Source organism: Roseateles sp. GW821-FHT09G09, from assembly GCF_059415965.1.
On sequence record NZ_JBWKOG010000001.1, the window covers coordinates 676,602 to 906,088 of the forward strand.

At 69.1% G+C, this 229,487-nt stretch carries 189 protein-coding genes, 1 other RNA gene and 2 pseudogenes (2 of these 192 cut by a window edge); 107 read left to right on the forward strand and 85 right to left on the reverse strand.

Annotated elements, in window-relative coordinates:
* Positions 1-779: the 3' portion of an MFS family transporter gene (locus AC07O8_RS02990; RefSeq protein WP_495046617.1), read on the forward strand. It extends 565 nt beyond the left edge of the window; only the last 779 of its 1,344 coding nucleotides appear in the window; its start codon lies off the left edge, out of view; the stop codon is at positions 777-779.
* A gap of 6 nt (positions 780-785) precedes the next feature.
* Here AC07O8_RS02990 and AC07O8_RS02995 read toward each other — a convergent pair whose 3' ends face one another.
* The 4 genes from AC07O8_RS02995 to AC07O8_RS03010 all read right to left on the reverse strand — a co-directional run bounded on the left by AC07O8_RS02995 (position 786) and on the right by AC07O8_RS03010 (position 5,598).
* The gene (locus tag AC07O8_RS02995) at positions 786-2,429 is read right to left on the reverse strand and encodes a SulP family inorganic anion transporter (protein ID WP_495046618.1); all 1,644 of its coding nucleotides are present in this window, start codon (positions 2,427-2,429) and stop codon (positions 786-788) included.
* Between the two features lie 119 nt (positions 2,430-2,548).
* Positions 2,549-3,343 carry a hypothetical protein gene (locus tag AC07O8_RS03000; RefSeq protein WP_495046619.1) on the reverse strand — a complete coding sequence of 265 codons (795 nt, stop codon included), beginning with the start codon at positions 3,341-3,343 and terminating at the stop codon, positions 2,549-2,551.
* Positions 3,344-3,490: 147 nt separating this feature from the next.
* Positions 3,491-4,633 (reverse strand): HD-GYP domain-containing protein, encoded by a 1,143-nt coding sequence (locus AC07O8_RS03005; RefSeq protein WP_495046620.1) that lies wholly within the window; start codon positions 4,631-4,633, stop codon positions 3,491-3,493.
* Positions 4,634-4,848: 215 nt separating this feature from the next.
* Positions 4,849-5,598 carry an SDR family oxidoreductase gene (locus tag AC07O8_RS03010; protein ID WP_495046621.1) on the reverse strand — a complete coding sequence of 250 codons (750 nt, stop codon included), beginning with the start codon at positions 5,596-5,598 and terminating at the stop codon, positions 4,849-4,851.
* A 96-nt stretch (positions 5,599-5,694) separates the two neighbouring features.
* On the opposite strand from AC07O8_RS03010, the gene AC07O8_RS03015 reads away from it, so the two are divergent.
* Positions 5,695-6,606 carry a LysR family transcriptional regulator gene (locus AC07O8_RS03015; RefSeq protein WP_495046622.1) on the forward strand — a complete coding sequence of 304 codons (912 nt, stop codon included), beginning with the start codon at positions 5,695-5,697 and terminating at the stop codon, positions 6,604-6,606.
* 25 nt (positions 6,607-6,631) lie between these two features.
* Here the strand turns inward: AC07O8_RS03015 and AC07O8_RS03020 are convergent, their stop codons facing one another.
* Positions 6,632-7,516, reverse strand: a complete 885-nt coding sequence (locus tag AC07O8_RS03020; RefSeq protein ID WP_495046623.1) for an alpha/beta fold hydrolase — start codon at positions 7,514-7,516, stop codon at positions 6,632-6,634.
* 157 nt (positions 7,517-7,673) lie between these two features.
* Between AC07O8_RS03020 and AC07O8_RS03025 the strand changes: the two genes are divergently transcribed.
* The gene (locus tag AC07O8_RS03025; RefSeq protein WP_495046624.1) at positions 7,674-8,597 is read left to right on the forward strand and encodes a LysR family transcriptional regulator; all 924 of its coding nucleotides are present in this window, start codon (positions 7,674-7,676) and stop codon (positions 8,595-8,597) included.
* A gap of 15 nt (positions 8,598-8,612) precedes the next feature.
* Here the strand turns inward: AC07O8_RS03025 and AC07O8_RS03030 are convergent, their stop codons facing one another.
* A complete protein-coding gene (locus tag AC07O8_RS03030; RefSeq protein WP_495046625.1) occupies positions 8,613-9,092 on the reverse strand; it encodes a Cd(II)/Pb(II)-responsive transcriptional regulator in 480 nt (159 codons plus the stop codon).
* A gap of 56 nt (positions 9,093-9,148) precedes the next feature.
* Here AC07O8_RS03030 and AC07O8_RS03035 point away from each other — a divergent pair, with 56 nt between their 5' ends.
* From AC07O8_RS03035 to AC07O8_RS03055, 5 genes are all read left to right on the forward strand, one after another.
* Entirely contained in the window at positions 9,149-11,566 is a 2,418-nt protein-coding gene (locus tag AC07O8_RS03035; protein WP_495046626.1) for a heavy metal translocating P-type ATPase, read from the forward strand.
* Between the two features lie 274 nt (positions 11,567-11,840).
* Entirely contained in the window at positions 11,841-13,382 is a 1,542-nt protein-coding gene (locus AC07O8_RS03040) for a peptide MFS transporter (RefSeq protein ID WP_495046627.1), read from the forward strand.
* A gap of 393 nt (positions 13,383-13,775) precedes the next feature.
* A complete protein-coding gene (locus AC07O8_RS03045; protein ID WP_495046628.1) occupies positions 13,776-14,972 on the forward strand; it encodes an efflux RND transporter periplasmic adaptor subunit in 1,197 nt (398 codons plus the stop codon).
* A gap of 18 nt (positions 14,973-14,990) precedes the next feature.
* Positions 14,991-18,287, forward strand: coding sequence for an efflux RND transporter permease subunit (locus AC07O8_RS03050; protein WP_495046629.1), 3,297 nt, complete (start codon positions 14,991-14,993; stop codon positions 18,285-18,287).
* A gap of 20 nt (positions 18,288-18,307) precedes the next feature.
* Positions 18,308-19,723, forward strand: a complete 1,416-nt coding sequence (locus tag AC07O8_RS03055) for an efflux transporter outer membrane subunit (RefSeq protein ID WP_495046630.1) — start codon at positions 18,308-18,310, stop codon at positions 19,721-19,723.
* Between the two features lie 108 nt (positions 19,724-19,831).
* Here AC07O8_RS03055 and AC07O8_RS03060 read toward each other — a convergent pair whose 3' ends face one another.
* From AC07O8_RS03060 to AC07O8_RS03080, 5 genes are all read right to left on the reverse strand, one after another.
* Positions 19,832-20,656 (reverse strand): LytR/AlgR family response regulator transcription factor, encoded by an 825-nt coding sequence (locus AC07O8_RS03060; RefSeq protein ID WP_495046631.1) that lies wholly within the window; start codon positions 20,654-20,656, stop codon positions 19,832-19,834.
* Between the two features lie 89 nt (positions 20,657-20,745).
* Positions 20,746-21,978, reverse strand: coding sequence for a sensor histidine kinase (locus AC07O8_RS03065; RefSeq protein ID WP_495046632.1), 1,233 nt, complete (start codon positions 21,976-21,978; stop codon positions 20,746-20,748).
* A 181-nt stretch (positions 21,979-22,159) separates the two neighbouring features.
* Positions 22,160-22,915, reverse strand: a complete 756-nt coding sequence (locus tag AC07O8_RS03070) for a class II glutamine amidotransferase (protein WP_495046633.1) — start codon at positions 22,913-22,915, stop codon at positions 22,160-22,162.
* Between the two features lie 45 nt (positions 22,916-22,960).
* The gene (locus AC07O8_RS03075; RefSeq protein ID WP_495046634.1) at positions 22,961-24,217 is read right to left on the reverse strand and encodes an NAD(P)/FAD-dependent oxidoreductase; all 1,257 of its coding nucleotides are present in this window, start codon (positions 24,215-24,217) and stop codon (positions 22,961-22,963) included.
* A gap of 162 nt (positions 24,218-24,379) precedes the next feature.
* The gene (locus tag AC07O8_RS03080) at positions 24,380-26,992 is read right to left on the reverse strand and encodes a TonB-dependent receptor (protein WP_495046635.1); all 2,613 of its coding nucleotides are present in this window, start codon (positions 26,990-26,992) and stop codon (positions 24,380-24,382) included.
* Between the two features lie 663 nt (positions 26,993-27,655).
* On the opposite strand from AC07O8_RS03080, the gene AC07O8_RS03085 reads away from it, so the two are divergent.
* Positions 27,656-30,565, forward strand: coding sequence for a TonB-dependent receptor plug domain-containing protein (locus AC07O8_RS03085; RefSeq protein WP_495046636.1), 2,910 nt, complete (start codon positions 27,656-27,658; stop codon positions 30,563-30,565).
* Between the two features lie 214 nt (positions 30,566-30,779).
* Here the strand turns inward: AC07O8_RS03085 and AC07O8_RS03090 are convergent, their stop codons facing one another.
* The gene (locus AC07O8_RS03090; RefSeq protein ID WP_495046637.1) at positions 30,780-33,572 is read right to left on the reverse strand and encodes a TonB-dependent receptor; all 2,793 of its coding nucleotides are present in this window, start codon (positions 33,570-33,572) and stop codon (positions 30,780-30,782) included.
* Positions 33,573-33,889: 317 nt separating this feature from the next.
* Positions 33,890-36,115 carry a malate synthase G gene (locus tag AC07O8_RS03095; protein ID WP_495046638.1) on the reverse strand — a complete coding sequence of 742 codons (2,226 nt, stop codon included), beginning with the start codon at positions 36,113-36,115 and terminating at the stop codon, positions 33,890-33,892.
* 165 nt (positions 36,116-36,280) lie between these two features.
* Between AC07O8_RS03095 and AC07O8_RS03100 the strand changes: the two genes are divergently transcribed.
* The gene (locus AC07O8_RS03100) at positions 36,281-37,207 is read left to right on the forward strand and encodes a LysR family transcriptional regulator (protein ID WP_495046639.1); all 927 of its coding nucleotides are present in this window, start codon (positions 36,281-36,283) and stop codon (positions 37,205-37,207) included.
* Positions 37,204-37,659: a DUF2214 family protein gene (locus tag AC07O8_RS03105; protein ID WP_495046640.1), complete on the forward strand. Its 456-nt coding sequence runs from the start codon at positions 37,204-37,206 to the stop codon at positions 37,657-37,659. The genes AC07O8_RS03100 and AC07O8_RS03105 overlap by 4 nt, the downstream gene beginning before the upstream one ends.
* 55 nt (positions 37,660-37,714) lie before the next feature.
* Here AC07O8_RS03105 and AC07O8_RS03110 read toward each other — a convergent pair whose 3' ends face one another.
* Positions 37,715-38,044: a PsiF family protein gene (locus AC07O8_RS03110; RefSeq protein WP_495046641.1), complete on the reverse strand. Its 330-nt coding sequence runs from the start codon at positions 38,042-38,044 to the stop codon at positions 37,715-37,717.
* A gap of 167 nt (positions 38,045-38,211) precedes the next feature.
* On the reverse strand, positions 38,212-39,594 hold the full coding sequence (locus AC07O8_RS03115; protein ID WP_495046642.1) for a protein kinase domain-containing protein: 1,383 nt from the start codon (positions 39,592-39,594) through the stop codon (positions 38,212-38,214).
* An 86-nt stretch (positions 39,595-39,680) separates the two neighbouring features.
* Here AC07O8_RS03115 and argS point away from each other — a divergent pair, with 86 nt between their 5' ends.
* The 10 genes from argS to AC07O8_RS03165 all read left to right on the forward strand — a co-directional run bounded on the left by argS (position 39,681) and on the right by AC07O8_RS03165 (position 51,928).
* Positions 39,681-41,435, forward strand: a complete 1,755-nt coding sequence (argS, locus tag AC07O8_RS03120; protein WP_495046643.1) for an arginine--tRNA ligase — start codon at positions 39,681-39,683, stop codon at positions 41,433-41,435.
* Positions 41,432-42,106 (forward strand): SPOR domain-containing protein, encoded by a 675-nt coding sequence (locus AC07O8_RS03125; protein ID WP_495046644.1) that lies wholly within the window; start codon positions 41,432-41,434, stop codon positions 42,104-42,106. Before argS ends, AC07O8_RS03125 begins: the two co-directional genes overlap by 4 nt.
* Before the next feature lie 117 nt (positions 42,107-42,223).
* Positions 42,224-42,904 (forward strand): thiol:disulfide interchange protein DsbA/DsbL, encoded by a 681-nt coding sequence (locus AC07O8_RS03130; RefSeq protein WP_495046645.1) that lies wholly within the window; start codon positions 42,224-42,226, stop codon positions 42,902-42,904.
* 207 nt (positions 42,905-43,111) lie between these two features.
* Positions 43,112-44,017, forward strand: coding sequence for an SPFH domain-containing protein (locus AC07O8_RS03135; RefSeq protein WP_495046646.1), 906 nt, complete (start codon positions 43,112-43,114; stop codon positions 44,015-44,017).
* Between the two features lie 67 nt (positions 44,018-44,084).
* Positions 44,085-44,366, forward strand: a complete 282-nt coding sequence (locus AC07O8_RS03140; protein ID WP_495046647.1) for a type II toxin-antitoxin system antitoxin — start codon at positions 44,085-44,087, stop codon at positions 44,364-44,366.
* 66 nt (positions 44,367-44,432) lie between these two features.
* Positions 44,433-45,065, forward strand: coding sequence for a TetR/AcrR family transcriptional regulator (locus tag AC07O8_RS03145; RefSeq protein WP_495046648.1), 633 nt, complete (start codon positions 44,433-44,435; stop codon positions 45,063-45,065).
* A 408-nt stretch (positions 45,066-45,473) separates the two neighbouring features.
* Complete coding sequence (locus AC07O8_RS03150; protein WP_495046649.1) at positions 45,474-46,760, forward strand: solute carrier family 23 protein; 1,287 nt, start codon at positions 45,474-45,476, stop codon at positions 46,758-46,760.
* Between the two features lie 42 nt (positions 46,761-46,802).
* Entirely contained in the window at positions 46,803-48,854 is a 2,052-nt protein-coding gene (locus AC07O8_RS03155; RefSeq protein WP_495046650.1) for a GGDEF domain-containing protein, read from the forward strand.
* Positions 48,851-50,890 (forward strand): GGDEF domain-containing protein, encoded by a 2,040-nt coding sequence (locus tag AC07O8_RS03160; protein ID WP_495046651.1) that lies wholly within the window; start codon positions 48,851-48,853, stop codon positions 50,888-50,890. The genes AC07O8_RS03155 and AC07O8_RS03160 overlap by 4 nt, the downstream gene beginning before the upstream one ends.
* A gap of 45 nt (positions 50,891-50,935) precedes the next feature.
* On the forward strand, positions 50,936-51,928 hold the full coding sequence (locus tag AC07O8_RS03165) for a Bug family tripartite tricarboxylate transporter substrate binding protein (RefSeq protein WP_495046652.1): 993 nt from the start codon (positions 50,936-50,938) through the stop codon (positions 51,926-51,928).
* Positions 51,929-52,095: 167 nt separating this feature from the next.
* Here AC07O8_RS03165 and AC07O8_RS03170 read toward each other — a convergent pair whose 3' ends face one another.
* On the reverse strand, positions 52,096-52,881 hold the full coding sequence (locus AC07O8_RS03170) for an exodeoxyribonuclease III (protein WP_495046653.1): 786 nt from the start codon (positions 52,879-52,881) through the stop codon (positions 52,096-52,098).
* 372 nt (positions 52,882-53,253) lie between these two features.
* Here AC07O8_RS03170 and AC07O8_RS03175 point away from each other — a divergent pair, with 372 nt between their 5' ends.
* From AC07O8_RS03175 to AC07O8_RS03185, 3 genes are all read left to right on the forward strand, one after another.
* Positions 53,254-55,512 carry a TonB-dependent receptor gene (locus AC07O8_RS03175; protein WP_495046654.1) on the forward strand — a complete coding sequence of 753 codons (2,259 nt, stop codon included), beginning with the start codon at positions 53,254-53,256 and terminating at the stop codon, positions 55,510-55,512.
* Between the two features lie 209 nt (positions 55,513-55,721).
* The gene (gene pyrE, locus AC07O8_RS03180; protein ID WP_495046655.1) at positions 55,722-56,411 is read left to right on the forward strand and encodes an orotate phosphoribosyltransferase; all 690 of its coding nucleotides are present in this window, start codon (positions 55,722-55,724) and stop codon (positions 56,409-56,411) included.
* Positions 56,411-57,178, forward strand: coding sequence for a hypothetical protein (locus tag AC07O8_RS03185; RefSeq protein ID WP_495046656.1), 768 nt, complete (start codon positions 56,411-56,413; stop codon positions 57,176-57,178). Before pyrE ends, AC07O8_RS03185 begins: the two co-directional genes overlap by 1 nt.
* A 57-nt stretch (positions 57,179-57,235) precedes the next feature.
* Here the strand turns inward: AC07O8_RS03185 and gatB are convergent, their stop codons facing one another.
* From gatB to gatC, 3 genes are read right to left on the reverse strand one after another with little or no spacing between them, the layout of a single operon-like run.
* On the reverse strand, positions 57,236-58,690 hold the full coding sequence (gene gatB / locus AC07O8_RS03190; protein WP_495046657.1) for an Asp-tRNA(Asn)/Glu-tRNA(Gln) amidotransferase subunit GatB: 1,455 nt from the start codon (positions 58,688-58,690) through the stop codon (positions 57,236-57,238).
* Positions 58,691-58,695: 5 nt separating this feature from the next.
* The gene (gene gatA / locus AC07O8_RS03195; protein ID WP_495046658.1) at positions 58,696-60,186 is read right to left on the reverse strand and encodes an Asp-tRNA(Asn)/Glu-tRNA(Gln) amidotransferase subunit GatA; all 1,491 of its coding nucleotides are present in this window, start codon (positions 60,184-60,186) and stop codon (positions 58,696-58,698) included.
* Positions 60,183-60,482: an Asp-tRNA(Asn)/Glu-tRNA(Gln) amidotransferase subunit GatC gene (gatC, locus tag AC07O8_RS03200; protein WP_297524437.1), complete on the reverse strand. Its 300-nt coding sequence runs from the start codon at positions 60,480-60,482 to the stop codon at positions 60,183-60,185. The genes gatA and gatC overlap by 4 nt, the downstream gene beginning before the upstream one ends.
* 359 nt (positions 60,483-60,841) lie before the next feature.
* Here gatC and AC07O8_RS03205 point away from each other — a divergent pair, with 359 nt between their 5' ends.
* The 5 genes from AC07O8_RS03205 to rodA are packed head-to-tail and all read left to right on the forward strand — an operon-like array spanning position 60,842 to position 66,739.
* Complete coding sequence (locus tag AC07O8_RS03205) at positions 60,842-61,885, forward strand: rod shape-determining protein (protein WP_067280645.1); 1,044 nt, start codon at positions 60,842-60,844, stop codon at positions 61,883-61,885.
* Positions 61,886-61,940: 55 nt separating this feature from the next.
* Complete coding sequence (gene mreC, locus AC07O8_RS03210; protein WP_297524436.1) at positions 61,941-62,918, forward strand: rod shape-determining protein MreC; 978 nt, start codon at positions 61,941-61,943, stop codon at positions 62,916-62,918.
* Entirely contained in the window at positions 62,915-63,436 is a 522-nt protein-coding gene (mreD, locus tag AC07O8_RS03215) for a rod shape-determining protein MreD (RefSeq protein ID WP_495046659.1), read from the forward strand. The genes mreC and mreD overlap by 4 nt, the downstream gene beginning before the upstream one ends.
* A gap of 22 nt (positions 63,437-63,458) precedes the next feature.
* The gene (gene mrdA, locus AC07O8_RS03220; RefSeq protein WP_495046660.1) at positions 63,459-65,588 is read left to right on the forward strand and encodes a penicillin-binding protein 2; all 2,130 of its coding nucleotides are present in this window, start codon (positions 63,459-63,461) and stop codon (positions 65,586-65,588) included.
* Positions 65,585-66,739, forward strand: a complete 1,155-nt coding sequence (gene rodA, locus AC07O8_RS03225) for a rod shape-determining protein RodA (RefSeq protein ID WP_495046661.1) — start codon at positions 65,585-65,587, stop codon at positions 66,737-66,739. Before mrdA ends, rodA begins: the two co-directional genes overlap by 4 nt.
* Positions 66,740-66,789: 50 nt before the next feature.
* Here the strand turns inward: rodA and AC07O8_RS03230 are convergent, their stop codons facing one another.
* Positions 66,790-68,295: a sensor histidine kinase gene (locus AC07O8_RS03230; protein WP_495046662.1), complete on the reverse strand. Its 1,506-nt coding sequence runs from the start codon at positions 68,293-68,295 to the stop codon at positions 66,790-66,792.
* A gap of 8 nt (positions 68,296-68,303) precedes the next feature.
* On the reverse strand, positions 68,304-68,975 hold the full coding sequence (locus tag AC07O8_RS03235; RefSeq protein WP_495046663.1) for a response regulator: 672 nt from the start codon (positions 68,973-68,975) through the stop codon (positions 68,304-68,306).
* Between the two features lie 316 nt (positions 68,976-69,291).
* Here AC07O8_RS03235 and recA point away from each other — a divergent pair, with 316 nt between their 5' ends.
* The 12 genes from recA (at position 69,292) to AC07O8_RS03295 (ending at position 81,396) form a co-directional block, all read left to right on the forward strand.
* Positions 69,292-70,338: a recombinase RecA gene (gene recA, locus AC07O8_RS03240; RefSeq protein WP_495046664.1), complete on the forward strand. Its 1,047-nt coding sequence runs from the start codon at positions 69,292-69,294 to the stop codon at positions 70,336-70,338.
* A gap of 78 nt (positions 70,339-70,416) precedes the next feature.
* Complete coding sequence (locus AC07O8_RS03245; RefSeq protein ID WP_495046665.1) at positions 70,417-70,917, forward strand: regulatory protein RecX; 501 nt, start codon at positions 70,417-70,419, stop codon at positions 70,915-70,917.
* Positions 70,918-71,355: 438 nt separating this feature from the next.
* Positions 71,356-72,516, forward strand: a complete 1,161-nt coding sequence (gene sucC / locus AC07O8_RS03250; RefSeq protein ID WP_431049162.1) for an ADP-forming succinate--CoA ligase subunit beta — start codon at positions 71,356-71,358, stop codon at positions 72,514-72,516.
* A 27-nt stretch (positions 72,517-72,543) separates the two neighbouring features.
* Entirely contained in the window at positions 72,544-73,437 is an 894-nt protein-coding gene (sucD, locus tag AC07O8_RS03255) for a succinate--CoA ligase subunit alpha (protein ID WP_297524421.1), read from the forward strand.
* 194 nt (positions 73,438-73,631) lie between these two features.
* Complete coding sequence (locus AC07O8_RS03260; RefSeq protein ID WP_495046666.1) at positions 73,632-74,363, forward strand: TerC family protein; 732 nt, start codon at positions 73,632-73,634, stop codon at positions 74,361-74,363.
* An 18-nt stretch (positions 74,364-74,381) separates the two neighbouring features.
* Positions 74,382-75,449 carry a serine/threonine-protein kinase gene (locus AC07O8_RS03265; RefSeq protein WP_495046667.1) on the forward strand — a complete coding sequence of 356 codons (1,068 nt, stop codon included), beginning with the start codon at positions 74,382-74,384 and terminating at the stop codon, positions 75,447-75,449.
* Complete coding sequence (locus AC07O8_RS03270; protein WP_297524417.1) at positions 75,446-76,240, forward strand: Stp1/IreP family PP2C-type Ser/Thr phosphatase; 795 nt, start codon at positions 75,446-75,448, stop codon at positions 76,238-76,240. Before AC07O8_RS03265 ends, AC07O8_RS03270 begins: the two co-directional genes overlap by 4 nt.
* 40 nt (positions 76,241-76,280) lie before the next feature.
* Positions 76,281-76,937 carry an FHA domain-containing protein gene (locus tag AC07O8_RS03275; RefSeq protein WP_297524416.1) on the forward strand — a complete coding sequence of 219 codons (657 nt, stop codon included), beginning with the start codon at positions 76,281-76,283 and terminating at the stop codon, positions 76,935-76,937.
* Positions 76,938-77,176: 239 nt separating this feature from the next.
* Positions 77,177-77,959 carry an MBL fold metallo-hydrolase gene (locus AC07O8_RS03280; RefSeq protein ID WP_495046668.1) on the forward strand — a complete coding sequence of 261 codons (783 nt, stop codon included), beginning with the start codon at positions 77,177-77,179 and terminating at the stop codon, positions 77,957-77,959.
* A 283-nt stretch (positions 77,960-78,242) separates the two neighbouring features.
* A complete protein-coding gene (locus AC07O8_RS03285; protein ID WP_495046669.1) occupies positions 78,243-78,662 on the forward strand; it encodes a pilin in 420 nt (139 codons plus the stop codon).
* Between the two features lie 75 nt (positions 78,663-78,737).
* Entirely contained in the window at positions 78,738-79,499 is a 762-nt protein-coding gene (locus AC07O8_RS03290) for a TfpX/TfpZ family type IV pilin accessory protein (RefSeq protein ID WP_495046670.1), read from the forward strand.
* Between the two features lie 82 nt (positions 79,500-79,581).
* Positions 79,582-81,396 (forward strand): PglL family O-oligosaccharyltransferase, encoded by a 1,815-nt coding sequence (locus AC07O8_RS03295; RefSeq protein ID WP_495046671.1) that lies wholly within the window; start codon positions 79,582-79,584, stop codon positions 81,394-81,396.
* Positions 81,397-81,437: 41 nt separating this feature from the next.
* Here AC07O8_RS03295 and moaC read toward each other — a convergent pair whose 3' ends face one another.
* A complete protein-coding gene (gene moaC, locus AC07O8_RS03300; protein ID WP_495046672.1) occupies positions 81,438-81,920 on the reverse strand; it encodes a cyclic pyranopterin monophosphate synthase MoaC in 483 nt (160 codons plus the stop codon).
* On the opposite strand from moaC, the gene AC07O8_RS03305 reads away from it, so the two are divergent.
* Positions 81,874-83,553 carry a M48 family metalloprotease gene (locus AC07O8_RS03305; RefSeq protein ID WP_495046673.1) on the forward strand — a complete coding sequence of 560 codons (1,680 nt, stop codon included), beginning with the start codon at positions 81,874-81,876 and terminating at the stop codon, positions 83,551-83,553. The two genes, moaC and AC07O8_RS03305, sit on opposite strands and share 47 nt — an antisense overlap.
* Before the next feature lie 60 nt (positions 83,554-83,613).
* Here AC07O8_RS03305 and AC07O8_RS03310 read toward each other — a convergent pair whose 3' ends face one another.
* Positions 83,614-83,970: a phage holin family protein gene (locus tag AC07O8_RS03310; RefSeq protein ID WP_088408643.1), complete on the reverse strand. Its 357-nt coding sequence runs from the start codon at positions 83,968-83,970 to the stop codon at positions 83,614-83,616.
* Between the two features lie 306 nt (positions 83,971-84,276).
* On the opposite strand from AC07O8_RS03310, the gene AC07O8_RS03315 reads away from it, so the two are divergent.
* The 9 genes from AC07O8_RS03315 to AC07O8_RS03355 all read left to right on the forward strand — a co-directional run bounded on the left by AC07O8_RS03315 (position 84,277) and on the right by AC07O8_RS03355 (position 94,318).
* Positions 84,277-85,266 (forward strand): TerC family protein, encoded by a 990-nt coding sequence (locus AC07O8_RS03315; RefSeq protein ID WP_495046674.1) that lies wholly within the window; start codon positions 84,277-84,279, stop codon positions 85,264-85,266.
* 364 nt (positions 85,267-85,630) lie between these two features.
* Positions 85,631-88,021, forward strand: a complete 2,391-nt coding sequence (locus AC07O8_RS03320; RefSeq protein WP_495046675.1) for a catecholate siderophore receptor Fiu — start codon at positions 85,631-85,633, stop codon at positions 88,019-88,021.
* A gap of 102 nt (positions 88,022-88,123) precedes the next feature.
* Positions 88,124-88,804: a Fe2+-dependent dioxygenase gene (locus AC07O8_RS03325; RefSeq protein WP_495046676.1), complete on the forward strand. Its 681-nt coding sequence runs from the start codon at positions 88,124-88,126 to the stop codon at positions 88,802-88,804.
* On the forward strand, positions 88,801-89,475 hold the full coding sequence (locus AC07O8_RS03330) for a PepSY-associated TM helix domain-containing protein (RefSeq protein WP_495046677.1): 675 nt from the start codon (positions 88,801-88,803) through the stop codon (positions 89,473-89,475). The genes AC07O8_RS03325 and AC07O8_RS03330 overlap by 4 nt, the downstream gene beginning before the upstream one ends.
* Before the next feature lie 155 nt (positions 89,476-89,630).
* Positions 89,631-90,176, forward strand: coding sequence for a DUF2271 domain-containing protein (locus AC07O8_RS03335; RefSeq protein ID WP_495046678.1), 546 nt, complete (start codon positions 89,631-89,633; stop codon positions 90,174-90,176).
* A gap of 44 nt (positions 90,177-90,220) precedes the next feature.
* Positions 90,221-91,081, forward strand: a complete 861-nt coding sequence (locus AC07O8_RS03340; RefSeq protein WP_495046679.1) for a DUF4198 domain-containing protein — start codon at positions 90,221-90,223, stop codon at positions 91,079-91,081.
* The gene (locus tag AC07O8_RS03345) at positions 91,078-92,163 is read left to right on the forward strand and encodes an FAD:protein FMN transferase (RefSeq protein ID WP_495046680.1); all 1,086 of its coding nucleotides are present in this window, start codon (positions 91,078-91,080) and stop codon (positions 92,161-92,163) included. Before AC07O8_RS03340 ends, AC07O8_RS03345 begins: the two co-directional genes overlap by 4 nt.
* On the forward strand, positions 92,163-93,644 hold the full coding sequence (locus AC07O8_RS03350) for a sulfite reductase subunit alpha (protein ID WP_495046681.1): 1,482 nt from the start codon (positions 92,163-92,165) through the stop codon (positions 93,642-93,644). Before AC07O8_RS03345 ends, AC07O8_RS03350 begins: the two co-directional genes overlap by 1 nt.
* 248 nt (positions 93,645-93,892) lie before the next feature.
* Entirely contained in the window at positions 93,893-94,318 is a 426-nt protein-coding gene (locus AC07O8_RS03355; protein WP_297532171.1) for an SWIB/MDM2 domain-containing protein, read from the forward strand.
* A 106-nt stretch (positions 94,319-94,424) separates the two neighbouring features.
* Here AC07O8_RS03355 and AC07O8_RS03360 read toward each other — a convergent pair whose 3' ends face one another.
* Positions 94,425-94,805 carry a response regulator gene (locus AC07O8_RS03360; RefSeq protein ID WP_495046682.1) on the reverse strand — a complete coding sequence of 127 codons (381 nt, stop codon included), beginning with the start codon at positions 94,803-94,805 and terminating at the stop codon, positions 94,425-94,427.
* A 308-nt stretch (positions 94,806-95,113) separates the two neighbouring features.
* Between AC07O8_RS03360 and AC07O8_RS03365 the strand changes: the two genes are divergently transcribed.
* Positions 95,114-95,905, forward strand: a complete 792-nt coding sequence (locus AC07O8_RS03365) for an MHFG family PEP-CTERM protein (RefSeq protein ID WP_495046683.1) — start codon at positions 95,114-95,116, stop codon at positions 95,903-95,905.
* A gap of 151 nt (positions 95,906-96,056) precedes the next feature.
* On the opposite strand, the gene uvrA is transcribed toward AC07O8_RS03365, so the two are convergent.
* Positions 96,057-98,933 (reverse strand): excinuclease ABC subunit UvrA, encoded by a 2,877-nt coding sequence (gene uvrA, locus AC07O8_RS03370; RefSeq protein ID WP_495046970.1) that lies wholly within the window; start codon positions 98,931-98,933, stop codon positions 96,057-96,059.
* Positions 98,934-99,283: 350 nt separating this feature from the next.
* Here uvrA and AC07O8_RS03375 point away from each other — a divergent pair, with 350 nt between their 5' ends.
* The 4 genes from AC07O8_RS03375 to AC07O8_RS03390 all read left to right on the forward strand — a co-directional run bounded on the left by AC07O8_RS03375 (position 99,284) and on the right by AC07O8_RS03390 (position 104,480).
* Positions 99,284-101,359 carry an alpha/beta hydrolase family protein gene (locus AC07O8_RS03375; RefSeq protein WP_495046684.1) on the forward strand — a complete coding sequence of 692 codons (2,076 nt, stop codon included), beginning with the start codon at positions 99,284-99,286 and terminating at the stop codon, positions 101,357-101,359.
* Positions 101,360-101,543: 184 nt separating this feature from the next.
* Positions 101,544-103,556, forward strand: coding sequence for a putative bifunctional diguanylate cyclase/phosphodiesterase (locus tag AC07O8_RS03380; RefSeq protein WP_495046685.1), 2,013 nt, complete (start codon positions 101,544-101,546; stop codon positions 103,554-103,556).
* 153 nt (positions 103,557-103,709) lie between these two features.
* Positions 103,710-103,892, forward strand: coding sequence for a hypothetical protein (locus AC07O8_RS03385; protein ID WP_297531061.1), 183 nt, complete (start codon positions 103,710-103,712; stop codon positions 103,890-103,892).
* 285 nt (positions 103,893-104,177) lie between these two features.
* A complete protein-coding gene (locus AC07O8_RS03390) occupies positions 104,178-104,480 on the forward strand; it encodes a hypothetical protein (protein ID WP_495046686.1) in 303 nt (100 codons plus the stop codon).
* A 154-nt stretch (positions 104,481-104,634) separates the two neighbouring features.
* On the opposite strand, the gene recQ is transcribed toward AC07O8_RS03390, so the two are convergent.
* On the reverse strand, positions 104,635-106,503 hold the full coding sequence (gene recQ / locus AC07O8_RS03395) for a DNA helicase RecQ (protein WP_495046687.1): 1,869 nt from the start codon (positions 106,501-106,503) through the stop codon (positions 104,635-104,637).
* A 114-nt stretch (positions 106,504-106,617) separates the two neighbouring features.
* On the opposite strand from recQ, the gene AC07O8_RS03400 reads away from it, so the two are divergent.
* From AC07O8_RS03400 to dinD, 3 genes are all read left to right on the forward strand, one after another.
* Positions 106,618-107,586: a GGDEF domain-containing protein gene (locus AC07O8_RS03400; RefSeq protein ID WP_495046688.1), complete on the forward strand. Its 969-nt coding sequence runs from the start codon at positions 106,618-106,620 to the stop codon at positions 107,584-107,586.
* 197 nt (positions 107,587-107,783) lie between these two features.
* Positions 107,784-108,341 carry a single-stranded DNA-binding protein gene (gene ssb, locus AC07O8_RS03405; protein WP_495046689.1) on the forward strand — a complete coding sequence of 186 codons (558 nt, stop codon included), beginning with the start codon at positions 107,784-107,786 and terminating at the stop codon, positions 108,339-108,341.
* A 114-nt stretch (positions 108,342-108,455) separates the two neighbouring features.
* Entirely contained in the window at positions 108,456-109,304 is an 849-nt protein-coding gene (gene dinD / locus AC07O8_RS03410) for a DNA damage-inducible protein D (protein WP_495046690.1), read from the forward strand.
* Positions 109,305-109,382: 78 nt separating this feature from the next.
* Here dinD and AC07O8_RS03415 read toward each other — a convergent pair whose 3' ends face one another.
* The 9 genes from AC07O8_RS03415 to AC07O8_RS03455 form a co-directional block, all read right to left on the reverse strand.
* Positions 109,383-110,336 (reverse strand): hypothetical protein, encoded by a 954-nt coding sequence (locus AC07O8_RS03415; RefSeq protein WP_495046691.1) that lies wholly within the window; start codon positions 110,334-110,336, stop codon positions 109,383-109,385.
* Between the two features lie 302 nt (positions 110,337-110,638).
* Entirely contained in the window at positions 110,639-111,118 is a 480-nt protein-coding gene (locus tag AC07O8_RS03420; protein WP_495046692.1) for a RidA family protein, read from the reverse strand.
* Between the two features lie 39 nt (positions 111,119-111,157).
* Positions 111,158-111,844, reverse strand: coding sequence for a YoaK family protein (locus tag AC07O8_RS03425; RefSeq protein ID WP_495046693.1), 687 nt, complete (start codon positions 111,842-111,844; stop codon positions 111,158-111,160).
* Positions 111,841-112,275: a DoxX family protein gene (locus tag AC07O8_RS03430; RefSeq protein ID WP_495046694.1), complete on the reverse strand. Its 435-nt coding sequence runs from the start codon at positions 112,273-112,275 to the stop codon at positions 111,841-111,843. The genes AC07O8_RS03425 and AC07O8_RS03430 overlap by 4 nt, the downstream gene beginning before the upstream one ends.
* Positions 112,276-112,306: 31 nt before the next feature.
* Positions 112,307-114,205: an amidohydrolase gene (locus AC07O8_RS03435; RefSeq protein WP_495046695.1), complete on the reverse strand. Its 1,899-nt coding sequence runs from the start codon at positions 114,203-114,205 to the stop codon at positions 112,307-112,309.
* Positions 114,198-114,509, reverse strand: a complete 312-nt coding sequence (locus AC07O8_RS03440) for a XapX domain-containing protein (RefSeq protein WP_495046696.1) — start codon at positions 114,507-114,509, stop codon at positions 114,198-114,200. The genes AC07O8_RS03435 and AC07O8_RS03440 overlap by 8 nt, the downstream gene beginning before the upstream one ends.
* A gap of 56 nt (positions 114,510-114,565) precedes the next feature.
* Positions 114,566-115,219, reverse strand: coding sequence for a hydrolase (locus AC07O8_RS03445; RefSeq protein WP_495046697.1), 654 nt, complete (start codon positions 115,217-115,219; stop codon positions 114,566-114,568).
* An 85-nt stretch (positions 115,220-115,304) separates the two neighbouring features.
* The gene (locus tag AC07O8_RS03450) at positions 115,305-116,288 is read right to left on the reverse strand and encodes an alpha/beta fold hydrolase (protein WP_495046698.1); all 984 of its coding nucleotides are present in this window, start codon (positions 116,286-116,288) and stop codon (positions 115,305-115,307) included.
* 175 nt (positions 116,289-116,463) lie between these two features.
* Positions 116,464-117,096, reverse strand: a complete 633-nt coding sequence (locus AC07O8_RS03455) for a response regulator (protein ID WP_495046699.1) — start codon at positions 117,094-117,096, stop codon at positions 116,464-116,466.
* 186 nt (positions 117,097-117,282) lie between these two features.
* Between AC07O8_RS03455 and AC07O8_RS03460 the strand changes: the two genes are divergently transcribed.
* From AC07O8_RS03460 to AC07O8_RS03475, 4 genes are all read left to right on the forward strand, one after another.
* Positions 117,283-118,140: a helix-turn-helix transcriptional regulator gene (locus AC07O8_RS03460; protein ID WP_495046700.1), complete on the forward strand. Its 858-nt coding sequence runs from the start codon at positions 117,283-117,285 to the stop codon at positions 118,138-118,140.
* Between the two features lie 7 nt (positions 118,141-118,147).
* A complete protein-coding gene (locus tag AC07O8_RS03465) occupies positions 118,148-121,417 on the forward strand; it encodes a sensor histidine kinase (protein ID WP_495046701.1) in 3,270 nt (1,089 codons plus the stop codon).
* A gap of 77 nt (positions 121,418-121,494) precedes the next feature.
* Positions 121,495-121,956 carry a hypothetical protein gene (locus AC07O8_RS03470; protein WP_495046702.1) on the forward strand — a complete coding sequence of 154 codons (462 nt, stop codon included), beginning with the start codon at positions 121,495-121,497 and terminating at the stop codon, positions 121,954-121,956.
* A gap of 56 nt (positions 121,957-122,012) precedes the next feature.
* Positions 122,013-122,087, forward strand: a non-coding RNA gene (locus tag AC07O8_RS03475) — sX9 sRNA.
* Between the two features lie 10 nt (positions 122,088-122,097).
* Here AC07O8_RS03475 and AC07O8_RS03480 read toward each other — a convergent pair.
* The 3 genes from AC07O8_RS03480 to mnmA form a co-directional block, all read right to left on the reverse strand.
* The gene (locus AC07O8_RS03480) at positions 122,098-122,745 is read right to left on the reverse strand and encodes a response regulator transcription factor (protein ID WP_331615724.1); all 648 of its coding nucleotides are present in this window, start codon (positions 122,743-122,745) and stop codon (positions 122,098-122,100) included.
* A gap of 28 nt (positions 122,746-122,773) precedes the next feature.
* Positions 122,774-124,120: a sensor histidine kinase gene (locus AC07O8_RS03485; RefSeq protein ID WP_495046703.1), complete on the reverse strand. Its 1,347-nt coding sequence runs from the start codon at positions 124,118-124,120 to the stop codon at positions 122,774-122,776.
* 214 nt (positions 124,121-124,334) lie between these two features.
* Positions 124,335-125,441 (reverse strand): tRNA 2-thiouridine(34) synthase MnmA, encoded by a 1,107-nt coding sequence (gene mnmA, locus AC07O8_RS03490; RefSeq protein ID WP_495046704.1) that lies wholly within the window; start codon positions 125,439-125,441, stop codon positions 124,335-124,337.
* Between the two features lie 139 nt (positions 125,442-125,580).
* On the opposite strand from mnmA, the gene AC07O8_RS03495 reads away from it, so the two are divergent.
* Positions 125,581-126,459, forward strand: a complete 879-nt coding sequence (locus AC07O8_RS03495) for a response regulator (protein ID WP_495046705.1) — start codon at positions 125,581-125,583, stop codon at positions 126,457-126,459.
* 101 nt (positions 126,460-126,560) lie between these two features.
* On the opposite strand, the gene AC07O8_RS03500 is transcribed toward AC07O8_RS03495, so the two are convergent.
* Both AC07O8_RS03500 and AC07O8_RS03505 read right to left on the reverse strand, forming a co-directional pair.
* On the reverse strand, positions 126,561-127,055 hold the full coding sequence (locus AC07O8_RS03500) for an NUDIX hydrolase (protein WP_495046706.1): 495 nt from the start codon (positions 127,053-127,055) through the stop codon (positions 126,561-126,563).
* Positions 127,056-127,190: 135 nt separating this feature from the next.
* Positions 127,191-127,730, reverse strand: coding sequence for a hypothetical protein (locus AC07O8_RS03505; protein ID WP_495046707.1), 540 nt, complete (start codon positions 127,728-127,730; stop codon positions 127,191-127,193).
* Between the two features lie 232 nt (positions 127,731-127,962).
* On the opposite strand from AC07O8_RS03505, the gene AC07O8_RS03510 reads away from it, so the two are divergent.
* From AC07O8_RS03510 to AC07O8_RS03550, 9 genes are all read left to right on the forward strand, one after another.
* Positions 127,963-129,081, forward strand: a complete 1,119-nt coding sequence (locus AC07O8_RS03510; protein ID WP_495046708.1) for a Re/Si-specific NAD(P)(+) transhydrogenase subunit alpha — start codon at positions 127,963-127,965, stop codon at positions 129,079-129,081.
* 19 nt (positions 129,082-129,100) lie between these two features.
* The gene (locus AC07O8_RS03515) at positions 129,101-129,397 is read left to right on the forward strand and encodes an NAD(P) transhydrogenase subunit alpha part 2 (protein ID WP_377159204.1); all 297 of its coding nucleotides are present in this window, start codon (positions 129,101-129,103) and stop codon (positions 129,395-129,397) included.
* A gap of 106 nt (positions 129,398-129,503) precedes the next feature.
* On the forward strand, positions 129,504-130,925 hold the full coding sequence (locus tag AC07O8_RS03520; protein WP_495046709.1) for an NAD(P)(+) transhydrogenase (Re/Si-specific) subunit beta: 1,422 nt from the start codon (positions 129,504-129,506) through the stop codon (positions 130,923-130,925).
* Positions 130,926-131,092: 167 nt separating this feature from the next.
* Entirely contained in the window at positions 131,093-133,852 is a 2,760-nt protein-coding gene (locus AC07O8_RS03525) for a hypothetical protein (protein WP_495046710.1), read from the forward strand.
* A 138-nt stretch (positions 133,853-133,990) separates the two neighbouring features.
* Positions 133,991-136,093, forward strand: a complete 2,103-nt coding sequence (locus AC07O8_RS03530; protein WP_495046711.1) for a sensor histidine kinase — start codon at positions 133,991-133,993, stop codon at positions 136,091-136,093.
* A gap of 115 nt (positions 136,094-136,208) precedes the next feature.
* On the forward strand, positions 136,209-137,882 hold the full coding sequence (locus AC07O8_RS03535; RefSeq protein ID WP_495046712.1) for a long-chain-fatty-acid--CoA ligase: 1,674 nt from the start codon (positions 136,209-136,211) through the stop codon (positions 137,880-137,882).
* 87 nt (positions 137,883-137,969) lie between these two features.
* Complete coding sequence (locus AC07O8_RS03540; RefSeq protein WP_495046713.1) at positions 137,970-138,518, forward strand: hypothetical protein; 549 nt, start codon at positions 137,970-137,972, stop codon at positions 138,516-138,518.
* Positions 138,519-138,571: 53 nt separating this feature from the next.
* Entirely contained in the window at positions 138,572-139,129 is a 558-nt protein-coding gene (locus AC07O8_RS03545) for an NADPH-dependent FMN reductase (RefSeq protein ID WP_495046714.1), read from the forward strand.
* A 3-nt stretch (positions 139,130-139,132) separates the two neighbouring features.
* Positions 139,133-139,876, forward strand: coding sequence for a 16S rRNA (uracil(1498)-N(3))-methyltransferase (locus AC07O8_RS03550; protein WP_495046715.1), 744 nt, complete (start codon positions 139,133-139,135; stop codon positions 139,874-139,876).
* 21 nt (positions 139,877-139,897) lie between these two features.
* Here the strand turns inward: AC07O8_RS03550 and AC07O8_RS03555 are convergent, their stop codons facing one another.
* From AC07O8_RS03555 to AC07O8_RS03595, 9 genes are all read right to left on the reverse strand, one after another.
* Positions 139,898-140,203, reverse strand: a complete 306-nt coding sequence (locus AC07O8_RS03555) for a type II toxin-antitoxin system RelE/ParE family toxin (protein ID WP_495046716.1) — start codon at positions 140,201-140,203, stop codon at positions 139,898-139,900.
* Positions 140,200-140,463 (reverse strand): type II toxin-antitoxin system ParD family antitoxin, encoded by a 264-nt coding sequence (locus AC07O8_RS03560; protein WP_082938904.1) that lies wholly within the window; start codon positions 140,461-140,463, stop codon positions 140,200-140,202. Before AC07O8_RS03560 ends, AC07O8_RS03555 begins: the two co-directional genes overlap by 4 nt.
* 68 nt (positions 140,464-140,531) lie before the next feature.
* On the reverse strand, positions 140,532-141,818 hold the full coding sequence (locus AC07O8_RS03565; protein ID WP_495046717.1) for a THUMP domain-containing class I SAM-dependent RNA methyltransferase: 1,287 nt from the start codon (positions 141,816-141,818) through the stop codon (positions 140,532-140,534).
* Positions 141,819-141,961: 143 nt separating this feature from the next.
* On the reverse strand, positions 141,962-143,485 hold the full coding sequence (locus tag AC07O8_RS03570) for an RNA polymerase factor sigma-54 (RefSeq protein ID WP_495046718.1): 1,524 nt from the start codon (positions 143,483-143,485) through the stop codon (positions 141,962-141,964).
* 15 nt (positions 143,486-143,500) lie between these two features.
* Positions 143,501-144,268 carry an LPS export ABC transporter ATP-binding protein gene (lptB, locus tag AC07O8_RS03575; protein ID WP_495046719.1) on the reverse strand — a complete coding sequence of 256 codons (768 nt, stop codon included), beginning with the start codon at positions 144,266-144,268 and terminating at the stop codon, positions 143,501-143,503.
* Positions 144,265-144,888: a lipopolysaccharide transport periplasmic protein LptA gene (lptA, locus tag AC07O8_RS03580; RefSeq protein ID WP_297532901.1), complete on the reverse strand. Its 624-nt coding sequence runs from the start codon at positions 144,886-144,888 to the stop codon at positions 144,265-144,267. The genes lptB and lptA overlap by 4 nt, the downstream gene beginning before the upstream one ends.
* A 253-nt stretch (positions 144,889-145,141) precedes the next feature.
* Entirely contained in the window at positions 145,142-146,836 is a 1,695-nt protein-coding gene (locus AC07O8_RS03585; protein WP_495046720.1) for an ABC transporter ATP-binding protein, read from the reverse strand.
* A gap of 4 nt (positions 146,837-146,840) precedes the next feature.
* Positions 146,841-147,893, reverse strand: coding sequence for an ABC transporter permease (locus tag AC07O8_RS03590; protein WP_495046721.1), 1,053 nt, complete (start codon positions 147,891-147,893; stop codon positions 146,841-146,843).
* Positions 147,890-148,828: an ABC transporter permease gene (locus AC07O8_RS03595; RefSeq protein ID WP_331614610.1), complete on the reverse strand. Its 939-nt coding sequence runs from the start codon at positions 148,826-148,828 to the stop codon at positions 147,890-147,892. The genes AC07O8_RS03590 and AC07O8_RS03595 overlap by 4 nt, the downstream gene beginning before the upstream one ends.
* A 400-nt stretch (positions 148,829-149,228) precedes the next feature.
* Between AC07O8_RS03595 and AC07O8_RS03600 the strand changes: the two genes are divergently transcribed.
* The 4 genes from AC07O8_RS03600 to AC07O8_RS03615 all read left to right on the forward strand — a co-directional run bounded on the left by AC07O8_RS03600 (position 149,229) and on the right by AC07O8_RS03615 (position 155,631).
* Positions 149,229-150,992 (forward strand): ABC transporter substrate-binding protein, encoded by a 1,764-nt coding sequence (locus AC07O8_RS03600; protein WP_495046722.1) that lies wholly within the window; start codon positions 149,229-149,231, stop codon positions 150,990-150,992.
* A 12-nt stretch (positions 150,993-151,004) separates the two neighbouring features.
* Positions 151,005-152,882 carry an ABC transporter substrate-binding protein gene (locus tag AC07O8_RS03605; RefSeq protein WP_495046723.1) on the forward strand — a complete coding sequence of 626 codons (1,878 nt, stop codon included), beginning with the start codon at positions 151,005-151,007 and terminating at the stop codon, positions 152,880-152,882.
* Positions 152,883-153,040: 158 nt separating this feature from the next.
* Positions 153,041-153,250, forward strand: a complete 210-nt coding sequence (locus tag AC07O8_RS03610) for a hypothetical protein (protein WP_495046724.1) — start codon at positions 153,041-153,043, stop codon at positions 153,248-153,250.
* Positions 153,251-153,501: 251 nt separating this feature from the next.
* Positions 153,502-155,631 (forward strand): acetoacetate--CoA ligase, encoded by a 2,130-nt coding sequence (locus tag AC07O8_RS03615; RefSeq protein ID WP_495046725.1) that lies wholly within the window; start codon positions 153,502-153,504, stop codon positions 155,629-155,631.
* A gap of 33 nt (positions 155,632-155,664) precedes the next feature.
* On the opposite strand, the gene AC07O8_RS03620 is transcribed toward AC07O8_RS03615, so the two are convergent.
* Both AC07O8_RS03620 and AC07O8_RS03625 read right to left on the reverse strand, forming a co-directional pair.
* Positions 155,665-156,096, reverse strand: coding sequence for a hypothetical protein (locus tag AC07O8_RS03620; protein ID WP_495046726.1), 432 nt, complete (start codon positions 156,094-156,096; stop codon positions 155,665-155,667).
* Positions 156,097-156,128: 32 nt separating this feature from the next.
* Positions 156,129-156,593 carry a hypothetical protein gene (locus tag AC07O8_RS03625; protein WP_495046727.1) on the reverse strand — a complete coding sequence of 155 codons (465 nt, stop codon included), beginning with the start codon at positions 156,591-156,593 and terminating at the stop codon, positions 156,129-156,131.
* A 231-nt stretch (positions 156,594-156,824) separates the two neighbouring features.
* Here AC07O8_RS03625 and AC07O8_RS03630 point away from each other — a divergent pair, with 231 nt between their 5' ends.
* From AC07O8_RS03630 to AC07O8_RS03645, 4 genes are all read left to right on the forward strand, one after another.
* Positions 156,825-157,187, forward strand: a complete 363-nt coding sequence (locus AC07O8_RS03630) for a hypothetical protein (protein ID WP_495046728.1) — start codon at positions 156,825-156,827, stop codon at positions 157,185-157,187.
* A 236-nt stretch (positions 157,188-157,423) separates the two neighbouring features.
* On the forward strand, positions 157,424-158,089 hold the full coding sequence (locus tag AC07O8_RS03635) for a PEP-CTERM sorting domain-containing protein (protein ID WP_495046729.1): 666 nt from the start codon (positions 157,424-157,426) through the stop codon (positions 158,087-158,089).
* Positions 158,090-158,099: 10 nt separating this feature from the next.
* Positions 158,100-160,292, forward strand: coding sequence for a phosphocholine-specific phospholipase C (locus tag AC07O8_RS03640; protein ID WP_495046730.1), 2,193 nt, complete (start codon positions 158,100-158,102; stop codon positions 160,290-160,292).
* Positions 160,293-160,492: 200 nt separating this feature from the next.
* The gene (locus AC07O8_RS03645) at positions 160,493-161,338 is read left to right on the forward strand and encodes a DUF1444 domain-containing protein (protein WP_495046731.1); all 846 of its coding nucleotides are present in this window, start codon (positions 160,493-160,495) and stop codon (positions 161,336-161,338) included.
* A gap of 6 nt (positions 161,339-161,344) precedes the next feature.
* Here AC07O8_RS03645 and AC07O8_RS03650 read toward each other — a convergent pair whose 3' ends face one another.
* The 3 genes from AC07O8_RS03650 to AC07O8_RS03660 form a co-directional block, all read right to left on the reverse strand.
* A complete protein-coding gene (locus AC07O8_RS03650; protein WP_495046732.1) occupies positions 161,345-163,141 on the reverse strand; it encodes a hypothetical protein in 1,797 nt (598 codons plus the stop codon).
* 13 nt (positions 163,142-163,154) lie between these two features.
* Entirely contained in the window at positions 163,155-164,858 is a 1,704-nt protein-coding gene (locus AC07O8_RS03655; RefSeq protein ID WP_495046733.1) for an Hsp70 family protein, read from the reverse strand.
* A 163-nt stretch (positions 164,859-165,021) separates the two neighbouring features.
* Entirely contained in the window at positions 165,022-165,810 is a 789-nt protein-coding gene (locus AC07O8_RS03660) for an SDR family oxidoreductase (protein ID WP_495046734.1), read from the reverse strand.
* Between the two features lie 161 nt (positions 165,811-165,971).
* Here AC07O8_RS03660 and AC07O8_RS03665 point away from each other — a divergent pair, with 161 nt between their 5' ends.
* The 4 genes from AC07O8_RS03665 to AC07O8_RS03680 all read left to right on the forward strand — a co-directional run bounded on the left by AC07O8_RS03665 (position 165,972) and on the right by AC07O8_RS03680 (position 169,782).
* The gene (locus AC07O8_RS03665; protein WP_495046735.1) at positions 165,972-166,877 is read left to right on the forward strand and encodes a LysR family transcriptional regulator; all 906 of its coding nucleotides are present in this window, start codon (positions 165,972-165,974) and stop codon (positions 166,875-166,877) included.
* A 69-nt stretch (positions 166,878-166,946) separates the two neighbouring features.
* Entirely contained in the window at positions 166,947-167,348 is a 402-nt protein-coding gene (locus tag AC07O8_RS03670; protein WP_495046736.1) for a GntR family transcriptional regulator, read from the forward strand.
* Positions 167,345-168,304: an ABC transporter ATP-binding protein gene (locus AC07O8_RS03675; protein ID WP_495046737.1), complete on the forward strand. Its 960-nt coding sequence runs from the start codon at positions 167,345-167,347 to the stop codon at positions 168,302-168,304. Before AC07O8_RS03670 ends, AC07O8_RS03675 begins: the two co-directional genes overlap by 4 nt.
* A complete protein-coding gene (locus tag AC07O8_RS03680) occupies positions 168,301-169,782 on the forward strand; it encodes a hypothetical protein (RefSeq protein WP_495046738.1) in 1,482 nt (493 codons plus the stop codon). Before AC07O8_RS03675 ends, AC07O8_RS03680 begins: the two co-directional genes overlap by 4 nt.
* A gap of 106 nt (positions 169,783-169,888) precedes the next feature.
* Here the strand turns inward: AC07O8_RS03680 and AC07O8_RS03685 are convergent, their stop codons facing one another.
* Positions 169,889-170,416: a flavin reductase family protein gene (locus tag AC07O8_RS03685; protein ID WP_495046739.1), complete on the reverse strand. Its 528-nt coding sequence runs from the start codon at positions 170,414-170,416 to the stop codon at positions 169,889-169,891.
* 35 nt (positions 170,417-170,451) lie between these two features.
* Here AC07O8_RS03685 and AC07O8_RS03690 point away from each other — a divergent pair, with 35 nt between their 5' ends.
* Together AC07O8_RS03690 and AC07O8_RS03695 are read left to right on the forward strand one after the other, a co-directional pair.
* Positions 170,452-171,414, forward strand: coding sequence for a M48 family metallopeptidase (locus AC07O8_RS03690; protein WP_495046740.1), 963 nt, complete (start codon positions 170,452-170,454; stop codon positions 171,412-171,414).
* A gap of 207 nt (positions 171,415-171,621) precedes the next feature.
* The gene (locus AC07O8_RS03695; RefSeq protein ID WP_495046741.1) at positions 171,622-173,223 is read left to right on the forward strand and encodes a hybrid sensor histidine kinase/response regulator; all 1,602 of its coding nucleotides are present in this window, start codon (positions 171,622-171,624) and stop codon (positions 173,221-173,223) included.
* Positions 173,224-173,299: 76 nt separating this feature from the next.
* Here the strand turns inward: AC07O8_RS03695 and AC07O8_RS03700 are convergent, their stop codons facing one another.
* From AC07O8_RS03700 to AC07O8_RS03730, 7 genes are all read right to left on the reverse strand, one after another.
* Positions 173,300-173,947, reverse strand: a complete 648-nt coding sequence (locus AC07O8_RS03700; protein WP_495046742.1) for an MBL fold metallo-hydrolase — start codon at positions 173,945-173,947, stop codon at positions 173,300-173,302.
* Positions 173,948-174,119: 172 nt separating this feature from the next.
* Positions 174,120-174,716 carry a hypothetical protein gene (locus AC07O8_RS03705; protein ID WP_495046743.1) on the reverse strand — a complete coding sequence of 199 codons (597 nt, stop codon included), beginning with the start codon at positions 174,714-174,716 and terminating at the stop codon, positions 174,120-174,122.
* Between the two features lie 186 nt (positions 174,717-174,902).
* On the reverse strand, positions 174,903-175,517 hold the full coding sequence (gene trhA / locus AC07O8_RS03710) for a PAQR family membrane homeostasis protein TrhA (RefSeq protein WP_495046744.1): 615 nt from the start codon (positions 175,515-175,517) through the stop codon (positions 174,903-174,905).
* A gap of 73 nt (positions 175,518-175,590) precedes the next feature.
* Positions 175,591-175,938, reverse strand: coding sequence for a nuclear transport factor 2 family protein (locus AC07O8_RS03715; protein ID WP_495046745.1), 348 nt, complete (start codon positions 175,936-175,938; stop codon positions 175,591-175,593).
* Between the two features lie 47 nt (positions 175,939-175,985).
* Positions 175,986-177,416 carry a S8 family peptidase gene (locus AC07O8_RS03720; protein ID WP_495046746.1) on the reverse strand — a complete coding sequence of 477 codons (1,431 nt, stop codon included), beginning with the start codon at positions 177,414-177,416 and terminating at the stop codon, positions 175,986-175,988.
* Positions 177,417-177,419: 3 nt separating this feature from the next.
* Positions 177,420-178,190, reverse strand: a complete 771-nt coding sequence (locus AC07O8_RS03725) for a zf-HC2 domain-containing protein (RefSeq protein WP_495046747.1) — start codon at positions 178,188-178,190, stop codon at positions 177,420-177,422.
* Positions 178,187-178,810, reverse strand: coding sequence for an RNA polymerase sigma factor (locus AC07O8_RS03730; protein ID WP_495046748.1), 624 nt, complete (start codon positions 178,808-178,810; stop codon positions 178,187-178,189). The genes AC07O8_RS03725 and AC07O8_RS03730 overlap by 4 nt, the downstream gene beginning before the upstream one ends.
* Before the next feature lie 52 nt (positions 178,811-178,862).
* Between AC07O8_RS03730 and AC07O8_RS03735 the strand changes: the two genes are divergently transcribed.
* Positions 178,863-179,588 carry a hypothetical protein gene (locus AC07O8_RS03735; RefSeq protein WP_495046749.1) on the forward strand — a complete coding sequence of 242 codons (726 nt, stop codon included), beginning with the start codon at positions 178,863-178,865 and terminating at the stop codon, positions 179,586-179,588.
* Positions 179,589-179,819: 231 nt separating this feature from the next.
* Here AC07O8_RS03735 and AC07O8_RS03740 read toward each other — a convergent pair.
* From AC07O8_RS03740 to ribA, 10 genes and pseudogenes are all read right to left on the reverse strand, one after another.
* Positions 179,820-179,951 (reverse strand): annotated as a pseudogene (locus tag AC07O8_RS03740) (thioredoxin-disulfide reductase); the annotation flags it as partial.
* Positions 179,949-180,089, reverse strand: a pseudogene (locus tag AC07O8_RS03745) (FAD-binding protein); the annotation flags it as partial. The pseudogenes AC07O8_RS03740 and AC07O8_RS03745, both read right to left, overlap by 3 nt.
* Before the next feature lie 19 nt (positions 180,090-180,108).
* Positions 180,109-182,091 (reverse strand): protein-disulfide reductase DsbD, encoded by a 1,983-nt coding sequence (gene dsbD, locus AC07O8_RS03750; protein WP_495046750.1) that lies wholly within the window; start codon positions 182,089-182,091, stop codon positions 180,109-180,111.
* Complete coding sequence (locus AC07O8_RS03755; protein ID WP_495046751.1) at positions 182,088-183,014, reverse strand: FAD:protein FMN transferase; 927 nt, start codon at positions 183,012-183,014, stop codon at positions 182,088-182,090. The genes dsbD and AC07O8_RS03755 overlap by 4 nt, the downstream gene beginning before the upstream one ends.
* Positions 183,015-183,085: 71 nt before the next feature.
* Positions 183,086-184,270, reverse strand: a complete 1,185-nt coding sequence (locus AC07O8_RS03760) for a DUF3570 domain-containing protein (protein ID WP_495046752.1) — start codon at positions 184,268-184,270, stop codon at positions 183,086-183,088.
* Positions 184,271-184,277: 7 nt separating this feature from the next.
* A complete protein-coding gene (locus AC07O8_RS03765; protein WP_495046753.1) occupies positions 184,278-184,520 on the reverse strand; it encodes a DUF4266 domain-containing protein in 243 nt (80 codons plus the stop codon).
* A gap of 11 nt (positions 184,521-184,531) precedes the next feature.
* Positions 184,532-187,333 (reverse strand): choice-of-anchor D domain-containing protein, encoded by a 2,802-nt coding sequence (locus AC07O8_RS03770; protein WP_495046754.1) that lies wholly within the window; start codon positions 187,331-187,333, stop codon positions 184,532-184,534.
* A gap of 13 nt (positions 187,334-187,346) precedes the next feature.
* Positions 187,347-187,841 (reverse strand): CPBP family glutamic-type intramembrane protease, encoded by a 495-nt coding sequence (locus AC07O8_RS03775; RefSeq protein ID WP_495046755.1) that lies wholly within the window; start codon positions 187,839-187,841, stop codon positions 187,347-187,349.
* A gap of 131 nt (positions 187,842-187,972) precedes the next feature.
* A complete protein-coding gene (locus tag AC07O8_RS03780; RefSeq protein ID WP_495046756.1) occupies positions 187,973-188,494 on the reverse strand; it encodes a hemerythrin domain-containing protein in 522 nt (173 codons plus the stop codon).
* Positions 188,495-188,553: 59 nt separating this feature from the next.
* The gene (gene ribA / locus AC07O8_RS03785) at positions 188,554-189,177 is read right to left on the reverse strand and encodes a GTP cyclohydrolase II (RefSeq protein ID WP_088408543.1); all 624 of its coding nucleotides are present in this window, start codon (positions 189,175-189,177) and stop codon (positions 188,554-188,556) included.
* A gap of 253 nt (positions 189,178-189,430) precedes the next feature.
* Here ribA and AC07O8_RS03790 point away from each other — a divergent pair, with 253 nt between their 5' ends.
* The gene (locus AC07O8_RS03790; protein WP_495046757.1) at positions 189,431-191,176 is read left to right on the forward strand and encodes a M14 family metallopeptidase; all 1,746 of its coding nucleotides are present in this window, start codon (positions 189,431-189,433) and stop codon (positions 191,174-191,176) included.
* A 290-nt stretch (positions 191,177-191,466) separates the two neighbouring features.
* On the opposite strand, the gene ypfH is transcribed toward AC07O8_RS03790, so the two are convergent.
* The 4 genes from ypfH to AC07O8_RS03810 all read right to left on the reverse strand — a co-directional run bounded on the left by ypfH (position 191,467) and on the right by AC07O8_RS03810 (position 195,619).
* Positions 191,467-192,168 (reverse strand): esterase, encoded by a 702-nt coding sequence (gene ypfH, locus AC07O8_RS03795; protein ID WP_495046758.1) that lies wholly within the window; start codon positions 192,166-192,168, stop codon positions 191,467-191,469.
* 16 nt (positions 192,169-192,184) lie between these two features.
* The gene (locus AC07O8_RS03800; RefSeq protein ID WP_495046759.1) at positions 192,185-192,523 is read right to left on the reverse strand and encodes a thioredoxin family protein; all 339 of its coding nucleotides are present in this window, start codon (positions 192,521-192,523) and stop codon (positions 192,185-192,187) included.
* 32 nt (positions 192,524-192,555) lie between these two features.
* Entirely contained in the window at positions 192,556-194,841 is a 2,286-nt protein-coding gene (locus AC07O8_RS03805; RefSeq protein ID WP_495046760.1) for an ATP-binding protein, read from the reverse strand.
* 67 nt (positions 194,842-194,908) lie between these two features.
* Positions 194,909-195,619: a response regulator gene (locus tag AC07O8_RS03810; RefSeq protein WP_495046761.1), complete on the reverse strand. Its 711-nt coding sequence runs from the start codon at positions 195,617-195,619 to the stop codon at positions 194,909-194,911.
* Between the two features lie 165 nt (positions 195,620-195,784).
* Between AC07O8_RS03810 and AC07O8_RS03815 the strand changes: the two genes are divergently transcribed.
* From AC07O8_RS03815 to AC07O8_RS03825, 3 genes are all read left to right on the forward strand, one after another.
* Positions 195,785-197,032: an SPFH domain-containing protein gene (locus tag AC07O8_RS03815; protein ID WP_495046762.1), complete on the forward strand. Its 1,248-nt coding sequence runs from the start codon at positions 195,785-195,787 to the stop codon at positions 197,030-197,032.
* Between the two features lie 62 nt (positions 197,033-197,094).
* Positions 197,095-198,825, forward strand: coding sequence for an SH3 domain-containing protein (locus AC07O8_RS03820; RefSeq protein ID WP_495046763.1), 1,731 nt, complete (start codon positions 197,095-197,097; stop codon positions 198,823-198,825).
* 179 nt (positions 198,826-199,004) lie between these two features.
* Entirely contained in the window at positions 199,005-199,604 is a 600-nt protein-coding gene (locus tag AC07O8_RS03825) for a hypothetical protein (protein ID WP_495046764.1), read from the forward strand.
* 206 nt (positions 199,605-199,810) lie between these two features.
* Here AC07O8_RS03825 and AC07O8_RS03830 read toward each other — a convergent pair whose 3' ends face one another.
* Both AC07O8_RS03830 and pyrF read right to left on the reverse strand, forming a co-directional pair.
* On the reverse strand, positions 199,811-203,095 hold the full coding sequence (locus tag AC07O8_RS03830; RefSeq protein WP_495046765.1) for a PAS domain-containing hybrid sensor histidine kinase/response regulator: 3,285 nt from the start codon (positions 203,093-203,095) through the stop codon (positions 199,811-199,813).
* 197 nt (positions 203,096-203,292) lie between these two features.
* Positions 203,293-204,123, reverse strand: coding sequence for an orotidine-5'-phosphate decarboxylase (gene pyrF, locus AC07O8_RS03835; RefSeq protein ID WP_495046766.1), 831 nt, complete (start codon positions 204,121-204,123; stop codon positions 203,293-203,295).
* Between the two features lie 41 nt (positions 204,124-204,164).
* Between pyrF and AC07O8_RS03840 the strand changes: the two genes are divergently transcribed.
* From AC07O8_RS03840 to AC07O8_RS03865, 6 genes are all read left to right on the forward strand, one after another.
* Entirely contained in the window at positions 204,165-204,932 is a 768-nt protein-coding gene (locus AC07O8_RS03840) for a GNAT family N-acetyltransferase (RefSeq protein WP_495046767.1), read from the forward strand.
* Positions 204,933-205,007: 75 nt separating this feature from the next.
* Positions 205,008-205,715, forward strand: coding sequence for a winged helix-turn-helix domain-containing protein (locus AC07O8_RS03845; RefSeq protein ID WP_495046768.1), 708 nt, complete (start codon positions 205,008-205,010; stop codon positions 205,713-205,715).
* Complete coding sequence (locus AC07O8_RS03850) at positions 205,715-207,031, forward strand: ATP-binding protein (protein WP_495046769.1); 1,317 nt, start codon at positions 205,715-205,717, stop codon at positions 207,029-207,031. Before AC07O8_RS03845 ends, AC07O8_RS03850 begins: the two co-directional genes overlap by 1 nt.
* A 419-nt stretch (positions 207,032-207,450) precedes the next feature.
* Positions 207,451-208,023, forward strand: coding sequence for an outer membrane beta-barrel protein (locus AC07O8_RS03855; RefSeq protein ID WP_495046770.1), 573 nt, complete (start codon positions 207,451-207,453; stop codon positions 208,021-208,023).
* A gap of 302 nt (positions 208,024-208,325) precedes the next feature.
* Positions 208,326-208,643: a hypothetical protein gene (locus AC07O8_RS03860; RefSeq protein ID WP_495046771.1), complete on the forward strand. Its 318-nt coding sequence runs from the start codon at positions 208,326-208,328 to the stop codon at positions 208,641-208,643.
* Complete coding sequence (locus tag AC07O8_RS03865) at positions 208,625-209,074, forward strand: hypothetical protein (RefSeq protein WP_495046772.1); 450 nt, start codon at positions 208,625-208,627, stop codon at positions 209,072-209,074. The genes AC07O8_RS03860 and AC07O8_RS03865 overlap by 19 nt, the downstream gene beginning before the upstream one ends.
* A 136-nt stretch (positions 209,075-209,210) precedes the next feature.
* Here the strand turns inward: AC07O8_RS03865 and purB are convergent, their stop codons facing one another.
* Entirely contained in the window at positions 209,211-210,578 is a 1,368-nt protein-coding gene (gene purB, locus AC07O8_RS03870; RefSeq protein ID WP_495046773.1) for an adenylosuccinate lyase, read from the reverse strand.
* 167 nt (positions 210,579-210,745) lie between these two features.
* Here purB and AC07O8_RS03875 point away from each other — a divergent pair, with 167 nt between their 5' ends.
* Complete coding sequence (locus AC07O8_RS03875; RefSeq protein WP_495046774.1) at positions 210,746-213,628, forward strand: polysaccharide deacetylase family protein; 2,883 nt, start codon at positions 210,746-210,748, stop codon at positions 213,626-213,628.
* 225 nt (positions 213,629-213,853) lie between these two features.
* Complete coding sequence (locus AC07O8_RS03880) at positions 213,854-214,309, forward strand: GNAT family N-acetyltransferase (protein ID WP_495046775.1); 456 nt, start codon at positions 213,854-213,856, stop codon at positions 214,307-214,309.
* A gap of 3 nt (positions 214,310-214,312) precedes the next feature.
* Here the strand turns inward: AC07O8_RS03880 and AC07O8_RS03885 are convergent, their stop codons facing one another.
* From AC07O8_RS03885 to AC07O8_RS03900, 4 genes are all read right to left on the reverse strand, one after another.
* On the reverse strand, positions 214,313-216,526 hold the full coding sequence (locus tag AC07O8_RS03885) for a hypothetical protein (protein WP_495046776.1): 2,214 nt from the start codon (positions 216,524-216,526) through the stop codon (positions 214,313-214,315).
* A gap of 157 nt (positions 216,527-216,683) precedes the next feature.
* Positions 216,684-217,436 carry a glutathione S-transferase family protein gene (locus AC07O8_RS03890; RefSeq protein ID WP_495046777.1) on the reverse strand — a complete coding sequence of 251 codons (753 nt, stop codon included), beginning with the start codon at positions 217,434-217,436 and terminating at the stop codon, positions 216,684-216,686.
* Positions 217,437-217,489: 53 nt separating this feature from the next.
* A complete protein-coding gene (locus tag AC07O8_RS03895) occupies positions 217,490-218,656 on the reverse strand; it encodes a M48 family metallopeptidase (protein WP_495046778.1) in 1,167 nt (388 codons plus the stop codon).
* Positions 218,656-219,849: a YjgN family protein gene (locus tag AC07O8_RS03900; RefSeq protein WP_495046779.1), complete on the reverse strand. Its 1,194-nt coding sequence runs from the start codon at positions 219,847-219,849 to the stop codon at positions 218,656-218,658. Before AC07O8_RS03900 ends, AC07O8_RS03895 begins: the two co-directional genes overlap by 1 nt.
* 261 nt (positions 219,850-220,110) lie before the next feature.
* Here AC07O8_RS03900 and AC07O8_RS03905 point away from each other — a divergent pair, with 261 nt between their 5' ends.
* The 4 genes from AC07O8_RS03905 (at position 220,111) to metW (ending at position 224,697) form a co-directional block, all read left to right on the forward strand.
* On the forward strand, positions 220,111-220,743 hold the full coding sequence (locus AC07O8_RS03905) for a glutathione S-transferase family protein (RefSeq protein ID WP_495046780.1): 633 nt from the start codon (positions 220,111-220,113) through the stop codon (positions 220,741-220,743).
* A 168-nt stretch (positions 220,744-220,911) separates the two neighbouring features.
* Positions 220,912-222,783, forward strand: coding sequence for a signal peptide peptidase SppA (gene sppA, locus AC07O8_RS03910; protein WP_495046781.1), 1,872 nt, complete (start codon positions 220,912-220,914; stop codon positions 222,781-222,783).
* 142 nt (positions 222,784-222,925) lie between these two features.
* Complete coding sequence (gene metX, locus AC07O8_RS03915) at positions 222,926-224,116, forward strand: homoserine O-succinyltransferase MetX (RefSeq protein WP_495046782.1); 1,191 nt, start codon at positions 222,926-222,928, stop codon at positions 224,114-224,116.
* Positions 224,113-224,697 carry a methionine biosynthesis protein MetW gene (metW, locus tag AC07O8_RS03920; RefSeq protein ID WP_495046783.1) on the forward strand — a complete coding sequence of 195 codons (585 nt, stop codon included), beginning with the start codon at positions 224,113-224,115 and terminating at the stop codon, positions 224,695-224,697. Before metX ends, metW begins: the two co-directional genes overlap by 4 nt.
* Before the next feature lie 24 nt (positions 224,698-224,721).
* Here metW and AC07O8_RS03925 read toward each other — a convergent pair whose 3' ends face one another.
* Positions 224,722-225,735 carry a M14 family metallopeptidase gene (locus AC07O8_RS03925; RefSeq protein ID WP_495046784.1) on the reverse strand — a complete coding sequence of 338 codons (1,014 nt, stop codon included), beginning with the start codon at positions 225,733-225,735 and terminating at the stop codon, positions 224,722-224,724.
* A 39-nt stretch (positions 225,736-225,774) separates the two neighbouring features.
* Between AC07O8_RS03925 and AC07O8_RS03930 the strand changes: the two genes are divergently transcribed.
* The 3 genes from AC07O8_RS03930 to AC07O8_RS03940 all read left to right on the forward strand — a co-directional run bounded on the left by AC07O8_RS03930 (position 225,775) and on the right by AC07O8_RS03940 (position 229,259).
* Positions 225,775-226,623, forward strand: coding sequence for an alpha/beta hydrolase (locus tag AC07O8_RS03930; RefSeq protein WP_495046785.1), 849 nt, complete (start codon positions 225,775-225,777; stop codon positions 226,621-226,623).
* Between the two features lie 31 nt (positions 226,624-226,654).
* Positions 226,655-228,130 carry a M20 family metallopeptidase gene (locus AC07O8_RS03935; RefSeq protein WP_495046786.1) on the forward strand — a complete coding sequence of 492 codons (1,476 nt, stop codon included), beginning with the start codon at positions 226,655-226,657 and terminating at the stop codon, positions 228,128-228,130.
* 112 nt (positions 228,131-228,242) lie between these two features.
* Positions 228,243-229,259 carry a LysR family transcriptional regulator gene (locus tag AC07O8_RS03940; RefSeq protein WP_495046787.1) on the forward strand — a complete coding sequence of 339 codons (1,017 nt, stop codon included), beginning with the start codon at positions 228,243-228,245 and terminating at the stop codon, positions 229,257-229,259.
* Between the two features lie 45 nt (positions 229,260-229,304).
* On the opposite strand, the gene AC07O8_RS03945 is transcribed toward AC07O8_RS03940, so the two are convergent.
* Positions 229,305-229,487, reverse strand: partial view of an aminoglycoside phosphotransferase family protein gene (locus AC07O8_RS03945; protein ID WP_495046788.1) — the 3' end only. Its footprint extends 975 nt past the window's final position; 183 of the gene's 1,158 nt are visible here — the last part of the coding sequence; its start codon lies beyond the right edge, outside the window; its stop codon occupies positions 229,305-229,307.

Here is a 229,487-nt window from a genome sequence, read left to right on the forward strand (position 1 = left end):
TCGTGGCGATCCTGGAGCAGACGCTGTCGGAGACGCAGATGCGCGACTGGGGCTGGCGCATCCCGTTCGCGGCCGGCGCCGCGACGGCGGTGATCGCGTTCTACCTGCGGCGCTCGCTGGCCGAGACCGCGAAGGCGGAGCAGCTCGACCGCAAGGAATCGGGCTCGATGCGCGAGCTGTTCGGCAAGCACATGCGCTCGTTCCTGATCGTGCTGGGCTTCACCGCGGGCGGATCGCTGGCCTTCTACACGTACACGACCTACATGCAGAAGTACCTGGTGCTGAGCGTGGGCATGGACAAGAAGGTGGCGAGCACGGTGATGACGGCGGCGCTGTTCGTCTACATGTGCATGCAGCCGCTGTTCGGCGCGTTGTCGGACCGCATCGGGCGGCGGACGTCGATGCTGTGGTTCGGCCTCCTGGGGGCGGTGTGCACCTGGCCGATCCTGTCGGCGCTCAAGGGCGTGCAGAGCCCGTATGCGGCCTTCGGCCTGATCATCCTGGCGATGGCGATCGTGTCGCTGTACACCTCGATCGGCGGGCTGATCAAGGCGGAGATGTTCCCGCCCGAGATCCGCGCGCTGGGCGTGGGCCTGTCGTATGCGATCGGCAATGCGATCTTCGGCGGCTCGGCGGAGTTTGTCGCGCTGAGCCTCAAGGCCGCGAACGTCGAGAGCGCGTTCTACGTCTACGTCTCGGTGATGTGCTTCTTCGCCTTCCTCGTCTGCTTCCTGATGCCCGACCTGCGCAAGCATGGGCATCTGAACGAGGTGCATTGAGCGGCGTCAGCCCGGGTCGCTCATCCCCAGGTGGTGCGACAGGTACATCTTCCCGCGGAACCACGACTCCCACTGGCTGGCCTTGAGCCGGTCGAGCACCGGCCCCTTGACCTCGCTGAGGTCCAGGCGCCGGTCCTGGCGCTCGAGCGTCTCGTGCAGCTCCTTCAGCGCGCTGAGGCCGCTGAAGTCGATGCTGTTCACCGGCGACATCTGCAGCAGCACGCGCCGCGTGCTCGGGTGCGTGTCGAGGTGGGCCTGGACGACGTCGGCCAGGCTGCGGCCGTTGAGGAAGAGCAGGCTCTCGTCGATGCGCAGGCCGAGGACTTCCGGGTCGAGCTCGACGTGGTGGCGCTCGACGTTGCGGTAGTGCTCGGTCCCCGGGATGCGGCCGATCAGCGCGACGTGCGGTCGGGCGCTGCGCTGCAGCAGCAGCGCGATCGCACTGGCCACGCCCAGGCCCAGCGCCGCGGTGATGCCGGCGAAGATCACCAGCAGCGTCACCGCCGTCATGAGCAGGGCCTCGGCGCGGTCGTAGCGCCAGGCATCGGCGTAGGGACCGAACTTCAGCCCGGACAGCACCGCGACCATGATGCTGGCCGCCAGCACCGGCTTGGGCACCCAGGCCAGCAGCGGCGATACCGTCAGCAGCACGAGGCCCATCATCGCGGCGACGAAGACGCCGGTCATGCGCGTGCGGCTGCCTGCGTCGCTCATCAGCACGCTGCGCGAGAAGCTCGCGGCGGCGGGCATGCCGCCCGAGATCGCCGCCGCCAGATTGGCGACGGACAGGCCCATCAGTTCCCGCCGTGCATCGACACGTTGGCCGACGCGCCGCGCGAGCGACTCGGCCACGGCCAGGCTCGACACGTAGCCGAGCAGGCCGATCAGCGCCGCGCCGGGCAGCATGGCCGTCCAGAGTTCGGCGTCGAGCCGCGGCAGCGTGAAGACCAGCGCCAGCGGCGGCAGCTCGCCGACGCGCGGCAGGCCCTGCGGATCCCAGCCCCATGCGACGCCGATGCCGATCAGCAGCACGGCGAGCGGCGCGATCCGCGAGAGGAAGCCCTTGGGCAGGCGCCGCACCGCGACCAGCGCCAGCAGCGACACGGCGCCGAACAGCGCCGCGACGCCGCGCCAGTCGAAGTCGTGCGCCGAGAGCGAGCGCCAGAGATCCGGCAGCGTGCCGCCGGTCGCCGTCGAGCCGATCAGCACGGGCAGCTGACTCGCGGCGATGGCGATCGTCGCCCCCGATTCGAAGCCGTGCAGCACCGGCACCGACAGCAGCGCGGCCAGCGCGTGCAGCCGCAGCAGCGCCGCCGCGCCGAGGAACAGGCCGACCTCGGCGGACAGCACCAGCGCGGCCTCGCTCGGGCTGACGCCGGCGGGCGCGAGCTGCAGCGTCTGCATGATCATCAGCGCCAGCACCGCGACCGGGCCGATGTTGAGGAAGGGGCTGGAGCCGAGCGCCGCGTAGAACAGGGGCGGCAGCAGGCTCGCATAGAGGCCCACCTGCGGCGGCAGGCCGGCGAGCATCGCGTAGGCCAGGCTCTGGGGAATCAGGAGGACGCTGACCACCACGGCGGCGACGAGATCGTCGCGCAAGGCGTCACGCAGATAGGGCCGGAAGGCGGCGAGGGAGGGCAGCGTCGGCATGGGGGGAAGCCGCAGGAGCGGCGCGCGGCAGTATAGGCGGCGCCTCCCTCCGCCTCCTGGCCGCCCGCGCGCTTTGGGGCGCGTGCCGGTCTCGCCTCGCCCCTCGACGATCGGGGCGCTCAGAGGATCGGCGACCCCGCAGGGTTGTCCGGCGGCACGCGCGGCAGCGGCGGCGTCCGCGGCTCCAGCAGGTCGATCGACAGCCGCAGCGTCAGTTCCTCGCCCCGTGCCAGGGACAGCAGCCGCGGCGTGTCCGGCGTCATCAGGCGGACCTGCACCGAGGTGCGCGTCGGATGGCGCTCGAAGCTCAGCGTGTCGAGCGGGGCTTCCCCGCGCAGCAGCACGATGCGCCCGCCGGCGCCGCTCAGCGAGGCGATGCCGCACCAGGGATCGCGGCGCTCCACGTGATCTCGGCCGACCAGCCTCACCGTGTCGAGCGTCTCGTCGAGCCAGGCGGCATCGGCGAAGTCTTCCGGGAAGTTCAGCAGCCACCCCAGGCGAGCCGGCATCGGCATGCGGCTCAGGTTGCGCACCGACAAGGTCCAGTCCAGCCGATGCTCGTCCAGGCGCAGCGTCTGGCTCGCCTGGAAGCCCCAGGCGCCCGGCGACGGGCTGCAGGGATGCAGCATCAGCGTGATCGCGTCGGGCGCCTGGTGCGTGATGCGCCAGGGTTCGTCGAAGGTGGCGGGGTCCGGGACCAGCCGCGCCATGTCCTCGGGCATTCCGGTCGGGGCGCCCAGTCTCACCGCGCCGCCGCCGACCAGCCTGCCCCGTTCGATCAGCAGCGGCCGCAACCACGGTGCGCGACCGCCGGGCCCGATCTCCCCCAGCCAGCGCAGACGTCCGCCGCGATCCGTCGCCACCATGGCGCGCCAGCGCCCCGATTTCAGTTCGACCGCTTGACCCACATGCATCCCCCATGTCCGAAAACGGCGGAGTCTGCGCGCCGGGGACGCGGGCCGGGTTTACCGAAAGAGAGGTGGATCCTCGCCAGTCTGATGCATCGAGGTGAATCAGCTGCAAGGCTTTGCGGCGGCGCCTCGCGCCACCGGCCGGGCGGCTCAGGCGCTGGCGATCAGCGCCGCGATGCGCTCGTCGGACAGGCGGATCGGTGAGCCGTGCGCGGGCAGCAGGGCGACCACGGCATGGTCGTCGCGGCTGCTGTCGCGCAGCACCGGGGTCTGGCGCGGCTCGCCGTTGGCGTTGGTCAAGGCCGACACCATCGGGCGGTGCGCCTTGTCGCCGTTGCGCACGACCAGCCCGACCTCGCCGCTGGCCAGCCGCACCAGGCTGCCCGGCGGGAAGATGCCGAAGGACTTGATCAGCGCCGCCGCCAGCGGGCTCTGCGCGGCCATCTGGTGGAGCTCGCGCCCGGCCTGCGCCGCGCTCATCGCCGGCCGGTTGGCCCGGCTGCTCAGGCGGGCGGTGTAGACGTCGGCGTAGCGCAGCATCTCGGCCAGCTCGCCGACGTCGCTGAGACCATGCGGATAACCGCGCCCGTCCGGCGTCTCATGATGCTGGAGCACCGCATCCAGCCAGTCCGCATCGTCGATGCCGGCGGCGCTCAGCATCTCGACGCTGCGGATCGGGTGCTCGTTGATGGCCTCGCGCTGCATCGCCGTCAGCGGCGAGACCTGGCTGGACAGCCGCGCCTGCAGGTCCAGCATGCCCAGGTTCATCGTCAGCGCGGCCTGGAAGGCCCGACGCTGGTCGTCCGGGCCCCAGCCCAGATAACGGGCCGCCGCGTGGCAGGCAGTGGCCGCATGCAAGGAATGCGTCACGCCGTAGTGACCGCTGGTGGATTCAGGTTGTCGAACCACCTGTGAGAGTGCGACCTCCGGCGAGCTGTCGATCAGGGTCAGCATCAGCGCCGTGGCGCCGTCCAAGGCGCCGGCCATGCGTTCCGGCGACGCCGACAGGGCGTTGCGCACCTCCTGCTGGCCGCGATCCCATTCCTCGGGCAAGCGCTCGCGGAGGTAGGCGGCGGAGCGCGCCGGCGCGGGGGCCGCCTGCCGCGCCGATTCGGCGAGTTCGTTCGCATCGACCAGGGCGCCGCGCCGCATCAGCGCGTCGAGCTGCGCCTCGTCGGCGATCACCTGCCCGCGCGCCAGCAGCAGCGTCCGGTCGGTGTCCCGCACGCTGAAGGCGAGCGGCTGACCGAGGACGATGCGGTTCTTGACCGATGACAGTGAACAGACACGCATGAGCGACGTGAAGAGCGGAGGGTGGGCCGGCCGCGCTCGACATGTCTTGAAGTTGTAACGCGGGCGGCCCGCACTCTACATCGTCCGTTCGGCGCTCGGACTGAACCACCCGAACGTCCCTCGGCCCTCCTGGAGAGAGCCGATGCCCACTCCGTCACGGAATGTCGCGTGTCACACAGCGGGGACAGTGCGCTCGCCGCTTCCTCGCGGGCCGCTCACTGGATCAGCGCCCCACCGTCGATGTCGATGACGCTGCCGGTGACGAAGGGGTTGTCGATGAGGAAGAGATACCCCGCCGCGAGGTCCTGGACCTGTCCTGCGCGACCGGCGGGCAAGGTCGAGGCAGCCTTGGCAAGCATCGCCGCGCGCGCCTCGGGCGCCATGCCGGCATAGGCCTCGGTGTCGGTCAGGCCTGGGCTGACGACGTTCACGCGCAGCGGCGCGAGCTCCCGCGCCAGCAGCTTCGCGGAGGCCTCCAGCGCGGCGTTCATGGCGGTCTTCACGAAGGCGCCGGGGACGGCGCGGCGCGCCAGGAAGCCGGAGGTCAAGGTCAGCGTGCCGCCCGGGCGCAGCCGGCCGGCCGCCGCGCGCGCCGCGGCGATCGCGCCCCAGAACTTGATGTCGAACGCCGCCTTGGCCGCGTCGAGGTCCAGCGACGCCACCGGCCCGCCTGGTGCCTGGGAGCCGGCGGTGAAGACGACATGGTCCAACGGCCCGATCGACTCGAAGAAGGCGGCGACGGCCGACGGATCCGCGACGTCGAGGCCGGTCGTCAGACCCGCCGCGATGACCCGGCCGGGGCGCGCGCTCAAGGCGTCGACCACCGCGCGGCCAATGCCGGAGGTTCCGCCGATGACGACGCTGACGGTGTCCGGGGTGAAGGTCGTGCCTGCCGGCGCATGGGTGGGCGTGGTGGCAGTCGTGGTCGCGGTCGAGGTCGCGGTCGTGGGGTCGGGGTGTGCCATGGCGTGTTCCAGGTTGTTTGATGGTTCCAGTCTGGAATCAAGCCGGGCGCGATTGAACCGGGTGGCTGGCTAAGCTTTTTCAAAGAAAATCGAACAATGACCCGGATCACCGACCTCGAATTGCTGGTGCGCATTGCCGATCTCGGCAACCTGACCGCGGCCGCGAAGGCGCTGGACTGGTCGCCGGCCGCCGCGAGCGCCGCGCTCAAGCGGATGGAGGAGCAACTGGGCTTTCCGCTGTTCGTGCGCAGCACGCGCAGCCTGCGGCTGTCCGGTGAAGGTCAGCGCTACCTCCCGCATGCGCGGGCGGCGCTGCAGGCGCTGATCGACGGCCGCGACGAGGCGCTGGCCGGCCGCGAAGCGCTCTCCGGCGAGCTGCATCTGACGGTGCCGTCGGACCTGGGGCGTCACGTGCTGCTGCCGTGGCTGGAGCAGTTCCAAGAGCGCCATCCCGACCTGACGCTGCGCCTGCAGATCGGCGATCCGCTCACGGACCTGCTCCGGCGTCCGGTCGATGCCGCGGTCCGCTACGGACAACCGACGGGCGGCGCCCAGGTCGCCTTGCCGCTGCTGCCGGATTGCCGCCGGGTGCTGGTCGCGGCGCCGCACTACCTGGCACTGCAGGGGATGCCGGCGTCGCCGGAGGAGATGGCGCGGCACGAGGCGCTGCGCTACCTCGTCGCCGGCGAGGTGCCGGCCACTTGGCCGGTCGAGATCGCCGGCCAGCCGGTGGACCTGCCGCTCGCCGGGCGCCGTGTCGCCGACGACGGCGAGGTCGTCAAGCGCTGGGCGCTGGCGGGCCTGGGACTCGCCTACAAGTCGTGGCCCGACGTGGCCCAGGAACTGGCCAGTGGCCGACTGGTCCACGTCAACCCGCACTGGCGGGGCGACCCGGCCCCGCTGCACCTGATCGTGCCCGGACGCGCGCAACTGTCGCCGGCGCTGCGGCAGGTCCGGGACGAACTCCGCCGGCGGTTGGAGGAGTTCGCCCGCTCGATGCCGCGCTGACGCACCGCGCGGCGGCGCCCCGCCCTCAACCGAAGACGGCCTTGATCTCCGCCGCGACCTGCGGCGCGAACTCGTCCAGCACGAAGTGACCCCCGTCCAGCCAGACCAGCTTCGCCTCGGGCAGGTCGTTCAGGTAGGCGCGGGCGCCGGGCGGGATGAAGATCGGATCGTTCTTCCCCCAGACGATCAGCGTCTTCGGGCGATGGCGGCGGAAGGCCGCCTGCCAGTCCGGATACAGCGCGACGTTGGTCTGGTAGTTCTCCAGCAGGTCGACGTTGGCGTCCTGCACGCCCGGCCGGTCCAGCAGCGCCTGGTCGACGATCCAGTGATCCGGGTCGATCAGGTCGGGGTCCTTCACGCCGACCAGCCAGTGCCACTTCGTGCCGGCCATGCTGACCAACTGACGCGCGGGCGCCTCGCTCTCCGGCGTGCGCGCCGCCCACAGCGGGCCGAAGACCGTCTTGGCCTCGTCGCCCACGCCGTCCAGATAGGCATTGGCGTTCTGGATGATGAAGCCCTTCACCTGTTCGGGCCGTTGCTGGAACAGCCGGAAGCCGATCGGGCCGCCGTAATCCTGCATGTAGAGCGTGTACGCGCTCAGCTCGAGCGCGTCGACGAGGCCGGCCACGTGCGCCGCCAGGTGGTCGAAGGTGTAGGCGAAGTCCTCGCGCCGGGGCGCCTCCGAATGGCCGAAGCCGATGTAGTCCGGCGCGATCACGTGGAAGCGGTCGGCCAGCAGCGGGATCAGCGGGTTGAACATCCGGCTGCTGGTCGGCAGGCCGTGCAGCAGCAGCAGGGTCGGGGCCGTCGGATCGCCGGCCTCGCGGTAGAACACCTGCCGGCCCAGGACGGTCGCGGTGCGATGGCGGATGGTGGCGGCTTGGCCGGGGTCGATGCTGGTGGCGCTCATGACGGTTTCCTTGTCGCCCTCCCCGGGTCGGTGACCCGCCTTGGAAGGCATGGAGGCAGTCTCGGCCTTCCCGGATTCCTGCGGAAGCCGCTACGATCGAGAGCAACCCTCTCGAAATATGGAAGGCCTGGCGGCCGATGCCGGGCCGCGAGCGCGCATGGATCGAATCGATGCAATGGCGATGCTGATCGCCGCGGTGGATGCCGGCAGCTTGTCGAAAGCGAGCCAGCGACTCGGGCTGCCGCTGGCGACCGTGAGCCGCAAGGTCGCTGACCTGGAAAGGCACCTGCGCGCATCGCTGCTGATCCGCTCGGCCAAGGGCCTGGACCTGACCGATGCGGGACGCTCGTACGTGGAGGCGGCGCGGACCATCCTCGACCAGCTCAACGAGGCGGAACGCGCCGCCGCCGGCGAGTACACCGAGCCGCGCGGCGAGTTGATCGTGACGGCGCCGACGATGTTCGGGCGCCTGCACGTGCTGCCGACGGTCACCGCGTTCCTGGACGCCTTTCCTGAAATCGCCGTCGAGCTCAAGTTCACCGACCGGGTCACGCATTTCCTCGACGACCAGATCGATGTCGCGCTGCGCATCGGCGAGTTGCCGGACAGCCGTCTCGTGGCCACGCGGCTCGGCGAATGCCGGCAGGTCCTCTGCGCCTCGCCCGCCTACCTCGCGAGCCACGGGACGCCGCAGACGCCTGACGATCTGCGTCGCCATCGCGTCGTGTCTTTCGGGAGCGTGTCCAGCGACGGCGCCTGGCCGTTCCGGCAGGACGGCGTGGCGGTCACCGGGGCGTTCCGATCGCGGCTGAGCGTGACGACGATCGACGCCGCTATCGATGCCGCCCGTTCCGGCGCGGGTCTCGCGCGGGTCTTGTCGTACCAGGTGAACGACGAGGTGCGGGCGGGGCGGCTGCGCCTGGTGCTTGAGGACTTCGAGGCCGCGCCGCGGCCGGTGCACCTCGTGTATGCGCCGCGCAGCCAGAGCCGGCTCCCGCTGAAGCTGCGGGCCTTCATCGACTTCGCGGTGCCGCGGCTGCGGGAGCGGCTCGTGCAGGCGGCGCTGCCGATGACGAACTGAGACGCTCGCCGGCTCTCAGCCCGCCCGGATTCGCGAAGGGGGCACCGTGTGGCCCGGATTGCCCTGCGGATCAGGATGGCAGGCGCAGGCCTCGCCATGCGCCGCGGAGACGAGCTCTTCGAGGATGCCGCAGGCGTGGTGGTCATGGTCCGCGTCGCAGCGCTTCTGCAGCGCGACCAGCTGCGCTTCGAGCGCCCGCATGCTCTGCAGCCGGGCGCGGACCTTGCCGAGTTGCGAGGCCACCAGCACGTCGACCTTCACCAGTTCCTCGGGATCGCGGGTCTCCAGGCTGTTCAGCAGCAGGGTGACGTCCGCCAGCGACATGTCCAGCGCCCGGCAATGCCGGATGAAGGCCAGACGCTCCAGGTGCGCGTGGGCGTAGTCCCGGTAGCCGTTGTCGCTGCGCGCGGGCGGGGGCAGCAGGCCGCTCTTCTCGTAGAAGCGGATGGTCTCGATGTCCACGCCGGTGGATTTGCTCAGTTCGCCGATTCGCATGTCGTCCAGGATAGCCGCTTGACCTTGGAGCGGCTACAGACTATCCAATCCACCCCATGGCACATCAGGAACACGATCACCGCCCCGCCGCGCCCGAGTCCACCGCTGCCTCCTGCGGCGGATGCTGCGGTCACACGGCCGTCGCGCCGGCGCCCTCGCCCGCCGCGAAGCCGACCTCGACCTCAGCGCCGGCCCCGGCCCGGCACGGGCATCGTCACGATGCCGACCACGGTCAGGGACAGGCGCATGGTCACGACCACGACCACGACCACGACCACGACCACGGCGGATCGTGCGCCGCGCCGGTCCCGAAGTCGCCGGCCCCAACCGCCGAGGCGCTCGCCGGCACGACCCGACAGCGCTACTTCATTGCCGGCATGGATTGCCCGACCGAGGAAGGCCTGCTGCGCAAGCAACTGCAGGGGAAGGACGGCGTGGTCGCGCTCGAGTTCGACCTGATCAACCGACTGCTCGACGTCCATCACCGCCTGCCCGACGACGCGCCGCTGCGCGCGGCGATCAATGCCGCCGGCATGAGCGCCGAGCCCATTGAAGCGGAGGCCCCGCCGCCCGCGCCGCCGCCGGCGCTCTCGGCCAGCCTCAAGTGGCGCATGGCGATCGCCGGCATTGCCGCGATCGCGGCGGAAACGCTGGCGTTCTCCGGCTTCGACGAATCCGGCCCGGTGGTGATCGCGCTGTCCGTCGCGACGATGCTGCTCGGCGGCCTGCCGACGCTGCGCAAGGGCTGGATCGCGCTGAAGAGCGTGACGCTCAACATCCACCTGCTGATGAGCCTGGCGGTGATCGGCGCGATCGTGCTCGGCCAATGGCCGGAGGCGGCGATGGTGGTGTGGCTGTTCGGCCTGTCCGAGATGATGGAGAGCCTGAGCCTGGCCCGCGCCCGCGACGCGATCCGCGCGCTGACGCAGCTGGCGCCGGAGAGCGCGCAGGTGCAGGGCGCCGATGGCCGCTGGACGTCGGTGCCCGCGGCCGAGGTGGCGATCGGTGCGACCGTCCGCATTCCGCCGGGCGAGCGCGTGCCGCTCGACGGCCGTCTGCTCACGGGCCGTTCCAGCTTGAACGAGGCCGCGCTGACCGGCGAGGCGATGCCGGTCGACAAGGCGCCCGGCGACGCGCTGCTGGCCGGCAGCATCAACGGCGACGGCCTGCTCGAGATGAGCGTCACCGCCGGCAAGGGCCACACGCTGCTGGACCGCATGGCCTCGGCCGTGCAGCAGGCGCAGTCGCAACGCGCGCCGACGCAGGCCTTCATCGACCGCTTCGCCCGTGTCTACACGCCGGCGGTCGTGCTGGTGGCGGTGGCGCTCGCGGTGCTGCCGCCGCTGCTGGGCCTCGGCACCTGGGGCGACTGGATCTACAAGGGCCTGGTACTGCTGGTGATCGCCTGCCCCTGCGCGCTGGTGATCTCCACGCCGGTGACCGTCGTCAGCGGCCTGGCCTCGGCCGCGCGGCGCGGCATCCTGATCAAGGGCGGTCTGTACCTGGAACGCGCCCGGCAACTGAAGACGCTGGCCTTCGACAAGACCGGCACGCTGACCGAGGGCAAGCCGCAACTGGCGGCCGTGCAGCCGCTCTCCCCGTCGGTCAACGCCGACCAGGCGCTGCACCTGGCGGCGCGGCTGGACGCCGGCAGCACGCATCCGCTGGCGCAGGCCATCGTCGCGGCGCATGCGGCGCGCCTGGGGACGATGCTGGAGCCCGTCGATCACCTGCAGAACCTCCCCGGCCTGGGCCTGACCGCGCAGCTGGATGGCGCCGACTTCGCGCTCGGCAATGAACGACTGGCCGAGCAGCGCGGGGCCGTCGGCGACGAGGCCCGCCAGGCCGCGCGTGCGCTGCAGTCGCAGGGCCACACGCTGGTCTGGCTGATGCGCGGCGCGCAGACGCTGGCGCTGCTGGCGCTGTCGGACACGCCCAGACCCGAAGCCGCCGAGGTGCTGAAGACGCTGCGCGCGCGCGGCCTGGCGCTGACGATGCTCAGCGGCGACCAGCGCGCGAGCGCCGTCGCGATGGCGGGCCGGCTCGGCCTGCCGGAGGACGCGGTGCGCGCGCCGCTGCTGCCGCAGGACAAGCTCGACGCGATCGCCAAGCTCGCCGACGAGCAAGGCCCCGTCGCGATGATCGGCGACGGCGTGAACGACGCGCCGGCGCTGGCGCGCGCCGACATCGCGATCGCGATGGGCGCCGCCGGCAGCGCCACCGCGCTGGAGACCGCCGACATCGCGCTGATGCAGGACGACCTGCGCAAGCTCCCGGCGCTGATCGACCTGTCCGAGCGCGTGGCGACGGTGTTGAAGCAGAACATCGTCGTGGCGCTGGGCCTGAAGGCGATCGTGGCGGCGTTGACGCTCGCGGGCATCGGCTCCTTGTGGCTGGCGGTGCTGGCGGACGCGGGCGCGAGCCTGCTGGTGGTGCTCAACGGCCTGCGGCTGCTGCGCGAAGAACGCCCATGAACGCGGCGTCCGAGGCCGCCGTCGCCGTGTGCGGACGGCCCTGGGAAGGGGTTGCGCACCTAGGGTGAGCCCTAATGCCGAGGGGCCGGTTCACGCTGACCTTTCGCTGACAATGGCGCCGCCTGCCGCTGGCGGGCCCCGAGGGATCGGATCGATCCGGGGCCTGGACCAGCGGCAAACGCGTTCTGATCCCTGGAACGCGGTTTCCCGTGACCCGGAGCGCCGGGTCATTGATTCCCCAGCGATCCACCAGCGATCGATCACGGAGCGTCGTTTGAACACAATTCAAACTCCCGGAGCGCGGCAGACCATCCTCGGCCAGCCCAACAGCCTGTTCGTCCTGTTCTTCACCGAGATGTGGGAACGGTTCTCCTACTACGGCATGCGGGCGCTGCTCGTGCTGTACCTGATCGCCGAGGCCGCCAAGGGGGGCTGGGGCTGGACGCGCGAAGAGGCGACCAGCCTCTACGGCACGTACACGATGCTGGTGTACCTGACGCCGATCATCGGCGGCTACATCGCGGACCGCTTCCTCGGCACGCGGCGCTCGGTGGTGCTGGGCGGCTTCATCATCGCGGCCGGCCACATCGCACTGTTCTTCGACACCAAGGCCACCTTCTACGTCGGCCTGGGTCTGGTGATCCTGGGCACGGGCCTGTTCAAGCCGAACATCTCGGCGATCGTGGGCCAGCTCTACAACAAGGACAACGAAGGTCAGCGCGACGGCGGCTACACGCTGTTCTACATGGGCGTGAACGCGGGCGCGTTCTTCGGCATCTCGCTGTGCGGCTACATCGGCGAGAAGATCGGCTGGCACTACGGCTTCGGTCTGGCGGCAGTCTTCATGATCCTGGGCGCGCTGCAGTTCTGGCTGGCGCAAGGCATCTTCGGCGACATCGGCGGCGAACCGGGCAAGAGCGCGCCGTTGGTCGACGCGAGCGAGACGCTGGACGACACGCCCGCCCACATCGTGCGCGACCGGCTGATCGCGATCGGCGTGTTCTCCTTCTTCACCATCTTCTTCTGGTTCGCCTTCGAGCAGGCCGGCGGCTCGATGACCATCTTCGCGGCGGACTACACCGACCGCGCGCTGGTCGGTACGAGCGGGTTGATCTTCAAGATCGTCAACTCGCTGATGACGCTGATCCCGGTGGCGATCCTGAGCTGGCTGCTGATCAAGCTGGGCCGCAGCACCGAGGGCCTCTACAAGGCGTCCAACGCCCTGCTGGCACTGGCGCTGGCGGTGATCTGGGGCCTGTCGCTGTGGATGCTGGGCCGCGAATTCGCGCTGGAGCAATCCGAGATTCCGGCCACCTGGTTCGGGGTGCTGAACTCCTTCTTCCTGGTGATCCTGGCGCCGATGTTCAGCAAGATGTGGGAGCGTCGCTGGAACCCGAGCGGTCCGGTGAAATTCGGTGTGGGCCTGGTGCTGCTGGGCCTGGGCTTCGCGGCGCTGTCGTACGGCGCGTCGGGCATCCCGGCCGGTGCGAAGACCGCGCAGGTCAGCATGATCTTCCTGACGCTGGCCTACCTGCTGCACACGATGGGCGAGCTGTGCCTGTCGCCGGTCGGCCTGTCCTACATCTCCAAGCTGGCGCCGGCGCGCCTTCTGGGGCTGATGTTCGGCGTCTGGTTCGTCAACGCCGCGATCGCCAACAAGATCGCTGGCATGACGGGCTCGTACATCGACGCGATCTCGTCGACGTACTCGATGTCCACCTTCTTCCTGATCTTCACCATCGTCCCCGCGGGCGCCGGCGTGCTGCTGATGCTGCTCAGTCCGGTGATGAAGAAGCTGATGCACGGCGTGCATTGATCGACGCGCCAGAGTCCTGACGGACTCGCCATGAAGAACCCGGGCTTGCCCGGGTTTTTTGTTGCCCGGGTCGCGTCGGACGAGGGGCGGGTGAAGCGGGCGAGGCGGCGGGCGAGGCGGCGGGCGAAGGGATGAACGGCGCCGCGAACCACCCCTCCGGGTCAGTCCGGCGCCCTTGCCCAATCCTCCGAACCTCCACCCTGCTGACGTTTTCCGGCAGTGTCTGCTACGAGACTTGCTCACAACCTTGCCCAGGCAGTCAATTCGTATTTGGAAGCCCTGAGCCCCAGGGACAGGTATTGCCTGAGCCACTGGCTGGTATTTCATGTACCGCGTACATTCCGCCGCACGCTGCGGTGCAACAGATGCCGTGGGCGTTTTCGGGAGTGATGCATGGCTGGACTTTCTTTCAATCGCAACGCCGTCGCCGGCGCCTTCGTGGCGCTGCTGCTGACCGCCTGTGGACAACAGGATCAACAACAACAACACCATGGCGGCCCGCCGCCCGTGACGGTCGCCCCGGCGATCTCGCGCGAAGTCCAGGACTTCGATGAATTCACCGGCCGCCTGGAAGCGCCCGACACCGTCGAGATCCGCGCCCGTGTCGCCGGAACACTCGACAAGGTCCACTTCCGCGAAGGCCAGGTCGTCAAGAAGGGCGACCCGCTCTTCACCATCGATCCGCGTCCGTTCCAGGCCGAAGTCGCCCGCGCCGAGGCCCAGGCCGCCGCCGCCCGCACCGCCGCCGAACTGAGCAAGTCCGACCTGGGCCGCGCCGAGAAGCTCGTCGCCATCCAGGGCGTCAGCCAGCAGGAGATCGACCAGCTCAAGGCCGCCGTCCGCAACAACGAGGCCAACATCCGCGCCGCCGAAGCCGCCGTGACGCAGGCCAAGCTGAACGTCGAGTTCACGCAGGTCCGCGCCCCGGTCACAGGCCGCAGCTCGCGCGCCAACGTGACGCCCGGCAACCTCGTCAACATCGGCGAGCCGGTGCTGACCACGGTCGTCTCCAGCGACAAGGTCTACGCCTACTTCGACGCCAGCGAGGCGACCTTCCTGAAGTACGCCGCCGCCGCCCGCGCCGGCGGCGCCAAGCGCGAGCAGGCCACCAAGATCCGTCTCGGCCTGGCCAACGAGCAGGGCTACCCGCACGAGGGCCGCATGGACTTCGTCGACAACCGCCTGAATCCGGCCACCGCCACCATCCGCGGCCGCGCGGTCTTCGACAACAAGGACGGGCTCTTCACCCCGGGCCTGTTCGCACGCGTCCGGCTGGAAGGCACCGGTTCCTATACCGCCACGCTGATCCCCGACCGCGCCATCGGCACCGACCAGGCCAACAAGGTCGTGATGGTCGTGGGCGCCAACAACATCGTGGCGCCCCGTCCGGTCCAGGCCGGCGCGCTGTTCGACGGCTACCGCGTGGTGCAGGGCGTCAAGCCCGGCGAGCTCGTGATCATCGACGGCCTCCAGCACGCGATGCCCGGCGCGCCGGTCACGCCGCAGCAGGCCAAGCTCGACGACAAGGGACGCCCCGTCGCCGCGCCGCAAGGCGCCGCCCCCGCCGCTCCCGCCGCGTCGTCGAAGTAACCCGACGCGAGGCCGTCCATGGATATCTCACGCTTCTTCATCGAGCGGCCGCGCTTTGCGTCGGTCCTCTCGATCTTCATCTTCCTGGTGGGCCTGCTGGCGATCTTCCGGCTGCCCATCTCCGAGTACCCCGAGGTCGCGCCGCCGCAGGTCGTCGTGCGCGCCCAGTTCCCCGGCGCCAACCCGCGCGTGATCTCCGAGACGGTGGCCACGCCGCTCGAGGAACAGATCAACGGGCTGGAAAACGTCCTGTACTTCGACAGCCAGGCCACCGCCGACGGCGGCATGACGCTGACGGTCACCTTCAAGATCGGCACCAACCCGGAAGCCGCGGAAACGGCGGTCCAGAACCGCATCAACCGCGCGCTGCCGCGCCTGCCCGACATCGTCCGGCAGATCGGCGTGACGACCGAGAAGTCCAGTCCCAACCTGACCATGGTCGTCCACATGGTCAGTCCGGACAACAGCCGCGACGCGCTGTACCTGCGCAACTACGCGCAGCTGCAGGTCCGCGACGAACTGCTGCGCGTGCAGGGCATGGGCTCGGTGCAGGTCTTCGGCTCCGGCGACTACGCGATGCGCATCTGGCTGGATCCGGCGAAGCTGGCCGGTCGCGGCCTGACCGCCTCCGACGTCACCAACGCCATCCGTGAACAGAACACGCAGGTCGCGGCCGGCGTCGTCGGCGCGCCGCCGGCGCCCAAGGGCACCGACTTCCAGCTGCAGATCAACACGCAGGGCCGCCTCGTCACCGAGGAGGAATTCGCCGACGTCATCATCCGCACCGACACCGCCACCGGCGGCCTGGTCCGCGTGCGCGACGTGGGCCGCGTCGAGATGGGCCCCGGCACCTATGCGCTGCGCAGCCTGCTGAACAACAAGGAAGCGGTCGGCATCGGCATCTTCCAGGCCCCGCAGTCCAACGCGCTGAACATCTCCAAGGATGTGCGCGCGACGATGGAACGCCTGAAGGCCAGCTTCCCGGCCGGCGTCAGCTACGACATCGTCTACGACCCGACGCGCTTCGTCGCCACCTCCATCGAGAAGGTGATCCACACCCTGATCGAGGCCGTGCTGCTGGTCGTGCTGGTCGTGATCATCTTCCTGCAGACCTGGCGCGCGTCCATCATCCCGCTGCTGGCCGTGCCGGTGTCCATCGTGGGCACGTTCGCGGTGCTGCTGCTGTTGGGCTACTCGATCAACACGCTGACGCTGTTCGGGCTGGTGCTCGCCATCGGCATCGTGGTCGACGATGCGATCGTGGTCGTCGAGAACGTCGAGCGCAACCTCGAGGACGGGCTCACGCCGCATGCCGCGACGATCAAGGCGATGCAGGAGGTCTCCGGGCCCATCATCGCGATCGCGCTGGTGCTGTGCGCGGTGTTCATCCCGCTGACCTTCGTGCCGGGCCTGTCGGGCCAGTTCTACCGCCAGTTCGCGGTCACGATCGCGATCTCGACGGTGATCTCGGCGTTCAACTCGCTGACCCTGTCGCCCGCCATGGCGGCCTTGCTGCTGCGTCCCCACGACGCACCCAAGGACCCGATCATGAAGGGGATGGACAAGCTGTTCGGCCGCTTCTTCCACTGGTTCAACTGCTTCTTCCAGCGCCGCAGCGAAGGCTACAGCCGCGGCGTCACCGGCATCCTGAAGCGCAAGGGCGGCGCGCTGATCGTCTACGCGATCCTGCTGGGCCTGACCGCCCTGCTGTTCACGCGCATCCCTTCGGGCTTCGTGCCGGCGCCGGACAAGCAGTACCTGATCGGCATCGCGCAGCTGCCGGCCGGCGCCACGCTGGACCGCACCGAGGAAGTCATCCGGCGCATGAGCGACATCGCGCTGAAGGTGCCCGGCATCCGTGACTCGATCGCCTTCCCGGGCCTGTCGATCGCCGGCTTCTCGGCCGCGCCCAACGAAGGCATCGTGTTCTTCGGCCTGGACGAATTCGAGAACCGGACCTCCGCCGAGACCTCCAAGGACGCGATCCTGGGCAAGGTCAACGGCGCGATCCAGCAGATCCAGGGCGCGCGCATGTTCGTCGTGCCGCCGCCGGCGGTGGACGGCCTGGGCAACGCGGGCGGTTTCAAGGTGCAGGTGCAGGACCGCTCCGGCCTCGGCGAGCAGGCGCTGTACGGCGCCGTCTGGGGCACGCTGGGTCCGATCTACGGCGACCCGAAGAGCGGCATCGGCACGCCGTACTCGACCTACGACATCAACGTCCCGCAGCTCTTCGCCCACGTCGACCGGGTCAAGGCCAAGCAGATGGGCGTGAAGTTGCAGGACATCTACGACACGCTGCAGATCAACCTCGGCTCGCTGTACGTCAACGACTTCAGCCGCTTCGGCAAGACCTACCAGGTGATCGTGCAGGCGGACGCGCCCTTCCGTTCCAACGCCGGCAGCATCACCGACCTGAAGACGCGCAACGAGAAGAACGAGATGGTGCCGCTGGGCGCGCTGATGAACGTCGATCCGACCTTCGGACCGACGCGCGTGACGCGCTACAACGGCTTCCCGAGCGCGGACATCAACGGCGCGGCCAAGCCCGGTTTCTCCAGCGGCCAGGCCGAGGCGGAGATCGAGCAGCGCCTGAAGAACCTGCCGCGCGGCATGACCTACGAGTGGACGGAGCTGACCTACCAGGACCGGCTGACCCGCGACATCAAGGTCGGCGGCTTCTCGATCCCGACGCTGGGCGCGGTGCTGGCGATCTCGGTGCTGCTGGTGGTGCTGGTCCTCGCGGCCCAGTATGAAAGCTGGTCGCTGCCGCTGGCCATCATCCTGATCGTGCCGATGTGCATCCTGTCCGCGCTCTTCGGCGTGTGGCTGTCGCACTTCCCACCGTTCGCGCAGGCCGGGGATCTCAACATCTTCTCGCAGGTGGCGCTGGTGGTGCTGGTCGGGCTGGCGTGCAAGAACGCGATCCTGATCGTCGAGTTCGCCAAGGAACTCGAGGAGCGCGGCGAAGCGCTGCACGACGCGATCATCCACGCCTGCCGCATGCGGCTGCGCCCGATCCTGATGACCTCGATCGCGTTCTGCGCGGGCGTGATCCCGCTGATCCTGGGCTCCGGCGCCGGCAGCGAGATGCGTCGCGCGATGGGCATCGCGGTGTTCTCGGGCATGGTCGGGGTGACGCTGTTCGGCATCTTCCTGACGCCGGTGTTCTACGCGCTGCTGCGCAAGAGCACCGAGAAGAAGCGCGCCCATGCGGTCGAGCTGCGTCATCAGATCGATGCCGCCGCCCACCCGTTCCATCCGGGCGTCGACGACGCCGATACGCCCAAGGGCAATCCGGCCAAGGGGGGCGCATGATGTTCTTCCGAGTCTCTCTGATGGCCGCCGCGGCGGCTGCGACGATGGCCCTGACGGGCTGCTCGACGGCGCCCGCGCCGAAGAAGTCCGAGGTGCCGCTGGCCAACGGCTTCGCCAACGCGCCGCAAGGTGACGGCGCCGTGCTGGCGCAGGCGCCGGTGGGCCGCTTCTGGCAGGGCTTCAACGACACCGGGCTGGATTCGCTGGTGAACCGCGCGCTGCAGGCCAACACGGACCTGCGCATCGCGTCGGCCAACCTGCGCGAAGCGCGGGCACTCTCGCGCTTCGCCGATGCGCAGCTGTTCCCGACCGTCGACCTGACGGCCGGTGCCGGCCGCGCCCGTGCGCCGGACTACCAGGGCAACCCGCAGAGCGGCAACGCGTTCTCGGTCGGCTTCGACGTGCGCTGGGAGGCCGACCTGTTCGGCCGCCTGTCCGACGAACGCCGGGCCACCGCGGCCGAGCTGCTGGCCGGCGAAGCGGGCCTGCGTTCGGCGCAGATCAGCGTCGCGGCGGAAGTGGCGCGCAACTACTTCGAGCTGCGCGGTCTGCAGGAGCAACTGCGCGTCGCTCAGCAGTCGCTGGAGACGCAGCAGGGGGCGCTGAAGCTGGTGTCCGGCCGCCAGGAAGCGGGTCGCGGCAACGGCTTCGACACCGAGCGCGCCCGCGCGCTGGTGCAGAGCACCGCAGCCACGATTCCTTCGCTGGAGATGGCGCTGGCGCGCACGCGCTACCGCCTGGCGGTGCTGACGGGCCAACCGCCGACGGCGCTCGACGTGGAACTGTCCGACGTCAAGCCGCTGCCGGGTCTGAAGACGATCGCGCTGGATCGCATCGGCACGCCCGAGGACCTGCTGCGCCGCCGTCCGGACGTCCGCGCAGCCGAGGCGCAGGCGGCCGCGGCCGCGGCGCGCGTGGGCGTGGCGCGCTCGTCGATGTTCCCGCGCATCACGCTAGGCGGCACGATCGGCCAGAACGCGTCGCGCATCGGCGACCTGGGCGACGGTCCGGCGTACGCCTACAACCTCGGCGCACAGCTGGTGTGGAACCTGATCGACTTCGGCCGCATCCGCGCGCAGATCGCGGCGGCGGACGCCCGCAACGAAGCGGCCTTCATCAGCTACGAGCGCACCGTGCTTGCCGCGCTGGAGGAGACCGAAGGCGCGCTGGTGACCTACAACCGCAGCCAGCAGCAGGCGCAGGCGCTGTTCGACGCGGCGGTCTCGGCGGAGCGTGCGGCCAACATCGCACGTGAGCGCTTCAAGGTCGGCATCAGCGACTTCCTCGCGGTGCTGGACGCCGAGCGCGAACTGCTCACGGCGCGCAACCAGCTGGCGCAATCGCAGACGGCGGCGGCGACCTCGCTGGTCGGCGTCTACAAGGCGCTGGCAGGCGGCATCGATGCCGAGGCGCCCGCGCCGACGGCGATGCGCTGAGGCCTCACCGCCACGACGATGAAAGGGGCCTCGGCCCCTTTTTTTCCGTCTGCGATCCCGGTGTCTGCGCGACACCTCGCTGTCCGCGTCGCGCGCGGCGATCCTGCCTCACTGGCCCTTGAACAGGCCCTGGAACTGCCGCGACACCGGCAGCTTCTCCGCGCACCCCTTGAGCGAGAGCTGCATCGTGTTCTCGTCGACACGCGTGGCGCTCGTGATGAAGCGGCTGTTGACAAGCACCGAGCGGTGGACCTGCCAGAACACGCCCGGATCCAGGTCGCCCAGCAGCTCCTTGAGGGCCGTGCGGATCCACGCTTCGCCGTCGCGATGCACGACGCGGGTGTAGCGGCTGTCGCTCTGGAAGAACAGGATGTCGTCCGGCGCGATCAACTGGATCTCGCGGCCCTGGCTGGCCTGGATGGGCCGCATCGAGGGCCGCTGCGCGGGCAGCAGCTGGCGCAGCAGCTCCAGCGTGGCCGCGGGCATCGCCGCCGAGGTTGGGCGACCGTGGGGGTCGACGTCGTCGGCGCCCGCCTTGTCCGGCGCGGCGCCGTTCAAGGCCTGGCGTTGTCTCAGTCGCTGGAGGCATTGCTCGAGCCGCAAGTCCTCGACCGGTTTCAGCACGTAGTCGACGGCGCCGGCTTCGAAGGCCGACAGCGCGTGATCGCCGTAGGCCGTGACGAACACGACCTGTGGCGGCTCCGCCAGCTGCGACAGGCGCTGCCCGACCTCCAGGCCGGACATGCCCGGCATGCGGATGTCCAGGAAGCAGAGCTGCGGTTCGTGCTCGAGGCAATCGTCCCAGGCATCGCAGCCGTTGACGCTGGCCGCCACGATCTCGATCTCCGGCGCCAGCCGGGCCAGCGCGGCGCGCAGTTGCTCGCGCGGACCTTCCTCGTCGTCCGCGATCAGGGTGCGGATCCTTGTCGTCATGCCTGTGGTCTCCCTCGAAAAATCTTGCGAAGCGTCCTGCGACGGCGTCCTTCAATGCGGCCCGGCGGCGTGCGCCAGCCCCGAGGCCGTCAGGCGGCCGGCACCTCGACCCAGGCGAGGCACCCCGGCGCTTCCAGCGAACCGGGCGTCAGGCCCAAGGTGGCGCGGGCGCCGAACTGGGCCTTGAGCCGTTCCCGCGTGTTGGCCAGGCCCAGGCCTTCGCAGGCCCCGGGCGGAAGCCCGCGGCCGCCGTCCTGCACCTCCAGGCGCAGGCGCCCGTCCATCGCCTTCACCCGCACGGCGATGTGTCCGCCGCGCAGGCTGGGCTCGATCCCGTGCGTGATCGCGTTCTCCGCCAGCGTCAGCAAAGTGCCGGGCGGCAGGCTCGCGGTGTCGATCGCGGCCTGGGCGGTCTCGTCCGTGTCCAGCGACCAGCTCAGCCGCTGCCCCAGCCGCGCCTGCATGATGTCCAGGTAGCTGCGCACGATCTGCAGTTCCTGCGACAGCGGCAGCCGGTCCTGCTCGAACATCGGCAGCGTCGCCCGCAGGTAGCGCGTCAGCGAGCGCAGCATCGGCCCGGCGCGGTCGTCGCGCGTGTCGACCCAATGCTGCAGCGATGCCAGCGTGTTGAAGAGGAAATGCGGCTGGATCTGCGCCGTGGCCAGCCGCTGCGCCATCGCGATGCGCTCGTCCTGCGCGTCGAGCTCCGCCAGCCGCGCCCCCAGCTGCTGCGTCCGGTACAGCGTCAGGAACCACCACGACGACACCGTCAGCGTCATCCCGCCCGCGACGAAGGGCAGCAGGTCGCGGGCCTCTTCCCGGAAGCCCGCCTTCGTCATGCCCAGCGTGAACAGCACCATCAGCACGCTCAAGGCGAGGGTCGCGCCGTTGAAGCGGGTCCGGGTCGGCTGGCGCCACAGCCAGCGCGAGACGCTCAGGCCGATGGACGCCATCGCCAGTCCGCCGATCAGGATCACATGTGCCAGGTGGCGCGGCAGCATCGTGTAGAAGACCAGCACCAGCACCAGCACGTTGCTCATCACGTAGCAGTCGATGGCGGAGGACCAGGTCTTCAGGCCGGAGCGTTCGATCTCGGCATCGCTGAAGGTGCGCCTCGGGCCCGGGAACAGCCATTGCGTCCAGTCGACCTGGACGGCGCCGGGGTCGGCGGCGGTGGACGTCGACGGGGCCGGTGATGTTGCTGGCGATGGCACTGGCACTGCCGATGGCACTGGCGATGGCGATGGCGATGGCGCGATGCCGGCCGCGGCGGGCGGCTTGACCTGGGGGACCGCGTCGGCGGGAGCGCTGGGCGAAGTCATGCGGCGAGTCTAGGCCAGGGGGCCGTCGACCGCCTCCGGATGCGGCGAATGGCAGTGGGTGGGGACGATCAGCCGACTGCGACGACCGAGCGGACGCCATGGCGGCCGGTGCCCCGCTCCGCTCAATCGCCTCCTCACGCTCGGCATTCGCTCCACGGGGCACCGGCCGCCACGGCTGCCATCAGCAGAGCGGCTCGCCGCCGACGAAGACCTTCAGCGTGCCCGGGTCGATCAGGATCCAGGCTTCGCCGCGCGTCAGCGGCTCGGTGGCGACGATGGCGATGCGATCGTCCTCGGTGGTCTTGGCAGCCAGGTCGACGCTGACGTCCTCGTCCTGCAGGGTCACGTGGCCGAACGGCGGCCGGCGCAGCAGGTAGTGCAGCTTGGTCGAGCCGTGCGCCCACAGCGCCTGGCCGTTGGAGAGCAGCATGTTGAAGGTGCCGTGACCGTTGAGCCGCGGCAGCAGTTCGCGCAGCGTGTGGTTCAGCTCCTCGATCGCCGGCATGTCGGCGTGCGCCTTGGCCAGTTCCTGCATCAGCCAGCAGAAGGCCTGCTCGCTGTCGGTCTGCCCCACCGGCTTGAAGGCCGCATGCAGCCGCGGCGCGAAGCCCTTGAGGTCGCCGTTGTGCGCGAACACCCAGTAGCGGCCCCACAGCTCGCGCACGAAGGGGTGCGTATTCTCCAGGGATACGACGCCCTGCGTCGCCTTGCGGATGTGCGCGATGACGACGTCGCTGCGGATCGGGTAGGTCTTGACCAGCTCCGCCAGCGGCGAGACCCGCGCGCTGTGGTGGTCGACGAAGTGCCGCAGCCCGCGGCCTTCGAAGAACGCGATGCCGAAGCCGTCCTTGTGCTCGTGCGCCCGCGTCGCCAGCCCGGCGAAGCTGAACATCACATCGGTGGGTCGGCGGGCATTCATGCCCATCAGCTGGCACATCGCGGTCTCTCCAGGCTCAGGTCGCTGCGCTCATCATGCAACGGGTCATTCCAGGAACAGCCGCGTGATCCCCTTCAGGCTGACCAGGTTGCCGGGATTGCTGGTCTCGTTGAGCACGCCGCTCATGCGCCGCAGCAGGCGCGGACTCTTCTGCGCGCGCCAGATCAGCAGGTCGGCCAGCCAGGGGAAACGGTTCACGCGGTTGCCGCGCTCGTACAGGTCGTATTTGGGCTGCAGCGCGCGCAGGCCCGATTCGTACTGATCGCGGACCAGGCTGTCGCGGGCGCTGTCGATGCCGGTCGTCCCGGCGATGCGATGCGCCAAGATCGCTTCCGCGGCCAGCAGGCCGGTCTCCATCGCCTTGCCGATGCCCTCGCCTGTGAACGAATAGGTCGAGCCCGCCGCCTCGCCGGTGACCAGCAGCCCGGGCCGCGTCCAGCGCGCGCCGTTGAGCGTGCAGCGCAGCGGCGCGCCCTTGAGTTCGCCGACCAGCTCGCCCTCGGCCATCAGCCGCTTCGCGGGCGGATAGTGCTCGACGAAGGCGTCGAAGATGGCGCGCAGGTTGACGTCCTTCTTCTGGCCCTTCCCGGCCAGGTCCTTGTGGCTGTCGGTCACGCCGACGCCGATGTTGAAGCTGCCGTCCGGCGCCGGGAAGATCCAGCCGTAGCCCGGTTGCACCGCCTTGCACCAGACCACTTCCAGCGCCTTGATCTCGCCGACCATCGTCGGCGCCCGCACGTAGCCGCGCAACGCGACGCCGCTGGGGGTGTGGCGCTCGCACATGCCGGCCGCCGTCAGCGCCTTGGGCACCGCGCCGGTGGCCAGGATCACCCAGTCGGCGGCGATCTCGTGGGACTGGCCGTCGAGGGTGAGCCGCGCGCCGCGCACACGGCCCTGCGCGTCCTCCAACGCCGATTCGAAGCGCGCCGGCGCCAGGAAACGCGCGCCGGCTTCCTGGGCGCCGAGGTTCAGGATCTCGTCGAGCTGCTTGCGCGGCAGCACCGCGAGGTGGCCCGGCACGTCGATGCGGCCGCCGCGCGGTCCGACGCAGCCCACGTGCGTCGAGCGCTCCGCCTTGGCCATCACCCGGTCCAGCAGGCCCAGGCGTTCGAGCGCCTGGTGGGCGTCGGGGATCAGGCCGTCGCCGCAGACCTTGTCGCGGCCCAGCGGCTGCTGGTCGACCATCACGACGTCCAGACCCGCGCGGGCGAGCCAGCGCGCGGCCGCGCTGCCGGCGGGGCCGGCGCCGATGATCAGGACCTGGCAGGCGGCGGGCGGACCCGCGGGCGACTCGACGGACATGGGGGCGTTTCTGACAGCGAAGAACAACCGCACATTCTAGGGAGCCCGTCGAGGCGGCGGGACCGGCGATTCCCACCCCCGCGGGCGGACGGCGGCGCGCCGTCGTCGGGACGAAAAAAAAGCGGGAGGGTCTCCCCTCCCGCTTCCCTGTGGCTGACCCGCTCAGAACGAGTAGGTGGCCCGGACGTAGTACGCGCGACCGGTCGGATCGGCGTAACGCGAGTCCCAGCCGCCGCCCTGGAAGAGATCTTCCTGGTTGGAGAACGGCGGATCGCGGTCGAACAGGTTGCGCACGCCCAGGACCAGCGACAGGTCCTTGCGCGGCGCCCAGCTGCCGAACAGGTCGAAGGTGGTGTACGACGGCACGCGCGCGTGGGTGGTCGGATCGAAGTCCGCGTAGCCCGACTTGTAGCGCATCGTCACGCCGGCGCCGAAGTCCTGGTAGCGCCAGTTGGTCGTCAGGTTGTGCTGCCAGCGGAAGATCGGACCCGACTCGCCGTAGTTGCCCACGTTGCGAACCCAGTAGCCGTCCTTGAAGTCCTGGAACTCGTACTTGGCGACGTAGGTGCTGTTCAGCGCGAAGTCGAACTGGCCGATCGCGCTGTTCAGGCGGTACTGGGCGCTCAGGTCCAGGCCGTTGGTGCGCACCTTGCCCAGGTTCAGCAGCGTCTGGTCGACGTAGCCGCACTCTTCGCCGGGGCAGTTGCTGGCGATGGACAGCGTGTTGCCCGGGCCGAAGTGGAAGTACTGCTGCAGCGCCGGGTAGGTGCCGTAGTTGTTGAACAGCGCGAACTGCGGGATCGAGCCGATCGTGTCCTTCAGGTGCACCCACCAGAAGTCCACGCCCACGCTCAGGTTGGCCGCCGGTTCGACGACGAAGCCCAGGGTGGCGGTCTTCGACTTCTCGGGACGCAGGTTCTTGTTGCCGGCGTTCAGCACCTGGAACTGCGCTTCGCACTGGGTGCCGGACTGGCCGTCCGGGCACAGCAGCGGGTTGGCGTAGTTGCCCGCGGTGTTGGTGTAGGCCGGGCTGCCGTACAGCTCATACAGCGTCGGCGCGCGGAAACCGGTGGACGCCGAGCCGCGCACCAGCAGTTCCTTCATCGGCTGGAAGCGGAAGCTGGCCTTCGGGTTGGTGGAGCTGCCGAAGTCGCTGTACTTGTCGTAGCGGACCGAGGCCGTCACGTCCAGGGACTTGAGCACCGGCACGTTCAGTTCGCCGTACAGCGCGCTGACGTTGCGCGAGCCCTCGGCCAGCGAGTTCGGATCCACGCCGGTCGAGGCCGAGACCTTGGCGGCGAAGTCGGTGTTGGCCGCCGACTTGAACTTCTCGTGGCGGAACTCCACGCCCAGCGCGAGCTGCGACGGGCGGCCGGCGCCGAACCAGTCGACGAGGTCGCGGCTGGCGTGCGCGTTCAGGTTGGTGACCGTGCCCTTGGCCGATTCCAGCAGGCCGTTCAGCGCGGCCTGCTGCAGCAGCGCGGTGCCGGTGGCGTCCTGGTCGCCGAACGGGTTGATGCGGCCGTCCGCCAGGCCGGCGCCGATCAGGTCGCCGTCGGCATAACCGCTGACCAGGTACTGGTCGACCTTGTTGCGGTTGTAGGACAGGTTGACCGAGTAGTCCCAGCCCAGGCCGTTGCCGTCGGCCGTGAACATCAGGCGCTGCTGGTTGTTCTTGTTGGTCTGGCCGCGCGAGCCGTTGGGGAAGTCGCGCCAGTACACCGACACCGGCTGGGTGGTGTCGATCAGCGAGCCCGCGGGCGGCGTCGGGTAGTACTTGGTGCCCGGGTTGACGTCATAACCGCCGTAGGGGACCGGGGCGACGAAGGTCGTGACCTCGTTGCGGGTCGCGAACAGCTCCGCGCCCAGCGTCAGGCTGTCGTTGACCAGCAGGCTGCCCTTGATCAGGCCGGAGGTGGTCTCGACCTTGGGGATGAAGTCGACGAACGAGGCGGTGACCAGCTTGCAGGCGCCGCCGGAGTAGATCATCTGCGTCCCGGTGCAGGCGGTGCCCGTCGGGTTGTAGAAGGTCGCGTTGTCCTGCGTGTAGTTGGCCGGCGCGGTGCTGTAGGACAGGCCGCCGGGCATGCGCTGGTTGAAGTTGCGCTGCGTGCCGTCGATGGCGTCCTGCTTGCGGTACGAGATCGAGCCGAACAGGTTGAAGCCCTGCTTCTGCAGGTCGCCGTAGCCGTAGCCGGCGTTGAAGTTGCGCGACTTGCCGCCGGTCTTCTCGGGGGAGTCGGCGCCCAGGGTGATGGTGCCGCCCTGGAAGTTGGACTTGGTGATGAAGTTGATCACGCCGCCGATGGCGTCCGTGCCGTACAGCGCGGAGGCGCCGTCTCGCAGCACTTCGATGCGGTCGATCGCCGCGAACGGGATCATGTTCAGGTCGGGCGCCGAGCCGTCGACCGCGTTGTTGGCGATGCGCTGGCCGTTCAGCAGCACCAGGGTCTTGTCGGCGCCGATGCCGCGCATGTCGGCGAAGGACGCGCCGCCGCTGCTGGAGCCGATCGACTGGGCCGTGTTGCCGGTGGACTGCACCGACGACAGGTTGGCCATCACCTGCTCGACGGAGGTGATCCCCGACTTCTTCAGGTCGTCCATCTTCACCACCGTCACCGGGACGGCGGTCTCGGCGTCGATCCGCTTGATGGCCGAGCCGGTGACGACGACCCGCTCGAGCTGGGTCTGGTCCTGCTGCTGGGCGAGCGCCGGAAGGGACGCGGCCGCGAAGGTGGCGGCGACTGCCAGGCTCACCGCGTTCAGTTTGTACATCTCTGCAACTCCTAAGCGTAGACGGCGCGTGTGGCGCCGAGACGGCGCGGTAACACCGCGAAGAACAACGCCCTGTCGTCTGTCGTCAGGGCGTCGCAAAAACAGTGTGCAGAGCTGCGTGTTTCCCGATGTTGCTCCGGTGCGCTCTCCGAGTCGGTTGGCCTAAACGAGGGTTAACCCGACACGATCCGTGCTCAAAAGGTGGCGGTTTGACAACAAAGATGCACCAACTTGGACGACTGGGTCGGGTGAGGGGTGATGTCTCAAAGCCATCCGGGCGAATACTGGAAAACGTGGCCCTCCGTTCTGGGGGTGACCCTGCCGTCTGTTGCCAGTGACCAACGACACACCCGTGTCGACGGTCATGCGAAGACATCAACGATTCTTTACATGACAGTCACGCACCAATTTGATGCCGGAAGAAAAGCAAATAAAAACAATGGGTTAGCAAATAGTTGCAATCCCGGTGTGCTGCGAAACGTATCCAAAGAGGCAAGCGGGCATGACTTCCAGTTGGCGGTTACCCGGAGAAGTCGGCCAGATGACGCTCTCCACAATCACTTCGCTCGAGTCACCCGGCGCGTAGCCCTGGCCTGTCCGACCTGGACGGACAGGTCGCTGGGTCAGAGGTCCACAAGCCCACACGCATCCTTCGGAGAAGTCATGCATCAACGTTCAAAGATTGCTTTCGCAGCGCTGCTGGCCATTGCCGGCACCGCTCAAGCACAACAGGCCCCGGCGGCCAGCTCGCCCACACAGATCGAACGCGTGGAGATCACGGGTTCGCGCATCCGCCAGATCGACGTCGAGACGTCGCAGCCGGTGCAGACGGTGACCCGCGAAGACATCCGCAAGTCGGGCCTGGTCACCGCCGGCGACATCGTCAACGCGCTGACCTCCGCAGGCACCCCTGACTTCAGCAAGGGCGCCGTGCTGACCTCCAACCGCGAGCAGGGCGGCCAGTACGCCAACCTGCGCAACCTGGGTTCCCAGCGCGTGCTGGTCCTGGTCAACGGCAAGCGCTGGTCGACCTCGATCAACGGCTACACCGACATGTCCAACATCCCGTCCGCGCTGATCGAGCGCGTCGAGGTGCTGAAGGACGGCGCGTCGGCCATTTACGGCTCGGACGCCATCGCCGGCGTGGTGAACTTCATCCTGAAGAAGGGCTTCGAAGGCATCGAGGCCTCGGCCTTCTACGGCCAGAACGAAAAGGGCGACGGCACGTCCAAGCAGTTCGACCTGACCCTGGGCACCCGCAGCGACAAGGCTTCGGTGGTCGCCAACATCTCGTACTCGAGCCAAGGCGTCATCTGGGCGAAGGACCGCGCGATCACCTCGTGCTCGTACGGCCCGGACCACTGCTCCGACGGCTGGGGCGCTTCGCCCTGGGGACGGATCAGCCCGCTGACGGCCGCCGGCCTGGCCAACACCTCGGCCGCCACGGGCGGCTTCAACCAGATCCTGAACCACACGGGCGGTCTGGAAGGTCTGGCCGACGGCGTCGGCGCCGATGCGTCCAACCCGGCCAACTACCACACGACCCGCGCGGGCGACACGTTCAACTCGTCGTCGCAGATGATGTTCGCCAGCCCGGTCGAACTGAAGTCGCTGTTCGTCAAGGGCGACTACGACATCTCCGACAACCTGCGCTTCAAGACGTCCGCCAACTACGCGGAGCGTGAATCGACCGCGCAGGTCGCTGGTTATCCGTTCAACAGCCGCTCGCAGGTCGGCTTCCCGGTCTACCTGGACAAGGACAGCTACTACAACCCGTACGGCAACCGCGTGGCCGGCGCCGGCAACGGCCAGGACCTGTTCGTGACCCGCCGCGTGGTCGAGCTGCCGCGCGTCACCCAGAACAACGCCAAGACCCTGCATCTGGACACTGGCCTCGAAGGCGACTTCACGGTGGCCGGCAAGGGCTTCAACTGGGACGTGGGCGTCCTGTACGACAAGACCGACGGCGTGGTCAACGGTTCGGGCAACCTGAACCTGGTGAACCTGAAGAACGCCATGGGTCCGTCGTTCCTGAACAGCGACGGCGTGGTCCAGTGCGGTACCGCCGCCAAGCCGATCCCGCTGACGCAGTGCACGCCGTTCAACATCATCGGCGGCCCGAGCGCCTCGACGCCGGCCGCCCTGGCCTACGTCAACGCGCTGACGCACGCCACCTACGGCAGCACGATCACCTCGTACCAGGCCAACATCGGCGGCAGCCTGCTGACGCTGCCCGCGGGCGAGCTGGGTGCGTCGATCGGCGCGGAATACCGCCGCCTGTCCGGCCATGACACGCCGGACCTGATGGCCAGCCGCGGGTACACCACCGACCTGGCCGGCAACGCGACCGACGCGAAGTACAACATCAAGGAAGTCTACGGCGAGCTGAACATCCCCGTGCTCAAGGGCATGACGATGGCCGAGCAGCTGGACCTGAACCTGGCGACCCGCTACTCGGATTACAGCAACTTCGGCAGCACGACCAACAGCAAGGCGTCGTTCAAGTGGAAGCCGGTCAAGGACCTGCTGTTCCGCGGCACGATCGCTGAAGGTTTCCGTGCACCGACGATCGGCGACACCTTCGGTGGCGGCCAGCAGTCGTTCGACAGCTACTACGATCCTTGCGACACCGGCCCGCGCGGCGCGGCGACCGGTTCGGCGGCCGTGGCGGCCAACTGCCTGGCCAAGGGCGTTCCGGCGAACTTCCGCCAGATCAACCAGGCCGGTTCGCCGGTCAACGCCTCGACGCAAGGCACCGCAGCCTTCAACGCCGGCGCCGGCAACGCGACGCTGACCCCGGAAACCGCGCTGACCAAGACGCTGGGCTTCGTGTTCAGCCCGTCGCAGGTGCAAGGTCTGACGGTCGGCGTGGACTGGTACCGCGTCGACATCAAGAACGTCATCACCTCGATCTCGGCGCAGTACGTGCTGGACCAGTGCTACGTGCAGAACAACCCGACGTTCTGCGCCTCGATCCAGCGTGATCCGAGCAACGGCATGGTCACGTACCTGGAGCGCGGCAACCTGAACCTGGCGCAGATCCAGACCGAAGGCATCGACGTCAGCGCGTCGTACCAGCTGCCCCGTACCTCGTTCGGCCAGTTCCGCGTGGGCCTCGAGCTGTCCTACCTGACGAAGTACCGTCAGAAGGCCACGAAGGACTCCAACTGGGACAAGTACGAAGGCGAATGGCCTTACTACCGCGTGAAGGCGAACCTGCCGATCGACTGGTCGATGGGTGACTGGGGCGTCCGCTTCATGACCCGTTACTTCAGCTCGTTCAAGGACCAGTGCTGGGACGTGGACGTGGAGTGCACGAACCCCGACACCGAGCAAAGCTGGGGCTCCGGCTACCACCGCAAGTCGGCTCAGATCTTCAACGACCTGAGCGTGACCTGGAAGTCGCCGTGGAAGGGTGTGATCCAGGTGGGTGCGAACAACCTGTTCGACATCAAGCCGCGCATCAACTACCAAGCCGGTTCCGCTGGTCTGGCTGCTTCGTCGGCGGCCTCGGTGGATCCCAACATGCCGGTCGACCGCTTCATGTACGTCCGCTACACCCAGTCGTTCTGATCTCCCGATCAGTCGTCTGAAAAGCGAAGCCCCGCGAAAGCGGGGCTTTTTCGTTTCCGGCCAGACGAGCGCCGATGTCACCGCGTCGACCGACAAAGGAAAACGCCCGATGCGTGCATCGGGCGTCCGGGGAATGGGCAGGCGTGCGCGCGCATGGGCCGGCCTTTGCGACCATCCTGGCAGGCCACCCCGCCAGGACCGGTCGCGGCGTCGATCAGAAGTTGTAGCTGCCCGTCAGGTAGACGGTACGGCCCAGCGGGCTGGCGTAACGCGGGTCGTATCCGACCTGGTGGCCCGACGAGTCACGCAGGGTGAACGGCGGGATCTGGTTGGTCAGGTTCTGGATGCCCAGACGCAGTTCCAGCGCCTTGCTGTAGCGGTAGGTGCCCTGGTAGTCGAAGGTGATGTAGTTCGGCACCAGCAGCTGGATACGCGTGTTCACGCCGGTCTGCAGGTCGCGGACGGTCTGTTCGATGTCCTTGTAGCCCGAGCGGTACTTCACCGAAATCGAGTTTGTGAACTTGCCGGTCTCCAATGCGAACTTGGCCTGCGCCGTGTTGCGGAAGATGACCTGGGCATCGATCCCGTACTTGCCAAGGCTGTCGGTGAACTCGTTGGCGGTGCCAGGCTTCGTGTACTTGGCCTCGATCATGTAAGTGCCGTTGACCGTGGTGCTCAGGCGGCCCAGGCCCTCAATGTTGAGGCGACCGTCCAACTGCCAGTCCAGGCCGCTGTAGTTCGACTTGCCGATGTTGGTCGACACCGACTTGTAGGCGTAGTACGCGCTCGACTCCGCGGGTAGCTTGTAGGTCGTGAACAGGTCCTGGAACTGCTGCGGATTGGCGAAGGCCTGGTTGGCGGAGACCGCGCTCACCGCGTCACGCAGGTCGATCGTCCAGTAGTCGAGGCTGGCGCCGAAGTTGCGGGTCGGGTCGAAACGAATGCCCAGGGTGGCCTGCTTGGACTTTTCGGGCTTCAGGTTCTCGTTGCCGCCGGACAACTGCGTGTACTGCGCATTGCCGGTCTTGCACGGCGCCGCGTCCTTGTTGTCGCCCGGGAACGGGCAGGGGTAGCTGGACGCCGTGACGCCGTTGTTCACCAGCGGCTGGGCGATGTCCAGCATGTCCGGCGCCTTGAAGCCGGTGCCGTAGGAGCCGCGCAGGACGACGGTACTGGTCGGCTTGTAGCTGGCGGACAGCTTGTAGGTCGTCGCGGTCTCGGTCTTGCCGAAGTCGCGGTTGTTCACGCTGTCCTTGATCTTGCTGATGCTGTCGTAGCGCAGCGCTGCGTTCAGCTCGAGGTTCTTGAGGATGGGGAAGCGCGCCTCGGCGAACGCGCCGATGTTGTCACGTTCCATGTCGTAGCGAGGGTTGGCGGCGAAGTTGTAGATGACGCCGTTCACCGCGTCGGCCGACGGCGTCTGCTTGTAGTGGTAGTTGCGGAAGTCCGCGCCGACGCCCAGGCTGACCGCGCCCGCGGGCAGGTTGAAGATCTCGCCGGAGGCGCGCACGTCGGCACCCTTGAGTGTCGTCGAGGCCTCGCGGATCGTGCCGTGATAGATCGAGTCCTTGATCAGCTGCTGCGTCGCGGCGCTCTGGTTGCCGGAGGGCACGAACGGATCCAGCGCGCCGGTGGACAAGATGCTGCCGAACTCTTTGGCCTTGAAGTAGCCGCCGACGTATTTCTCGTCCAGGGCGTTCTCGGACCAGGTCAGGGCGCCGTTCAAGGTCCAGTCGCCGAGCTCCGCATCGGCGCCGACGACGACATGCTTGGCGTCGGTCACCGTGCGGGAATCGCGGGTGCCGAAATCGGTCGCGCGATAGCTCGCGTTGATCGTGTCGACGTGGGCGAGCTGCGCCGGCGTCAGGTACGGTGCCACGTACTTGGTGAACAGCGGAGAGGTCGTCGCGATGGCGATAGGCACCGGATTCGGCGCGATGCGAGCGGTCAGGTCCAGGCGGGTGAAGGCGACGTCCGAGAACAGTTTGATGCGATCGTTGATCTTGGCTTCGCCGGTGACGAACAGCGAGTCGCGGGTCGATTCCGGGTACACGTCGATCGTGCTGACGAAGTCGAAGGCGCACTGCGCGGTCCCGGCCTTGGCGGAGGAGTTCGCCGGGATGGTGTTGGCCAGGCTGTAGACGTTGTTGGGCGCGCACTTGCCATTGACCATGCGGTACGGATTGAACGCGTACGCCGGGATCGTCGTGGTTTCGCCGGGCAGGCGCTTGAACACCACCGTGGCGTTGGCCGGGTCGGCCGAGGTGCTGGTGCGGTCGTACGCGTAGTTCTTGCCGTTGAAGGTGAACGGCAGATAGGCGCTCTTGGAGAAGCTGCGGTCGCCGGACTTCAGCTGCTGCTGGTCGTCGCGGCGGTAGGTGGCGACGACGTTGAAGCCGTCGCGGCTCAGGTCGCCCAGGCCGTAGGTGGCGCTGACGTTGTAGGCCGTGCCGCCGTTGCCGAGCGGGTTGCTGTAATTGGCGGTGATGTTGCCGCCCTGGACATTCTTCTTCAGCACGAAGTTCACCACGCCGGCGATGGCGTCGGAACCGTACAGCGCGGAGGCGCCGTCGGTCAGGACTTCGATGCGCTCGATGGCGCTCATCGGGATCGAATTCAGGTTGATGCGGCTGCCCGACCCCGTCGGGGCGATGCGGCGGCCATTCAGCAGCACCAGCGTGTAGCTTTCGCCGATGCCGTGGATCGATGCGGTGGCGATGCCGCCCGAGTTCGAGCCGATGGCGATGTCGCCGATCGTCAGGTTGCCGCCCATCGCGGGCAGGCGCTGGATCAGGTCGGCCACGTTGTTCGCGCCCGAGGCCTTGATTTCCTCCTGCGTGATGATCTGGACGGGCAGCGCGCCTTCGTTGGCGACGCGTTTGATGCTCGAGCCGGTGATCTCGATGCGCTCGAGCTGGGCGTTCTCCTGGGCATGGGCGGTGCCCATCGAGGCGGCGAGTAGCGCGGCCGCGAGGCTCACGCGGCGGAGTTGAAGCGAAGGGGTCATGCCGGATCCGTGAAGTGGCAAAAATGATTACAGGACTGACAACTTTGTGTCATCAAACACTGCGCTTAGGTAAACAAACTTTAAGCAATACCGGATTTGCCGAATCTCGGTGACGCTCCCTAAGGGTTTTTCACGCTTGAACGAGCGGTGCTCACCATATTTGCCGTTTCGATCGAAGACGAGCAGTCAAGATGCTGACTAGGTGGGTTCAAAATGATGAAATTGACACTTCACGGAAGCAAAAAAAAAAGCGACCCGAAGGTCGCTTTCATGGGGGAGGCGTACGCCGCACGATGGCGGCAATTCGAGACAGATGCTTACAGTTGTTTGCCGCCAGCTTGATCGCGGGCAGCTCCCGCCGCCTTGCGCTTCTGTCGCCAGGCGTGCAGCAGCGGTTCCGTGTAGCCACTGGGCTGTTCACGCCCCCTGAACACCAGATCCAGCGCTGCCTGATACGCCATGCTGTTCGGATGGCCGACCATCGGTTCGTAAATCGGGTCTCCCGCGTTCTGGCCGTCGACCACTGCGGCCATCCGTTCGAATGTCGCCCGAACTTGTTGTTCGGTCACGACGCCGTGGTGCAGCCAGTTCGCCACGTGCTGACTGGAGATGCGCAATGTCGCACGGTCTTCCATCAGTCCGATCTGGTTGATGTCCGGCACCTTCGAACAACCGACCCCCTGATCGATCCAGCGCACCACGTAACCGAGGATGCCCTGGATGTTGTTGTCGAGCTCCTGCTGCTTCTCCGCATCGCTCCAGGACGGGTCGGCGGCGACCGGGATCGTGAGCAGACGCTGGAGCAGTTCGGCGCGATCGACGCCGGGCGCCTCGGCCTCGATCTGCTGCTGGACCTGCGCCACGTTGACCTGGTGGTAATGCAGCGCGTGCAGCGTGGCGGCGGTCGGGCTCGGCACCCAGGCAGTGTTCGCGCCGGCCTTGGGGTGGGCGATCTTCTGCTCGAGCATCGCGGCCATCAGGTCGGGCATGGCCCACATGCCCTTGCCGATCTGGGCGCGGCCGCGCAGGCCGGCGCTCAAGCCCGTCAGCACGTTGTTGCGCTCATAGGCCTGGATCCAGGCGCTGGCCTTCATGTCGCCCTTGCGCAGCATCGGACCGGCGAGCATCGCGGTGTGCATCTCGTCGCCGGTGCGGTCGAGGAAGCCGGTGTTGATGAAGGCGACGCGGCTTGGCGCCGCGGCGATGCAGGCCGCGAGGTTGACGCTGGTGCGGCGCTCCTCGTCCATGATGCCCAGCTTGACCGTCGAGGCCGGCAGGCCGAGCAGCTGCTCGACGCGGCCGAACAGCTCGTTGGCGAAGCCGACCTCGGCCGGGCCGTGCATCTTCGGCTTGACGATGTAGATCGAGCCCCGGCGCGAGTTGCGCAGTCCGGAACCCGACAGCTGTTTCAGGTCGTGCACCGAGATCAGCGTCGTGATCACCGCGTCCATGATGCCTTCGGGGATCTCGCGACCGCCGTCGAGCAGGATGGCCGGGTTGGTCATCAGGTGGCCGACGTTGCGCACGAACAGCAGCGAACGTCCCGGCAGCACGACGTCGTCGCCGCCGTTGGCCGCCTTGTAGACGCGGTCCGGATTCAGGCGGCGCACGAAGCTGCGGCCGCCCTTGCTGACTTCCTCGGTCAACGAGCCGCGCAGGATGCCCAGCCAGTTGCGGTAGGCCAGGAGCTTGTCCTCGGCGTCGACGGCGGCGATCGAGTCCTCGAGGTCGAGGATGGTGGACAGGGCCGACTCCATCAGCAGATCCGAGACGCCGGCGGCGTCGGCCTGGCCGATCGTCGACGTGCGGTCGAACTGGATCTCGAGGTGGATGCCGTTGTGGCGCAGCAGGATCGCGGTCGGGGTGGCAGCCTCGCCCAGATAGCCGATGAACTGGGACGGATCGGCCAACGCGACCGTGCGGCCGTCCTTCAGCGCGACGGCCAGTGCGGTGCCGGTGACCGTGTAGCCGCTGGCGTCGGCGTGCGACGCGCCGGCCAGCGGCGCGGCCTGGTCCAGCACCTGGCGGGCGAAGGCGATGACCTTGGCGCCGCGGACCGGGTTGTAGCCGCCGGCGCGCTCGGCGCCGTCGGCCTCGGGGATCACGTCGGTGCCGTAGAGCGCGTCATAGAGCGAGCCCCAACGCGCGTTCGCCGCGTTCAGCGCATAGCGCGCGTTCAGGATAGGCACCACCAGCTGCGGACCGGCCTGGATGGCGAGTTCCGCGTCCACGTTGGCGGTCGTCGCCTTCGGGTCCGCCGGCAGCGGCACCAGATAACCGATCTGCTTCAGGAAGGCCTGGTAGGCCGCCATGTCGGCGATCGGGCCGGGGTGGGTGCGATGCCAGCCGTCGATCTCGGTCTGCAGCCGGTCGCGTTCGGCCAGCAGGGCGGCGTTCTTCTGCGCCAGCTCGTGCGCCAGCGCATCGAAGCCCTGCCAGAAGGCGGCGGGCTCGACGCCGGTCCCGGGCAGTGCCTCGGTCTCGATGAAACGGGCCAGGGCGGCATCGACCTGGAGGCGGTGGTGTTGGCTGCGTGCGGTCATGACGGCTCCGAAAGACGGTTCAACGGTGCGTCGACTGTAGGCCGGGAGGGGCTGGCGATTCATGTCGGCCCTGGTCGAGGATCCCTGACTTTTTTGCACAAATAACAACGGCAAGGGTCGTCATTCATTGCTTCCGGCGGTGCAACGGTCCAACAATCGCCGCCCATGGATCGCCTCAAACAGATCGAGTCCTTCGCGCTCGTCGCGACCAAGGGCAGCCTGACCGCCGCGGCGCAGGCCGAAGGCGTGGCGCCCGCCGTGATGGGCCGCCGCCTCGATGCGCTGGAGGCGCGGCTCGGCGTGAAGCTGCTGCTGCGCACCACACGCAAGCTCACGCTGACGCACGAGGGCATCGCGTTCCTCGAGGACTGCCAGCGCCTGCTCGCCGAGTTCGCCAGCGCGGAGGCCAGCGTCAGCGCCGGCGGCGTGAAAGCGAGCGGCCATCTGCGGATCACCGCGCCGGCGGGATTCGGCCGGCGCCACGTCGCGCCGCTGGTGCCGGCCTTCCTGTCGCGGCACCCGGAGGTCAGCGTGTCGCTGAACCTCAGCGACCGCGTCGTCGACATCGTCAACGAGGGCTTCGACTGCGCGGTACGCGTCGGCGATCTCACCGATTCCAGCCTCATCAGCATGCGCCTGGCCGACAACCGGCGGCTGTGCGTGGCGGCACCGTCCTATCTGAAGCGTGCCGGCACGCCGAAACATCCGTCCGAGCTGATGCGGCACGAGTGCCTGACGCTGAGCTCCGACGCGAGCCAGACGCGCGGCTGGGCGTTCCGCATCGACGGCCAGGTGCAGCATCTGCGGCCCAGCGGACGGCTCGACTGCAGCGACGGCCAGGTGCTGCACGACTGGTGCCGGCAGGGGCTCGGCCTGGCCTGGCGCAGCACCTGGGAAGTGGCCGCGGCGCTGCAGGCGGGTGAACTCGTCAGCGTGCTCGACGACTTCGCCGCGCCGCCCAACGGCATCTTCGCCGTGCTGCCCCAGCGCAAGCACCTGCCGCTGCGCGTCAGGCTCTGGATAGACTTCCTGAAAGAACACCACGGCAGCCCCAACTACTGGGCGCGCGCCTCCACCTGGGAGACCCCATGACCCTCGAAGCCCTGCTCGCCGGCCTGCACATCGTGGCCCTCCTCAGCCTGGTTGTTTTCCTGTCCAGCCAGGCGGCGCTGTGCCGCAGCGAATGGATGAATCCGGCCGTCGTGCGTCGCCTGTCGCGCCTGGACATGATTTACGGCATGACCGCGGTGGCGGTGCTGCTGACCGGCCTGGCCCGCACTTGGTGGGGCATGAAGGGCCTGGGCTGGTACTGGCACCAGCCGCTGCTGCACTTCAAGTTCGGGATGTTCGTCGTGATCGGGCTGATCTCGATCAAGCCGACGCTGACCTTCCGCCGCTGGCTCAAGACGCTGGACGGCGGCGGCGGCCTGCCGAGTGAGACCGAGATCCGTTCGACGCGCCGCCTGATCATGATGCAGGCGCACTTGCTGATCCTGATCCCGATCGCGGCGGTGATGCTGGCACGCGGAGTCTGGACGAAATGAACATGGCCCTCGGGAGAGGGCCATGTTCATGGTGCGTGGCGCGAGTCGCGCGGCGTCACTTGGCCGAGAGGCACTCCTTCATGAAGGCCTTGCGGGCATCGCCGGTCTTGCCCTTGGCGTCGGCATTGCACGTGGTCATCTTGGCCTGCTGAGCGGTCTTGGCCGGCGACGACGCCGTCTCGCCCTTGAGGCAGCTGCTCATGAAGGCCTTGCGCTCGTCGCCCGACTTGTCCTTGGCATCGGCGTTGCAGCTCTTCATCAGCTGCTGCTGCTTCAGCTGCTTCTCGGAAGGGGCCTTCTTCGCGTCGTCCGCGGCGTGCGCGCCCAGCGCGGCCAAGGCCAGCAGGGCACCGGCGAACAGCGAGGTCGGGGTCAGGTGTTTCATCACTCTCTCCTACGGGGGCTACAGGGGGTTGGGGAAGGACCTGTCGGGCAGTTGAGCACAGCAACGAACGGCTCTCAAGAGCGGTTGACGGCCGTCAAGAGAATGGGTGACTCGCATCCGTTGACGCCGATTCCACGCGGAATCGCAACCGCGAGTCAGTGCCTCACTCACATGATCCGGCGCGGAGACGCCAGCGCCTCATGGGCGAGATGGAGCCGCCTGACCAGGACCTGTATGAAAGCCCGGTCGAAACGATGCTGGCACTCCGGGCTGAGCTGCCCCAGCGAGTCCGGCGTGAAGGACACGGTTGTGCAAAGTTGGGTCACCTTGATGTCGGTGCTGTGGCGACGCAGGTCGGGATTCGGCGCGAGGTAGGCCATCTCGCCGACCGAGGTGCCGGTGCCCAGCGTCGCGACCAGCGCGCCGTCGCGCCAGACCTCGACCTCGCCCTGCGTGACGATGTGGAAGGTGTTGCCTTCCTGACCCTTCTTGAACAGCAGGTAGTCGAGCGGATAACGGCGCCAGCGCGCGCGCCGCACGACCTCCCAGAGCTCGACGTCGCCGAAGCCCGCGAAGAACTCCAGCCCGCGCAGCAGGTTGAAACGTTCCGAGTCCTTCACCTCGTTCAGCCGTGCCAGCGGCACCAGCTGCTTCGCGACCAGTTCCGACAGCGCCTGGCCGAAGGACTCCCAGTCCGGGTAGCGCTCGGACGGGTGCTTGTAGAGCGCCTTCTGGATGACCGCGTCCAGCTCCGCCGTCACCCCGCCGCGCTGGCCGAGCAGCGGCTGCGGCGCCTGGTGGTAGATCTGGTGCATCAGCGCCATCTGGTTGGGCGCGTCGAAGGGGGGGCGGCCGCAGACCATGTGGTACAGCACGGCGCCCAGCGCGTAGATGTCCGCCTGCGCGCCGACGTCGCCGCCCTCGATCTGCTCCGGCGGCATGTAGGCCAGCGAGCCGACGCGATGCACCTGCGTCATGTCGGCGTTGAGGTTGAGCGCGCTGCCGAAGTCGCTCACCTTGACGTCGGTGACCTGACCCTGGCTGTCCAGCACCGCCAGCAGGTTCGCCGGCTTGATGTCGCGATGCACGACCCCCTGGCGGAACACGTAGGACAAGGCCATCGCGCACTTGAACCCGAGTTCGACGATCTGGTCCAGCGGCAGCAGCCGGTCGTTGCGGCAGAAGTGCTTCAGCGTGACGCCATGGACGAACTCCATGACGAGGTAGGGCAGGTCGCCGTCCTGCACCGCGTCCAGGATCTGCACCACGTTCGGGTGCTGCAGGCGGCCGGCCAGCGCGGCCTCGGCGGCGAAGAAGCGGATGCTGAGCGTGTCTTCCTCGCTGCGGCCGCCGGCCGACCAGGCGCGCATGCGCTTGATGGCGACCTCCTGGCCCTTGAAGTCGTCCATGGCGAGGAAGACGTCGCTGGTGGCGCCCTCGCCCAGCCGTCTCAAGACCCGGTACTTGCCGATCTGCTCCGGCAGGTCGGCCAGTCCGCCGAGCGTCGAGTCGGAAAAGGTGGAGGGACGGAGATCGTCGGAGGCGCTCATCGGAGGGTCATCCTGCCCCAGGGAGAGGGTGCGGGCAAGGGGGGCACACGGTCTCTTACAGGGGAGGTCCCCTAAAATGCGGCCCCATGATCCAAGCCAAGCAGGAATTGCTCGCCGCCCTCGGCACCGTGCTCCAGGGCCTGAGCCAGGAGGCCGTCGACGCCGGCCTCATCGCCGCCGCGCCCGCGGCCGCTTTCGAGAACCCCAAGCAGGCGGCGCACGGCGACTTCGCCTGCACCGCGGCCATGCAGCTGTCCAAGGCGCTGAAGAAGAACCCGCGCGAACTGGCGCAGACGCTCATCGCCCAGCTGCAGGCGCAGCCCGCGTTCGAGCGCTGGGTGGATGCGCTGGAGATCGCCGGGCCGGGCTTCATCAACATCCGCCTGAAGCCGGCCGCCCGGCAGGCCGTGGTCGGCGAGGTGTTCGCCGCGACCGCGCGCTTCGGCCATCAGCCGGCGCGCGACACCTCGGCCCTGGTCGAGTTCGTCTCCGCCAACCCGACCGGCCCGCTGCACGTCGGCCATGCGCGCCAGGCGGCGCTGGGCGATTCGCTCTGCCACCTGTTCGAGACGCAAGGCTGGAAGGTCAGCCGCGAGTTCTATTACAACGACGCCGGCGTGCAGATCGGGACACTGGCCCACAGCACGCAGCTGCGCATCAAGGGCTTCAAGCCGGGCGATCCGGTCTGGCCGACCGAGGAAGACAACCCCGAGAGCAAGAAGTTCTACAACGGCGAGTACATCCAGGACATCGCTGACGCCTTCCTCCGCAAGGAGACGGTCAAGGCCGACGACCGCGAGTTCACCGCGTCGGGCGATCCGGAAGACATCGACTCGATCCGCCAGTTCGCCGTGGCCTTCCTGCGCCACGAGCAGGACCTGGACCTGCAGGCGTTCGGACTGCGCTTCGACAACTACTTCCTCGAGTCCTCGCTCTACAGCGGCGGCCAGGTCGAGGACGCCGTGTCGCGCATCATCGCCAACGGCAAGACCTATGAGGACGGCGGCGCGCTGTGGCTGCGCTCGACCGAGTACGGTGACGACAAGGATCGCGTGATGCGCAAGTCCGACGGCACCTTCACCTACTTCGTCCCGGACGTCGCGTACCACGTCAACAAGTTCAAGCGCGGCTTCTCCAAGTGCATCAACGTCCAGGGCAGCGACCACCACGGCACGATCGCCCGGGTGCGCGGCGGCCTGCAGGCCACTGGTGTCGGCATCCCGCAGGGCTTCCCCGATTACGTGCTGCACAAGATGGTCACCGTCATGAAGGACGGCGGCGAGGTCAAGATCTCCAAGCGCGCCGGCAGCTACGTGACGCTGCGCGACCTGATCGACTGGACCAGCCGCGACGCGGTGCGCTTCTTCCTGATCAGCCGCAAGGCCGACACCGAGTTCGTCTTCGACGTCGACCTCGCGCTCAAGGCCAACGACGAGAACCCCGTGTTCTACGTGCAGTACGCGCATGCGCGCATCTGCTCGGTGCTGCGCAAGGGCGCGGAGCAGGGCCATGACGAAGCCGCCGTGGCCGGCGCCGACCTGGCGCTGCTGACCGCGCCGACCGAGGCCGCGCTGATGCTCAAGCTGGCGGACTATCCCCGCATGCTCACCGCGGCCGCGCAAGACCTGGCCCCGCACGACGTCGCGTTCTACCTGCGCGACCTGGCCGGCGCGCTGCACAGCTACTATGGCGCCGAACGCGTGCTGGGCGACGACCCGGCCCTGACGCGCGCGCGCCTGGCGCTGCTGGCCGCGACGCGGCAGGTGATGCGCAACGCGCTGGCGGTGCTGGGGGTGTCGGCCCCGGACGCGATGGAACGTGACTCGCAGGAGCAGCAATGAGCAAAGAGAAGCAGCGCGGCGGATTCGCCATGGGCCTGATCGTGGGCCTGCTGCTGGGGCTGGGGATCGCGCTGGGCGTGGCCCTGTACGTGACGAAGGCCCCGGTGCCTTTCGTCAACAAGCTGCCGCAGCGCACCGCGGAGCAGGACGCCCAGGAAGCGGAACGCAACCGCAATTGGGACCCGAACGCGCCGCTGGCCGGCCGCGCCGGCGCGAAGGCCGCGTCGGGCGTGGTGACGCCGGCGGTGGCGCCGCCCGCGACCCAGCCGGCCCCGCAGGTCGGCACGGGCCCGACGCCGGCACCGGCGGTCGAAGGCCGCCCGGTGGAACGCGCCCCTGCGGTTCAGCCGCAGGCCCAGAGCCAGATCCCGTCCGTCAAGCCAGAGCAGCGTCCCACCGAGCCGCGCGCCGACGGCGCGCGTCCCGACGGCTCGCGCGGCAGCTTCTTCGTCCAGGCCGGCGCCTACACGCGCATGGAAGACGCCGAGCAGCAGCGCGCCAAGCTGGCGATCCAGGGCTTCGCCGCCAAGGTGATGGAGCGTGAACAGTCCGGCCGCACCGTGTTCCGCGTCCGCCTGGGGCCGTTCGACACGCGCGACGAGGCCGAGGCACAGCAGAAGAAGCTCGAGGGCGCCGGCGTCGAGGCCAACCTCGTGGCGATCCAGCGCTGAGCGCGCGGGCACGCCTCGACCAGTCGCCAGACGAGGTTAATGCCGCTCTAAGTTTGACTTTCTAGGATGGCCGGCCGCTGTGGCGCCGGCCCCAGCGGAACCAACAAGGAATCGAAGATGAAGCGTCGCGAATTCAACGCCCTCACGGCCCTGTCGACCGCCGTGGGCGGGGGTGCGCTCCTGACCGGCGCGCCGGCCCAGGCCCAGGGCGGCCCGGTCGAAGGCCGCCAGTACCAGCGCCTGGCGACGCCGGTGCCGGGCTCGACGCCGGGCAAGATCGAGGTGATCGAGTTCTTCTGGTACGGCTGCCCGCACTGCTACGTCTTCGAGCCGACGATCGAAGCCTGGGCCAAGCAACTGCCCGCCGACGTCGTCTACCGCAAGGTCCACGTCGCTTTCCGCGCCAACGTGAAGGTCCACCAGCAGCTGTTCTTCACGCTGGAAGCGATGGGCAAGGAAGCGCAGGTGCGCCCGGCCATCTTCAACGCCATCCACCGCGGCGGGCAAGGCCTGACGAACGTCGAGGAGATGGCCAAGTTCCTGGCGCCGCTGGGCGTGGATCCGGCCAAGTTCAAGGAGACCTACAACTCCTTCACCGTGCAGACCAAGAGCCAGCAGGCCGAAAAGCTGCAGAACCAGTACAACATCGACGGCGTGCCGACCGTCGCGATCGGCGGGCGTTATCTGACGTCGCCGGCGATGGCCGGCTTCGGTCTGCGCGTCAGCGAGGAAGAACTCGGCCAGCGCTGCATCGCCGTCGCCAACTTCCTGTTGCCGCTGGCGCGCAAGGGCGCCTGAGCACGGCGACGGCCGCTGGCCCTCACCCCCACCCTCTCCCGCGTCGCGGGAGAGGGTGTCCGGTTGGAGTCCTGCGGAAGCGAAGCGCCCCTTGAGGGCGCTTTCTGCTTTCTGGGTCCCTCCGTTGGGGGGAGATCGGGGGGGCAGGGCTTGCGCAACCGGGTCATCGGGGCTTAAAGTGATATCACCTTTTGGAGGAGCCAGGTGATGAACAAGACCGCGATCCCGAAGACCGCCATGCCGAGCGAGCGCAGCGGCGGCCACATGAACGGGTATGCCGCGCTGGTGATGGGCCTGGCGCTGGCCGGCGTGGTGGTGTTCCTGTTCATCGCCTCGCAGGGGCAGGTCTTGCTGCGACCCGGCATCTGGGTCGTCATCGCCTGCGCGTTGATCCTGCTGCTCGGCCTGTACATCCAGCAGCCCAACGAAGCGCGCGTGCTGACGCTCTTCGGCCGCTACGTGGGCACCGACCGCACGTCCGGCATGCGCTGGACGATCCCGCTGTTCATGAGCAAGCGTCGCCTGTCGCTGCGCGCCCGCAACCTGGACGCGCCCACGCTGAAGGTCAACGACAAGCGAGGCAACCCCGTCGAGATCGGCGCCGCGGTGGTCTGGCGCGTGCAGGACACGGCCCGCGCGGTGTTCGAGGTCGACGATTTCGAGCAGTACGTCAGCATCCAGGCGGAAGCCGCGATCCGGCACGTCGCCTCGCAGTTCGCCTACGACGAGGGCGATGACATCGACAGCCAGGAGATCACCCTGCGCGCCGGCGCCGACGAGGTGATGGCCGCGATGATCGCGGAGCTGCAGATGCGCCTCCAGCCCGCGGGTGTCAGCGTCGAGACGGCGATGCTGACCCATCTGGCCTATGCGCCGGAGATCGCGCAGGTGATGCTGCGTCGCCAGCAGGCCGAGGCCATCATCAGCGCCCGAAAGAAGATCGTGCACGGCGCGGTCAGCATGGTCGAGGAAGCGCTCAAGGGCCTGAGCGAGCGCGAGATCGTGCAGCTCGACGACGAGCGCAAGGCGGCGATGGTCTCCAACCTGCTGGTGGTGCTGTGTTCCGACAAGGACACGCAGCCGATCATCAACGCGGGCACGCTCTACAACTGAGCGTGCCGAGGGAGAGCCCATGATCACCACGCGCCGCCTGGAGCGCTGACGACGGAGCCGCGCAGCGATGGGCAGTCCCGCGAAAAAGCAGTTTCCACTGCGTCTCGATCCCGCGTTGTGGGAGGAGATCGAGCGGCTGGCCGCGATCGAGTTGCGTTCTTCCAATGCGCAGATCGAGCTGCTGCTGCGCGAGGCGCTCAAGCGGCGCGGCATCAAGCCGGCGCTGTCGCCGGCGCCGCGGCGGGGACGTCCGCCGGCGGGCGATGCGGAAACCGACAGCGAGACCGGTGCCGCCGTCGACGGCGATAACATCCAGGCGCCCGGCGCGTCCGGAACCGTCGGCGAATAACCCGTCGGCCATCCCCGCCATAGAGGCAAACAGCGCACTTCGCACGACCGTGCTAAATTGTGCGCCATGGAAGCCAAGACCGCCCGCAGCGAACTGACGCAGAGCGCCATCGTCGATGTCGCGCTGGAGATGGCGCGCCTGGACGGCCTGGACAGCCTGTCGATCGGCGAGGTGGCCAAGCGGCTGAACCTGTCCAAGAGCGGCGTGTTCTCGCGCATCGGCTCGCGCGAGGCCTTGCAGGCGGCGGTGCTGGATGCCTTCGAGAAGATCTTCCAGCAGGAGGTCATCCTGCCCGCGCTGCGCGAGCCTCGCGGCCTGCCCCGCATGGACGCGATGGTGCGGGCCTGGCTGGCGCGCGTCGACGGGCCGCACGGCAACTGCCTCTACGTAGCCGGCGCCTTCGAATACGACGACCGCGACGACGTGATGCGCGAGCGCCTGCTGGACGGCGTCCGTCGCTGGCGCGGCACGCTGCGGCGCACCTTGCTGCAGGCGCAGGAGGCCGGCCAGCTGCGCGCGGATGCCGATCTCGATCAGCTGATCTTCGAGCTCGACGGCCTGTTCACCGCGCTGGTCCGCGAGGTGCGCTTCCTGCGCACGCCGGATGCACTCGATCGGGCCTGGACCAGTTATGGCCGCCTGATGGCCCCGGTGCGGCTGGACACGGCACCGGCCGCAGCCCCCTTCCCTTCCCCCTGAGGTCGACGCCATGACGCGCATCGGCCCTGTCGTTTCCACAAACTTCGCACGATCGTGCGAAATCGTTCGACGCGTCCGCGCGTATCGAGGAGTGCCGTCATGACCATCCTGTTGATCCTGAGCCTGCTGTTCGGCGGCGCCGTCTGGCGCGCCTGGGCCTCGTGGCGACGCCTGCTGCAGCAACTGCCGCGTCGCAACCGCGACATGGTGCTGTTCTGAGCGCGTCCTGAGCGCGTGCCAACGCGTGCTGAGCGTTGAACGTCGACCGCCGCGCGACGGCGGCTGAGCGCAGATCGCGCATCGCATCGGCGCGCGTGGCCATCGGGCCACCCGGTCACGGGATAAGCCGGAGTGGCGATGCCATGTGCGCTCCTTACACTCGATGGCTTGTCCCATTGAGGAAAGTCCATGGCGTGGTTGATGCGCTGGCGGCCCGTGACCGTCGGCCCCGAGAAGGCGATTGCCCCCGATGAACGCCTGTCCTGGCCGCAGACCGCGGCGCTCGGCCTGCAACACGTGATCGCCATGTTCGGCGCCACCGTGCTGGCGCCGCTGCTGATGGGCTTCGATCCCAACGTCGCCGTGCTGATGAGCGGCGTGGGCACCTTGCTGTTCTTCTTCCTGACCGGAGGCCGCGTGCCGAGCTATCTGGGCTCGAGCTTCGCGTTCATCGGCGTGGTCATCGCCGCGACCGGGTATGCCGGCAGCGGTCCCAATCCCAACCTGCCGCTGGCCCTGGGCGGCATCATCGCCTGCGGCGTGCTGTACACCGCCATCGGCCTGCTGGTGTCGGCCACCGGCAGCGGCTGGGTCGAGAAGCTGATGCCGCCGGTGGTCACGGGCGCGGTGGTCGCGGTGATCGGCCTCAACCTCGCGTCGGTGCCGATCAAGAACATGGCGCCCACGGCCTTCGACGCCTGGATGCAGGCGGCGACCTTCGTCAGCGTCGCCGTGGTCGCGATCTACGCGCGCGGCATGCTGCAGCGCCTGCTGATCCTCGCCGGCCTGATCCAGGCCAGCCTGATCTACGCGCTGCTGACCAACGGCTTCGGCCTGGGCGCGCCGATCGACCTGTCCAAGGTCGCGGCGGCGGCGTGGATCGGCCTGCCGCAGTTCCATGCGCCGGCCTTCGACGGCGCCGCGATGCTGATGATCGCGCCGGTCGCGCTGATCCTGGTGGCCGAGAACCTCGGCCACCTGAAGGCGGTCGGCGCGATGACGGGCCGCGACATGACGCCCTTCCTCGGCCGCGCCTTCATCGGCGACGGCCTGGCGACGATCGCCAGCGGCGCCGTCGGCGGCACCGGCGTCACGACCTATGCCGAGAACATCGGCGTCATGGCCGCGACGCGCATCTACTCGACGGCGGTCTTCGTCTTCGCGGCCCTGATGGCGCTCGCCCTCGGTTTCTCGCCGAAGTTCGGCGCCCTGATCCAGGCCATCCCGCTGGCGGTGATGGGCGGCGTCAGCATCGTGGTGTTCGGTCTGATCGCGATCGCCGGCGCCCGCATCTGGGTCGACCATCAGGTCGACTTCCGCGACCCGCGCAACCTGATGGTGGCCGCGATCACGCTGGTGATCGGCACCGGCGACTTCACGTTGAAGCTGGGTGGGTTTACGCTGGGCGGCATCGGAACTGCCACCTTCGGCGCCATCCTGCTGCACGCGCTGCTCCGGCGCGGCCGCACGGACTGACCCTCGGTCTTCATGCCCCTCACGCCTTCGGAACTCCGCGCCGTGGCCCTCGCGCTCGCCTTGAGCCTGGGGGTGCCGCTGCTGTCCGGTTGCGGCCCGGGAGACGGCGCCGGATCGCGCGGGTCCGCCGTCTCGGCCGCGCCGGCGGTGCAGGACCGGGCGCTGCAGGCCGAGCTCGAACAGCAGGAGCGCGTCGGACAGGCGCATCCGCGCGATCACGTGCGCGAGCTGCAGGCGATCGAGACACGCGCCGCGGTGGGCAGCGCCGAACGGCTGGAAGCGCTGAGCCAACGCGCCGCGCTGCTCGCGCAGCTGCGCGATCGCAGCGGCCATGAGGCGGCGCTCGAAGCGATGAAGGCCTGGCCGGAGGCCGCGCCGACGCGGGCGCAGATCCCGCTGGCGCTGATGCTGGCACGCGCGCAGTGGCTGAAGGCCAACGGCGAACTCGGCGCCGGGGTGCGCCTGCTGGGCGGGCTGTCCGACATCGACGCCGCGACCGCCGACCGGCGCCTGATGTGGCGGGCGACCGAACTGCGGGCCTACATGCAGGGCGACTACGGCGAGGTCGACGCGGCGGTCGAGAGCGGACTGAAGGCGCTGGAACAGGCGCGCGCGATGGAATCGCGCTGGCGTGCCGCGGCCACCGAGGCCACGCTCGCCTTCAACTATTTCCGCAGCCAGCAGGTCGACCACGCCAAGCGCACGGCGCGGGAGGCGCTCCAGACCGCGCAGCAGGATCCCGATCCGGTGCTGCTGTACTCGGTCCACACCATCCTGGGCATCGTGTACTCGCAGGACGAGGATCCGAAGCTCAGCCAGCAGGCCCGCGAACAGGCGCTGCAGTACGCGCGCGAGGCGCAGGCGCCGGGCCTGCAGGCCCTGGCCCTGGGCAACCTCGCGGACTACGAGCTGCGCAGCGGCAACTACGCCCGGGCGCTGGAGATGTCCACGCAAAGCCTGGCACTGGCGCACGAGACCGGCGACATCTCCACCGAGATCCTGGCGCGGCACAACTCGGGGATCGCCAAGATCGGGCTGCGCAAGCTGGAGGAGGGCAAGCGCGACGTGCTGCAGGCCATCACGATGGACGCCCAGCGCGAGGCCGGCAGCTACACCGCCGAGTCCTGGCTGGAGCTGGGCACCTACCTCGAGAAGTTCGACGATCTGCCGGGCGCGATCGAGGCCTTCCATCAGTCGCGCAAGGAGTTCGACGAGGTGCTGCGCGACGAGACCCGCCGCACGGTGCTCGAGGCGCAGGCGCGTTTCGAGGACCAGCAGCGCCAGCGCGAGATCCGGCTGCTCAACCAGGACAACAGCCTCAAGGCCGAGCAGATCCGCACGCGCGACCTGCAGCTGAAGCTGTGGGCGGAGGTCGGCGGTTGCGTGCTGCTGTCGGGCGCCTTGCTGGCCCTGGCCTACCGGCGCATCCGCCGCACGAATGCGGCGCTGGCGCAGACCAACGAATCGCTGCGCGTGCAGAGCGAGCGCGATCCGCTGACGGGGCTCGCCAACCGGCGCCACTTCCAGCAGGCCGTCGCGCAACGCACGCGCGACGGCGGGCTGCGCGGCAGCCTGTTCCTGATCGACATCGACCACTTCAAGCGCATCAACGACCAATGGGGCCATGCGGCCGGCGACACGGTGCTGGTCGAAGTCGCGCGCCGCCTGCGCGGCGTGTTGCGCGAGCAGGACCTGGTCGTGCGCTGGGGCGGCGAGGAGTTCCTGATCCTGGTGAACTCCGAGGCCACCGAGGACGCGCGCCAGCTCGGCCAGCGGCTGCTGGACCAGATGGGCGGCCAGCCGGTCGACCACGGGCCGCTGCGCATCCCGATCAGCGCGTCCATCGGCTTCGCGAGCTTCCCGATGGCGCCGCAAGACCTGACGCTGGAATGGGAGCGGGCCATCGACCTCGTCGACACCGTGATGTACATGGCCAAGGCGCACGGCCGCAACAAGGCCTACGGCGTCGCGGCCATGCAGGCCCGCGATCGCGACCAGCTGCTGGCGCTGGCCGGCCGCATCGAGTCCGCCTGGCACCAGGGGCAGGTGCAGCTCGTCAGCCTGCTCGGACCCACGCAGGAGCCCCGCGCATGACGACACGGGTGCGCGCCCTGCTGACGATCGCCCTGCTGGGACTGGCCCTGGGCGCGGCGATGCCGGCGCGCGCGGACATCCCCGACCGCGCGCTGGATGCGCAGCTCGCGCAGCTGGACCGCTTCGGCTACAACGAGCCGGAGAAGGCGGCGCAGCAACTGCGGCTGCTGTTGGCCGACCCCGCCCACGCCAGCCATCGGTTGCACATCGAATACACGCTGGGCCGCAACGCCGTCCAGGCGGGACGTCCCGAGGACGTGCGCCGCATCGCCGGCGAGCTCGAGTCGCGGCCCGGCGGGCGACCGCTGTCGCGCATGCTGCTGGCCGAGCTGCAGGACCGGCAGGGCCAGACCGGCCGCTCCGGCGAGATGGCGCAGCTGGCGGTGGACGAGTTGTCGCCCGCCTGTTCGCCTGCATCGACGTCGGCGGTTCCTCCCGGCTGCGACGCGCGCGTCATGATCCAGGCCTTGCGTCTGGTCGCCCGCGCGCAGGGCGCGCGCGGCGAATATGCGTTTGCCGAAGCCTCGTTGCGGCGGGCGCTGTCCCTGGCGCAGGCGATCCAGGACCACAGCGCGTCCGGCACGATGATGGGGTCGCTGGCGGTCAACAGCCAGGTCCGGGACGAGTCCGCCGCGGCGCAGCAGTGGATGGCCCAGGCCTGGCAGCTCGCGCAGGGGGACATCTCGGCGATGAGCCGCGCGAAGATGGTCGAGTCGATGGTCGCCTCGCGGCGCGGGGACCGGACGGCCCAGCTCGCCGCGCTGGAAGACGCGTTGAGGCTGGCCGAGCAGTCGGGCGGGCGCCGCGACGTGGCGCTGCTGCAGAACAACCTGCTCGACGCCTACATCCACACCGACCAGCCCGCCAAGGCCGTGCAGCTCGCGCGTCTGGCGCTGCCGGTCGTGCAGTCCTACAACGACCAGACCGTGGAACGCACGCTGCGGCACAACCTCTCGGTCGCGCTCGTCCAGCAGCGCCAGTTCGAGCCGGCGCGGCGCGAGATCGCCCGCGTCCTCGAGATGGCCCAGGGCGACTTCGATCCCGTGCGCCGCGCGTTGCAGTTGCGGGAACTGGGCGAGGCCTACGCCAAGGTCGGCCAGGCGAAGGAGGCGTTGCGGCTGTATCACGAGGAGCGCGCGCTGAGCGCGGACACGGCGCGGCGCAACCGCGAATCCTCGCTGCAGCAGCTGCGGCTGAAGTACGACAGCGAGGCCAAGCAGCGTGACCTCGAGCTGCTGCGCCGGGAGCAGACGCTCAAGGACAGGGAACTCGGCAACCGTCGCCTGGCGCAGTACGTCGGCGTCGGGCTGGCGACCTTGCTGGGGCTGTCGCTGATCCTGATGGGCGTGATGCTCGCCCGCGTGCGCGACGCCAACCGCAAGCTGAAGGCCAACCAGAGCCTGTTGCGCGCGCAGAGCGAGCGCGATCCGCTGACGGATCTTGCCAACCGCCGTCACTTCCTCGCGGTCATGGACCGCCATGCGAAGGACATGTTCACCGGCGCGCTGCTGATGATCGACATCGATCACTTCAAGCACGTCAACGACCGGCACGGCCACGCGGCCGGCGACGCCGTGATCATCGAGGTCTCGCGCCGCATCGCGCAGGCGGTGCGGGCCGAGGACCTGGTGGTGCGCTGGGGCGGCGAGGAATTCCTGGTCTTCGCGCGCAACGTCGCGCCGGACCAGCTGCAGCTGCTGGCCGAGCGCATCCTGTTCATCGTCGGCGGCGAGACCATCCCCACCGCCGCCGGGTCGCTGCGCGTGACCTGCTCGATCGGCTTCGCGCATTTCCCGCTGCCGCCGGCGCAGCTGGCGCTGCATTGGGAACAGGCGGTCAACTGGGCCGACATGGCGCTCTACACGGCCAAGTCGCAAGGCCGCAACCGGGCGCGCGGCATCGTCACCGTCGAGGCGGGCGACGCGCAGGCGCTGATCCAGATCGAGGCCGACTTCGATGCCGCCTGCAGCTCGGAGCGCGTGCAACTCCAGACCCTCCTGGGTCCGGAATCCCCCGAGGTCTCCGGCGCCGACTAGTCGCCCATACTGGGGCGGCCAAGATCACAACATCGGAGACGCCCCATGAGCTTGAACCGCCGCGCGTTGCTCGCGCTGTCGTCCACTGTCTGGTTGCCCGAATTCGTCCGCGCGCAATCGACCTGGCCCTCCCGCCCGCTGCGCATCGTCGTGCCCTTCCCGCCGGCCGGCACCACCGACCTCATGGCGCGCGCGATGGCGCCCGAGCTGCAGAAGGCGCTCGGCCAGCCGGTCATCGTCGAGAACAAGCCCGGCGCGGGCGGCAACACCGGCTCGGCCGACGTGGCGCATGCGACCGACGGGCATTCGCTGCTGATGGGCACGGTGGGCACGCATGCGATCAACCAGTCGCTGTATCCGAAGATGCCTTTCGATCCGGTCAAGGACTTCGCGCCGATCACGCTGGTCGCGGCGGTGCCGAACGTGCTGGTGATGAACCCGGCGAATGCGCAGAAGTACGGCATCAACAGCGTCGCCGATCTCGCGCGTGTCGCCAAGGCCAACCCGGGCAAGCTGAACATGTGCTCCAGCGGCAACGGCACCTCCATCCATCTGGCGGGCGAACTGTTCAAGAGCCTGACCGGCACCTACATGATCCACTTCCCCTACCGCGGTTCCGGTCCGGCCTTGCTGGACTTGATGGGTGGGAACATGGACCTGATGTTCGACAACCTGCCCTCGGCACTGCCGCACATCAAGTCGGGCAAGTTGAAGGCCATCGCCGTGACCAGCGCGAAGCGCAGCGAGGCGCTGCCTGACCTGCCGACGATCGCCGAGAGCGGCGTGCCGGAGCTGAAGGCCTTCGAGGCCACGTCGTGGTTCGGACTGCTGGCGCCGATCTCCCAGCCTGCCGATCAGGTCGCGCGGGTGCAGCGCGAGGTGGCGAAGGCCTTGGCGACGCCCGTGATGAAGGAGCGCATGGCTGCGCAGGGCGCGGTCCCCGGCGGCGGCACGAGCGCCGAGTTCGCCGCGCTCATTGCCCGCGAGACGGCCAAGTGGGCCAAGGTCGTGAAGGTATCCGGCGCCAAGGTCGACTGAGCCCCCTCGACGACACCTCTCGACCGCGCCTCTCGACCGCGCCCCTCTATCCGAAGCCGGCGCTGCCGGCGCCCCTCAGAGCGAATGCCGAGCGTGAGGAGGCGATTGAGCGGCGAGGGGCGCCGGCAGCGTCGGCTGGCGCAGTCAAAGAAGAAGCCGCCGCGAACTCAGAACTTGAAGTCGTAGTCGATCGTCAGCGGCGCGTGGTCGCTGAATCGCTGGTCGAGGTAGATGGCCTCGCGCGTGGCCAGATGGGCCATGCCGGGCGTCGCCAGGTGGTAGTCCAGGCGCCACCCCACGTTCTTCGCCCAGGCCTGGCCGCGGTTGCTCCACCAGGTGTACTGATCGGGCTTGTCGTTGAGCAGACGGAAGACGTCGACCAGCCCGATGTCCTTCTCGAGCAGGCGGGTCATCCAGTCGCGTTCCTCGGGCAGGAAGCCGCTGTTCTTCCGGTTGCCCTTCCAGTTCTTCAGGTCGATCTCCTTGTGGGCGATGTTGACGTCGGCCACGAGGATGAACTCGCGCTCTGCGCGCAGGGCCATCAGGTAGGGGTACATCTCCGCCAGGAAGCGGAACTTCGCGGCCTGGCGCTCCTCGCCGCTGGAGCCGCTGGGGAAGTAGCAGCTGATGAGGCTGAGCTTGCGTCCGGGCTTGTCGAAGCGCTTCTCGATCCAGCGGCCTTCGTTGTCGAACTCGTTGCTGCCGAAGCCGACGATCACGTCGCTGGGCATCTCCTTGGTGTAGAGGCCGACGCCCGAGTAGCCCTTCTTCTGCGCGTAGTGGAAGTGCCCGGTGAGGGTGTCGTAGCCCGCGAACTGGGACTCCACGATGTCGGCTTGCGCCTTGAGTTCCTGCACGCCGACCACGTCGGCCTGCTGCGGCGGCAGCCAGTCGAAGACGCCCTTGGTGGCGGCCGAGCGGATGCCGTTGAGGTTGAGGGTGATGAAGCGCATGGGCGGTGGACGGGTGACCCTGGAAGAGGGCGGCAGTATCGCAAAGCCCCGTTCCGAAGTTGGCAGCAGCGGGGGAATCGAGACCTCCCTAGGAGGGCGCGTACTCATCCGGATGGGGGAACGCGGTGCACCACGTAGCGCCCGGGCCGTGCGCCGACGACGCCCATTCGGGCGACACGCGAGCGGGTGCTGTGTTTGGGCAACAGAAAACGCACCGTCATGGTGCCTAGGGTGACGGCTTTATGACGAACTTGCTAGATTCGCGTCCACCGCGCCAACCCGCGCCACATTTTTGCTGCCTGTGACGCCGGTTTATCGATCGAAGTCGCAGGCGTCGCCCCCGGTTCCCCATCCTTCCCCGGAGTACTCCCCATGAATCGATCTGCCACCCAGCGCGCTGCCGTTCCGGCCCTGCGCGAGGCCGCCGTGGCCGTCTCGCTCGCCCTGCTCGCCTGGCCCGTGATGGCCCAGGAAGCCGCCGACGCGTCCACCAAGGAAAAGGGTCAGCTCGAGACGGTGACCATCACCGCCGAGCGCCGGGTCGAGAACATCAAGGAAGTGCCGAACGCGGTCACCAAGATCTCCGGCGAGAAGCTGGACGTGCTGAACTCCGCCGGCCAGGACGTGCGTTTCCTGTCGGGTCGCGTGCCCAGCCTGAACATCGAATCGTCCTTCGGTCGCGCCTTCCCGCGCTTCTACATCCGCGGCTACGGCAACACCGACTTCCGCCTGAACGCCTCGCAGCCGGTCTCGCTGGTGTATGACGACGTCGTCCAGGAGAACCCGATCCTGAAGGGCTTCCCGGCTTTCGACCTGGCCGCCGTCGAAGTGGTGGCGGGTCCGCAGGGCACGCTCTACGGCCGCAACACGCCGGCCGGCGTCGTGAAGTTCGATTCCGTCAAGCCGTCGCAGCGCCAGGAAGGCTACCTGAACGTCTCCTACGGCAACTACGGGACGATGAACCTGGAAGGCGCCGCCAACGTGCCGCTGACCGGCGACTGGTCCGCCCGCATCTCCGCGCAGATCCAGCATCGCGACGACTGGGTCAAGAACCAGGTGCCCACCGGCAAGACCGGTGAGCTCGAGGGCTACGACGACCGCGCCCTGCGCCTGCAGGCGCTGTACCAGCCGCACAAGGACTTCAGCGCCCTGTTCAACTTCCACGGCCGCGACCTGAAGGGCAGCGCGCGCGTGTTCCGCTCCTCCATCATCAAGACCGGCACCAACGACCTGGTCGACGGCTTCGATCCCGAGAAGGCCTACACCGACGGCGTCAACGAGCAGACCCTGCACGCCACCGGCGGCAGCGCCCGCCTGCGCTGGGGCCTGGGCGCGATCAACCTGTACTCGATCACCGGCTACGAGTCGGTGCGCCCGTTCAGCCGCGGCGACGTGGACGGCGGCTTCGAATACTTCGGCCCCAAGCCCTACACGCACGAAGGCCAGGCGACCTTCCCGTCGGAGTCGTCGAGCTCGATGGACGGCCACCGCCAGATCACCCAGGAGTTCCGCGTCGAATCCGCCGCGGCCGGCCCGCTGCGTTGGCAAGGCGGCCTGTACTTCTTCGACGAGCGCTACACCGCGCGCAGCACCGACTACACGACCGCGACCGGCGCCGCCGCCGGCTACGTCGACACGTACCAGAAGAACACCGCGTGGGCGGCCTTCGGCTCGGTGAACTACGCGGTCACGCAAGACTTCCAGCTGCGTGGCGGCCTGCGCTTCACCCACGACAAGAAGGACGTCAAGGTCACCAGCGACTACACCGACCTGAACACTTCCACCGGCGTCACGGCCAACACCGGCGACTCCAAGTGGAACTGGGACGTGTCGGGCACCTACAAGCTGACCAGCGAGACCAACGTCTACGCCCGCGTGGCCACCGGCTTCCGCGCGTCGTCGGTCCAGGGCGCGTCGCGCTTCGCGGGTCAATCGCAGGCCGCGCCGGAAAACGTCACTTCCTACGAAGTGGGCGTGAAGTCGGACTTCTGGGATCGTCGCGCGCGCCTGTCGGCCAGCGCCTTCACCTACACCGTGAAGGACCTGCAACTGACCGCCGTCGGCGGCCAGAACAACGCGAACCGTCTGCTGAACGCCAGGAAGGCTGAAGGCAACGGCGTCGAACTGAACCTCGAAGTCCTGCCGGTCGATCAACTGCTGATCACCCTGGGCGGCAGCCTGAACAACACCAAGATCCGCGACAACACGCTGTCGCTACCGGCTTGCGGCGGCGGTTGCACGATGACGGATCCGCTGGTGGCGGGCTCGACGACCAACTACAGCATCGACGGCAATCCGCTGCCGAACGCGCCGAAGTGGGTCGCCAACCTGACCGCGCGCTATTCGATCCCGACCGCGGCCGGCAACGAGTTCTACATCTACACCGACTGGGCCTACCGCTCGAAGGTCAACTTCTTCCTGTATGAGGCCAAGGAGTTCACCGGCAAGGCGCTGACCGAAGGCGGCCTGCGCGCCGGCTACATCTGGAACAACGGCAAGTACGAGGTCGCCGGCTTCGTCCGCAACATCACGGACCAGATCCGTGTGACCGGCGCGATCGACTTCAACAACAACACCGGCTTCATCAACGATCCGCGCACCTACGGCGTCCAGTTCAAGGCGATCTTCTGATCGGCTGAACCACGCTGCTTCGCGCAGCACAGCGGCCGCGGGCCGCCCTGCAAAAAACAGGCCTGCTACCGGCGACGGAGCAGGCCTTCTTCTTGCTTGAACGGCGGGATTCAGGCGACATGACGCGTCGTGTCACCCCCAAGGTCGCCAGGACCCACGCCCTACAATTCCGCCCCAATTTCACTGTCACGCCTCGACGTCGCGCCGCCATGACCACCGCCGCCTCCCACCCCGATGCCCAGGACGCCCTGGCCCAGGAATTCGTCGCCTTCGCCGTGGACACCGGCGTGCTGCGCTTCGGCGAGTTCAAGACCAAGGCGGGGCGTCTGAGCCCGTACTTCTTCAACGCCGGATTGTTCGACGACGGTCTGAAGATCGGCCGGCTGGCGCAGTTCTACGCGCAGCGGCTGCTGGCCTCGGGCGTCGAGTTCGACATGATCTTCGGCCCCGCCTACAAGGGCATCACGCTGGCCGCGGCCGTCGCGATCGAGCTGGCGCGGCTGGGCCACAACAAGCCCTTCGCCTACAACCGCAAGGAAGCCAAGGACCACGGCGAGGGCGGCACGCTGGTCGGCGCCAAGGTCCAGGGCCGCGTGCTGATCATCGATGACGTCATCTCCGCCGGCACCTCGGTGCGCGAATCGATCGCGATGATCCAGGCCGCCGGCGCCACCCCCTGCGGCGTCGCCATCGCGCTGGACCGCCAGGAGAAGGCGGCCGAGAACGGCCAGGATCTTCCCTGGTCGGCGGTACAGTACGTGCGTGACCAGTTGAAGCTGCCGGTCGTCGCCATCGCGGGGCTGTCGGACCTGCTGCAGTATTTGCAGACCACCAGCAGCACCGCCGTCTCCGCTCACGCGACGGTGGTCCATGCCTACAGAGATCGCTACGGAGTCTGATGCGCGCTTCCCTTTCCCGCCGTCTGCTGTCCCGATCCTTCGCGGGGGCTGCGCTGTCCGGTCTGCTGCTGACCGGCGCGCTGGCGGGTGCCGCCTGGGCGCAGACCAAGGCAGCGCCGCCGCCCAACATCTACACCTGCACGACGCCCGATGGCCGCCGGCTGACTTCCGATCGACCGATCCCGGAGTGCCAGGCGCGTGAGCAGCGCGTGCTGAACTCCGACGGTTCGGTCCGGAAGATGGTGCCGCCGGCGATGTCGCCGGAGGAGCAGTCGGCCTTCGATCAGCGCAAGCGCATGGAGGAGGTCCAGCGCGCCGCCCAGCAGGATGCGGTCCGTCGCGACCGGAACCTGCTGCAGCGCTATGCCGATCAGGCCGCGCACCAGCGCGCCCGCGAGGCGGCGCTCGACGACATCCGCGAGGCGATGCAGCAGTCCGAGAAGCGCCTGCAGGTGCTCGCCGCCGAGCGCAAGCCGATGCTCGACGATGCCGAGTTCTACAAGGGCAAGCGCATGCCGATGAAGCTGCAGCATCAGCTCGACATGAACGACGCCGCCGCCGCCGCGCAGCGCGAGTCGATCGACAACCAGAAGGCCGAGATCGTGCGCGTCAACAAGCTCTATGACGAGGAGCTGTCGCGGCTGAAGCGGCTGTGGGCCGGCGCGGCGCCGGGCTCGCTGGAGAAGGCCGCGACGCCGCCCGCATCGCCGCCCGCGCCTGCGGCCGCGAAGCCACCGGTGCAGGCCTCGCCGGCCAGCGGACGCTGACGCTGCTGGCGCTGACGCGCGGCGTGGAGGCCCGTCGGGCCTCCGCCGCCCGTCCGCTCAGGCGCCGAGCTTCTTCTTCAGCAGATCGTTGACGGCCGACGGATTGGCCTTGCCCTTCGTCGCCTTCATCGCCTGACCGACGAGCGCGTTGAACGCCTTCTCCTTGCCGGCGCGGAATTCCTCGACCGACTTGGCATTGGCCGCGAGCACCTCGTCCAGGATGCGCTCCAGCTCGCCGGTGTCGCTCATCTGCTTGAGGCCCTTGGCGTCGATGAGCGCATCGACATCGCTGCCTTCGCCCGTCCACAGCGCCTCGAAGACCTGCTTCGCCGCGTTGTTGGAGATCGTGCCGTCCTGGATGCGCTTGATCAGCGCGGCCAGCAAGGCTGGCGTGACCGGCGCGGCGTCGATGCTGCGCTCTTCCGAGTTGAGCCGGCGCGAGATCTCGCCCATCACCCAGTTCGCCACGAGTTTCGGCGCGCCGCAGCCGTCGCGCGCGGCCTCGTAGAAGCGCGCCGTCGCCAGGCTCTGCGTCATCATCGTCGCGTCGTAGGCGGGCAGGCCGTCGGCCTCCTGGAAGCGAGCGGCCATCACGGTCGGCAGTTCAGGCATCTCGCCGCGCACGCGCGCCACCCAGTCCGCCGAGATCATCAGCGGCGGCAGGTCCGGATCGGGGAAGTAGCGGTAGTCCGCCGCGTCCTCCTTCGTGCGCATCGCGCGGGTCTCGCCGGTGTTCTCGTTGTAGAGCACCGTCGCCTGCTGGATCGTCAGGCCGTCCTCGATCTGGTCGATCTGCCAGTTGACCTCGAAGTCCACCGCGTCGACCAGGTGGCGGAAGCTGTTGAGGTTCTTGATCTCGCGGCGCGTGCCGAAGGGCGCGCCGGGCTTGCGCACCGAGACGTTGACGTCGCAGCGGAACGAGCCCTCCTGCATGTTGCCGTCGCAGATGCCCAGCCACATCACCAGCGCGTGCAGCGTCTTCGCGTATTCGACGGCCTCGGCGCCGGAGCGCATCTCGGGCTCCGAGACGATCTCCAGCAGCGGCGTGCCGGCGCGGTTCAGGTCGATGCCCGACTGGCCGTGGTAATCCTCGTGCAGGCTCTTGCCGGCATCCTCTTCCAGATGCGCGCGGGTGAGCTTCACGACCTTCTTCTCGTCGCCGACGAAGAACTCGATGTGACCGCCCTGCACGACGGGGATCTCGTACTGGCTGATCTGGTAGCCCTTGGGCAGGTCCGGATAGAAGTAGTTCTTGCGGGCGAAAATCGACAGCGGCGCCACCTTCGCGCCGACCGACAGGCCGAAGCGGATGGCGCGCTCGACCGCGCCGCGGTTCAACACCGGCAGCGTACCGGGCAGCGCCAGGTCGACCGCGCTGGCCTGCGTGTTGGGCGCCGCGCCGAAGGCGGTCGACGACCCGCTGAAGATCTTCGATTCGGTCGAGAGTTGGACGTGGTTCTCCAGGCCGATGACGACCTCGTAACCCCGCACCAGTTGACTGTTCTTGCTCATGACGTTCACACCCCCGCCGGCGTCTGGCGATGCCAGTCGGTCGCCTGTTGCAGCGCGTGCGCGGCATGCAGCAGGGTGCCTTCCTTGAAGTAGTTGCCCAGCAGCTGCAGGCCCACGGGCATGCCGCCCTCGCCGCTGCCCACCGGCACGCTCATGCCGGGCAGGCCGGCCAGCGAGCCGGGCAGCGTGAAGATGTCGGCGAGGTAGGCCTTGACCGGATCGTCCGCGCCCTCGCCCTGCTTCCACGCGACCGTCGGCGCCACCGGGCCGGCGATCAGGTCGCAGTGCTGGAAGGCCTGCTGGAAGTCGTCCGCGATCATGCGGCGCAGCTTCTGCGCCTGCAGGTAGTAGGCGTCGTAGTAGCCGTGCGAGAGCACGTAGCTGCCGATCATGATCCGGCGCTTGACCTCGGCGCCGAAGCCTTCGGCGCGGGTCTTCTCGTACATGTCGATCAGGTTGCCGTAGTCCTTGGCGCGATGCCCGAACTTCACGCCGTCGAAGCGCGACAGGTTGGAGCTCGCCTCGGCCGGGGCGATGATGTAGTAGACCGGGATCGCGAGCTCGGTGCGCGGCAGCGACACGTCCACCAGCGTCGCGCCGAGCTTCTCCAGCTCGGCCAGGCCCGCGCGCACGGCACCGTTCACGTCGGCGGACAGCGCCGCCGGGAAGAATTCCTTCGGCAGGCCGATGCGCAGGCCCTTGAGCGGCTGCGTCGCGGTGGCGCCTTCACGCGCCGTCAGCATCTGCGCGCTGAAGTCCTGCGGCGGTTGCTGGACGCTGGTGGCGTCGCGCTCGTCGAAGCCGCTCATCGTCGACAGCAGCAAGGCGCAGTCCTCGGCCGAGCGCGCGAACACGCCGGCCTGGTCCAGGCTGGAGGCGAACGCGATCATCCCGTAGCGCGAGCACACGCCGTAGGTGGGCTTGATGCCGGTGATGCCCGAGAAGCTGGCCGGCTGGCGGATCGAGCCGCCGGTGTCGGTGCCGGTCGTCGCGGGGACAAGGCCCGCGGCCACGGCGACCGCCGAACCGCCCGACGAGCCGCCCGGCACGCGCGTGCGGTCCCAGGGGTTCAGCGCCTTGAAGTAGGCGCTGTTCTCGTTGGCGGAGCCCATCGCGAACTCGTCGCAGTTCAGCTTGCCCAGCGAGACGGTGCCGGCGGCGTTCAGGCGTTCGACGACCGTCGCGTCGAAGGGGCTCAGGTAACCCGCGAGCATCTTCGAGCCGGCCGTGGTCGGCATGTCGCGGGTGACGAAGATGTCCTTGTGCGCGAGCGGCACGCCGATCAGCGCGCCGGCCTCGCCCTGCGCCAGCCGCGCGTCGGCGTCCCTGGCCCGGGACAGCGCATAGGCTTCGTCGATGTGCAGGAAGGCGCCGAGATCCTTCGTCGCGGCAACACGCGCAAGCAGATGTTGCGTCAGCTCGGTGCTGGAGACGGTCTTGGCGCGCAAGGCGCGGCCGAGCTCGGCCACGCCGAGTTGGTGGAGGGGCGGGGTCATTCGATGACTTTCGGGACCAGGAACAGGCCGTCCTCGACGGCGGGAGCGCTGCGCTGGTTGAGCTCGCGCTGGTCGGTTTCGGTGACGCGGTCCTCGCGCAGCCGCAGGGCCACCTCCTGCACCGCCGACAGCGGCGTGTAGAGGGGATCGACGCCGCTGGTGTCGACCGCGCCCATCTGCTCGACGATCGAGAAGAAGCCGTTGAGCTGGGGCAGCAGGGCGGCCTGCTCGTCGCCGGAAAGTTGCAGCCGGGCCAGTTTGGCGATGCGGCTGACGTCGTCGTGGGTGAGTGCCATGGGGATGTGCTCGTGGGCCGGTCGGACAAGCGGGTCGCCGGGCGCGCGAAACATTCGACGAACGCTGACGGAAGGCTTGCAGACGGGCCAAACCAGGGGGTGATCAGTTATTATCCCCGCTTATCTCCATGAGCCGAGGCTGCCAGCGCAGCCTCGTTCCTTATGGCAAGGAATCTCGCTCGCGCGGACGTCGCCGGTCCGCGCGATTACTCGACACGAACCGCCCCGAATCGCAGCCGCCCGGACAGAACGCAGACGAACGCCGCTTGATGCCGTCGAATGCCGCCGATTGCGTGTAGTTCGACGATGACTGGCGGCCCCAGGTGCCGAAGCGTCTTGTCCAGGTCTTGCCTACACACATGTTCGCCTCCCTGCGCCGCTATTTCTCCACCGACCTCGCCATCGACCTGGGCACCGCCAACACGCTGATCTACGTCCGCGGAAAAGGCGTGGTGCTGGACGAGCCGTCCGTCGTCGCCATCCGCCATGAAGGCGGGCCCAACGGCAAGAAGACCATCCAGGCCGTCGGCCACGAAGCCAAGGCCATGCTGGGCAAGGTGCCCGGCAACATCGAGGCGATCCGCCCGATGAAGGACGGCGTGATCGCCGACTTCGTGGTCACGGAGCAGATGATCAAGCAGTTCATCAAGATGGTGCACGACACCAAGCTGCTGCGTCCGTCGCCCCGCATCATCATCTGCGTCCCCTGCGGCTCCACGCAGGTCGAGAAGCGCGCCATCCGCGACGCCGCGCTGGGCGCGGGCGCCTCGGAGGTCTACCTGATCGAGGAGCCGATGGCCGCCGCGATCGGCGCGGGCCTGCCGGTGTCGGAAGCGTCGGGCTCGATGGTCATCGACATCGGCGGCGGCACGACCGAGGTCGGCGTGATCTCGCTGGGCGGCATGGTCTACAAGGGCTCGGTCCGCGTCGGCGGCGACAAGTTCGACGAGGCCATCATCAACTACATCCGCCGCAACTACGGCATGCTGATCGGCGAGCCGACCGCGGAGTCCATCAAGAAGAACATCGGTTCGGCCTTCCCCGGCTCCGAGGTCAAGGAGATGGAAGTCAAGGGCCGCAACCTCAGCGAGGGCGTGCCGCGCAGCTTCACGATCTCGTCCAACGAGATCCTGGAAGCGTTGACCGACCCGCTGAACCAGATCGTCTCGGCCGTGAAGAACGCGCTGGAGCAGACCCCGCCGGAACTGGGCGCCGACATCGCCGAGCGCGGCATGATGCTGACCGGCGGCGGCGCGCTGCTGCGCGATCTGGACCGGCTGCTGGCCGAGGAGACCGGCCTGCCGGTCCTCGTGGCCGAAGACCCGCTGACCTGCGTGGTCCGAGGTTGCGGCATGGCCCTGGAGCGCATGGAACGCCTGGGCTCGATCTTCACGAACGAATAAGTGGATGCGGCCCCGGACGGCCGCTTTGCGTTGAATCTCCTTCGCTGAGACCTCCATGCCTCTCGGCACTCTCGACCGCAATCCACCGCCGCTGTTCCGCGAAGGCCCGTCCGCGTTGACGAAGCTGGCCTTCTGCGCGGCATTGGCGGTCTTCCTCATGGTGGCGGACTCCCGCTTCCAGGTCACGGCGCCTGCCCGCGCGGGGTTGGCGCTCGCCCTGCATCCGCTGCAGCGCGCGCTGCTGGCCCCCGTCGATGCCTGGGAGCAGGCCGGCGACTACGCCCGCGGCATGGAGAAGGCCACCGAGGCCGAGAACCAGGCCCGACAGCAGCTCGCCTCGCAGGCGGTCATCCTGAGCCGCGCGGCGCAGCTGCAGGCCGAGAACACGCGCCTGCGCGCGCTGCTCGACCTGCGCGAGGCGCTGCCGGTGAAAGGCCTCGCCGCCGAGGTGCTCTACGAGGCGCCGGATCCGTTCTCGCGCCGCATCGTCATCGATCGCGGCGGCCATGGCGGCGTGCGGCTCGGCGCGCCGGTGGTCAATGACGCCGGCGTGCTCGGGCAGGTGACGCGGGTCTACCCGCTCTCCGCCGAAGTGACCCTGCTGACCGACCGCGACGCCACCATCCCGGTGCTCAACACCCGCACCCAGCAACGCGGCGTCGCCTATGGCGGCGAGCGCGGCGTGATGGAGCTGCGCTTCATTGCCGCCAACGCCGACATCAAGCCCGGCGACGCGCTCGCGACCTCGGGCCTGGACGGGCTCTATCCGCCGGGCCTGCCGGTGGCGAAGGTCGCCGAGGTCGAGCGCCGCGGCGACACCAGCTTCGCGCGCGTCGGTCTGGCGCCGATTGCGCAGCCCGACAGTGCGCGTCACGTGCTGGTGCTGGAGCCGCTGGAAGGCCAGGAGTCGGCCCGCACCGAAGCCGCGCAGGAAGCGGCCAGCGCGGCGAACGCCGCCGCCGCCGAAGCCGCCAGCCGGCCACCGCGCACGCGCGCCTCGGCCGCGTCCGCGCCGAAAGGAGGCACCCGATGATCATGCCCCGTGGCGCGAGCCAGCTGCTGCTGCCCGCCAATCCCCTGTTCATCGCGTTCAGCCTGGTCGTCGGCCTGCTGATCGACATGGTCCCCGTCGGACGGCAGCCCTGGATGCCGGACGTGCTGGCGCTGGTGCTGGTGTTCTGGAACGTGCACCAGCCGCGCCGCGTCGGCGTGGGCTGGGCCTTCGTCTTCGGCCTGATGATCGACGTCCACCATGGCGCGCTGCTCGGCCAGCACGCGCTGGCCTACAGCCTGCTCGCCTTCGGCGCGGTCGCGCTGCATCGGCGCCTGTTGTGGTTCACGCTGGGCGCGCAGGCCCTGCACGTGTTGCCGCTGTTCGTGCTCGCGACGGCCATCGCGTTGATCGTGCGCCTGATGGTCGGTGGGATGTGGCCGGGCTGGAGCCTGCTCCTGGCACCGCTGCTGCAGGCGGCGTTGTGGCCGATCACGGCGGCGCTCCTGCTGGCGCCCCAGCGTCGCGCGCCGGATCCCGACGCGCACCGCCCGCTCTGAGCGCGCCGGGAACACGCCCGCGATGACGGTCATCAAGAACCTCCAGGCGGAGCTGAGCCGCTTCCGGCTGCGGCTGTTCGCCGCGGCCGCCTTCGTGCTGTTCTGCTTCGGCCTGCTCGTCGCGCGCCTCGTCTACCTGCAGATCACGCAGCACGACACGCTGCTCGAGCGCGCCGAGACCAACCGCGTCTCCGTCGTCCCCATCGTGCCGAACCGCGGCCTGATCGTCGACCGCAACGGCGTGGTGCTGGCGAGCAACTACTCGGCCTACACGCTGGAGATCACGCCGTCCAAGGTCCCGGACCTCGAGCGCACGATCGACGCGTTGTCCGCGGTCATCGAGATCCAGCAGCGCGACCGTCGCCGTTTCAAGCGGCTGATGGAGGAAAGCAAGAACTTCGAGTCGCTGCCGATCCGCACGAAGCTGACCGACACCGAGGTCGCCCGCTTCGCCGCGCAGCGCTTCCGCTTCCCGGGCGTGGACATCAAGGCGCGCCTGTTCCGCAGCTACCCGCTGGGCGACATCGGCGCGCACATGCTGGGCTACATCGGCCGCATCAACCAGGCCGAGAAGAAGGCGATGGACGACTGGTCCGAGGAGGACGTCGCCAACTACCGCGGCACCGAATACATCGGCAAGCTCGGCCTGGAGCAGGCCTACGAGCGCGAACTGCACGGCCAGACCGGCTTCGAGGAGATGGAGACCAGCGCCGGCGGCCGCGCGGTGCGCCGGCTGCGCAACCGCCCGCCGACGCCGGGCAACACACTGCACCTGTCGGTCGACATCAAGCTGCAGGCGCTGGTGGAGCGGCTCTTCGGCGACCGTCGCGGCGCGTTGGTCGCGATGGATCCGCGCAACGGCGAAGTGCTGGCCTTCGTCTCCAAGCCGAGCTTCGATCCCAACCTGTTCGTCGACGGCATCGATGCCGACAGCTGGCGTGAGCTGAACGAGGACATCGACAAGCCGCTGCTGAACCGCGCGTTGCGCGGCACCTATCCGCCGGGCTCGACCTTCAAGCCGTACATGGCGATGGCCGCCCTGAACACCGGCAAACGCGCCGCCAACGTGGTGATCCAGGACAACCTGAACTACAGCTTCGGCGGACGGGTGTTCGGCAGCGCGACCGGCGACCGCGCGGGGCCGAAGGACATGCGACTGGCGATCGTGACCTCGTCGAACGTCTACTTCTATTCGCTGGCCAACGAGATGGGCGTGGACATGATCCACGACCAGCTCGAGCCCTTCGGCTTCGGCCGCAGGACCGAGATCGACCTGCAGGGCGAGGTGACCGGCATCCTGCCCAGCACCGAGTGGAAGCGCCGCGCATACAAGCGGCCGGAGCAGCAGAAGTGGTACGCCGGCGAGACGATCTCGCTGGGTATCGGACAGGGCTACAACAACTTCACGATGCTGCAGCTGGCGACGGCGATGTCGACGCTGTCCAGCGGCGGCGAGCGCTACCGGCCGCGGCTGGTGCGGGAGATCGAGGATGTCGTCAAGCACACGCAGCGGCGCGTCGCGAGCGATGCGCTCGAGCCGCTGGCGCTGCGCAAAGCGGACGTCGACGTGATCCGCAACGCGATGCATGACGTGACGCTGGAAGGCACGTCGCGCGCGGTGTTCGCCGGCGCGCAGTATCAGAGCGCCGGCAAGACCGGCACGGCCCAGGCGGTCGGCCTGCGCGCCGGGCAGACCTACAGCAGCATCAAGGCGGACGAGCGCAAGCGCGATCACTCGCTGTACATCTCGTTCGCGCCGTACCAGGCGCCGACGATCGCCGTGGCGCTGATCGTCGAGAACGCGGGCTTCGGCTCCGAATCGGCGGCGCCGATCGCGCGCCGCGTGTACGACTACGTGCTCACCGGCACCTACCCAAGCGAAGAGGACATCGCCAAGGTGCGGGTCGGCCAGGTCGGCGCGCCCATCGGCACGCCGCGTCGTGTCGAAGACATCCCGCTGCCCAACGCCGCGGCCAGCGCGCCGGAGGCGGCCGCATCGGCAGCTTCGACGCCCACTTCGACGCCCGCTTCGACGCCCGCTTCGACGCCCGCTTCGGCCCCCGTTTCAGCGCCGGTGCGGACGACGTCCGCCACGCGGTCCGCTGCGTCCGCTCCGGCGGCCACACGTCCCACGCCGGGAGCCTCACGATGAGCGCCGTCTTCAGCAAACCCAGCCTGCTGCAGCGGGTGAAGCCGCTGTTCCAGGGGTTCGACATCCCGCTGCTGCTCGCGATGGCCTGGCTCATGGGGCTGGGTCTGATGTGCATGTACTCGGCCGGCTACGACCACGGCACCCGTTTCGTCGATCACGCGCGCAACATGGCCCTGGCCATGGGCGTGCTGTTCGTGACCGCGCAGGTGCCGCCGCAGCGGCTGATGCAGCTCGCGTTGCCGCTCTACGCCATCGGCGTCACCCTGCTGATCGCGGTGGCGCTGTTCGGCATCACGAAGAAGGGCGCGACGCGCTGGCTGTACGTCGGCACGCAGATCCAGCCGTCCGAGCTGCTGAAGATCGCCGTGCCGCTCATGCTGGCCTGGTGGTTCCAGAAGCGCGAAGGTCAGCTCCGGCTGCCGGATTTCGTCGCCGCGTTCATCCTGCTCGTCGTGCCGGTCGGGCTGATCGCGAAGCAGCCGGACCTCGGCACCTCGCTGCTGGTGCTGGGCGCGGGCCTGTACGTGATCTTCTTCGCCGGGCTGTCGTGGAAGCTGATCGTCCCGGCGCTGGTGCTGGCCGGCGCGGGCATCACGGCGCTGGTCCTCAGCGAAGACCAGATCTGCCAGCCCGACGTGAAATGGGTCGTGCTGAAGGACTACCAGAAGGACCGCGTCTGCACGCTGCTGGACCCCACGAAGGACCCGCTGGGCAAGGGCTTCCACATCATCCAGGGCGAGATCGCGATCGGCTCGGGCGGCGTGACCGGCAAGGGTTTCATGAAGGGCACGCAGACGCACCTGGAGTTCATTCCGGAGCGGACGACCGACTTCATCTTCGCCGCCTACGGCGAAGAGTTCGGGCTGATCGGGGCGGCCGGGCTGCTGATCGGCTTCACCGCGCTGATCCTGCGCGGACTGGCGATCGCGCATGAGGCGCCGACGCTGTTCTCCAGACTGCTCGCGGGGGCGATCACGCTGAGCTTCTTCACCTACGTGTTCGTGAACATGGGGATGGTGACCGGCATCCTGCCCGTGGTGGGGGTGCCGCTGCCGTTCATCTCGTACGGGGGAACGGCGATGGTGACCTTGGGTCTGTCGCTGGGGATGCTGATGTCGATCGCCAAGAGCCGGGGCGGGACGCAGCGCTGACCAGGCGGCGCCACGGGCCGCTCCCGCCGTGCTTCCGGTGGCGAGGGCGCTCAGGCATGGGCACTCGACAACGGATGCGCCGCGAACCGGACCGTGAAGCGCGCGCCGGGTCCGACGCCGTCCGACTCCGCCTGCCGGCGCGCCCGCGTGTCGTCGACCGCGATCTCGGCCTCATGCTGCTGGACGATCTCGCGCACGATCGCGAGGCCCAGGCCGGAGCCGTCGACGTTGGTGCCCAGCGCGCGGTAGAACGGCTGGAAGATCTGCTCGCGTTCCGACTCGACGATGCCAGGCCCCGAGTCCTCGACCTGCAGGACGCAGACCTGCCCGAACGGGTCCTCGACCACGCGCACGGTGACCGTGCCGCCGCTGGGCGTGTAGAGCAGCGCGTTGTCGACGAGGTTGCGGATCAGCTCGCGGATGAGCAGCGGATGCCCGTTGATGCGCAGACCCGCCTGGCTCGCCTCCGGTCCCTCGTAGCCGAGGTCCAGGCGCTTCTCCATCGCGCGCGGCACGAAGTCGCGCACCGTCTCGATCGCCAGCACCGCCAGGTTCACCTCGCTGCGGCGCGCGGCGTGTTCCTGGTCCTCGGCGCGGGCCATCGCGAGCAACTGGTTGACCATGTGCGCCGCGCGCTGGCTCGACACGGCAATCTGCTTCAGCGAGCGACGCAGCTCCGCCGGAGAACTGCGACCTTCGTCGATCTCGCGCTGCGCCAGCTCGGCCTGCGTGCGCAGCCCGGCAAGCGGCGTCTTCAGCTGATGCGCGGCGTCCGCAAGGAAGTGCTTCTGCGAGCGGATCGACTGGTCGAGACGCTCCAGCAGGTCGTTGATGGCCTGCACCAGCGGCGCGACCTCGTCCGGGATGCGTTGCTCATCGATGGGGCTCAGGTCCGAGCTGTCGCGCGAGCGGATGCGCCGCTGCAGATCGTTCAGCGGCGCGATGCCTCGCGCCAGCGCCAGCCACACCAGCAGCACTGCCAGCGGCAGGATCACGAACTGCGGCAGGATGACGCCCTTGATGATCTCGTTGGTCAGCCGGGAGCGCTTGCCCAAGGTCTCCGCGACCTGCACCAGCATCATCCGGTCGCTGCCCGCCATCCCCTCCGGCACCACCCACAGGTAGGAGATGCGCACCTGTTCGTTGTTGACTTCGTCGAAGCGGCGGTTGACCTCCCAGGGGACGATCGGCGGCTCCACTTCGGGGACCGGCAGTTGGGCGTCACCGCTGAGCAGTTCACCGCGCAGGCCGAGGACCTGGTAGTAGACGGTGTCGGACTCGTCCGCGCGCAGCAGCGCGGCCGCCTCGGGCGCCAGCGCGTAGCGCGAGCGGCCGCGCTTCGCGACCGCGTCACCGGGGGCGGGTTCCGTCACCACCTGCAGCCCGAGCGTGCGCGCCATCTCGTCGAGCTCGCGGTCGTAGGGCTTGTTGGCGATGCCCTGCGCCACCAGCCAGGTCAACGCGACGCTGATCGGCCAGATGACCAGCAGCGGGGCGAGCATCCAGTCGAGGATCTCGCCGAACAGCGAGCGGTGACCGGAGGAATCAGCCGCCATGCGGCAGCTCAGCCGGGAATCTTCTCAAGGCAATAGCCCAATCCGCGCACCGTGGCGATGCGGATCGGCCCCTGCTCGATCTTCTTGCGCAACCGATGGATGTAGACCTCGATCGCGTTGTTGCTGACTTCCTCGCCCCATTCGCACAACCGCTCGACCAATTGGTCCTTGCTCACGAGGCGCCCGGCGCGTTGCAGCAGGACTTCCAGCAGCGACAGTTCCCGCGCCGACAGTTCCACCATCTGCTCGTTGATGTAGGCGACCCGGCCAGTCGCGTCGAAGCTCAGCGGCCCATGGCGGATCACGTTCGACGCGGTGCCGAGTCCGCGCCGCGTCAACGCGCGCACGCGGGCCTCGAGTTCCTGCAGCGAGAACGGCTTGGCCATGTAGTCGTCGGCGCCCAGGTCCAGCCCCTTGACGCGCTCCTCGATGCTGTCCGCCGCGGTCAGGATCAGCACCGGCACGGCCGAGCCGCGCGCGCGCAAGCGTCTCAGCACTTCGAGGCCGTGCAACTTGGGCAGTCCCAGATCGAGGATCAGCAGGTCGAACTCATGCGAGGCGAGGGCCGCATCCGCCTCGCTGCCGCTGCCGACCTGGTCGACCGCGCAGCCCGACGCCCGCAACGAACGCAGCAGGCCGTCGGCGAGGACCTGGTCGTCTTCGGCGATCAAGATGCGCATGTGTCGTCCCCTCTGGTCATGGAGACATTCTAGGGAGCGGTCCGTCGGTGTTCCCTAGGCGTTTCCGAGGCGTCTGCCAAGGCGACTGTCGGGGGTGCCGGGTCAGGCCGGCGACAGGTTCGAATGAAGGCGCTTCCCACCCCTGAGGGAAAAAAGCGGCAATCGGGCGACTGGCTCATCCTGTGAGCCAGCAACTGCCTAAGATGGCGCCATCGACCTTCCACGGCCCTTCACAGCGGGCCGACGGACTCGACAAAGTACTGTACAGATATACAGATTGCGCCATAATCCGCCGCAGCCAACAGGAGAAGATTGCATGGACGCCCCCGTGAAGAACGCCAACACCGAAAAAGCCAAGGCCCTGCAGGCCGCCCTCGCCCAGATCGAAAAGCAGTTCGGCAAGGGCTCGATCATGCGACTGGCCGAAGGCGAGAAGATCGAGGACATCCAGGTCGTCTCCACCGGCTCGCTGGGCTTGGACATCGCGCTGGGCGTCGGCGGTCTGCCGCGCGGCCGCGTGGTCGAGATCTACGGCCCGGAATCCTCCGGCAAGACCACGCTGACGCTCCAGGTCATCGCCCAGATGCAGAAGCTGGACGGCGTGTGCGCCTTCATCGATGCGGAACACGCGCTCGACGTCCAGTACGCACAGAAGCTCGGCGTCAACCTGCAGGAACTGCTGATCAGCCAGCCCGACACCGGCGAACAGGCGCTGGAGATCGTGGACTCGCTGGTGCGCTCCGGCTCGGTCGACCTGATCGTCATCGACTCGGTGGCCGCGCTGACGCCGAAGGCGGAACTTGAAGGCGAAATGGGCGACTCGCTGCCGGGCCTGCAGGCCCGCCTGATGAGCCAGGCGCTGCGCAAGCTGACCGCCACCATCAAGAAGACCAATTGCACCGTCGTCTTCATCAACCAGATCCGCATGAAGATCGGTGTGATGTTCGGCAGCCCGGAAACGACGACCGGCGGCAATGCGCTGAAGTTCTACGCGTCGGTGCGTCTGGACATCCGCCGCATCGGCTCGATCAAGAAGGGCGAGGAAGTCATCGGTTCCGAGACCAAGGTCAAGGTCGTCAAGAACAAGGTCGCGCCGCCGTTCAAGACGGCGGAGTTCGACATCCTCTACGGCGAAGGCATCAGCCGCGAGGGTGAGATCATCGACATGGGCGTGGCTGCCAAGATCGTCGAGAAGGCCGGCTCCTGGTACGCCTACGGCGGCGAGAAGATCGGTCAGGGCAAGGACAACGCGCGCGAGTTCCTGCGCGAGAACGCGGACCTGGCGGTCGAGATCGAGAACAAGATCCGCGATTCGCTGGGCGTCCCGCTGCTGGGAGCGACGCCCGGCGGCGACGCCGAGTAAGCGCGGGGCAGTCGCATGACCCCGCCAGAGGGTCGGCGGGGCCGGGCCTCGCAGCCGCTGTCGCTGAAGGCCCGTGCAGTGGCGCTGCTCGCGCAGCGGGAGCACAGCGCCATGGAGTTGCGGCGCAAGCTGCTGCGCATCGCGCGTGACCGCCAGGCCGAAGCTGCCGAAGCCTCGGCAGGCTTGAGCGATGACTTTCCGGATGAAGACGAACCGCAGGGGCCCAGCGTCGAAGTCGACGCGGTCCTCGACTGGCTCAAGGCCAACGGGTATCTCGACGACTCGAGATTCGTCGAGTCCCGGATCCATGTGCGCTCGCAGCGATTCGGCCAGAGGCGCATCGAGCAGGAGCTCGCGCAGCATGGGATCTCGCTGGACGCGGAGCAGCGTTCGACGCTCGCGGCCGGCGAGCTGGAGCGGGCCTGCGAGTTGTTGCGACGCAAGTTCGGCGAGGGACCGGCGGCGGATGCCGCGGCGCTGGCCAAGCGCCTGCGTTTTCTGGTGGGGCGCGGATTTGGCTCCGACCTCGCGCGCCGGGCGGTCCGGCGCGTTGCGGCGGGCCGTGATGTCGACGAGTGAGCAGTCCCACGGTCCGGCGAGCGCTCATGCCGCTTGAAAGAGCGACAGCCCCTGAAACTCGACGAAACTTCGTGCGTCACGAGCACCTTGCGACGCGCTGACAAGCCTACGGCGGTGCGCGTCTCAACCGCGCCAAGGGCTTGATGCAACGCAGCATGCTACATTTTCGGCTTCGCAAAACAGCCCGCCGGCGTTCGTCCGCGGGCGTGTTTTCGCGTGTTTGCATCGGTTTTATGTCTTCCTCCGCCTCCCCCGAGCGCCGTCCGCCGCACCTTCGTCGCTCCGTCGACGCGCGGTCCTATGGCCGCGACGACGGGTTCCTTGCCGCGGGGGCCCGGCTGAATCCGGCGTTGCAAACCTCCTCTCCACGCCGGCACCGCGGAGCGTCCGCGGCACTGGCTGCTTCTTCCTGATTCATCCATCAAGCGAGACCTCCCTATGAAGATTCACGAGTACCAGGGCAAGGAAATCCTGCGCCAGTTCGGCGTGCCGGTGCCGCGCGGCATTCCCGCGTTCACGGTGCAAGAGGCGGTCGAAGCCGCGCAGAAGCTGGGCGGCCCGGTCTGGGTGGTCAAGGCGCAGATCCACGCCGGCGGTCGCGGCAAGGGCGGCGGCGTCAAGCTGGGCAAGAGCCTGGACGACGTGAAGGCGCTGTCCGAGCAGATCCTGGGCATGCAGCTGGTCACGCACCAGACCGGCCCGGTCGGCCAGAAGGTCCGCCGCCTGTACATCGAAGAAGGCGCGGACATCAAGAACGAGCTGTACATCTCGCTGGTGACCGACCGCGGCACGCAGAAGGTGGCCTTCATCGCGTCGAGCGAAGGCGGCATGGACATCGAGGAAGTCGCCCACTCGACGCCTGAGAAGATCATCACCGAATACATCGACCCGCTGACCGGCATCACGACCGAGCAGTCGAAGAAGATCGCCGCGGCCATCGGCCTGAGCGGCGCTTCGGTGGACCAGGCTGTCGACCTGTTCGCCAAGCTGTACAAGTGCTACATGGACACGGACGCGTCGCTGGTTGAAATCAACCCGCTGAACTGCGATTCCAAGGGCAACCTGATCGCCCTGGACGCCAAGTTCAACTTCGATGCCAACGCCCTGTTCCGTCACCCGGAAATCGTCGCTTACCGCGACCTGGACGAAGAAGACGCGGCTGAGATCGAAGCCTCGAAGTTCGACCTGGCCTACATCTCGCTGGACGGCAACATCGGCTGCCTGGTGAACGGCGCCGGCCTGGCCATGGCCACCATGGACACCATCAAGCTGTTCGGCGGCGAGCCGGCCAACTTCCTGGACGTCGGCGGTGGCGCCACGGCAGAGAAGGTCACCGAAGCCTTCAAGATCATGCTGAAGAACCCCGAGGTGAAGGGCATCCTCGTGAACATCTTCGGCGGCATCATGAAGTGCGACACCATCGCCGAAGGCGTGATCACGGCCTGCAAGGCCGTCAACCTGAACGTCCCGCTGGTCGTCCGCATGAAGGGCACCAACGAGGAGCTGGGCAAGAAGATGCTGGCCGAGTCCGGCCTGCCCATCATCGCCGCCGACACCATGGCCGAAGCCGCGACCAAGATCGTCGCCGCCGTCAAGTAAGCCGAAGACCCAGCCAAGGAATACGACATGAGCATCTACATCAACAAGGACACCAAGGTCATCACCCAGGGCATCACGGGCAAGACCGGTCAGTTCCACACCCTGGGCTGCCAGGCCTACGCCAACGGCAAGAACGCGTTCGTTGCCGGCGTGAACCCGAAGAAGGCGGGCGAGAAGTTCTCGGACATCCCCATCTACGGCACCGTGAAGGAAGCCGCCGCCCAGACCGGCGCGACCGTGTCGGTGATCTACGTGCCGCCCGCGGGCGCTGCTGCCGCCATCTGGGAAGCCGTCGAGGCCGACCTGGACCTGGCGATCTGCATCACGGAAGGCATCCCCGTCCGCGACATGCTGGAAGTGCGCAACAAGATGAAGGCCAAGGAGCTGGCCGGCGGCAAGAAGACGCTGCTGCTGGGCCCCAACTGCCCCGGCCTGATCACGCCCGACGAGATCAAGATCGGCATCATGCCCGGCCACATCCATCGCAAGGGTCGCATCGGCGTGGTGTCGCGCTCGGGCACGCTGACCTATGAAGCGGTGGCGCAGCTGACCGAAATCGGCCTGGGCCAGTCCTCCGCCGTGGGCATCGGTGGCGATCCGATCAACGGTCTGAAGCACATCGACGTGATGCAGGCCTTCAACGACGACCCGGACACCGACGCCGTCATCATGATCGGCGAAATCGGCGGCCCGGACGAGGCGGAAGCTGCCCGTTGGTGCAAGGCCAACATGAAGAAGCCGGTCGTCGGTTTCATCGCGGGCGTCACCGCTCCTCCCGGAAAGCGCATGGGCCACGCCGGTGCGCTGATCTCGGGCGGTGCCGACACGGCCGACGCCAAGCTCGCCATCATGGAAGAGTGTGGCTTCACCGTGACGCGCAACCCGTCGGAAATGGGCAAGCTGCTGAAAGGCCTGCTGTAAGTAGCAGGAAAAACCTGATGTCAGGAGCCGTTGCTGCGTAATTTCACGCACTGCGGTGCTGGGGGCCTGGCGCGGACAATCCAGCCGCACCCCCCGAACCAAGGAAGGGGCCCATCGGGCCCCTTCCTTCGTTTGCCCCTCCAACGCTTTAGACTGGGCCCTCGTTGCGCGAGGCCCGGCGCGGGTTCCCCTCCATGGAAATGCTCACCAGCCCCGAGTTCTGGCTTGCTGTCGGCCAGATCATCCTGATCGACATCCTGCTGGGTGGCGACAATGCCGTCGTCATCGCACTGGCCTGCCGAAAGTTGCCGCCCAACCTGCGCACCAAGGGCATCCTGTGGGGCACAGCCGGTGCCATCGTGTTGCGCGTCGTGCTGATCTTCTTCGCACTGACGCTGCTCAAGCTCCCGTTCCTGAAGCTGGTCGGCGGCGTGTTGCTGCTGTGGATCGGCATCAAGCTGCTGATCCCGGAGGCCGAGGACGACCACGCGAAGATGGAAGCGAGCGACAAGCTCTGGGGCGCGGTGAAGACCGTCATCATTGCGGACTTCGTGATGAGCCTGGACAACGTCATCGCGATCGCCGGCGCCGCCGAGGGCGCGGGTGGCCAGCATCAGATGCCGCTGGTGATCTTCGGCCTGCTGGTGTCTATCCCCATCATCGTCTGGGGCAGCCAACTGGTCATCAAGCTGATGGACAAGTTCCCGATCGTGATCACGCTGGGCGCGATGCTGCTGGGATGGATTGCCGGCACGATGCTGGTGACCGATCCGGCGTTGAACGCCTGGGTGCCGATGCAAGCCGGCAGCAAGCCCGGTACCACCGAAGTCCTGCCGCAGGTCTACTACGCCCTGGGCGTTGGCGGCGCGCTGTTCGTCCTGCTCGTCGGCAAGCTGCTGGCCGCGCGCCGGCCGGCGCAAGCCTGACGAAAGGCCGGCCATGTCATGAGCGCCTCCGGCTTCCTGAAGCGACTGCTGGGCCGAGGCGCGTCTGACGACGAGCGGGTTGCGCACGACACCCTGCCGACGACGCAGCCGATGCCGCGTTCGGCCGGTGTCGCGCTCGACGATTACGAGATCGGCGAGGAGATCGGCCGTGGCGCGATGGCGGTGGTCCACCGCGCCGTGGACCGTCGCAGCGGACGGACCGTCGCGATCAAGCGTCTGGCGCTGCAACGTGAGTTCGCGCCGGAGGATCTGATCGACGTCCGAGACCGTTTCATGCGGGAGGCGAGCGCGGCCCGGCATCTGGATCACCCCGACATCCTGCGCGTGCTGGATGCCGGCGAATGCGCCGGCGAAACCTGGATCGCCATGGAATACGTGGTCGGGCAGGACCTCAGCCACCACACGCGGTCAGGTCAGTTGCTGCCCTTGCGCGAGGTCCTGCTGCTTGGCGCGCGCCTGGGGCGAGCGCTTCAGTACGCGCACGGCCATGGTGTGGTTCATCGCGACATCAAGCCGGCCAACGTGATGCTGGAACGGGATACCGGCAGCGTGAAGATCATGGACTTCGGCATCGCGCGCGTGGCCGACGGCAGCCGGACGCGGACGGGGCTGGTCCTGGGCACGCCGTCCTACATGTCGCCCGAGCAGCTCGCCGGCTTGCAGGTGGATGGTCGCAGCGACCTCTACTCACTGGGCGCGATGCTGTTCCAGTTGCTGACCGGCCATCTGCCGCATCAGACCGAGTCGATGGCGACGCTGATGCACCAGATCACGAATCAGCCCGCACCCGACATCCGCCGGCTCCGCCCCGAACTTCCGGAGTCGCTCGCCCTGGTCGTGGCCCTGGCGCTGGAGAAGCGCCCGGAGTTGCGCTATCAACGCGGCGACACATTGGCCCAGGACCTGGAGGCGGTGCTGAGTCAGATTCCGGTGGAACTGGCCAATAGCACGGGCGCCACACCCCCCCCACCAGCGGGACAGGCATTCGAGCAAACTTTGCGGCTACAGTCCCAGGGCGCAGTGCACAATCCCTTTCCCCCAGCCGATCCCGCCAGCAAGACATGACCCTGGAGTTCTTCAGCGCCACCGATACCGGTCGTGTGCGCGACAACAATGAAGACTCGGTCGCCCTGGAACCGGGCGTCGGGCTCGCGGTGCTCGCGGATGGCATGGGTGGATACAACGCTGGAGAAGTCGCGAGCCAGATGCTGACGACCTTCATCAAGTCGGAACTGGGTCGATGGCTGGCTGAAGCCGGCCAGCACGCGACCGACATCGATGTGCGGCGCGCGATGGACATCTGCGTGGACAACGCCAACCGGGCGATCTTCAACGCCGCCAACACCAATCCGCGTTATGCGGGCATGGGGACGACGCTGGTGCTGGCGGTGTTCCGCGAACAAAGCCTGTTGCTGGGACACGTGGGCGATTCGCGGGCCTATCGCTATCGCGAAGGCCAGCTGGTGCAGCTCACGCGTGACCATTCGTTGCTGCAGGAACAGATCGATGCGGGTCTACTGACGCCCGAGGAAGCCGTGTTCAGCAGCAACAAGAATCTGGTCACGCGAGCCGTCGGTGTCGAGGATACGGTGATGCTGGAGGTGCATCAGCACGAGCTGCTGCCCGGCGATCAGATCCTGCTTTGCAGCGATGGGCTCTCCGACATGGTCGATGACGCCAGCGTGGCACAGGTGCTCCAAAGCCACAGCGATCTGCCTGAAGCGGCGCAGGCGCTGGTGGACACGGCCAATGACATGGGCGGCAAGGATAATATTGCGATCGTTCTGGTTCGCGCCGAAACTCGCACCAAGCCATGGGCGTGGTGGCCATTCAGTCGCAACAATGGGCGCCGTTGAGGCGGCCCTCTACAAATAAAGACAGGACTCGAGGTCAAGCATGGGCAAGCTGGTGGTGTCGCTCGACGGGGTGGTGATCAAGGAAGTGCAGATCACCAAGGACAAGACCACGCTCGGCCGGCGGCCGTACAACGACATCGTCATCGACAACCTGGCAGTCAGCGGCGAGCACGCTGTGCTGCAAATGGTCGGGGCGGATGTCTTCATCGAGGACTTGAACTCGACCAACGGCACGTACATCAACGGCAAGGCGATCAAGAAGCAGTTGCTGTCGCATAGCGACGTGATCGAGGTCGGCAAGTACAAGATCAAGTATCTGGTCGAGGACAACGCCGACTATGAGAAGACGATGATCCTGCGCCCCGGCACCGCGCCGAGCAGCGGCTTCGGTCTGCCGTCGTCATTCGGCGGGCTGGGCCCGGCACCGGTGTCGACGGCACCGGCTGCGATCAAGGTGTTGAATGGACCTGCGGCGGGCCGCGAGGTGTCGCTCACCAAGGTCGTGACGACGGTGGGCAAGCCGGGTGTGCAGGTGGCATCGATCACGAAGCGGCCAAGCGGCTACGTGTTCGCGCACGTCGAGGGCGGCGCCCGCCCGGTGGTCAATGGCGCGCCGCTGACGGCCGAGTCGGTCCCGCTGAAGAACGGTGACGTGATCGAACTGGCGGGCACGCAGATGCAGTTCGTCCAGGCGTGATCGACCCTTCTCTGAACAAAGGGGCCGTGAGGTCCCTTTTTCGTGTCCGGTTGCGGCGCCGCTGCCGTCGTTTTGATGCGCCATCCTGTATCGAGATGATTCGGTGACGTCAGGCGAACACCTACACGCGTGCAGGTTTTCACGGCATCGCGGCGGGGTCACGTAAGCGACGGCAATAAATCTTCGAATCGAGGATTCGGCGCTTAGCGTCATGCGAGGGTGCCTCTACAGTCTTCGGCATGAAGATTCGCGTGCTTGGTTGCGCCGGCGCCCTGGCGGCCGGCTACAGGACCACTTCCTTCTTGCTCGACGACGATGTGCTCATCGACGCCGGCAGCGGCGTGGCCGAACTCACCGTGGACGCGATGGTCAAGGTCGACCACATCCTGGTCACGCATTCGCACCTCGACCATGTGCTGGCGATCGGACTGCTCGCGGACACGGTCCAACGCCGGCGTGCGCAGGCGGGCCGTACCCCGGTCCAGGTACACGCACTGCCCGAAACCCTGCAGGCGCTGCGCGCGCATGTCTTCAACGGCGTGATCTGGCCGGACTTCACCCGTCTGCCGTCTCTCGAGCGGCCTGCGTTGACGTTCCACGAGTTTGCGGTGGGTGAGCGCCTCGATCTGGGCCGCGGTCGCTGCATCGAGGTCATCAGTGCCGCGCACACGGTGCCAGCTGTGGGATTCGCGGTCGACGGTGGGTCGTCGGGGCACTGGGTCTTCACCGGGGACACCGGGCCCAATCCAGCCCTCTGGCAACGCCTGTCGCAGATCAAGGTGGCCCATCTGATCATCGAGTGCGCCTTTGGTGACGACGAATGTGGGTTGGCCGGGATCAGCAAACACCTGTGCCCGACGACGCTTCGTGAGGAACTGGCGAAACTCGACGGTGCAATCGACGTGCACATCACTCACATCAAGCCCGGAGAACGCGCCGCAGTGATGGATGCGGTCATGGGTCTGCGTACGACGCACCGGATCTCCGCCCTGGAGAACTTCCAGGAGTTCATGCTGGCTTGACGGCCTCTTGTGTCACCAGCGACTCGCAGCCTGCGCCGGATAACCGCCGCAGGCTGCGTCGCTTCTGGACGCCAGATCTTCGTGTCAGCGCGATCTGACAAAGCTTGTCAGGTGCAGCGCAAGTGACGGATTGCGGCGGGCATCGGCTGACAAAAAACGTCACTTGAAGTTCAGCGGTGATCGACAGGCCGTGAAGTTGATCACAGTCGAGGGCGAAAACGGGCTGGCACGGGCCCTGCGTACATTCGGTCCGTCTCTACCCCACTTTCTCTCTGGAGTTTCTATGAAGCGCGTTCAACAAGGTTTCACCCTGATCGAACTGATGATCGTCGTGGCGATCATTGGTATTCTGGCCGCCGTCGCGCTGCCGGCGTATTCGGACTACATTAAGAAGACGAAGGTCTCTGAAGTGATGGTCGCCGCCACTCAGCCCAAGGCTCAGATCCAGGAATGGGCCTCGGTCAAGGGATCGCTGCCTGCCGCCGGCGATATCGTCATTCCGCCGTCGAACAGCACGTACGTCAAAGAAGTGAAGTGGACTGGCGCCGCGATCACCTCGGAAGCCAAAGGTACGGGCGATGCGGAAATTGACACCAAGAAGATCACTTTGACGGCTGGTGGCGGCGTGGCCGGCTCTGAGCAAGTGACCTGGGCCTGCTCCAGCGACATCAACAAGAAGTTCCTGTCGGCTGCTTGCAAGTAAGCAGAAGATTGAAAGTTGAAAAGGGGCCGAATGGCCCCTTTTTCTGCTTTTGGTGTCGATCACAATCGCGTCCCAATGAAGCAGGCTCTCGTTCTCCGTTTCAAGGCCGCAGGCTGGCACATGCTGGGCAGCGTCGCTGTCGCACTGTTGGCATCGCTACTTGTCTTTCTGCTCTGGTACCCATGGCCGTATTACATAGTTTCTGGCGGTGCGGAACTGTTTGGCATCGTTTCCGGTAGCGACGTGATTCTCGGCCCCCTGATCACGCTTGCCATCTTCAATGTGACCAAGCCGCGTGGTGAGCTTGTCCGAGACATGGCGATCATCATCGCCATCCAATTGGCGGCGCTGGCCTATGGACTGCATACGGTCTATATCGCCCGACCGGCCGCCTTGGCTTTTGAAGGGGAGCGATTCCGCCTCACTATCGCGGCGGGTATCATCGAATCGGAGTTGTCGAAAGCTCCACCCGGCCTTCAAAGCATCTCGCTGACAGGTCCAGTACTGGTCAACACGAGGGACCCAGATCCGGATGAAAAATTCGATGCGGTCATCTTTGGGCTTGCCGGCGCGGACATAGGCGCACGCCCCAGCTTCTGGCGGCCGTGGAATGGAGCCGCGCGGGCCGCAACGCTCAAGGTAGGCAAACCGCTGGCTCAGATCCTTGCAAAGCCCGGCCTAGACGCTACCGCCGCGCGTGAAGCGGCTGCCAAAACCGGCAAACCCATCGATCAACTCCTTTACATCCCTCTGGTGGCCCGCCGCTACGATTGGTCTGTGCTTATAGACAGATCGACCGGCGACCCGATCGGTTTCGCTCCCATCGACGGTTTCTGACCGCGCCGCCGTGCAGGGTCGGTCAGGCGAAATGCTCGCCTGCCGTTAGAGTTCCGCCCTGTCCCCACGACCCGGACCGTTCATGACGCTCGCCGCGACAGCGCCCGCCGCCGATTTCTCCGCCTCCTCTACCGCGCCCCATCTCCAGGTCCTGACTCTGATCGGTCTGCTGATCGGCGTGACCCTGGCGCCGTTGATTGCCTACAACCAGACGCCGTCGGCAACGCTTTACAACCAGCTGGCAGCCTTCGCCGGTCTGGGATTGCTGGTCGCGGGCCTTGCGTGGAGCCGCTCTCTCGAATCGGGCTGGCGCTTCGACGGCGTGTCGCTGGGCCTGCTCCTAATGACCGTCGTCGCGGCGGTAGCGCCCCTCACGCACGGACTCCCCTGGTCGATGGCTCTCACGAGCATGGCGATGTTGCTTGGCGCGTTGGTGGCGGTGCAGGTCGGTCGCGCTGTAACGAGTCGACAGCGTGACGCGGTGCTGACGCTTTTCTGCGTCGCGCTCGTCGGCGCGGGGTTGCTGAGTGTGGTCGTCTGCATCGTGCAGATGTTCTTTCCGGAGCTCGCCAACGGCGTCCTCATCGCTCGCTCAGGCGTCGTGGGAAGCGCGGTCGGCAACATGCGGCAACCCAATCACCTCGCCAGCCTGTTGATGTGGGCATGCGTCGGTGCTGTGTGGCTGGAGCAGGGCGGATGGCTGGCCAGGCGGCTCGGCAGCGCGATGGCAGGCACCTGCGCGTTGTATGTCCTGCTCTTCCTCTTTGTCTTCTGCGTGTTGCTCAGCGGCTCTCGCACCGGCTGGATCGGCATCGCTCTGCTGGTGATCTGGGGAGCGATCGACTGGCGCCTGTCACCGCGCGTGCGAATCGCGCTGGGATCAACCGCGGTCATGTTCGCGATCAGTTGGGGCTTGATGGACTTGTACGCCGCGCTGGGCGATCACGCCTTCCGTGCGCAGTCTCGCCTCTCCGGCGAGGGGGCTGGCTCGCCGGCGCGTCTCGCGATTCTTGCGAACGCTCTTGGCCTGCTCGCGAGGTACCCGCTGACAGGCTCAGGCTGGGGGGATTTCAATCTCGCCTGGACCCTGACGCCGTTCCCTGATCGTCCGGTCGCGTTCTTCGATCACACGCACAACCTCGAAATGCAATTGCTCGTCGAGATGGGCCTGCCGCTGGGATTGCTGACGCTGGCGCTGTTGACCTGGGGCTTGGCGATCGGTCTCTGGCGTGCCGTCCGGGGCGGCCCTGCAGGCCACTGCGCGGGCATGCTCGTGGCGATGATCGGCGTCCACAGCCAAGTCGAGTACCCGCTCTGGTATGCCTATTTCCTATTGCCCGCCGCGCTGGCCTACGGGTTGTGCTGGTCGGGCAAGCGCGCTGGCGACAAGCCGGAAAGCGAGGCCCTCGCGCGCGCGGACGCCGGATCGCCGCATCGGCGCCCGGCGCTTGTCGCACTCGGGCTGGCGATCACGGCGGCGGTACCGCTGGTGGTCATGGACTACCTGCGCATCGTCCACATCTACGCGCCTCCAGCGAGCGCCGCATCGCTGGACGATCGCATTGCCGCCGGCCAGCGCTCCCCGCTGTTCGCGTTGCAGGCCGACTACGCCGAAGCGACGGTTCAGCCGCCCGGCGCAGTGGCGCTCGAGGCCTCGCGGCAGACCGGCCATCACCTCATCGACACGCGCCTGCTGATGTCCTGGGCGAAGTCGCTCAACGCGGTGGGGGAGATCGACAAGGCTCGCTATCTGGTGCAGCGGCTGCGTGAGTTCCGCAACGCGGCCAGCGAGGACTGGCTCGCCGAATGCGATGAGGTGGCCACGCTCGGTGCCGCGGCGAAACCGTTCCAGTGCGAACCGCCTCAGCGGGAATACAGCTTCCGCGAACTGCGCTGAGGGCGCCGATGAGGGCGAGATCGGTTGAGTGACCGATGCGTTCAGACTTCGGCGTGCCAGTCGCCCGACTTCCCGCCCTGCTTCTCCAGCACGCGGATCTGCTCCATCACCATGCCTCTGTCGGCCGCCTTGCACATGTCGTAGACGGTGAGCAGGCCGACCTGCACGGCGGTCAGCGCCTCCATCTCGACCCCGGTGCGCCCAAGCGTCTCGACTTGCGCGGTGCAGATCACGGCGCTCGACGACTCATCCAGCTCGAACGTCACTGTGACTCGCGTGATCGGCAGCGGGTGACAGAGCGGGATCAGATCCGAAGTTCGCTTCGCGGCCTGGATCGCGGCGATCCGCGCCACCCCGATCACATCGCCCTTCTTGGCGTTCCCATCGCGGATCAGCGCCAAGGTCTCGGCCTTCATCCGGATGCGGCCCGCGGCCCGGGCCACGCGGTGCGTGACATCCTTGCCGGAGACGTCCACCATGTGGGCTTGTCCGTTGGCGTCAAAATGGGTCAGAGACGAGCTCATGAGCGCGGCAACAATCGCGAAACCGAAGAGGCGTCATCATAGTTCCCGCCCTGGAGATCCCTTGAAGCGAACGAACCCCATTCCCTTCACCCGGCGCTGCCTGGCGGCGCTGCTCAGCGCGTCCCTGCTCGGTCAGGGCGCCATCGCGCAGGTGAACCTGCCGGCCCTGGGCGACTCGGTGTCCGCCGACGTGAGCATCAGCGCCGAAAAGAAGCTCGGCGATCAGGTCATGCGGCAGATCCGCCCGGACCCGGACTACCTCGACGACCCGCTTCTGCTTGAGTACGCGCAAAACACCTGGCAGCCGCTGGTGGATGCCGCGCGTCGACTCGGCAACATCAGCGACGACACCAGCGATCGCTTCGCCTGGGAGCTCTTTCTCGTCCGCGACCGGTCGGTGAACGCGTTCGCGCTGCCGGGCGGCTACGTGGGGATCCACCTGGGCCTGATCGCGATGACCGGGGCGCGCGACGAGATGGCGTCGGTGATGGGCCATGAGTTGTCGCACGTCACTCAGCGTCACATTGCGCGCAGCATCGTCGGAGACTCCCGCACCAGCGCGCTCGCCACGGTGGGTCTGCTTCTCGGCATCCTGGCCGCGGCGAAGGCTCGCAGCATGGACGGCGCTCAGGCGGTGATCGTCGGCAGCCAGGCGGCCGCTGCACAGGCGCAATTGAACTTCTCGCGCGACATGGAGCGCGAGGCTGACCGCGTCGGCTTCCAGGTCATGACGCAGGCCGGCTACCAGCCGGCCGGCATGGCTAGCATGTTCGAGCGGATGGAGCAGGCGTATCACCTGATGGATTCGGGGCAGTACCCCTATCTGCGCAGCCACCCGTTGACCAGCGAACGCATTGGCGAAGCGAAGGCCCGACTGGGCACGAGCGCTCAAGCGAAGCTGATCGGAACTCCGGAGCACGCCTTGATGGCCGCACGTGCGAAGGTGTTGATGGATCAGCGGACCGATCCTTGGCGTGTGCTGCAGGGCCTGGACGCCGGATCCAGGGCCGGAGAGAAGAACATCGACCAGTTGGCCGCCCGTTACACGAGCGCGCTCGCGTCGATCAAGCTGCGCGACTTCTCTCGCGCCGAAGCCACCCTGAAGACCGCCGATGCATTGGCTGGTCTCCTAGGCGCCGATCCTGGCGCCAAGCGCCTGCTGGTCTACGCGCATGCCGAACTGGAAGTTGCCCGTGGGAAGCCTGAAGCCGGCTTCGCGGCGCTGGAGCCGCTGAAGAACGAACGTTCCCGCCCGATGCTGATGATCCGCGCCGACCTGGCGCAGGCGGATCCGCGGCCGGAGGTGAAGCGCGAAGCCGCCGAGGCGTTGCAGACGCACTTGGCGCTGCACGCACAAGACGCTCTGGCCTGGCAGGAAAGCGGGACCTTGTGGCAGCAGCTCGGCCAGCCGCTGCGCTCGCTGCGCGCGCAGGGGGAGACCCGGGCGGCGCTCGGCGACATCACCGGGGCGATCGATCGCCTCGCCTCGGCGGAGCGCCAAGGCCGCGCCAGATCGGCCGACCAGTTCGAGGCCTCGGTGATCGACTCGCGCCTGCGCGACCTGCGCTACGAGCGTCGCCAGATGCTCATGGAGATGTACCCGCGTGGCGTGCCGCCCGGCGCGGAACCCTGATCGCCAGGCTTCCAATGCAAAGGCCGCTCCAGGGAGCGGCCTTCGTCATTCAGTGCGTCGTCATTCGCTGTCCGGGAACAAGCGTTCGATCAGCACGTCGATGGCCATGCCGCACAGCGAATAGATCAGCGAGCCGATCAGGGCCGCGCCGAAACCGGCGACGGTGAAGCCGTCCAGAACGCTGGCCGTCGCCCAGAACAGCAGCGCGTTGATGACGAAGAGGAACAACCCCAGCGTCAGCAAGGTCACCGGCAGCGTGAGCAGCACCAGCACCGGCCGCAGGATGGTGTTGAACAGGCCCAGCACGAAGGCCGCGATGAGCGCGGTGACAAAGCCCTTCACCTGGACGCCCGGGTACAGATGGGCCACGAGCAGCAGTGCAGCGGCCAGCAGCATCCAGCGGGTCAGCGTTTTCATGCCACTCAGCATACCGGCACCTGCAATCAGGAAAATGCGAAGTTGAAAATATGAAAGTACAGGATAATCCGAACCTTCCGAAAGGGGAGTAGCCGCGCGGCCCTGGCCGCGGCAGACGCCCGTCAAGACGTTGCCGTGAAGGCAGCCGGGCCCTGCACCTGAGGCCGGACTCGCCGGGTCACCCGACCCCGAGCCCGCATCAGCCTTGCAAGACCTTTCGGGCCGCACCATGCCGCCTGTGGCGGTGCGTTGTCGTTGAAACCGGGATGGCGCATGCTCGCCATCCGCCTCTTGCAAGGAGCTCTCATGAGCACGATCGTCCCCATGTGGCTGTGGGTGGTATTCGTCGGCATCGTCGTGGTGTCGCTGATCCTGGACTTCGTCGTCCTGCGCAAGCAGGGCGCGCACGACGTGGGCGTGAAGGAAGCGATCAACTGGTCGCTGGTATGGGTGGCGCTGAGCGTCGCCTTCATGGGCCTGCTCTGGTGGGCCGTGCGCGACGGCACCGGCAGCACGGAACTGGCCAACACCAAGGCCCTGGAATTCATCACCGGCTATCTCATCGAGAAGTCGCTGGCGGTCGACAACATCTTTGTCTTCCTGATGATCTTCACCTACTTCGCGGTGCCCTCGGCCTACCAGAAGCGGGTGCTGATGATGGGCATCATCGGCGCCATCGTGCTGCGCACGGTGATGATCCTGGTGGGCGGATGGCTGATCGCGCAGTTCCACTGGATCCTGTACCTCTTCGGCGCCTTCCTGCTGATCACCGGCATCAAGATGTGGTGGGCGGCCGGCCAGGAGCCCGACCTGGAGGACAACCCCGCGCTGAAACTGCTGCGCCGCGTGCTGCCGGTCAGCAAGCATTTCGACGGTGAGCGCTTCTTCACGCTGGAGAACGGCAAGCGCATCGCCACCCCGATGCTGCTGGTGATCGCGCTGGTGGGCATGACCGACGTGATCTTCGCGGTCGACTCGATCCCGGCGATCTTCGCGATCACCAACGATCCGTTCATCGTGCTGAGTTCCAACATCTTCGCGATCCTGGGTCTGCGCGCGATGTACTTCCTGCTGGCAGCCATGGCGTCCAAGTTCCATCTGCTCAGCTACGGCCTGGCGGTGGTGCTCGTGTTCATCGGCGCCAAGATGATGCTGATCGACGTGATCAAGATCCCCGTGCTGCTGTCCCTGGGCGTGGTGGTGGCTATCCTGGCGATCACGATGGTGTGGAGCCTGCGCACCGCCCCCAAGCTCCCGGAGCACCGTTCCAGGGAGCCGCAGAAGGCGGTCGACTGACGCCGCCGGTCTGAGCGTCTCTCCGGGTAATGCCCGGGGGAGCGGTCCTTCAAACCGCCTCGAAACCCGCGCGACGCGCCTGCGTCCCGCGGGTTTTGTTCTTTACAGAACAGAAACAAGGACGTCGCGCGTTCGCCACGCGGAAGGACGTGCCACACGCATTTCTTTGACACACTCAAATGAGAATGCTTAGCATTTGCGACCTTTGAGACCTGTCCGGCCTCAATCACCCGCCACCGCCAGCCAGTCGCGACCAGGGAGGGGCCCGCCACCGTGCGCCGTGATGCGCCGGGACGACGCCGCCAGCACGCGCAGCCAGCCGAGCCAGATTCCTACAAGAACTTCCCCCTCGGAGCTCGAATCCATGTCCCGCTACATCAAGAGCCGCAAACACGCGGTGGCGCCGCTGGCCGCACTGGCCGCTACCCTGACCTTGCCCCTGGCCCACGCCGCCGACGCGCCCGCCGCCGCTCCGGCCGATGCCGCCACCGCGTCCGCTGCCGCCTCGCCCTACCTGCCGCAGGTGAAGGTCGACGGCACCGCCCAGTCCGACTACAAGGCCGACAAGAGCGCGTCTTCGAAAATCACCCAGCCGCTGCTGGAAACGCCCAAGACGATCTCGGTCATCAAGAAGGAAGTGCTGCGCGAGCAGGGCGCGGTGTCGCTGATCGACGCCCTGCAGAACACCCCCGGCATCACCATGCAGCTGGGCGAGAACGGCAACACCTCCGCCGGCGACACCTTCCAGATGCGCGGCTTCTCGGCCAGCACCTCGACCTTCGTCGACGGCATCCGCGACCTGGGCGCGGTCACGCGCGACGTGTTCAACATCGAGCAGATCGAAGTCGTGAAGGGCCCGTCGGGCGCCGACACGGGCCGCGGCGCGTCCGCCGGCTACATCAACCTGATCAGCAAGCTGCCGCAGATCGAGGATTCGATCGACGGCGTGATCACGATCGGCGACGCGAGCCGCAAGCGCGCCTCGATCGACGTCAACCGGAAGGTGATGGACAACACCGCCGTGCGGCTGAACGCCGTGTGGCAGGACAACGGCGTCCCGGGCCGCGACATCGTCGAGCGCAAGACGCACGCGATCGCCCCGGGGATCGCCTTCGGCCTGAACACGCCGACGCGTTTCTTCCTGTACTCGCAGCATGTGCGCCAGAACAACGTGCCGGACGGCGGCATCCCGGCGATCGGATGGCCCGGCTTCACCGTGGCGAACCCTGCGGCCGGCGCGACGCCCGCCGCCATCGCCGGTCTGGAGGCGCTGAAGACGGCCGCCAAGGTGGACACCGACAACTACTACGGCAGCCGCAACGACCGTGAAAAGGTCAAGGCCGACATGGTCACCGCCAAGCTGGAGATGGACATCGGCAACGGCCTGACCGTTCGCAACACCTCGCGCTACGGCCGCACGCACATGGACCGCGTGATCACCGGCATCATCGGCATCACCAACGTGCCGGGCACGGGCGCCGCAGCGGGCATCGTCACCGCGGACCCGTCGACCTGGCAGATCGCCCGCTCGCGTCAGCGTGTGGACCAGACCAACGAGATCCTGGCCAACCAGACCAGCATCAACGCCGCGTTCAGCACGGGCGGCATCAAGCACGACCTGGCCACCGGCGTCGAGCTGATGTACGAGAGCCAGGACAGCCTGGGCTTCGGCACCACGACCCAGACCATCAACGGCGTCGGCTACACCGCGATCGCCAACCCGGCCGCCAACCTGTACAACCCCAACGCGGGCGACGTGCTCGGCATGCCCTACCGCACCGGCGCCGACAGCGAAGGCAGCACCATCACCCAGGCGATCTACGCGCTGGACACGATCTCCGTGACCGATGCGCTCAAGCTCACGCTGGGCGTGCGCACCGAGCACTACAAGATCAAGACCACCACCGGCTCGGTGGTCCTGGCGCCGGGCGCGGCGACGGGGTCCAACATCAACACGATCACCACCGCCAAGCTCGGCGCGGGCAAGTGGATCACGAGCTGGAACCTCGGCGCCGTGTACAAGCTGGCCGACAACGGCACGGTCTACGCCGCCGCCGCCAACTCGCTGACGCCTCCGGGCAGCGCCAACTTCACGCTGAGCAGCTCTGGCCAGGCCGGCACGGCGGCGGATGCGCAGGAGACGACGAACTACGAGCTGGGCACCAAGTGGGACCTGCTCAACAAGCGTCTGAACCTGACGGCCGCGCTGTACCGCAGCGAGAACGACGGCCAGGTGAGCGTGGACGCGCTGACCAACGTCGCCACGCAAGGCGGCAAGACCCGCGTGCAGGGGATCGAGCTGGCCGCCGTCGGCCAGCTCACCAACTTCTGGCAGGTGACCGCCGGCGTCCAGACCATGGACACCAAGCAGATCAACCAGCGCGCCGCCTCTACCGCCACCAACCCCACGCAGACGGTGACGGACGGCGTGCGCTGGACGCCGAAGTGGTCCGCCACGTTGTGGACCTCGTACCAGTGGAACGACTGGACGGGCGCTGTCGGCGCGCGCCACACCTCGGAGCAGAAGCGCGTGATCACCGTCGCCGCGGCCCCGTCGACCGGCCTGCCCGAATTGCCGGCGTACACCGTGATGGACGTGATGGGCGCCTACCGCGTCAACAAGAACGTCTCGCTGCAGCTGAACGTCACCAACGTGTTCGACAAGAAGTACATGAGCTCGTTGAACAACGGCGGCGGTCGACTGGTGCTGGGCGCTCCGCGCGCCGCGACGCTCTCCGCCAACATCGGCTTCTGATCCAGGCCTGATGGTTTGAGGTAGCGTACGCGCGGCCCGTCCCTGCCTCGGCAGGGCCGGGCCGTCGTCCGTCCCGGCCTCTTGAACTGATTCGATCCGGACATGCTTCTTCACATCCCCGAAGTGCTCAGCAAGCAGGACGTGCGCGAGATGCGCAAGCTCCTGGACGCCGCCGACTGGACCGACGGTCGCGCCACCGTGGGCGAGCAGGGCGCGAAGGTCAAGCAGAACCGGCAGTTGCCGGTGGAGCACCCGGCCGCCCAGGAGATCGGCGCGCACATCCGCGGCGTGCTCGCGCGGCATCCGCTGTTCCTCTCGGCGGCGCTGCCGCTGCGCACGCTGGCGCCGCTGTTCAACCGCTACGAGGGCGGCGAGCATTACGGCTTCCACGTCGACGGCGCGATCATGCGCCAGCAGGGCACCGACCAGCCGCTGCGCAGCGACGTGTCCTCCACCCTGTTCCTGAGTGAGCCCGACGAGTACGACGGCGGCGAGCTCGAGGTCGTCGACACCTACGGCACGCACGAGGTGAAGCTGCCCGCGGGCGACCTCATCGTCTACGCGAGCACCAGCCTGCACCGCGTGACGCCGGTGACGCGCGGCGCGCGGATCTGTTCCTTCTTCTGGACGCAGAGCCTGATCCGCCAGGACTGGCAGCGCGCGATGCTGTTCGAGCTCGACCAGACCATCCAGAAGCTGCGCGGACGTCTGGGCGACGACGCCGAAACGACCGCGCTCACCGGCCACTATCACAACCTGCTGCGGCTCTGGGCCGAGACATGAGCGGACCCAAGAGCGCCCATTCGGGCAGTCATTCCGGCAGCCATGCCGCCAACTCGGCGAAGCGGTCCGGGTGGCTGAAGCAGCTGCACCAGTGGCACTGGATCAGTTCGGCGATCTGCCTGATCGGCATGATCCTGTTCGCCGTCACCGGCATCACGCTGAACCACGCCGCCGACATCGAGTCCAAGCCGGCCATCGTGAGCAAGACCGCGCAACTGCCGGACGAGCTGGCCGCGCCGCTGAAGCCGAAGTCCGCCAACGAGCCCGACGTCAAGGCCCCGGTGCCCGCCCCCGTGCGCGCGTGGCTGGCCCAGGCGCTGGGCCGCGCGGTCGACGGTCGCGAGGCCGAGTGGAACCGCGACGAGATCTACCTCGCGATGCCGCGCCCCGGCGGCGACGCCTGGGTCCGCATCGCGCGCGACAGCGGCGAGGTCGAGTTCGAGGACACCGACCGCGGCTGGATCTCCTACCTCAACGACCTGCACAAGGGCCGCCATGCCGGCGCGGCCTGGAGCTGGTTCATCGACCTCTTCGCCGTCGCCTGTCTGCTGTTCTCGATCACCGGTCTGCTGATCCTCAAGTTCCATGCGGTCAGCCGACCCAGCACCTGGCCGCTGGTCGGCCTGGGGCTCGTGATTCCCGCGCTGCTGGCGCTGCTGCTGATCCATTGACCCATCACCGACCGATCACCGACCGATCACCGACCGATCACCGACCGACAAGCGCCGGCACTGCGCCACGATGACGGTCGCCCTGTTGCCACCTGCCGTTCTTCCGCTCCGAGCCGCCGCCAGGATCCTCCCAACCTTCCACCGAGACTTCGACCATGAATCGCTCCGCAAGTCGTACCCTCCTCCAGATCGGTGCCCTCGGCACCCTGGGCACCCTGGCCGTCGGCTCGTCCGCCTGGGCCGCCACGGTCCAGCTCAAGCTGGAAGTGCCGCGCCTGAACGTCGCCGAATACCACCGCCCCTACATCGCCGTGTGGGTCGAGAAGGCCGGCGAATCCGGTCCGGCCGTCGCTCAGCTGGCGGTCTGGTATGACACCAAGAAGCAGAACAACGCCGGCACCAAGTGGCTCAAGGACATGCGCCAGTGGTGGCGCCAGGGCGGCCGCAACCTGACGGTGCCCGCCGACGGCGTCACCGCCGCCACGCGCGCCCCGGGCGAGCACGCGATCTCGCTGGACACGAGCGCCGCGCTGGCCGCGCTGCCGCCGGGCAACTACGAGGTGATCGTCGAATCCAGCCGCGAAGCCGGCGGCCGCGAAGTGCAGCGCCTGCCGCTGACCTGGCCGGTGAAGGCGGCAGCGACCGCGAAGGCGCAGGGCGAGCACGAGCTCGGCGCGCTCGAACTGACGGTCAAGCCCTGATCGCGCCGCGACAGGCTCCACGACAAGACACGGAGGAACTGACCATGATGAAGACTTCGATCGCTTCGCTGATCACCACCCGGCTGGCCACGCGGGTCGCGCCCGTCGCGCTGGCAGTCGCCGCGCTGCTCCCGCTGACCGCGCAGGCCCACATGACCTGGCTGCTGCCCAACAAGGCGGCCTTCGACGGCAAGGAGCCGGTGGCCTCGTTCGACGCGGCCGTCTCGGAAGACCTCTTTAACTTCGAGCGCGCGCTCAAGCTCGAGACCGTGCGCGTCACCGCGCCCGACGGCAAGACCGTCGAGGCCGAGAACCGCAGCGCCGCCCGCCACCGCGAGAGCTTCGACGTGAAGCTGACGCAGGACGGCACCTGGCGCGTCAGCAACGTCAGCCAGTCGCTGATGGGTGCCTACAAGCAGGGCGGCGATACCAAGCGCTTCCGCGGCACCAAAGAGAGTTTCGCCAAGGACGTGCCGGCCGATGCCGAGGTCACCGCGCTGACGGTGATGAGCAACCGCCAGCAGACCTTCGTCAGCAAGGAAGAGGCGGGCAAGGTCGACTTCAAGCCCGAGGGCGACGGCCTGGAGCTGCTGCCGCTGGGCCCGGTCACCGACCTGAGCCACGGCGACAGGACGAAGTTCCGCCTGGTGCTGGACGGCAAGCCGGCCGCCGACGTGCAGCTCAAGCTGATCCGCGAAGGCAACCGGTATCGCTACAAGTTCGGTGAGGTCGAACTCAAGTCCGATGCGAAGGGCGAGTTCACCGTCGAATGGTCCGAGCCGGGTCGCTACTTCATCGGCGCGAGCACCGGACCGGCGCGCGGCCCGAACGCGCCCACCGGCACGCGCGAAGCGCCGGTGCAGCGCGCCAGCGTGAGCGCCACCTTCGAGGTGCTGCCGAAGTGAGCGTGACCGGCGGGACGATGGCGACGCAGGGCGCGGGCACTGCGCTCGAGCCGCGCGTCCTCGTCCCGCTGCGCATCACCGGTGAACCGCCGGCGCTCGGTCAGGCCGTGCACGCGCTCGCCGGCGAGACCATGGGCACGACCTGGTCCGCGCGTTTCATCGGCCCGTCGGGGCTTCGCCTCGCCGCGATCGAGGCGGCCGCCGTTCACGTCTGCGACGAGGTGATCGCACAGATGAGCGGCTGGGACGCGAGCTCCGACCTCAGCCGTTTCAATCGCGCGGCGGCCGGCACCTCGTGGCCGCTGGCGGAAGGTTTCGCCACCGTCCTCGACGCGGCGCTGCGCATCGCGGCCGAGAGCGACGGCGCCTACGACCCGACCGCCGGCGCCCTCGTCGCGCTCTGGGGCTTCGGGCCTTCGGGGGAGACCGCGCTCGCGCCGCGCCACGACGCGCCCGACTTCCAAGCCCCGACCCCCGAGGACTGCGATCGCGTCCATTGCGGCTGGGACTCGTTGCCGTGGGATGCCGCGCGTCGCGTGCTCACGCAGCCCGGCGAGGCGACGCTCGATCTGTCCGCGATCGCCAAGGGTTTCGCGGTCGACCGTGTGTCCGCGGTCCTGACCGCGCTCGGTCTGCCGGACCACCTCGTCGAGATCGGCGGCGAACTCCGCGGGGCCGGACTCAAGCCCGAAGGGCAACCGTGGTGGGTCGACCTCGAGCCGCCGGCCGCCGATGGTGGCCTCGCCCCGGTGCGCATCGCGCTGCACGGCCTGTCGGTCGCGACCTCCGGCGACTACCGGAAATTCTTCGACGCGGCCGATGGCGGGCGGCGTTCCCACACCATCGATCCCCGCAGCCGACGGCCGATCGGGCACGGACTCGCGTCGGTCACGGTCGTTCACGACAGCGCGATGTGGGCCGACGGCTGGTCGACGGCGCTGATGGTGCTCGGGCCGGACGAGGGCTTCGCGCTGGCCGAACGCCTCGGGCTCGCCGCGCTGCTGCGGCGGCGTCGCACGCCGGCCGAGGGCGGCGGATTCGAGGAGCGCTTCTCCACCGCGATGCGCGCGCTGATGCTCTGATGACGGCGATCCTGTCCCGACCCGCGGCGGCGTTGCTGCTGATCGCGTGCTACCTGCTGATGTGCGCCGCCGTGGGGTGGCGACATCGCCGCCGCCAGCGTCAGGCCGCCGAGGACGCCGCCGCGCTGCTGCCCGCTGCCGACGCGGGGCCGCCGGTGCTGGTGCTGCATGCGAGCCAGACCGGCCAGGCCGAGGAGATCGCCTGGCAGACCGCCAGGGCGCTGCACCTGGCCGGCATGCCGGTGCGCGTGGCCGCGCTCGGCGAGATCGATCGCGACGCCTTGCGCGGCGCCCGGCATGCGCTGTTCATCGCCAGCACGTACGGCGAGGGGGACGCGCCGGACAGCGCGGCGCCGTTCGCGCGCGACGTGATGTCGGCGGAGGGTGACGGCCTCGCGCTGTCCTCGCTCGAGGTCGGCGTGCTGGCGCTGGGCGATGCGACCTACACCCATTTCTGCGGCTTCGGCCGCGCGCTCGACGCGTGGTTGCGCGAGCGCGGCGCGCGGCCGATGTTCGACCGCATCGACGTCGACCGCGCCGACGAACACGCGCTCGCGTCCTGGCGCCAGCGGCTCAGTCACCTCGCGGGCACTGCGGATCTCGCGGAATGGGAGATGCCGGTCTTCACGCCGTGGCGTCTGCGTGCGCGGCGGCATCTGAATCCGGGCAGCCAGGGCGGACCAGTGTTCCACCTGGAACTGACGCCGGCGGACGGCTCGCCGCTCCCGACCTGGGAAGCGGGCGACCTCGTGCAGGTCAGCGTCGCGGGCGATGGGGCGGAGGACGCCGACGCCATCGGCGGCGGCGGCACCGACAGCGACGCGCACCGGCCGCGCGAATACACGATCGCCTCGGTGCCCGCGGACGGTCGCGTCGAATTGATGGTCCGGCGCACCGTGCGCGAGGACGGCATGCCGGGACTCGCCTCCGGTTGGCTGACCGAACGGGCGCCGCTTGACGGCCGCGTGGCGATGCGCCTGCGCGCGCACGCGAGCTTCCGCATCGGCGCGAACGCCGATCGTCCGTTGATCCTCATCGGCAACGGCACCGGGCTGGCGGGGCTGCGCGCGCATCTGAAGGCCCGGGCGGCGACCCGCATGGACACGGCGAACGCCGCCGCCCCCGCCGCCGGACGCGACGACATCGGGCTCGCGCCGGCGTGGCTGCTCTTCGGCGAGCGCCAGTCGGCCCACGACGCGCACTACCGCGATGAGATCGAAGCCTGGCAGCGCGACGGCCTGATCGCCCGGGCGGACTGGGCCTTCTCGCGCGACCAGACCGAGCGCGTGCACGTGCAGCATCTGCTCGCGCGCCACGCGCAGACGCTGCGCGAATGGGTCGCGGACGGCGCGGCGCTCTACGTCTGCGGCAGCCTGCAAGGCATGGCCGGCGCGGTCGACGCGGTGCTGCGCGAGACGCTCGGCGACGCCGATGTCGACGCCCTCATCCGCGACGGCCGCTACCGGCGCGACGTCTACTGAGCGTGTCGACCACGGGGAACCCCGTAGGTGAAGACGTGCGGCGCGCGTAGGACATGCGGAGATTGATGCGCGCCTGCGACAAACACGGGGGACGACGTTGACTTCGAGGCCGTTTCCCCCCTGGTAAAGCCTTCTCAATGACAGAGGTGCGCAGTACCATTGCCCGCGCAGGGTGCCATCGAGTACCGAAGGCGTCAGACCTTCACCAGGGCCCGGCACATCAACAACCCTTGATGGAGAGAATCGAAATGGCAACTGCGAAGAAGGCTGCGCCCGCCAAGAAGGCGGCACCGGCCAAGAAGGCGGCACCGGCGGCGAAGAAGGCCGCCGCGCCCGCGAAGAAGGCGGCACCGGCGAAGAAGGCCGCGCCCGCGACGAAGGCGGCAGCTCCTGCGAAGAAGGCTGCCGCGCCCGCGAAGAAGCGCACCCCCAACGCCGCCTTCATGAAGGCCCTGACCCCCAGCCCCGCGCTGGCCGCGATCGTCGGCGACAAGCCGCTGCCGCGTACCGACGTGGTGAAGAAGGTCTGGGAATACATCAAGAAGCACAACCTGCAGGACGCTGCGCAGAAGCGCGTCATCAACGCCGATGCCAAGCTGAAGGAAATCTTCGGCAAGGCCAAGGCCGACATGTTCGAGATGACCCGTCTGATCAACAGCCACCTGAAGGATTGAGCGGCCGGGGCCGACAGGCTCCTCCGCATTCCGGACAAGGCCCGCCTCGCGCGGGCTTTTTTGCGTCCGCCTCAGCGGTCGGCGTCAGCGCGCGATCGCGAGCGGCTCAGAGCCGCTCGAGCGCCGCGCGCAACTGGCGCACGTCGATCGGCTTGAGCCAGTAGTCCTGGAAGCCGGCGGCGCGTGCGCGCTGGCGCTGGTCGTCCATCACGTCGGCGGACAGCGCGATGCAGCGCAGGGTGGCGAACCGCGGTTCGGCGCGCACCAGGGCCATGAGCTGCAGCCCGTTCATGTCGGGCAGGTTCATGTCCATCAGCACCAGCGAAGGCGTCACGCGCGACAGCGCTTCCATGGCCTGCGCGCCGGTCTCGGCGATGTCGAGCGTCCAGCCGGGCATCAGCCGGAACACCTCCTCCATCAGCACGATGTTGATGCGGTCGTCCTCGACGTAGAGGACGTGACGGGCGGCGGCGGAGGGGGACGACATGGCGATGGCGGGCAGGGGAAACGAAACGATAACAGCGAATCCCCGGGACGGCAGCGTTGTCCATGCCGGCGGTGCTCTTACCCGGCCTGTGCGAACTGCGAGACCGGTGTGACAAAAACCACGCGCGACCACACCCTCGGCTGAGGGGGAGGCCCAGGAACGACGGGGGTTCGCTCCCTACACTGCCGACCAATTCCTGTCACATCCGGTGATTCAAGCGCACGGATGGATACAGGAAAGACTGCCGGCAAGGCCTGACCCCGACGAGGTGTTCTCACGGAGGCGGCCGCCGAATAAAGAGACCTGTCATGTCGTTGGTGGCCGCATTCGCGTTGGCTGCGTCCACGGTGACGCTGCCGAACTGTTCCTGGGACCGACCCGGGGTGAACCCCTTCATGGGGGATCTGGTCGCAGCCGTCGACCGGTACAAGGACATCCCGGCGGCCACGCGCGCGAAGCTGAAGCAACGCATGGCGGCGCGTCAGTACGACGAGATCGTCGACATCCATCGCGACAGCATCGTCGGCCGCTACGACTACGGCACCGAGATCCGCGACATGCACTTCGGCGCCGGATCGGTCTGCCAGACCGTCACGCGCGGCAAGTGGACCGCGCAGACGCTGGAGCGCGGCCTCGTGTACTGCGAGGACGGTCAGTGCATCCTGGTGCCGACGGTCTGCCGCAACGTGAGCCGGATCTCGCGCGGCAATCTCAAGCCTGCCGCGGGCGGCGCCCAGACGGCGAAGAACGAGGACGATCCGCTGATGTTCGAGCCGCCGGCGGCCGGTGCCGCCGATGGCGGCGCGGGCGATCCGGGCAGCTTTGCGCGTACGGCCGGCCTGCCGCCGACGGCGACGTCCGATACCAGCCTGGTCGCGCCCACCCCGGGCAGCAGCAGCGGCGGCGCGGGCGGCGGCGGGGGCCCGGCCGTCGGCGGCGGTCCCGGCATCATCACGCTGCCGCAGATCCCGCAGGGCGGCGGCAGCGGCGGCGGTGACCTGCCGGTGGTGCCCGGCGTGCCGGAGCCTCAGACCTGGCTGCTGTTCGCGCTGGGACTGGGCGCGCTGGCGTTGGCTGTCAAGCGCAAAGCAGGCATGTGACTGCACCGGTTGGTGCGCGATCAAGCCGACCTCGGCCCCTTTTCTCCATCTCCCTCCTTCGCCTGCCTCCCGGCAAGCGAATTCCCTCCTTGAGTTCCGAAAAGGGGCCGAGGTCGGCTTGATCCGAACGATCGAGAGGTGCCGCGATGAATCAGCCGCGCGCGAGCAGCGGCTTCAGGTAGCGGCCGGTGTGGCTCGCCTCGCAGGCGGCCACGTCTTCCGGCGTGCCGGCGACCAGCAGGCGTCCGCCGCCGGATCCGCCCTCGGGACCCATGTCGATCAGCCAGTCCGCCGTCTTGATGACGTCGAGGTTGTGCTCGATGATGACGATGGTGTTGCCCGCGTCGCGCAATTGATGCACGACCTTCAGCAGCAGCGCGATGTCCGCGAAGTGCAGGCCGGTCGTCGGCTCGTCCAGGATGTAGAGCGTGCGGCCGGTGTCGCGCTTGGACAGCTCCAGCGCCAGCTTCACCCGCTGCGCCTCGCCGCCCGACAGCGTCGTCGCGCTCTGTCCCAGCTTGACGTAGCCCAGGCCCACATCCATCAGCGTCTGCAGCTTGCGCGCCAGCGTCGGCACCGCGCTGAAGAAGCTCAACGCGTCCTCCACCGTCAGGCCCAGCACCTCGGAGATGTTCTTCCCCTTATAGAGCACCTCCAGCGTCTCGCGGTTGTAGCGCTTGCCGAAGCAGGTGTCGCAGGGGACGTAGACGTCGGGCAGGAAGTGCATCTCGACCTTCAGCACGCCGTCGCCCTGGCAGGCCTCGCAGCGGCCGCCGGCCACGTTGAAGCTGAAGCGGCCCGCGCCGTAGCCGCGCTCGCGCGCGGTGGGCATCTCGGCGAACAGCTCGCGGATCGGCGTGAACAGGCCGGTGTAGGTCGCCGGGTTGGAGCGCGGCGTGCGGCCGATCGGCGACTGGTCGACGTTGATGACCTTGTAGAAGGCGTCCATGCCCTCGATCTCGTCGTGCTCCGCCGGCTCGGCATGGCTCTGGTAGAGCTTGCGCGACACGGCCGCATACAGCGTGTCGTTGACCAGCGTGCTCTTGCCCGAACCGGACACGCCCGTCACGCAGGTCAGCAGCCCGACCGGGAACTCCGCGGTCACGCCCTTGAGGTTGTTGCCGCGCGCGTTGACGATCTTGAGCGTGCGCGGATCGGGACTGTCGGACAGCGCGTGACGTTGCTTCGGCACCTCGATGCGGTCGAGGCCGCTCAGATAGCGGCCGGTCGAGGATTCGTGGTTCGCCGCGACTTCCTCGGGCGTGCCCTGCGCCATGATCCGGCCGCCGTGCACGCCCGCGCCCGGGCCCAGGTCCAGCACATGGTCCGCGGCGCGGATCGCGTCCTCGTCGTGCTCGACGACGAGCACCGAGTTGCCCAGGTCGCGCAGCCGCCGCAGCGTGGCGATCAGGCGGTCGTTGTCGCGCTGGTGCAGGCCGATGCTGGGCTCGTCCAGCACGTACATCACGCCGGTCAGGCCCGAGCCGATCTGCGACGCCAGCCGGATGCGCTGCGCCTCGCCGCCGGACAGCGTGTCGGCGCTGCGGTCCAGGCTCAGGTAGTTGAGGCCGACGTCGTTGAGGAAGTGCAGCCGCGACGCGATCTCGCGGATCACCTTGTCGGCGATCTCGGCCTTCGCGCCCTTGAGCTTCAGCCCCTCGAAGTAATGCAGCGCCTCGCGCAGCGTCGCATGCTCGACCTCGTAGATCGGTTTGCCGCGCTCTCCCTCGGCGGCCTCGGCCGGTTGCAGCAGCACATTGCGGGCCTCGCGCCGCAGCCGCGATCCCTCGCACTGCGGGCAAGGCTTGGCGCTCTGGTAGCGCGCGAGTTCCTCGCGCACCGCTGCGGAATCGGTCTCGCGATAACGCCGCGTGAGGTTGGGCAGGATGCCTTCGAACGGATGGGCGCGCTTGACGCTGCGCTTCTTCCCGTTGGCGCCCTCGGCCTCGTAGGTGAAGCTGATCTCGTCCTCGCCGGAGCCCTGCAGCAAGACCTGGCGCGCCTGCTCGGGCAGTTCCTCGAAGGGCAGCTCGATGTCGAAGCCGTAGTGCTTGGCCACCGTCTCCAGCATCGAGAAGGTGTAGGCGTTGCGCCGGTCCCAGCCCTTCACCGCGCCGCTGGCCAGACTCAGCGTCGGGAACGCGACGACACGCTCCGGATCGAAGACGGTGACCTGGCCGAGGCCTTCGCAGGACGGGCACGCGCCGACCGGCGAGTTGAAGGAGAACAGCCGCGGCTCGAGCTCGGGCAGCGAGTAGCTGCAGATCGGGCACGCGAACTTGCTGGAGTAGATCGCTTCCGTGCCGCTGTCCATGTTCAGCACCAGCGCGCGGCCGTCGGCCAGGCGCAGCGCTGCTTCGAAGCTTTCCGCCAGCCGCTGGCGCAGCGTGTCGGCGCTGTCGTGGCGCAGCTTGATGCGGTCCACGACGACGTCGATGTCGTGCTTCTCGGCCTTCTTCAGCGCCGGCAGCTCGGTCACCTCGACGGTCTGCCCGTCGACGCGGAAGCGCACGTAGCCCTGCGCCTGCAGGTCCTGGAACAGCTCGACGAACTCGCCCTTGCGATCGCGCACGACCGGGGCCAGCACCATCAGCCGCGACTCGTCCGGCATCGCCAGCACCGCGTCGACCATCTGGCCGACGCTCGACGCCTCCAGCGGCAGGTGGTGGTCGGGGCAGAACGGCGTGCCGGCGCGGGCGTAGAGCAGGCGCAGGTAGTCGTGGATCTCGGTGACGGTGCCGACCGTCGAGCGCGGGTTGTGGCTGGTGGCCTTCTGCTCGATCGAGATCGCCGGCGACAGGCCTTCGATCACGTCGACGTCGGGCTTGTCCATCAGCTGGAGGAACTGCCGCGCATAGGCCGACAGGCTCTCGACGTAGCGGCGCTGGCCCTCGGCGTACAGCGTGTCGAACGCCAGCGAGGACTTGCCCGAGCCCGACAGCCCGGTGATGACGACCAGCTGGTTGCGCGGCAGGTCGACGTCGATGTTCTTGAGGTTATGGGTGCGGGCGCCCCGGACGCGGATCATCGGCGTCTCGCCGACCGGTCGCAGCGCCTGCCCGAGGTAGCGGCCGGTGTCCCCCTGCGTCGCTGCGCCCGCGTGCAGCACGCCACCCGCCTTCGGCTCGGCGCCGGGCTCGGACGGTGCGGGGGCGACGGGCGGGACTTTCGTGGACATGGGGCGGCCGGGACACTGCTGGAGGCGAACTCGACATGATAGGGCTCCGGCAACGACCGCGCTTGTTGCGCCGCCGTGCGGTCCCGTGCGGGCTGCGCGCCGATGTCGGCCCGCCCTAGGGAAATCCGGGCGTTGTCCTGTTCGGCCACCGTCCCACAATCCGCAATCTACGAAAAGACACCGGATCCGGGAGGGATGCCATGAGCTTCAAGATGTTCTCGCTGCGCGCGTTGGCGCGCGCTGCCATGTGCGCCGCGGGCCTCGCGACGACGGTCGCCGGCACCGCCGCGCTGGCGCAGACGGCCGCGGCCCCCGCGGCCAAACCGCCGATCGCCGACTTCTTCCGCCCCGCCGAGATGCGCCGTGCGCTGCTCTCGCCCGACGGCCGTTTCTTCGCCGCGATCATGCAGGTCAAGGCCGGACAGACGGTGCTGGCGGTGGTCGAACTCGACAACCCCAAGAACATCAAGGCCGTGGGCGGATTCGCGGACGCCGGCATCGGCACCTTCGCGTGGGTCGGCAACGAGCGCCTGGTCTACACGGCCACCAAGGACGAGGAAGGCAAGGGCCGGGACCTGCACAGCGAGGGCCTCTGGTCCGTGCGCCGAGACGGCAGCGATTCGCGCGTGCTGATCCAGAGCCTGTACGGCGCGGACGACACGACCGGCACACGCGTCGCCTCGCGCGCCCTGCCCTACGAATGGGAACTTGCCGGTGTGCCCGATGACGACAGCGGCGAGGTCTTGGTCATGACCGGCCGGTTCGACGCCAAGAACCAGCTGCGCTCCGTGCGGCTGTCTCGCCTCAACATCGAGTCGCAGACGCGCCGTTCGCTGGACGGCGGCGCGCCGCTGAGCACCGTCGGTTGGTACACCGATGGACGCGGCGAGGCGTGGGCCCTGCAGACGAGCCAGAAGGACCAGGTCACCGTCTACTTCAAGAACGAGGCCGGTGAATGGAAGCCGTGGCAGACCGGTACCCAGGTGGAGGCGCCGCCGCAGCCGTTCGCATCCGATCCCAGCGGCTTGCGCCTGATCGAGGCCCGCACGCCGGAAGGCACGACGGCGCTGTACCGGCTCGATCCGAAGACCCTGCAGATGGAGAAGCAGCCGCTGATCTCCGCCAAGGGCTTCGACTTCGAAGGCTGGCCGGTCACCGAGCACAACACCGGCCGTTTGATCGGCATCCACTTCATGACGGATGCGCAGGGCAGCGTCTGGTTCGACCCGACGCTCAAGGCCATGCAGGCGGCCGTCGACAAGAAGCTGCCGGGGCGCGTCAACATGATCCAGTGCAGCGACTGTCTGAAGTCGGGACGCGTGCTGGTGACGTCCAGCGCGGACGTGCTGCCGGCCGAGTACTACGTCTACGACCACAACAAGGGTCAGTTCTCGCTGCTCGGCGCCCAACGTCCCTGGATCGATCCGGCGGTGATGGGCCATCGCGATCAGGTGCGCATCAAGACGCGTGACGGGCTGGAGATGCCGGTGCTGGTGACCCTGCCGCGCGGCAAGGCGAGCGGCCCGCGCCCGGCGGTGATGGTGGTGCACGGCGGTCCGAACGCGCGCGGCACCCAGTGGACCTGGGGCGCGGAGGCCCAGTTCCTCGCGAGCCGAGGCTACGTGGTCATCGAACCCGAGTTCCGCGGCAGCACGGGCTACGGTTTCCCCTGGTTCCGGGCGGGTTGGAAGCAATGGGGCCTGGGCATGCAGGATGACGTCACCGACGCGCTGAAATGGGCCGTCGGCAAGGGCTGGGTGGATCCGAAACGGGTCTGCATCGCGGGCGCCAGCTACGGCGGTTATGCCACGCTGATGGGCCTGATCAAGGACCCCGAGCTGTATCAGTGCGGCGTGAGCTGGGTCGGCGTGACGGATCTGGACTACCTCTACACGATCAATTGGAGCGACGCGTCCGATGTGTCCAAGGAGTACGGGATGCCGGTGCTGATCGGCGATCCGCAGAAGGACGCCGAGCAGTTCCGCCGTACGTCGCCGCTGCGCCGCGCCGCGGAGCTCAAGAAGCCCTTGTTGCTGGGCTACGGCGCCTCCGATGTTCGCGTGCCGCTGACGCACGGCCGGGACTTCCGCGCCGCCGTCGAGGCCGGCGGCAACAAGAACGTCGAATACGTCGTCTACAGCGACGAGGGTCACATCTGGACCAAGCTGTCGACCCTGGAAGACTTCTACGGTCGCATGGAGCGCTTCCTGGCCAGGCACATCGGCACCGAGCCGTCCGCCGGCGGAGCGACTCCGCCCGCCACCACCGGCCAATGAGGGCGTCCTGACGCCTGCGTCGCGCCCGGGCGACGCAGGTCGGACGCTGGGAGGACGCCGGTGCGTGATATTGCCGGAACGCCGGCAAACGGCACCGATCGTCCCCCGGTTTTCGGGGCCCGATGGTGGCCGTCCTCCGGCGCGCAGGTGCAGAATCGGCTGACCCCCCTTCCGCGTCCGCCCATTGCTCAAGTTTCAAGTCCCCTCCCTGTCCCTGCGCAGCGTGATCCTGCTGGCGGTGGTCATCGGGATCGCAGTGCCTGCGCTGGCGCTGGTGGCGTTCAGCGACGCCTTCATCCGGCGCAGTCTGGAGCCGGTGCTGGAAGGCCAGCGCGCGGCCGTGCTGACGCTCGCCGCGAACGGCCTGGCCGAGCCGCTGTGGACGGTGGACGGACCGGCGGTGCAGCGGGCGCTGGATCAGCTGCTGTCGGACGTCAACGTCTGCGCGGTCGAACTCAGCGAGGAACGCGCCGACACCCGCGACATCGTCCGTACGAAGTGCAGCCCCGGCTGGCCGACGGTCACGCTGGCGGCGACCATCCAGCGCGACGGGCAGGTGCTGGGCAGCCTGCGGGTGCAGTTCGATGACGCGGCGCAGGAGCGCATGCTGAAGGAAGGCCGCCGGCAGACGGCGTTGATCGTCGCCTTCCAGGTCGCGGCGGGTGTCGTCATCGTGCTGCTGGTCTTCTACCTGCGCCTGGTGCGGCCGATCGACCGCCTCAAGCGCCTGGCCAGCGCGATCGCCGAGCGCCAGCCGGTCCCGCGCCTGCGCTGGAACCGCAAGGATGAACTGGGCCAGCTGGGCGTCCATCTGGACCAGATGGGCCAGCAGATCGCGGGCCTGCTGGCCGACATGGAAGGCAAGAACGCGCAGCTGCATCAGCTGGCGATGTACGACCACCTCACCGGGCTGCCGAACCGGACGCTGTTCCGAGAGGTCTTCCTGCACGAGGCGGCCGTCGCGCGTCGCGAGCAGACGCACCTGGCGCTGCTGTTCGTCGACCTGGACCGCTTCAAGGCGATCAACGATTCGCTCGGCCATGCGGCGGGCGACCGCATGCTGCTGCAGGCGAGCGAGCGCCTGCGCCAGGCTGTGCGGGAATCGGACCTCGCCTGCCGCGTCAGCGGCGACGAGTTCCTGCTGCTGATGCGCGACTCCAGCGAGCACGTCGGGGTCGCCGCGCAGCGCCTGATCGAGGCCTTGAACGCGCCACTGCAGCTGGAAGGCGGCGTGGCCAGCGTGTCGGCCAGCGTGGGCATCGCGCTGTTCCCGCGCGACGGCGACGACTTCGACACGCTGGTCCGGCATGCCGACCTGGCGATGTACCGCGCCAAGCAGATGGGCCGGTCGCGCTACAGCTTCTTCCAGCAGGACATGGACGCGGCGGCGGTGGAGCGGATGGAGCTCGAGCGCGAATTGAAGCTGGCGCTGGAACGCGACGAGCTGCTGCTCCATTACCAGGCCGTCGTCGACGCCCGGACCGGCGAGTGGTCGGGCCTGGAGGCGCTGATGCGCTGGCAGCACCCGCAGCGCGGCCTGGTGATGCCGGGCCAGTTCATCGAACTGGCGGAAGAGACGGGACAGATCCTGGCGCTCGGCTGGAGCACCATCGAGCAGGCCTGCGCGCAGCTGGCGCGCTGGAAAGCGGCGGGACGGCATCCGGGGCCGATCTCCATCAACCTGTCGGCCCTGCAGTTCCGCGAGCCCCGGCTGGCCGAGCGCATCGCCGAGTCGATGCGCCGCCACGCGGTCGCCCCCGGCGAGCTGGCGATCGAGCTGACCGAGAGCTCGCTGCTGACCGACACCGACACGGTGCTGCAGACCCTGGCCCGCCTGTCGGAACTGGGGCTGAGCCTGTCGGTGGACGATTTCGGGACGGGGTATTCCTCGCTCGCTTATCTGAAGCTGCTGCGCCCGGCGCGGCTGAAGATCGACCGGGCCTTCGTCCGGGACCTGCCCAGCAGCGCCGACGACCGCGGGCTCGTGCGGGCCATGATGGGCATGGCCGAGGCGCTGGGCATCGACGTCGTCGCCGAGGGCGTCGAGACCGAGGCGCAGCGCGACGCGCTGCTGGCGCTCGGCTGCTGGCAGCAGCAGGGCTACTTCTACTGCCGGCCGCAACCCGCCGTGGCGCTCGAGAACCGGCTGGCCGTCTGGCCGCCCCAGGCCGGGGCATCGCGACCGGCGCGGGTCTGACGCGACCCCCTGACTTCCGTTCAACCGGCTGACCGGCATTTCGGCGCGCGATTGCGGCAATTCGTCGCGTCCGCATGGCCTTGTCATGGACGGCGGCGCACAGTCCACCCTCGTTGACCTTCCCGGACAGGAAAGACACCGCAGGGGACCGCCATGAACGACGCCGCAAAGACCTTCCTCACCGCCCTGGCCGCCGTCGCCAGCGCTGCCGTCATCGCCTTGTGGCTGGCGGACACGAACGAGGCCGCGCGTCCGTCCAATACCCTGCCCCTGCACTGGGCCGAGCAGACCATGCCGGGACCTCAGGCCGATCAGGCGAGCAAGCCGCGCGGATGACCGTGCCGCCTGTGCGCCGATAGACGCCACGCTTCCCCCCGGCATTTCGAAGCCCGCCTGACCAGCGGGCTTCTTTTTTTGTCCGCGGACACGGACAGGTCGATCGCTCAGAACATCGATGGAATGGGCGATCCCGGCGATCGGTGGCGCCGTCCCGCCCATTCGTCGCGATGGCACGCAGTTCACTCCGCCGCCGCGCGCATTCGTCGCTTGCGCCTCGCGAATCGGGGCGGCAATGACGACACTGACTTCACTGACACACGCAACCCCTTCCAGGAGATCGACATGAGCACCACCACTTCCAAGACCCGTTCCACCCGCGGCCCGCGCATCGGCATGACCGGCGCGGCGAGCTTCAAGGCCTTCGCCTTCGGCATCGGCGCCACGCTGGCGATCGCGTTCAGCCTGCTGCACGTGCAGGCACAGCGCGAGCAACGCGCCGCCGTCATCACGCTGGATCCGGTGGTCATCACCGCCAAGCGCACGCAGCTGCCCACCGTCTACATCACCGGCCGCCGCGACAGCTCGGCCGACGGCCAGCGACTGGCTTCGGCCGCGCAGGTCGCTTGCACGACCCAGCTCTGCTGAACGCCTGCGGTTGCGCTGTCAAGGCGGCGACCGCGGCTGAACGGCTGTAGCGCTCGCCAACGAAAACGCCCGGCATTGCCGGGCGTTTTCCTTTCCATCATGACGTTCGCGTGACGCGACGACGGGCCGGACGGGCCTGGACGGGGCCGCGGGGTCAGTCCTCGCCCAGCACGCGCAGCAGCGCGTCGCCATAGGCTTCGAGCTTCTTCGCGCCGATGCCGCTGATGCCGGACATCTCCTCCAGCGATTGCGGCCGCACGCGCGCCAGTTCCGCGAGCGTGACGTTCTGGAAGATCACGTAGGCGGGCAAGCCGTGCTCGCGCGCCACCTCGGCGCGCCAGGCCTTGAGCGCGTCGAAGCGCGCCTGCGCCGTCGCGTCCAGATCGGTCTCCGCCTCCGAACGACGGGACGTCGACGCCCCCGTGCGGCCGGACTTGCTCCGCTTGGTCGGCGTGGCGGGCTGGCGCAGCAGCATCCGCACCTCGCCGCGCAGCACCGCCTTGGCCTCGCCGCCGAGCGACAGCGTGTTGTACTCGCCTTCCGTCACCGCATAACCGAGCGCGATCAGCTGGCGGATCACGGCCCGCCACTGCTGCTCGCTGAGCGAGGCGCCGACGGCCCAGGTGCTCAGTTCCTGATGCCGGTACTGCTTGACCTTGTCGGTCTCCTTGCCGCGCAGCACGTCGATCAGGTGGCCGGAGCCGAAGCTGAAGCCCGTCACCTGATGGAAGCGGTAGATGCACGACAGCGCCATCCGCGCCGCTTCCGTCGCGTCCCAGGTCGCGGGCGGATTCAGGCAGTTGTCGCAGTTGCCGCAGGGCTGGCTGTCCTCGCCGAAGTAGCTCAACAGCCGCACGCGCCGGCAGTCGATGGCCTCGGCCAGCGCGAGCAGCGCGTCGAGCTTGCCGCGCTGCACCTGCTTGAACTCGTCGGTGGACGGGCTCTCGTCGATCATGCGCCGCTGCTGGACGACGTCGGCCAGGCCGTAGGCCATCCACGCCTCGGCCGGCGCGCCGTCACGGCCGGCGCGGCCGGTCTCCTGGTAGTAGCCCTCGATGTTCTTGGGCAGGTCCAGGTGGGCGACGAAGCGCACGTCGGGCTTGTCGATGCCCATGCCGAAGGCGATGGTCGCGACCATCACGATGCCGTCCTCGCGCAGGAAGCGGTCCTGGTGGCGGCGACGCTGGTCCTGCTCCATGCCGGCGTGGTACGGCAGCGCGTTGATGCCCTTGGACTTCAGCCAGTCGGCGGTCTCGTCGACCTTCTTGCGGCTCTGGCAGTAGACGACGCCGGCCGCGTCCTCGTGCTCGTCCTGGATGAAGCGCAGCAGCTGTTCGCGCGGGCTGTCCTTCTCGACGATCAGGTAGCGGATGTTGGGCCGGTCGAAGGAGGCGACGAAGACCTGCGCCTGCTCGAGCTGCAGCCGCTCGATGATGTCCGCGCGCGTGATGTCGTCGGCGGTGGCGGTCAGCGCGATGCGCGGGATGTCGGGGAAGCGCTCGTGCAGCAGGCTCAGCGACAGGTACTCGCTGCGGAAGTCGTGGCCCCACTGGCTGACGCAATGCGCCTCGTCGATGGCGAACAGGCTCAGCAGGCCGCGCTCGTACAGCGACTGCATCTGCGCGATGAAGCGCGGCGTGTTGACGCGTTCCGGCGCCGCGTAGAGCAGGGTCAGGCGGCCGGCGAGCATCTCGCGCTCGATGCGCTGGGTCTCTTCCGAGGTCTGGGTGGAGTTGAGGAAGGAGGCGTTGACGCCGGCCTCCTCGAGGGCGCCGACCTGGTCGTGCATCAGGGCGATCAGCGGACTGACGACCACGGTGACGCCGTGGCCGGCGCGCTGGCGCGCGATCGCGGGGATCTGGTAGCAGAGCGACTTGCCGCCGCCCGTGGGCATGAGGACCAGCGCGTCGCCGCCGGCGGTCACGTGGTCGACGATCGAGGCCTGCTGGCCGCGAAAGGCGCTGTAACCGAACACCTCTTGCAGGATGGCGAGCGGGACGGGATGATGGCTGGACGAACTCATGGAGCGCCCGATTGTCCCGCACATCGGCGGGCCCGCCGTGGACCTGCTTGCGATCGGGTCCCGCGGCGGCGCAGAGTTGCATCGAACCTCCACAGCACAGGCAGACACGTCGACATGATTGCTGCGCCGTTGCCCGAAGACGAGAACGCCCGCCTGTCCACGCTGCGCGTGCTGCAGGTGCTGGACACGGCCCCGGAGGAACGCTTCGACCGCCTGACGCGGATGGCCAGACGGCTGTTCCAGGTGCCGATCGCGCTGGTGAGCCTGGTGGACGCGGACCGGCAGTGGTTCAAGTCGGCGCAGGGCCTGGACGTGCGGGAGACGCCGCGCGACCTCAGCTTCTGCGGCCACGCCATCCTGTCGGAAGACATCCTGCTGATCCCCGACGCGCATGCGGATCCCCGTTTCGCCGACAACCCGCTGGTGACCGGTCCGCCGCATGTCCGCTTCTACGCGGGCTGTCCGGTGCGCGCGCCGAGCGGACACCGGCTCGGTACGCTGTGCCTGATCGACCACGCGCCGCGCGGCTTCGATGCTGACGACCAGGCGACGCTGCGGGACCTGGCCTTCATGGTCGAACAGCAGTTCGCGGCGATGTACATGGCGATGGTCGATGAGCTGACCGGTCTGGCGAACCGCCGGGGCTTCGAGTCGCAGGCGGGCCACGTGCTCGCGCTGTGCCGGCGCAAGCAGTGGCCGGCGACGATGCTGTACTTCGACCTCGACCACTTCAAGCACGTCAACGATCGCTACGGCCACGCGGAGGGCGACTGGGCGCTGAAGTCGTTTGCGGACATCCTGCGCTTCTGCCTGCGGGCGTCGGACGTGGTGGCCCGCACCGGCGGGGATGAATTCGTGGCCCTGCTCAGCGGCACGGCGACCGCGCAGATGGCGCCCGCGCTGGAGCGCGTGCGCACCCAGGTCGCGGCGCTGAACCTGCGGGCGCAGCGGGGCTATGAACTGGCCTTCAGCGTGGGCGACGTGGCGATGTCGGGGGAGGCGCCGCTGGCGCTCGACGAGCTGATGCAGCAGGCGGATGCGGCGATGTATGCGCACAAGCAGTCGAGGCGACGGATGAACTGAGCCGAGGTGGCCTGATCCAGGTCATCCACCGACTTGAAGCCGGGATCAGGTCGGCGTTTTCGAGCAATCGCTCCGGGATGGAGCGGGCGGCATAATCCGCACCCTGCGCCGCTTTTCAGCAAGCCGAACCGGCCCGAAGCGCCCGCTCCGGTCAATTTTCCGAACACCCCAACCATACGCAAGCGAAGGCAACCACCATGGCCTCGGTCAATAAAGTCATCATCCTCGGCAACCTGGGCCGTGATCCCGAACTGCGCTACACGCCGAGCGGCAGCGCGGTGTGCAACGTGAGCATCGCGACGACGCGCAACTGGAAGAGCCGCGAAGGTGGCGAGCGCCAGGAAGAGACCGAATGGCACCGCGTGGTGTTCTACGACCGTCTGGCCGAGATCGCTGGCGAGTACCTGAAAAAGGGCCGTCCGGTCTACGTCGAAGGCCGCCTGAAGACCCGCAAGTGGCAGGACAAGGAAGGCAAGGACAACTACACGACCGAGATCATTGCCGAGCAGATGCAACTGCTGGGCGGCCGTGACGGCGGCGATGAGATGGGCGGCGGGGGCGGTGGCGGCTACAGCCGCGAGCGCTCGGCTGAGCGCAGCGGTGGCGGCGGCGGCCAGGGCGGCAGCGGTCGCGACAGCGGCGACTTCGACGCCCCGCGCGCGCCGGCGCCTCGCGCCGCGGCCCCCCGCGCTCCGGCGCCCGCGCCGAAGGCCGCGACCGGCTTCGACGACATGGATGACGATATTCCGTTCTGATCGACGTAGAGCGCCTGCTCCGTAGACGTCTGGCCCGCCGCTCAAAGCCGCGGGCCATTTTTTCGTCTTGGTGTCTGCACCGGCCCGACTTGATCACGCTACCAGCGAGAGCCCATGAAGAAGGAACTGATCCATAAACTGCACAAGAGCTTCGAGGACAATGCTCGACAGGAAGATGGTGTCGAGTTCTGGTTGGCCCGCGAGCTCCAAGAATTGCTGGGCTACGCGCAGTGGCGCAATTTCGAGTTGGTGGTCGAAAAGGCGAAGGTGGCGTGCCGCAACGCCGGGCAGCCATTGGAGGACCATTTTGCTGACGTCAGCAAAATGGTCGAAATCGGCTCGCAGGCCGAGCGGCCAGTCGAAGACATTGCCTTGACCCGCTACGCCTGCTATCTGATCGCCCAGAACGGCGACCCTCGAAAGGACGCGATCGCCTTCGCGATGACGTACTTCGCGGTGCAAACACGCAAGCAGGAGTTGATTGAAACCCGCATCGCCGAATGGGAGCGCCTGCACGCCCGTGAAAAGCTCAGCGGGTCGCAGAAAGAGTTGTCGGGCGTGCTCTACGAGCGCGGCGTCGACAGCCAAGGTTTTGGTCGAATCTTGAGCAAAGGGGACGCTGCGCTTTTCGGCGGTCTGACCACCCAGAACATGAAGGATCGCTTGGCGATACCGGACAGTCGGCCACTGGCGGACTTCCTGCCAACGATCACGATCAAGGCCAAGGACTTTGCCAATGAAATCACCAACACTCAGGTGAAACAGCAGGATCTGCGCGGTGAGTTGAGCATCACGCACGAGCATGTCAAAAACAATCGCGATGTGCGCAAGCTGCTGACTGACCGGAGCATCGTGCCGGAGCAGTTGCCCGCTGCCGAGGATACAAAGAAGGTCGAGCGGCGACTGAAGTCCGAAGAGCGGAAGTTGCCGAAGCAAACGACCAAGCTTGGAAGCAAGCCCTGAAACGATGGGACCGGGACCGCTGCGGATTACGCCACGGTCCCTCCCTCATGGGGACGCCGTGCGGCGTCCCTCACCACCTCAGAAGAAATAGCAGTTCGGCTGGATACGCGTGTTCGGGCAGAACACCTCGTCGACGTAGGTCCGCTTGTCCCACAGCGAGAAGTCGTAGCCGTTGAAGATCAGCGAGAACACCGGGTCGTTCGAGGTCGCGATGTGCGCGTAGCCGGTCGGGCCGTGGATGTAGTGCTTCGGGTCCCCGATCGTCATCGTCAGGTCGATGGACCAGAACGCGTTCGCGAGGTCCGCCTTGAAGCTCGGCCACAGGTCCGACCCGTTCACGACGAACAGGTTGTTGGGCAGGGTGTCCAGCCCCATCAGCTGCACCGGCGCCAGCTTGCTGACTTCGCCCAGCGCGTTGTAGGCCGCGCGCACGCCGTCGGCGATGGCCTGGTCGACGTAGTGGTCGACGACCGCATCCACCACGATGTTGACGAAGGGGATCCAGTCCAGGCTGGTGTCGCAGGTGTAGCTCGGCGTCACCGAGAAGTTCTCGACATTGGCGAAGGTGAACACGCCGGTGTACGGATCGATCGTGCCGTTGACGCGGGTCGACGAGTTGATCGTGGCCTGGACCGTGCAGCTCACCGAGATGCCGAGCTTGGACTGCTGCACGCGGACCGAGCCGGTCGCCTGCAGACCCCAGAACGAGGCGACGCCGTTCTTCAGCTGGAAGTAGACCGGCCCGTTGACGGTGGCCGACGCGCTGTTGGCGACGGCGCCGCTGACCGATTGCAAGGCGTCCTTGATCTTGGGCTGGATGCCCGACTTGATCTTGGCCATCACCGAGGCCTGCGCTTCGGCGATCGGCCGGTAGACGCTGCCGGCCTGAGCCTGATCGAAGCGCGTGTTGCGACCGTCGGGCAGGATCAGCGTGCCGCTGTAGATGTTGGTGCTGGCGAAGGCGGACAGCGAGGTCAGGCCGCTGAGGGCCATCGCGGCGATGACGCCGAATCGGGACAGAGTACGTGTCATGACAGAGAAGCTCCCTTGTTGAGTGGCCCAGCGACGGCCCCGTCCGGACACGTGGGCGTGGATCAAGCCGTGGGAGGACGCTCACGCCGCGACCGGACATGCGGCGGCCCAGCGAGGGTCGCGTCGCTTCATTCCTGTCTTGGTGGAGCCCTCCCCTGGGCTTGTCCGCGTTGTTGTCTGGTGTCGGACAGCGACGGCGCTTTCCGCGCCTGTCGCGGGGCCATGCTAGCGAGGGCCTTTCACGGCCTCGCGCAGTGGAAACCCTGCAAGGGAGTCGAGCGTTCGATCTGAAGCTCGTCGACTCACGCGCCCTTAACGACGCTGAGGGTCAGGTCCAGTTCGACGCTCGCGTTCTTGGGCAACGCGTAGACCCCGACCGAGGTCCGCACATGCGTGCCCGCCGGGCCCAGCACCTGCACCAGCAGCTCCGACGCGCCGTCGGCCACTTCGCTGAGCTGGGTAAAGTGCTCGGCGCACTGCGTGAACACGTTGAGGCGCAGGATCTGCTGCACCGCGTCCAGCGATCCGAGCGAGCGCTGCAGCAACACCAACGCGCGCATCGCGCAGATCTTCGCGGCGTGCTGGGCGCGGGCCAGGTCCACCTCGGTGCCGACACGGCCGGTGACCACGACGGTGTCCTTCACGCGCGGCACCTGGCCGCTCACGTAGACGGTATGGCCCTCGCGCATCAGCGGCTGGTAGTTGCCGCCGGCCTTGATCTCGCCGTCGAAGTCGTAGCCCAGTTGCTGGGCGGCCTGGGTGAGGGCCTGATCTCTGCTCATGGTGGTCTCGTCGAATGGGGTGGACCCATTCTCACGCGATCACCCCTTGTGATCCGACCTCACATCCATCACGACCAGACCGACAAGCATCACCAGCGGTAATAGCAGCGACCAGAACTTCCACCCTGCATACGCGAACGCTCCAGAGAGCGCCCCGACCGCGAACGCCAGCACCGGCCAGATGAAACGCTTCAGCCGGTCCCGCACCTCCGGCGCGGCCGCGCCGCGCAGCAGGTCGACGCAGTCGATCACCACCTGGGTGACGTTGCCGGTCATCACCGTCGTCGGCGTCAGCGCCGGCCAGGCCAGGCGTCCCGCCGCGTTCTGCACGGCCATAGCGGCCGTCATGAACAAGCCCGTGGCCATCGCCCACGGCGCCTCCGGCGCGAGCACCGCGCCCGCCGGCACGCTGCAGACCAGCGCCACCAGCAACAGCACCGTCTGCATCACCAGCAGCGGCCGGCTCGCCACGGTCTTCGTCCGCTCGCAGCGCAGCGCCACCAGGCGCGCGAGCGCCACCGCCACGATGAAGGTCGGGAACACCAGCAGCTTCAGCAGCACGCTGTTGGCGCTCGCGCGGCTCAGCTCCGCGCCGATCAGCACGAAGTTGCCCGTCACGTGCGCCGTGAACAGGCCGAACAGCGCGACGAACCCCACCGTGTCCACATACCCGCCGATGAATCCCAGCGCGAGGCTCGCCAGCAGCAGCTTCTTCGCGCCGGTCATGCCGCCCCCTTGCGCTCGAGCACCGCGATCCTCGCCGCCATCGCCAGCGCGCAGATCAACCCGAGGTGCTCGAAGAACGCGTTCTTCGCCATGAAGCGCGCCTGACCGTCGAGGGCCCAGAAGTTGTTGGCGACGAGCATCGCCACCAGCGTCAGCACGCCCAGCGCGCCGGCCGCCAGCCACACCTGGCGGTTGACGATCAGCAGCACCGCGCCGATCAGCTCGACCGCGATCGCCAGCACGGCCCACAACGCCGCCGGTTGCAGGCCGAAGTGCGCCTGCTCCGCGACCGCGCCGGAAAAGTCCATCGCCTTGTCGATGCCGCCGATGAGGTAGGCCGACGCCAGCCCCACCCGGAGCAGCCACCCGAAGGTGGGCCATTGGAGGATCCCCTCCACCCATCGCGGGGCGGCGGGGGAGGACGTCTTCATCGCTTGGAATTCGCTCATCACACCGTGCTCATCACACCGCCCAGCACGCGCAGCCCAGCGCGCCCCAGAAACCGCGCAGGTCCGAGGCCGGAATCTCCGATGCCCAGGCGTTCGCGTGCGCATGGCCGTGGACACCGCAGGCGGTGTCGCAGCACGCGACGCGTTGCATCGCCGCCTGCAGCGGCTTGCCTTCATGGCCCCAGGCGCCGTAACCGCCGAAGCGCCGCACCGGCGACCAGTCCGGCATCGCCGGTGGCGGGGCCGACTCGTCGAGCTCCGCGAACTCGCCCGCGCCCCACACCACCTTGCCGCCCACCAGGGTCAGCAGCGCGCTCGTGTCGGCGATCTCCGATTCGGGGCAGCCGAAGAAATCGCGGTCCGGCACGACCAGGTCGGCCAGCTGTCCCGCGGCGATCTGGCCCTTGTTGCCCTGTTCGTTGGAGAACCAGGTGACGTTCTCCGTCCACATCCGCAGCGCCGCCTCGCGGTCCAGGCAGTTGCGCTGCGGCGTGACCTGCAACCCGCCGACGGTCCGTCCCGTCACCAGCCACGACAGCGACACCCACGGGTTGTAGGAGGCCACCCGCGTCGCGTCGGTTCCCGCCGAGACCTTCATGCCCCGGCGCAGCATCTCGGCCACCGGCGGCGTCGCCTCGGCGGCGCGCGCACCGTAGCGCTCGACGAAGTACTCGCCCTGGTAAGCCATGCGGTGCTGCACCGCCACGCCGCCGCCCATCGCGGCGATCCGGTCCATCGAGCGCGTCGAGATCGTCTCCGCATGGTCGAAGAACCAGTTCAGCCCGTTGATCGGCGTGTCGCGATGGACCTTCTCGAAGACGTCCAGCGCCCGCGAGATCGTCTCGTCGTAGGTCGCATGCATGCGCCACGGCCAGCGGTTCTGGACCAGGATGCGCACGACCTCCTCGAGCTCGCCTTCCATCGCGTCGGGCATGTCCGGACGAGGTTGCCGGAAGTCCTCGAAGTCGGCGGCGGAGAACACCAGCATTTCCCCCGCGCCGTTGTGGCGGAAGTAGTCGTCGCCCTGCTTGTAGGTGACCGACTGCGCCCAATGGAGGAAGTCCTCCTTCTCCTGCCCCGCCTTCTGGGTGAAGAGGTTGTAGGCCAGCCGGATCGTCAGCTGTCCGGCGTCGGACAGCTTCTGGATGATCTGGTAATCCTCGGGATAGTTCTGGAAGCCGCCGCCGGCGTCGATCGCGCCGGTGACGCCGAGCCGGTTGAGCTCGCGCATGAAGTGGCGCGTGCTGTTGAGCTGATACTCGGGCGGCAGCTTCGGACCCTTGGCCAGCGTCGCGTAGAGGATGGACGCATTGGGCTTGGCCAGCAGCAGGCCCGTCGGGTTGCCCGGCGCGTCGCGCAGGATCTGGCCGCCCGGCGGTTCCGGCGTCTCGCGGGTGTAGCCCACGGCCCGCAGCGCGGCGCCGTTCAGCAGCGCGCGGTCGTAGAGATGCAGCAGGAAGACCGGCGTGTCCGGCGCAATCGCGTTCAACTCGTCGATCGTCGGCAACCGCTTCTCGGCGAACTGGTGCTCGGTGAAGCCGCCCACCACGCGCACCCACTGCGGCGCGGGCGTGATGTCGACCTGCGCCTTCAGCATGGCCATCGCGTCGGCCAGGCTGCGCACGCCGTCCCAGCGCAGCTCCATGTTGAAGTTGAGCCCGCCGCGGATGATGTGCAGGTGGTTGTCGATCAGGCCCGGCAGCACGCCGCGGCCCTTCAGGTCGATGCGACGCGTCGCGGCGCCGGCGAGCGCCAGGATCTCCGGGTTGGCGCCGACGGCCTGGAAGCGGCCGTCCTTGATGGCCACGGCCGTGGCGCTCGGTCGCGTGCGGTCCAGCGTCGTGAAGCGGCCGTTGAACAGCACCAGGTCGGGCGTGGCCGCGGACGCCGCCGTCGATTTCGTTTCAGACATCGTGGGTCTCCGTCGCCTTCGTCGGCGTGTGTGCCTGCGCCTGCGCCTGCGCCTGCGACTGGGCCTTCTCGCACCCGGGCATCTGCCCGAACATGTGCGGACGCACCTTCTGCTCGATCCAGCTCGCCTGGTGCGTGTCGCGCTGCAGCCATTGCCGCACCAGCGGCGGGATCTGCTCGCCGGCCAGGATACCCAGCAGGCCCACCAGCGCGATCACCGGCGGCGCCGGCGATCGCACGTTGAGCACGCCGTAGATCACCCCGACCAGCAACCCGACGGCGGCCGACAAAACATAAGCATTCATGAGGGCCGCCTTCCTGCGGGTGTGCCGATCCGAGGGGAAACGCCTGACGCGGGCGATCAGCCCTCGTGGGCGCCGAACATGGACTTGGCGTAATGGATGCCGATGCCGTACGAGCCGCCGACCTTCTTCGCGATGCCGGTGGTCAGCTCGTAGGTCTCGCCGCGCGCCCAGTCGCGCTGCAGCTCCAGCAGGTATTGCAGCGCCGTCATCGGCTGCGCGCCGGCCTGCACCATGCGCTCGACCGCGCGCTCATGCGCCTCGACCGAGACATCGCCGCAGGCGTCGGTGATCACGTAGACCTCGAAGCCCTGGTCGATCGCCGACAGCGCCGGACCGACGATGCACACGCTGGTCCACAGGCCGGCCAGCACGATGCGCGGCTTGCCGATGCGGTTGATCTCCTCGATCACCGCGGCGTCTTCCCAGGTGTTCATCGAGGTGCGGTCCAGCAGCTTCTGGCCGGGGAAGGGCGCGGTGATCTCCTCGAACATCGGGCCGGAGAAGCTCTTCTCCGCCACCGTGGTCAGGATGGTCGACACGCCGAAACCGGCGGCCGCCTGCGCCACCAGCGACGCATGGGTGCGCAGCTCGTTGGCGGAGATCGAGTGCGTGGCGAAGGCCATCTGCGATTGGAAATCGATCAGGACCAGCGTGTGGTCCTTCGGGTTCAGCAACTTGGCGCCGGGGGCGGCCTTGGCGATCGGGGTCATGGACATCTCCTTCAGGGGGTGGACGGCCGATCCGAGCCCGACGGCGACGGTGCCGTCGAGCGGTCGGGCGATCGGCCGGGAACGATCAGGACTTGGCGAAGGCCAGCAGGTCGGCGTTGAGCTGGTCCTTGGCGGTGACCGCCAGGCCGTGGGCGCCGCCCTTGTAGACCTTCAGCGTGGCCTTGGGCGCGAGCTTCACCGACAGCTCGGCGGCGTTGCCGATCGGCACGATCTGGTCGTCGTCGCCATGGATGATCAGCGTGGGCACGGTGATCTTCTTCAGGTCCTCGGTGAAGTCGGTTTCCGAGAACTGCTTGATGCAGTCGAACTGCGACTTCAGCGAGCCCTGCATGCCCTGCAGCCAGAAGCTGTCGCGCGCGCCTTGCGACACGACGGCGCCGGCGCGGTTGGCGCCGAAGAACGGCGTCGTCAGATCCTTGTAGAACTGCGAGCGGTCCTTCTGGACGCCGGCGCGGATGCCGTCGAAGACTTCCTTGGGCAGGCCGTTCGGGTAGGCGGCGGACTTCATCATCGTCGGCGGCACGGCGCCCACCAGCACGACCTTGGCCACGCGCTTGGTGCCGTGGCGGCCGACGTAGCGGGTGACCTCGCCGCCGCCGGTCGAATGGCCGACCAGGACGGCGTTCTTGACGTCCAGCTTGTCGAGCACCGCGGCCAGGTCGTCGGCGTAGGTGTCCATGTCGTTGCCGTTCCAGCTCTGGCTGGAGCGGCCGTGGCCGCGGCGGTCGTGCGCGATCACGCGGAAGCCGTTCTGGCCCAGGAACAGCATCTGGTCTTCCCAGGCGTCGCTGCTCAGCGGCCAGCCGTGCGAGAAGACGACCGGTTGGCCGCTGCCCCAGTCCTTGTAGAAGATCTGGGTACCGTCCTTGGTGGTGACGTAGCTCATGGGGGCTCCTGGCAGGGTGTGTGTGGGTGAAGAAGCGGAAGAGGCCGCAGCCTCGGCGCCGTCGGCCAGCGCGAGCGGCAGCGCCGCGGCGAGCGCGAGCTGGCCGCCCAGCGCGAGCACGTCGCGACGGGTGAGGTCAGTGGGGAGAAGGGGGGGCGTCATCGAGGGTCTCCGGGGAATGACCCATCGTAGGAAGGGCCTCCCGGCGCAGCCAGCCGCCGATGGTGCAGCCCATGCTCTCCCGTAGGAGGCAGGCCGGTGTGACGCCCCGTTGCAATCGGGGTCCGGAGGGACTACGGACGCATCACAGCCGCATCACAGCCGCGTCACAGCCGCGTCACAGCCGCAAGAGGCCGCGCTTGAGCGCGAGCACGACGGCATGCGTGCGATCGCGCGCGTCGAGCTTGGACAGGATGGTCTTGACCCGCGCCTTGATGGTGTCCTCGGACAGCGAGAGCAGGCCGCCGATCTCGCGGTTGCTGCGGCCTTGCGCGATGTGCTCGAGCACGTCGAGCTCGCGGCCGGAGAGCTGTTCCTGGCCGGCGTGGGCGGCGATCTCCTGCGCGACCTCGTTGGGGATCCAGCGATGGCCGCGGTGCACGGCGCGGATCGCGTCCAGCAGCTCGGTGCGCAGCTGCGTCTTCAGCAGGTAGCCGCTGGCGCCCAGCTTCAGCGCCTGCCAGGCCTGGCCATCGGACTTGAAGGTCGTCAGCACGATCACCCGCGCGGCGGGGCTCAGCGCGCGCAGCCGCGCCAGCGCCTCCAGCCCGTCCATGCCCGGCATCTGGATGTCCATCAGCGTGACGTCGGGCCGCAGCCGCTCGAAGGCCTGCAGGCCCTGCCAGCCGTTGTCGGCCTCGCCCACCGGCGTCATGTCCGGCTGCTCGCCCAGCACCGCGGCGATGCCCTCCCGCATCAGCGGGTGGTCGTCGACCGTCAGGACGCGGATGGGATCGGACGGTGGCACCATGGCGGCGATCATAGGGGCGACCCCCGCCGGACGTCCCCGTTCCAGGGGGCCGATACCCTTTCGGGTAAACGTTGTCGACTCGACCGGGGCTATCGCGGTGCAACATCGCTTCCGATGATCGGCGCAGTCTCTGAGGGGAGCGCTTTCAGGCGCCCTTCACCGCCCTTCAACGCCCGGGAGCCGTCCATGTCCCTGATCGAGCGCCTCCATGCCATCCCGGACGCCGTCCTCGACGCGATCGTCCTTCACCGCAATCCGCTGCTGCGCGCCGGCATCGCCGCCGCGCTGTCGCCGTTCTTCCGCGCCCACGACGCCGGGGAGGACGCCGGCCTGATCGCAGAGTCCGGCGTGCTGCCGACACTCGTCGCCGGACCGTCCGGCCGCGCGGATCCGATCCGGCTGGTCGTCGCCGATCACGAGGGCGCCCTGCAGGCGCTGGCGGGCCTGCCGCGGCGCACGACCCTCGGCCGGCACGGCGCGAACGGCAGCCACGGCACGAACGGCATCCACGGCAGCCAAGGCGGGACCGGCAGTCCTGCCGGCGGCGGCCTGCCCGGGCCGCATTGGCTGGTCGTCAGTCCTGTGGCGCACGGCGGCCGGGTCCGTCAGGCGATGGCCGCGGGCGTGCTGGGCTATGTGCACGCCGCCTGCGCGCTCGAGGAGTTGCGCGATGCCGCGCGCGCCGTCGCCGCCGGTCGGCGCTACCTGTGCCGCACGGCGGCCGGCGCGGTCGCCGAGGGCTGGCTCGGTGACGACCTCACGCCGCGCGAACGCGACGTGCTGCGCATGCTGTGCCTGGGCCTGGACAACAAGTCGATCGGCCTGCGGCTGGGGGTCGCGGCCGGCACGGTCAAGACGCATGTGAAGACGCTGCTGCAGAAGCTGGGCGCACGCAGCCGCACGCAGGCCGCCACCGAGGCGCTGCGGCGGGGGCTGCTCGACGACGAGCCGCTGATCGACGATCCGTTCCCGCACCCGGTGCGCGCCGCGGCGCGCGCGTCGGCGCAGGGGCTCTACGGGCTCCGTCCGCTGCCTGCCGCGTGAGCCCGGCGTGACCAGGCGGCGGATCGGACTGATCCTCGCGGTGGCGGCGTGCCTGCTCGGCGCCGGCCTCGCACCGGCGCGTGCGGCGGAGGAAGGCCTGACGGGCTTCTCGCACCGCTCCTGGACCGTCCGCGACGGCGCGCCGCCGGACGTCTGGACCCTGGACGGCGGGCGCGAGGGCGTGCTGTGGCTCGGCACCGGCATGGGCCTGTACCGCTTCGACGGCCTGCGCTTCGAGCGCTACCGGCCCGGTGATCCCTCGCTGCCGGCGCTCAACATCAACGCGCTGCTGGTCGACGACGACCGCACCCTGTGGCTGGGCCTGTTCGATGGCGGCGTCGTGCAATTGCGCGAGGGCCGCGTGGTCCGTCACGGCGCGGCGCAAGGGCTGCCGGGCGGCCGCGTGCTCAGGCTGGTGCGCGCGTCGGGCGCGCTGTGGGCCGCGACGGGCAAAGGGCTCGCCCGCTTCGACGGCCAGCACTGGTCGCGCGTCGGCGAGCAGCAGGGCTATCCGGAGCCAAGCGCCGAATACCTGTTCCGCGATCGCCAAGGGACCTTGTGGGTCAGTTCCGGCGAGCGGCTCTATCGCCTCGCGGCGGGCGCCGACCGTTTCGACTACACCGGCGTGCCGACGGGCCGCACCGCCGTGATGACGCAGGACGGGCAGGACCGGCTCTGGCTGGCGGATGGCCGCGGCGGCGTGCGGCCGCTGGGACTGCCAGGATCCTGGCGTTCCTGGGCGGCCTTGCCGGAGACGGCGCCGATGCCCGGGCCGGTGCGCGCCGACGATCTCGCCGCGGCGCCGTTCTCGCCCAGCGTGGTGTCCTCGCGCGACGGCCAGGCGGTCACGCTGGTCAAGCAGATGCTGTTCGCCAGCGACGGCGGGTTGTGGGTGACGGTGAACGGGCGCGGCGTGTTCCGCACGGACGCGGCGGAGACGGCCCGACTGCCGGCGGGCGAGCAGCTGGATTGGACGCGTGGGCAGTGGTTCACCGTCGCCGACGGGCTGGGATCGTCGATCACCGTGCCGCTGCTGGAGAGCGACGACGGCGAGATCTGGGTCGGCACCAACGTCGGCGTGAGCAGCCTGCGCCAGCACCGCATGCAGCGCGTCACGCGGCTCGAGGACGCGGCGTCCACCGGCTTCAGCGTGCAGCCGGACGGCACCGGCGTGCTGCTGTCGAGCTCCTCCGCGAGCTGGCGCGTCGACCCGCCCGGCGGCCCCGTGCGCGAGAACGGCGTCGATCCCCGCCCGCTGTTGCGGCGACCGGCCACGCAGGCGCTGCGGGCGACCGACGGCTCGCTCTGGCTGTGGGACAACGAGGCGCTCTGGCGTTCGCCGCCGGCCGGGCGCTGGGAGCGCTGGAACCTGCCGCTGCCGGCGGGGTCGCGGGTCGCCGCGGAGGGCATGGCCGCCGACCCGACGGGCGGGCTGTGGCTCTCGCTGCGCGAGACCGGCGTGTTCCACGCGACGCGCGCGGGCCTCGAGCGCGTGAAGGACGCGGAACTGGACGGCGCCCCGCCCGGGGCGCTGGCGGTCGATGCGGACGGCGCGGTCTGGTTCGGCCACGACGGCGTGCTCACCGGCATCGACGACCGCGGCCGGCGCCTGCGCTTCGGTCCGGCGCAAGGGCTGCGCACCGGCCGCATCCTCACGGTGATCAACACCCGTCACGGGCTGATCGTCGCCGGCGAGAACGGCGTCGCCCTCGGGCGGGACGGCCGTTTCGCGACCATCACCCTCGATCGCGACCCGGCGTTCGGGCGGGTGTCCGGCGTGGTCGAATCCTTCGACGGCGACCTCTGGCTCAACGGCGCACGGGGCCTCGTGCGCCTGGCCGCGGCGGAGGTGCCGGCGCTGTTCGACGAGTCGGCCCATCCGTTGAGCTACCAGCTGCTCGACGCCGCCGACGGCCTGCCGGGCATCGCGCGGCAGGCGTCGGCCACACCGACCGCCGTGCGCGACGCCCGCGGCCGCTTGTGGTTCGTGACCAACCTGGGCGTGGTCTGGCTCGATCCGGCACGGACCCCGCGCAGCGCGCGCGAGGTCGGCGTGGACGTGCAGGCCTTGATGGCCGGCGGGCAGAACTACCCGGCGGCGCAAGGTCTGCAGTTGCCCCAGGGCACGCATGCGCTGACGCTGCGTTACGCCGCCCGCGTGCTGAGCAAGGCGGAACAGGTCCGTTACCGCTTCCGGCTGGTCGGGGTCGATGCCGACTGGCGCGACGCCGGCACGCAGCGCGAGGCGACCTACGCCAACCTCGGCCCGGGCGACTATCGCTTCGAGGTGCTCGCCTCGAATCCCGACGGCCTTTGGAGCCGTCAGCCGACGGTGCTGGCCTTCCGCATCGTGCCGATGCTCCACCAGCAGCCGGTGTTCCGCTGGGCGGCGGCGTTGGCGCTCATCCTGGCGGTCTGGGGCGGGTACCGGCTGCGGGTCCGGTCCTTGCAGGCAAGGCTGCGCCAGCGCCTGGCCGACCGCCACCGCGAGCGGGAACGCATCGCGCGCGACCTGCACGACACCCTCCTGCAGGGCTTCCAGGGCCTGCTGCTGGGACTGGACGCGAGCGTGCGGCGCGTCGCCGACGCGGCGCTGCGCCACAAGATGGAGCGCGACCTGACGCGCGCGGAGGTCCTGCTGGCCGAAGGGCGCGATCGCGTCGGACAGCTCCGCCAGCGCATCGACGACGAGGACGCCGCGGATCGCGGGGACGACGGAGGCAGCGACTTCGACGGCGACGCGCGCGACGATGCCAGTCGTGGCGAGGGCGGCGGTGAGCGCGGAGGTGGGGGCGCAGGTGCGGCCGGAGGTGCGGGCCGGGACGGCGCCGCCTGGATCGACCGCCTGTCGCGTGCCGGGCAGGACCTGGTCCGTCCGCCGGGCCAGTTCCGGATGCGGGTGAGCGGGACGCCGCGCGCGCTGCCGGCGCCGGTGGAGGACGAGCTGCTGCTGATCGCGCGCGAGGGCCTGACCAATGCCGACCGCCACGCGCGGGCGACCGAGGTGACGCTGGAGCTGGACTACCGGGCCGACGCCGTCACGCTGACCGTGCGCGACAACGGCATCGGGCTCGCGCCGGACTGGGCGAGCCGTCCGGCGCGCGGCGTGCGTTTCGGCATGTGCGGGATGCGCGAGCGGGCGCGGCTCGTCGACGCGGGCTTCACGGTCCACAGCGTGCCGGGCGCCGGCACCGAACTGGTGCTGCGCGTGGCCGACGCGCGACACGCGGGCTGGCTGGACCGCTGGCGGCAGGCGCGTTCGCCTGTCTCCCCGTGAAGTCCCGGGGGGCCAGGGCAAACCCCGCTCCCTAGAATCCCCGCCGTCGAAGTCCGACGCTTGACGAGGGATGAGAGATGAAGAAGTTCGCCGCGCTGTCCGCGCTTTGCCTGTCCTTGACCGCCGCGCTGCCGGCCTTCGCCGATCCGGCGCCGGTGCCCGACACCGCGCAGGCGCAATCGCTGCGCGACGCCGTCCGCGCCGACCGCAAGGGCGTGGTCCTGAAGGCCTTGGCCCTGGACGAGGCGCAGAGCAAGAAATTCGTCCCGGTCTACGAGGCCTATGAGCGTGAGCTCGCCTCGCTGAACCGCCAGTTCACCCGCATGTCGGTGGAGTACGTGCAGATCGGCGAGAAGCCGACCAACGCGCAGTCGAAGTACTTCTCGCGCGGCTACCTGGGGTATGTCGACGCCGAGCAGAAGCTCTACAAGAAGTACCACCCGCGCGTCGTCAAGGCGATCGGCGAAGTGGGCGCCGCCCGCTTCCTGTCGGTGGAGCGCCGCATCCGCGCCCTCCAGGACTACGACCTCTGGATCTGAGAGCAGGGGCTACTGCGCGAACGCCATGCGTCGTTGGTCGGATGCTCGGAATCCTCACGTACAGGAAGTACGTTCCGGTTCCTCCGCTCCGCCCGCCTAGCCTGACGTCCGCTCGCTACGCCCCGAGAGACCGAGCCGGATTCAGATCCAGCCGAGATCGATCGCGCGCAGGACTGCCTGCGTGCGGTCCCTGACGCCCATCTTCGCGAACACCGCGGAGCAGTGGTTCTTGATGACGCCCTCGCTGTTGCCCAGCAGCGCGGCGATCTCGGTGTTGCTGCGTCCGCTGGCGACCAGACGCAGCACCTGAAGTTCCTTCGGGCTGAGCGACTCGGGCTCGGGCGTCGCCGCGAAGGCGCGCTCCACCGGCGCGCGTTCCATGCGCTCGGTCAGCAGCGGCCGCAGCGCGGTCGATCCGCCGACCACGTCGCGCAGCGCCTGCACCAGCGTGTCCGGGCTGATCGCCTTCAGCAGGAAACCCCGCGCCCCGGCCCGCACCGCCTCGTCGAAGGCGGCCGTGTCGTCGAAGGTCGTCAGCAGCACCACCGGGATCTTCAGCGCCCGCGACGCCAGCGCCCGGATCAGCCCGATCCCGTCCAGCCGCGGCATGCGCATGTCCGACAGGATCACGTCCGGCTGCTCGCGCGCCAGCAGCTCCAGCGCCTCCGCCCCGTCCGACGCCTCGCCGATCAGGCGGATGTCGTCGTGCAGCGCCAGCAGGCCCTTCAGCCCCTCGCGCACCAGTTGCTGGTCTTCCACCAGCAGCAGCTTGATCGTGGTATCGCTCATGTCGTCTCCTTCCTGGCGCCGGCCCGCTTCAGGCGCGCCGCGGGCAGTTCAATTCGATCAGGAATCCGGGGTGATGCCGCAGCACCTGCATCGTCCCGCCCAATTCGGCCATGCGCTCCTGCATGCCCTTGAGGCCGTTGCCCTCGCGCAGCTTGCGCGTGCCCCGGCCATTGTCGTCAACCCGCACCCGGACCTGCGAGGCCGCCGAGGGCAACCGGGTCCGCGCGCGTTCTCCCTGCGCTGACGCCGGCGCGGACGCCGGTGCCGCGACGTCGGCGCGGTCCACCGCCTCCACTCCCACGGCCTCCACCGCCTCCAGCGTGACGCGCACGTGCGTCGCGCCGGCATGCCGCACCGCGTTGGTCACCGCCTCCTGCACGCAGCGCAGCAGCGCATGCGCGCAGCGCGGCGTCAGGTCTTGCGCGACCGGGTCCAGCGCCAGCTCGATCTGGGTGCTGGCGATGCCGTCCGCCAGCGTGCGCAGCGCCGCCTCGAGGTTGATGCGCTGGCTTTCGCGCTCCCGCGAGACGGCCGCCCGGACCTCCGCCAGCAGCCCGGCGGCGCCGAGTCTGGCCTTCTCCACCGCCTGCGCCGCGCCCGGCTCGTCGTGGCGCTGCAGCAGCGCCTCGCTGAGCTGCAGGTGCAGGTTGAGCGCCGTCAGGTGGTGGCCCATCACGTCGTGCAGCTCGCGCGCCATGTGCAGGCGCTCGGCGTAACGCAGCTGCTCGATCTGCAGGCGTTCGCCGGATTGCTTCTCGGCCAGCATCGCCTGGAACCAGCGCCGGCGTTCGCCCTCGGCGGCGGCCAGCCGGCCCAGGCCGAAGGCCATCCCGTGCAGCGCCACCATGGACATCGACAGGCCCACGCTGTTCAGCCACCAGGGCATGTCGGGCTGGATCTGCTCCAGCCGCTGGGCCTCGCTGGGCAGCAGCCAGTAGAGCGCGACGTTGATGACGACCTGCGCCAACGCGAAATTGAAGGCGCGCCGCACGTTGAGCAGCAGCGCCGCCAGCACGGTGACCAGGAAGGGCAGTCCGGGCGTCACCAGCAGCGCCAGGACGTCGAGCAGCACCAGCCGCGACAAGGCGTTGCGCGGCGGCAGGTCCAGGTGCTGCTGGCGCGCCAGCCGCCAGAAGTGCCAGGCGAACACCATGACCAGCGCGAGGCAGGTCAGGACGAAGGGTGCGTCGTGCGTGGTGCCGCCGGTGCGGCGGTAGAGGCTGGCCAGGACGCCGTCGTAGGGCTCCGTCTGGTTCCCCATCAGGCCCCAGATGGCCGAACCCAGTTCCAGCAGGCAGATCGCCAGGGCGGCAATGCGCAGCACGAAGGCGGGCTGGGCGATGCGGGCGAGCAGACGATCGAGGGGGCGATCCAAGGGAGGCATCCGGAAGGGCCGAGGCGACAGACACGGCGACAGGCTGCCAGCGTGCCACAGGCGACGTCCGGCAGGGAAGGTGCGCATTGTCATGGGACACCCGCGGGGCGGTTCCGCCCATGCGACGAGTGCCCCGAATCGCCGGATGAGTTGCGGGCCGCGCTGCCCGGGGCGGCGCCTGCGGGAGGGCCCGGGGTGGTGCCTTCGCGAGCGCCTAGGCGATCGCCTCGGCGATCACGCCGCCGCCCAGGCAGACGTCCCCGTCGTAGAGCACCGCGCTCTGGCCCGGCGTCACCGCCCACTGCGCCTGCGGGAAGTCCAGGCGGATGCTGCCCTCGCCGGGCGTCAGCGCGCAGGCGGCGTCGGCCTGCCGGTAACGGGTCTTGGCGCCGAAGCCGCCGAAGCCCGGCGCCCGGTCCGTCCAGCTCAGGTCCTGCGCGACCAGGCCGCGGCTCTGCAGCAGCGGGTGGTCATGGCCCTGCACGACGACCAGCGTGTTGCTGTCCAGGTCCTTGCGGGCGACGAACCACGGCGCGTGCTCGCCGCCGCCGCGCGGCGCGCCCTTCTCCTTGACGCCGCCGATGCCCAGGCCCTGGCGCTGGCCCAGCGTGTAGAACGACAGGCCGACGTGCTCGCCCACCTTGCGGCCGCGGTCGTCCTTGATCGGGCCCGGCTTGTGGGAGAGATAGCGGTTGAGGAACTCGCGGAACGGGCGCTCGCCGATGAAGCAGATGCCGGTCGAGTCCTTCTTCTTGGCGTTGGGCAGGCCGATCTCCTCGGCGATGCGGCGCACCTCGGTCTTGGGCAGGTCGCCGACCGGGAACATCGTCTTGCGCAGCTGCGCCTGGTCGAGCCGGTGCAGGAAGTAGCTCTGGTCCTTCAGCGGATCCAGCCCCTTCAGGAGCTGCACGCGGCCGTCCACCTCGCGGACGCGGGCGTAGTGCCCGGTGGCGATCTTCTCCGCGCCCAGGCGCATCGCGTGGTCGAGGAAGGCCTTGAACTTGATCTCGGCGTTGCACAGCACGTCCGGGTTGGGCGTGCGGCCGGCCTGGTACTCGCGCAGGAACTCGGCGAAGACGCGGTCCTTGTACTCGGCGGCGAAGTTGACGTGCTCGATCTCGATGCCGATGACGTCCGCCACCGCCGCCGCATCGACGAAGTCGATGTTGGAGGAGCAGTACGCGCTGTCGTCGTCGTCTTCCCAGTTCTTCATGAAGATGCCGACGACCTCGTGGCCCGCCTGCTTCAGCAGCCAGGCCGTCACGGCGGAATCAACGCCGCCGGACAGGCCGACGACGATGCGTTGCTTCTTGGGATTCATGGGGCGGCATTGTCCCTCGGCCGGATGTGAGGGATGGCTCACAAGGGTATGCGCCAAAGCCGACAGGCGCTCGCGGCGACGCCGACTGCTGCGCCGCCGCGCGGGGGCAGACACTGGATGAAACAGGGAGGACAGCCACATGAACATCGTCATCGTCGACGGGTCCCTCACGGCAAGGGCGCAATGGCGGGCGCTGCTGGCGCGGGAGCGCCAGATGCACGTGGTGGGGGAGGCGGGCTGCGAGCAGTCCGCGATCGAGACCATCACGCAGTGTCAGCCCGACGTGGTGCTGATGGACCTGGCGCTGCAGCCGGGCAGCGGATTGCGGGTGCTGCGGGCGATCCGGCAACTGGGCATCGGCGCCCGGGTGATGGTGCTGACCCACGCCTGCTACGAGGAGACGCGGCGCGCCTGCGCGGAGCACGGCCTCTCGGGCTTTTTCGACAAGGCCAGCCAGACCGACGAGGCGCTGGCGCTGCTGCGCGGCTGGCTCGCGCCGCTGCAGGCGGACGAACATGAACGCCAGGCCGCCGTGGACGGGCTGGACGTGCCCTCGCGCGCGCATGCGGCCTTCGACGAACTCGCCGATCTGGCCTGCGACATCAGCGGCGGCGCGATGGCGGCCGTGGGACTGGTCGACGGCGGGCAGCTGCGGCTGATCGGCACCTCGGGCCTGCAGTTGCGGCAGATGCCGCGCGCCCGGGGGCTGTGCACGCACCTGATGCATCACGGCAGCCTGCAGGAAGTGCCCGACACCTGGCACGACCAGCGGTTCGTCGATCATCCGCTGGTCCAGGGCGCGCCCTACGTGCGCTTCTATGCGTCGGTGCCGCTGTTGCTGTCGACCGGCGAGCTCGTCGGCAGCCTGTGCGTGATGGACCGCCTGCCGCGGCGCCTGCGCGACCGGCAGCGCGAATCGCTGACGACCCTGGCGCGCTGCACCGTCAACGAGCTCGAAGCCTGCCGGCGTCAGCCGCGCCACAGCGCGCAGGCGATGAGCGCCGCCATGACCCTCTGAACCCGCGGGCGGGCCGTTCAGAACGGCCTGCTCAATGCGGCCTGCTCAGTGCGGCCTGCTTGATGGGATCTGCTCCGTGCGGCCTGCTCAGTGGCGCCTGCTCAATGCGGCCAGGCCCGCGGCGCGTAGAGCGACGGATGACCGCTCACGGCCTCGATCGGCAACCGGCGGCCGGCCGCGTGATCCTCGATGCACTGCAGGATCAGCGGGCTGCGATGGCGGTCCTGGCTGGCGCGGATCTCGTCCAGCGTCAGCCACAGCGTGCGCTGGATGGGCTCGTCGAACGGGCGGCCCGGGATCTGCTCGCCGACACGGCCGGTGAAGGCCAGCCGGACGTAGGTGATGTCGTCGTTGCGGTCGGGACGTAGGAAGCGCGACATGTAGACGCCGAGGAAGGCGTCCGGCGTGAACGGCCGGGCGGTTTCCTCGAGGACTTCGCGGACGACGGCGTCGATCGCGGACTCCGCCTGCTCCAGGTGGCCGGCGGGGTTGTTGAGCAGCAGGCCGTCGCGGGTGAGTTCCTCGACCAGCAGGTAGCGGCCGTCCTGTTCGATCACGGCGGCGACGGTGACGCTGGGCTTGAATCGTTCGGTCATTGGTCCTTCCTGGAAGGGCGGCTCGCGCCGCGGCGCCAATGCCGGGAGCGGCCACCTCGATGGGTGCGGGCCGCATTGTGAACGCCGAAAATGAAAAACCCCGGCAAGCCGGGGTCTTGTCATCGGGACAAGGGATCAGCGACGACCGCGGTCGTGGTCGTGGTCGTCGCGGTCGCGATCGGGACCCCGTCCGTGGTCATGGTCGGGACCCCGGCCATGGTCCCGGTCCGGTCCGCGGTCCGGGCCGCGATCGGGTCCCCGGTCAGGGCCGCGGCCGTGACCGTGGTCGTCGCGCCAGTCGCGGCGGCCGTCCGGACGCCAGCGGTACTCGGTGTGCTCGCGCCGGTATTGCGGCGCGTAGACGTCGCGGTACCAGGTCTCGCGGACGAAGTACACCGGACGGCCGCAGGCGTTGTAGCGCCCGCAGTAACGCGCCCAGTTCTTCTGGTGGCCCGGGGGCACCATCAGGTAGACCGCAGGCTCCGGCGAGGGGACGCGCTGGACCAGCACCGGCCGTTCGTACACGACCTGCGGCCGGACGTTGCCGATGTCGATCTGCCCGTAGAAGCCCGGCTCGCCGATGCTCACGGAAACGCCCACGTCGGCCGCCCGGGACACCATCGGCACCAGGGCCGCCATCGCCAACGCACTGCTGAGAACAATCTTCTTGATCATGGTTTGACTCCTTTCGGGGGTCATTGAACGCCTCCATTTAACGCCGCTTTCACCCGGTCGGACGACCGCTGTTCACCACTCGAAACAGCATTGCCCGCACGTTGCTTTCCAGTTGCCTGCCGGTTGCCGACGTGCACCTCCCTGGTGAAAACCCCTGTCGCGGGCGAGCCTCGCCCAGGGCGGTCGCCCGGTTAAGCTCGCCCGGACCCTGAATCGGACGGAGGACCTCCAGATGCTGATCGGTGTGCCGCTGGAAACCGCGGCGGGAGAGACGCGCGTCGCCGCGACGCCGGAAACCGTCAAGAAGCTCGTCGCGCAGGGCCATGCGCTGCGCGTGGAGCAAGGCGCGGGCCTGAACGCCAGCGCCACCGACGAGGCCTTCGCCGCGGCGGGGGCGGAGATCGTCGGCCGGGAAGCCGCCTTCGGCGCCGACCTGGTGTTGAAGGTCCGGTCGCCGGATCCGGGCGAGCTCGCGCTGTTCAAGCCGGGCGCGGTCCTCGTCGGGATGCTCAATCCGTTCGACCGCGAGGGCCTGGAACGGCTGGCCGGCGCCCGCCTCACCGCCTTCGCGCTGGAGGCGGCGCCGCGCACCTCCCGCGCGCAGAGCATGGACGTGCTGTCCAGCCAGGCCAACATCGCCGGCTACAAGGCGGTGATGCTGGGCGCCTTCCACTACCAGCGCCTGTTCCCGATGCTGATGACCGCCGCCGGCACGATCAAGGCCGCTCGGGTCGTCGTACTGGGCGTCGGCGTCGCGGGCCTGCAGGCGATCGCCACGGCCAAGCGGCTCGGCGCGGTGATCGAGGCCTCGGACGTGCGGCCCGCCGTGAAGGAGCAGGTCGAGTCGCTGGGCGCCAAGTTCATCGACGTGCCTTACGAGACCGACGAGGAACGCGAGGCCGCCGTGGGCGTCGGTGGGTACGCCCGTCCGATGCCGCCGAGCTGGCTGCAGCGCCAGCAGGTCGAGGTCGCCAAGCGCGTCGCGCAGGCGGATGTCGTGATCACCACCGCGCTGATCCCCGGCCGTCCGGCACCGGTGCTGGTCACCGAGGAGATGGTCCGGGCGATGAAACCCGGTTCCGTGATCGTCGACATCGCCGCGCCCGCCGGCGGCAACTGCCCGTTGACCGAGCCTGGCCGGACCGTGCGCAAGCACGGCGTCACGCTGGTCGGCGAGACCAACCTGCCCGCGCTGGTCGCGGCGGACTCGTCCTCGTTGTATGCGCGCAATCTGCTGGACTTCCTGAAGCTGGTGCTGACGAAGGAGGGCGGCTTCGCGCTGCCCGCCGACGACGACATCGTGACCGCCTGCCTCGTCGCGCACGAGGGCCAGGTGCTGCGCAAGGCCTGACCCCGAAGGAGCTCTCCGCATGGACGCCGTCTCCCCGACCCTCATCAACCTGACGATCTTCGTGCTGGCCATTTACGTCGGCTACCACGTGGTCTGGACCGTCACGCCCGCGCTGCACACGCCGCTGATGGCCGTGACCAACGCGATCTCCGCCATCGTCATCGTCGGCGCGATGCTCGCCGCCGCGCTCACCGAGACCACGCTCGGCAAGGGTCTGGGCACCTTCGCCGTCGCGCTCGCGGCGGTCAACGTCTTCGGCGGCTTCCTCGTCACGCGACGGATGCTGGAGATGTTCAAGAAGAAGGAACGCAAGTGACCCACCGCCGCATCGAAGCGGACCGGGCCGAGCGCCGGGCCGTTCCCAAGCCGGCCCGGATTCCCTCGGGGGATCGGGCGATGTACCCATCGACCGAGGGGCCCACATGTCGATGAATCTCGTCACCCTGCTGTATCTGATCGCGAGCGTCTGCTTCATCCAGGCGCTGAAAGGCCTGTCGCATCCGACGACCTCCATCCGCGGCAACCTCTTCGGCATGGTCGGCATGACCATCGCCGTGCTCACGACCGGCGCGCTGATCCTCAAGCTGGCCGGCGGACAGACGCTCGGCCTGGGCTACGTGCTCGGCGGCCTGGTGATCGGCGGCGGCATCGGCGCGGTCATGGCGCAGCGCGTCGAGATGACCAAGATGCCGGAGCTGGTGGCCTTCATGCACAGCATGATCGGCCTGGCGGCCGTGTGCATCGCCGGCGCCGCGGTCGTGGAGCCGCACGCCTTCGCCATCGCGCCGCGCGGCGAGCCGATTCCCGGCGGCAACCGCATCGAGCTCGCGCTGGGCTGCTTCATTGGCGCGGTGACCTTCTCCGGCTCCGTGATCGCCTTCGGCAAGCTCAGCGGCAAGTACAGGTTCCGGCTGTTCCAGGGCGCGCCGGTCACCTTCGCCGGCCAGCACTGGCTGAACGCGATCCTCGGCCTGGCCGCGGCCTTCTTCCTCTTCGGCTTCTGGCATTCGCAGAGCGCGATGGACTTCCTCCTCGTCGCGCTGCTGGGCTTCACGCTCGGCGTGCTGCTGATCATCCCGATCGGCGGCGCCGACATGCCGGTGGTCGTGTCCATGCTCAACAGCTACTCCGGCTGGGCGGCGGCGGGCATCGGCTTCTCGCTCAACAACAGCATGCTGATCATCGCGGGATCGCTGGTGGGCAGCTCGGGCGCGATCCTGAGCTACATCATGTGCAAGGCGATGAACCGCTCGTTCTTCAACGTGATCCTGGGCGGCTTCGGCGCCGAGGCCGGCGCCGCGGCCGTCACCACGCAGCAGCGCAACGTGAAGAGCGGCAGCGCCGACGACGCCGCCTTCATCCTGGGCAATGCCGAGAGCGTCATCATCGTCCCCGGCTACGGCCTGGCGGTGGCGCGCGCGCAGCACGCGGTGAAGGAGCTCGCGCAGAAGCTGATCGACAAGGGCGTGACGGTCCGCTACGCGATCCACCCGGTCGCCGGCCGCATGCCGGGTCACATGAACGTGCTGCTCGCCGAGGCCGAGGTCCCGTACGACCAGGTGCACGAGATGGAGGACATCAACGCCGAGTTCGGCCAGACCGATGTCGCGATCATCCTCGGCGCCAACGACGTGGTGAACCCGGCCGCGCTGCAGAAGGGCAGCCCGATCTTCGGCATGCCCATCCTCGAGGCGTACAAGGCGCGCACCATCATCGTCAACAAGCGGTCGATGGCGGCCGGCTACGCGGGCCTGGACAACGAACTCTTCTACATGGACAAGACCATGATGGTCTTCGGTGACGCGAAGAAGGTGGTCGAGGACATGCTCAAGGCGGTCGAGTGACCCATTGGCGGGGCGGTCAGCGCGCGTCTGCGGTCAGCTTCCACCACTATCGGTAGATGGTCTACCGACTTGGGTCGGAGGCGACAGCAAGAATCGCAAGTCGAGGTTGATGCGGCCGGCGGCTGACATGAACAGACTGCGGGCTCCCTCCGCTTCTGCAGTCCATGATGTCCGCCACCCAAGAACCGATGCCGGGCGCACGTGCGCCGCTGACCCCGACAGACACCCCCGCCCCCCGTCCGCACAAGCCTCGTCCGCGCCGCGACGGAGATGAGCGCGTCGACGAGGTCCCGGCGGTGTCCGCCGACGCCCCGCCGGACTCCACCGCGGGTGAGACCACCGCTGCTGGCGGCTCGGCCACTCCGGACGCGGGCACATCGCCGGACGTCGACACCAGCGCCGCTGCCGCTTCCACCGCTTCTGCCGCTACGGCGGCTGACGCGGTCGGGGCGCCTGAGGCGCTGCAGGCCGATGTCCACGCCCATGACAACCGCTACGGCGCGCTGTTGGCGGCGGGTCTCGGCGTGCTCGGCATCGGTGGCGCGGCCAGCCACTCCGGCAATCCGCCGCCGATCGCGGCCATCGATCCGCCGAAACCCGATCAGCCCAAATCGGACCCGCCGGGGTCGGAGCAGAAGCCGGATCCTGGGACCTCGAAGCCGACGGACCCGGATCAACCCGCGCCCGATCAACCCAAGCCCGATCAGCCAAAACCCGATCAGCCGACGCCCGATCAGCCACAACAGCCCGACCCCGGCAAACCCGACCCTGGCAACCCTGACCCCGGCAAACCCGACCCTGGCAACCCTGACCCCGGCAAACCCGACCCCGGCAAGCCTGACCCCGGCAAACCCGACCCCGGCAAGCCTGACCCTGGCAAGCCTGATCCTGGCAAGTCCGACCCTGATCCCACCTCGCCGGGAGATCCGGATCCGAAGCCGCCTGCGCATGTGCCCGCCGCGCCGCGATTGGCGCTGGCGGACGACACCGGACGCAGCGATCACGACCTGGTCACCGCCTCGGGCGCGGTGGCCGTCTCCGGCCTGGAGGCGGGCGCCACGCTCGCCCTCAGCCTCGACGGGGGCAAGACCTGGACATCGCGCGGCGGCGACGCGCTCCTGCCGGACGCGCTGTTCACCGCCGACGGGGCCCAGCATCTGGAGGTCAAGCAGATCGACGCGACCGGCAACGAAGGCACGATCGCGGACCTGTCCTTCGTGCTCGACCGGAAGGCGCCCGATGCGCCGAGCTGGACGATGCCGGTCGACAAGCCGGCGCTGGGCGCGGCCGACGTCATCACGCTCCAGGGCGTCGAAGCGGACGCGCTTGTCGAATATCGAACGGATGCGGCGGCGCCGTGGCTCATCGCGCCAGACGGACAGATTCCGGCCACGCGCTTCCAGCGCGACGGCGCCACGCACATCGAGGTGCGCCAGACCGACGTGGCCGGGAATGTGAGCGCGACGTCGACGCTGGTCGCGACCGTCGACCTCACCGCGCCCGCGGCTCCGACCTTGTCGCTCCAGAAGGACACCGGCCTCAGCGATCACGACCTGATCACCTCCTCGGGATCGGTGAACGTCTCGGGGCTGGAGGCGGGCGGCACGCTGGCGTTCAGCCTCGACGGTGGCAAGACCTGGACGCCCCGCGGCGGTGACGCATTGCTGCCGGACTCGCTGTTCAGCACCGACGGCGCCCAGCAGCTGCAAGTCAAGCAGATCGATGCCAGCGGCAACGAAAGCGCCGCCGCAACGCTGTCCTTCGTGCTGGACCGCAGCGCGCCCGCCGCGTTGCACTGGACGATGCCGGCCGACAAGCCGGCGCTGGGTCTGGCCGACATCATCACGGTGCCGGGCGCCGAGCAGGGCGCGCGCGTCGAGTTCCAGCTGGAGAATCTCCCGCTGTCGCCGTGGTTCGTCGCCAATGACGGCCAGATCCCGAGGTCCATGTTCCATGGGGATGGAACCCCGTACATCGCCGTGCGTCAGATCGATGTGGCCGGGAACGTGAGTCCGGTGACGATGCTGTCGGCCAGGCTCGACCTCACCCCGCCCGAGGCGCCCACGCTCGGGTTGCTCAACGACACCGGCGCCAGCAGCACCGACGGCATCACCTCGTCAGGCAGTGTCCGTGTGGGCGGGCTGGAGCCCGGCGCCAAGCTGCTGGTGAGCACGAATGGCAACGACTGGAACGAGTGGGCGGCCGGCACGACGGTGGTCAACGTCGATGCGCTGTTGCCGGGTCCCGCGACCGTGCAAGTCAAGCAGGTCGATACCGCCGGCAACGCCAGCGAGGCGGCGACGCTGACGTTCACGCTGGACCAGGAGGCACTGATCCCCAGGTGGGCCTCCTCCAGCACACAGCGGCAGTCGGGTGCCGGCGTGCCGGACGAGGTGACCCTCAATGCCCAGGACGATCTCACGATCAGCCTTCACAGCGCCGGCGCCCGTGCTCAGGACACCCTGTCCTATCGCATCGATGGCGGCGCATGGCGGGATGCGCCCGGCGACGGACGACTCGCCACGAGCCTCTTCGGATCCGACGGCAAGCATGTGCTGGACCTGCGTGAAACCGACCTTGCCGGCAACGTCGGCCTGAGGAAGGTCCAGTTGACGCTGGACACCACGCCGCCATCCGCACCCGTGCTCTCCTTGTTGCAGGACGACGGCGTGAGTGCGACCGACGGGGTGACCTCCAACCCCGTCGTGGTCGTGGGTGGCCGTCAGCCCGGCGATACCTTCAAGTACCGCATCAACGGGGGCGACTGGATCGTCGGCCAGAACGTGCAGGGCGGCCTGGTCGAAGAGTTGTTCGGAAGCCCCGACGGCACCTACACGGTCCAGGTCAGCCTGATCGATGCCGCCGGCAACGTGGGTCCGTCCAGCCCATTGACCTTGCAGTACCAGCATGCCGGCGCCGTGATCTGACCTGTCCCGCCCCCTAGGTCCGAGGTGTCACGCGGACGCTCGATGACCTAGCATCTGCCGCGGCCGGCCTCTCGCGGGGCCGGCCGTTCCCTTTCCTGTGCGGCGTTTGGGGGCGACGTGGCGGTATTCACCCGATCGATGGAGGTCCGTCCAGCAACGACGACGGTGTCGATCCGGCGGCTCGTGCTGCTGGTGGCACTGCCGTTGCTGGTGCTCTGGGCCGTCCATCTGTTCTCGCAGCACTACGGCACCGCGATGCCGGCGCAGGTGCTGCGTCTGACCGAAGCGCGCCTGCTCCCGGGCGATGCGCGCGATCCCGCGCAGATCCGCGGCGCGCTGCCCGAGGCGCCGGCCCACCTGCTGCCCGAGCTGCGCGTGCCGGCCGGTCCGATCCCGCCGGAGGCCGCCGCGTCGGCCGTCGTGTCCCGACCGTTGAACCCGACGGCCACGCCGACGCCGATGCCCTCGACGATCCCCACCACGCCCGCCTTGCCCCTCGCGCCGGGACACGTGGTGGCGCTGCCGGTGCAGATCCACGAGACCGACGCGCCCGGCCCGCTCTGGTTCGCGCTCGACTTCCGGCTGGACCGGGCCGCCGAAGCGCCGTACTGGCTCGTGATCCAGCATCGTCCCGCCGCGACGGTCTATCTGGACGGCCAGTTGATCGCGACCTCCAGCCCGGGCAGCGGCTACGCGGCCGAGGACGAGGACGACCTCGCGCAACGCGGCCTGCTGCTCGCCGGACGCCGCCTGCAGGTCAGCATTCCGCCCGCGATGCTGCCCGCCGGCGAGCATCGGCTCACCCTGCGCCTGTCGCGACCGGGCTTCGAGGGCGCCGGGCTGTCCGCGCCGCTGCTGGGGCCGTCCGTGCAGATCCGCACGCTGCAGGAAGGTCGTCGCTTCTGGCAGATGGTCCGTGTGACGACGGCGCTCGCCGGCATCGTGATCGGCGCGTTCATGCTGATGGTCTGGCTCGCCCTGCGCCAGGAGTGGCTGTACGGCGTCACCGGCCTGTTCTGCCTTTGCACGGCGCTGCTGCTGTCGCCCTACCTGCTCAACGGCGCGCTCTTCCCGGCGCCCTGGTGGCGCGTGACGCTCGATCTGGCCGACGTGCTCTCGAAGGCGGGACTGCTGTTCCTCGTCGCGCGGCTGTCGGGCATCGCGGCGCGCTGGCCGGAGAAGATGGCCGTGGCCTACCTGGTGCTCGGCACTGTGATCGACGGCGCCGCCGCCTTCCTGGGCTGGAGCTGGACCGATTTCCATCACCCCTGGCCCTGGTGGGCGCTCGGCAGCCGTGCCGGGGTGCTGGCGGCGGCCGCGCTGCTCGCGGCCCGCGCCGCGCTCGCGACGGAGCGGCGCACCCCCCTCGTCGGCGCCTGCGCGGTGGCCCTGTCGGCCTGGGTCTGGCTCTACGTGAGCTGGTTCGCCCTCGTGCTCACCCGGCAGATGAGCGTGGTCGACATCAACGTCGTCGGCCATGCGGTCCTGATCGCGATCGCGGGCGTGGCCTTGCAACGCCGCTTCGTCGGCTCGCTGCGCGACGAGGCGATGGCGCGCACCCGGCTCGAGCAGGCGCTCGACGCCCGGACCCGCGAGCTGCAGGACCGCTGGGAAGATCTGCAGGACAGCGAACGTCAGCGCACCGCCGCGCAGGAACGCGAGCGCCTGCTGCAGGAGATGCATGACGGCCTGGGCTCGCAGCTCGTGACCGCGCGGCTGTGCGCGGAGCGCGGCGTGCCGCCGCAATCGCTGGTGGGCCAGCTCGACGAATGCATCCGCGAGATGCGGCTGACGGTCGATGCGCTCGCCGTCACGGACGGCGACCTCACGCTGCTGCTCGCCAACCTGCGGCACCGGATGGCGCCGCGCCTGCAGGACGCCGGGCTCGAGCTCGACTGGCAGCTCACCGACGTCCCGCTGCTGCCGACGCTGCGCGGCACCGGCGGCCGCGAGCTGATCCGCATCGTGCAGGAGGCGCTCAGCAACGTCATCCACCACGCCGGCGCCACGCGGGTCCGCTTCTCGACGCGCGTGGACGAGGCGCGGGGCCAGGTCTTGCTCTCCATCGTCGACAACGGCCGCGGCATGGCGGCCGACCTGCGCCAGGGCAACGGCCTGCGCGGCATGCGCCGTCGCGCCGAGCGGATCTCGGCCGAGATCGACTGGCGTGCGCCCGAGGAGGCGCCCCTCGAAGGCGGCACCGAACTGCAACTGCGGCTGCCGCTGCGCGTCGGCAATTGAGCTTCTCCCGGCGCGTTCTGGAGTCATCTCTCCACTTTGTGCGGTCTATCGAATCCCCTGATGGGGCGTCGATGGCGATCGGCGAGAATCCGCGCCGTACCTTGGAGACAGAACAATGGAGAAGAACTGGCTGAAGCACTATCCGGCGGGCGTGCCTGCCGAGATCGATGCGGACGTCTATCCCTCGCTCGTCGAGCTGATGGAAGCGGCGTTCAAGCAGTTCCCGGAGCGCCCCGCGTACAAGATGCTGGGCCGTTCGATCAGCTTCGCGCAGATCGACGAGGCCTCGCGCGCGCTGGCCGCGTACCTGCAGGGCCTGGGGCTGGAGAAGGGCGATCGCGTCGCCATCATGATGCCCAACGTGCCGCAGTACCCGGTCGCCGTCGCGGCCGTGCTGCGCGCCGGCTTCGTCGTCGTGAACGTCAATCCGCTGTATACGCCGCGCGAGCTCGAGCACCAGCTCAAGGACGCCGGCGCGAAGGCGATCGTCATCATCGAGAACTTCGCCGCCACGCTGCAGCAGGTGCTGGCGAACGTGCCGACGAAGCACATCGTCCTGGCGGCGATGGGCGACATGCTCGGCTTCGCCAAGGGCATGGTCGTCAACTACGTCGTGCGCAAGGTCAAGAAGCTGGTGCCGGCCTTCGAGCTGCCGTCGGCGGTGCGCTTCAACGACGCGGTCTCGAAGGGTCGCGGGCAGAGCTACAAGCGGCCGACGGTCGGCCCCAACGACATCGCGGTGCTGCAGTACACCGGCGGCACGACGGGGGTCTCCAAGGGCGCCGTGCTGCTGCATCGCAACCTGGTGGCCAACACGCTGCAGTGCGAGGCCTGGTACCAGCCCGCGCTGAAGAAGAAGCCCGCCGATGAACAGCTGATGAGCGTCTGCGCGCTGCCGCTGTATCACATCTTCGGTTTCACCACCAACCTGATGCTGTCGATGCGCGTCGGCGGCTGCAACGTGCTGATCCCCAATCCGCGCGACCTGCCGGCGGTGTTCAAGGAACTCAGCCACCACAAGATCCACAGCCTGCCCGCGGTGAACACGCTCTTCATGGCGATGGCCAACCACGCGCAGTTCAACACGGTGGACTGGAGCGGGCTGGTGATCTCGGTCGGCGGCGGCATGGCCGTGCAGCAGGCGACGGCGCGGCTGTGGCTGGAGAAGACCGGCTGCCCGATCGTCGAAGGCTACGGGCTGTCGGAGACCTCGCCGGTCGCCTGCTGCAACCCGACGGACAGCACGGCCTACACCGGCTCGATCGGCCTGCCGCTGTCCGGCACCGAGGTGACGCTGCTCGACGACGACGGCAACGAGGTGCCGGCCGGCAACCCCGGCGAGATCGCGATCCGCGGTCCGCAGGTGATGGCGGGCTACTGGCAGCGGCCGGACGAGACGGCCAAGGTCATGACCGCCGACGGCTACTTCCGCACCGGCGACATCGGCACGGTGGACGAGCGCGGCTTCTTCCGCATCGTCGACCGCAAGAAGGACATGATCCTGGTGAGCGGCTTCAACGTCTATCCGAACGAGATCGAGGACGTGCTGACGCAGATGCCCGGCGTGGCCGAGTGCGCCGCGGTCGGCGTGCCCGACGAGAAGGCCGGCGAGGCGGTGAAGGTCGTGATCGTGCGTCGCAATCCGGCGTTGACCGAAGCCGACGTGAAGGCCTTCTGCGAAGCCAACCTGACCGGCTACAAGCGCCCGCGCATCATCGAGTTCCGGACCGAACTGCCTAAAACGCCGGTCGGCAAGGTGCTGCGCCGTGAATTGCGCGACAAGAAGTAGCAGTCGGTAGCAGTTTGAGGGATTGCACTTGGGCGAAAACCGCCCTTGACAACCTAAAGTTCGCCCTCCTGAGGAGGAGGCAAGGCCGTGCTCGAAGAACGCTACGAAAAGACAGAGGCCGGGAGGGCGGAAATCAAGGTGCGTACGCTGGTGCAGGCGCGCGTGGCCCGCAACCTGTTGCTGGTGATCGACGCCAGCAAGACCGGCGGTGAATGGGTGGGGGTGGTGCAGGGCGCCGCGCCCACCGATCTCGAACTGCTGGTGCAGCATCAACTCGTGAAGGTGACCGCCGGCGCGCCGCTGTCGCGGCCGATGGGCCCGGCATCGATCGCCACCCCGATGGGATCGGGCGCGCCGTCGTCGCGGATGAGCGGCGCTTCGGCCTCGCGCCCTGCGCCGTCGCGGCTGGCGGGGGCGCCGACCTCGTCGCTGCCGTACCAGGAGCTGTACGCGGCGCTGAGCGCCTTCGCCAAGCAGCAGGGATTGCTGAAGGGCTACAAGATCGCGCTGGAGGTCGAGCAGTGCGCCGACATGAACCAGCTGCAGACGCTGGCGCTGGACATCATCGACCGCGTGCGGGCCGCCAAGGGCGACGCCGCGGCGCACGAACTGCGTGCGACACTGGGGTTCAACTGACCCGGACCGCCTGACTTCCTGGAGGCGGTCCTTCCATTGTTGGGAGCCCCTCCATGTCCACGTCCTACCGCGTCGCGGTGCTGGTCGGCAGCCTGCGCAAGGCGTCGTTCAACCGCAAGCTGGCCCTCGCGCTGGCCCACATCGCCCCGGCTGAGCTGAAGCTCGAGATCGTCGAGATCGGCGCGCTGCCCTTCTACAACGAAGACGACGCGGCCGATCCGCCGGCGGCGTGGGTGGACTTCCGCAAGGCGGTGAAGTCCGCGGACGCGGTGCTGTTCGTGAGCCCCGAATACAACCGGTCGATCCCCGGCGTGCTGAAGAACGCGCTGGACGTGGGATCGCGGCCCTACGGGCAGAGCGCCTTCGACGGCAAGCCGGCGGCGGTGATCACGCTGTCGCCGGGCGCGCTGGGCGGCTTCGGCGCGAACCACCACCTGCGCCAGGTGCTGGCCTGTTTGAACACGCCGCTGCTGCCGTCGCCGGAGGTCTACCTCGGCGGCGCGGCCGACATGTTCAAGGACGACGGCAGCTTCGCGAAGCCGGAGACGGAAGCCTTCCTGCGCAAGGTCCTGACGACCTTCGCCGCCTGGGTGGGCAAGCACAAGGGGTGAACGTTGGCGGCGAGGTTGTTTGTCGAGCAGCCGCTGGGTGCGGCGGGGCTCGAAACTGAATGGGCGCTGCCCGCCGGGGCGGCGCGCCATGTGCAGGTGCTGCGGCTGCAGCCGGGGGACGAGGTCACCTTGTTCGACGGCAGCGGGGACGAGTGGACCGCGGCGGTCACGGCGATGGGGCGCAGCGAAGTCCGCGTCGCGCTGAAGGCGCGTCAGGCGGTGGATCGCGAGCTCAAGCGCGCGGTGACGCTGGCCGTCGTGATGCCGGCCAACGATCGCATGGACGGCATCGTCGAGAAGGCTTGCGAGCTCGGCGCGGTGGCGATCCAGCCGCTGATGAGCGAGCGCTCCGTGCTGCGCCTCAACGGCGACCGCGCGGACAAGAAGCGCGCGCACTGGCAAGGCGTCGCGATCGCGGCGGCCGAGCAGTGTGGTCGCGCTAAGCCCTTGCAGGTCGCGCCAGTGAAGACGCTGGCGTCGTGGCTTGCCGAGCTCCCCGCCGATGCCGACGAGCAGCGTTGGCTGCTGAGCCCCGTGGCCGCGCGGCCGCTGTCGGCACTGACATCGTCATCGAGCGATGCGCAGCGCATCACCGTCCTCAGCGGCCCGGAAGGCGGGCTCAGCGACGCCGAAGAGCAGTCCGCCCGCTCACGCGGATTCAGCGCCGCGAAGCTCGGTCCCAGGATCCTGCGGGCCGATACCGCGCCGCTCGCTGTCCTCGGCTGGCTGGCTCTCAGCGAGGCCTGAGAGCCTGTTCGGGCCGCCTGGTCACTCCCACGCGGCGAGAAACGCAACGTTGTCCCGCGATGTATGGAGGACGTGGAGCACGTCGACGGTGTCCAATTCTTCGAACACGCGATAGATGATTTGATAGTTGCCGTGGATCCGACGGCGGAGTCCTGAGCGGGCGTAGCGGGCAATCACCGGGAACGATTCGCCCATATGGGCCAGCTCCTCGATCTTCTCGAGCAGCTCGCGGACGAAGCTACTAGCCCGTCGCTGGTTCTGCGCGGCGATGTACTTGCGTATCGACAGGAGATCCGACTGCGCCTCCACGTGGAGGCACACCTTCATGCCTTGAAGTCGCCTTCAGGGTCGAGGCCGGCGAGGATGGTCTTTCGAGCGTCCTCGAAGGGGATGTACTGATCGCGTGGTGACGCCAGCCGACGCGCGAGCTCGTCATCCAACGCGCGCAACTTCGCTTCGCGCCAGCCCTTCAGTTCCTCACTCTCGCGCAGCACCTGCGTGCGCGACGAATACTTTCCGCTCTCGATCAGATTCAGCACGATGGCCTCCAGTTCGGGTCCCAGATCTGCGTGAATCATCTCGGTCATTGCCTCGAAAAGAAATCGCATCGACGGGGGAGGCGCATCCCCACCAAGGGGGCCCACCTTCAGCGGAGTTACTCGTCGGAGTCAGTGGTCCCTGCGTTCTGCTTGCGGGCCGAGCCGGCGACGAGGTCGAACTTGAAGAGCCGGCATTCGATGGGTCCGTTCCACATCGGGATGCGGCGCGACTCCTTGAGTCGCATCTTGCTCGGCAACTTCATTTCCGGGCATAGCAGCCACGCGGTCCATCCCGCCGGATGCTGCGTGTACGCACGCTTCCAATGCGCCGAGAGACGCGGGAAGAAGTCATCGCCCGCATCGCGCTCTTCGGACAGCGCGACGCCGTCCATGCGCTGCGTGCCGGCCTTGCCGCGGACCTCGATCCGCTCGCCGTAAGGCGGGTTCAGCATCAGCGTGCCGGGCAAGTCGTCGGGCAGTGCCGGCGCGGGACGTTCGAGCGCATCACCACCGTTGAACTGGATGTACTGCGCCACGCCGGCACGCTCCGCGTTGCGTCGCGCGAAGTCGACCATCCGGAACGACACATCGCTCGCGAAGATGGGCACTGCGGACGGACGTTCTGCCGCGCGGGCTTCTTCCTTGATCGCGCGCCAGGCCGGCAGCAACGACTGGAAGGGTTTCAGCTTCTCGAACGCGAAGCGGCGCTGGATGCCCGGTGCGATGTTGCAGGCGATGGTCGCGGCCTCGACCGGGATCGTGCCCGAGCCGCAGCACGGATCGTGCAGCGCGCCCCCCGCGTCGCGCGTGCCTTTCCAGCCCGCCGCGGCCAGCATCGCCGCCGCCAGCGTCTCCTTCAGCGGTGCATCGCCCTTGTCCTCGCGCCAGCCGCGCTTGAACAGCGATTCGCCCGAGCTGTCGACGTAGACCGTCGCCAAGTCTTCGGTCAGGTGCAGCTGCAGCGGCAGGTCCGGCCAGCGCGTGTCCACGCTGGGCCGCTCGCCGGTGGCGTCGCGGAGGATGTCGCAGACGGCGTCCTTCACCCGCAGCGTCGCGAAGTTCAGGCTGTGCAGCGGCGAGCGCTGCGCCGTCGTATCGACGCGCAGCGTCTGCTGCGGTGTGATCCAGCGTGTCCAGTCGACAGTGCGCGCGATCGCGTAGATGTCGTCCTCATGGCGGTACTCCTCGCGCGCGACCTCGATCAGCACGCGCTGCGTGAGCCGGCTGTGCAGGTTGAGGCGCATCACCGCCGCGAGCGTGCCGTACAGGCCGACACCGCCGCGGAAGGCCTTCGGGCCCTGCAGGCAATCCTCCGGGCCGAGGATGTCGCGCACCTCCGCCTCCAGCCAGTCTTCGACGCCGGCGGCGCAGGGCAGGAACAGGTGATAGGCGGAATCGGACATCGTGCGTGCAGCGTGAATCGGGCGCCGGAGCGCCCGGGAGGATCAAGCAGCAGATTGTCCCACCGACGCCGACCCTGCTTGACTCCCTCTCCCGCTCGCGGGAGAGGGCGGGGGTGAGGGCCAGCAGCGGTGACAGTACGACGTCAGCGCGACTTGCGCAGATTCGCCGGCGCGAGCTTGAGCGCCTCGCGATACTTCGCGACAGTGCGTCGCGCCACGGTGATGCCCTGCTCGCCGAGCATCGTCGACAGCTGGCTGTCGGACAGCGGGCTGGTGGTGTTCTCGGCCGCGATGAACTGCTTGATCAACGCCCGCACCGCGGTGCTCGACGCATTCCCGCCGGCCTCGGTCGACAGGCTCGATCCGAAGAAATACTTCAGTTCGAAGGTCCCCCACGGCGTCGCCATGTACTTGGCGGTCGTGACGCGCGAGATCGTCGATTCATGCAAGCCCAGCTCATCCGCGATCTCCCGCAGCACCAGCGGCTTCATCGCCAGTTCGCCATGCGTGAAGAAGCCGCGCTGCCGCTCGACGATCGCCTCGCTGACGCGCTGGATCGTGTCGAAGCGCTGCTGGATGTTCTTGATGAACCAGCGCGCCTCCTGCAGCTGCCCGCCCAGCGGCGAGTTGCTGACGCCGCCCCGCGTGGCGCGCAGCGCCTGCGCATAGAGCTCGTTGATGCGCAGCTTGGGCAGCACGTCCGGATTGATGGAGACGCGGAAGTTGCGTCCCGCCTTCTGCACGATCACGTCCGGGATGACGGGCCGGTTCTCGCTGCGCGCGTAGCGGCGACCGGGCTTGGGCTCCAGGCCCGCGATCAGCGACTGCGCGTCGCGCAGCAGCTCCTCGTCCGAGCCGGTGAGCGACATCAGCCGACGCCAGTCGCGCTTGGCGAGCAGGTCCAGATGCCGACGGCAGACGACGACCGCCAGCGCCTGCTCGGGCGAGCGCGGCAGCGTGCGCAGCTGCAGCTCCAGGCATTCGCCGAGGTCGCGCGCGCCGACGCCGGCCGGCTCCATCGACTGCAGCCACTTGAGCGCGACCTTGAAACGGTCGAGCAGGTCTTCGCGCTGCTCCAGGTCCGCGTCCTCGCCGAGGATCGCGGCGACCAGCTCGTCGAGCGGATCCTCGAGGTAGCCGTCCTCATTGAGCGATTCGATCAACGCCAGCAGCGCCGCGCGGTCGACCGCGCTCAGGTTCATCCCCGGAATCTGCCCACGCAGCACGTCCTGCAGCGATTCATCGGGCGCCTCGGTCTCGGGGCGCTCGTCGTCATCGCCGGAGGACGACGACGCGCTCCCGGGCGTCTCCCGGATGCCGTCGAAGTCGTCGCGCTCGGTGCCGTTCTCCCAGTCGTCGCGCTCGGTGGTGCCGAACTCCTCGGCCCGCATCTCCTCACCGGCCGGGGTGTCCCCGGCGGGCGCGTCCGACTCGGTCTGCGCGACGCGCTCCTCGCGTTCCTCGCGCTCGGTCAGGCGCTCCTGCGTGGCGGTCGGCAGCGGGGCGTCGAATTCCTCGTCGGTCTCCAGCAGCGGGTTCGTCGCGAGCATCTGCTCCACCTCCTGGTGGAGCTCCAACGTCGACAGCTGCAACAGACGGATGGACTGCTGCAGCTGAGGCGTCAGCGCAAGATGCTGGGACAGGCGAACCTGTAGCGTCGGCCTCATGTCGACTCCCGGCCCTTACATCTTGAAGTGTTCGCCGAGGTAGACCCTGCGCACGTCCTGATGCTCGACGATGTGCTGGGGCGTGCCTTCGGCGAGCACCGCCCCTTCGCTGATGATGTAGGCGCGGTCGCAGATGCCCAGCGTCTCGCGTACGTTGTGGTCGGTGATCAGCACGCCGATGCCGCGCTGCTTCAGGAAACGGATGATCCGCTGGATCTCCAGCACCGCGATCGGATCGACGCCGGCGAAGGGCTCGTCCAGCAGGATGAAGCGCGGCTGCGTGGCCAACGCGCGGGCGATCTCGACGCGGCGGCGCTCGCCGCCGGACAGCGCCGGCGCGGGCGTGTCGCGCAGCTTCTCGATCGAGAGCTCGTTGAGCAGCTTGTCCAGCTCCGCGTCGATGCGCGACGAGGGCCAGGCCTTGCCCTTGTCGTCGAGCTGCAGCTCGAGCACGGCGCGGATGTTCTCCTCGACGTTGAGCTTGCGGAAGATCGACGCTTCCTGCGGCAGGTAGCTCAGCCCCATGCGCGCGCGCTGGTGGATGGGCAGGGTCTGCACCGGCTGGCCGTCGATCTGGATCTCGCCGGCATCGGCGCGCACCAGGCCCACGATCATGTAGAAACTGGTCGTCTTGCCGGCGCCGTTCGGGCCCAGCAGGCCGATCACCTCGCCGCTGTGCAGGTCGAGGTGGACGTCCTTGACCACCTTCCTGACGCCGTAAGACTTCTGCAGCCCCCAGGCCTGGAGGCGGCTCCGGGAGGGATTCGTGCGGGCGTCCGTCATTGCTGGGGCGACTGGCGAGGCGTCAGGTTGATGCTGGGGCGCAAGGGCAGCGGGGCGCTGCTGGCCGGCGGCGGTTCGCTCGCGGTGTTGCGCGGCATCAGCACGACACGGCCGCGACCGCTGGGGTGCGGCGAACCGGCGCCGGTCTCGACGATCAGGCGCTCGGTGCGGTTGTCGTAGTTCAAGGTGGCGCCGGACAGCGCCTGCTTGAGCTGGTCGCCCTGCATCACCCGCGCCTCGGCATTGCCGACCAGGCGGACAGTCTCGGTGCGGGTGTCGTATTCGATCTGGTCGGCGCGGCCTTCGATGCGCTCGCCGGGGTTGTCCCGGTCCTGGCGGAAGTGCACCTGCTTGGCGGAGGTGCCGTTGGCGTAGGCCTGGTAGTAGCCGTCGCTGGTCTCCTGGACGTCCATCCGGTCAGCCCGCAGCTCCATCGAGCCCTTGGTCATGATCACGTTGCCGTTGAACTCGGACCGCTGCTTGACCTTGTCGATCGCGCCTTCACGGTCGAAGACCAGGTTCAGCGGCTTCGCATGATCGTCCTTGGCGGCCTGCGCCAAAGGCGCGGCCAAGGCCAGCGCGAGCGCGGTCGACAACAGCAAGGGGCGGCGAAGCGACATGGAGGATCCTGACGGCACAAAACTTGCTGGCCATTCTAGCCATCGCTTGACGCAGCAGCAGGCGGTCGCCCCGCGTGAGCGAGGGGCCTAGTCTTCGCGCTTGTGGAAAGTTCAGTTTTGGTGCACCGGGGAAGCGGGGGACCGAGCAGGAGCACCCGACTGGGGCCCCTTTTCTCCATGTCCCCCCTTCGGCTGCCTCCCGGCAGCCGAATTCCCTCCTAATACTTCCGAAAAGGGGCCCCAGTCGGGCGGCTCAGGCCACGCTCGCTGTGGGCTCCGTACCTTGGTATCCGCGCGGCACCGCGCCCAGCAGTCGCTTCGTGTACTCCTGCTTGGGTGCCGCCAGCAACGCGCGAGCATCCGCCTGCTCGACGACGTCACCGTGCTGCATGACCAGCACCTCGTCGGAGATGAACTTCACCACGGCCAGGTCATGGCTGATGAAGATGTAGCTCAGTCCGAATTCGTCCTGCAGATCCTTCAGCAGGTTGAGCACCTGGGCCTGGACCGAGACGTCCAGCGCCGAGACAGCCTCGTCCAGCACCAGCACCTCCGGCTGCAGCGTCAGGCAGCGCGCGATCGCGATGCGCTGGCGTTGGCCGCCGGAGAACTCGTGCGGATACTTGTGCAGCGCCGATTCGTCCAGGCCGACCTTCTTCAGCAGCGCGCTGGCCGTGGCGATGCGCTCGTCATGGCTCTTGCCGATGCCGTGGATCTCCATCGGCTCCAGCAGCGTCTGCGAGATCGTGAAGCGCGGGTTCAACGAGGCATACGGGTTCTGGAAGACGACCTGGATGCGGCGGCGCATCTTCTGCCAGTCCGGCCCGTTCATCTTGAGCAGGTCCTGGCCTTCGAAGAGCACCTGGCCGCCGGTGGGCTCGTGCAGCCGCAGCAGCGTCAGGCCCATCGTCGTCTTGCCGGAGCCGGACTCGCCCACCACGCCGAGCGTGTGGCCCTTGCGCAGCTGGAAGTCGACACCCTTGACGGCCTTGAACTCGGTCTTGCTGAACAGGCCCGACTTGAAGAAGAAGCTCTTCTTCAGCCCCTTGACCTCGAGGATCACCGGCGCGGCCGGATCCTTGGCCTTGCCCGTGCCCTCGGACACCAGACGGCCGGCGATGTGGTCGTCGATGACCATCAGGCGCGCCGGGTTCTCCGTCAGCGACGGGCGGCACGCCAGCAGGGCCTTCGTGTACGCGTCCTGCGGGTGGTGGAAGATGTCCGCCACCGGCGCCTTCTCGCGGATCTCGCCATGGCGCATGACGACGACCTGGTCGGCGATCTCGCCCACCACGCCGAGGTCGTGCGAGATGAACAGCATGCTCATCTTGTGCGATTCCTTGAGCCGCGCGAGCAGCTCCATGACCTGGCGCTGGATGGTGACGTCGAGCGCCGTGGTCGGCTCGTCGGCGATCAGCAGCTTGGGGCTGCAGGCCAGCGCGACCGCGATCATCACGCGCTGCTGCTGGCCGCCGGACATCTCGTGCGGATAACTCTTCAGACGCCGCTTCGGATCGGGGATGCCGACCTCGTTGAGCAGTTCCTCGGCGCGCACCAGGGCCTGGCGCCGGGTCATGCCCAGGTGCTTGATCAGCGGCTCCATGATCTGGTCCGCGACCGGGAACACCGGGTTCAGCGAACTCATCGGATCCTGGAACACGCAGGCGATCTCGCGCCCGCGCACCGACTGCAGCTCGCGCAGCGAGGTCTTCAGCAGGTCGCGGCCCTGGAACAGGATCGCGCCGCTGCGCTCGGCGTTGTCGGGCAGCAGGTTGAGGATGGACATGGCCGTCACGCTCTTGCCCGAGCCCGACTCGCCCACCAGCGCCACCGTGCCGTTCTCGGGGATGTCGAAGCTGACGCCCTTGACGGCCAGCTGGCGCTGCATGACGCCGTCGACCTTGCCCATGCGGAAGGCGACCTTCAGGTCTTGAATGCTCAACAGCATGGCGTTACTCCAGACCGCGCAGTTTGGGATCGAGCGCGTCGCGCAGCGCATCCGTGAAGAGGGCGAAGGCGGTGACGAACACCGCCATGAAGCCGGTCACCGCGGCCAGCTGCCACCAGTAGCCCAGGATCAGCTCGCTCTGCGCCTCGGCCAGCATCGTGCCCCAGGAGACCTGGTCCACGCTGACGCCCAGGCCCAGGTAGGACAGGATGACCTCGCTCTTGATGAAGCCCACCACGTGCAGCGAGAGCTGCACCAGCGCCACGTGCGAGACGTTGGGCAGGATGTGCTTGAACATGCGCGAGCGCTTGCTCGCGCCGATGGCCTCGGCGCTGCGCACGTATTCGCGCACCGAGTGCTTCATGAACTCGGCGCGGACCAGGCGGTAGATGCCGGTCCAGCCCGCCAGGCCCAGGATCATCACCACCGGCAGCACGCCGCGGCCGAAGACCACCGCGAAGGCGAAGATCAGCAGGATGTTGGGCATCGCCGTGAAGACGTTGTAGACCCACTCCAGGAAGTCGCCGACCTTGCCGCCGTAGAAGCCCGACAGCGCGCCCAACACGGTGCCGATGAGCGTCGCCACCAGGGCGGCCAGCACGCCGACCATGATGGAGATCTCGGCGCCCTTGACCGCCTTGGCCAGCACGTCGCGACCCAGGCGGTCGCCGCCGAAGGGCAGGGTCTCGGCGCGCGGCGACTCGTCGGTCTTGTACTGCTTGGCCTTCTCGGTCCACTCGGCGTACTTGGGCGCGAGCGGATCGATGTCGCTGAGGTCGACGTTCGGACCCTTGGGCTGCGCGATGGCGCCGGCGCTCTCGGCCGGCGCGGGACCGACGAAGGTCGGCGGCGCGTTGGGCACGCCGGTCTCCTTCTGCCAGTCGCGGGCCACCAGGCCCAGGCCGGCGGCCACCACCAGCAGCAGCGACAGCGCGACGACGACCATCGCGAACATGCCGAGCTTGTCGGCCTTCAGGCGCCGCCACGAGGCGTACCAGACGCCGCGCGAGCGTTGCGGCTTCGCGGCCGCGGTGGGATTGGGCAGCACTGCGCTCATTTGAGGACCACCCGCGGATCGACGAGCTTGTAGAGAAGGTCGGTGATCAGGTTGACCACCATCGTCAGCGCCGCGATGTAGATCGCGAAGGCCTGGATGACCGGATAGTCGTTGCGGTTGACCGCCAGCAGGATCTCGCGGCCCAGGCCCGGGATCGAGAAGAACACCTCCAGCAGGAAGGAGCCGACGAACACGCCGGGCAGCGCCACGGAGATGTTGGTCATGATCGGGATCATCGCGTTGCGCAGCACGTGCTTGAGCAGGATGGTCTTCTCGGTCAGGCCCTTGGCACGCGCGGTGCGCACGTACTCATGGCCGATCTCGTCGAGGAAGAAGGTGCGGTAGAGCCGCGTGTACGGCGACAGCGCGACGGCGACCGCGACGAGCACCGGCAGCGGCGCGTAGGTCGTCAGGTTGGTCCACAGCGAGTCGCTCCAGCCCTGCACCGGGAACCAGCCCAGCCGGAACGCGAAGAAGTACTGCGCCACGATCACGTAGACCAGCAGCGAGATCGACACCGCGACCGTCGTGAGGATCATGACCGCGCGGTCGGTGAGGCTGCCGCGCATGTAGGCGACGGCCAGCGCGAACGGGATCGCCAGGATCACCTCAAGCACCAGGATCGGCAGCATCACCGTCAGCGTGGCCGGCATGCGCGTGGCGAAGAGGTTGGACACCGACTCGTTGGTCGCCCAGCTCTTGCCCCAGTCGAAGGTGACGATCTGCTGCAGGAAGATCCACAGCTGTTCCCACACCGGCTTGTTCAGTCCGAGCTGATCGCGGATGGCCTCGATCTGGTCCTGGCTGGCGTTCAGGCCGCCCAGCACTTCGGCGGGATCGCCGCCGAACCATTTGAAGAGGAAGAACACCAGCAGCACGACACCCAGCAAGGTGGGGATCATTTGCCACAGGCGCCTGATGAGATAGGCCGCCATACGCGCGGGACTCCAAGCAAGCGCCGCCGAGCCCGATGTCGAACCCGGCGACCGATAAAGACAAACCCCGGACGCTTGTGACGGCCGGGGCCTGCAGGTGAAAAACCACGCGCGAGTCTACGTGAGCGCCTACTGCACCCGCACCGGCATTTGCCCTGAATCCATCGAAGAAAACTGATGAAGCACGCTCGTGGAAGCAGGGTGTTCATCCGCAATGCGCCCCTGCCGAACTGGTCGTCGAAGGTCTCGGGGTTGTTGGCATGGCGGGCGCGGACATCGCCCACTAGACTGACGCGCTTTCGGATTCGAGGACGGCATCTTGATGCGACGCGGCTTGGCCGGGACGGGGTTCCTGGCGCTCTTACTTTCGGCATCCCTCAGCGCGGTCCCCGATCGCGCCGTGGCCGCCGACGACTCCACGCCAGCCGCTCCCAAGGTGCTGCGCTACGCGATCCGCGTCGCGGAGACCGGCTTCGATCCGGCGCAGGTCACCGACCTGTACTCGCGCAACATCACTGCGGGCATCTTCGACGCGCCGCTGCGCTACAGCTACCTGGGCCGGCCCTATCGCCTCGAGCCCGCCGTCACCGACGGCATGCCCGAAGTCAGCGACGACGCGCGCCGCTTCGTGTTCAAGCTCAAGCGCGGCGTGCTGTTCAGCGACGACCCGGCGTTCAAGGGCAAGCCGCGCGAACTGGTCGCAGACGACCTGATCTACACGATCAAGCGCCACTACGACCCGCGCGTGAAGAGCGGGCACCTGTACCGTTTCGAGGGCGCGAAGATCCTGGGCCTGTCCGAGGTGCGCGCCGAGTCGCTGAAGAACAAGACGCCGTTCGACTACGACCGCCCCGTCGACGGCCTGCGCGCACTGGACCGCTACACCGTCGAGATGCGCGTGGCCAACAGCGATCCGCGCCTGCTGCTGCACTTCGCCGATCCGATGGTGGGCATCGTGGCGCGCGAGGTCGTCGAGTTCTACGGCGACCGGATCATGGAGCACCCGGTCGGCACCGGCGCATGGAAGCTCGGCGAGTGGCGCCGCTCGTCGCGCATCGTGCTGGAGAAGAATCCCAACTACCGCGACGAGCGGTATCACGAGGATCCCGCCACCGCGAAGCCGGAGCTGGCCGACGCCGTGCGCCGGCTGCAAGGCCGCAAGCTGCCGCTGATCGACCGCGTGGAGATCGCGGTCATCGAGGAAAGCCAGCCGCGCTGGCTGTCCTTCCTGCGCAAGGAGTTCGACCTGCTGGACGACCTGCCGGCGGAGTTCGCGCCGGTCGGCATGCCGCAGAACAAGCTCGCGCCCAACCTGGTGAAGGAAGGCGTGAAGGCGGTGCGCTACGAGCGCGCGGACGTCGCGATCTCCTACTTCAACATGGAGGACCCGGTCGTCGGCGGCTACACGCCAGAGAAGATCGCGCTGCGCCGCGCGATCGCGCTGGGCATCGATCTCGACCAGGAGATCCGCCTGCCGCGTCGCGGCCAGGCGATCCCGGCGCAGGGGATCATCTCGCCGGGCGTGACCGGCTACGACAAGGGCTTCAAGTCGGAGATGAGCCAGTTTGACCGCGCGCGCGCCAAGGCGCTTCTGGACCTGTACGGCTATGTCGACAAGGACGGCGACGGCTGGCGCGACCTGCCCGACGGCAGCCCGCTGGTGCTGGAATACGCGACGCAGCCTGATGGCCAGAACCGCCAACTGGCCGAGCTGTGGCAGAAGAACATGGATGCGATCAACGTGCGCATCCGCTTCAAGCTCGCGAAATGGCCCGAGAACCTGAAGTCCGCCAACGCCGGCAAGCTGCAGATGTGGGGCATGGGCTGGAGCGCGGACGTGCCCGACGGCGAGAACTTCCTCGGCCTGGGCTACGTCGGCAGCAAGGGCCAGTCCAACAAGGCGCGCTTCGACCTGCCGGAGTTCAACGCGCTGTACCGCCAGCAGCACGGCATGCCCGACGGCGCCGAGCGACTGGCCGTGATGGACAAGGCCCAGCGCCTGATGATCGCGTACATGCCCTACAAGGTCCATGTGCACCGCATCTTCACCGACATGACGCAGCCCTGGGTGATCGGCTACGACAAGAACCTGTACCAGCGCGATTTCTATTCGTTCGTCGACATCGACACCGACGCGTTGGCCAAGGCCCATCTGAAGAAGTGAACTGACGCCGTGATGCCTCGCGCCCGATTCCTCTCTTCGATCCTGCGCGGGGCCGTCCTCGCCTCTGCCCTGGCGGGGGCCGGCCTGAACGGCGTGACTGCCGCGCCGGCCGCGCCCGCCGCGCCCGCCGCGCCCAGCACTGCGGCCGCCGAACCCAAGGTCCTGCGCTACGCCTTCCGCGTCGCGGAGACCGGCTTCGATCCCGCGAAGATCACCGACCTCTACTCGCGGATGATCACGCCCCACATGTTCGAGGGGCTCTACACCTACGACCAGCTGGCGCGCCCCGCGCGCATGAAGCCGCTGACCGCGGCGGCGATGCCGGCGTTCTCCGACGACTACAAGGTCTGGACGGTGACGCTGCGTCCGGGCATCCATTTCGCCGACGATCCCGCCTTCAAGGGCAAGGCGCGCGAGCTGACCGCCGAGGACTACGTCTATTCGTTCAAGCGCTTCGCCGATCCGGCGGTGGCGTCGCCGGCCTGGAGCGAGGTCGAGGAGCTCGAGCTGGTCGGCCTCAACGAGTATCACGACCAGGTCCGCAAGTCCGGCAAGCCCTTCGACTACGACAAGCCCATCGAGGGCCTGCGTGCGCTGGACCGCTACACGCTGCAATTCAAGTCGAAGGAGACGCGGCCGCGCCTGATGGAGGTCTTCGCGCAGGGCGACCTGTACGGCGCCGTCGCGCGCGAGGTGATCGAGGCCTACCCGGGCGATTCGATGGCGCATCCGGTGGGCACGGGGCCCTTCGTGCTCAAGCACTGGCGGCGCAGCTCGCTGATCGTCCTGGAGCGCAACCCGGGTTACCGCGAGCGCTTCTACGACCAGGAAGTGGATCCCGCGGCCGACGACGCCGAAGGCCAGGCGCTGAAGCTCCGCTTCAAGGGCCGGCGCCTGCCGATGATCGACCGCGTGGAGATCGGCGTCATCGAGGAGAACCAGCCGCGCTGGTTGTCCTTCCTGAACGGCGAGTACGACTTCATCGAGCGCACGCCCGAGGACTTCATCACCCAGGCCATGCCCAACGGCAGGATCGCGCCCAACCTCGAGAAGCAGGGCAAGCACGCGTACCGGACCGTCGCGTCGGACGTGTTGTTCACCGTGTTCAACATGGAGGATCCGGTGGTCGGCGGCTACACGCCGGAGAAGATCGCGCTGCGCCGCGCGGTCTCGCTGGCCATCGATGTCCAGCGTGAACTGACGCTGGTCCGACGCGGCCAGGCCGTGCAGGCCCAGTCGCTCTACATGCCGGGAACCACCGGCTACGACGCGGCGTTCAAGAGCGACATGAGCAGCTTCGATCCGGCGCGTGCGAAGGCCTTGCTGGACCTCTACGGCTACGTCGACAAGGATGGGGACGGTTGGCGCGACAAACCCGATGGCAGTCCGCTGGTGCTGGAGAGCCTGACGACGCCCGAGCAGTTCCAGCGCCAGATCGACGAGATCGTGCAGAAGAACCTCAACGCCGTGGGGCTGCGCATCGTGTTCAAGCCGGCGAAGTGGCCGGAGAACCTCAAGTCGCTGCGCGCCGGCAAGTACCAGATCTGGTCGCTGGCGACCTCCGCGTCCAAGCCTGATGGGCAGGACTCGCTGGCGCGGATGTACAGCGGCCAGATCGGCGCGCAGAACTACGCGCGCTTCCGGCTGCCGGCCGTCGACAAGCTCTACGACGAGGCCTCGCACCTGCCCGACGGACCGGCGCGCATGAAGCTCTTCGACGAGACCAAGCGTTATGCGACCGCGTACATGCCCTACAAGTACCGCGGCCACCGCTTCATCACCGACATCGCCCAGCCGCAGCTGATCGGCTACCGCCGGCCGCAGTTCTGGCAGAACTGGTGGGAGTACGTGGACATCGATCCCGATGCCGCCGCAAAGTTCAAGCACTAGGGCCGACACCGCGCCTTCCTCGTCGCGGAGACCGGCTTCGATCCGGCGCAGTTGAGCGACCTGTCTTCGCGCATCATCACGGCCCACATCGTCCCGCGGCCGGCGGGCAGAACCTGGGCCGCTTCAAGCTCGAGCGCTACGACGAGATCTACCGTCGCATGATGGTGCTGCCCGACGGCCCCGAACGCGCAGAGCTGCTGCGCGAGGCGCAGAAGCTGCTGACCGCCTACATGCCGCAGAAGTTCCGCGTGCACCGCATCGTCACCGACATCGCGCAGCCGTGGCTGGTCGGCTACCGGCGGCCGTTCTTCAACCAGATCTTCTGGCCTTACGTCGACATCGAGACCGACAAGCTGCCGAAGCGCTGAGGTCTGCAGCACTGCCACCGCCGCTGCCCTCACCCCCGCGCTCTCCCGCAAGCGGGAGAGGGGGCAAGAGGAGCCGGCGCTGCGAGCAGAACCGGTCGGACTCCCTCTCCCGCTTGCGGGAGAGGGCAGGGGTGAGGGCCAGCGGCCGTCGCAGTAAGAAGGCGCGAGCCCGGCCGACCGGGCCGGTCACGCGCGTGACGGCGGGCCAGAGGGATCTCGGCTACCGTCAGAGACTCGACAAGGAGTCCCGCATGCCCCCGACGCCGCAGATCGACCACTACCGCCGTTTCCTGCACGAGCAGCGAGGCCTGGTCTTCGACGACTACGCGTCGCTGTGGGGCTGGTCGGTGACCGAGCTGGACGCGTTCTGGCGCAGCATCTGGGACCACTTCGACCTGCGCTCGGAGACGCCCTTCGAGACGGCGCTCTGCGAGGAGCGCATGCCCGGCGCGGTCTGGTTCCGAGGCGCGACGCTGAACATCGCGGCGCAGGCCTTGCGACATGTCGACGCGGCGGAGGCCGCCGGCCACCCGGCGATCGTCCACGCGAACGAGGCGATGCTCGCGCGCGGCGAGCTCGGCGAGATGCGCTGGCCCGAACTGCAACGCCAGGTCGGCGCGCTCGCGGCCTCGATGCACGACCTCGGCGTGCGGCGCGGCGATCGCGTCGCTGCCTACCTGCCCAACGTGCCGGCCACGGCGGTGGCCTTCTTCGCCGTCGCCAGCCTGGGCGCGGTGTGGTCGGTGTGCTCGCCGGACATGGGACCGGTGGCGGTGCTGGACCGCTTCCGCCAGATCGAACCCAAGTTGCTGATCGCCGCCGACGGCGTGCGCTACGCGGGGCAGGACATCGATCGCACGGCGATGCTGGGGCAGTTGCTCGATGAACTGCCGACGGTGACGGACGTGGTGCTGCTCGGGAATCTCGATCCCCAGGCCGATCCTTCGCCGCTGGCCCGATCTGCTGTCGTGGACTCGGCAACGGCAACGGCAACGGGAACGGCAACGGGAACGGGAACGGCAACGGCAACGGCAACGGGATCGAGCGCGGAGGGAACTGCGAGGACCAAGCGCGGCGCCCATCGCTGGGACACGCTGATCGCCAATCCGCGTTCGCACGCGCCGGAGGCCGTGCCCTTCGACCACCCGCTGTGGATCGTCTATTCGAGCGGCACGACGGGCCTGCCCAAGCCGATCGTGCACGGCCACGGCGGCGTGCTGCTGGAGATGCTCAAGGGCTCGATCCACAACAACGTCGGCGCGACGGCGGAGACGGGCGACCGCTTCCACTGGTACAGCTCGACGGGCTGGATCATGTGGAACTGCCAGGTCGGCGCGCTGATGGGCGGCACGACGATCTGCCTGTTCGACGGGAGTCCCGCCGGACCGAAGGACGCGCCGGACTGGAGCACCTTGTGGCGCTTCGTGGCGCTGTCCGGCGCGACCTTCTTCGGCGCCGGCGCGGCGTTCTACGCGAGCTGCCTGAAGGCCGGCGTCGAGCCCATGAAGCACGGCGACCTGAGCCGCCTTCGCGCGATCGGCAGCACCGGCAGTCCGCTGGCGGACGAGAGCTACGACTGGATCTGGGCCAACTGCCCGACGCCGGAAGGCCGGCCGATCTGGATCTGCATCATCAGCGGCGGCACGGACTTCGCCGGGGCCTTCCTCACGGGGCTGATCACCGAGCCGCTGGTGCGCGGCCAGATGCAGGTGCGGAGTCTGGGTGCGGCGGTGCACGCGTTCTCGGAGGTGGATGCGGACGGGCAGGGCCGAGCGCTGATCGACGAGGTCGGCGAGCTGGTCTGTACGCGGCCGATGCCGTCGATGCCGCTGTACTTCTGGGGCGACGACGGCAACGAGCGCTACCTGTCGAGCTACTTCGACATGTACCGCGGGCCGAACGGCGAGGGCCTCTGGCGCCACGGCGACTGGCTGCGCGTGACGCCCTCAGGCGGTGGGATCATCTACGGGCGCTCGGACGCGACGATCAACCGCCACGGGATCCGCATGGGCACGTCGGAGCTGTACCGCGCGGTGGAGACCCACCCGGAGGTGCTGGACAGCCTGGTCGTGGACCTGGAGTACCTCGGAAGGCCGAGCTGCCTGCTGCTGTTCGTGCAGCTCCGGGACGGCCTGCCGCTGGACGAGGCGCTGCAGCTGCGCTTGAAGACCTCGATCAAGAAGGCGCTGTCGGCGCGCCATGTGCCCGACGAGATCCATCAGGTCGAGGCCATCCCGCGCACGCTGTCGGGCAAGAAGATGGAGCTGCCGATCAAGAAGCTGCTGCTCGGCGCCGCGGCGGAGCAGGTGATGAAGCGCGATGCGATGGCGAATGCGGAGGCGGTGGCGTGGTATCAGCGGTTCGCAGAAGGGCGCACGTGATTTCTGAAGGTCGACGGAAGATGCGACGACCTGTCACGGCTTCGTGCGGCCAGGGGCTGCGACGAATCCTTCGCCGCGATCATGGCGGTCACATCGGTCGATCACCTCGGCGGCCAACTTCAGTTGCTCCGAAAGGACCCGGCTTGGCAGCTGTTGTTTCACCTTGTAGTCTGCCAAGACTCGATTCTCTCGCTGGATGTCGAGGCGCTCGCCGATATGGCGAGAGCAGTCCGCGGCGGGTTCATCGCACCTTTCATGAGGATGTCGGAGGCGGGCGATCAGGGCTTCGTGGCTGCCGCGCAGGCCGTGATCTTCGCCAGCGAGCGGGAGCTTCTTCTCCCAGTCAAAACATCGGTGGTAGGCGGCATAGTAGGCACGACTGATGGCCGCCCTGCGTTTGACCTCCATTGGGCTTTCCGCAAGTTCTCGGGCAAGTCGCAGCAGCTCTTTGCTGTTGATCGGCATGACGGAATTCCCTCCATGGGGCGCTTCTGGAGTCAGCGGCGTGGGCCGCGCTCCCTGAGGTTGATGTGAAGCGGCAGATCGAGCAGATCTTGACTGGCCAACATGGAGTGGAAACGTTCATTCCACGTGTTGGCATCCTCCTGATCCAGATCCAGGTGGATCACGTAGGAAATAGAGGCAACGTTCTGGAAGCGCATGACATGGAGCCAGGGGTTTCCGCACAGGCGCAGTTCATGCAATTGAACGAATCGCGCAGTGGCCTTGAGCTTCGACAGCAGCGCCTGCGGAGACACTTGACGGACTTCGAGGATGTCTTGGATGTCCCGAGTTGCCAGCGACCAGTCGCGTTCCTCATGGTCGGCCTCGAGGTCCGACGGAGACGCCGTGCCAAAGATCGAAGGCGGATGCTGCAACGCTTCTGCCAGCTTCTGTATCGTGCAGATCGGCTTGCTTTTCGCGGTGTGTTTGAAGCCTTGCGCGGCCAGATCCATTGCCATCTTCGTTCTCCGTGATCACGGGTCCCATGACCCGGCTGCACGCAGTTTCGATAAGCAAGGGCTTCTTGTCTTTCCTCCAAAATGCGGACCCGATGGGGGAACTGATCCAGGGAGGTCAGTCCCCCTGTTCATACTGATCAGGGCCATTGGCAGGACGCGCCTTCCGCCGAGTGGGGGAGGTCCGACGGCGGGCCGCTACAGTCGATCTCTTCGACCTCGACACCGACACCCGTGACCCTGAAACGCACCTTGATCGCCCTGGCCTTGCTGTCGCTGCTCAGCGGCTGCGTGTCGGGGTACCGCGAGCTTCATCATGTCCGGTTGGGGATGATCGAGATCCCGCTGACCTTCGCCTCCATGGTGGTGGTCTATGCCTGGTACCGGCGCGACTCCATTCAGAGGCGTTTCTTCGGCGGCACGCTGATGGGCGGCGGCATTCTGGGCGCGACCTTGCTGGTGGTGCCGATCTACCTGTACTGCAGCCGCCCGGAGGGCGAGCGCGTGCGGCCGATCATGACCTTCCTCGGCTTGATGCTGCTGTCCATGGTGATCTCCGTGATCGGCGGGTTGCCGTTCGTGATGATGGCGTCATAGCGCGACAGCGTTACATGACACCTTCGCGTCGCTCCCGCGACGCGCCCCCGCTTCCAGGGACGGCGGTCCCGTGGGCAAGTTCCGGGCCTGTCGATGACACCGACCGTTCACCGGTCTGTCACCCGAGCCTCTGAACATCCGCCCGTCCCTCCGCGACCGCGCCGTCAAGACCTGACCCCTTCAGATCGACGCGCGGTCGCGGCGCTTCCCGTCCGCCCGACCTCCCTGGAGTCCCCATGCGCAAGCCCTTCGCCCGCACCCTGTCCCGTGCCCTCACCCATGCGGCCACCCGCGTGGTCACCCGCGCCTGCCTGCCGCTGGCCCTGGCCATCGCCGCACCGTTCGCGTCCGCCACCGTCGTCACCTTCGACGACCTGACCGACGACGGCGTCGTCCCCGTCCACTACGCCGGCCTCGACTGGTCCGCCAGCTCCTGGTTCCAGTACGCCGGCGAGCAGGCGCCGTACACGCCGCATTCCGGCGACCGCCGCGCCACGCTCGGCTTCGACGGCAGCAGCGCCACCAGCACCATCGGCTTCCTCTCGCCCAGCACCTTCCAGGGCGCCTGGTTCGCCGGCTTCGACGGCGTCAACGTCGCCATCGACCTGTACTTCGGCGGCGCGCTCGTCGCGTCGACCTCGCTGCTCAACCTCAGCGACAGCCCGGCGTTCCTCGGCAGCGGCTACACCGGCCTCGTCGACCGCCTCGTCTTCCGCAGCAACGATCCCGCCTTCTTCGTCATGGACGACCTGACCTTCGCATCCGCCGTGCCGGAACCCGCCTCGGGCGCGCTCGCGCTGGGCGGCCTCGCCGTGGCCGCGCTGGTGATCCGTCGCCGCAAGTCCTCGCAGCACGCGAGTGCCGCCAACAGCGCCGCCGCCAACGCCACCGCCACCGCCTGAGGAGCCCGCCATGACGCAGCAGCAACCGCCCCGCCGCCAGTTCCTCCGCGCCGTCGCCGGCGCCGCCGGCGCCACCGCCGCGATGACCAGCTTCCCGCCGGCCATCGCCCGCGCGCTGTCCATCAAGGCGGCCGTGCGCACCGGCACGATCCAGGACGTCGAGCACATCGTCATCCTGACCCAGGAGAACCGTTCCTTCGACCATTACTTCGGCACGCTGAACGGCGTGCGCGGCTTCGGTGATCCGTTCCCGGCGCCGGTGGCCGACTCGGCCAACGTGAAGGGCCGCTCGGTCTGGATCCAGCCCACCGTCAACAACGCCGCGCCCGGCGCGATCGCCCCCTTCCACCTGAACACCGCGCAGAACTTCGCCTTCATGCGCGTCAGCGGCACGCCGCATTCGTGGACCGACGCCCAGGCCGCCTGGGACCATGGCCGCATGAACAACTGGCCCAAGGCCAAGCAGAACCATTCGATGGGCCACTTCAAGGAGCAGGAGCTGCCCTTCCAGTTCGCCCTGGCCAACGCGTTCACGCTGTGCGACGCCTACCACTGCGCGACGCAGACCGGCACCAACACCAACCGGCTGTTCCTCTGGACCGGCACCAACGACCCGCTGCGCCTGGGCAACGGTCCGTCCACCGACAACAGCCACGACTGGTTCAACGCGAACCCGTTGGACGACTACACCTGGACCACCTACCCCGAGCGCCTGCAGTCGGCCGGCATCAGCTGGCAGGTCTACCAGAACATGGCGGACAACTTCACCGACAACTCGCTGGCCGGGTTCAAGGTGTTCCGCGACGGCTGGTACAACCGGCCGGGCTTCTCGCAGGTGCTGAAGGACCGCGGCATCTCCACGCGCGACCTCGACCTGCTGCGCGACGACGTGGTCAACAACCGCCTGCCGCAGGTGTCGTGGGTCGTCGCGACGGCGGAAGGGTCCGAGCATCCGGGACCGTCCAGCCCGGCGCAGGGCGCGGACTACACGGCCAAGGTGCTGGACGCGCTGACCTCGAATCCGGACGTGTGGGCCAAGACTGTCCTGTTCATCAACTTCGACGAGAACGACGGCTTCTTCGACCACGTGCCGCCGCCGGCCGCGCCCTCGTACGTGACCTGGAACGCGAACCCGGCGCAGGCGGTGCTCGCCGGCGCGTCGACGGTCGACACGACGGGTGAGTACTGCGAGATCCTCAACGGCGCCTCGGCCACCTACCTGCACCGGCCGTACGGCATGGGCCCGCGCGTGCCGCTGTACATCGTGTCGCCGTGGAGCAAGGGCGGCTGGGTCAACTCGCAGACCTCGGACCACACCTCGGTGCTGCGCTTCATCGAGGCCCGCTTCGGCGTGAAGGAGACCAACATCGGCGCGTGGCGCCGTGCGGTCGCGGGCGATCTGACCTCGTGCTTCAACTTCGCCGATCCGGAGGACAGCGAGTTCTTCTCGAAGCTGCCCGACACCGTGGCGCTCGCCAACCGGGCCCGCGCGCTGCCCGGCACGACGACGCCGGGCATCCCGGGCTCGCTGCAGCTGCCGTCGCAGAACGCGGGCGTGCGTCCAGCGCGCGCCTTGCCTTACGACCTGCAGGCCACCAGCGCGGTGACGCCCGGCGCGGGTCCGAATGCGACGACGATCGCCGTCACCTTCCAGAACACGGGCGGTGCCGCTGCCGTGTTCCACGTCTACGACCGCACGCGCCTGGGCGAGATCCCGCGCCGCTACACGGTCGAGGCCGGCAAGCAGCTCACCGGCAGCTTCGCGCCGCAGGCCGCCGGGGCCTACGACCTGTGGGTCCTCGGGCCCAACGGTTTCCATCGCCACCTCGCCGGCAATGCGCGGCGCGCGGCGGCGGCGGGCCAGCCCAATCCGGACGTCGTCGCGAAGTCCGCGCCGGCCACCGGGGAGCTGGTGCTGACGCTGGTGAACACCGGCCCGGTCGCGGCGACCTTCACCGTCGCGCACAACAAGTACCAGGGCTCGGCACCGCGCACGGTGAACGTGCCGGCGCGCAGCAGCAGCGAGCTGCGCATCGGGGTCGCGGTCGCGGCGCATTGGTATGACGTGTCCGTGCGGGTGAGCGGCCAGACCGACTTCCTGCGGCGCTTCGCCGGGCACATCGAGACCGGCGCGCCGTCGGTCAGCGATCCGGCGATGGAAGGCGTGGCGAAGGCGGATCAGTACCGCGTGTCGGGCGCGTGAAGGCGCGTTGAGCTCGGTGCACGCTCACGCCCTCTCCCGCTTGCGGGAGAGGGCGGGGGTGAGGGCCAGCAGCCGTCGCAGTGCAGCCGGCGGGAGCGATGCTTGCCCAACCCCGACCTCCCCACGAAATCACGGAGGTCCTCATGTCCGTCATGCGTCTTCGTCTCCAACGACAACCGCGTTCCGTTCTCCGATCCACCGTGGCCGCCCTCGCGGCCACTGCCGCTTTCTGCGGTGCAGCAGACGGAGCATTCGCGCAGTCCGCCGGCGTCCCCCAGGACGCCGTCGGCTTCACCGAGTACGTCGCGTCGCAGCTGCGCCAGCAGCTCGGCGACGGCACCGTCGTCGTCCGCGAGCCGCTGACGCTCGGCGTCGCGGACCAGCGCACGAAGATCGACAAGCTCTACGCGGGCTGCCAGACCAACCGCGGCAATTGCGCCGACGACGTCGGCGCGTTCGTGAAGACGACGACGCAGCAGTTCCGCGCCTCGACGATCCCCGCGACGCGCGAGTCGCTGCGACTGGCGGTGCGCACGGCCGCGTCGGTGCAGCAGGCGCAGCGCGAAGTCGGCGGCGACGCCACCACCTTCCGCCCGCGGCCCTTCATCGGCCCGCTGGTGACGGTGCCGGTCTTCGACACGATGCGCGCGACGCGGCTGATCAGCGAGCAGGACTACAAGACGCTGAACCTGTCGGTCGACCAGGTGCGCGAGACCGCGCGCAAGAACACCTACGACGCGATGCCGCAGGTGCTGCAGCATGCCAAGCCCGTGCCCGCGGGCGAGGTGGGCAAGCTCGACGGACCGGTGCTCCAGCCGAGCCGGTTGATCTTCATCGACGACTGGAAGCCGCTGGCCGACGCGCAGAAGGGCAAGCTGATCGTCGCGGCGCCGGCCAACGACACGGTGCTCTATGTGAGCGACGACGACGCGTCGACGCTCGACGCGCTGCGCGCGCAGGTGCGGGAGCTGATGGGCAAGACCGCCAATCCGCTGACGGACGTGCTGTTCCGCTGGACGCCATCGGGCTGGGCGCCGGTGCAGTGATCGCGGTCAGCGTCCGCCGGCGCCGGCGGACGCCGCCGGCCGGTCACGGAACAGCCGGCGCGCCAGGAGCCAGCCCGCGCGCTGCGCCGCGAGCCAGAGTCCCATCGCCAGGTAGAAGGTGCCGATCATGATCGCGGCGCGCGGTACGAGACCGATGTCGCCGACCGCGCGGCCCGCGGTGAAGCCCAGCGCGATGGCGCCCAGCGTCAGGCGCATGCCGGCCAGGCTGGACAGCCAGGCCGTCAGCGTCGGCAACCCGACGGTCAACAGCAGCGCGATCGCCTTCCACCCGCCCGCCGGCCGCGTGGGCTGCACGCGGAAGGTCGGGTTGGGCACGTACAGGCGCAGGCGGTAGACCGTGACCCCGGCGGAGATCCATGCGGCCTGCACGCCGGCGGCGACGGGCATCATCATCGGCGGCACCGCCCACACGACGAAGCCCCACAGCGCCACGGCGGTCGTGATCATCGCGGGCGTGCCCTTCAGACCGAGCAGCAGGCCGACCGCCAGGAAGACCAGGCTCAGCACCGCCATGGCGTCGCCGTACACCGGCGCGAGTTGCAGGACGAGACCGGCGACCGCAAAGCTCGCGGCGCCCACCCAGGGCGACGCGCGGTCCCAGCGCTCCGATCTGAGTTTCCCGGCCAGCCAGGCGGGCACGGCATCGCGCAGGAAGTCGAGCGCCTGACCGACATACCCCATGAACACGCAGAAGATGACCACCCACCACAGGGCGGAGAAGCCGTGTTCGAAGCCTTCGCTCGCGCTGCCCGCCAGCACGCCGCTGAGCACGCCCGCCAGCAGCGCGATGAGCGGCAGTGCCGCGTTGCGCGTCTTCACGCCCAGCTTCTGGACGGCCCCCAGTTGCGCCTCGTCGAGGCCCAGGCGGCGCAGCAGCTGCCAGCCGGCCCATTGCAGATGCAGCGGCAGCGTGTGCCCCATCAGCAGCGCGCCGATGAAGGCCTTGAACCTGTCCCCTTCGCGCGCTGAACCGGACAGCTGCGCGACGCGGACCGTCGGCGCGAATTCCTCGAGCGTCGCCGGATCGGTGATCGGCGGCGGATGGCGCTCCAGCACCGCCGCGAGCGCGGCCATGCGCTCCCCGCCGAGCATCCGCTCGATGCGGAAATCGCGCGACCAGTCGAAGTGCTCGCGCAGCAGGTCGATCAGCCGCGGGGGCAGGTGGGCTTCAAGCTGCACCACCAGGTCCGCGAATCGCGCCGAGGCCTCGAGCTGTTGCTCCAAGGGCAGGTCGCCGAGCTGGCGGCGCAGCGCCGGCATCGCGGCTTCCAGCTTCGCCGGGCCTTGCTTGAGCAGATGGACGACCTCGTGGCAGAGGGCTTCCGGCGAGGGCCCCGCGGGCGGATCCAGGAACACCACTCGCTCCTGCGGCGGGCGGGGCGCCGATCTGGGCGGCGGTGCCGGCCATTCGTCATCCATCCGGGCGTCGACCTGTTCGGCCATGGGCGATGCCGCGACGACAGCTTCAGCGCCCGGTTGAGCGCCCGGTTGAGCGCCCGGTTCAGCGCCCGTCGGCTCGGCGACGGGCTCGCCCAGCGGCCCGCCCGCTGCCGAGGCGGTTTCCGCCGCGGCCTGAGACTCGATGAGCGACTGCCGGCGGGCGTGCGCCACGAGCCGGTCGTAGGCCTCGCGCAGCGCCTGGTAGGCCTGGGCGTCGTCGTCGGGCCGGGTCGTGCGCAGCGTCTTCGCGTAGGCGCGCTTGATCTCGCCGAGGTCGCTGCTCGGCCCGGCGAGCCCCACCGTGGCGCAGTCCCGGTGCCAGTCCTCGTGCCATGCCTCCATCGCGGTTCCCCGATCAGAAGCGGAAACCGCCGTCGATGCTGTCCAGCGCCTCGCGCATCTGCTGGCGGGCGTGGCGGATGACGCGCGGGTCCTGCGTGTCGAGCGCCTGTTCGAACTCGCTCAACCACGACTGGATCGCGACGCGCTGCTCGCCGAGCCGGTCCTCGTAGAGCCGCTTGGCGCGCTCGACCAGGTAGCGGTTCTCCTCCTCGTCGCGCGGATGGCGCTTGAGCGCGCGCAACTGCGCGAGCGCCTCGGCGATCTGCGACTCGCTCATCTCGGTGGCGGTGTTGCGGATCAGCGTGCTGACGGTGCGTCCGCCTGTCACGTCGCGGACGTCCACGTCCAGCAGGCCGTTGGCGTCGTAGGTGAAGCGCACCTCGATCGCCGACTCGCCCGCCGGCGCGGGCGTCAGCGGGATGGACAGCTTGCCCAGGTGCAGGTTGTCGCTGCCGATCGGCGACTCCCCCTGGCGGATGTCCAGCTCCACTTCCTTCTGGCCGTCGTGCATGCTGTAGAAGCGATCCATCCGCGACACCGGCACCGGCGTGTTGCGCTCGATGATCGGGCTGAAGCGGTCGCCCACCGTCTGCTGGCCGACGCGCTGCGCGGTGATCACGCCCAGCGAGAACGGCATCACGTCGGTCAGCACCACCTCGTCCAGCGCGGCGTCGCGCGCCTTCAGCCCGGCCTGCACCGCCGCGCCCTGCGCGATCGCCTGGTCGGGATCGATGGTGCGCAGCGGCAGGCGCTGGAACAGCCGCGTGATCATCTGGCGGACCATCGGCATGCGCGTCGCGCCGCCGACCAGCACCACCTCGTTCAAGGCGGCGGGCGAGAGCTGCGCGTCCTGCAGCGCGCGCTCGATCGGACGGCGCAGGCGCTGCAGCAGTTCGGCGGTGGCGGACTCGAAATCGGCGCGGGTGATCTCCAGCTCGGCGCGGCGGCCGTCCAGCATCAGGCCCATGACGGTGGTGTCGCGCTCGCTGAGGTCGCGCTTGGCCTGCTCGGCGGCGCGCCACCACAGCGCGGGATCCTTCTGCAGCCTCTCCCGGTCGGCGAGCGACAGCGCGCCGCAGCGCTCGATGAACAGCCGGCCCACGGCGTGGGCGAAGTCCTCGCCGCCCAGGCGCGTGTCGCCGGCGCTGGCGCGGACCTCGACGACGCCGTCGAAGTACTCCAGCACCGACACGTCGAAGGTGCCGCCGCCCAGGTCGAAGACCAGGAAGGTGCTGTTGTCCGGCCGGTCCTGCAGGCCGTAGGCGAGGCCGGCCGCGGTCGGCTCGTTGAGCAGCCGCTCGACCTTCAGGCCGGCGAGCTCCCCGGCGGTGCGCGTCGCGCGGCGCTGGGCCTCGTTGAAGTAGGCGGGGACGGTGATGACGGCCTCGGTGACCGGCTCGCCGAGGAAGGCCTCGGCATCGGCCTTCAGCGACTGCAGCACCAGCGCGGACAGCTCCTCGGCGCGCATCGTCCGGTCGCCGAGCCGCACCGTGCGGTCGCTGCCCATCAGGCGCTTGAAGGCCTGCGCGGTCCGCGCCGGATCGGTGGCGGCGCGCTCGCGGGCGGCCAGGCCCGTGATCAGCTTGCCGGCGTCGTCGATCGCCACCGCGGACGGCGTGGCGAAGTCGCCCAGGGCGTTGGGGATCAGCTGGGGGCGGCCGTCGCGGAAGACCGCGATCAGGCTGTTGGTCGTGCCGAGGTCGATGCCGACGATCATGGGATTCAGGGGTCGGGTGTTGCGCGGCTGGTCCGCGGCCGCGCGGGTGCGCGAGGCGGCGGCAGGATATCAGCGCGCCGCCGCCGCGGCCCCCCTCGATCGCCCGGAGTTCCCCCTTCCGGGGGGGCGACGGCCCGATGAAGGACCGTCCGGGGTCGGTCGATCAGGCGAAGCCGCCGTTGGCGCGCAGGACCTGGCTGTTGATCCAGCCGCCGTCCGGGCCGACCAGGAAGGACACGGCGTTGGCGATGTCCTCGGGCGTGCCCAGGCGCTCCAGCGGGGCGACCTTGGCGACGCTGTCGATCTGCTCCTGCGACTTGCCCTTGAAGAAGAGCTCGGTGCCGACCGGGCCGGGGGCGACCGCGTTGACGGTGATCGAGCGGCCGCGCAGCTCGTTGGCCAGCACGTGGACCAGGCCTTCGACGCCGGCCTTGGACGCGATGTACGGGCCGTAGTGGGGGAAGGACTTCGCGATCACGCTGGTCGACAGCGCCACGATGCGGCCGCCGGCGGCGACCTTCTCGGCGGCCTGCGCCAGCACCAGGAAGGCGCCGCGCAGGTTGGTGGCGATCACCTGGTCGAAGGTCTCGAGGCTGGACGGCTTGATCGCGCCCATCGGCATCACGCCGGCGCTGTGCACGACGGCGTCGAGACGGCCATGGCGGCGCAGCGTCTCCTCGAACAGCGCGGCGACCTGGCCGGCATCCGACACGTCGGCCTGCACGGCGCTGGCGCGGCCGCCGGCCGCTTCGATCGCGGCGACGGTCTCCTGGGCCGCGGCGGCATTGCCGGCGTAGTTGACGACGACCGTGTAGCCGTCGGCGGCCAGCCGCTTGGCGATGGCCTGGCCGATGCCGCGCGAGGCGCCGGTGACGAGGGCGGTGCGCAGGCCGCCGTCGGTGGAGATGGCGGTCGAGATCGGGGTCGAGGTCGAGGTGGAAGTGGCGGTCATGGTTCGCTCCAAGGGTGGTCGGAAGCCGGGGGGGAGGGAAGCCAGAAGGGCTTCCGGGTGGCGATGGAACGAATTCTGGTTGTTGATCCCATCCGGAAAAAGGCGTGACAATTGGCTTGTCAGTTCAACCTGAATCAACAAACGCCTGCGAGGATGCTGGAATGGATCGATTCGAGACCCTTCAGCTGTTCACCCGGATCGTGGAGCTGCGCAGCTTCACGCAGGCGGCCGCGCACCTGGACATCCCCCGGGCGACGGCCACGCACGCCATCAAGGCGCTGGAGGCGCGGCTGGGCACGCGGCTGCTGGACCGCACCACGCGCGACGTCCGGCCGACGCTCGACGGCCAGGCGTACTACGAGCGCTGCGTGCTCGTGCTCAACGAGCTGGACGACGCCGAGGCCTCGCTGAAGCAGGTCGCTGCGAATCCCCGCGGCGTGCTGCGGGTGGACATGCACGGGGTGCATGCGTCGCACATCGTGCTGCCGCGCATCGACGAGTTCCACGCCCGCTTCCCGCAGATCGAGCTGGTGATCAGCGGCGGCGACCGGCTGGTGGACCTCGTCCGCGAGGGCGTCGACTGCGTGCTGCGTGCGGGCACGCCGCGCGACTCGTCGCTGGTGGCGCGCAAGCTGGCCTCGATGCCGCAGATCCTCTGCGCGAGTCCCGACTACCTGGCGCGCGCCGGCACGCCGCGGCATCCGGACGATCTGCCATGGCACCAGACGGTGCGCTTCTTCGCCAGCGGCGGGGGGACGGACTATCCGATCGAGCTCATGGTGGACGGTCAGCTGCGCCGCTATCAGTTGCCGGGCTGGATCTCGGTCAACGACGCGCAGAACTACCTCGCCTGCGCGCTGCGCGGCTGCGGGCTGATCCAGGTGCCGCGCTTCCACCTCGAGCAGGAACTGGCCGATGGACGGCTCGTCGAGGTGCTGTCGGACTGGGAGAGTCCGGCGATGACGCTGTCGGCGCTCTATCCGCAGCACCGGCAGCTGTCGCCGCGCGTGCGGGTGTTCGTGGACTGGCTGGCGCAGCTCTATGCGGAGAAGTTCCCGCAAGCTTGACGCCGTACTCCCTTGTGTATTACTGTACTGATACACGCTGACAACACCGTCGGCACCCGCACCTCGCCGATGGACGCCGACCTCCTCTTCAGCATCAACCCGGGCTCCCCCGAGCCGATCTACCGCCAACTGGTGGAGCAGCTGCGCCGCCGCGTGGCCAGCGGGCAGCTGGTGGCGGGGCAGGAGATCCCGTCGGTGCGCGAGCTGGCGCAGGCGCTGGCCGTCAATCCGATGACCATCTCCAAGGCCTTCGGGCTGATGGAGGCGGAAGGGCTGGTGGAGCGCCGCCGCGGCTTGCCGATGGTGGTGGCGGCGCAGCATCAGAAGGCGATGAAGACGCGCGGCCGCGTGGAGCTGCTGCGCCCTACGCTGGAAAAGGCCGCCGCCGAGGCGCGTCAGCTGGAGCTGCCGCCGGATCAGGTGCTGGCGCTGTTCAAGGCGCTGCTCGAGGACCAGGGAGAAACGCGATGACGCACACGCTGAAGCAGACACTGCACGAGACACTGGATCACACGGCGATCAGCCCGGCGCAGAGCCGGGCGCTCGCGGACGACGCGCTGGCCGCGCCGCCGGTGTGCGCGAGCGGATTGCGCGTCGACTTCAAGGGCCAGCCGGGCGTGCTCGCGGACCTGGACTGGACACTGGCGCCGGGACAGGTCGTCGGCCTGCTCGGCCGCAACGGCGCGGGCAAGACCACGCTGCTGGAAACCCTGCTGGGCCTGCGCGAGCCCCAGGCCGGGGACGTGCGGCTCTTCGGCCAATCGGCGCTGACGCCGGACGACGCGCTGCGCGCGCGCCTGGGTTACGTGCCGCAGCAGGCCGCGTTGTTCGAGGACTTCTCGGCCGGCGACCTGCTGCGCTACTTCCGCAGCTTCTATCCGCGCTGGAACGACGCGAAGGTGGACGGCCTGATGTCGCGCTGGGAGATCCCGCGCGACCGCCGCATCGCCCAGCTCTCGCAGGGCCAGCAGCAGCGGCTGTCGATCATCCGCGCGCTGGCGCATGAACCCGACCTGCTGGTGCTCGACGAGCCCGTCGCCAGCCTCGACGCCGCCGGCCGCCGCGATTTCCTGCGGGAGCTCGTGGACCAGGTGCTGGACCGCGGCACGACGGTGCTGTTCTCGACGCACATCCTGTCGGACCTGGAGCGCGTGGCCTTCAACGTCGCCTTCCTGAGCCGCGGCCGCATCGCGCTGCAGGCGCCGCAGGACGCGCTCGCGGACGAGGTGCGGCTGCTGGCCGGTCCGGTGGGACGGCTGCAAGCGGCCGTCGACGCGTACGGCGGGCAAGTGCTGGGTCGGCGCGACCTCGGCGAACACCCGCGCTGGCTGGTGCGCTTCCCTGATGGCAAGCTCCCGCAAGGCGACGCCGCCCTGCGCTGTGAGCCGCTCAGCCTCGAGGACCTCTTCCTGGAGCTGACGCAATGAACGCGGCCTTGCCGTTGCCCGGCGTCGGCGGGCATCTCGCCGTGCTCAGCGCGACGATGCGGCCCCTGCGCCGCCAGTGGTGGGCGCTGCTGCCGCTGGCGGCGATCACGGGACTCGCTTCGATGAAGTCCGCCTCCGCGGCGGCCACCGCGTTCTGCATCACGGTCGCGATCGGACTGCAATTCGCGTGGTGGCTGTGCGCGGGCGCGATGAGCATGCAGAACCACCCGATCACCGCGCGCCTCGTCCCCGGCCACCTGCGCCAGTTGCGCGAGGTCGGCGTCGCCTTGTTCCTCGTGATCGCGATCGCCAGCGGGCTGCTGCTGCATGCCGTGTTCGGCCACTTCCTGCTGTTCACCATGCTGGCGGGGGCCGTGCTCGTCAGCTTTTCGATCGCGCTGCGCTGGCCGATCACCTGGTTCGTGTTCTGGGTCTTTCCGTGGATCCCGAGCGCGCTGCTCAAGGACACCGCCGTCTGGCGGGAGACCGCGGCGATGCTGCGCGGCTGGCACGAGCAGCAGCCTGTGACGCAGGCGGCGCTGGCGATGCTCGCGCTCAGCGTGATCCTCTGGCATCTGTTCCAGGACGGCGGCCCCGCGCACTTGCGCGCCTGGCAGTCGGCCAAGGTGTTCAGCGACCTGATGTCGATGAAGTCGACCTGCGCGACGCGCGCGGCGCGGCCGCCGCTGCACCCGGTCCTGCGCCTGCTCGCCAAGCCGTTCACCTGGGGCCTGCCGGCCTGGACCCGCCACCTGGTCCGCACCGCCACCCCGACCGCCGACAGCGTGGCGGCGCGGGCCGAGATCGCCGCGATGCGGAACCTGCACTGGTCGGCGACCTTCGGCGTGACCGTCGTCATCTTCCTGGCGCTGCTGGCGGCGGAACTCGCGGTGTTGCACTGGCTGCCCGCATCGCGTGCGGCGACGGTGCTGCAGGGGGCGCTGCCGGGGACCTCGTTCGGCCTGATGTCCGCGCTGTTCGCGCCGCTGCTCAACATCTCCGCGATGCTGAGACGGACCCGCACGGAGCAGGCCCTGCTGACGCTCGTGCCGGGCATGCCGCGCGGCGAGGCGATGAATCGCGTGCTCGCGCGTCGGATGCTGACGCAGTTCCTGCTGATGCTGGGCTTCGGGGCGGCCGTGCTGATGCTGATGGTGGCGCTCGTGCCCGGCGAGTGGCCGCCCGAGCAGCCGCTGATGGGCTTGCATTTCGCCGCCATCGCACTGCCCGCGGGGTTGCTGCTGTGGCAGGACTGGTCAAGGAAGCATCAACCGGGAGCGACGCAGGCCGTGCTGCTCATGCTCGGCGGGATGCTGGTGGCCGGACTGAGCATCGGCGCGAACCGGTTCTTCAGCATCATGCCTTGGCATGTCCTGGCGCTGACGGCCCCCTTGACCGCCTTGCTGGCCCTGTGGCGCTGGCGCGCGGTCCGGCGCATGGCGCCGTTCTGGCCGGTCGGGCGGCACGCGGGGGAATGAGCGTCGCGACCTGAGCGCCCGTGATGGGTGTTGGAAAGCGTTCGAGAGCGTCCCAGAGCGTCCCAGAGCGTCCTGGCGCGTCCGAAGGCGGCGCGGCCCGGGCCGCTCAGATCGGCAGCTCGGTGTAGTACCGCCCGCCGTGGAAGATCAGCGGTTGCGCCTGTTCGGTGCGGGTGCAGGCCTCGACCTCGCCGACGAAGATGACGTGGTCGCCTTCCTCGTACTGGCTGCGGTTGGCGCACTCGAAGACCGCGGTGCAGCCCTCCAGCACGGGGGCGCCGCCGCAGCCTTCGCGGAAGCGCACGCCGGCGAAGCGGTCGATGTCGCGGGTGGCGAAGCGCTGCGCCAGTTCCTTCTGATCGGCCGCCAGGATGTTGATCGCGTAATGCGAGCCGCGGCTGAACACCGGCATCGAGCCGGCCCGGCGGGCCAGGCTCCACAGCACCAGCGGCGGGGACAGCGACACCGAGTTGAACGAATTGGCCGTCAGACCCACCAGGGTGCCGTCCTCCGCGCGGGCGGTCACGATGGTGACGCCCGTGGCGAACATGCCGAGGGCCGCGCGGAACTCCTGCGGATCGAGCGGCGAAGTGGCACAGGCCGGAGACGGCGTGATCAGGGGCGACTGGGACATGATGGTCGGGATTGTCGCCTGCCTAGAATCGCGCCATGGTTGATGCTGACTTCTCCCCCGACGCCGACGTTCACCTGCCCTCGGCGCCCACCTCCGGCTTCGGCCGTTGCGATTGCCGCCGCTGCGGCGCGGACGGCGGGCCGCGGCAGCCCGCCCGGCGCCTGTTCACGGGCCTGATCGCCGCCGGCGGCGCGCTCGCGCTGTCGCCCGCCTGGGCGCAGGACGGTGTCGACGTCGGCAAGCAGAGCCGCTTCACCAAGCTGGTGTCGGCCGAGCAGATCGAGGCCGCCGCGCAGCAGCAGTACGTGCAGATGATGCGGCAGGCGCTGGCGCAGAAGGCGCTGGCGCCGCCCAGCAACGATCAACTGACCCGCCTGCGCGCGATCGCGCAGCGGATCATCCCGTTCACGGCGGCGTGGAACACGCGCGCGCAGCAATGGCGCTGGGAAGTGAACCTGGTCGGCAGCAAGGAGCTCAACGCGTTCTGCATGCCGGGCGGGAAGATCGCCTTCTACTACGGGATCCTGCAGCAGCTGCAGCTGAGCGACGACGAGGTCGCGATGATCATGGGGCACGAGATGGCGCACGCGCTGCGCGAGCATGCCCGCGAGCGCATGGGCAAGAACATGGCGACCAACGGCGCGATCCAGCTGGGCGCCGCGCTGTTCGGCCTGGGCGATCTCGGACGTGGCCTGGCCAACATGGGCGGGCAACTGCTGTCGCTGACCTTCAGCCGCGAGGACGAGAGCGAGGCCGACCTGGTCGGCATGGAGCTGGCGGCGCGCGCCGGCTACGACCCGCACGCCGGCATCACGCTGTGGGAGAAGATGGGCAAGGCGAGCAAGGGCGCGCCGCCGCAGTTCCTGTCCACGCACCCGTCGGGGCCGACGCGAATCCGTGACATGGAGCGGACCTTGCCGCGCGTGCAGGGGCTGTATGCCCGGGCCGCCAAGCCACAGCAGCGCTACCAGCCGCCCGCGCCGGCGGCGAAGTCCTGACGGACGGCGGCGAGGCGCTGCGGTCCGCTTTCGAGCCTCGACGGACCGAAAGGCCCGAAAACGCCGAAGAGGCTGGAAAGGCCGAAAGGCCCGAAAGGGCCGAGAAGCCCGATGCCATCGGGCTTCCCTACGGTTAGGTGTTGGCACAGCGATTGCCGACGCCGCCCCAGAGGGACCACACTTTGGCCCCTTCTACCAGGGGTCCACATGCCGCCACACGAGGCTTCGCACGGACCGGGTGCTTCCGTTGCACCCGGGGAAGGCGTCGCGCACGTCGGGGCCGCACTGGATTACGTCACCGACGCCGTGATCCTGCTGGAACACGACTGGACCATCCAGTTCGTCAATGTCGCCTTCGAGCGCGCCTGCGGTCGGCAACGGGAGGCCCTGATCGGCAGGAATTACTGGACCAGCCTGGGCGAGGCGATGGGCTCGCGCTTCGACCTCGAGGCGCGCGCGGCGATGCAATCACGGGTCGCTCACATCTACGAGGAATTCAACGCCCGGCTGAGCAAGTGGTTCGAATGCCGGGCCTTTCCGTGCGAACACGGCCTGGTCGTGCTGTTCATCGACGTCACGATGCGCAAGGCGGACGAGCTCACGCGCGTCGACTTCGAGGAGAAGCTGATGCGCATCCAGCGCATGGAATCGCTGGGAACGCTGGCCGGCGGCGTGGCGCACGACTTCAACAACATCCTGGCGGCGATCCTGGGGCACGCGGGGATGATGCTCGACGAGTTGCCGGCCACGTCGCCGCTGCGCGAGCACATGCAGCAGATCAAGCGCGCCGGCGACCGGGCGCGCGAGATCGTGCAGCGCATCCTGGCGTACGCGCGGGGCAGCGGGCATGAGCTGTCCAAGCACAAGCTGCGTCCCCTGGTCGAGGACAGCATCGCCCTGCTGCGCTCGACGCTGCCGGCGTCGGTGCTGCTGACGGTGGACCTGCACGGCGACGACTGCGTCGCCACGGTGGATCCGGCGGAGGTCCAGCAGGTGGTGCTCAATCTGTGCACGAACGCGTGGCAGGCGATGCCGGGCGGGCACGGGAAATTGCATGTCGGCCTGCGCGCGGTGCACTTCGACGTGCCGCACGCCTTCGCGATCGGCCGCGTGGCGCCGACGCACTACGCGGAGCTCTGCGTGCGCGACGACGGCCACGGCATGGAGGAAGACGTGGCGAAGCGGCTGTTCGAGCCCTTCTTCACGACCAAGCCGCGGGGCCAGGGCACGGGCCTGGGGCTGCACATCGTGCACGGCATCGTGCACGCGCACGGCGGCGCGATCGACGTGCAGTCGCGGCCGGGCGTGGGCACGGTGTTCTCGGTCTATCTGCCGGTGGTGGGCAGCGACGCGGCGACGCTGGACACGTCGGCACTGTCCAAGGTCGCCGAGCCCGGCGCGGGCGAGCACGTCCTCTACGTCGACGACGATCCGATCGTGCTGATGATGGTGGAGGCGCTGCTCAAGAAGGCGGGCTACGACGTGCGCGCCTATGCCGAGCCGACCGAATGCCTGGCCGACATCGAGCAAGGCCGCGTGCCGGTGCAGCTGCTGATCACCGACTTCAACATGCCGGGCATGAACGGGCTGGAGCTGGCGGTGGCGGTGCGCGGGACCTTGCCGACGGTGCCGGTGATCGTCACGACCGGCTACATCGGCGACGAGCTGACCGACGCCGCCGATCGCATGGGCGGCGTGGCGGTGCTGCAGAAGGAGCGCAGCTTCGAGGAGCTGGTGGAACTGGCCGCGCTGGCGCTGCGCGGCTTCCCCGAATCGCGGTTCCTGGACACCGGCCTGTCGTCGCTCTGAAGCCGTCGCGCCGTCTTGCTCCCTCTTCCGCTTGCGGGAGAGGGTGGGGGTGAGGGCCAGCGGCCGGCGCAGTACCTCAACCCCAGCGCCCGCCGACGAAGGGATTCGTCCGGCGCTCCTCGCCGAAGCTGCTCTCAGGACCGTGACCGGGGACGAAGACGGTCTCGTCGCCCATCGGCCAGAGGCGCTCGTTGATGGCGCGGATCAGCGTGGCGTGGTCGCCGCCGGGGAAGTCGGTGCGGCCGATGCTGCCGGCGAAGAGCACGTCGCCGACGAAGCAGCGTTTCGCGCTCGCGGAGTGGAAGACGACGTGGCCGGGCGTGTGGCCGGGGCAATGGCGCACGGTCAGCGTCTCGTGGCCGATCTGCACGGTGTCGCCGTCCTCAAGCCAGCGCGTGGGCGTGAACATCTCGGCCGGCGGGAAGCCGAACATCGCGGCCTGCTGCGGCAGGCCGTCGATCCAGAACTGGTCGCCCCGATGCGGGCCGATGATCGGCAGCTCGCGCAGCCGCGCGAGTTCGCCGGTGCCGCCGGCGTGGTCGATGTGGGCGTGGGTCAGCCAGATCGCCTTCAGCGTCAGGCCGAGGCGCTCGACCTCGGCCAGCAGGCGCGGGATCTCGCCGCCCGGGTCGACGATCGCGGCTTCCTGCGTGACGTCGCACCAGACGATGGAGCAGTTCTGGCGGAACGGGGTGACGGGGACGGTGTGGTCGCGGAGGGGCATGGGGAGGAGGGGGTTTGGCAACTGCCCCTCATTTTGATGTCGGATGCCGACTTGAGCGCACCACGCCGGCCGCATGGGGCGCGACCTTCTGAAATCAGGAGGCCTGGATCTTGAGGACACCCTTCCGATGCGTCCAGTGCAACGGGGCCGTCCTGGATGAGGAAGATGCCGGTCACGACCTGGGGCGTCGGCGCCCAGCCGCGGATGCGACCGTGGATACCCCATACGCCCGCAGCCGCGCCACCGCCCAGCCCATCGCCGGCCACGCGACCCGGCGGACGACGAAGGAGCTCAGCGCCAGCACCGAGCCGACCAGGATCGGCAGGATGGGGCCGAAGGTCCACGCCATGCCGAGGACGAATCCGAGCACGTACTCGGCGCGGTAGGTCGGCAGCGCCACGCCGCTGAGCAGGATCGCCAGGAGGACGACCGCGGCGTGATCGGGCGTCCCGAGGCTGAAGGCCAGCGACAGTCCGATGCCCGCGCCAGCGGCGCCCAGGGCGGCGATCAGGATCGTGCGTGTCGCGGAGGCGGATGTCGCTCGGCGCAGGAAGCGCCCGGAGAGGATCCAGGCCAGTGCGGGCAGGGCGACGAGGCCCCATCCGTTGGACACGGACGGCAGGTCGGGATTCGCGAGCAGGTGATGGCTGACGATGCCGCCGTGCGTCCACTGCCAGGCGAGATGCGCGAGCTCGAGCAGCGCGACCAGGATCGTGAGCAGCGCGCGGGGGCGGCGTGTGCCCGCGGCAGGGGTGAGGGCGACGGACATCGCGCGCTCCTGGAGTGGAAGGAGCCGCGATGGTCGGCGAGGGGGCCAGGCCTTGCCTGACGAAAGCGATGGGCTGTCGAATGCGCCGGATGGAACGGCGCCCGGCGCGGTTGCGGCGCGCGACCGTGAACTGGTGAGCGGCGTCGTTCGTCGGACCTTCCGTCCGTGTTGCCGTGAAGGCCTGCCTCAGGCGAGCACGCAGTGCGCGACCGCGCCGAAGTGCAGGGCGCTGCCGGCCACCACGAACAGGTGCCAGATGCCGTGGGCATGACGGCTGCAGCCGGGATGGGCGAAGAAGTAGGTCCCGGCGGTGTACGCGGCGGCGCCGGCGATGAACAGCGTCACGCAGGCCGTCGGCAGTTGCCGCATGGCGGGAATGCACACCAGCGTGGCGAGCCAGCCGACCGCCAGGTACACCTTGAGCATGGGCCGGTCGACGTCGCCCCACACGGTGCGCCGGATGCCCCACAGCGCCACGATCCAGACGCTCGCCAGCGCCACCCACCGCAGCCAGCCGTCGCCGGTCAGCACGGCGAAGGGCGTCATCGTCCCCGCGATCAGCAGGAAGATGGCGGAGTGGTCCAGGCGGACCCAGAGGCGTTGGCGTGGGCCCCGGGTGCTGTGGCAGAGGGTCGAGGCCGCGAACAGCGCGATGAGGGCCGCGCCGAAGATGCAGGCCACGACGAAGCGCCGCCCGCTGCCGGTGTCCAGCGCCTCATGCGCCAGCCACGCGACCGCGGGAAGGGCGGCCAGCAGGCCCATCAGATGGGTGCCGGCGTTCAAGCGCTCGCCTGGGTACATCGCCGCCTTCAGCGTCTGGGGACGCCCTCAGCGTAGCCGGGTCGTGTGACACCCCGTCGAAGGGGACGCGCGCTCAGCTCGGAATCACGAACGCCCGCAACTCGACCATCAACCCGTCGCGGAAACGCCAGACGTCGGCATAGGCGTTCTGGATCGGCTGGCCGTCGTCGTCCTTGCTCTCGATGGTTCCGAGCGCGACGACGAGGTCCCGCTCGGCGACCAGGTCGGTCACGGTGAACGAGGGCGCCTCGGCGTAGCCGGTCGACATCCAGTCGCGCACCGCCTCCTTGCCGTGCAGCGTGGCCTCGCCGACCGTGGTCCATGTGATGTCCTCGGCGCAGAAGGCCAGGAATCCCTCGGTATCGCCGCGCGTGATGGCGGCGTTCGCGGCCGTCAGGGCGGCCTTGTTGCGCTCGGACATGGAGGCTCCTTGGTGAAGATGCGCCTCACCGGGCAATCCGTGCGCCCTCAGGGCTGCTCGCAATGCAGGCCCGCCACGCCCAGCGTCCGCGCCGCCGCGCAGGCGTTGATCGCGCCGGTCGCGCTCATCGAGCCCAGCAGCGCGCGCTTGAGCCGCTCGGCATCCGCGCCCGGCGCCGCCGCGCGCAGCAGCGCGATCACGCCGGTCGCATGGGCCGCCGCCAGCGAGCTGCCGGTGTCGATGTCGTAGCCGCCGCCCGGCGTCGTCGTCAGCACCGAACGTCCCGGTGCGGCGAGCCAGCCTTCGGCGCCCGCGGTTTCGCCCGTGCTCGCCACGACGAGCGCGCCGGGCACCTCGCTCGGAAAGCCCTTGCCGAGGCGCCCCGGCGGCGCCGCCGCCACCAGCACCGCGCCGCGCGAGAGCGCGTGCTGCGCGAGCTTCAGCAGCAGGGGATCGCTCGGACCGCCCAGGCTGAGGTTGATCACGTCCGAGCCATCGGCGATCGCCGCGCCCAGCGCCTGCGCCAGCGTGAATGAGTTGCAACGCGCGGGCGCCGGTCCCGTGTCCGCACCGGCGCGCGCGACATCCGTCCAGCAGGCGCGGTAGCTCGTCATCACCGCGCCCGGCGCGACGCCGACGATGCCTTGCCGGTTGTTCACCTTCGCCGCGATCAGGCCCATCACTTCCGTGCCGTGGCGCTCCGGCACCGCGTCGACCTGCGCGCCGCCAGCGGCGACGTAGTCCCGCTGGGTCGACACCTGTCCGAGGAGGTCGGGATGCCGCGCGTCGACGCCGGTGTCGATGATCGCCACCTTGACCCGCGCGCCGACGCTGACCTGCTGCAGTGCCGCCGTCGACATCTGCTGGAAGCCCTTCTGCAGGCCGAAGTAGGGATCGTTGTAGAGCGAGGTCTGCGATGTCGGCGATGTCGGCGAGGTCGGCGAGGACGCAGGCGGCGCCGGATGAGGCGTTGACGAGGGCAACGGCGGAGAAGGCGTCGGCGCTTCCTGGGCGGGACCGCCCAGCGTCTCGAACTCGTTGAGCGGTTGCGCGAGCTTCACGCGGACGTCCTGGCGCAGGCGCGCCAACATCGCCTCCGCATCGTCGCCGTCGCGCAGCGCGTACAGCATGCAACGCAGGTTCAGCGGTGCGATGGTCCACGCGGCCTGCTCGCGCAGACCGTACTCGCGTGCGAGCGCCTCCGACATTGCCATGGCTCGCGCGCTGCCCGCATAACCCGCCATGCGGCGGTAATCGCCGCGGGGTGAGCCGCCGGCGCCGGGCAGCGGCTCGCCGCGGTCGTCGACGGCCAGGATGATGAGGTGGCCTTCAGAGGCCGCCATCGTCGCCAACGGTGCCATTGGTGCCATCGGTGCTGCGGTCTCCGCGCTGGCAGGCACGCTCAACGCGAGCACCGCCGCGAGGGTGCTCAATGCGGAGACGATGACACCGAAGCCTCGCACGAAGGAGGAGGGCATCGCTCAGCGTCCCGGCGCCGCGGCGCCGACCGGCTCCACGAGCAGCACGCCCGGTTCCGCGCGCAGCCGCGCCACCATCGCCGGCACGGCCGACACCGGCGCCGGCTGCAACGGCGCCAGCAGCAGGCTGCTCGCGTCCTCGTCGGCGCCGACGATCCGCAAGCCGTGGTGCGTCAAGACCTGGCGCAGGCGGCCCATGTCCACGCGCTCTTCCGGCACCAGCCGGACGACCGCGCCGGCAGGCAGCGCGGCCGGCTGGCTCAAGGTCACGTACTCGGCGGGCGGGTGGCCGTCGCTCCACAGGCGCAGACCCAGCACGCACATCGCCACCGCCTGCACCGCCACCGCGGCTGTGAGCCAGCGTGTCGTGCGCGATCCGCCGTCGTTGGCCGAGGCGCCGCGCGGCCCCGCCACCGGCGTCGCCGGACCCGCGTCGCGATCGCGCGCCCACAGGCGGTCGAGGCCGGCCTGGATCGAGGCCTCTTCGGCGTCGCTGCCCGCCACGCCCGCCGCGCCCGTTGCGCCCGTTGCGCCCACCACGCGTGGCGCGTCCTGCATGCCGCGGTGGATGTTGCGCTGGAGTTCGAGTTCCTCGCGGCAATGCGCGCAGTGCGGCAGATGGGCGTGCACCAGGCGGCGCTGGTCCGGCGTCGCGGTGCCGGCCACGACCCACGCGATCGCGTCCCACACCTGGCGGTGCTCGTTCGGTTGGTCCATCGACGGATCGCCGGCGGAAAGTCCGGAGGACCCGGAGGGGGCGTCGTGGGAAGTCATCGGGTCGGTCCTTCGGTGCCGCTGGCCGGGGGGGTCTCGCCGCCCAGCTCGGGCAGCACGTTGCGCAGCCGGACGCGCGCATGGAACATGCGGGCCTTCACGGTGCCGGTGGCGCAATTCATGATGCGGGCGATGTCCTCGCAGGTCTCGCCCAGGTAGTACGCCAGCTCCAGCGTCACCCGCTGTTCCACCGGCAGCGCGGCCAGACCGCGCGTCACCCAGTCGCGCAACTCGCGGTCGACGGCGTCGTTGGTGGCGGGCTCGGCCCTCGCCAGCTCGGCCTCGTTCACCGAGGACGCGTTGATCTCCTGCGCCGTCACGCCGTCGCGCAGCGCCTTCAGCATGCAGCGGTAGGCGATGCCGTGGATCCAGGTCGAGACCCGCGACTCGCCGCGGAAATTGCCCGCGGTCCGCCACACGATCCACAAGGTGTCGTTGACGACCTCCTCGGCCAGGTCGGGCCGGCCGCAACTGCGCAGCACGAAGCGCGACAGCCGCGGCTGGCAATGCCGGTACAACTGCTCGAACGCCGACCGGTCGCCGGCCGCGGCGGCCTGCAACCAGGCACGCAGACGCGACTCGGCGGCCGTGTCCGCTTCATTCGGAACAGGTTGAAACATGGGCGACGGATTTCTGCGGAAGTGTCCCTCATGGGTGCCAGAATCGCCGCCGATGGTTGCCGTGCCCCCAAAAAAACCCGCTCGAACCGTCGCCCTCCTGGCGTCGGGCCTCGTCGCGTCGGGGATGGCGGCCGCCCAGCACTGGGGCGGCACGGTCTCGGCGGTAACGGAGCGCGTCTCGCGCGGCATCGGCCTCAGCGGCGACGAGCCGGGGGCCACCGCCGATCTCTACTACCGCGACGACCGCAACTGGAGCCTGGGGCTGGGCCTGGGCACCCTGCACATGCGCAACGGGGCGAAGGCGGAGGCCATCCTCTCCGCGACCCGCTGGTGGCAGATCGACGACCGCCGCGTCGTCACGCTGTCGGGCGCCCATTACGCCTACGCCGGCGGCGGCAATGCGGACCGGCTGCGCTACAGCGAGCTGTCGCTCGGCGGGCTGTGGGACACCGCCGCCTGGGGGCAGTGGGGCGCGACGGTGTCGGTGTCGCCGGACCTGGCCGCGTACACGTCCTGGGGCTACCTCGGCCATCGCGGCGCGACCATCGCGGAGCTGACCTGGCACCGGCGCCTCGTCGGCGCGCTGGCTGCGGACGTGGGCTGGGGGATGGTCTCGAATTGGGGGCATGGCAGCGGCTCCTACCGCTTCGCCAATGCCGGGCTGGCCTACCCCGTCGGGGACTGGCGCTTCAGCGTGTCGCGGCTGTACAGCTCGCTGCCGCAACGCGGCGACCCGTCGCTGCAGCGCTGGGTCGCCGGGGTGGCCTGGTCCTTCTGAGCCCTTCCTGCTCCCTCCGTCTTGCCGCTTGCAATGAATCGCAGGGCATCTGACTTCGACAGGCCGCTGGCCCTCACCCCTGCCCTCTCCCGCAAGCGGGAGAGGGGGTAAGAAGAGCGCCTGCCCGACTCCCTCTTCCCCTTATGACAAAGAGGATAAGAAGAGCGCCTGCCGGACTCCCTCTCCCGCTTGCGGGAGAGGGTGGGGGTGAGGGCCAGCGGCCTCACGCAGTCAGCCCGACTGCTGCTTCAGGAACCGCTGCGCATCCAGCGCCGCCATGCACCCGGTACCGGCGCTGGTGATCGCCTGCCGATAAACGTGATCCTGCACGTCTCCCGCAGCGAACACCCCCGACACGCCGGTCATCAACTGACCCCCTTGCGCGATGCCGGTGACCAGCAGCGGCTGGAGGTTGGCGCGCGCGGCGTAGAGGGCGGCGGTGTAGCCGGCGGGGCCCGAGCCGAGGATCAGCAGGGCGGTGTGTCGTTGCGGGAGGCTCATGTCGTTTCTGCCTGGCGTGTCACAGCTTGGCGCGGTCCAGGCGCTGGGCGAATTCGTCGGCCGGCAGGAAGCCGATCGTGCGCGCGGCCGCGAGCTCCTGGCCCTGCGGATCGAAGAACAGGATCCCCGGCGGGCCGAACAGCTGGAAGCGCTTGAGCAGGGCCTTCGCGTCGGCGCTGTTGGCGGTCACGTCGGCCTGCAGCAGGCGCGCGTTGCGCAAGCGCGCGGCGATCGCGGGATCCGAGAAGGTGAGGTGCTCCATCTCCTTGCAGGCGACGCACCAGTCGGCGTAGAAGTCCAGCATCACCGCACGGTCCGAGCCCGCAAGCGCCGCGTCCAGCTGCGCCACCGTCGTGATGCGCTCGAAGGCCGGTGCCTGGCCGGGGCGCGAGGCAGCCTCGGCGCTGGCGATCGGCAGCGTGCCCGCCGGGTTCCGGGCCAGATGGCGCAGCGGCATCAGCACGCTGTCGCCGCCGGACAGCGCGCCGCCGATCATCGCGGCGGACCACAGCGCCACCAGCGCGCCGCCGGCCTTGAGGGCGCGCGGCCGGTCGGCCTCGAACGCGCCCAGGCAGACCGCCGCGATCAACGCCACGGCGCCGATCAGGAACATCAGCGCACCGGTCGGCAGCACCGGCGAGACCAGCCACAGCGCCACCGCGATCAGCAGCAGGCCGAAGAAGGTCTTGACGTGTTCCATCCAGCGGCCGGCGCGCGGCAGCAAGGTGCCGGCGGAGAGCCCGAGCAGCAGCAGCGGCACGCTCATGCCGCAGGCCAGCGCGAACAACGCCGAGCCGCCCAGCACCACGTCGCGGGTCTGGCTGATGTAGACGAGGGCGCCGGCCAGCGGCGCCGCGACGCACGGCCCCACCAGCAGCGCGGAGAGGCCGCCCATCAGGAACACCCCGATGTGGCGGCCGCCCTTGATGCGGTTGGAGGCGTCGTTGACGCGGTCCTGGATGAAGCCCGGCATCTGGAACTCCCAGACGCCGAACATCGACAGCGCCAGCACCGAGAGCAGCAGCGCGAAGCTGCCCAGCACCCACGGGTTCTGCAGCGCGGCGGCGAAGCCGGCGCCGAGCAGGCCCGCGACGATGCCGGCGCTCGTGTAGACCATGGCCATGCCCAGCGAGTACGCCACGGCCAGCGAGAAGCCGCGCGCCCGCGAGACCGGCGCGCCCTGGCCGACGATGATCGACGACAGGATCGGGAGCATCGGCAGCACGCAGGGCGTGAACGACAGCAGCAGACCGCCGAGCAGGAACATGCCGACGACGCGCAGCAGGCTGCCCGATTGGAGGGCGGCGGCGCTGCTGTCAAGGGGGGCCAGGTCGGAGGCGGTGGACGTTGTCGATGTCGACGGCGCCGTCGTTGCCGCCGATGTCGTCGCTCCAGGGGTCTCCGCGGTCGAAGCGCCCGGTGTGCTTGACGTGCCCGAGCCTGTGGGCGCGGCGTTCTCGATGGGCGCCGACAGGGCGTCCGGCTGTGCTTCCCACGTCGCCTTCAGCAGGCCGTCGCCGCCGCGCGCCAGATGCACCAGCGCCTGCTGCGGCGGATAGCAGAGGCCGCGGTCCGCGCAGCCCTGGTAGCGCACCGTCAGCGTCTGAGGCGCGACGCCCTGCGGCAGTGGCTGCACGACGCGGACGGCGTCCGCCCACAACGTCATCGTCTTGTTGAAGTTGGGATCGAAGACCGACTTGCCGGCGGGCAGGCCCGGCGCGGGCAGCGCCTCGCCCTCCGCCTCGATGGCGAAGCGCTCGCGGTACAGGTGGTAGCCGGCGGCGATGTCGAATTCGACGATCACCGCGGGGCCGGCTGCCTGGCCGGCGCCTGCGGCGTCCGCAGCGTGCGCGGGGACGTCGATGCGCGCGCGTCCCGGGAAGGCCTGGGCGGGTTCCAGGAACGCGGGTTGATCGGTCGCCGCACGGGCGGGACCCGGGGCGGTGACGGCCAGCGCGAACGCGGCCGCCGCACCGGCGAGGAAGGGGGTGAGCAGTCTCATGGCGAGGTCGGAGGTTGGATCAGTTGTTCGGGATCGTGCGTGTGGACCCGGCCGTCGGCGTCGACGAGCAGGAACCCCACGTCCGGCGTGCTCAGCCGCGACGGCGCATCGGCGCCGATCAACATGGCCATCGTGGCCAGGGCGCCGGCCGCGACGCACAGCGGCGCCACGACGCTGACGGCCTGCCAGTGGCGGACCGGCTGGCCGGTGCGCGGATCGAGGATGTGGCAGCAGCGGCGGCCGTCCGGGGTGATGAAGAAGCGCTCGTAGTCGCCGCTGGTGGCGAGCGCGCCGTAGCGCAGCGGGATGCGGGCGCAGACCTCGTCCTCGCGGCGCGGATGGCGGATCGCGAAGACCCAGGGCTGGCCGTCGGGACGCGGACCGATGACGCGGATGTCGCCGCCGAGGTTCACGAAGCCGTGGCGCATGCCGAGGTCGCGCAACGCGGCGACCGCGCGGTCGGCGGCGTACTCCTTGCCGATGCCGCCGAAGTCGATCTCCATGCCGGCTTGCGGCAGGGCGATCGCGCGGCCGTCCCAGTGCACGCGGTGCCAGCCGATGCGCAGACGCTGGAACGCCAGGGCATCAGGCGTGGGCTCGCGGCCGGCCTTGAAGTCCCACACGCGCCGCAGGCAGCCGCTGGTGATGTCGAAGAGACCGTCGCTCTGCCGATGCAGCTCGGCGGCAAAATTCAGCAGTTGCGCGGTCTCGTCGTCGACGGCGACGGCATGGCGGCCGGCGCGGGCGTTGATCGCGGCGATCACGCTGTCGTCGCGGTAGCGCGAGTACTTGCGCTCGATGCGGCGCACCTCGGCCTCGGCGGCTTCGCAGGCGTCGGCGGCCGCGTGCGCCGCCACGCCGCCGAGCACGATCTCGTTGGGCGAGGCCATCGCGGTGAAGGCATGGCGGTGGACGGTCCACATGGCGCGCGGGTCGTTGCCGTGGGTCGTTGCGGGTCGTTGCGGAGTCGTCGCTGCCGGCTTGTCGCTGCCGGTCAGAACCGGTGCGAGAGGCCGACCTGCAGCCAGTCGGCCTGGAATCGCGCCAGGCCCGGCGAGCCGCTGCCGCCCAGGCGCCAGGCGGCGCGCTGCTCGTAGTGCTCGAGGCTCAGGTCGGCGGTCCAACGCGGAGCGATCTCGTAGGCGACCTTCATCCCGACGGTGATCGCGCCGAAGGCCGACAGGCGCTGGTCCGGGGACAGGTATTGCGGCGAGGTCGCGGTGTAGCCGGGCGGCAGCGGGGCGCCGAGCGACGCGTCGTAAACCGGGTCGTAGTAGAACTTCGCGGCACGCTGCGTCGTGTAGCGCAGCGACGGGGTCACCGTCCAGCCGCCGGACAGCGGCTGCACCCAAGCCGTTTCCAGCGTGTTGGCGCGCACGCCGAAGCTGTCGGCGTAGTAGCGCCAGCTGCTGCGCAGCGTCGCCTGCCAGTCGCTGAAATGATGGTTCCAGCGCGTCATCAGCGTGTACTGTTCGCGCCGGTCGGGCCGACGGTCGGGGAACTTGTACGGGTCGGAGTACATCCCGTGGCCCCAATTCGCGCCGACGCTGAGCTGCACCAGGTCCACCGCGGTCCAGGCCTGGGTCACGCCGACGGTCAGCTGGGTCGTGTTCCGGCCCCGGCTGAGCGTCGGGTCGTTGGACGATCCGATCCAGTCGTCGCTGAAGGCGGCGCCGATGTTCCAGGTGGTGTTGTTGTCTTCGCTGGAACGGCGATAACCGGCGGAGACGGTGCGCGAGCGGTAGTCGTGTTCGGTCGAATACGCGGCGCCGAGCGACCACGCGTCGCGGTCGTTGTAGCGGGTGACCTGGAGGTCGCCGGCCTTGCGGGTCTCGTCGAGCCGCGAGGCGCCGGAGACCGCGCTGTGATACCGCGGCGAGGCGCCGGAGACGCTGTCGTTCACCAGCGATCCTTCCACCGACCAGCGACCCGCGACGGGCACCATCAGGTAGACCGACGGCGCGGTCACCTGGATCCGATCGAAGCCGGGCTGGCGGTCGCGGTAGTGCAGCAGCTTGACCGACATCTCGGCCTGCTCGGGCGGGGTCTCGGCGAGCGCGGGGGCCTGCAGGCCGGGCAGCAGCAGGGCGGCGGCCAGGACGCCGCCCCAGGTGTTGCGGCCGCTGCCGGTGCCCGCGCCGGCATCCACGGGCGCGTTCACGTTCATGCCAGCGGTCACGTCGTGCTCAGTTGCATCCACAGCCGCCTCCTCCCACGCCGTTGCCGCCGGACGCGTTTTCCTTGCTCGTGTAGATGTGCTGCGCAAAGCGGTCGCCGAGGACGTCGCCGCCCATCGTCATCTCTGGGCGGGCGAGGGCGCCTTTCTCCCAGGGTTGGGGGGGCTGCAGGGCGCAGCCGGTGCTGGCGATCGCGATCAGCGCGGCGATCGCGCCAGGTGCGCGGCGGCGCAAGAGGGAACGTGTTTCCATCGGAATCTCCTTCAAGGGGTCTTCAGCGCGGCGGCGATGCGGGCCTCGAGCTCGGCCTCGTCCTCGGCGCGGAAACCGCTGTGCTGCATCAGCACGCGCCCGTCGGGACCGAGCAGCACCGAGCTCGGCATCGCGCGCACACCGACACGTCGGGCGGAGTCGCCCTTCGGATCGAAGCCCAACGACACCGTGGCCGGCACTTCCTTGAGGAAGGCCTGCGCGTCCGCACGACTCGCGTCGAGATTCACCGCGACGATGCGCAGACCCTGCGAGCCGTACTTCGCCTGCATGCGGTTCATCCAGGGGAAAGACTGGCGGCACGGACCGCACCAGGACGCCCAGAAGTCGACGTAGGTCACCTTGGCCTTGCCGTCGTGCAATGGGACCGGGACGCCGTCGGCGCTGGGGACGCTCGCAACCGGCAAGGGCTGGCCGACGTCGGCGGCGTGTGCGTCGGTGGTGGCGAACGAGAAGACCGTCGTCAGTGCGATCGCGGCGATGGCAGGCGGCGTTGCCTTGGCGGAGACCGCTCGGACTGCTCGTCGCCAAGCGCGGGCACTCCACGGCGCAGGGGGCATCCCTCCGGGAACCCCCAGCACCATTCCGGCCCCAGCAGCACTCGCTGCCTGCTCGTTCTTCGATGTGCTCGCGGTCTGCTCCCATGTCTTGGCCACATCGCTCGACAGTTGCGTGGCACCCTCTTGGCCCCCTCTCCCGCACCGCGGGAGAGGGCGGGGGGTGAGGGACGGGCTTGTCGCAGTGCGGCGACGCCACAGGATCAGCGCAGAAAGTGCCGCCATCACGAGGAGCAACGGATCGGCCGCACCGGTGCCCGAGCCAATCGTGCAACCGCCGCCACCACTGTTCGACGCTTCAGTGCCGCCCGGCGACCCGCGCAGCGCGACCGTCGTGGTGGCCGGCGTCATGTCACCTTGCAGCGTGAGCGTGCCGGTGTCGGTGCCGGCAGGCGCCGAGGCAGCCGCGCCCGCACCCAGCCACCTCAACGTGACCTGGCAGTTCGCGCCGGGCTGCACGGCGAAGGGCGCCGCGCCGCAGGCGTTGGTGCCGGCGGTGTCGATGGCGAAGCGGGCGCTGTCGACGCTGAGCGCGCTGATGTGCAGCACGCCGGCGCCGCTGTTGGTCAGCGTCAGCGGACGGCCGTTCGTGTCGGCGGGACCGAAGTCGAGCGAGGTGGCGGACAGCTGCAGCGCAGGCTGCGGCGGAGCCGCCCCGACACCGGTCAAGGTCAACGGCGCGGGCAGCGAGGCGTTGGTCGCGACGACCGCAACCGTGGCGGCACGCTTGCCGACGCCGCGCGGGCTGAAGCCGATCGCCAGGTCGCAGCTGGCGCCGACGGCGAGGATGGCGCCGGCGGTGCAGGTGGCGCTGGTGTCGACGCGGTAGTCGGCGGCCGCATCGCCGGCGAAGGCGAAGCTGCCGAGCGTCGCGGCGACATCGCCGGTGTTGCTCAGCGTGAAGTGCTTGAGACCGCCGTCGGCGCCCATCGTGACGGTGCCGAAGTCGGCGCTGGTCGCCGCGGTCCAGATCAGGATCGGCGTGTTGGCGAGGACGCCGCTGCCGCCGAGCGCGACCGACTGCGGCGAGGCGGCGGCATTGCTGGTGATTGTGAGCGTGCCGGTCGCGGCGCCGGCGCCGGCAGGCGCGAAGCTGACGTTGACGGCGCAGCTGCCGCCGGCGGGCACGCCGCCGCCACAGGTGTCGGTCGTCGTGAACGGGCCGGTGGCCGCGATGGCGCTGAAGGTCAGCGCGGCATTGCCGGTGTTGGAGACGGTGACTGTCTGCGGGGTGCTGGTCCGTCCGACGGACAGGGCGCCGAAGCTGAGCTGCGTGGTCGACAGCGTCGACACCGGTGTGGGCTGGGCCTGGCCGGTGCCGCTCAGGGCGATGTCGACGTTGGCGGTGGCGTTGTTGGCCGTGGGGGCGATGGCGGCGACGGTCAGGGTGGCGGCGCGTGAGCCGGTCGCGGCGGGCGCGAAGGTGGCGGTGACGGTGCAGGTGGCGCCGACGGCGAGCGAGGTGCCGGCGGCGCAGGTGCCGCCGCGGGTGAAGTCGGCGGCGTTGGCGCCGGTGACGCCGATGCTGCTGAAGTTGAGCGGCGCGGTGCCGGTGTTGCTCAGCGTGACGGTGCGCGCGGCGGAGGCGCTGGCCAGGGGCTGGTTGCCGAAGGCGAGGGTGGTGGCATCGGCGGAGAGCACGGCGGTCAGCGTGACGTTGGCGGTGCCGCTGAGCGTGATGGGGATGGGCGTGGCGATGCCGTTGTGGCTGATCGTGAGCGCGCCGCTGCGGGTGCCGGCCGCGGTGGGACTGAAGACGACGCCGACGGTGCAGCTGGTGCCCGCGGGCACGGTGGTGCCGCAGGTGCCGCCCTGCACGGCGAAGTCGCCGCTGGCGACTGCGGACAGGCTGCCAAGGGCGGCGCTGCGGCTGGCGCTGATGGTGATGGTGGAGACGGCGCTGGACTGGCCGACGGCGGTCTGCGCGAAGCTGATCGAGGAGGGCGAGTTGCCGAGGTAGGCGGCGATGTTGGCGATGTCGGCGGCGGAGACCGCGCCGCCGACGCCTGCCATCTGCGGGATGGTGTCGAGCGCGTTCTGGATCATCGCGGGGTTGTTGCGGCCGCGGTCGACGACGGCGGTGGAGGCGACCGTGTGACAGGCGGCGCAGACCTGCGAGAACCGGGCCTGGCCGGCGACGGGGTCCGCGGCGAACGCAGGACCCGCGAGGACCGCGGCCGTGATCGCAAAAGTCGCGACGATCGCGCCGGGTAGGGCGCTGCGCAAGGGAAGGGTCATGGCGGGAGCCTCGTCAGGATGAAGAGAGGGAGACGGAGACCGTCGAGAAGAAGGGGGACGCGGAAGGGGATGCGGAAGGGGTCGAAAAGGGGGACGCGAAGGGCGGCGCAAAAGGGAGCGTCGGGCCCGGCGCGAGCAGCGGCAGCAGGGCGGGTGCGGCGAGCAGCCAGCACGCGTTGAAGCCGGCATGCCAGGCGATGCAGCGCGGCAGGGAGCGATGCCGTCGGTAGCTGAGGCCGATCCACCACGCAGGCCCGGCGGTGGCGAGCGCGAGCAGCAATGCGGGAAGCGCCGGCGCGGGCGTGACGACGGCGAGCACGATCGCGTGCGCCGCGCCGAAGGCGAGCGCGGTGAGCACGACGGCATGGCGCCGCGCGGCGGCAGCGCGCGAGGTCGACAGCCGCTCCTGGAGGCCGAGCCGGAAGAGGATCTCTTCGAAGCAGGGCGCGAGCAGGAGCTGCCGGAGAACGACGTCCCAAGGGATAGGGACGGGGAGGAAAAGCGGCATGGGCGCGGCGGAAATTCACGCAGGGGTTCTGCGTAGGTGCCGGCGCGCGGGAGAAAGGTTGCGAAGGGGCGGGGGCGTTACGAGTTGGTCACAAACGCCGAAGCACGGTGGCCATTGATGTGGGCGACGATTCAGGTGCGTCGCCGGCCCGCCATTTCCTCGCCCATCACACGCAGCACGGTGTCAGGTGTTGCCGCGCTCGCCGACGGATAGGCATCGTGATCCTCGGCGTCGATGTGACGCCGGTAAAGCGTCGCGAAGGTCTGCCAGCGCTCGCGCGCCTCGACCAGCGCCTCATTCGGCATCGATCCATCACGGATCGCCTCCAGGTCCGGGACGATCGCGGCCCAGCGCGTTTCCATCTCCCGATGGTCGGCCAGCAATCGATCGGCGAGCTCGCCGTCGCCCTGCTCGCGCAGCCGCGGCAGCACGTGCAGTTCCTCGTCCTCGTGGTGCAGCGGCGCGGCAATCGTGAAGTAGCGCAGCACGTCCTTCGCCGCATCCCTCGCCTGCGCGTCGCAGCCGTGCGCGGCCACATGCGCGCCTAGGCGTTCGAGCAGGGTCAGCGTCCGCGCCATCCGCTCGTGGCAAGCGGCCATCAGCTCGAAGGGCTGGTCGAAGCCCGCGCCGGGTGAAGCGTGGAGGAGACTCATGGGAGGACCGACGGCGTCATTCCGGTGTCATTCCGGCGTCGCTCGTGGACGATCCCCGATCACTCCAGGTAGTGCCCCATCCGCTTGCGCTTGGTCTCGAGGTAACGCTCGTTGTGCGGGTTCGCGGCGATGCGCAGCGGCACCAGCGCCTCGACCTCGACCCCGCCCGCCACCAGCGCGTCGCGCTTCTGCGGGTTGTTGGTGATCAGCCGGACGCTCTTCACGCCGAGCAGACACAGGATGTCGATGGCGTCGGCGTAGTCGCGCTCGTCCTCGGCATGGCCCAGGCGCAGGTTGGCGTCGATGGTGTCGACGCCGGCTTCCTGCAGCGCGTAGGCGCGCAGCTTCTCGACCAGGCCGATGCCGCGCCCCTCATGGCCGCGCATGTAGATGACGATGCCGCCCTCGTCCTTCAGCAGGTCCAGCGCGCCCTGCAGCTGCGGACCGCAGTCGCAGCGCAGCGACTGGAAGACGTCGCCCGTCAGGCATTCGCTGTGCACGCGCAGCAGGCCGCCGCGCTCCTGCAGTGGACCGACCGACAGCACCAGGTGCTCCGAGCCCGTCGCCGGGCTGCGGAAGGCCCGCGCCTGGAAGTCGCCCAGCGTGGACGGCAGGTGCACCACTTCCCACTCGGTCGCCCCTTGCGTCCCCAACGGGATCTTCTCGCAGTGATTCACAGCCATCTCTCCAGCTTCGCGTCGGCGTCCTCGCGGACCGCCGGGTGGCGTGGTCCATTCGGTCGTCCAGTCGTTCGATTGTTCGGTCGTTCGTTCATGTCGTGCGATGCGCGCCCGCCGCATCGACGGCGCGCACGTGCAAGGGCAGCAATTTAACCCGTCTCAGGGAAAACGCGCTGTCGCGGCGTGGAGAGGCCTCTCGGTCGCAGGGGCGTGGGCATGCAAAATCGGCCGCACCGACACCGCCCCTGGGACGCCCATGACCGCTCTCCCGCCCGCCGCCGCGCCCGCGCCGGATCCATCGATCCCGACGCTGCCCATCCCGCGCTTCGACGAGTTCCCGCGCTACGACGCGCTCACGCAACTGCTGTTCAGCTACGCGGAGGCCCGTCCCAACCTGGTGTCGGTGCGGTCCATCGGCAAGAGTTTCGAGGGCCGCGAGATCTGGGCCCTCATCCTGACCAACACCGCGACCGGCAGCGACGTCGAGAAGCCCGCCTTCTGGCTCGACGGCAACATCCACGCCGCCGAACTCACCGCCTGCACGACCTGCCTGTACTACCTGCACGACCTGCTGGCCAAGTACGGCATCGACCCGCAGGTCACGCACCTGCTGGACACGCGCACGATCTACATGGTGCCGCGCCTGAACCCGGACGGCGCCGAGCTCGCGCTGGCCGACCGGCCTCGCCACATCCGCTCGTCGACGCGGCCGTACCCGTTCGACGAGGAGCCGGTGGAAGGCCTCAGCGTCGAGGACATCGACGGCGACGGCCGCATCCTGACGATGCGCATCGCCGACCCGCACGGCGGCTACAAGAAGCACCCGGACGATCCGCGCCTGATGGTCCCGCGCCAGCCCGGCGAATTCGGCGGCGAGTACTACCGCCTGATGCCCGAGGGGCTGGTGATCAACCACGACGGCTTCAGCATCAAGGTCAACCGCGACAGCGAAGGCCTGGACCTGAACCGCAACTTCCCCGCCGGCTGGCGGCAGGAGTTCGAACAGGTCGGCGCCGGTCCGTACCCGACCAGCGAGCCCGAGGTGCGCGCGATGGTGGACTTCATGGTGAGCCATCCCAACATCGGCGCGGCGATCAGCTTCCACACGCACAGCGGCGTGATCCTGCGGCCCTGCGGCACGCGCGGCGACGACGAGATGCCGCCCGAGGACCTCTGGACCTTCCAGCGTTTCTCCAAGCTCGGCGAGCAGCACACCGGCTATCCGGCGGTGAGCATCTGGCACGAGTTCAAGTACCACCCGAAGGAGGTCATCACCGGCACGCAGGACTGGGTCTACGAGCACCTGGGCGCGCTGTTCTGGGTGGTGGAGCTGTGGTCGCCCAACAAGGAGGCCGGGATCACCGGCTACAAGTGGATCGACTGGTTCCGCGACCATCCGGTGGAGGACGACCTCAAGCTGCTGAAGTGGAGCGACGAGCACTGCGACGGCAAGGCGCATGTCGAGTGGAGTTCGTTCATGCATCCGCAGCTGGGGCCGGTGGAGATCGGCGGCTGGGACAAGATGAACTTCTGGCGCAACCCGCCGCCGCACCTGCGCGAGCGCGAGGCCGCGCGCTTCCCGGCATGGATGAACCAGATCGCGTTGAGCCTGCCGAAGCTGGAGCTGCTGCGCACGGAGGTGCGGGCGCTGGGGCCGGACACCTGGCGCGTGCGCATGGCGGTGGGCAACAGCGGTTGGCTGCCGGCCTATGTGACCAAGCAGGCGCTGGCGCGCAAGCAGACGCGCGGCGTGATGTTCGAGATCATCCTGCCGGTGGATCCCGAGGTCGGGCTGGTCAGCGGCAAGCCGCGGATGGAAGGGCCGCAGCTGGAGGGGCATGCGCCGAAGCAGACGCAGCTGGCGTTCTTGCCGGAGCGCGACATCACGGGGGATCGCGCCTACGGCGAGTGGGTGGTGAGAGCGCCGCAAGGCACGCGTCTGAGCCTGGTCGCGTGGGCGGATCGGGCGGGTACCGTGAGGACTGAAGTCACCCTCGATTGACACTGGCCGCCCTGCAGCGACCGCAGCCCTTACCCCCACCCTCTCCCGCAAGAGGTGTCGCATGACTGCCTAGACCCCGCGCGCTGCGCGCGCCCCTCACCCCCTGCCCTCTCCCGCAAGCGGGAGAGGGAGCAAGGCGGGCCGTGCTACTGCAAGCGGGAGAGGGAGCAAGGCGGGCCGTGCTACTGCAAGCGGGAGAGGGGGAAAGAGGCGGCGACGCTGCGGGTGGAGCCGGTCGGACTCCCTCTCCCGCTTGCGGGAGAGGGTGGGGGTGAGGGCCAGCGGCCGTGTCAGTGCCGCGGCTCGTTCTTGTCCTGCTCTGCTGCAGCGAGCACTGCCTCGCGCCAGAGCCGCGCCGGAATGAACGTCCGCAACTGCTCCATCGCGCGCTCGATGAGCGCCGGGTGCAGCTCATGGCCGACATGCGGGAGCACATCCGCCGTGATGTCGGCGCCCAGCGCCATCAGCTCGCGCGCCGCGTTGAGCAGCGCGGGGTAGGGCAGCTCGCTGTCGTCCTTGCCATGCAGCAGATGGATGGAGACATCCTTCGGCGCATGCTGCGGCCAGTAGGCAAACGCCCCACCGAAGGCGAGCACGCGACCCGCCAGCTGCTCCTCCTGCTGCAGCGCTTCCAGCGCCAGGATCGCGCCCTGTGAGAACCCGCCCAGCGCCACCCGCCCCCACTCCAGATCGAGCTTCTCCGCCCAGCCGCGCACCAGCGCGACCAGGGACGGCACCGCCGCGCTCAGGCGCAGCGCCCGGAGCGTGTCGTCGCCCTGCTCGGAGTACCACTGGAACCCCGCGCCGCCGCCCGGGATCGCGTCGAAGGGCTCGAAACCCTGCAGCAGCACCAGCGCGGCGCGTGGGTACTGGCGGTGCAGCGCCTCGGCCAGCGGGCGCATTTGTTCGGCATCGGCGCCGGCGCCGTGCAGCAGCACGAACAGCAGATCGGGCGCTCCGTCCTTGGGGAGCAGCACATGGGCTTGGGTCATGGGGCGCGATTGTCCGTCACGTGTTGTCGATGCGCTCCAGCGCGGCCCGGATATCCGCGGCGTTCGTGGGCCTGACCAGGCGCTCCACCTCCTGCCCGTCGCGCATGAAGATCAGCGTCGGCCACAGCTTGACCTTGAACGATCGGCCCAGCGCCTGGCCCTTGCCGTCCTCGACCTTGATGTGCTGGACCATCGCGTGCCGGCCGTCGAAAGCCTGCGCCAGCAGCGGCTGCGCCGCCTCGCAGATGGGACACCACGAGGCGCCGAACTCGACCAGCAGCGGATGTTCCTTCGACAGCGTGTCGACGGCGTCGCGGATCGGCTCGGTCAGCGCGTAATGGGGATTCATCGGCATGAGGACCTCCTTGTCGATTGAGGGGGAGCCGGTCAGACCGCGGCGCGGCGCAGGCTCATCTCGAACACCACCCCCTCCGGCACATTGAATGCCCGGATGCTGCCATCCATCTTCGCCAGGTAGGTCTTCGCCACGAAGAGCCCCTGGCCGCGGCGTTCCCCGTTGACCTGAGGTGCCGTGTCGGACACGCCGTACTCGAAGATCCGGTCGAGCATCGCCGCGTCGATCTGCGGCCCCTGGTTGCGGATCCGCAGCAGGACGAAGCCGGGCTCGCCCGCCTGCAGGGTGACGGCAATGGGCGTGCCTCCGGGCCGGTAGCGGTCGGCGTTGCGCAGCACGTGCGTGACGGCGTCCTCGAGCGCGTAGGCCTCCGCGTGCACCGGCTGCGGCTCGGGCAGCGCGGTCTCGAAGCTCACGTGATCGATGCCGGCGTAGTGGGCGTTCGCCGCCACCTCGCGGCAGAAGGCCGCCAGGTCCAGGACCTCGGTGTGCAGGTCCGCCGACGCCAGCGCCTCGCTCGGCGGCGCGCTGCCGTACAACACCTTCACCGCCTGCTGCATCCGCTGCACGTAGCGATGGCTGGGATCGTCCGCCGCGCCGTGCAGCACCATCAGCGACTGCAGCGGCGACATGATCTCGTGCCCCACCGCATGCCACATCTCGCGCTCGCGCTCCGCCCGCAGCTGCTCGCGGCGCAGGCCGTCCTTCACGCGGGTCAGCGCATCGGCCAGGCTGCCCGCGAGGATGCCCAGTTCGTCCCGGCCGCGCAGGTCGGCCACATCGAGCTCGCTGATGCGCTGATCCGCCCGCGCGTCCTGCATGTTGTAGGAGACGGCCGCCGCTCGCCTGGTCAGCACCGCGATGCCACGGATCAGGCCGAGTTCCACCATCAGCCACGCGAGCGCGACGGCCGCCAGCATCGCCGCCGCCAGCCAGGCCAGCGGTCGCGCCTCCAGCGCGAGCTGGCGGTCGAGGCTGCGCAGGTCGCCGCGCAGGTCGAGCCGGTAACGGCCGCTCGGCGTCGCCACTTCGTCTGAGGCGGTCAGCCAGCGGACCTCCGCGGCATCGGTGTCCGCGCCGACGCCGAGGATGTCGCCCTGCACCGGCAGGCGCCGCATCACGTGGATCAGCCATGGCAGGGCGTGCTCCGACAGCTCCGGACCGCGGCGCTCGGCGATCGTCGTCGCCTGCTTGCCCAGGCGCTCGATGCGCAGCGTCTCGCCCGGCTGCAGCGAAGCGCCGATCCGGTCCAGCGACAGCGCGAGCGACGCGCCCGGCTTGGCACTGTCGAAGAGGACCGGCACTGGTGCGGGCGTGGCGCTCGCGACGACGGACGTCGCATCGGATGCCGCCGCAGATGCCATCGCCGATGCCGCCGCAGGTGCCGCCGAGGCCGCCGCCGATGCCGCGGCCGGATCGGCGGACCCGCCGGGTTCGATGGGTTCAGACGGGCCGAGCAGCTCCACCCGCACGCGCATCCGGTCGAGGTCCGCAGGCGGCCACACCGGCCGGGCGCGGCGGCCGGCGTCGTCGAAGAGCGCCTCCTGGAAGGCTTCCACCGGCAGCCGGATCGAATAGAAGGTGCGTCGCGCGCAGTCCGGACCGCTGCTGCCTTCCGCGCAAGGCCCTTCGCGCCAGAGCCAGCCGCGGAACTCGCGCACCGGGCGCGCCTTGCCGGGCAGTTGCGGCCCCGCGCCGAGGAAGCCTGTCAGTCGACCGCGTTGCGTGCCGTCGGCCGCGGCGGCGCCTTCGAACGGCGCAATCCAGGTCTGGGTGCCGCCGCGCAGCTTCAGCGTCACCCGCGCCCGATGCACGCCGCTCAGGTCCAGCGCGCCGTGCTCCCGGCCGGCGAGCGGGCCGCTCTCCAGGCTGCCGACCAGGTAGAGGAATCCGCCCGCGTAGGCGTTGGCGCCCACGGCGGCGCACAGGCTCGCGCCGTCGGGCCAGCGCAGGCCGCAGCCGGCCATCTCGACCGCGCGCTGCGCCTTGTTCTGGTCGTCGAAGTCGATCGCCGAGAACGGCAGCAGCACCGGCGCCTGGCCGTCGCGGTCGCCCGCGCCCATCGTCGGATTGAGCAGCGCCAACTGCCCGCTGGGATGGCGCAGCTGCAGGACGATCTCCGCCAGCGATTGCCGGAAGCCCTGCGCGTAGCGCTGGTAGGCGCGCTGCTTCTGGTCGGTCAGCACGGTCAGCACCAGGCCGACCGTCGCCAGCGCCAGCAGCAGGAAGGCCAGGTGCACGACCGCGCGCCGGCGGAAAGCCGCCAGGCCCAGGCGCGGCACGGCCAGCGCGGGCAGCTCGACCGGTCCGAGCTTCATGCGGCGACCCGCGTCGTCGATGCGATGCCAGCGCCACTTGCGCGCGGGGCAATCACGGTCAAGGCGCTCATCGCGGCGCCGACCACCGGAACCCCCGCATCGGCACGTTCTCGATCGCGTCGAACGTCGGATCGACTTCCTTCAGCGCCTCGCGCAGCGTCGACACATGCTTGCGGACGTTGTCGCGGGTGCGGCCGCTCTTGACGACGTCGTAGAGCTCTTCGTACGACACCACCTGCGGCGCGCGCTGGTAGAGCGTGGCGAGGATGCGCTGGGCCGTCAGCGGCAGGTTGATGCGCTGGCCCTTCCACAGCGGGCTGCGCTGCCAGAGCGGGTCCAGCTGCAGCGCCTCGGGCGCGGCCGCGACCGGCTCGGCGGCCTCGCGGGCGCGGGCGGCGCGCAGGATGTCGAGGAAGGTGTCGATGAACTCGGACTCGTCGAAGCTGGTCTTCTGCAGGTAGTCCCAGGCGTCGAGCGCCTTCATGATCCCGCGGTAGATGGCCGCCGGCATGGCCGACACCACCAGCACCGGCGTGCCGGCGTTCAGCTTGTTGATCTCGTTGATCAGCGCGATGCCGGCGTTGCGTTCGCGGCCGAGCTCGATGTCGAGCACGACCATCTCGTAGCGCTCGCGCGCCAGCGCGGCCTCGGCGGCGTCGCGGTCGAACCATTGATCGACCTGCAGCTCGGGCCGCGCGGCGCGGATCCAGCCGGTGAGCTGCTCGCTGGTGGGGCGGTCGTCCTCGATGACGGCGACCTTGTTCCTGGGGATGGCCATGGCGCCGGATTATCGGCAGCGCGGCGCCTTCCCGCGCGGCGGGCGTGTGAGGGTTTCTTCCGGACCGTGAAGGGACCGGCCGACGCCCGCATTGAGGCTTCCGGGCCCTTTCCGGACCATGAGCGACATCCCAACACCCGATAGCCGGGACCCCCGGAGGACCTCATGAACGACCGCCTGCAATCGATCCGCAACGCCGCCGCGCGGCTCAAGGCTCGGCTGCCCGGTGTCCCCCGTGGCGCCGGCGCCAGCGTCGTCCGCTGCCTGCCCTGGCTGGCCGGCCTGACCGCCGTGGCCGGCGCGGTGGCGCTGCTGGTGACGCATCCGCCGGTGCACGAGGTGCCGCGAGGCACCGTCAGCCTGCGCACCAACCTGCTGACCGGCGGCGTGACCGAGGCCCGTTCGGGCTCGCTGCTCCAGATCCCCGGCCTGCACGACGTCCGCGACCTGCCCGTCCGCGATCGCAGCTATCACCCGGACCGCTTCGCCCGCGCCGACGGGGAAGCGCCGCTCCAATCGCTCGAAGGACTCTCGCTGGGCCTGGACCTGACGGTGCGCTGGACCGTCGACCCGACGCGACTGGCGCAGCTCGCCGCCTCGCTGCCCGACGACATCGAAGGCGACGTGATCGCCCCCGCGCTGCAGGGCATCGTCTACCGCCAGATCGCGACGCACACGGTGCGCGAGATCTTCTCGACGCAACGCGGCCCCATCCAGGCCGCGCTGGAGTCGGAGTTGCGCCGCAAGCTGGCGGTGGACGGCATCGTGCTGCGCGGCCTGGAGATCGGCAACGTGGACCTGCCGCAGGAGTACCGCGCCGGTCTGGAGAACCTGCTGTCCGAGGGGCTGGCCAGCGAGAAGATGCGCTACACGCTGGAGCTCAAGGAGAAGCAGGTCAAGCAGACCGAGCTGGAGGCCGCCGCCGAGAAGGTCCGCCGCGAAACCTCCGCCGAAGCCGCGGCGCGCGAGCAGATCATCGCCGCCAAGGGCCAGGAAGAGGCGATGAAGCATGTCCTGCCGTTCAAGCAGCGCCAGGTCGAACAGCGTCAGCTGGAAGCCGAGGCCGAGCGCGTCGCGCGGGTCCGCATGGCCGAAGGCAACGCGCAGGCGCGCGGCATCGAAGCGGAGGGCGAGGCCAAGGCGCGCGAGAAGCTGGCCGACGCGGAGGCCTATCGCCAGACGCGCATCGGCAAGGTCGCGGTCGACCAGATGGCGGCCGAGGGCGTGCTGCTGAGCCGCCATCCGCTGCTGATCCAGAAGGCGATGGCGGACAAGCTCTCCGACAAGGTGCAGGTGATCATCGCGCCGCCGCCGTCGGACGGCGGATTCATCGGCAAGACGCTGCTGGGAAAGAAGCAGGAGGCGCGTCCGGACGGTCGTCCGGAGGGAGAAGGCGAGGGGACCTCGCAATGAATCGCCACCGATCCGCCACGTTCCTGCTCCCGTCCTTGATCCTGAGTCGAAAGGGTTCCGACATGTGCCGCATGAAACTCGTGATGGCCGCTGCCATCGCCGCCGTCGCCGTCCAGCTGCTCTGTGTCCACTCAGCCAATGCCGCCACGTCGACGTCCGCCGTCGCCATCCCCACCACGGCTGCGGCTGACGATGCCGCGCCCAAGCCGCCGATCAAGCGCGTCTCGCCGGACGACGCGGCACCGCGCACCGCGCTGGTGGTGCAGGACAACGTCGCGATGCGCGCGGCGGCGAAGGACTCGTCGCCGGCGCAGGCGCAGCTCTGGCGCGGCGAGGCGCTGGAGATCCGCGGCGAGCGTCCCGACCACTTCCAGGTCTACGACTACCGCCGCGAGCGCGGCGGCTTCGTCCGCAAGGCCGCGCTGCTGCCGCTCAACGGCCCGGCCGCGCAGCCGGAGGCGCTGCTGGCCGCGCTGCGTGTCGTGCGACAGCAGCCGGGCGCGGAGTCGCTCGGCCTGGGCCTGGCCGCCGCCTACGTGCAGGCGGCGGGCGCGGCGCAGATGAACGGCGTCGACGGCGCGGAAGCGCTCGATGCGATGGGCACGCTCGCCGAGCGGCTGGCCGATCGCGCGTCGCGCGCGCAGTCTCGGTCGGACGGCGTGGCGACGGTCGCGCCGTCCGCTGCGGAAACCCAGGTCGCCGCGCAGCTCGATGTCGCCGCGCGTTACGGCCTGCGCTTCCGCACGCTGGAGCGCGAGGCCGGCGCAATGCAGCTCTGCTACGACGGCGAGGCGTTCCGCCGCGTGCTGGCGATGCCGGCCTCGACGCCGGAGCAGAAGGCGCGCGCCGCGCTGGCGCTGACGCGGGTCGACTGCCTGGGCCCGGTCGCGACGCCGCCGCAGCGCGAGCAGATGGACCAGTGGCGCGCGGACGTGCTCGACAAGGTCGACCTGAGGGACCCGGCGCTGGCGACGCATTGGCGCAACCGCGTCCTGATGCGGCAGTCCGGCGTGTGGAGCAGCCTGGCGTTCATCCGGGCGCGCCGTGCCAGCGCTGCAAGCGCGGCAGGCGCCGCCGGTCCGACGAGTGCGACGGGAGCGGCCGGTGCGGCCGGTGCGACCGCCGCGCCCGTGGCCTTGCAGGTGGACGCCTCGTCGGCCGCCGCGCGCCGTGCGCTCGAAGCGTTTGCGCGCGTGGTGCCGGCTGAGCTGTCCGACGACGATCAGCCGACCTACAACGATGCCGCCATGCGCGGCAATGCGATGCGCTGGGCCGCGTTGCCTGCTGCTGCGCCGGAGCAGGCGCTCGGCGCCGTGAAGCTGGGCGTCGCGCCCGGTCAGCCGGGCGAGACCTGCCTCACCCTGACGTTGAACGGTGCGAAGGAAGGCAACGCGCCGCTGCTGCGCCACTGCGCGTGGGGGCTGGTGATGACGGCCTCGGCGCGGATCAACCGCGAGGGCTCGGCGATCGCGATCGCCTCGGTGCCGGCGGACGGCTGGCGCGAGCTCTGGCTGCTGCGCCGAACCGCGCAGGGCTGGAAGGTGTCGGTGCTGCCGCCGGTGGCGGCGCAGCCGGGCCTGGGCTACGCGGAATTCGCCGGCTGGGTGCCCGGCGGCAGGGAGCTGCTGGTCGCGCGCGAGTCCCGTGCCGAGGGCCGCTACAAGCGCAGCTACGAGCTGGTCGACCTCGACACGCTGGAGACGAAGCGCCAGGCCGGCGACGTGACGATGCTCGGTGCGTTCCAGCGCTGGCAGGCGGCGGATTGGAAGGGCACCAGCCTGAGCGCGAGGTAAGGGCTGTTCCATTTCGCATGGCGCTGCGGGGGGCTCAGAAGAGGAGCCTCATTCCCTCGAAAGTGGGTCCTCTTCATACCCCCCGCCGCCCACAACTTTGAGTCATGGCAGAAAGGGTTTCGATTTCGAGAATGCATACATCGCATCGACAGGAGGTCGATGGCAGAAAGGCAGAAACGATGTTGCAGCGAATCGAATTCGAAGACGAGCCCGAGGAGGCAGCGCTGGCGCCAGTGCCGGCGTTCCCCGAGCGCGGACGACCGGTGTGGGTGTACAGCAAGAGCCAGAAGCCCTACCTCTATCGGCCGTGGGCGAACCCTTGCTCGCCCGGCGAGTGGCCGTACGACCTCCAGGCGCTCCGCGGCACGGAGGACTACGAAGACATCATCGAGTGGTATGCGCAGAGGCATCCGCATCTGCTGCGAGAGGACTTCCAAGTGATTGATCGGGAACTGGCTCGTTGCGCCGGCGACCGTCAGATCAGTGTCCAAGTGAACCGGGATCCCGAGGAGCACAACATGGACTTGCAGTTCACGCTCTTCGGCTATGCGCCGGACGCTGAGTATCCCTATCCCGAGATCGAAAACTTCTACGCACTGTACGAGTCCGTCCCGGCGATCAAACGCCTTTGGCTGGTCGTCTTTGCGCAAGCATGGCCCGGTCGCTTTGAGGACCGGCAGTGCCTATTACGGAGTGTTCCTGCGCGCTCGCGACCTGGCAGGCATTTCCCAGCGACATCCCAAGGCTCACCAGTGGACCCAGGAGCACTACGAACGTGAGGGCGAATTGGAATTCGCCAAGAGGCTGGGTACCCTGCGCCGCAGCAGGAACCATGCTGACTACTCCACCGAACGGCACATCACGCGGAAGGAGGCGGAGGCGGCCATGAACCTGTCGCAGCAGATCCGCGCGGAGCTTCGGGTGATTGCAGGTCGTCGGCAGTAGTGGGACGGCAGCAACGGGCCGGTGGACAAATCTGACCCGGTCAGTCCGCCGTGAGCTTCACCAGCACCTGCCGCAGCCGCTGCGCGTCGATGGGCTTGGTGAGGAACTCGTTCATCCCGGCGGCGAGCGCCTCGTCGCGTTCCTGGACCAGCGCGGCCGCCGTCAGCGCGATGATCGGCAGTTCGGTCGCGTCGTAGCGCTGGCGCAGCTGCCGAGTCGCCTCGTGGCCGCTCATGACCGGCATCTGCACGTCCATCAGCACCGCGTCGAAAGGCTTGCCCATGCTGGCCGCGGCCGTCACCGCCTCCACCGCCTGGCTGCCGTCGCTCGCTTGCGAGACCTCCGCGCCCCACTGCTCGAGCATGGCCACGGCGATCATCATGTTCACCGGGTTGTCCTCGACCATCAGGATGCGGCGCCCCGCCAGCTCCGCGTCGTCCGCCGGCGCGCGGCGTTGCGCGCTCACCGGCGCGGGCGCCGCGGGCAGCGGCAGCTCGGCCCAGAAGGTCGCCCCCGCGCCCGGCTGGCTGTCCACGCCCACGTCGCCGCCCATCAAGGTCGCCAGCTCGCGGCAGATCGACAGACCCAGGCCCGTGCCGCCGTAGCGGCGCGTGGTCGATTCGTCCGCCTGCGTGAACGGCTGGAACAGCCGCTCCTGCATGGCCTCGGCGATGCCGGGGCCGGTGTCGCTGACCTCGACGCGCAGACGGCGCTCGTCCAGCCGGCGCACCCGCACTGCCACGCGGCCCTGCTCGGTGAACTTCAGCGCGTTGCTCAGGTAGTTGCTCAGGATCTGCCGGGTGCGCACCGGATCGCCGATCACCCAGGCCGGCACCGCATCGTCCACGTCGATGCTGAAACCCAGCCCCCGCGCCTGTGCCAGCGTCAGGTAGCCCATGCGCATCGTCGCCAGCATGTCGCGCAGGGCGAAGGGCACCGTCTCCAGCGTCAGCCGGCCGGCCTCGATCTTGGAGAGGTCCAGGATGTCCGACATCAGGCCCGACAGGCTCTCCGCGCTGTCCACCATCTGGTCCAGGTAGTGGCTGCGCGTGTCGCCATCCAGGTCCGGCTGCTGCAGCAGCCGCGCCAGGCCGACCAGGCCGTTCAGCGGCGTGCGGATCTCGTGGCTGATGTTGGCCAGGAACGCGCTCTTGGCCCGGTTGGCGGCCTGCGCCTCGTCCTTGGCCTGCGCGAGCGCGGCCTCGACGCGACGGCGCTCGGTCACGTCTTCCATGATCCAGATCGTGCCGCCGCGGCTCGGGTGGTTCGGGTCCACGGCACGCGCCAGGATCCGGCACAGGAACCGGCTGCCGTCACGGCGTCGCATCAGCCGTTCGACCTCGACCTGCTCGCCCGCGGCCAGGCGCGGACCGAGTTCGTGGCCGACGGCCTCGTAGTCTTCCGGGTTGGGCCACACCACGCTGCCGGCCTGGCCGATCAGTCCGCCCGCGGGCCAGCCGAACATCTCCTCCACCAGCCGGTTGGCCTGCACGAAGTGCTGGTCGCGCGTGAGCGCGATGCCGATCGACGCGTTCTCCAGGATCGCCGCATGGACCAGCCGGGTGCGCTCGGTGTCGCTGACGTCGCGCGAGTTGACGACCAGATAGGACATCCCGTCCATCACGAACGGCGCCGCCGACAGCAGCATCGGGATCGGCTGTCCGCGCCGGTTGACGAAGGTCGCCGGCAGGTCGCTGACGCGGCCGTGCAACCGCAAGGCCTCGACCAGCCGCTCGCGGTCGGCGATGTCCTGCCAGATGCCGAGTTCTTCGGAACTGCGGCCCAGCACCTCGTCGGCGGTGTAGCCGCTGACCAGCTCGAAGGTCTTGTTGACCATCACGTAGCGGCCGCTGACGGTCTCCGTCAGCGTGACGACGTCGGGGCTGGTCGCGAACAGGTGCGACAGCAGCGCCTCCGAGCGGCGCAGCGCGTCCTGCGCGCGCGAGGTCTCGGTCTGGTCGATGAAGAAGGACAGCGTCGCGGGCCCGGTGGCCGCGTCCACGCGCACGCTGGTGGCCTGCACCAGTCGGCGGCGGCGCGACAGCGTCCGCAGCCGGAATTCCGTCATCGGCAGCATCGCGCCGACGGGCAACGCCTCGATCTTGGCGGCGCGCTGGCGGGCGCGTTCCTCGTCGCCGGGCTCGTAATGCGAGAACAGGTCCTGCCCGATCATCGACGAGCGCTGCGTGTAGCCGAACATCGCCATGGCCGCCGGATTGGCATCCATCACGCGGCCCCAGCGGTGCAGCACCAGCGGCGACGGCGAACGGCGGAACAGCTCGCGGTAGCGCGTCTCGGTGGCCACCATGGCCTGCTCGGTCTGGACCTCGTCCGTGACGTCGCGGCCCACGCCCCAGTAGCCGCGGAAGTTGCCCTTGGCGTCGAAGCGCGGCTCGCCGCTGATCGACACGTAATGCAACGTGCCCTCCGCGGTCGTGCGCCGCATCACCAGGCCGCGGAACGGACGGTGGGATTCGAGGTCGGCGCGGTGCGCGTCGAGCTCCTCGTCGGTGAGGCCGAGGTGCTCGATCTCCCACGGCGCGCGGCCGAGCCGCTCCGCCATCGAGAGCCCCGAGGCGCCGGGGTTGTGTTCGGTCAGGTGGGTGAAGCGGAACTGGCGGTCCATCTCCCAGTACCAGTCCGCCGCCATGTTGAGCAGGTGGCGGAAGCGCGCGTGCCGGTCGTTGACCTCCTGCATCGCGCGCCGGATCAGCTTGGCCGTGCCCAGGCCGACGACCAGCCCCGCGGTCAGCAGCAGCAGCTGCGTCAGCAACCGGGCGGTCAGCCCGACCGGCGCGGCGCCGACCTGGATCCAGCCGCCGAGTTCCGCGGAGGCCAGCCCGCCCAGCGCGGCCAGTCCCAGCCCGAACAGCGACAGTCCCGTGCCGAGACCGATCATGCCAGTCCCGAGCGCGACCATCAGACCCATGATGCCCAGGCTCGCGGCATTGAGCCCGAGCTGGCGCGAGACCGCCAGCGACAGCGCCGTGGCCATCGCCAGGCACATCAACGCGACCGCCGCCGCGGGGCCGTGCTGGGCGGGGAGCCGCCACAGCATCGCCAGGCCGGCGAAGGTGGTCACGAGGGCGAACACCGGTGGCAGCAGGCCGCCCAGAGGCTCCGACGCGCCGGCGCTGGCCAGCAGCAGGACCCCGGCCATGCCGGACAGCAGCACGCACGCGGCCATGAACAGCCGCGCGGCGCGCCATTGCAGCTTGGCGGGCAGGCTGTCGCCCCGCGACAGTTCATGCCCCACCAGACTGCTCAGATCGTCCTGGGAATCCTTGCTCACTCGACCCCGCCCCAACTCGTTGTGTATGGACATGCCCTTTCTCTCCTTGGAAAGGTTCCGGGGCGAGCGGCATGCCGGATCGGCGCGCGGCGGCCCGGATTGCAACGTCCGGTAACGGAGTCTCGGCGAGCGGGGGGTGTTCTGGAGAGGAGAGGAATCCCCAAACGCGTCCAGTTCGGTGCGCGTTCGGGATTTCTGCCAATTAATTGGCGGGCGTCAGCGCCTGCGGATCAGGCCGGCCGGGCCGGGCGCAAGGCGTCGCGTGTCGCCAGCGCCACACGGCGCGCGGCGGCGGCGAAGTCCTCGCCGGAGGAGGCGTACAGCACCGCGCGGGAGGAATTCACGATCACCGTGCCACCGCCCTGGCGCCAGCCCGCGGAGACCGTGGCCGCCGCGTCGCCGCCCTGCGCGCCCACGCCCGGGATCAGCAGCGGCAAGGTCGGGGCGAGCTCGCGCACGCGCTCGATCTCCTTCGGGTAGGTCGCGCCGACCACCAGGCCCAGCTGGCCGTTGACGTTCCAGTCGCCCTGGGCCAGCGCGGCCAGGTGCTCGAACAGGCGCGGCTGGCCCGGCACGTCGGCCAGGCGCTGCATCTGCCAGTCGTCGCCGCCCGGGTTGGAGGTGCGGCACAGCAGGAAGGCGCCCTTGTCGGCGTAGCGCAGGTAGGGCTCGACGCTGTCGCGGCCCATGAACGGCGACAGGGTCACCGCGTCGGCCTGGTAGCGCTCGAAGGCCTCGCGGGCGTACTGCTCGGCGGTGGCGCCGATGTCGCCGCGCTTGGCGTCCAGGATCACCGGCACGTGCGGCGCATGGCGCTTGATGTGGGTCATCAGCTGCTCGAGCTGGTCCTCGGCGCGGTGCGCGGCGAAGTACGCGATCTGCGGCTTGTACGAGCTCACCAGGTCCTTGGTGGCGTCGACGATGGCGGCGCAGAAGTCGTAGATCCGGCCGGCGTCGCCCTTCCAGGGGCTGGGGAACCTGGCGGGATCGGGATCCAGCCCGACGCACAGCAGGGAGTCGTTGAGGCGCTCGGCGGCCTGGAGCATCGACATGAATTTCATGTGCGGTATTGTCCCGCTTTTGTGGGCGAGGGGAGGCGGGGATGGACGTGTTGAGAACGGCGCGACTGCGCCTGCGGTGGTTCCGGCAGTCGGACGCGGCCTTCGTCCGCGGGCTGCTCAACGAGCCGGCCTGGATCGAACACATCTACGACGCGCAGGTCCGCACCGACGAGCAGGCCGCGGCCTGGATCCGCGAGCGGCTGGAGGCGCGGTACTGGCTGCTCGGTTTCGGTTTCTGGGCCGTGGAGCGGCTCGAGGACGGCGAACTGCTCGGCCTGGCCGGCGTGATCCAGCGCGAGGGGCTGCCGCATCCGGACATCGGCTACGGCTTCCCGGCGCGGTTCTGGGGGCATGGCTATGCGCGGGAGGCCGCCGCGGCCACCTTCGACTACTGCCGGCAGGTGCTCGGGCTGCGGCATCTGCTGGGCACGACCGCGCCGGAGAACGAGCCGTCCGGGCGCGTGCTGCTCGCGATCGGCATGAGCGACGACGGGCTGCAGCAGACGGAGGCGCACGAGGGCCTGTCGCGGGTCTATTCCTGGCACGACCCGGTCGCGCGCAGCGACGCCGAGGAGATCGCCGCGCTGCGGTCCCGATGGCACGCCGCGTTGCGCGGACCGGCGCGCCCGACCTTGATGGCCTGCGTCACCCCGGAGACCGTCGATCGCGTGATGGCCAGCCGCACCGACCTGTCCCCGCAGGCGCTGGACCATCTGGCGCAGCGCTGGGCGCCGCTCGCGGACGATCCGACGCTGCGCGCGGTGAAGACCCCGGCGGGCTGGCGGCTGGAAGTGCCGGCCGACCGCTGAAGCCCGCGCGCGTGCGCAGGCGCGCTTAAGCGTGGCTGAAGTCGGCGGGGGAGGGCCTCGCCTATGCTCGGTGCCATGGACATTTCTGCTCAGCCCGCCGCGCGCATCCTGCTCATCGAGGATGACGAGCGTCTGGCGCAACTGGTGGCCGAAGCGCTCAGCAAGGCCAACTATGCGGTGACCGTCTGCGGCGACGGCCTGGCCGGCGAGGCGCTGATGCGGCAGGAGCCCTTCGACCTGGTGCTGCTGGACGGCCACCTGCCGGGCAAGGACGGCTTCGACGTGCTGCGCGACACGCGGCGCGATTTCCCCGGCCGCATCGTGATGCTGACCGCGCGCGACGACGACATCGACCAGGTGCTCGGCCTGGAGGGCGGCGCGGACGACTACATCGCCAAGCCGGTGGCGCCGCGCGTGCTGCTGGCGCGGCTGAAGGCGCTGCTGCGCCGCGACGCGCTGCCGGCGGCGCACCCGATCGGCGAGGCGCTGCACTTCGGCCCGCTGACGCTGCTGCCGCAATCGCGCGAGCTGCGTCTGAACGGCGAGCCCGTCATCCTCACGACCGCCGAGTACGAACTGCTGAACTTCCTGGCGCACCGCGCGGGGCAGGTGGTCAGCCGGGACGACATCATGCAGGGCCTGCGCGGGCTGGAGTTCGACGGGCTGGACCGCGCGATCGACGCGCGCATCTCGCGGCTGCGCAAGAAGATCGGCGACGACGCGCAGGCGCCGGTGCGGATCAAGACGGTGCGCGGGCAGGGCTACCTCTTCGCGATCGACTGATGGCCGCGATCACGCTGCGCGCCTCGCTGTTGCGGATGGCGCTGGGACTGGGGCTGGCGGTGCTGGCGCTGATCCTGCTCGTCGAGGGCCTGGTGCTGATCGGCGCTTCCGAGGTCACCAACGACTACGTCCGCAACTTCATGCGCGGCACGGTGGACCTGCTGGTGCGGGACCTCGCGCCGCTGGACCCGCCGGCCCGGCGCGAGCGGGTGCGCGAGCTCGACGCGCAGTTCGACTATCCCGTGCGGCTGATCCGCACCGATCTTGCGCAACTCAGCGCGGACCAGCGACGCCGGCTCGAACGCGGCGAGGTGCTGGTGACCGGCTTCAATCGCCGCATCTACGCGGCGCTGCCGGGCGAGCCCGACCAGCTGCTGCTGCTCGGACCGCTGGATTCCAAGCGGGGCGGCGAGCTGCCCAAGGAACTCGCCGCGCAACTGGGCGTCGCGGTGGTGATCGCGCTGGCGGTCGCCGTGATCGCATGGTGGCAGCTGAGGCCCTTGTGGCGCGATCTGCGCGGCTTGCAGCGCGCGGCCGAGCGCTTGAGCGCGGGGCGGCTCGACACCGAACTGCCGCCGCTGAAGAGCCGCCTCTTCGCGCCGGTGGCTGCGGCGACGCGCGCGATGCTGGAGCGGCTGGCCGCCGCGATGGCGACGCAGCGCGAGCTGACCGGGGCGGTCTCGCATGAATTGCGGACGCCGCTGGCGCGGCTGCGTTTCGCGGTCGATGCGCTCGTGGACGAAGACGACCGCGATCGCCGCGAACAGGCGGTGATGGCCTGCGAGCGCGACATCGCCGAACTCGACGAACTCATCGATGCGAGCCTCACGCTGGCGCGGCTGGACATGGGCGCGCTGCAGCCGCACGTGATGCAGGGCAACCTGGGCGACATGCTCGCGAAGGAGGCGGCGTCGCTGGCGCCGCTGCTCGACGGCAAGGCGCTGGATACCGACCTGCGATTGCCGGACGTGCTGCCCTTCGATGAACGGCTCCTGCCTTACGCGATCCGCAACGGGCTGCGCAACGCGGCGCGGTATGCGAAGGGGCGGATCCTGCTGAGCGCGTGGGTGGAGGCGGGGCAGCTCTGGCTCGCGATCGACGATGACGGCGAGGGTGTGCCGCCGTCCTTGCGCGAGGCGGCGTTCGAGCCCTTCAAGCGATTGGAGCGCAAGGGGCGCGGCACGCGCGGTTTCGGCCTGGGGCTGGCCATCGTGCGGCATGTGGCGCATGCGCACGGCGGGCATGCGCGGCTGGGCGAGGCACCGCGCCTCGGCGGCGCGCGGTTGCTGCTGTACTGGCCGGCGGAAGCGGCCTGAAGACCCCAGTACTGCCACCGCCGCTGGCCCTCACCCCCGCCCTCTCCCGCAAGCGGGAGAGGGAGTCCGACCGACGCCACTCGCGGCGTCGCCGCCTGTTTCCCCCTCTGCCGCTTGCGGGAGAGCAACGTGTCAAACCCCTGCGGCAGCAGAAGCGCTGTGACGCTTACTCCCTCTCCCGCTTGCGGGAGAGGGCAGGGGTGAGGGCCAGCGGCCGTCGCAGTGCGCAGACCGCCCCGCGTGAAGCTTCGTCAAGCGCTGCGGACGCCGCTGTCATCGACCGTCACACAAGCGCTCAACTCGCTCCACAGACGCGGCGGGGTCGAATTCCCAGAATGAGCTCCATGTCGAACGAGCCTGGCCACTGACCCAGGCGACCCGGAACGACAGATCGATCAACAGCTCTGAAGGAGTTCCAGATGAACAGCAACAACAACACCCGCACGTCGATCAACGGCAAGAACGCCGGTCTGCTGGCCGCCGCGGCCGTCGCACTGACGCTGGGCGCGGGCGTCGCGCACGCCGACCCGGTGACCCCGTATTACATCGGCGGCGACGTCGGCAAGACCACGCAACGCGTGGACGGCAACTCGCAGAAGCGCACGTCGGACAGCTACAGCATCTTCGGCGGCTACAAGTTCAACGAGAACTTCGCGGCTGAAGTGGGCTACAGCGACCTGGGCAAGGTCGACTTCGGCGGCGTGACCGCGAAGAACAAGGTGTACTCGCTGGACGGCATCGCCCGCGCGCCGCTGGGCGCCGGCTTCGGCGTCTACGGCAAGGTGGGCCTGGCGTACGCCCAGCGCGACTTCAACAACGGCCTGGGCGACAAGGACAAGACCGGCCTGAAGCTGGGCGTGGGCGTCGACTACGCGCTGACGAAGAACGTCTCGCTGCGCGCCGAAGCCACCCGCTTCAACAACATGCCGCAAGCCAACGGCTTCGACAAGAAGGACGATCGTCTGAGCATGGGCGTCGCCTACCAGTTCTGATCGACCGCGTTTGACCGGTGCCGATTCCCCCCGGCGCCGGCGCCTGACGGGGGCTGCTCCGAGCGACACCCGACCCCCGATTCCCCGCCAGGTGAAGGGCAGTGCAGAAATGCACTGCCCTTTTTTCATGGCGATCGGACAGGCGCGTGTCGTGGTGGCGGCCTCGCGCCGGCCCCATCGACGCACAGGCGGGTCATGGGCGCGCGGGCTTGTTCCCGATGGAATGCCACTGCGCCGTCACCCGACGGCGTGACTCGTCGACGCCAAGGTCGTGAGTCCCACTTTCCTTCGAGAACATCGACATGACCGCAATGATTTCTGACAAGACCCGCGCAACGACCGCTGCCGTGGACGGCGCCTTCCACGAACAGGACCTGGCCTTCCGTGAGCTGACCGACGCGGAGATCGACGCCGTGCACGGCGGCGATTCCTGGGCCGGCACGCCGGCGGGACGCGCCACCGCGGACGGCGCGGCCTGTGCCAACACCATCCTGGCCTGGAGCGGCATCGGCGCGACCGTCGGCGGCATCGGCGGCAGCTTCCTCAGCGTGCTGGGCGGCTGGGCCATCGGCGGCGGCTTGGCGGCGCAGTACTCCAAGGCATGCAACATCACGCGGTGAACGCCGACGACGCCGGACCTCCGTCGGCGCCGGGGCTGCTCCGGACCGCGGCGCGCGTGATCGCCGCGAGCGCGGGCGCTCGTCTCGTGCTGGCGCTGCCGGGTTGCTGCGCGGCCTGGTCGTACCCGGAGCTCTTCCTCGCGATCATGGGCGCGATGCTGTGGGGGGCCGTCGTCTTCAGGGTGACGGCGGTGTTCCTCGCGGCGGCCGTCGACGGCACCCGTCCCCGCGTCTCGCGCAGCGCCGTCGCCCTGCTCGGACTCGTGGTCGCCGCGATCGGCGCGGAGGCCTTCTGGGCCCTCGCCGCCGCCGCGCCGCAAGCCCTGGCGGGCATTGCGCTTGAGGTCATCGCCGGGGCCTGGATCGCCTGCTGCGCCGTGCTCGTGGGTCACCGCTGGCGTCGGCCCGACGTGCCGGATCCGGACGCTTGAACGAAGCGCTTGAACGAGACCCTTGAACGAGACCCTTGAACAGGAGGTCGATAGCAAAAAGGGGCAGTGCACGAATGCACTGCCCCTTTCTTGCGATCCGGCCGATCGACCGGCGGCCAATCGACAAATCAACCGATCAGATCCGCTTCGCCAGCGCTTCCGCCGTGCCGGTGTAATTCCCGGGCGTCATCGCCAGCAGGCGCTGCTTCTCGGCCTCGGGCAGCTCCAGGCCCTGGATGAAGGCCTGGATCGATTCGCGCGTGATCGCCTTGCCGCGCGTCAGTTCCTTCAGGCGCTCGTACGGGTTGGGCAGCGCGTAGCGGCGCATCACCGTCTGGATCGGCTCGGCCAGCACTTCCCACGACGAATCCAGGTCCGCGTCCAGCGCGGCCTGGTTGAGTTCCAGCTTGTCGAGGCCCTTGGTGAGCGAGTCGTAGCCCAGCAGCGCGTAACCCAGCGCCACGCCCATGTTGCGCAGCACCGTCGAGTCCGTCAGGTCCCGCTGCCAGCGGGAGATCGGCAGCTTCTGGCTCAGGTGCGTCAGCACCGCGCTGGCCAGGCCGAAGTTGCCTTCCGCGTTCTCGAAGTCGATCGGATTGACCTTGTGCGGCATCGTCGACGAGCCGATCTCGCCCGCCTTGGTCTTCTGCTTGAAGTAGCCCAGCGACACGTAGCCCCACACGTCGCGCGACCAGTCCACCAGGATGGTGTTGGCGCGCGTCACGGCGTCGAACAGCTCGGCCATGTAGTCGTGCGGCTCGATCTGGATCGTGTACGGGTTGAAGCTCAGGCCTAGCTGCTGCTCGATCACCGACCGGCTGAACGCCTCCCAGTCCTTCTCCGGATAGGCCGACAGGTGCGCGTTGTAGTTGCCCACGGCGCCATTCATCTTGGCCAGCAGCTTCACCTCGGCGATGACGGTGCGCGCGCGGCGCAGGCGCGCCACCACGTTCGCGATCTCCTTGCCGACGGTCGTCGGGCTGGCGGTCTGGCCGTGCGTGCGGCTCAGCATCGGCGCGGCGGCGTGGGCCTGGGCCATGGCGGTCATCTTCTCGATGACGCGGTCCAGCGCCGGCAGGATCACCTGGTCGCGCGCGGCCTTCAGCATCAGGCCGTGGCTGGTGTTGTTGATGTCCTCGCTGGTGCAGGCGAAGTGCACGAACTCGCCGGCGCCCTCCAGCTCCGCCTTGCCGGCGAACTGCTGCTTGATCCAGTACTCCACCGCCTTGACGTCGTGATTGGTCGTCTTCTCGATGTCCTTGATCGCCTGGGCGTCGGTCTCCGAGAAATCCGCCACCAGCGCCCGCAGGAACTCGCGCGAGGCCGTGGACAGCGGCTTCAGTTCCGCCAGGCCCGCGTCGGACAGCGCGATGAACCATTCGATCTCCACCTGCACGCGACGGTGCATCAGGCCGAATTCGGACAGCAGCGGGCGCAGCGCGGCCATGCGCGACGCATAACGGCCATCCAGGGGCGACAGGGCGGTGAGGGCGGAAAGATTCATGGCGCGCGGGGGCCGGAACCGGCCATTCAGGGGGTGGGACAAACCCGGGGATTCTACAGAGCGGGTCACAATGGCGCCGCTTCGGCCTGCCGACGCCCGAGGGAGGACGTCCGGCAGGCCTGCACGAGCGCATTGAGGGAAGTTCGAGGGAAGGTTCGAGGGAAGGCATGCAAGAGAGAAGTCCACGCAAGGGCGCCGTCCGGATGACGGCCCAGGCGGCCATCCTGGCCGCCGCGTCCGCCGTCACGATGACCGTGCTGAGCGGCTGCAAGCCCGGCGGCGACGCGCCCCGGCCGCTGGCGCCGGTGGAAGCGGCCTCCGCCAGTCCGGCGGTCAGCGCCACGCTGCGCCAGCAGAGCGACGAGGTGCTCGCGCGCTACCGCCAGATGATCGTGCTGATGGACGGCGAAGCCGCGCTCAAGCCTGCGGAACGCGATGCCGTGCGCGCCGTCGGCATGCTGCTCTTCCACGACATGCAGGACAGCATCCGCGCCCTCGGCGAGACGGCGGCCAAGAGCACCGACCCCGCCGGCCTGGCCGCGCTGTCGGACTTGCTGGACCGCGTCGAGCAGGAGCCGTCGTGGTTCGACGCCGACCGGCTCGCCTTCAAGGAATTCCTGACGCAGCTCGCGCAGCAGTTCTCGACCTCGCAGAGCATCGCCGGCCTCAAGCTGGCCAAGCGCGCCGGCGAGGACCTCAGCGTCCTGGCCGAGATCGAGAACGCCTACGAGCAGGAACTGCGCGACACCTTCGGCCGCTTCGCGCAGCGCGGCATCGTGCCCAAGCGCGAGAAGTGGACCGACTACGTCGCCAAGCTCAAGCGCCTGTACGCGCGCGACCGCATCCTGAAGGACTACGCGACCATCCTGCCGGACCTGCAGGCGCGTCCGAGCGTCACCGACACGCCGGATGACGCCGCACCCGCGACGACAACGACTGCGCCCGCCGCCGCGGCGACGCGTGGACCGACCAAGCAGGAGCGCGAGTTCTTCGGCCGCCAGTTGCCGCCCAAGACGGTGCTGCTGACCTTCGACGACGGTCCGCATCCGCGCTACACCGACGAGATCCTGGAGATCCTCAAGCGCTACCAGGCGCCGGCCGTGTTCTTCGAGCTGGGGCGAAACCTCGGCAGCGTCGATGCCAGCGGCAAGATCAAGCCGGGCCCCGGCAGCGAGGTCGCCAAGCGCGTGCTCGCCGCCGGCCATCCGATCGCGAACCACAGCTTCAGCCACGGCGTGATGTCGAAGTTCGAGCTCGACAAGGTGCGCCAGGAAGCCAGCTCGACCGAGGCGCTGCTCGACGCCGCCGGCCGCGACGGCCAGGCGCTGTTCCGCTTCCCCTACGGCGCGCGCAACGACGCGGCGCTGGGCGCGATCGAGGCGCTCAAGCTGCGCTCGATGATGTGGAACGTCGACTCGCTGGACTGGTCCGACCCCATCCCCAAGTCCATCGCCGCGCGCGTGCTGGGGGAGCTCGGCAAGCAGCAGCGCGGCATCGTGCTCTTCCATGACATCCATGCGCGCACCGTCGAGGCGCTGCCATTGGTGCTCGACCAGCTCAAGGCGGAAGGCTACAAGTTCGCGGCTTGGAAGGACGGCAAGATCGTCGCGGCCGACACGCCCGCCGCGGACGCGACGCCGCCGGAACTCGCCGGCGCCAACCTCTATCGCGACAGCGTCGCGCTCGTGATCGGCATCGACCAGTACAAGGCCTGGCCGCGACTGCAGCATGCGGTGCGCGACGCCCGCGCGATCCAGGAGACGCTGCAGACGCAATTCGGTTTCCGGCCGGAGAACGTCACCACGCTGACCGACGCCGACGCGACCCGCGCCAACATCCTGCGCGCGCTCAACGGCATGGCGCGCAAGGGCGGCGACGGCAGGCTCAAGCGCGACGACCGCGTGTTCGTCTTCTTCGCCGGCCACGGCAGCACGCGCAAGCTGCCGAGCGGGCGCGACGTCGGCTACATCATCCCGGTCGACGCCGGCACCGACGACCTGCAGACCGACGCGATCGCGATGCCGCAGCTGCAGGAGCTCAGCGAGGCGCTGCCCGCCAAGCATGCCTTCTTCGTCATCGATGCCTGCTACTCGGGCCTGGGTCTGACGCGCGGCGGCGCGCCGGGCGGCAGCTCGAACTTCGTGCGCGACAACGCGCGCCGGCTGGGCCGCCAGATGATGACGGCCGGCGGCGCCGACCAGCAGGTCGCCGACGACGGTCCGGGCGGGCATTCGGTCTTCACCTGGACGCTGCTGCAGGCGCTGTCCGGCAAGGCCGACCTGAACGGCGACGGCCTCATCACCGCGACCGAGCTGGCCGCCTACGTGGCGCCGGCGGTGTCGGCGATCGCGCACCAGACGCCCGCCTTCGGCAGCCTGCCGGGCAGCGAGGGCGGGGAGTTCATCTTCGAGCTCGCGTCCGCGCAGGAGCAGGCGCTCAGCGGCGACAGCAACCAGCTCGACCTCAAGACCAGCGCGCTGGCCAAGCAGGCGGACGACGCCCGCAACGCGCAACTGCAACCGGTGGCGCAGGCCTCCGCGCCGACCGGCGCCGCGCCCGGATCGCCCGCGGCCAGCGCCACCTCGGTGCAGGTCACGCTGAAGGGCCTGGACGGCACCGACACGGCCATCGCCACCAGCGCCGCGCCGGCGCCGACCAGCGCGCGCATCGCCGCGCAACGCGCCAACGACCGCGGCCTGCAGCTCTACAAGGAGCGCCGCTACGACGAGGCCGAGGCCGCGTTCACCGAAGCGCTCAAGCTCCAGCCCAGGTTCGCGCTGGCGGCCAACAACCTGGGCTTCATCTACTACAAGCGCGACAAGCCGGCCGAGGCCGCGCGCTGGTACCGCAAGGCGATCGAGATGGACGGCAGCCGCGCGCTGGCGCATCTGAACCTGGGCGACGCGCTGCTGCGCGCGGGCGACGACGCGGGCGCGCGGGCCGCGTACCAGGCGTTCATCGAGCTGTCGCCCAAGCATGCGCGGGCTGCGGAACTGAAGGCCTGGATCGAGCATCCGGACAGCGCGAAGAAGCCGGAACCGCCGCGGTGATCGGGGATCCCGGCCGCCGCGTCGGCGGCCGGGAGGGCCGGCGGACCAGGCATCGGGCGGGCGTTGGAAAGGACCGACGGCGGGCGGGTTGTCCCTGATGCGAGGGGCATTCCGCCTGCTGCTTAATCCGTCCTTTCCCGCTCGGTTGACGACTGGTTACCGCTTCGTTCGATGCTTTCCCTGGCCTCCGATGGCGCCGCACCGCGCCTGATCCGTGTGCATCAGATGGATCCCCTTGCCTGGGCGCCGCTGCTGGCGGCCAGCGAGAGCGAGGGGCGGCAGATGCTGCGCCGCCTGATGGACGAATGGCGCAGCGGCGCCAACCGTTACGAGCAGCCCGGCGAATCGCTGTGGGCCTGGCTCGACACGAACGGGCAGGTCATCGCGGTGGGCGGGCTCAACGTCGAGCCGCCACCCGGACGTCCCGGCACCGGCCGCATGCGTCGCTTCTACGTGCATCCCGACTGGCGCGGCCACGGCCTGGCGAAGCGTCTCGTGAACGCGGTGCTCGCCAGCGCGCAGGGGCACTTCAGCCGCTTGCACGTCAACTGCGAGGAAGCGGCGTCCGCGACGTTCTGGACCCGCTGCGGCTTCGCGCCGATCGACGCGAACCTCGATCCCCTCGAGCGTCCCGCCCGGTACACGCACGTGCGGCTGTTGCCGCAGTTCCAGGCGGCCTGAGCCTCAGATGACGGCCTGACCGTCGATCAGGACGTTGAACTTCACGGCGGGATTGAGTTCCTGCAGTCGTTCCCTCAAGACTTCCTTTCGGCTGATGTCCTCGTTGCCGAGGAAGACGACGTCCTTGCTGTCCAGCCTGATGGCGAGTGTCTTCGTATCGAGCGCTTCGACAGTGGCGTGCGAGAGGATCACGAGGTTCCTTTCACCGTTGTCCAGCCAGAACTGTTCGATGTCCTTGATGCCGCCGGAGAACTGGGTCAGGTCAAGGACAGCAGTGCCGGACACATACAGCGTGTCCTCGCCCGCCAGGCCGTCGATGCGCTTCAGGTCCGTCTCATCGGAGTAGGTGAGGACATCATCCTGCGCCGTGCCGATCAGGTTCTGCACCCTGGGCGTACTGTGGTCCTTGGCGAGGTAGACCAGGAATTCGTTGTACATCGCTTGCTGGGGAAAGTCGACGCCATGACCGTGCGAAGCGAGGCTCCACGAATCGTCGGTGCTCAATCGCCGTTCCTCCAACGGGTTCTTCGACGCGAGCCAGGAGCCGTTGCCAAAGATGACGCGCGCGGCGTCCGTGTAGTTGAGTGCTTCCGTTCCCGCGCTCTCGCTGTCGTTGTGTGCCTCGAAAACCAGGTTGCCGATCGATCCGTCGAATTCTTTGGCCAATCGGCCGAAGGTAGCCGGGTCGCCGACGTCGAAAACGATCTTGCGGAAGCTGTCAGGAAAATGGACGCTCAGTCGGTCCTTGTCTGCACCGCCCAAGTTGAACAGCGATCCCAGTCGTGAACCTTCCGACTGCACAGTCGCATAGATCACCGCGCTCCGCCAGTCACTGCCTGCCACGCCATTGGCGGTCATGTGATCGTCAGGATCGCCATTGCGGCCGGCGTTGAAGCTGATGGCCACCGAACCATCCGGCCGGGTGATGATCGTTCCGCCGTCGACGACCACGCCTTGCCGCTCTGGCGCCTTCGTTTCCATGTCCCGCGAATGGCCGGACTGGTCGTACCAGCGCGTCACGTAGCCCTTGTCCGTTGCCTCGCGTCCGACGAAGTCCAGGAGCGCTTCGCGATCGACGTGGCCGTGGACATCGAAGCCGATGTCCATCTCCTCGTTGTCGGACGAACGCCGCACGCGAATCGCATGGCCCTCAAGTCCGGCGTTGAGGTCGCGCATGCCGTAGGCTGCCTGCAGGCGCTGGACGTCGACCTCATGGATCGTGCCGATCCCCTCCGCGCGGTCCAGCGTTCCCCCGACCGGCTCGGAGAGTTTGATCGACACCTGTTCGTCGGTCTCTCTCAGATAGTCCCCCTTGACCGGCAACCGGATGAGCTGTTGCGATTCGCCAGGCTTGAACGACACGAGGCCCGCCTGGTCCCCAGTCAACTCGTCCATGGACACCGTGCTCTTGTCCGCTTGGACGGCGAAGCGCACGGACCCGCCCTGGCGCGTGTCTCCCGAGCGTTGCACGAGGAAGACCAACTCGCGCGTGCCGGTCGTGGCTTCGATGACGTGGGCGTCCGACAAGGAGAAACCGGCAGGCTGTGGCGCAACTGCCTTGACCGGCGTCTCCGGTGCGATGGACACGACAGGCTCGACCGGCGTCTCCGGTGCGATGGCCACGGCAGGCTTGACTGGCGTCTCTGGTGCGATGGGTTCGACGGCCTTGACCGGCGTCTCCGGTGCGATGGGTTCGACGGGCTTGACCGACGTCTCCGGTGCGATGGGTTCTACAGGCTTGATCGACGTCGCCGTTGCGATGGGTTCGACGGGCTCGACCGGTATCCCCGTCCTGTCGGACGCTGCGGTTCCTGCCGGAGGGAGGAATGTTGCGGGAGCTTGATCCGTGCCCGGCGACACGGGCGTCGATGCAGGGACTGCGTGCGTCTTGGTGCTCGAGCCGACAGCCACGGCACCGAGCAGGCCGAAGACGCCAAGCCCGACACCGGCCGCCTTCAGCGACGGCGCCTGAGGGAGTGCGCCGCCCGCCGCCATTTCGTCCGGGACGGTTCCGGAGGCGTGGGCACCGATGTCGTCCGCAGCGTAGGCCGCGATGGATGGCTCGGCCGCCGTCGATGCAATGTCGCTGTCGTCATTCGCCGTATTGCCGTTTCGTGGCTCGGGCTCCGCCCCCAGCGATATCGCGGCGTCGTCGTCGCGGCGCGGACGTCGTGCCGCGTGAGGTGCAAGAGTAGTCTTCGATTTCAGGGGGCGCATGAAGGTGATCCGCAGCGGGTGATGAACACAGCCACTGTGCAGCGACTTCCGTCAGCGCGAAATCGCCTCGATTGTCTGCCCGGCCTGCGTCAGGCGTCAGGCGTCATGGCGCGGCAGGTCATTTCGGTAGCGGGTGTCCTCGTCCTGAACGCCCGACTCAGACCGTCTTCGGCGGCCAGTGTGTCGCGCACACCTCGGCGACCTGCGGCAGCGCTTCGATGCGCTGAAGCAGTGCGAAAAATTCGGGCCGGTTCGCCTCCAGGTGTGGCCTCGACCCCGACCACTTCGACACGATCACCGCCATCGCGTCGAGCGCGCCGGGCTTCGCGCCGCTGAGCCACGGCTGCCCGGGGAACATGTCCGCGAAGATCTCCCAGTGCTTGTGCAGCCGGGCTTTCGTGCCCGCGACGATGGCTTCGCGGTCGTCCTGCTCGGTGCGCGTGGAGTAGCGCTCGGGGTAGTCGATGACGCTGATGCAGCTGTAGCAGTTGGCGGCGATGTAGACGAGGCCGCGCAGGATCTGGTCGCGCTGGCGATCGCCGTCGCCGAGCAGCTGCGCCGCCGGGAAGCGCAGGCCGAGGTGCATCAGGATGGCGCCGCTTTCCGTGAGCACGTCGCCGTCGGGCGTGTGCAGCGTCGGGATCTGCATCAGCGGATTGAGCGCGCGCAGCGCGTCCTGCTCCGACGCGTTCTCCCACGAGGACGCATGCACCGTGCGGTAGGCCTGGCCACACCAGCGCAGGCCGATCTCCACGATCGCGGAGCCGGAGCCCCGCGTGCCGTAGAGCACGTAGCCGGCGTCGGGCGCGGCGTCGGGCGCGGCGTTGGTCGCGGCGTCGGTGGCGGCGGTGGGCGTCGGGTGGGAAGCCGGGCCGGACGCTGAGCTGGAAGGCGAAGGGGAGGTGGTCATCACGATCTCCGCGAAAGGGTGCGGAGAGTGTAGGAGCGCCGCCAGGCGCGCGATCAGCGCTCGAAGAACCGCATCCGTTCGTCGTCCGCCGGATGCGAGTTGAACGCGATGCGCAGCAGCTCGCCGGCGCCGGCCTTGGCCCGCTCGCCGACATCGCGGCCGAGGCCTTGCGGCTCGGACGCGCGTTCGGCCCGCGCCTGCGCGGACCGCTTCGAACGCCACTCGCCGAGGCGCTCGAACAGCACCCGCATCGCGCGCGGCGACCGGCCGCTGTCGACGAGCAGGCGCTTCGCCTGCGCGTCCGCCGCGCGTTCGAAGTCGCGCGAATAGCTCGCCTGCATCAGCACCGCCGGCGCGCCCGCGAGCAGGCTCGAGAAGTCGCCGATCGCGACGCCCAGCAAGCCGCCCATCAGGCTCGCCCGCATCGTCAGGCGCAGGCCGTGCTGCTCCCGCACGTGGCCCAATTCATGCGCCAGCACGCCGAGCACCGCGTCGGGTTCGTCGCCGAGCAGCCGCAGCAGCTCGTCGGTGATCACGATGTGCCCGCCCGGCAGCGCGAACGCATTCGGTCCGAAGGTCTGACCGGCGTCGCGGAAGTGCAGCTCGTAGGGCGTGGCGTCCCCCGGTTGGCTCGCCACCATCGCGGCGAAGCGCTCGCGCCACTGCTGCTGCTCGCGCGCCGACGTCGTGCTCGGCTTCAGCAGCAGGCGGTCGATCTGGTCCAGCGCGCCGTCGCCGATCGACTGCTCGATGGCCGCGGGCAGGTGGCGCGCGATCACGTCCGCGGCGGCAGGAACGCCCCAGTGCCAGGTCGTGCCGCCGACGGCCACGACCGCGACCAGCGCCACGATCGAATGCTTCCAGCTGGAGAACCACCGCGCCGCCAGTCCGCCGCCCAGTCCTCGGCCCTGCGTGGAGGCGTCGGCCCAGGCGTCCCAGTCGGCGGCGTCCTTGGCCATCAGCACGCCGCCATCGGGCAGCTGCGCCTGCCGCTGTCCGTGGCGCGTGCGCTCCGGCCATTGCACCTGGCGGATCGGATAGCGGCGCTCGACGCCCGCGAGGTCCTGGTCGTGGACGACCAGCTGCTCGCGTTCCAGCCAGAGCCGGACCGGCCGCGCGCGGGCGCTGCGGCCGTCGAACCAGTCCGCCTGGAGCGTCGCGGCTGCGGCCTCGACCTCCGCGCTGTGCGCTCCGTCCGACACGCCCGGTGCGTCCGGCATCACAGTCCCATGTCGATGCCGAAGAAGTCGCCCGCGAGGTCGCCCGCGGCGTCCTGCGAAGCGCTCTCCTGCCCGGCTACCCAGGTCTCGGGATCGCCGTCCATCGTCAGGCTCACGGCCTCCAGGCGCAGGCGCGCGGTGTGCACCGCGGCGAACGGCCGGTACAGGCCGAGGGTCACCGCCGTCAGCAGCCAGTTCTTCAGCGTGAGCCCGGCCAGCGCGCCGAAGCGCAGCTGGCTGGTGAAGGACAGGTCGTCGGTCGTCGTGCGGTTCCAGACCAGGTTCTGGAAGCGCGCGGTGAAGAACGGTCCGACGAGCGCGAAGAGCAGCAGGTAGGTGATGCCGAACGACACGAAGGTCGAGATCATGATCACGACCTGGGACTTGCTCAAGCTGCTCGCGCCCACGACGCCCATGGCCAGCAGCATCCCGGCCAGGAGCACGAGCAGACCCAGGCCTGCCGCCTTGAGGCACAGCCAGTACACGCTGCCGGCGCCCAGGCGCAGCTCGCCCTGTTGCGCCGCGATGCGGTAGCCGTTGTGCTGGTAGCGCTTGGCGGCCGCCACGATCCACGGCACGACCAGCGCCATGACGATCACGGTCAGCACCACCAGCTGCTCGACGAGGCCGAAACGCGGCTTGCCGTTGACCAGCAGCCCGGCCGGCCCGCCGATCACCTGCGCCGTGAGCGCCACGCCGGACAGGATCCAGACCGGCAGCGCCGGCGCATAGGCGCCATTGAGCGTGCCGGCGAAACCGAATCTCAAGCCGCGCCAGCCGGTGTTGCCCAGCCGGAACTGCATGCCGGCGCGCCACAGCGCCGGCCAGATCGCGGCCATCACGCCGAAGGCCACCAGCCCCGCCAGCGGCGAGAAATGGCCCGCCGCCGAGTACGTGCCCATCAGCACCAGCAGCAGCACATGGCCGCGGAACATCTTCCACGGATCGCCGTGGAAGCTCAGCGCATGGCCGTCGACCAGCGTGTTGGCGTAGAAGTAGCGGATGCGCCGCGCCTTCGCGAACGGCCAGTACAGGCTGGCCGTGACGATCGTCAACAGCAGGTTGACGATCCAGATCCGGAAGTACTCGCTGCCCGACCCGGTGAACTGGATCTCGAGCTTGCGCTTGCGGTATTCCGACAACGGCCATCCGGTCAAACCGCCGGTCGCCGCCCCCTCCTCGTGCTGCTGCATGGATTCCCTCTCTCTGTCCTGTGGTGACCGGTCTCCCTGCGGGATCCGGTCTGTCTCTTGGGCGCACCGCTTGCCTGATGCGCGTCGTCGGCCCCCTCGGCCACGACTCCGCATTTCCCCGCATTCCTCCGTATTCGGGCGGGGCGGGCGGGAGTGTGCGTCACCGGCCCAAGGGACGGCAATACACCCAAATGAGGGCTGCGCCACTGTCGCGTCCGGGAGTCAGTCGCGGAAGGCGACTCGTTAGAATCCCCCGACACCATGAAGCTCATCGGATCCCTCACCAGCCCCTACGTCCGCAAGGTCCGCGTCGTCATGGCGGAAAAGAAGCTCGACTACCAGTTCGAGCTGGAAGACGTCTGGGGCAGCGACAACATCCTCAAGATCAACCCGCTCGGCAAGGTGCCGTGCCTGGTGATGGAGGGGCAGGATTCGATCACCGGCGCGGTGTTCGATTCGCGCGTCATCGTCGAGTACGTCGACACGTTGTCGCCGGTCGGCCGCCTGATCCCCGAGCGCGGCCGCGAGCGCTGCGAGGTGCGCACCTGGGAAGCGCTGGCCGACGGCCTGATCGACGCCTGCATCGCGGCGCGCCTGGAGCGCACCTGGTCCGGCCGCGCGCCGGGCGAGCACAGCGAAGCCTGGGTGGAACGTCAGATGAACAAGGTGCTGGCCTCGCTGCAGGCCATGGCCAACGGGCTGGGCGAGAAGAACTGGTGCTCCGGCAACCACTTCACGCTGGCCGACATCGCGCTCGGCTGCGCGCTCGGCTACCTGGACTTCCGCTTCGCCCAGATCGACTGGCGTGCGTCGCACCCCAACCTCGCGAAGCACTTCGACAAGCTCATGACGCGTCAGAGCTTCCAGGACACGCTGCCGCCCGCGAACGCCTGATCCGGCACGCGGCCCGGCGCCAAGCGTGCGCGCTCCCTCCGAAGGGCGAATCCCCGGCCGACTTCCCGCCGGGGGGCTCAACTGGGCCCACAATGGCCCGGTCCAGCGGGGGATCGATCCAGATCCTCGCTGTCCTGACATTCCGTTGACGGATCCCGGGAGGATTGGATGGGTGTGAAGCGAGCGTTGGCGCCGATCGGGCGCTTTTTCGGTGGCGTGTGGTGGTTCCTGAACGGCACGCGGCGCGTGGTGTTCACGCTGCTGTTCTGGCTGATCGTGATCGGCCTGATCTGGGCGGCGGTGCGCGGCGGCAAGCCGCTGCTGGACAAGACGACGCTCGTGCTGGACATCCGCGGCGATGTCGTCGAGCAGTTCTCCGGATCGCCGCGCGACCAGGCGATCGCGCAGATCAAGGGCGAGGCGCGCGCCCAGACGCGCTTGCGCGACATCCTGCGCGCGCTGGACGCGGCGGCCAAGGACGATCACATCGTGCAGGTCGTGCTCAACCTCGACCAGATGGGCGGCGCCACGCCCGCCGCGCTGCATGAGATCGAAGCCGCGCTGACCCGCTTCAAGGCCAGCAAGAAGCCGGTGGTCGCCGCCGGACTGGCCTTCGACCAGCGCTCGTACTACCTCGCGGCGCAGGCCACCGAGGTCTACGTCCACCCGATGGGCGGCGTGATGATCGAAGGCTACGGCCGCTATCGCAACTACTACAAGGACGCGCTGGACCGCGTGGGCATCTCGCCCAACGTGCTGCGTGTCGGCACCTACAAGAACGCGGTCGAGCCCTACTTCGCCAACGGGCCGTCGCCCGCGACGATGGAGGCCGACGCCTATCTGTACGACGAGCTGTGGGCCCGTTACCAGACCGGCGTCGAGACGGCGCGCAAGCTGCCCAAGGGGGCCATCCAGCGCGCGATCGACGAGCTGCCGGAGCGCCTGAAGGCCGTGGGCGGCGACCCCGGCAAGTTCGTGCTGGCCGAGAAGCTGGTCGACGGCCTGAAGACCGAGGACGAGGTCGAGGCGCTGCTCGAGAAGCGTGGCGCCAAGGACGAGAAGCGCCTGCGCCAGATCGGCCTGGGCGCCTATGTCGCGCAGCTGCCGCCCAAGCTGCCCAAGCCCGAGGGGCAGGTCGGCGTGATCGTGGCCGAAGGCGAGATCGTCGACGGCAGCGCCGGGCCGGGCAAGATCGGCGGCGAGTCGATGTCCAGGCTGATCCGCCAGGCGCGCGAGGACGAGAAGATCAAGGCCGTCGTGCTGCGCGTGAATTCGCCGGGCGGCAGCGCCTTCGCCTCCGAGCTGGTGCGTCGCGAGCTGGAACTGACCCGCGCGGTCGGCAAGCCGGTCGTCGTGTCGATGGGCGGCGTGGCGGCCTCGGGCGGGTACTGGATCTCGATGTCTTCGGACGAGGTGATCGCCGACGCGTCGACGATCACCGGCTCGATCGGCGTGTTCGGCATGCTGCCCACCGGCGAGAAGCTGCTGGACAAGCTCTCGATCCACACCGGCGGCTACGCGACGACCTGGCTGGCCAACGGCTATGACCCGCGGCGTCCGCTGGATCCGCGGATGGCGCAGGTGGTGCAGTCGTCCATCGAGCACATCTACGCCGACTTCACCGGCAAGGCGGCGCAGGCGCGCAAGAAGTCGCCGCAGCAGATCGACACCGTCGGCCAAGGCCGCGTGTGGACCGGGTCGCAGGCGCTGGAGCGCGGGCTGGTCGACAGAACCGGCCTGCTGGCCGACGCGATCGCCAGCGCGGCCAAGCGCGCGAAGCTCGGCGACGAGCCGACGGTGCGTTACGTCGAGCCCGACCGCAGCACCTTCGACCGGCTGCTGACGAGCATGGGCGACGCCGCGGCGCCGTCGCTGCGCGGCATGGTCATGCACGCGCTGGGCGGCATTCCGGCGGTGCCGGCACCGCTGCGCGAGGCGCAGGTCGACATCACCTGGCTGGCCGAACAGGCCGAGGCCGGTCCGGCGGGCTCGAAGCCGCCGGTGCGCGCGATCGTGCACTGCCTCTGTACCGCGCCGTAGCTATACTTCCTCGGATGGCGCCGATTTGTCCGGCTTGCGGGCGCCCAAGAAATGCAGCTAAAGAGGGACACCCGATCCACGGATCGAGACCCGGTGTTCCGCTTCAAGCAGCGGCGCCGGGTTTTGTTTTTTGAGGTGTTCCATGGGATCTGTCGGTGACGTCACACCGCAGCGCTTGTTGTTCGACGAGCCGCTGACCCTGCGCAGCGGCGCCCGCATCGGCGGGTACGAATTGATGGTCGAGACCTACGGCCGGCTCAACGAGGACAAGTCCAACGCGGTGCTGGTGTGCCACGCGTTGAACGCCAGCCACCACGTGGCCGGCACGCACGCCGGCGTCGACAAGAGCGAAGGCTGGTGGGACAACCTGGTCGGCCCGGGCAAGCCGCTGGACACGGACCGGTTCTTCGTCATCGGCATCAACAACCTGGGCTCGTGCTTCGGCTCCACCGGGCCGATGCATCTGAATCCGGACACCGGGCGCGTGTACGGCAAGGACTTCCCGGTCGTCACCGTGCAGGACTGGGTCGACGCACAGGCGCGCGTGCTGGACCGTTTCGGCATCCAGAAGCTGGCGGCGGTGCTGGGCGGCTCGCTGGGCGGGATGCAGGCGCTGGACTGGTCGCTGCGCTACCCGGAGCGGATGCGCCACTGCATCGCCGTGGCGACGGCGCCCAACCTGTCGGCGCAGAACATCGCGTTCAACGAGGTCGCCCGCCGGGCCATCATCACCGACCCCGAGTTCCACGACGGCTTCTTCTACGAGCACGGCGTGGTGCCGCGCCGCGGGCTGCGGGTGGCGCGGATGATCGGCCACATCACCTACCTGAGCGACGACGTGATGGAGGAGAAGTTCGGCCGCCAGATGCGCTCGGCGGAGCTGGGCTATTCGACCTCGGACATCGAGTTCCAGATCGAGAGCTACCTGCGCTACCAGGGCGACAAGTTCAGCGAGTACTTCGACGCCAACACCTACCTGCTGATCACGCGGGCGCTGGACTACTTCGACCCGGCGCGCGAGCACGGGGGCGACCTGAGCCGCACCTTCGCCAGCGCGCTGTGCAAGTTCCTGGTGGTGAGCTTCACGACCGACTGGCGCTTCTCGCCGGCGCGCTCGCGCGAGATCGTCAAGGCGCTGCTCGACAACCGGCGCGACGTGTCCTACGCCGAGATCGACGCGCCGCACGGCCACGACGCCTTCCTGCTCGAGGATCCGCGGTATCACGGCGTGCTGCGCGCCTATTTCGACCGCGTCGCGAAGGAGCATGAGAAGCCGCTGCCGGGCGCTGCTTCTGCGCCGGTGTCCCACCGTCTCCAAGGCGTGGCGGTATGAGTGATCGCGCGGTGATGGACATGATCGCGGAGCTGGTGCCGACCGGCTCGCGCGTGCTCGACCTGGGCTGCGGCACCGGCGAGCTGCTGGCGCACCTGCAGGCCACGAAGGGCTGCACCGGCTACGGCGTCGAGCTGGACGATGCGAACGTGCTCGCCTGCGCGCAGCGCGGCGTGAACGTGATCCAGCTCAACCTGGAAGAGGGGCTGGCGATCTTCGAGGACCAGAGCTTCGACGTCGTGCTGCAGCTGGAGACGCTGCAGAACCTGCGCAATACCGAGGCGATGCTGCGCGAGACGGCGCGCGTCGGCCGGATGGGGGTGGTGAGTTTCCCCAACTTCGCGCATTGGCCGAACCGCCTGCAGATCCTCGCGGGCCGCATGCCGGTGACGCGCGTGCTGCCGTACCAGTGGTACGACACGCCCAACATCCGCGTCGGCACCTACGCCGACTTCCAGATCCTGGCTCGCAAGTGCGGGCTGCGCGTGCTGGACAGCTTCGGCGTGCAGGAGAGCCGCCAGGTCCGCCTGCTGCCGAACCTGATGGCCAGCATGGCGGTGTTCAAGTTCGACCGGGACTGAGCGTCGGCGACCCGTGCGTCGCGCTCACTCCTCGTAGCGTCCGAGCCGCACCATCGTCTGTCCGCTCAGGCCGGCGCGGCGCGAAGGCATGATCAGCACGCACCCGTCGTGCGGCGTGAGCCAACGGCGTCCGCCGTCCTCGGCCAGCGGCGTGCCGGCCTGGGGGATCACCTTCAGGTGGTGCGTCGGCATCAGGAAGCGGAAGGCCGGCGTCACCGCCGTCACGCCCTCGCCGACGCGCACCAGCCGCTGCCGCGCGGGCGCCGGCACGCGCAGCTGCGCGTCCGCCCACGCCGCGTCGACCATCGCCAGGTGGCGCAGGAAGCGCACCGTGACGTCCTGCGCCATGGCCGCGCTCTCCGGCTCCCAGTGCGAGCCGCATTCGACCAGCACGGCCTGCCGGTCGCTCGCCGGATCGGCGAAACCGCCCCGGTCGATCAGGCGCAGGCCCGCCGCATGGCCGGTGTCGACCAGCAGGGTTTCCGGCTGTCCCAGCGCGCGCGCCAGCGGCACGCTCTTGTCCGTCATGCCGCAGATCGTCAGCGCCGGCGCGCCGGCCTCCTGCATCGAATGCAGGTCCAGCAGGACGTCCGCGGCATCGACGAAGGGCGCCAGCTCGCGCGCGCGCCGCAGTTCGACCGAGTCGCGCGCGCCGCGCAGCACCGCGTCGTCCCAGATCCGGTTCATGTCCTCGTCGACGCAGCGCGACGAGAACGGCTCCGACACGTTGAAGCGCCGGAAGGCCTCGACGTTGGCGAAGGCCAGGATCAGCCGGCCGCGCAGGGGCTTCACGCCTTGGTGCAAGAGCCTGTCCAGCGCGATCGCGCCGCACAGCTCGTTGCCGTGGGTCAGCGCGACGACCATCGCCGTCGGCCCCGGCCGGCCGGCATCCAGCACGTGGACGAACTCGACGTCGGTCCCGGTGCCGCGCCGCCAGCGCTCGATCGCCGGCGGCAGGAGCCGGACTTCCGGGTTGAAGGGCGGGAAGCTCTCGGGCAGGGCGGGCGTCATCGTCGTCGAAACGTGGGGGTCGTCCACGGCGGGTGGACCGGCCGGGCGATCCTACACTCCGGCCCCATGAAGACTCTCACCGGCCATGACGGCCTTCCGCTGCACTGGCGGGAATGGGGCGCCGACCTGTCGCTGCCCACCCGCGGCACCGTGCTGATCGTCCACGGCCTGGGCGAACACATCGGCCGCTATGAAGCCGTCGCCGGGCGCCTGAACGACTGGGGCTGGCACGTCGCCGGCTTCGACCAGCGCGGACACGGCGCCTCCGGCGGCCCGCGCGGCGACATCCCGAAGCACGACAGCCTGCTGCTCGATCTGGCCGCCACCATCGACTGCCTGCGCGCCGACGATCGCAAGGGGCGGGGACCGCTGATCCTGCTCGGCCACTCGATGGGCGGCGCCGTCGCGGCCCGCTTCGTCGCCGGGGCCCTGGAGAACGCCCCGTGGTCGCGGCCGGTCGACGGGCTGGTGCTCAGTTCCCCGGCGCTGGATCCGGGCCTGTCCGCCTTCCAGCGCGGGCTGCTCGGCGCCACGCTGCCGCTGGTGCCGCACCTGGCCGTCGGCAACGGGCTGAATCCGGCCTGGGTCTCGCGCAGCGCGGACGTGGTCCAGGCCTACAAGGACGACCCGCTGGTGCACAACCGCATCACCCCGACGCTGGCGCGGATGATCGCCAGCTTCGGCGCCGAGACGCTGCCGCTGGTGCCGCGCTGGACCACGCCGACGCTGCTGATGTGGGCCGGTGCCGACCGCTGCGTCGCCCCCGCCGGCAGCGCCGCCTTCGCCGCGGCCGCCGCTGCGGGCGGGGCGGTGCAGGCCGTGCCCTTCCCGGGCCTGTCCCACGAGATCTTCAACGAACCTGAGCGCGAACAGGTCTTCGCCCGGCTGCGCGCCTGGCTGGGCTCACGCTCCTAGAATCGACGGCACCGACCCCAGGAGACCCCTCATGAACGCACGTGATCCGTCGTTGCCGCTGCAGACCGATGAAATCAGCGCCCTGGGCGCCTTCGCCGAGAAGGTCTGGGACCAGGAGATCGTCCCCGCGCTGACCGACTACATCGCCATCCCCGCCAAGAGCCCGATGTTCGACGCCGACTGGCAGGCCAACGGCTACATCGAGCGCGTCGTCCGCGACGCCGCGCAGTGGGTGGAGGGCCGGAAGATCCCCGGCCTGACGCTGGAGGTCATCCGCCAGGAAGGCCGCACGCCGGTCATCTTCTTCGAACTGCCGTCGACCAAGCCCGAGAGCACCGACACCGTCGTCCTCTACGGCCATCTGGACAAGCAGCCCGAGTTCAACGGCTGGCGCGCCGACCTCGGCCCGTGGACGCCGAAATACGAGGACGGCAAGCTCTACGGCCGCGGCGGCGCCGACGACGGCTACGCGATCTACGCCTCCATCACCGCGCTGCTGGCGCTGGACCAGCAGGGCATCCCCCGCCCGCGCTGCGTCGGCCTGATCGAGGCTTGCGAGGAGTCCGGCTCCTACGACCTGCCGGCCTACATCGACCTGCTCCGGCCGCGCCTGGGTAATGTCTCGCTGGTGGTCTGCCTGGACTCCGGCGCCGGCGACTACGACCGCCTCTGGATGACGACCTCGCTGCGCGGCATGGTCTCCGGCGTGCTCAAGGTCGAGGTGCTGACCGAAGGCATCCACTCCGGCGACGCGTCGGGCGTGGTGCCGTCGTCCTTCCGCATCCTGCGCCAGGTGCTGGACCGGCTGGAGGATTCGAAGACCGGGCGCCTGCTGCCCGAATCCTTCCATTGCGACATCCCCGGCGTGCGCTTCGAGCAGGCGCAGGCGACCGCCGCGATCCTGAAGGAAGAGGTCTACAAGCGCCTGCCCTGGGCCTGCGGCGCGGACGGCGGACCGGTGCTGCCGGTGACCTCCGACCCGGTCGAGGTGCTGCTCAACCGCACCTGGCGGCCGACGCTGTCGGTGACCGGCGTGGACGGTTTCCCCGAGCTGAAGAGCGCCGGCAACGTGCTGCGCCCATACACCGCGTTCAAGCTGTCGCTGCGCCTGCCCCCGCTGATCGACGGCAACGAGGCCGCGCTGAAGCTCAAGGCGCTGCTCGAGGACAACGCGCCGTACAACGCCAAGGTCAGCTTCGTGCCGGACGGTCGCGCCGGCGCCTACGGCGCCACCGGCTGGAACACGCCGGAGCTGTCGCCGTGGCTGAGCCAGGTGCTGGACGACGCCAGCCAGGCCCATTTCGGCCAGCCGGTCGGCTACATCGGCCAGGGCGGCACCATCCCGCTGATGAGCATGCTGCAGAAGGGCTTCCCGGCCGCGCAGATGATGGTCTGCGGCGTGCTGGGCCCGAAGAGCAACGCCCACGGCCCCAACGAGTTCCTGCACGTGCCCTACGGCAAGCGCCTGACCGCCGCGGTGGCGCAGGTGATCGCCGCGCACCCCTGACCGCCGCGGACCCGGTCGGCGGCCCGCTGGCTCGGCGGGTCGCCCCGGTCCGCTGATCGACGCACAGCAGAGGCGGCCCGCGGCGACGCGGCGTCCGCCCGGAGGAGACGGGATGGATCAGGTCAAGGCGATGCGGGTCTTCACCCGCGTGATCGACGAGGGCAGCCTCGCCGGCGCGGCGCGGGCCATGGACCTGGCGCCCGCCGTGGTCACGCGGCTGGTGGCGGATCTGGAGGAGCACCTCGGCGCGCGGCTGCTCAACCGCACGACGCGGCGGCTGTCGCTGACCGACGTCGGCGAGGGCTACCTGGAGCGCTGCCGCCGCATCCTCAGCGACATCGAGGAGGCGGAGGCGCTCGCCTCGGCGGCGACCAACGAGCCGCGCGGCACGCTGCGCGTGCTGATCCCGCCGGCCATCGCGATCCATCAGCTGGCGCGGCACATGGCGCGTTTCCATGCGCTGTACCCGCTGGTCAGCGTCGAGCTGGTCGCGCCGGGCCCCGTCGACACGCTCGACGAGAGCTTCGACATCACCGTCATCTCGACCCGCAGTCCGCTGCAGGGCGACTTCATCGCCCGCAAGCTGGCCCGCACCGAGGTGATCCTGTGCGCGTCGCCCGAATACCTGGGCCGGCGCGGCAAGCCGCAGCATCCCGCCGACCTCAAGCAGCACGACGTCATGCTGCCGCCGATCCACGAGCTGACCCGCGGCGTGACCTTCGAGCGCTGCGGCGCGGACGGGCTCACCACCGAGAGCTTCTTCGCGATCCCGAGCCGCCCGGTGATGACGACCTCCTCGGTCGACACCAAGTACGCCTGCGCGCTGCACGGGCTGGGCGTGGCCGGGTTGCCGTCCTTCGTCGTCGGCGACGCGCTGATGGAAGGGGCGCTGGAGCGCGTGCTGCCGCAGTGGCGCATCTACAGCTACCAGCTGTGGGCGGCGATGCCGACCCGCAAGTTCGTCCCGGCGCGCACCCGCGCGTTCATGGACTTCCTCGTCGAGATCTTCGGCGGGAAGGACGAGGATCCGTGGCTCACCGCCGCGGGCTGCCCGTCGTATCGCGCCGCGCAGGAGTTCCTGGCGGCGCAGGCGGCGAAGGCGGCCGCCACCCCCGCCGAGGGCGACTGAGGCGGCGCGCGGGGCCCCTCCGCGTCGCTTCAGCGCCTGCGGGCGTCAGCGCAGGCTGAAGCCGACCTGCGTGTATTGCGGCTGCAGATCTTCGATCAGGCGCAGCAGCGGCGACAGCTCGATGTAGCGCGTCGCCGTCTTCACGACATAGGCGTAGAAGCGCGGCAGGTCTTGCGCGTAGTGCGGCTTGCCGTCACGGTGCTTGAGCCGGCAGAAGATGCCCATGAT

Bases quoted from the DNA above. Each gene is read 5' to 3' on its own strand.
- AC07O8_RS03235 (WP_495046663.1), bottom strand. From the start codon at position 68,975: ATGCGCATCTTGATCGCCGAAGACGACCAGGTCCTCGCCGACGGCCTG.
- AC07O8_RS03185 (WP_495046656.1), top strand. From the start codon at position 56,411: ATGCGCGCTTCCCTTTCCCGCCGTCTGCTGTCCCGATCCTTCGCGGGG.
- AC07O8_RS03865 (WP_495046772.1), top strand. From the start codon at position 208,625: ATGCAACATCACGCGGTGAACGCCGACGACGCCGGACCTCCGTCGGCG.
- AC07O8_RS03290 (WP_495046670.1), top strand. From the start codon at position 78,738: ATGAAGCAGGCTCTCGTTCTCCGTTTCAAGGCCGCAGGCTGGCACATG.
- mreD (WP_495046659.1), top strand. From the start codon at position 62,915: ATGATCATGCCCCGTGGCGCGAGCCAGCTGCTGCTGCCCGCCAATCCC.
- AC07O8_RS03105 (WP_495046640.1), top strand. From the start codon at position 37,204: ATGACCCTCGAAGCCCTGCTCGCCGGCCTGCACATCGTGGCCCTCCTC.
- AC07O8_RS03480 (WP_331615724.1), bottom strand. From the start codon at position 122,745: ATGAGCGATACCACGATCAAGCTGCTGCTGGTGGAAGACCAGCAACTG.
- AC07O8_RS03535 (WP_495046712.1), top strand. From the start codon at position 136,209: ATGGAGAAGAACTGGCTGAAGCACTATCCGGCGGGCGTGCCTGCCGAG.
- AC07O8_RS03720 (WP_495046746.1), bottom strand. From the start codon at position 177,416: ATGCCCTCCTCCTTCGTGCGAGGCTTCGGTGTCATCGTCTCCGCATTG.
- AC07O8_RS03365 (WP_495046683.1), top strand. From the start codon at position 95,114: ATGTCGTTGGTGGCCGCATTCGCGTTGGCTGCGTCCACGGTGACGCTG.
- AC07O8_RS03555 (WP_495046716.1), bottom strand. From the start codon at position 140,203: ATGAAGGTGTGCCTCCACGTGGAGGCGCAGTCGGATCTCCTGTCGATA.
- AC07O8_RS03755 (WP_495046751.1), bottom strand. From the start codon at position 183,014: ATGTGGACCGTCCACCGCCATGCCTTCACCGCGATGGCCTCGCCCAAC.
- AC07O8_RS03650 (WP_495046732.1), bottom strand. From the start codon at position 163,141: ATGGAGGCATGGCACGAGGACTGGCACCGGGACTGCGCCACGGTGGGG.
- AC07O8_RS03695 (WP_495046741.1), top strand. From the start codon at position 171,622: ATGCCGCCACACGAGGCTTCGCACGGACCGGGTGCTTCCGTTGCACCC.
- AC07O8_RS03000 (WP_495046619.1), bottom strand. From the start codon at position 3,343: ATGCATGTGGGTCAAGCGGTCGAACTGAAATCGGGGCGCTGGCGCGCC.
- gatA (WP_495046658.1), bottom strand. From the start codon at position 60,186: ATGACCCCGCCCCTCCACCAACTCGGCGTGGCCGAGCTCGGCCGCGCC.
- AC07O8_RS03095 (WP_495046638.1), bottom strand. From the start codon at position 36,115: ATGACCGCACGCAGCCAACACCACCGCCTCCAGGTCGATGCCGCCCTG.
- AC07O8_RS03895 (WP_495046778.1), bottom strand. From the start codon at position 218,656: ATGCCGGACGCACCGGGCGTGTCGGACGGAGCGCACAGCGCGGAGGTC.
- AC07O8_RS03320 (WP_495046675.1), top strand. From the start codon at position 85,631: ATGTCCCGCTACATCAAGAGCCGCAAACACGCGGTGGCGCCGCTGGCC.
- AC07O8_RS03770 (WP_495046754.1), bottom strand. From the start codon at position 187,333: ATGACCCTTCCCTTGCGCAGCGCCCTACCCGGCGCGATCGTCGCGACT.
- AC07O8_RS03275 (WP_297524416.1), top strand. From the start codon at position 76,281: ATGGGCAAGCTGGTGGTGTCGCTCGACGGGGTGGTGATCAAGGAAGTG.
- AC07O8_RS03450 (WP_495046698.1), bottom strand. From the start codon at position 116,288: ATGACGCCCCCCCTTCTCCCCACTGACCTCACCCGTCGCGACGTGCTC.
- AC07O8_RS03845 (WP_495046768.1), top strand. From the start codon at position 205,008: ATGGACATTTCTGCTCAGCCCGCCGCGCGCATCCTGCTCATCGAGGAT.
- AC07O8_RS03495 (WP_495046705.1), top strand. From the start codon at position 125,581: ATGAACATCGTCATCGTCGACGGGTCCCTCACGGCAAGGGCGCAATGG.
- AC07O8_RS03230 (WP_495046662.1), bottom strand. From the start codon at position 68,295: ATGGCGGCTGATTCCTCCGGTCACCGCTCGCTGTTCGGCGAGATCCTC.
- AC07O8_RS03890 (WP_495046777.1), bottom strand. From the start codon at position 217,436: ATGACCACCTCCCCTTCGCCTTCCAGCTCAGCGTCCGGCCCGGCTTCC.
- AC07O8_RS03445 (WP_495046697.1), bottom strand. From the start codon at position 115,219: ATGACCCCGATCGCCAAGGCCGCCCCCGGCGCCAAGTTGCTGAACCCG.
- AC07O8_RS03765 (WP_495046753.1), bottom strand. From the start codon at position 184,520: ATGGAAACACGTTCCCTCTTGCGCCGCCGCGCACCTGGCGCGATCGCC.
- dsbD (WP_495046750.1), bottom strand. From the start codon at position 182,091: ATGAGACTGCTCACCCCCTTCCTCGCCGGTGCGGCGGCCGCGTTCGCG.
- AC07O8_RS03285 (WP_495046669.1), top strand. From the start codon at position 78,243: ATGAAGCGCGTTCAACAAGGTTTCACCCTGATCGAACTGATGATCGTC.
- AC07O8_RS03325 (WP_495046676.1), top strand. From the start codon at position 88,124: ATGCTTCTTCACATCCCCGAAGTGCTCAGCAAGCAGGACGTGCGCGAG.
- AC07O8_RS03780 (WP_495046756.1), bottom strand. From the start codon at position 188,494: ATGAGTCTCCTCCACGCTTCACCCGGCGCGGGCTTCGACCAGCCCTTC.
- AC07O8_RS03545 (WP_495046714.1), top strand. From the start codon at position 138,572: ATGTCCACGTCCTACCGCGTCGCGGTGCTGGTCGGCAGCCTGCGCAAG.
- AC07O8_RS03860 (WP_495046771.1), top strand. From the start codon at position 208,326: ATGACCGCAATGATTTCTGACAAGACCCGCGCAACGACCGCTGCCGTG.
- AC07O8_RS03005 (WP_495046620.1), bottom strand. From the start codon at position 4,633: ATGCGTGTCTGTTCACTGTCATCGGTCAAGAACCGCATCGTCCTCGGT.
- AC07O8_RS03065 (WP_495046632.1), bottom strand. From the start codon at position 21,978: ATGACTTCGCCCAGCGCTCCCGCCGACGCGGTCCCCCAGGTCAAGCCG.
- AC07O8_RS03820 (WP_495046763.1), top strand. From the start codon at position 197,095: ATGTGCCGCATGAAACTCGTGATGGCCGCTGCCATCGCCGCCGTCGCC.
- AC07O8_RS03165 (WP_495046652.1), top strand. From the start codon at position 50,936: ATGAGCTTGAACCGCCGCGCGTTGCTCGCGCTGTCGTCCACTGTCTGG.
- purB (WP_495046773.1), bottom strand. From the start codon at position 210,578: ATGAATCTTTCCGCCCTCACCGCCCTGTCGCCCCTGGATGGCCGTTAT.
- AC07O8_RS03900 (WP_495046779.1), bottom strand. From the start codon at position 219,849: ATGCAGCAGCACGAGGAGGGGGCGGCGACCGGCGGTTTGACCGGATGG.
- recA (WP_495046664.1), top strand. From the start codon at position 69,292: ATGGACGCCCCCGTGAAGAACGCCAACACCGAAAAAGCCAAGGCCCTG.
- AC07O8_RS03330 (WP_495046677.1), top strand. From the start codon at position 88,801: ATGAGCGGACCCAAGAGCGCCCATTCGGGCAGTCATTCCGGCAGCCAT.
- AC07O8_RS03660 (WP_495046734.1), bottom strand. From the start codon at position 165,810: ATGACCGCCACTTCCACCTCGACCTCGACCCCGATCTCGACCGCCATC.
- sppA (WP_495046781.1), top strand. From the start codon at position 220,912: ATGGGTGTGAAGCGAGCGTTGGCGCCGATCGGGCGCTTTTTCGGTGGC.
- ypfH (WP_495046758.1), bottom strand. From the start codon at position 192,168: ATGACCCAAGCCCATGTGCTGCTCCCCAAGGACGGAGCGCCCGATCTG.
- AC07O8_RS03260 (WP_495046666.1), top strand. From the start codon at position 73,632: ATGGAAATGCTCACCAGCCCCGAGTTCTGGCTTGCTGTCGGCCAGATC.
- AC07O8_RS03620 (WP_495046726.1), bottom strand. From the start codon at position 156,096: ATGCCGATCAACAGCAAAGAGCTGCTGCGACTTGCCCGAGAACTTGCG.
- metX (WP_495046782.1), top strand. From the start codon at position 222,926: ATGGGATCTGTCGGTGACGTCACACCGCAGCGCTTGTTGTTCGACGAG.
- AC07O8_RS03930 (WP_495046785.1), top strand. From the start codon at position 225,775: ATGAAGACTCTCACCGGCCATGACGGCCTTCCGCTGCACTGGCGGGAA.
- AC07O8_RS03050 (WP_495046629.1), top strand. From the start codon at position 14,991: ATGGATATCTCACGCTTCTTCATCGAGCGGCCGCGCTTTGCGTCGGTC.
- AC07O8_RS03110 (WP_495046641.1), bottom strand. From the start codon at position 38,044: ATGAAACACCTGACCCCGACCTCGCTGTTCGCCGGTGCCCTGCTGGCC.
- AC07O8_RS03850 (WP_495046769.1), top strand. From the start codon at position 205,715: ATGGCCGCGATCACGCTGCGCGCCTCGCTGTTGCGGATGGCGCTGGGA.
- AC07O8_RS03470 (WP_495046702.1), top strand. From the start codon at position 121,495: ATGAAGAAGTTCGCCGCGCTGTCCGCGCTTTGCCTGTCCTTGACCGCC.
- AC07O8_RS03725 (WP_495046747.1), bottom strand. From the start codon at position 178,190: ATGACTTCCCACGACGCCCCCTCCGGGTCCTCCGGACTTTCCGCCGGC.
- moaC (WP_495046672.1), bottom strand. From the start codon at position 81,920: ATGAGCTCGTCTCTGACCCATTTTGACGCCAACGGACAAGCCCACATG.
- AC07O8_RS03590 (WP_495046721.1), bottom strand. From the start codon at position 147,893: ATGAGCGCAGTGCTGCCCAATCCCACCGCGGCCGCGAAGCCGCAACGC.
- AC07O8_RS03635 (WP_495046729.1), top strand. From the start codon at position 157,424: ATGCGCAAGCCCTTCGCCCGCACCCTGTCCCGTGCCCTCACCCATGCG.
- AC07O8_RS03305 (WP_495046673.1), top strand. From the start codon at position 81,874: ATGTGGGCTTGTCCGTTGGCGTCAAAATGGGTCAGAGACGAGCTCATG.
- AC07O8_RS03205 (WP_067280645.1), top strand. From the start codon at position 60,842: ATGTTCGCCTCCCTGCGCCGCTATTTCTCCACCGACCTCGCCATCGAC.
- AC07O8_RS03020 (WP_495046623.1), bottom strand. From the start codon at position 7,516: ATGAGCGCCACCAGCATCGACCCCGGCCAAGCCGCCACCATCCGCCAT.
- AC07O8_RS03595 (WP_331614610.1), bottom strand. From the start codon at position 148,828: ATGGCGGCCTATCTCATCAGGCGCCTGTGGCAAATGATCCCCACCTTG.
- AC07O8_RS03335 (WP_495046678.1), top strand. From the start codon at position 89,631: ATGAATCGCTCCGCAAGTCGTACCCTCCTCCAGATCGGTGCCCTCGGC.
- AC07O8_RS03075 (WP_495046634.1), bottom strand. From the start codon at position 24,217: ATGTCCGTCGAGTCGCCCGCGGGTCCGCCCGCCGCCTGCCAGGTCCTG.
- AC07O8_RS03515 (WP_377159204.1), top strand. From the start codon at position 129,101: ATGGACGCCGTCTCCCCGACCCTCATCAACCTGACGATCTTCGTGCTG.
- sucC (WP_431049162.1), top strand. From the start codon at position 71,356: ATGAAGATTCACGAGTACCAGGGCAAGGAAATCCTGCGCCAGTTCGGC.
- AC07O8_RS03610 (WP_495046724.1), top strand. From the start codon at position 153,041: ATGATGGTGCTGCCCGACGGCCCCGAACGCGCAGAGCTGCTGCGCGAG.
- lptA (WP_297532901.1), bottom strand. From the start codon at position 144,888: ATGTCGCTTCGCCGCCCCTTGCTGTTGTCGACCGCGCTCGCGCTGGCC.
- AC07O8_RS03605 (WP_495046723.1), top strand. From the start codon at position 151,005: ATGCCTCGCGCCCGATTCCTCTCTTCGATCCTGCGCGGGGCCGTCCTC.
- AC07O8_RS03315 (WP_495046674.1), top strand. From the start codon at position 84,277: ATGAGCACGATCGTCCCCATGTGGCTGTGGGTGGTATTCGTCGGCATC.
- AC07O8_RS03390 (WP_495046686.1), top strand. From the start codon at position 104,178: ATGAGCACCACCACTTCCAAGACCCGTTCCACCCGCGGCCCGCGCATC.
- recQ (WP_495046687.1), bottom strand. From the start codon at position 106,503: ATGAGTTCGTCCAGCCATCATCCCGTCCCGCTCGCCATCCTGCAAGAG.
- AC07O8_RS03665 (WP_495046735.1), top strand. From the start codon at position 165,972: ATGGATCGATTCGAGACCCTTCAGCTGTTCACCCGGATCGTGGAGCTG.
- AC07O8_RS03025 (WP_495046624.1), top strand. From the start codon at position 7,674: ATGGATCGAATCGATGCAATGGCGATGCTGATCGCCGCGGTGGATGCC.
- AC07O8_RS03715 (WP_495046745.1), bottom strand. From the start codon at position 175,938: ATGTCCGAGCGCAACAAGGCCGCCCTGACGGCCGCGAACGCCGCCATC.
- AC07O8_RS03160 (WP_495046651.1), top strand. From the start codon at position 48,851: ATGACGACACGGGTGCGCGCCCTGCTGACGATCGCCCTGCTGGGACTG.
- AC07O8_RS03730 (WP_495046748.1), bottom strand. From the start codon at position 178,810: ATGTTTCAACCTGTTCCGAATGAAGCGGACACGGCCGCCGAGTCGCGT.
- AC07O8_RS03805 (WP_495046760.1), bottom strand. From the start codon at position 194,841: ATGAAGCTCGGACCGGTCGAGCTGCCCGCGCTGGCCGTGCCGCGCCTG.
- AC07O8_RS03460 (WP_495046700.1), top strand. From the start codon at position 117,283: ATGTCCCTGATCGAGCGCCTCCATGCCATCCCGGACGCCGTCCTCGAC.
- AC07O8_RS03435 (WP_495046695.1), bottom strand. From the start codon at position 114,205: ATGTCTGAAACGAAATCGACGGCGGCGTCCGCGGCCACGCCCGACCTG.
- uvrA (WP_495046970.1), bottom strand. From the start codon at position 98,933: ATGATCCGCGTCCGGGGCGCCCGCACCCATAACCTCAAGAACATCGAC.
- AC07O8_RS03685 (WP_495046739.1), bottom strand. From the start codon at position 170,416: ATGTCCCAGTCGCCCCTGATCACGCCGTCTCCGGCCTGTGCCACTTCG.
- AC07O8_RS03085 (WP_495046636.1), top strand. From the start codon at position 27,656: ATGCATCAACGTTCAAAGATTGCTTTCGCAGCGCTGCTGGCCATTGCC.
- AC07O8_RS03790 (WP_495046757.1), top strand. From the start codon at position 189,431: ATGACCGCTCTCCCGCCCGCCGCCGCGCCCGCGCCGGATCCATCGATC.
- AC07O8_RS03030 (WP_495046625.1), bottom strand. From the start codon at position 9,092: ATGCGAATCGGCGAACTGAGCAAATCCACCGGCGTGGACATCGAGACC.
- AC07O8_RS03810 (WP_495046761.1), bottom strand. From the start codon at position 195,619: ATGGCCATCCCCAGGAACAAGGTCGCCGTCATCGAGGACGACCGCCCC.
- AC07O8_RS03500 (WP_495046706.1), bottom strand. From the start codon at position 127,055: ATGACCGAACGATTCAAGCCCAGCGTCACCGTCGCCGCCGTGATCGAA.
- pyrE (WP_495046655.1), top strand. From the start codon at position 55,722: ATGACCACCGCCGCCTCCCACCCCGATGCCCAGGACGCCCTGGCCCAG.
- mnmA (WP_495046704.1), bottom strand. From the start codon at position 125,441: ATGAATCCCAAGAAGCAACGCATCGTCGTCGGCCTGTCCGGCGGCGTT.
- AC07O8_RS03680 (WP_495046738.1), top strand. From the start codon at position 168,301: ATGAACGCGGCCTTGCCGTTGCCCGGCGTCGGCGGGCATCTCGCCGTG.
- gatC (WP_297524437.1), bottom strand. From the start codon at position 60,482: ATGGCACTCACCCACGACGACGTCAGCCGCATCGCCAAACTGGCCCGG.
- lptB (WP_495046719.1), bottom strand. From the start codon at position 144,268: ATGACGGACGCCCGCACGAATCCCTCCCGGAGCCGCCTCCAGGCCTGG.
- AC07O8_RS03280 (WP_495046668.1), top strand. From the start codon at position 77,177: ATGAAGATTCGCGTGCTTGGTTGCGCCGGCGCCCTGGCGGCCGGCTAC.
- AC07O8_RS03585 (WP_495046720.1), bottom strand. From the start codon at position 146,836: ATGCTGTTGAGCATTCAAGACCTGAAGGTCGCCTTCCGCATGGGCAAG.
- AC07O8_RS03675 (WP_495046737.1), top strand. From the start codon at position 167,345: ATGACGCACACGCTGAAGCAGACACTGCACGAGACACTGGATCACACG.
- dinD (WP_495046690.1), top strand. From the start codon at position 108,456: ATGAAGAAGGAACTGATCCATAAACTGCACAAGAGCTTCGAGGACAAT.
- AC07O8_RS03340 (WP_495046679.1), top strand. From the start codon at position 90,221: ATGATGAAGACTTCGATCGCTTCGCTGATCACCACCCGGCTGGCCACG.
- AC07O8_RS03170 (WP_495046653.1), bottom strand. From the start codon at position 52,881: ATGCGCTTCATCACCCTCAACCTCAACGGCATCCGCTCGGCCGCCACC.
- AC07O8_RS03425 (WP_495046693.1), bottom strand. From the start codon at position 111,844: ATGACCGGCGCGAAGAAGCTGCTGCTGGCGAGCCTCGCGCTGGGATTC.
- AC07O8_RS03135 (WP_495046646.1), top strand. From the start codon at position 43,112: ATGAACAAGACCGCGATCCCGAAGACCGCCATGCCGAGCGAGCGCAGC.
- AC07O8_RS03045 (WP_495046628.1), top strand. From the start codon at position 13,776: ATGGCTGGACTTTCTTTCAATCGCAACGCCGTCGCCGGCGCCTTCGTG.
- AC07O8_RS03415 (WP_495046691.1), bottom strand. From the start codon at position 110,336: ATGACACGTACTCTGTCCCGATTCGGCGTCATCGCCGCGATGGCCCTC.
- AC07O8_RS03525 (WP_495046710.1), top strand. From the start codon at position 131,093: ATGTCCGCCACCCAAGAACCGATGCCGGGCGCACGTGCGCCGCTGACC.
- AC07O8_RS03055 (WP_495046630.1), top strand. From the start codon at position 18,308: ATGGCCGCCGCGGCGGCTGCGACGATGGCCCTGACGGGCTGCTCGACG.
- trhA (WP_495046744.1), bottom strand. From the start codon at position 175,517: ATGTACCCAGGCGAGCGCTTGAACGCCGGCACCCATCTGATGGGCCTG.
- AC07O8_RS03440 (WP_495046696.1), bottom strand. From the start codon at position 114,509: ATGAATGCTTATGTTTTGTCGGCCGCCGTCGGGTTGCTGGTCGGGGTG.
- AC07O8_RS03705 (WP_495046743.1), bottom strand. From the start codon at position 174,716: ATGTCCGTCGCCCTCACCCCTGCCGCGGGCACACGCCGCCCCCGCGCG.
- AC07O8_RS03855 (WP_495046770.1), top strand. From the start codon at position 207,451: ATGAACAGCAACAACAACACCCGCACGTCGATCAACGGCAAGAACGCC.
- AC07O8_RS03430 (WP_495046694.1), bottom strand. From the start codon at position 112,275: ATGAAGACGTCCTCCCCCGCCGCCCCGCGATGGGTGGAGGGGATCCTC.
- AC07O8_RS03270 (WP_297524417.1), top strand. From the start codon at position 75,446: ATGACCCTGGAGTTCTTCAGCGCCACCGATACCGGTCGTGTGCGCGAC.
- AC07O8_RS03130 (WP_495046645.1), top strand. From the start codon at position 42,224: ATGAAGCGTCGCGAATTCAACGCCCTCACGGCCCTGTCGACCGCCGTG.
- AC07O8_RS03080 (WP_495046635.1), bottom strand. From the start codon at position 26,992: ATGTACAAACTGAACGCGGTGAGCCTGGCAGTCGCCGCCACCTTCGCG.
- AC07O8_RS03090 (WP_495046637.1), bottom strand. From the start codon at position 33,572: ATGACCCCTTCGCTTCAACTCCGCCGCGTGAGCCTCGCGGCCGCGCTA.
- AC07O8_RS03880 (WP_495046775.1), top strand. From the start codon at position 213,854: ATGGATCCCCTTGCCTGGGCGCCGCTGCTGGCGGCCAGCGAGAGCGAG.
- AC07O8_RS03100 (WP_495046639.1), top strand. From the start codon at position 36,281: ATGGATCGCCTCAAACAGATCGAGTCCTTCGCGCTCGTCGCGACCAAG.
- AC07O8_RS03015 (WP_495046622.1), top strand. From the start codon at position 5,695: ATGACCCGGATCACCGACCTCGAATTGCTGGTGCGCATTGCCGATCTC.
- AC07O8_RS03530 (WP_495046711.1), top strand. From the start codon at position 133,991: ATGGAGGTCCGTCCAGCAACGACGACGGTGTCGATCCGGCGGCTCGTG.
- AC07O8_RS03295 (WP_495046671.1), top strand. From the start codon at position 79,582: ATGACGCTCGCCGCGACAGCGCCCGCCGCCGATTTCTCCGCCTCCTCT.
- AC07O8_RS03800 (WP_495046759.1), bottom strand. From the start codon at position 192,523: ATGCCGATGAATCCCCATTACGCGCTGACCGAGCCGATCCGCGACGCC.
- metW (WP_495046783.1), top strand. From the start codon at position 224,113: ATGAGTGATCGCGCGGTGATGGACATGATCGCGGAGCTGGTGCCGACC.
- rodA (WP_495046661.1), top strand. From the start codon at position 65,585: ATGAGCGCCGTCTTCAGCAAACCCAGCCTGCTGCAGCGGGTGAAGCCG.
- AC07O8_RS03615 (WP_495046725.1), top strand. From the start codon at position 153,502: ATGCCCCCGACGCCGCAGATCGACCACTACCGCCGTTTCCTGCACGAG.
- AC07O8_RS03935 (WP_495046786.1), top strand. From the start codon at position 226,655: ATGAACGCACGTGATCCGTCGTTGCCGCTGCAGACCGATGAAATCAGC.
- AC07O8_RS03035 (WP_495046626.1), top strand. From the start codon at position 9,149: ATGGCACATCAGGAACACGATCACCGCCCCGCCGCGCCCGAGTCCACC.
- AC07O8_RS03560 (WP_082938904.1), bottom strand. From the start codon at position 140,463: ATGACCGAGATGATTCACGCAGATCTGGGACCCGAACTGGAGGCCATC.
- AC07O8_RS03670 (WP_495046736.1), top strand. From the start codon at position 166,947: ATGGACGCCGACCTCCTCTTCAGCATCAACCCGGGCTCCCCCGAGCCG.
- AC07O8_RS03400 (WP_495046688.1), top strand. From the start codon at position 106,618: ATGATTGCTGCGCCGTTGCCCGAAGACGAGAACGCCCGCCTGTCCACG.
- AC07O8_RS03510 (WP_495046708.1), top strand. From the start codon at position 127,963: ATGCTGATCGGTGTGCCGCTGGAAACCGCGGCGGGAGAGACGCGCGTC.
- ribA (WP_088408543.1), bottom strand. From the start codon at position 189,177: ATGGCTGTGAATCACTGCGAGAAGATCCCGTTGGGGACGCAAGGGGCG.
- gatB (WP_495046657.1), bottom strand. From the start codon at position 58,690: ATGAGCAAGAACAGTCAACTGGTGCGGGGTTACGAGGTCGTCATCGGC.
- pyrF (WP_495046766.1), bottom strand. From the start codon at position 204,123: ATGAAATTCATGTCGATGCTCCAGGCCGCCGAGCGCCTCAACGACTCC.
- AC07O8_RS03070 (WP_495046633.1), bottom strand. From the start codon at position 22,915: ATGTGCCAGCTGATGGGCATGAATGCCCGCCGACCCACCGATGTGATG.
- AC07O8_RS03830 (WP_495046765.1), bottom strand. From the start codon at position 203,095: ATGTCCATACACAACGAGTTGGGGCGGGGTCGAGTGAGCAAGGATTCC.
- AC07O8_RS03360 (WP_495046682.1), bottom strand. From the start codon at position 94,805: ATGTCGTCCCCCTCCGCCGCCGCCCGTCACGTCCTCTACGTCGAGGAC.
- AC07O8_RS03905 (WP_495046780.1), top strand. From the start codon at position 220,111: ATGAAGCTCATCGGATCCCTCACCAGCCCCTACGTCCGCAAGGTCCGC.
- AC07O8_RS03885 (WP_495046776.1), bottom strand. From the start codon at position 216,526: ATGCGCCCCCTGAAATCGAAGACTACTCTTGCACCTCACGCGGCACGA.
- AC07O8_RS03565 (WP_495046717.1), bottom strand. From the start codon at position 141,818: ATGTCCGATTCCGCCTATCACCTGTTCCTGCCCTGCGCCGCCGGCGTC.
- AC07O8_RS03735 (WP_495046749.1), top strand. From the start codon at position 178,863: ATGGTTGCCGTGCCCCCAAAAAAACCCGCTCGAACCGTCGCCCTCCTG.
- AC07O8_RS03265 (WP_495046667.1), top strand. From the start codon at position 74,382: ATGAGCGCCTCCGGCTTCCTGAAGCGACTGCTGGGCCGAGGCGCGTCT.
- AC07O8_RS03455 (WP_495046699.1), bottom strand. From the start codon at position 117,096: ATGGTGCCACCGTCCGATCCCATCCGCGTCCTGACGGTCGACGACCAC.
- AC07O8_RS03125 (WP_495046644.1), top strand. From the start codon at position 41,432: ATGAGCAAAGAGAAGCAGCGCGGCGGATTCGCCATGGGCCTGATCGTG.
- AC07O8_RS03825 (WP_495046764.1), top strand. From the start codon at position 199,005: ATGTTGCAGCGAATCGAATTCGAAGACGAGCCCGAGGAGGCAGCGCTG.
- sucD (WP_297524421.1), top strand. From the start codon at position 72,544: ATGAGCATCTACATCAACAAGGACACCAAGGTCATCACCCAGGGCATC.
- ssb (WP_495046689.1), top strand. From the start codon at position 107,784: ATGGCCTCGGTCAATAAAGTCATCATCCTCGGCAACCTGGGCCGTGAT.
- AC07O8_RS02995 (WP_495046618.1), bottom strand. From the start codon at position 2,429: ATGCCGACGCTGCCCTCCCTCGCCGCCTTCCGGCCCTATCTGCGTGAC.
- AC07O8_RS03625 (WP_495046727.1), bottom strand. From the start codon at position 156,593: ATGGCAATGGATCTGGCCGCGCAAGGCTTCAAACACACCGCGAAAAGC.
- AC07O8_RS03655 (WP_495046733.1), bottom strand. From the start codon at position 164,858: ATGATCGTCGGCATCGACCTCGGCACGACCAACAGCCTGATCGCGGTC.
- AC07O8_RS03690 (WP_495046740.1), top strand. From the start codon at position 170,452: ATGGTTGATGCTGACTTCTCCCCCGACGCCGACGTTCACCTGCCCTCG.
- AC07O8_RS03840 (WP_495046767.1), top strand. From the start codon at position 204,165: ATGGACGTGTTGAGAACGGCGCGACTGCGCCTGCGGTGGTTCCGGCAG.
- AC07O8_RS03010 (WP_495046621.1), bottom strand. From the start codon at position 5,598: ATGGCACACCCCGACCCCACGACCGCGACCTCGACCGCGACCACGACT.
- AC07O8_RS03150 (WP_495046649.1), top strand. From the start codon at position 45,474: ATGGCGTGGTTGATGCGCTGGCGGCCCGTGACCGTCGGCCCCGAGAAG.
- AC07O8_RS03310 (WP_088408643.1), bottom strand. From the start codon at position 83,970: ATGAAAACGCTGACCCGCTGGATGCTGCTGGCCGCTGCACTGCTGCTC.
- AC07O8_RS03815 (WP_495046762.1), top strand. From the start codon at position 195,785: ATGAACGACCGCCTGCAATCGATCCGCAACGCCGCCGCGCGGCTCAAG.
- AC07O8_RS03140 (WP_495046647.1), top strand. From the start codon at position 44,085: ATGGGCAGTCCCGCGAAAAAGCAGTTTCCACTGCGTCTCGATCCCGCG.
- AC07O8_RS03875 (WP_495046774.1), top strand. From the start codon at position 210,746: ATGCAAGAGAGAAGTCCACGCAAGGGCGCCGTCCGGATGACGGCCCAG.
- AC07O8_RS03115 (WP_495046642.1), bottom strand. From the start codon at position 39,594: ATGAGCGCCTCCGACGATCTCCGTCCCTCCACCTTTTCCGACTCGACG.
- AC07O8_RS03700 (WP_495046742.1), bottom strand. From the start codon at position 173,947: ATGCCCCTCCGCGACCACACCGTCCCCGTCACCCCGTTCCGCCAGAAC.
- AC07O8_RS03940 (WP_495046787.1), top strand. From the start codon at position 228,243: ATGGATCAGGTCAAGGCGATGCGGGTCTTCACCCGCGTGATCGACGAG.
- AC07O8_RS03640 (WP_495046730.1), top strand. From the start codon at position 158,100: ATGACGCAGCAGCAACCGCCCCGCCGCCAGTTCCTCCGCGCCGTCGCC.
- AC07O8_RS03775 (WP_495046755.1), bottom strand. From the start codon at position 187,841: ATGCCGCTTTTCCTCCCCGTCCCTATCCCTTGGGACGTCGTTCTCCGG.
- AC07O8_RS03060 (WP_495046631.1), bottom strand. From the start codon at position 20,656: ATGACGACAAGGATCCGCACCCTGATCGCGGACGACGAGGAAGGTCCG.
- AC07O8_RS03350 (WP_495046681.1), top strand. From the start codon at position 92,163: ATGACGGCGATCCTGTCCCGACCCGCGGCGGCGTTGCTGCTGATCGCG.
- AC07O8_RS03385 (WP_297531061.1), top strand. From the start codon at position 103,710: ATGAACGACGCCGCAAAGACCTTCCTCACCGCCCTGGCCGCCGTCGCC.
- AC07O8_RS03520 (WP_495046709.1), top strand. From the start codon at position 129,504: ATGTCGATGAATCTCGTCACCCTGCTGTATCTGATCGCGAGCGTCTGC.
- AC07O8_RS03355 (WP_297532171.1), top strand. From the start codon at position 93,893: ATGGCAACTGCGAAGAAGGCTGCGCCCGCCAAGAAGGCGGCACCGGCC.
- mrdA (WP_495046660.1), top strand. From the start codon at position 63,459: ATGACGGTCATCAAGAACCTCCAGGCGGAGCTGAGCCGCTTCCGGCTG.
- AC07O8_RS03420 (WP_495046692.1), bottom strand. From the start codon at position 111,118: ATGAGCAGAGATCAGGCCCTCACCCAGGCCGCCCAGCAACTGGGCTAC.
- AC07O8_RS03175 (WP_495046654.1), top strand. From the start codon at position 53,254: ATGAATCGATCTGCCACCCAGCGCGCTGCCGTTCCGGCCCTGCGCGAG.
- AC07O8_RS03570 (WP_495046718.1), bottom strand. From the start codon at position 143,485: ATGAGGCCGACGCTACAGGTTCGCCTGTCCCAGCATCTTGCGCTGACG.
- AC07O8_RS03375 (WP_495046684.1), top strand. From the start codon at position 99,284: ATGAGCTTCAAGATGTTCTCGCTGCGCGCGTTGGCGCGCGCTGCCATG.
- AC07O8_RS03505 (WP_495046707.1), bottom strand. From the start codon at position 127,730: ATGATCAAGAAGATTGTTCTCAGCAGTGCGTTGGCGATGGCGGCCCTG.
- AC07O8_RS03145 (WP_495046648.1), top strand. From the start codon at position 44,433: ATGGAAGCCAAGACCGCCCGCAGCGAACTGACGCAGAGCGCCATCGTC.
- mreC (WP_297524436.1), top strand. From the start codon at position 61,941: ATGCCTCTCGGCACTCTCGACCGCAATCCACCGCCGCTGTTCCGCGAA.
- argS (WP_495046643.1), top strand. From the start codon at position 39,681: ATGATCCAAGCCAAGCAGGAATTGCTCGCCGCCCTCGGCACCGTGCTC.